This window comes from Parapedomonas caeni, from assembly GCF_041060555.1.
GTDB lineage: Bacteria > Pseudomonadota > Alphaproteobacteria > Sphingomonadales > Sphingomonadaceae > CAUJIW01.
The window spans coordinates 57,672-288,357 of record NZ_JBEUDS010000001.1 but is presented as its reverse complement, the minus strand read 5'-3'; the positions used below and the strand labels follow the sequence as shown (position 1 = coordinate 288,357).

Genomic DNA, 230,686 nt, shown 5'->3' with positions numbered 1-230,686 from the left:
TTGACGCTGCGCCGGAATTCGCTAACGCTGCGTTAAGCGCCCGGTCTATGGACGGCCTCGGCCGCGCCGACCGTCCTCATCCCCGGCGTGTGTCCGTGCGTATCGCCGAAGTGTGGAGGCAAGGTGAACAGAGCCGCAGTCCAGCATCAGCCCGTCGAGATCGACGACCTGGCATCGCCGCCCGCGGCGACGGAGAACGTCTTGGCCACCAGTGACGAGGCGATCCAGCTCCGCTCCCGGGCATCGCGGCGCGCGCGACGACTGGAGCGGGCGCCGATCCTCATGGCCGCCCTGCTGTCCCTGGTGTGGCTGGCCGCGGTTGCCGCGACCATCCACCTGCTGCTGCGGTTCCAGCCCCCCGGCCAGCTCGGGCTCGACGACTACGCCGCCTATGCCGCCGGCGCCACCGCGCCGCTCACCGTGATCTGGCTGATCGCTTTCGCCGTCACCCTGCGCAAGGCTGCCGGCGCGCCGCGCATGGCGCTGGACGAGGTGATCGCCGCCGAAATGCGGCTGCGGCTCGCCGCCGACCGGCTGAAGGACGAACTGGCGGTGGTGGAAGCGACGCTGGCCAGCGCCGAGGACCGCACCGGCAGTCTCAACCAGCGCCTCGACGGTCAGGTCAGCGCGCTGGTCCAGGCCGCCGGCACCCTGCACAGCTCGGCGGACGCGGCCGATCAGCGGATCGACGCCGTGCGCGCCCATGTCGACGCCGCCGCGACCTCGCTCGCCGACGCCAGCCAGCGGATCGAGGTGGCCGCCAGCCAGGCCGCCGACCGGGTGGCCGAACTGCCCGCGACCCTTGATCCCGTCACCGGACGCCTGGACGGCCTTGCCCAGCGGCTGGAGGACGCCGGCGCGCTCGGCCGGGAACAGACCGAACTGGTGTCCAAGGCGCTCAACCAGCTGGTGATCCGCCAGCGCGACCTCAACGCCGGCCTGGCCGCCGTCGATCAGGCGGCGCAGGACAGCGAACGCCGTCTGGCCGAAGCCGGCACCGCGCTCGCCGACCAGGCGCGCGCCATCGAGCAGCGCGCCCATACGCTGGCGGAAAGCGTCAGTGAACGCGCCGAGGCCGCCGTCGGCTCGCTGAACGCGCTGCTGGACCGGGTCGCCGATGGCGCCAGTGCGACGCACCAGACCATCATGACCCAGAACGAGGCAATGGCGAGCGCGCTGGACGCGCTGCGCACCCGCTTCCTCACCACCAGCGAAGAGCTGCTGTCGGCGTTCCGCGACCAGGCCGGCGCCGTCGGGCTGGACATCGACGCCATTGCCGCCCGCTTCCAGGAGCAGCGCCAGGCCGCCCTGCGGGATACCGACGCCGTGCGCGACACCTGGCTGCGCACCCAGCAGCAGATCGCCGCCGGGCTGATCGAGCAGACACGGACGCTGGGCGACATCCAGCAGCGGCTGGGCACGGTGCTGGACAACGCCGGCGCCCTGCCCGACCAGCTCGCCCGTGGCGCCACCGCCACCCAGCAGCTGGCGACGATGCTGGATGGCGTCAACCACGACAGCGAGCGGCTGGCCCAGTCGGCCGACACCGCGCGCGAGCGGGCGCTGGCGGCGCGCGACGCCATGTCGGCGGCGGCGGCGCAGGCGGCAGCCTCGGCGGCGACGGCCAACACGCTGGGCGGGGCCGTCGCCCGGCTCAGTGACGCCGCCACCGCCACTCATGGCACGCTGGAGCGCCAGCAAGCGGACATCGAGGCCGCCCGCGCCAACCTCGAAACCATGGTGACCGCGCTGACCACCGCGCTCGCCGATGCCCGCGCCGCCACCGAACAGACGGCGCTGCAAGGGTCGGCGCATCTGCTGGAAACGCTGTCGCGGATCAGGATGCTGGCGACCCAGACCAGTGACGCCCTGCGCGGCAGTGCCGACGAGATCGTCACGGCGGCCGAAGCCGCGCTGGCCAAGCTCGACATCGATACCCTGCACGGTCAGCTGGTGACGCCGCTGAAACTGTCGGTGGCCGAGGTCGAGGCGGTCAGCCAGCGCGGCGTCAACGCCACCAAGGCCGCCGTCGGGCGGCTGGGCGACGAGGTCAAGCGCATCGACGCGCTGGCGACGGCCATCGAGAAACGGGTGGCCCAGACCGACGAGTATCTCGACACGCTGGCCCAGCAGGACTTGTCGCGCGCCGCCTCGCTGCTGATCGAGAGCCTGAACTCCGGCGCCATCGACATCGCCAAGATGATCGGCACCGAAGTGCCGGACACCGACTGGGACGCCTATCTCAAGGGCGATCGCGGCATCTTCGTGCGCCGGGCGGTGAAGCTGGTGGATCGCGGCGCCCGCGCCCAGATCAACAAGCTGTTCGAGAGCGAGCCGGAGTTCCGCGACCAGGTCCGCCGCTATGTCCGCGATTTCGAGCGGCTGATCGCGCGCGCCATGGCCGAGCGCGACGGCCAGCCGCTCAGCGTCGCGCTGCTGTCGTCCGACATCGGCAAGCTTTACGTCATCCTCGCCCAGTCGATCAGCCGCATCGCCTGACCTCATGCCTTCATGGCCGGAACCGCCGCACGCGGCGGCTTCCGCCGCTGTTGCCCGCCAGCCCTTGTTCGAGAAAAAACCGATGATCCCGCCCGCCACCCGCATCGCCCCGTTCTACGCCATCGGCATCGGCCAGACCGCCTACGCCATGCAGGCGCGCGGGGAATCGGTGGTGCACATGGAATTCGGCCAGCCCTCCACCGGCGCGCCGAAGGCGGCGATCGCGCGGGCGCATCAGGTGCTCGATGCCGATGGCCTGGGCTACTGGGAGAGCCCGGACCTCAAGGCGCGCATCAGCCGCCATTACGCGACCCGCTACGGCGTCGACATCGCCACCGGCCGCATTCCGCTGATCAGTGGCGCGTCGGGCGCGCTGGTGCTGACGTTCACCGCGATGTTCAAGCCCGGCGACACCATCGCCATCGCGCGGCCCGGCTACCCGGCCTATCGCAATACCTTGAACGCGCTGCACCTCAACGTGCTGGAACTCGATTGCGGCCCGGCCACCGGCTACAAGCTGACCGCCGCCCAGGTGGCCGCCCTCGACCCCGCCCCGGCCGGCCTGCTGGTGGCGAGCCCGGCCAACCCGACCGGCACCATGCTGACCCGCGACGAGCTGGCCGAGCTGGTCGATGTCTGTGCCCGCCGCAATATCCTGCTGATCTCCGACGAGATCTACCATGGCCTGACCTACGGCGCGCCGGCCCATTCGGCGCTGGAGATCACCAACGACGTCATCGTCGTCAACAGCTTCTCGAAATACTTCTCGATGGCCGGCTGGCGGCTGGGCTGGCTGGTGGTGCCCGAGGCGCAGGCGGAGACCTTCGCCACCTTCAACGGCAATCTGTTCCTGACCCCGCCCAGTCTGGCCCAGCACGCCGCCCTCGTCGCCATGGACCAGACGGCGGAACTGGAAGGCCATATCGAGAATTATCGCCGCAACCGGGCCTTGATGCTGGAGCGTCTGCCGCGCATGGGCATCAGCCGCATCGCCCCGCCCGATGGCGCCTTCTACATCTACGCCGACATCGGCCACCTGACCAACGACACGCTGGCCTTTTGCGAAAAACTGGTGCGGGAAACCGGCGTCGCGGTGGCGCCGGGCATCGACTTCGATCCGCTGGAGGGCAACCGCTTCGTGCGCTTCAGCTTCGCGGTGTCGACGCCGGAGGTCGACGACGCGCTCGGCCGGCTGGAACGCTGGCTGAAGGCCTGAGCCGGCGGGAACGCCGGGAGCGGTCGCCGGACCCGCCTCCCGCCCCGCGCTGTGGCGTGACTCGCCCCCACCCCGCCGTCATGGCCGGGCGTGACCCGGCCATCCACGCGAACACCGCCGGTACCGCCGGTGGCACCACCGTCCGCCCTTCGACGGGCTCAGGACGAACGGAAAGAAACCGCCAGACAGGGGCGGGCGGGCTGAAACCGCCGGCGCGTTACGGTCGCCGCACATAGATTTTTAAGACTACGCAAAAGCATCGAGGTCCGAAATCGCTTTTAAACGCCCGTACGGCGTTATTTTCCTATTCCGCTATCCAGGTAGCCGGCGGCCGGCAATTCACGTCCAGCATGCCCCTGCGTGGCGCCACGGGCCATGCGGTACGTCGGCCGACCCGGCCATCCTCCGCGAACACCGCCAGTACCGGACAGGGCCGCCGGCCATCCCCTCACCCCGCCGTTCATCCCGAGTCCGTCGAGGGGCCGAGCCCGTCACGGGGCGCGGTCGCGCCGCCCGTGCCGCCGCCCGTGGATCCCCGGGTCAAGCCCGGGGATGACGATGAGAGGTGGCGACAAGGGTCCGGGAGGCGCGATCCGCCTCCCGCCCCGCGCTGTGGCGTGACTCGCCCCCACCCCGCCGTCATGGCCGGGCGTCACCCGGCCATCCACGCGAGCACCGCCGGTGCCGCCGGTGGCGCCGCCGCCCGCCCTTCGACAGGCTCAGCACGAACGGACTGAAACCGCCGCTGGCTCAAGACGAACGGACTGGGACCGCCGCGGCTTTGCCAACGGACCGACCGGTAGCGACGTGCCCGGTGGCTACTTTTTCAGTCGGCTGGCGCATTTGGCGCGGAACTTCGCCACCTTCGGCCCCACCACCGCCGCGCAATAGGGCTGGTTGGGGTTGTGGGCGAAATAGTCCTGATGATAGCCCTCCGCCACCCAGAACGGCGCCGCCGGCACCACTTCGGTGACGATGGGATGCGGCCAGCTGGCCTGGGCCGCCGCGATCGCGGCCACGGCCGCCGCCTGCTGCTCGGGCGAGTGATAGAAAATCGCCGAACGGTATTGCGGGCCGACGTCGTTGCCCTGGCGGTCCGGCGTCGTCGGGTCGTGGATGTGGAAGAACACCTCCAGCAGCTCGTCGTAGGTGATCACCGCCGGATCGAAGCGGATGCGCACCGCCTCGGCGTGACCGGTCAGCTTGCCGCACACCTGTTCATAGCTCGGGTTGTCGACGTGGCCGCCGGTGTAGCCCGATTCCACCGACTCCACGCCTTGCAGCGCGTCGAACACCGCCTCGATGCACCAGAAACAGCCCCCCGCGAGCGTCGCGGTTTCCAGCATCCCGGTCCCTGTCGTCATCGCGTGTCCCTCCTGACTGCCGTCACTGCGCCGCCTGCATCTGCGTCGGCGCCTTGTAGGTCAGCACCGGCTGACGCGCCGCGCGGGTCTCGTCGAGTCGCTGTACCGGCGCGAAGTGGGGCGCCCCGGTGAAGCGCTCCTTCTCGCCACGCCGGGCCGCCGCCGCCAGCGCCCGCATCGCCATGATGAACTCGTCGAGCGCGGCCTTGCTCTCGGTCTCGGTCGGCTCGATCAGCATCGCGCCATGCACCACCAGCGGGAAGTACATGGTCATCGGGTGATAGCCCTCGTCGATCATCGCCTTGGCGAAATCGAGGGTGGTGACGCCGGTGTCCTTGAGGAAACCGTCATCGAACAGCGCCTCGTGCATGCACGGTCCGGCAAAGGCCGGGCTCATCACGTCCTTCAGGCGGGCGAGGATGTAGTTGGCGTTGAGCACCGCGTCCTCCGCCGCCTGCATCAGCCCGTCGGCGCCGTGGCTCAGCATGTAGCTGGCCGCGCGCACGAACATGCCCATCTGGCCATGGAAGGCGACCATGCGGCCGAAGGTCTGGCTGGCGAAATGCTCGTCGCCCTCGCCGCGATGCTCCACCAGCTCGAAGCGGCCATGCGCCTTGTGCACGTAGGGCAGCGGCGCGAACGGCGCCAGTGCCTCGGAGAATACCACCGGCCCCGCGCCCGGACCGCCGCCGCCGTGCGGCGTCGAGAAGGTCTTGTGCAGATTGATGTGCATGGCATCGATGCCGAGGTCACCCGGGCGCACCTTGCCGACGATGGCGTTGAAGTTGGCGCCGTCGCAGTAGAAATACGCGCCCGCCGCGTGGGTGGCCTCGGCGATCTCGATGATGTCGCGCTCGAACAGGCCGCAGGTGTTGGGGTTGGTCAGCATGATCGCCGCCACGTCCGGCCCCAGCCGGCTTTTCAGCGCCGCCAGATCGACCCGGCCATCGGCGGTGGCGGGAATATCCTCCACCTTGTAGCCGCAGAAGGCCGCCGTCGCCGGGTTGGTGCCGTGGGCGGATTCCGGGCACAGCACCACCTTGCGCGCGTCGCCCCGCGCCTCATGCGCCGCGCGGATCGCCATCAGGCCGCACAGCTCGCCATGCGCGCCCGCCTTGGGGCTCATGGCGACCGCCGGCATGCCGGTGAGCGTCATCAGCCAGTGGGCGACGAGGTCGATCAGCTCCAGCGCGCCCTGCACCGTATCCTGCGGCTGCAACGGGTGGATGTCGGCGAAGCCCGGCAGGCGGGCCATTTTCTCGTTTAGCCGCGGGTTGTGCTTCATGGTGCAGGAGCCGAGCGGGAACAGCCCCATGTCGATGGCGTAGTTCTTGCGCGACAGCCGGGTGTAGTGGCGCACCGCCTCCGGCTCGCTGAGCCCCGGCAGCTCGATCGGCGCCAGCCGCTCAAGCCCGCCCAGGCGGGAGGTGACCCTGGGCGGCACCGGCACATCGACGCCCGAGCGGTCGGTGCGGCCGATCTCGAAAATCAGCGGCTCGTTAAGGTCGAGGCCCTTGTGGCCGGTGAAGGTTTCTGGTGTGGCGGTGTCCGCCGCGTCACCCGCGGCAGTGGGACGGCCCTGACGGTTCAGCATGACAGCAGCTCCTCAAACCCGCGCACCAGCGCGTCGATGTCGGCATCGGTGGCGGTTTCGGTCACCGCCAGCGTCACGCCGTTTTCCAGCCCGGCGACGCCGGGGTACAGCCGATCCAGCGCGACGCCGGCCAGCACGCCCTTGTTGCCAAGGTCGCGCACCACCGCGCGCGAGGGTCGGTCGAGCAGCAGCGTGAACTCGTTGAAGAAGGCGCCGTTGACCAGCCGCACGCCCTTCACCGCCGCCAGCCGCTCGGCGACCTGCACGGCGCGGGCGTGATTGTAGCTGGCAAGCTGACGCAGCCCGGCCTCGCCCAGCAGGCTCAGGTGAATGCTGAACGCCAGCGCACAAAGCCCTGAATTGGTACAGATATTCGAGGTCGCCTTCTCGCGGCGGATATGCTGCTCACGGGTCGAGAGCGTCAGCACGAAGCCGCGCCGGCCGCTGGCGTCCACCGTCTCGCCGCACAGACGCCCCGGCGCCTGGCGGACATGCTTTTCGCGGCAGGCGAACAGGCCGAGATAGGGCCCGCCGAAATTGAGCCCGACGCCGATTGACTGCCCCTCGCCGACCACGATGTCCGCGCCCATGTCGCCCGGCGCGCGGATGGCGCCCAGCGACACCACTTCCGTCACCACCACCACCAGCAGCGCCCCCTTGGCGTGGCAGGCGGCGGCGAGGTCCGACAGATCGGCGACATGACCGAACAGGTTGGGGTTCTGCACCACGACGCAGGAGGTGCGCTCGTCGAGCTCCGACAGAATCCAGTCGAGATCATCGCCGGGGCGACCGTCGGTGAGTTCGGGCGTCCCGATCAGCAGCGTCTCGTCGGAGAACTGGGTCAGCGCCCTGGCGACGTCGACATAATGGGGATGCACGCCGGCGGAAATGATGGCGCGGGTGCGCCTGGTGACACGCTGGGCCATGAAAATGGCCTCGGTCATCGCCGTCGAGCCGTCGTACATCGAGGCGTTGGCGACTTCCATGCCGGTCAGCCGCGCCACCTGGCTCTGGAACTCGAACAGATACTGCAGCGTACCCTGGGCGATTTCCGGCTGATACGGCGTGTAGGAGGTCAGGAACTCGCCGCGCTGGATGATGTGGTCGACACTGGCCGGCACATGATGCTTGTAAGCGCCGCAGCCGATGAAAAACGGCGTCGCGCCGGCGGCCCGGTTCTTCGCCGCCATGGCGCCCAGCAGCCGCTCCACTTCCAGCTCGGTCATGTGATGGGGCAGCCCCTCGACCGGCGACGTCCGCAGGGCCGTGGCCGGCACGTCGCGGTACAGCGCGTCGATGCTGTCGACGCCGATGGCGCCCAGCATCTCGCGGCGGTCGACATCCATGTGCGGCAGATAGCGCATTATCCGTGTCTTTCACTCACGTCCGGCGCGCCCGACGCGCCGGCGTCATTGATCCCGTGCAAGCCTCAGCCCAAGGTGGCGACGTAGGCCTGATAGGCCGCCGCATCCATCAGGCCTTCCAGTTCGGCCGGATTGGCAAGCGCCAGGGTCAGGAACCAGCCGTCGGTCTCGGCCGCGCTGTTGACCAGCGCCGGTTCGGCTTCCAGCGCGTCATTGACCGCCGTCACGGTGCCGGACACCGGGGCATAGACTTCCGAGGCGGCCTTCACCGACTCGACGACCGCCGCCTCGTCGCCCTGGGCGACAGACTTGCCCACCGCCGGCAGTTCGACGAACACCACATCGCCCAGCTGGCTCTGGGCATAGTCGGTGATGCCGACGGTGCCGTTGGCGCCCTCGACGCGCACCCACTCGTGATCCTTGGTGAAATAGACGGTCATGATTTACCCCTGAGCTTGGGAGGTGGAACGAACATAGCGGTGCGGCACGAACGGCATCGGCACCACCGTCGCCGGCAGCGGCTTGCCGCGCACGTCGATGGTCAGCGCGGTGCCGTCGGCGGCGAAATTGCTGTCGACGAAGGCCATGGCGATCGGCCCGCCCACCGAGGGCGCGAAGCCGCCGCTGGTGACGGTGCCGATGGTGACGCCATCATTGGTGAGCACCGCCGCGCCCTCGCGCGCCGGCTGACGGCCGTCGAGCTTCAGCCCGACCCGCTTGCGCTCGGCGCCGTTGAACAGCTGGTCGAGCACCACCTCGCTACCGATGAAGCCGCCTTCCGCCTTGCGGCGCTTGGAGATGGCGAACGCCAGATCGGCCTCGATGGGCGTGATGTCCGGCGCGAGATCATGGCCATAAAGCGGCAGGCCGGCCTCCAGTCGCAGCGAATCGCGGGCGCCCAGGCCGATCGGTTTCACGTCCGGCTGGTCGAGCAGCGCCCGGGCCAAGGCCTCGGCCGCGTCGGCGGGCACGGAGATCTCGAAACCGTCCTCGCCGGTGTAGCCTGAGCGGGAGATCCAGGCGCTGGCGCCGCCGAGATCGAAACGCCCGGCGGTCATGAAGGTGAGTGCGGCGACCCCTGGCGCCAGTCGCGCCAGTGCGTCGACCGCCTTGGGTCCCTGCAGCGCGAGCAGCGCCCAGTCGTCGCGATAGTCGACGGTCACGCCGCGCGGCTCCAGCTGCGCCTTGAGGTGGGCGATGTCGGCCGCCTTGCAGGCGCCATTGACCACCAGCAACAGGTCGTCGGCACGACGGGTGATCATCAGATCGTCCAGCACGCCGCCGCTGGCATTGAGCAGCAGCGAATAGCGCAGCCGGTCGAGCTTGAGGCCCTGCACGTCGGCCGGCACCACCGCTTCCAGCGCCTGATCGACATGCGCGCCGGTCAGCACCACCTGGCCCATGTGCGAGACGTCGAACAGCCCGGCGGACTCACGGGTCCACAGGTGCTCGGCCATGATGCCGGCGGGATACTGCACCGGCATCGCATAGCCGGCGAACGGCACCATGCGGGCGCCGAGCGCGACGTGGAGGTCGTACAGCGGGGTTTTCAACAGGTCGGCCGGGGTATCGCCCACGCGGGAATCTCCATGACAGGTCGTGATCGCCCGGATGGACGACCCTGCCCCCTCTGTCACGGAACCTGAGAGCTTTCACGGCACCGGCGAACCGGGCCGCTTACCCCTTCGGTGATCCGCACAGGCCGGGGCCCGGGCGGATGCTTTCCAGAGTGCTGCTACGCGTACGCGGTCCTTTGGCCTGAGAGATTCCGGGGCGGTTGCTCCTTCGGCGCCGGCCCTTGTCGGACCGGCCTCTCCCGCGCGTGCGTCGGATTGCTCCGCAGCGCCCCCACTACTAAGAGTCGTCGCCGATCTGTCAATCAGGAAGCGCGACGCGCCTGGCCTCAGCGGGTGATGTTGTAGAGCACGTCGCTGTCGGCGAGCTGGAAACCCACCAGCACCTCGAACGAGGCGGCCTTGGGGGCGGCGTCCATGAACACGTCCTCGGGATTTTCGTCGCGGCGCTTCTTGTCCGGCTTGGGCGGCAGCGCGGCGAGCGCCGCCGCGCGGTCGATGTTGGCGCGCACTGTCTCAACCGTTTCGGCCCGCAGCTGACCGGCCGGGAAGCGCACCGTCGCCTGATAGACCTGCTTGGAGATCAGCTGGTTGCCGCCCTTCACCACGGCGACGAAATAGGGCAGCGTCACCGTCTGCTCAGACCCGGCCGCCGGGCGCTGGGCGCCGATGGTGATGCGCAGGTTGCTGGCTACCGGGTCCGCGCCTTCGGTGCAGTTGTTGGTGAGGCCGGTGATGGCCGCGCTGGCGACCATGGCGTCGGCGTTCCGGCTCTCGGGCGGCGAGAACAGGGTCATGGTCCCGGCGCTCTTGGCCACCGCATGGGCCGGGCACAAGGTGCGCGTGATCTTGAGCGGATTCTTCTGACACCCGGCCAGCAATACAACCGGCAGGGCCGCCATCAGGGCCAGACGCACAACCTTCACCGACGATCTCCTCTTTCACGGCAACGCCGACAAGCTCTAGGCGGCTGTGGCGGCAAACACAAGAAGGCCGGCCGGCGCCTGGGCGCCGGCCGGCCTGTCTGGCCGTCCGTTGGACGAAAAATCCTAGCTGAGCTTCCAGGTGATCGGCACCACCAGGCTCATGCCGTTGCCGCTCGGCGGCGCCGGGAAGTTGCCGATCTTGGTCATGATCTTCTCGGCCTCGCGGTTGAGAATATCCGACGAGGTCGGCTGCACGACTTCAACAGCGGTCACCTTGCCGCTGGCGTCGAGCGTCACCTTCACCTTCGCGGTACCCTCTTCCTTGCGGACCTGGGCCGAACGGGGATAGCTCTGGTTGTCGGCGATCAACTGGGCAACCTTCTTCTGCCAGTCAGCGCCCTGAGCGAACGACGGCGCCGCGACACCGGCCACGGCAGCGAACACCACGGCTGCACCCACCAATTTGTTCACACAATTCCGGACCATTTTCAGACCTTCCTGATTCTTCAGTTGAATTCGTGAGCTTTTGCTCTGTTCCACACCTCACGCCGAAGCGCATGACACGGCCTATGTAGCAATCAGGGGTAAACGATCGGTTGACGAAACGGTTTGTTGTCGGATCGCTATTGAACAAAAACAGCGATAATTCGCGTCAAACGATAAATCGGTTCTAGCGGTCGAGGGGCAACGCCGTGCGATAGACGATCGGCCGCAGGGCAAAGCTGGTGGTCACCTGGGAAATGCCGGCGATTCGCGTCAGCTTCTGCCGCAGGAAATCCTCGAACTCCGCCAGCGACCCCACCAGAAGGCGCAGCTGGTAGTCGCTCTCGCCGGTCATCAGATAGCATTCCATCACTTCCGGGAAGCGCTGCACCTCGGCTTCGAAGCGCTGGAGATGATGATCATCCTGCTGGTCGAGTCGAACCCGCACGAATGCCGTCACCGACAAACCCGCCGTCGCCGGATCGACCAGCGCCACATAGCCGGAGATGACGCCCGCCGCTTCCAGTGCCTTGACCCGCCGCAGGCACGGGCTGGGCGACAGCCCCACCCGGTCGGCCAGCTCCTGGTTGGTCAGCCGGCCATCGGCCTGCAAGGCCTCGACAATGCGGCGATTGATAGGGTCTCGCAGGATTTCAGCCACAATACACCCACATACGTAAATTTATTGGCAGATCATGCCACAATACAGGCAATACTGAGCCATCTTTGGCAGGATTTTCCCACCCCTTCCAGCTTATTGTCAGGCCGCGTGCTGCGTTGCCGAAGCGGGAGATCTGTATGAGCGTTGACCTGATCGAGTCGGACATTGCCATCCTGGAAGCGCTCGACGCGCGCCTGCGCTGGCTGTCCGCCTGGACCATCCACAACGCCAATCACCTGCGCGACAGCCGCGACGGCCTGAAGGTCGGCGGCCACCAGGCCTCCTGCGCCTCGATGACCGCCATCATGACGGCGCTCTATTTCCATGCCCTGCGCCCCAACGACCGGGTGGCGGTGAAGCCGCACGCCGGCCCGGTGCTGCACGCCATCCACTATCTGCTGGGTCACCAGAGCCTCGACCAGCTGCAGCGGTTCCGCGGCCTGGGCGGGGCCCAGAGCTACCCCAGCCGCACCAAGGACGCGATCCCGGTCGATTTCTCCACCGGCTCGGTCGGCCTCGGCGTCGCCATCACCGCCTTCGCCAGCCTGGTGCAGGACTATCTCATCGCCCACGGCCAGCTGCCCGAGTCGGAGGCCGGCCGGATGATCGCGCTGATGGGCGACGCCGAGCTGGACGAAGGCAACATCTACGAGTGCCTGATCGAGGCCTACAAGCACGACATCCGCAACTGCTGGTGGATTGTCGACTATAACCGCCAGTCGCTCGACGCCACCACCGCCGACCGCATGTTCGGCCGCTTCGACGACATCTTCCGCACCTGCGGCTGGCGGGTGCTGACGCTGAAACACGGCCGGATGCAGCGCGAGGTGTTCAAGCGTCCCGGCGGCCAGGCGATCGCCGACTGGATCGACGCCTGCCCCAACGCCGAATATGCCGCGCTCACCTATCAGGGCGGTGCGGCGTGGCGGGCGCGCCTGCTGGCCGACCTCGGCACCAAGGGCCCGACCGCCAAGCTGATCGCCAGCTTCGACGACACCGAGCTGGCGCGCCTGATGACCAACCTCGGCGGCCACTGCCTGGAGACGCTGCTGGAGGCGTTCAAGGCCGCCGACGACGACAAGCCGACGCTGTTCATCGCCTACACCGTCAAAGGCTACGGCCTGCCGTTCGCCGGCCACAAGGACAATCACGCAGGCCTGATGACGCCATCGCAGATCGAGGGTCTGCGCGAGTCGATGGGCATCCGCCCCGGCGAGGAATGGGAACCCTGGGCCGGCATGGGCGACAACGCCGCCGCCCGCGCACGCGCCTTCATCGCCGGTTCAGCACTGGCCGTCCCGCCACCGCCGCCGGTGGCCGCCCCCGTCCCCCTGCCCGCCCGGCTGCCGGTGCCCGAGGGCGCGGAGCAGTCGACCCAGGCCGCGTTCGGGCGCATCCTGCTCGATCTCGCCAAGTCCGGCGAGCCGCTGGCGGACCGCATCGTCACCACCTCGCCCGACGTCACCGTCTCCACCAACCTCGGCGCCTGGGTCAACCAGCGCGGTCTGTTCCGCCGTCAGGAACTCGCCGACGTGTTCCAGGCCGCCCGCATCCCCTCGGTGCAGAAATGGCGCGGCGACGGCGCCGGCCAGCACGTCGAGCTGGGCATCGCCGAGCACAACCTGTTCCTGATGCTGGCCGCCATGGGGCTGGCGGCGCCGCTGTTCGGCACCCGCCTGATGCCGGTGGGCACGGTCTATGATCCGTTCATCGCCCGTGGCCTCGATGCGTTGAACTATGGCTGCTACCAGAACGCCCGATTCCTGCTGGTGGCGACGCCCTCGGGCCTCACACTGGGCCCGGAGGGCGGCGCCCACCAGTCCATCAACACGCCGCTGATCGGCATGAGCCAGCCGGGGCTGACCAGCTTCGAGCCGGCCTTCGCCGACGAGCTGGCGCTGGCCATGGGCTGGGCTTTCGAGCACATGCAGGCCGAGGATGGCGGCGCGGTCTATCTGCGGCTGTCGACCCGCGTCATCGACCAGCCCCGGCGCATCGACGACAGCTGGCAGGCTGATGCGTTGAACGGCGGCTACTGGCTGAAGCCGCCGGCGCCCGGCGCCAAGGCGGCGCTGGTCTATTGCGGCGTCATCGTGCCGGAAGTGCTGCGCGCCTGGGAGGCGCTGGCCGACGACGTCAAGGGGCTGGGCATCCTCGCCGTCACCTCGCCGGACCTGCTGCATCGCGGCTGGAGCGCCCGGCGCGCGGCCCGCTGGACCGGCAAGCCGGTGGCGCCGTCGCACATCGAGAAGCTGCTGGCGCCGCTGGCGCCGGATGCCGGCCTGGTCACCGTCATCGATGGCAGCCCGGCGGCGCTGTCCTGGATCGGGGGCGTCAAGGGCATGCGGGTGAGCCCGCTGGGGGTCGATCGCTTCGGCCAGACCGGCGACCTGCCGGACCTCTACCGCACCTACCGGCTCGACGCCGATGCCATCATCGACGCCACGGCCGAGCTGTTCCTGACCGCCTGACGGATCAGCCCGCACGCCAGTCCCCCCGCCCGGACGGCGTGCCGGGTGACTCGCAAGCCGGCGATGGATTTCCGCTGGCGATGCGTGTAACCAGCGGCTAGCGCGGCCCCGTAGCTCAACAGGATAGAGCACCTGCCTTCTAAGCAGGATGTTGCGTGTTCGAGTCACGCCGGGGTCGCCACTGGTGGCGCCGCGCCTGCGGCATTCCCGCCACAGCGCGGGGGCGTGATCGCCCACCCCCCGTCATCGCCGTACGGGACTGCTTGACCGCTCGCACCGCTTCGATGAAGTCTGGGACCGACAGCGTGATCGCCCTCCCCCGGCAACCACGTCGCGGACACGTTTCATTCGGAGCATCTCCCATTCGCGCCATGTTGATCGGTCGGTTCTTCCTCGCGCTGCGGCTGGCGGCCGGCCGGCCGCTACCCGAGGGCGGGGCAACGCAGGGCATCGGCGTCTGGCTGCCAGCGGTCGGGCTGGCGCTCGGCGTGCTGATCGCGGTGACGGTGCGAATCGCCATGAGTATCGATGTCTGGTTCGCCGCGCTCGCCGGCCTGGTCGCCTGGGTCGGGCTCAGCGGCGCCCGGCCGCTGGCGGGGCTGGCCACCATCTGCCGCGCCCCCGGCGACGACGGCGCCCCCGGCGCGCCGCCGGTCGGCAGCATCGTCGTCACCCTGGCGATGATCGCGATGCTGATCCTGCTGATGCTGCTCAGCCTGCACGGCGGCTGGTGGAGTCTGGCGCTGCTACTGGCCTGGGCGCGCTTCGCGCCGCTGATGTGGGTGACCTCGCTGCCGCCCGCCGCCACCGAGAACGCCGAACCCGCGCTTGCCGCGTGGGTAGTGGACCCCGCCCAGCCGACCCGCTGGGCGGTGGTGCTGTTCATCGCCAGCCTGGTGGTCAACTGGGCCTTGCTCGCCGCCCCCATCGCCATCGTCGGCTGGCGGCTGTGGATGAAGCGCCGGCCGGTGACTGGCGCACCCGGCGGCCTCACCGTCGAGCGGTTGTTCGCCGGCATCGTGCTGGTCGAACTGGCCAGTCTCGCCTGCGTCGTCGTCCGCCTGATGATGGCCGATTACGGCGCCTGACGCGCCGGCTCGGCAAGCGTTGCCTCGCACGCGCCCACCAGCAACGCTTCCGCGCCACCGTCGCCACCGGTGCTGCCATCGGCACGCAGCAGCGCGATGCGCCGGCGGTAGTTGAAGCCGGCCAGCGGCAGCCGCGCCACCGCCGGGTGGCGGTAGCTTTCCGGCATCACCGTGACGCCGAGCCCGGCACCGACCATCGCCAGCGCCCGCTCGTCGTTGACTGTGCGGAAGGAGAAGCGCGGCCGTACATTGCGGTCGGTGAAATAGCGGCTGGTCTCCGACAGCACCTCGCAGCGCTGGCGCACGATCATCGCCTCGGTCATCAGGTCGGTGGCGGTGAGCATCGGCCGGCCCGCCAGCGGGTGGGCGCGCGGCAGTGCCAGCGCATAGCCTTCCTCCGGCCCCAGCAGCAGCACCCCGCCGGGGTTCTCGCCGCGATCCAGCGTCAGCGCATAGTCCAGACTGCCGTCCTTCAGCCGGTTGGCGATCTCCTGCTCGGTGCCCTCGACCAGCTCCAGCGGCGGGGCGCCCGCCGCCACCAGCCGGGCCACCAGATCGGCCGCCAGCGCGCCGGGGATGGTCAGCAGCAGCCCCAGCCGCACCACCGGCGCCCGCTCGGTCTCGGCCGCCTCGCGGGCCGCCAGGTTGCACAGGTGCAGGATCTCGTGGGCACGCACCAGGAAGCGGCTGCCGGCATCGGTGAGGAACACCCGCCGCCCGGCGCGCTCGAACAACGCCACGCCGAGCACCGCTTCCAGCTTGGCGATGCCGGCCGACAGGGTCGGCTGGGTGATATGCAACGTCGCGGCGGCCTTGGTGAAACCGCCGGCCTCCACGACGGCCAGGAAATAGCGCACCAGATAGAGCTCAATCATAGATGTCATCTATCTCAAACGCCGGATAATATCAATTTTACCTATGCCACGCCCGGCGGTAAGACGGGTGCCCTGAGGGAGAGAGCCATGGCCACGTCCAACGTCATTCCGATTTCTGGCGCCGCGCCGGCCCGTCCCGGCGCCTGGCTGAAGGATCTGGTGGCCGAGCTCAAGGCCCGCACCGCCGAGATCGCCCTGGGCGGCTCGCCGGAGGCCCGCGCCAAGCATGTCGGCCGTGGCAAGCTGCTGCCGCGCCAGCGCGTCGAGCGGCTGCTCGACCCCGGCACGCCGTTCCTCGAACTCTCACAGCTCGCCGCGTACCAGGTTTATGACGACGACGTGCCGGCGGCCGGCATCATCACCGGCATCGGCCGCGTCCACGGCCGGCTGTGCATGATCGTCTGCAACGACGCGACGGTGAAGGGCGGCACCTACTATCCCCTGACGGTGAAGAAGCACCTGCGCGCCCAGGAAATCGCCCGCGAGAACCGCCTGCCCTGCCTCTATCTGGTGGACTCCGGCGGCGCCAACCTGCCCAACCAGGACGAGGTGTTCCCCGACAAGGAGCATTTCGGCCGCATCTTCTTCAACCAGGCCAACATGTCGGCGGCCGGCATCCCGCAGATCGCCGTCGTCATGGGTTCCTGCACCGCCGGCGGCGCCTATGTGCCGGCGATGTCCGACGAGACCGTCATCGTACAGAACCAGGGCACCATCTTCCTCGGCGGCCCGCCGCTGGTGAAGGCGGCGACGGGCGAGGTGGTGTCGGCGGAGGATCTCGGCGGCGGCGACGTCCATGCCCGCACCTCCGGCGTTGTCGATCATCTGGCCCGCGACGATGCCCAGGCGCTCGACATCGCCCGCAAGATCGTCAACACCCTGCCCGACCCGCGCCTGCCCGACGTGGCGCTGCGCGCGCCGCTGCCACCGAAGTTCGCGCCGGAGAGCCTGTACGAGGTCATCCCGCAGGATGCCCGCACCCCCTTCGACGTGCGCGATGTCATCGCCCGGCTCGTCGACGATTCCCGGCTCGACGAGTTCAAGCCGCTCTATGGCCAGACGCTGGTGACGGGCTTTGCCCACCTCTGGGGCATGCCGGTGGGCATTATCGCCAACAACGGCATCCTGTTCGCGGAATCGGCGCTGAAAGGCGCCCACTTCATCGAGCTGTGCTGCCAGCGCAAGATCCCGCTGCTGTTCCTGCAGAACATCACCGGCTTCATGGTCGGCCAGAAATACGAGAACGCCGGCATCGCCAAGGACGGCGCCAAGCTGGTGACGGCGGTGGCCACCGCCGCGGTGCCGAAGATCACCGTCATCATCGGCGGCTCGTTCGGCGCCGGCAACTACGGCATGTGCGGCCGCGCCTATGCGCCGCGCTTCCTGTACATGTGGCCCAACGCCCGCATCTCGGTGATGGGCGGCGAACAGGCGGCGAGCGTGCTGGCGACGGTGCGGCGCGACAACATCGAGGCCAAGGGCGGCCAGTGGCCGGCGGCGGAGGAAGAGGCGTTCAAGGCGCCGATCCGCGAACAGTACGAACACCAGGGCCACCCCTATTATGCCAGCGCCCGACTGTGGGACGATGGCATCATCGACCCGGCCGCCACCCGCGACGTGGTGGGCCTGAGCCTGGCGGCGGCGCTCAACGCGCCGGTGCCCGAGACGAAATTCGGCCTGTTCCGGATGTGAGGAGGATCAGATGAGCGCCCTTCTCTATCAGATCGACGAGCGTGGCGTCGCCCATGTGACGCTGGACCGCCCCGAGCTGCACAACGCCTTCAACGAGGAACTGATCGGCGCCCTCACCGACGCCTTCACCGACATCGCGTCCTCAAGCCGGGTGCGGGTTGCCGTGTTGCAGGGCAACGGCGCCTCCTTCTGCGCCGGCGCCGACCTCGACTGGATGCGCCGGGCGGCCCATTTCGACGAGGCGCATAATCTGAAAGACGCCCAGGCGCTTTCCGACATGCTGAACGCCATCGACGCCTGCCCGAAGCCGGTGATCGCCGCCGTCAACGGCGCCGCCTACGGCGGCGGCGTCGGGCTGGTCGCCTGTGCCGACATCGCCATCGGCACCGCCCGGGCGAAATTCATGCTGAGCGAGGTGAAACTCGGCCTGACACCGGCGACCATCTCGCCGTTCGTCATGCGCGCCATCGGCAGCCGCAACGCCCGGCGCTATTTCCTCACCGCCGAAATGTTCACCGCCGAGGCCGCCCGCGACATGGGCCTGCTGCACGAGGTGGTGGCGGACGATGCCGCGTTGCCGGCAGCGGTCGACGCGAAAATCACCACCCTGCTCGCCAACGCGCCGGGCGCCGTCGCCGAGGCCAAGGCGCTGGTGCGCGATTTCGGCCAGCTGCCGGTGACGGGCGAGGTCCGGGCCGAAACCGCGCGGCGCATCGCTGCCCGCCGCGCCTCGCCAGAAGGCAAGGAAGGCCTGTCGGCCTTCCTCGACAAGCGCAAACCGAGCTGGGTGCACTGATGCGTCGAATCCTGATTGCCAACCGCGGCGAAATCGCCCGCCGCATCATCCGCACCGCACGCCGCATGGGCATCGAGACGGTGGCCGTCTATTCCGACGCCGACGCCGGCGCGCCGCATGTGCGCGAGGCGACGCTGGCGGTGGGCATCGGCCCGGCACCGGCGGCCGAGAGCTATCTCAAGATCGACACCATCATCCAGGCCGCCGCCAAGACCGGCGCCGACGCCATCCACCCCGGCTACGGTTTTCTGTCGGAAAACGCCCAGTTCGCCCAGGCCTGCCACGACAACGGCCTGATCTTCATCGGCCCGCCGCCGTCGGCGATCCGCGCCATGGGGCTGAAGGACGGCGCCAAGAAAATCATGAAACAGGCCGGCGTGCCGGTGGTGCCGGGCTATCAGGGCGAAGACCAGAGCCTCGACCGGCTGGAACGCTCGGCCCGGGCGATCGGCTATCCCATTCTCATCAAGGCGGTGGCCGGCGGCGGCGGCAAGGGCATGCGCCGCATCGACGACGGATCGGAATTCGCCGACGCGCTGATCGCCGCCAAGCGCGAGGCCGGTCGCGCCTTCGGCAACGACTCCGTGCTGCTGGAGAAATACCTCACCAAGCCGCGCCACGTCGAAGTGCAGGTGTTCGCCGATGCTCACGGCAACGTCGTCCACCTGTTCGAGCGCGACTGCTCGCTGCAGCGGCGTCACCAGAAGGTGGTCGAGGAAGCACCGGCGCCTGGCCTGCCGGAGGCACTGCGCCAGGCCATGGGCGAGGCAGCGGTGAAAGCGGCGCAGGCGATCGGCTATGTCGGCGCCGGCACCGTCGAATTCATCGTCGACGTCTCCGAAGGCATCGACCGGGCGCCGTTCTATTTCATGGAAATGAACACCCGCCTGCAGGTCGAGCATCCGGTGACCGAGTTCATCACCGGCTATGATCTGGTGGAATGGCAAATTCGCGTCGCCCGCGGCGAGGCGCTGCCGGCGGCGCAGGCCGACATCGGCATCAACGGCCATGCCGTCGAGGTGCGCCTGTACGCCGAGGATGCCGAAGGCGGCTTCCTGCCCTCGACCGGCCGACTGGACAAGCTGGAGCTGCCGCAGCGCACCGGCGTGCGAGTCGATTCCGGCGTCGAGCAGGGCAGTGAGATTTCCATCCACTATGACCCGATGATCGCCAAGTTGATCGCCCACGGGTCGACCCGTCAGGTCGCCATCGACCGGCTGATCGCCGCGCTGGACGAAACCATCGCCGAAGGCCCCAAGACCAACCGTGCGTTCCTCGCCCGGCTGATCGGCCACCAGGCGTTCCGGCTCGGCGACATCGACACCGGCTTCATCGAGCGCCACCTCGCCGACCTCAAGCCGGTCAACGATCTGCCGGACCGGTTGCTGGCGCTGGCGGCACTCGCCGCCACGACGCCGCGTCAGGCACCCACCGGCACCTCGCCATGGGAGGCGCTGGGCAGCTGGCGGCTCAACCTGCCGCACCAGCAGAGCGTCGACTTCTACTTCGAGGGCGGCGCCAAACGCTCGCTGACGCTGACGCGCGGCGAGGACGGCGCGGTCACGGTCACCGGCATCGACGAGGAACTGGTGGCCTCGCCCGCCTGGCGGTCGGCACATCAGTTCGAGGCGGATTTCGGCGGCTCGCTGGCGCGGGCGACCGTCCTGCTCGATGGCCCGGCGATGGAATTGCGCACCGCGGGCCAGACCTTCCGGCTCAACCTGCGCGAGGCCAGCCTCGACAAGGGCGAAGCCGTGCCGCGCGATGGCCGCATCAAGGCGCCGATGCCGGGCAAGGTGTTGTCGGTGTTCGTCAAGCCGGGCCAGAGCGTCCAGGTGGGCGATCGCCTGCTGGTGCTGGAAGCGATGAAAATGGAGCATCGGCTGACCGCGCCGGCCGCCGGCACCATCCGCGCCGTGCATGTCGGCGATGGGGACCAGGTGGCGGATGGCGGCGTGCTGGTCGAGATCGAGATGGAGGCCGGCTGACGCCCGGCATTCAGGCCGTTTGTCCCGAGCCCGTCGAGGGATGAGCAGCCACAGCGACGTCTGAAGTCGTCCCTCGACCGAGCTCGGGACGAACGGGGTAGATAGGAACACGGATCATGATGAACTCTCTGCGCTTCGACCACGGCGAAACCATCGATATGCTGCGCGAAAGCGTCGCGGCGTTCGCGGCGGCCGAAATCGCGCCGCGCGCGGCCGAAATCGATGCCACCAACACCTTCCCGCGTGACCTGTGGCCGAAGCTTGGCGCACTGGGCCTGCATGGCATCACGGTGAGCGAGGCCGACGGCGGCTCGGGTCTGGGCTACCTCGCCCACTGCATCGCGGTGGAGGAAATCAGCCGCGCCTCCGCCTCCATCGGCCTGTCCTACGGCGCCCATTCCAATCTCTGCATCAACCAGATCAAGCGCTGGGGCACGCCGGCCCAGAAAGCGAAATACCTCCCCAAGCTGATTTCCGGCGACCATGTGGGCTCGCTCGCCATGTCCGAGCCCGGCGCCGGTTCCGACGTGGTGTCGATGAAGCTGCGGGCGGAAAAGCGCAACGACCGCTATGTGCTCAACGGCAACAAGATGTGGATCACCAACGGTCCGCACGCCGATACGCTGGTGGTCTATGCCAAGACCGACCCCGCCGCCGGCCCGCGCGGCATGACCGCTTTCCTGATCGAGCGCGGCTTCAAGGGCTTCTCCACCGCCCAGAAGCTCGACAAGCTCGGCATGCGCGGCTCCGACACCTGCGAACTGGTGTTCGAAGACTGCGAGGTGCCCTACGAAAATGTCCTCGGCGAGGAAGGCAAGGGCGTCAATGTGCTGATGTCCGGCCTCGACTATGAGCGCGTGGTGCTGGCCGGCGGGCCGCTGGGCATCATGGCGGCGGCGCTGGACGTGGTGCTGCCCTATGTCCACGAGCGCGAGCAGTTCGGCCAGCCGATCGGCACCTTCCAGCTGATGCAGGGCAAGCTCGCCGACATGTACACCACCTTCAACGCCTGCCGGGCCTACACCTACGCCGTGGCCCAGGCCTGCGACCGCGGCGAGACCACCCGCAAGGACGCCGCCGGCTGCATTCTCTATGCCGCGGAAAAAGCCACCCAGGTGGCGCTGGACGCCATCCAGTGCCTGGGCGGCAACGGCTACATCAACGAGTATCCGACGGGCCGCCTGCTGCGCGACGCCAAGCTCTACGAGATCGGCGCCGGCACCTCGGAAATCCGTCGGTTCCTCATCGGCCGCGAGCTGTTCGCCGAGACGGCCTGAGCGGCGGACGCGCGGGTGACGGCAGACGCGATCGCCACTCCGGCAGGGACCGGCGGCGTGCTGGGTGCGATCCTTGCCGGCGGGCAGTCGCGCCGTTTCGGCAGCGACAAGGCGGCGGCGCCCTATGGCGAGACGACACTGATCGACCATGTGGCGCGACTGCTGGCACCCCAGGTCAAGGCGCTGGTGGTCACGGGCGGCGCGGCGCGCCCGGGGCTGGAGGTCGTCGCCGACCGCCCGGCGCCGGACCTCGGCCCGCTGGGCGGCCTCAACGCCGCGCTGCACGCCGCCCTGGCACGCGGTCTGCCCTGGGTCGTCATGGTGCCGTGTGACGCCGCCACCTTCCCCGCCGATCTCGTGACCCGGCTGTCTGCCGGCCTCGGCGACGCGCCGGCGGCACTGGCCCGTACCGCCACGCGCGGCCATCCGACACTGTCACTGTGGTCATCCGCGCTGGCGCCACGACTGGACGCTTTCATCGCCGATGCCCGCACGCCCCGTGATCGCAGCGTGCGGCGCTGGGCCGACAGCATCGGCGGGGTGACGGTCGAGTTCGCCGACGGCGCAATCGCCAACGTCAACACACCGGCCGATCTCTCCGGCCTTGAACCACCGCGCTGAGGCGCCTCCCCCGGACACGCCTCAGGCGCCGTGCCCGGCCCACCAGCGCCGATAGCTCGCCGCCGCCGACAGCAGGTATGCCAGCTTGTCCTGCCCCAACCTCGTCATCCAGTAAGCGGCGATCTCCGCCCCGGCGCGCACGAACGGCGGCCGGTGAGGCGCCACCCGCCGCGCGACGGCATAGGCATTGAGGGCGTTTTCGCGCAACTGGCGGTGATAGGCGGCATCCAGCGGCTTCCACTGCATGTCACCCTCGGGCAACGGCTGGGTCGGCTGGACGTGCCCGGCATAGGCCTGCCACGCCACCGAGCGGATGACCGGCGGGAAGCGGTCCATCCACTGGTCATAGAGCTTGTGGCCCACGCAGTCATCAAGCGGAAAGCGCTGAAACGCCGCCACCAGCTCGGCATCGAACAGCGGCAGCAGATATTCAAACCGCCGCACATCGATATTCTCGTAATGCTCGGCGACCTGATGGCGTTCCTGCGTCGTCAGCAGGAACCAGTGCAACGCCCGCCCGGCATCGCGGCCGCGATAGCGTTGCAGCTCGGCCGTCAACGCCTGCTGGAAATGATCGGTGAAGCGTGTGCGCTCCGTCGCCGACAGCAGCGCGCCGCGCAGCACGACGAACTTGCGCTTCAGGTGAATCCGCGCCGCCTCCGCCGCGTTGCCTGCCCGCAGCGCCGCGAGAATCTCCGGGGTCGAGTTGACATAACCCAGGCACACGCTGCCGCCATCACCCGCCCACACCACGCCGGGGCGCGCGCCCGGCAGGTCGCGGAACGTGATCTCGCGGTCGAGATACTCCTTCACGTGATGGCCGATGTCGTAGGGAATCGGTCGCGGCACCGGCTCGGCGTGATGGTCCGCGCCGACGGCCGCCGCGTAGAGACCGGCAATGCGAGCATCCAGCGAACGATCATAGGTGAAGGTGAGCGTCCTGAGCTTGAGGCCGCGCCGCGCCAGATCGGTGACGATGGTGCGCGAATCCAGCCCGCCGCTCATCATCGCCCGTGCCGCCGTGTCCTGCTTGAGCCGCAGCGCAATGGCTTGCTGGAAAGTCTGGTACAGCGTGTCGACAGCCTCCGGCGTTACCGCCTGATCGTCGGCCAGCCTGTCCCATTCGAAATAGGGCTCGACGCGGACGCCGACGGCATCCGCCACCACCGCCTCGCCGCCACGCACCATGCGCACACAGGCATAAGGCGTGCGATCCCCCAGCGCGAACCCCATCGACACCTGTTCGTGCAACGCCGCGTGATCGACCGCCTTGGGAACCACGTCGAGTGCCTCGATGATGCGCAGCGCCGTGGCGAACACCACCAGGTCACCAACCGCCGCCCAGTAGAGCGAGCGCACGCCAACCCGGTCGGTGATCAGGCACAGCCGTTTGCCGGGCCGGTCATGGAAAGCGGCGGCAAACGTGCCGCGGGTCTGGCTGAACGCCGAGAGATCGCCCGCCAGCCAGCCCTGCCACAGGGCTACCAGATCCTGCTGGCGCGGCGTGCCTACCACCGGCGACAGCAAGGGTTCGCCCACCGCGACGGCGGTGCCGCGCGCATCGTCGGCCAGCGCCGGGCCGTCGAACAGGCCGATGTCGAGCTTGGCCAGCGCCAGCCCCGGCGCCTCGACAAGCTGCGGCCGGTCGCCAGGGTGGCGTGACAGCGCCGCGCCCAGCGCCTGGACATGCCGAGGTGCGATTGCCGCTCCCGAACGATCGAAGATGCCTGCGAATACCGTCATTTATCTGAAACCATCCACATAATGCTGCCGCGTCTGCCTTCTAGAGCCCGCAACGTGGCAGTCAATCAACTGGCATGACGATGCCGTTCCGGCAACGTGTTCATCCTCAGCGTTCCGAGAACGCGGTGTCGAGCGCGTTGGTCACCGGACGCACCAGATAGGCCAGCAGCGATTTCTCGCCGGTCTTGATGTCGGCGACCAGTGTCATGCCGGGACTCAGCACGTTGCCAGCCTCCCTGCTCCCCACATAGGCGCGCTCCAGCTTCACCCGCGCCTTGAAATAGGGCTTCCCCTGCTCGTCGAGAAAGGACGAGGCGGACACAAAGTCTACCGTGCCCCGCACGCCGCCGTAGCGGCCGAAGTCATAGGTCGCGACCTTGACCAGCGCCGGACTGCCCGCCTGCACATGACCGATGTCGGCCGGAGACACCCGCACCTCCGCCATCACCGCGTCCTCGTAGGGCACGATCTCGGCAACCATCGAACCAGGCGGGATCACCGCACCCGCCGACGTCACCTGCAACCCCTTCACGGTGCCATCAACCGGCGCCACCACCATCAGCCGGCGGACCTTGTCTTCCAGCCGCTTCAACTGCTCCGTCGCCTCGGCGAGCTGCACCGTCACCTGTCCCAGTTCCTGCAGCGCGTTCTCCTTCAGCCGGGCCGCCACCTCCTGGCGGCCGCCGGTAGCACCGCTGACGGACGCCCGGGCCCGCTTCTGCTGGCTGCGCACATCAGCCAGCTCCCCCTGCAACCGGGAAACGTCGCGCTCCGAGCGCAGGTAGGTAAGGCGCGATGTCAGGCCCTTGTCGAGCAGCTTGCGACGTGCGCCCAACTCCTCCTCGGCCAGTTCCAGTTCACGGGCCAGCGCCTTCTCCCGCGCCGCGAGGCTGCCCTCGTCATAGCGGCTCTCGCTCACCTTGCTGCCGGCGACCGCGAGCTGCACGCGCCTGTTCTCCATCTGCATCGACCACAGCGCATGCTGGTCCTGCTTCAGGTGATCAAACCCGGTGATGCGCGGGTCGAAGCGCGGCTCGCGGTCGAGCGCGAAGGCCCGCAGCCGCTCGGCCTGGAACGACAGCGCCGCGTGTCGGGCACGAATCTGGTCAAGATCGGCCGCGAACTGGGCGTCATCGAGCACGATCAACGGATCCCCCTGTTTCACCGTCTGCCCCTCGCGCACCCGCACCTCGGCGACAATACCGCCCTCCAGGTGCTGCACCGGACGCACGAACGACTGCGGCAGGATCTGGCCCGGCGCCGCCGCCAGCTCGTCAAGACTGATCACCGCCGACCAGCCGACAAAGCCCGCCGCCACGGCGGCGATGGCGCCGATGGTCCAGCGCATGACACGCGGCGGCGCCGCCTCCTCCAGCATGATCGAACGCGACAGCAGGCGCGACGGCGCCTTGCCGATACCCGAGGCTCTCGCCACCAGATCGGGCAACGCCGAAAACAGCCGGCGCGACGGGTTGGTGAACGTCGCGGATGCGGTGGACGCGGTCGTCATGCCGCCTGCTCCTTCATGGATTGCGAGAGTACATCGTCAGGGCGGCCGATCGCCGCCACCTGGCCGCGCGCCATCAGCACCGCGCGATCGGCCATGCGGATGTGACTGGGGCGGTGCGAGACCATCAGCACCGTCACTCGCCCCTTCAGGCGCTCCAGCAGCTTCATGAAGGCGCGATCGCCTTCCTCGTCGAGCCCCTGGGCCGGTTCGTCGAGCAACAGCAGACGCGAGCCCTTCACCAGTGCGCGCGCGATCGACAGCGCCTGGAGAAAGCCGCTGTTGAACTGGGCGACGGTGTGGTCACCCAGCCGCGTATCGAAACCGCGCGGCAGACTCTGGATACGTTCCAGGATGCCCGCCTCGGCACAGGCACGATGCAGATCCTCGTCGCTGGCGGTGGGATCAGCCAGCCGCAGGTTCTGGGCGATGGTGCCATGGAACAGGCGCACGGCCTGCGGCACATAGCCGATCATCTGGCGCAGCTCGATGGGGTTGAGCTGCCGCATGTCGACGCCATCGAGCAAGATCTGGCCGGCCTGACAGCGATCCATGCCGATCAGCATGTTGAGGAGGGTCGACTTGCCGGCGCCATTGCCGCCGATGATGGCCACCAGCTCACCGGGTTCCGCCTTCAGGCTGACACCCAGCAACGACGGATCGACGGCACCGCGATAGCGGAAGCTGACACGCTGGAACTCGACGCCGCCATAGAGATTTCGCTGCACGCGCCGGTTACGCCGCTGCGGTTTGGGCTCGGTTGGCATCCGCATCAGCTGGTTGACCTGACGCACCGCGATCTTGATTTGCTCGATACGGCTCAGCGTCAGGAACAGGCTCTGCAACGGCGACAGAATCCGCCAGATGATCGCCATCACCGCCACCAGCGCGCCGACGCTCATCTGCTGGTCAACCACCTGGACGACGCCAAGCGCCATGGTGATAATGCCGGCAGCCAGCATGATGAGGTGGCCCAGCGTCTGCAGCAGCGTCGACAACTGGTTGAGGCGGAACTGCGACCAGGCGCCCTCCGCCGACAGCACACGGAACCGCTCCAGCCACAAGGCTTCGGCCGACATCTGTTTGATCGCCCGCATGTTGCCCAGCAGATCGAGCATGAAACCGTGGCGCCGGGCGCGGATGCGCGAGGACGCCTGCACCGCCTTTTTCAGCACCGGCGCCAATGCCATGCCGACCAGCAGATAGGCCACCGCCAGCCCGACCGGCACCCAGGCCAGCGGGCCACCCAGCCACCACACGACGCCGATGAAGCCAAGCAGGAAGGGGGCATCGAACACCAGTGTCGCCAGCGGACCGGTGAAGATCTCCCGTAATGAATCGAACTCCCGCAGCCGCGAGGCCTGGGCGCCGATCGGCACCGATTCCGTCAGCGCCGGCGGCAATCCCAGAATCTGCCCGAAGGCCCCGGTGGTCACCGCATAATCGATGCGCGCGCCAATATAGGCCACCATCCGCGCCCGCACCCCGCGCAGCACCGCCTCGACGCCGATCAGCGCCAGCACGCCGGCCGCCAGATAGGCCAGCGTACCGAGATTCTGGGTCGGAATCACCTTGTCATAGAGCGTCATCACATACAGCGGCACTGCCAGCCCGATGGCGTTGAGCATGGCGGTGGCCAGAAACATCAGCGCGAAAAGGCGCCGGAAGCGCCATAGCAGACCGCCGATCCAGTTCTGCTGCTGTGCCACCGGCTCCTCGTCGCTGGCGCTGGCTGGCATCAACGCATGGACGATGCCGTTCAGCAGCGCCGGCGCATATTCGGCCTCCTGCCGGCTGTCACCGTCGAACACCCGCCAGGCCCCGTCCCCTGCCCGGTCGAGCACCACCAGCGGCGCGCCTTCGTCACGGACCAGCAGCGCCGGCAGCAGACGCGGATCGAGGCGTCCATGATGTACCGCCGCCGTGCGGGTCTCGATGCCCAGTTGCGCGAGAATGTTGAGGATGTCGGTGAGGTCGAGGTCGGACGTGAAATGCGGCAGTGCCTCGCCGAGATCGCGCGCCGCACCACGCCAGCCCGCAGCCGACAGCAGGGTCAGCAGGCAGGCGGCATAGGGTGACGTCGCCTCGAACGCGCCGACGTTGCCGCCGCGCAGCGCCCCGGCAAGCTGATCCTCGCCCGCCGAGAACAACGCCTGCCCCCCACCGAAGGCGTCCGCCAGCTCAGCCGCCAGTTTGCGCGCCCCGTGCGGGGACGCGTCGGTGAAAATGTCGCGCACGCCGCTCATGCCGTCACCGCCGGGGTCATGGCGGCAGGCGTCGCCGGCACTTCCACCAGCGTCCCGCCCTGAAGGGTATAACGACGGTCGGCCAGTGCCAGCAGTGAGGGACGGAAGCTCACCAGCACGATGCCGGTGGTTTCTCGATAACGCATCAGCACGGCCTTCAATCGCTCGTCGGCCCCGCGATCGAACGCGGCGTTGGCCTCATCAAACAGAATGAAACGCGGGCCGCCCACCAGCGCCCGCACCATGGCGATGGCCTGCACGCAACCGCCCGGCAACGCACCGCCCGCCCCCTCGCCCACCGGAGTCTCGAAGCCCCCCGGCAGTGCCGCGAACACCCGGTCGAGACCGAAGGCCGCCGCAAGTTCCAGCGCCTCATCCAGATGTCTGTCGCTGTCGAAGCGGGTCAGATTGTCGAGTACCGTGCCCTGGAACAGATATCCGCGCTGCGGCAGATAGGCGATCTGGTCACGCACGCTGTCGGCCGAGAGGTCGTGGATCGACCGACCGTCGACCAGCACCTCGCCCGCGCGCGGGCGCAGGCCACCCATCATCATCCACAGCAGCGACGACTTCCCGGCGCCATTATGGCCGGTGATGGCGACGATCTCGCCGCGCCGGACGCTCAGGTTGACGTCACGGAACAGGGGTTCGCCGTCCGCGTCGTAGCCGAAGGTCGCGCCGCGCATCTCCAGTGTCTCCAGCGGCGGCGCCTCGGCGGCATTCTCCGCGCGCTCCGCCGGCAGGCTGTTGAGTTTCTGGAAGCGCTGCTCCGCCAGCCGGATCGACTGGAAACGCGTCCATTGCGCCATCGCCCGCAGCACCGGCTGCATTGCACGGCCGGCCAGCAATGTACTGGCCACCAGCTGCCCCACGGTCAGCGTGCCGGCGATCACCATCATGCTGCCGATGGACGCAACGGCGATGGTGGTGATCTGCGAGAAACTGGCGCCGATGCCCACCGCGATCGCGCTGGCGATATTGACCCGCCAGCCAATGGTGGCGGCATTACCCATCAGGCGTTCGTAACGACGCGCCATCTGGTTCTCCATCGCCAGGCCCTTGACGGTATGCAGCCCCGCCAGCGTCTCGACGATGAAATTATAACGCCGGTCATCCAGTTCACCGCGCTCGACGATTGCCTTGTGCAGCGAAACGCCGGCCGCCCAGGCGAGAACGCCGAACACCAGCATCAGCGCCAGCGGAACCAGCGCCAGCGGGCCACCGATGACGGCCAGCAAGCCAATGAACATCAGGGCGAATGGCATATCCACCAGCGTCAGGCCGACCTGACTGGTGTAGAAATCGCGCAACGGCTCGATGCTGGCCAGCCGGTCCATGTGCACCCCAACCGGCGTCGCCTCCACCGTTGCGACATCGGCATGCAGCAGGCGCTTCACCGACCGCACCGAGGCGGCATGTTCAAAACGCGCGCCTTCCCAGCCGGCGATGTGCGCGCGCGCCTGACGCAGCGGACCGTCGAACAGCAGCGCCACCCACAGCCCCAGCACCAGCAACGCCAGCGTCGGGAAGGCCGCGTGGGGAATGATCCGATCATAGACGTGGAGCATGGCGACGGGCAGCGCCAGAGCGGTGAAATTGAGCAAGGCGGAAGCCACCAGCACATCCCGATGCAGCAGCGGGGCATGTTCCAGGCGCCGCCACAACTGGCGCAACCGGCTGGCAAGCGGTACGGCGACCACTGGCTCCTGGGTCGCAACATCCATTTCGACAGGTTTCGACATGCTCGGCGCGGCCCCTCTTTCCACGCGCCGCCACGGTAAGGATCGCCGCTTACTCATTGGTTAAGACGCGGAAAAGCATGTTCGCGCGCCGGATGCTTGACACCGTCTTAACCACACCCGTGAACCGCCGGCTAAACCCTGGCCGTTATCCTCCGATGCCACGCACGAGGGGTTTCATGCGTGACGGGCGGCTGAACGGGCAGCCCGGAGAGGGGCAGAATGACCGGTAAAACGCCGGGCGCCGGTGCGCCACCGACATCCGAGGCTGGAGACGACGGTCTCCAGCAGCTGTTCGCCTTTTCGTCTGCCGCGCCGGCGGAGCCCCGGCGCGACCCCGCCGCTATCACCACTCCCGACAATCGCGATGGCTCGACTCCGGGCATTGGACCCGCCGCGGTCGACGGCACTGGCGCACTGGGCGCGCATGCCGGCCTGTCCGCCACGCCGACGCCAGTCGAACCGGGCCTTGCCGCGCCTTCTCCCTCGCCTCACGCCCTTGCCGGCCAGAGCGATTCCACTGTTGCCGATGCGCGCACCGGGCACGAGCGGTCCGGCTTGGCGGCGACACTCGACAGCGAGGCCATGCCAGGCCACACCGGCACCGGCCAGTCACCGACGCTGGAGTCCCACGCACACGGCGCAGCAGGTCTGCCCGCCAGCGCCAGCGGTACCAACCTGTTCACGCCCACCGCGATCACCGCGCCGACCATCGCCGGATCGGACACGCCCGCGCCGGTCAGCGAGCCGGAGGCCCCGGTCGAGCCGGCACCGCCGGTTGATGCCGCACCGGATGAGGTTGCACCGGTCAGCGAACCGGAAGCGCCGGCCGAGCCGGAAGCCCCGGTTGAGGCCGCGCCGGATGAGGCGGAGCCGGTCACGGAACCGGAGGCGCCGGCGGAACCGGAACCCCCGGTCGAGGCCGTGCCGGACGACGCCGCACCGGTGAGCGAGCCGGAGGCCCCCACCGAGCCGGCACCGCCGGTTGATGCCGCACCGGATGAGGTTGCACCGGTCAGCGAGTCGGAAGCGCCGGCCGACGCCGCGCCGGATGAGGCGGAGCCAGTCACCGAACCTGACGCGCCGGCCGAGCCGGCACCGCCGGTTGACGTTGCGCCGGACGACACCGCACCGGTGAGCGAGCCGGAGGCCCCCACCGAGCCGGCACCGCCGGTTGATGCCGCACCGGATGAGGTTGCACCGGTCACCGAACCTGACGCGCCGGCGGAACCGGCACCGCCGGTTGACGTTGCGCCGGATGAGGCGGAGCCGGTCGCCGAGCCTGACGCGCCGGCGGAACCGGAACCCCCGGTTGACGCCGCGCCGGATGAGGCGGAGCCGGTCACGGAACCGGAGGCGCCGGCGGAACCGGAACCCCCGGTCGAGGCCGTGCCGGACGACGCTGCGCCAGTCAGTGAGCCGGAGGCCCCCGCCGAGCCGGCACCGCCGGTTGATGCCGCGCCTGACGACACCGCGCCGGATGAGGCGGAGCCAGTCACCGAACCTGACGCGCCGGCGGAACCGGAAGCCCCGGTTGACGCCGCGCCGGATGAGGCGGAGCCGGTCGCCGAGCCTGACGCGCCAGCCGAGCCGGCACCGCCGGTTGACGTTGCGCCGGACGACACCGCACCGGTGAGCGAGCCGGAGGCCCCCACCGAGCCGGAAGCCCCGGTTGACGCCGCGCCGGATGAGGCGGAGCCAGTCACCGAACCTGACGCGCCGGCCGAGCCGGCACCGCCGGTTGACGTTGCGCCGGACGACACCGCACCGGTGAGCGAGCCGGAAGCGCCGGTCGACCCGGCACCGCCGGTCGAGGCCGCACCGGATGAGGCCGCGCCGGTCACCGAACCTGACGCGCCGACGGAACCGGAAGCCCCGGTCGAGGCCGCGCCGGACGAGGCGGAGCCGGTCGCCGAGCCTGACGCGCCGGCGGAGCCGGAAGCCCCGGTCGACGCCGCGCCGGATGAGGCGGAGCCGGTCAGCGAACCGGAAGCGCCGACGGAACCGGAAGCGCCGGTTGATGCCGCGCCGGATGAGGCGGAGCCAGTCACCGAACCTGACGCGCCGGCCGAGCCGGCACCGCCGGTTGACGTTGCGCCGGACGACACCGCACCGGTGAGCGAGCCGGAAGCCCCGGTCGACCCGGCACCGCCGGTTGACGTTGCGCCGGACGACGCTGCGCCGGTGAGCGAGTCGGAAGCGCCGGTCGACCCGGCACCGCCGGTTGACGTTGCGCCGGATGAGGCGGAGCCGGTCGCCGAGCCTGACGCGCCGGCGGAACCGGAAGCCCCGGTCGACGCCGCACCGGATGAGGCGGAGCCAGTCACCGAACCTGACGCGCCGGCGGGACCGGAAGCCCCGGTCGAGGCCGCGCCGGATGAGGCGGAGCCGGTCACGGAACCGGAGGCGCCGGCGGAACCGGAACCCCCGGTCGACGCCGCACCGGACGACGCTGCGCCGGTGAGCGAGCCGGAGGCCCCCGTCGAGCCGGCACCGCCGGTCGAGGCCGCGCCGGACGAGGCCGGGCCGGTGAGCGAACCTGACGCGCCGGCCGAGCCGGCACCGCCGGTTGACGTTGCGCCGGACGACACCGCACCGGTGAGCGAGCCGGAAGCGCCGGTTGACGCCGCGCCGGATGAGGCGGAGCCGGTCACCGAACCTGACGCGCCGGCGGAACCGGAAGCGCCGGTCGAGGCCGCGCCGGATGAGGCCGCGCCGGTCACCGAACCTGACGCGCCGACGGAACCGGCAGCCCCGGTCGAGGCCGCGCCGGATGAGGCGGAGCCAGTCACCGAACCGGAGGCGCCGGCGGAGCCGGAAGCCCCGGCCGACGCCGCGCCGGATGAGGCGGAGCCAGTCACCGAACCTGACGCGCCGGCAGAACCGGAAGCCCCGGTCGAGGCCGCGCCGGATGAGGCGGAGCCAGTCACCGAACCTGACGCGCCAGCCGAGCCGGCACCGCCGGTTGACGTTGCGCCGGACGACACCGCACCGGTGAGCGAGCCGGAGGCCCCCACCGAGCCGGAAGCGCCGGTCGAGGCCGCGCCGGATGAGGCGGAGCCGGTCACGGAACCGGAGGCGCCAGCGGAGCCGGAAGCCCCGGTCGACGCCGCGCCGGATGAGGCGGAGCCAGTTACGGAACCGCAAGCGCCCGCCGAAAGCGAAATCATCGTGCGCGTCGCTGGCCACCACTATCAGGGCGCGCCGGTAATGACCGTGTTCGTCGACGGCCAGCAGGTGCACAGCGAGGCGATCAGCGCCGACCATCGCCAAGGCCAGTGGCAGGACGTCATCATCCGTGGCGACTTCGGCGCCGACGGCCCCGGCAAGGTCGAGATCCGCTTCGGCAACGACGCCTATGGCGGCACCAGCGACACCGACCGCAACCTGGTGGTCGACAAGATCACCATCAACGGCACCAGCTTCGAGGCCGAGGACGCCAGCTACGTCCGCAGCAGCGACACCATCGCCGGCCGCGAGGTGATGGCCTGGAACGGCACGCTGGTGTTCGATACCAGCGACGCCCCCGGCCCGCTCACCGCCAGCCCGGCCGGACCGGAGGCCCAGCCCGAACCGCCGGTCGCTGCCGCGCCCGACGAACCTGAGCCTGTCACTGAACCGGAAGCGCCGGCAGAGCCCGAGCCGCCGGTCGAGGCCGCGCCCGACGCGGCCGAACCGGTGACAGAGCCCGAAGCCGCGGCGGAACCAGCGGCGTCCGGGCAACTCCCCGCCGCGCCCAACGACCAGCATCATGCCCCAAAGCATGCCGACAATGACCGCGATCAACGGGGCGACCGCGATCAACGTGGTCGTGCCCACCGTGACGATGAGTCACCGGATCGCCATCCAGACGAGTCCTATCGCCGGCAGGATCGGCATGAAAATGAGCCTGAGCGATCCCGCCCGGACGACAGGCAGGATCGGGAAAAACCGGACAGGGATCATCCTTCCCGCCAGCAGCAGACTGACGGTCCCGGCTGGAGCAGTGGCGATCCGGTGTCACGGGGCAAGGACGCGAACGCGGAGACACGTGACCGTCACGACAAGGATCACGGCGACAATGGAAAAGCCGGTGATGACCGGGACAACGCGCCCCTCGGCGCGGATGACGCCCACGATCATCATAAGGCGCGGGCCGACAATGCCGCCGGCAAGACCCTGACAGGCGACTGGCGGGACGAGACAATCACCGGCGGCTCGGGCGACGATACCATCACGGGCGGAGGCGGCAACGACACCCTGAATGGTGGCGCCGGCGACGACCAGATCAAGGGCAGCTACGGCAGTGACAGCATCGATGGTGGTGCCGGCAACGACATCATCGTCGGCGGTGGCGGTCATGACGTGCTCGATGGCGGCGCCGGCAATGATCACATCACCGGAGGCTACGGCAACGACAAGATCACCGGTGGTGCGGGCAACGACATCATCGTCGGTGGTGGTGGCAACGACCAGCTCGATGGCGGCGCCGGCAATGATCACATCACCGGAGGCTACGGCAACGACAAGATCACCGGTGGCGCCGGCAACGACATCATCGTCGGTGGTGGTGGCAACGACCAGCTCGATGGCGGCGCCGGCAACGACCAGCTCACCGGCGACTACGGCAATGACACGCTGCTTGGCGGCAGTGGCAACGACGTGCTCGGCGGCGCGGGCGGCAATGACCAGCTTGATGGTGGCGCCGGCGACGACATCCTGATCGGCGGCAACGGCAATGACATGCTGACAGGCGGGGCCGGCGATGATCTGTTCATCTTCGGCGCCAACGAATACGGCCGGGATAGCGTCGATGGCGGCCAGGGCTGGCTCGATACCATCGAGATTCAGGGCGCCGGCGCGCCTTCAGCCGAAGGCAGCTGGCTTGTGCTGCTGGAGGACGGCACGCAGCTCACCGGCAAGGGCGACAGCGGTGAGCTTGACCTGGCGCGGGACAGCGCTGGCACCATCATCTTCGACAACGGGCACGAAATCGCCTTCGAGGGCATCGAACGCATACAGTGGGGCAGCTAGACTGAGGTCGCTGGACCGGGGTCGCCCCAGGCTGACACGACCGGACACAGGAAATGCACTCAACCTATTGAAATCAGCCCGCTTCATGGTCGGGATGACTAAACGGCCATGGCCAGCGCCATCGGCGCTGATGAACATCGACACCCCTGCGGGTGCGAGTGGCTCAGTTGACCTCGTAGAGGTCGATGAATTCCTTGAAATGGCTCATGCGGAACGGCTTGAGCACGAACCCACGGACCCTGAAGCCATTGCCTTGGGCGATCATGCAGGCCGACTTGGCGTAGAAGGGGTCCGAGCCGGTGACGAAGATCAGATCCGGGAAACTGCCCCTGCCCTTGAGTTCACTGATCAGCTCGATACCGTCCTGGTCGGGCATGAAAACATCGGAAATCACCAGATGGGGTTTGAAGTCACCCACCGTCGCGCAGGCGCGCGCCGCGGTATCGACACTGCGGACCTCGGCGCCGAACGAGGTCAGAATGTCCGTTATGGTAGCTCGCACCGTCTCGACGTCGTCGATCACCAGGGCACGCAGAGGTCCCTGGACCTGCGTCGTGGTCCGATCCAGCAGCTCGCTGCCACCGCCCGTCATCGCCACCACTTCCACGCCATAGCCGGCACTCCTTGTCACGCGCTGGCAGCGGAAACGACATGTCGCCAACTCACCCGCGCCGGTCAGGAAGCGGGAGTTTTACACCGCGACGACACGGGAGCAAGTCGCGCGTCTCAATTTAAAGCGGTTCCAGGCGCCACCGCCGCCACGCCGAACAGCGCGACGTGGAAATAGACCAGTACGACATAGAGGGCGACGCCCCCCATCACCGGCAGCCATCCTGGCCACAGGCTGGACAGCGGCAGGCGGCCGCGCAGCTGCGCCGCCAGTGGCCAGAACGCGGTCTGCTGCTCGAACCGCTGCCAGGCCGCGCCCAGTTGCTGGCGCTTCTTGAGGTCGACGCCCCGCGCGCCCGCGATCGCCAGGAACGCCATGCCGGCCGCCAGCACCACCGTCGGCGCGTCCCCGTTGACGAAGGCATGGACCAGCCCCCACAGGCCGATCCCCCACATCATCGGATGGCGGGTGAGCGCGAACACGCCCTGCGGCGTCGGCATGCGCTGCAGCGCCGCCCTGCCCATCTTCGGCAACGAGGGATTGGGGGTCACCAGCGACCCCACCAGCAGAATCGCCGCCACGATCATGCCAATATGGGTGAGCGTATAGGCGAACAGCGGCGGCACCCACCAGATGACCACCGGCGCTGCCCGATAGGCAAGGATCACCCAGCCCAGGGTCAGCGCCGCCACCAGCGAATAGACGACCAGAAAACCATTCTCGCCCAGCCGCGCCACCAGCGGCTTGCGCCAAGGGTGGGACAGCAGGAAGTGCGTGCCGATAAAGGCCACCAGCGCCAGCACCAACATCGACATACGCACCTCCCCCGGGTCAGTTATGGCCTTCTCGTCGGCTCAATGCCGATACTGTACCGGCAGGGCCTGTTCGTCGAGTGTACGGTAGCGGTCCCGCAGTCTGGTCTGACGGGAGGTCAGCGCGACTTCCCGCCCCTGGATCAGCACATGCGCGGGTGCCGCCATCAGGTCAAGCGGATCACCGTCCCATACCACCACGTCGGCGAGCTTGCCCGGCTCCAGCGTGCCCAGCGCCTTGTCGACACCGAAGATGCGCGCCGGATTGAGGGTCACGGTCTTGAGCGCTTCGGCCCAGCTCATCCCCTCACCACCCGGCAGCCGCGACTGACCCACCAGATTGCCGGCGTACTGCAGCACCACGCGGGCCTGCATCGCCTCATCACGCGACACCGTGCCCAGCGCCACCAGCACCCCCCTGGCGGCCATCCGGCCGGGGTTGTTCATGGTCGCCGCCAGCGTCTCGAAGCGGCTCGGCAGGTTCTCCAGCGTGTTGACGATCACCGGCACCCCCGCGGCGGCCAGCTGGTCGGCGACCATCCAGCCCTCCTCGGCACCGACGATGATCGGCCGCAGCGTCGGAAACTCGCGCTTGAGCGCGATCACCTGCAACAGATCGGCGGCGCGGCTGGCATGCACCATCACCGGCATCTCGCCTGTCACGACCGGTACCAGGGCGCGCGCGTCGGCATAGTTGGCGAACACGCCCTTCTCGCCGATCTGGCGATAACGGGTGGGACCTGCCTGATATTCGCGGGCCTCGGCCAGGGCCGTCTTGAAGGCGGCAAGGGCGGCCGCGCGCGAGCCGCCGGCCAGTTCACCGCCCTCTTCGCCCAGCTCAACGAACTGGAAGCCGCGCGCCTTGAACACGGGCGCGAAACCGTCCCCAAGCTGGATCAGCGCCCCCTGCCCGGCGAATACGCCGCGCGACGCCTTGGGCGCCACCGCCACCCGCGTCACGCCCTCGATCCGCGACACCGGAATCGCCGTCGCCAGCGGATTGATTGCCGTGCTGACATCGAATGCGGCGGCGATGGGGGCCCCCTTGGCGGCGGTGTCGTTACTCTCCCGCACCGCCTCGACGTCGACCAGACCAACACGGGTGAAGCCGTTGAACAGGCCCGGCGTCACCGCCCGGCCGGCCGCGTCGATCACCCGCGCGTCGGCAGGCACCGAGATATTCCGGCCGACGGCGACAATCCGGCCGTCGCGGATCAGTACCGTGCCGCCCTCGATCGGCTGGGGCGAGGCCACGGTGTGCACCGTGCCGCCGGTAATGGCGATGGTTTCTGCCCGGGCGGCGACACTGCTCACCAGGGCCAGCGCCAGCAGCGCTACCCGCTTCATTTCACATCTCCCTGGCCCGGCTGGCCGAGCTCGAAATCGGCCACCGGCCGCATTTTCGGATTGGCGGCGTCAAACATCAGCGCCCCGTCGACCCACACCTTCTCCGCGCGGGTATAGGCACTGAACGGATCGCCGTTCCACAGCACCACGTCGGCCATCTTGCCGGTCTCCAGGCTGCCCGTGCGGTCAGCGATGCCGATGGCCTTGGCGGGGTTCAGACTGAGCCACGTCCACGCCACCTCGCGCGAGATGTTGAGGCCGATGCGATTGCCGGCGGCCATCGCCTTGGCGGCCTCCTGGTTCAGCCGCTGCACCCCGTAGGGGTCATCGGAGTGGACGATGGCGCAGGCGCCACCCGCGTGCACCAGCGGAATATTCTCCTTGATGCCGTCATAGGCTTCCATCTTGAAGCCCCACCAGTCGGCCCACATCGCCGAGCAGATACCCTCCCGCGCCAGCAGGTCGCGGATCTTGTAGGCCTCCACGGCGTGGTGGAAGGTCGAGACCTTGTAGCCGAATTCCTTGGCCATATCGATGACGATGGCCATCTCGTCGGCGCGGTAGCAGTGGTTGTGCACCTCGATACGGCCGGCCAGCACTTCCGCCAGGGTGTCGAGCTGGATGTCGCGTTTGGGCGGATCGGCATCCTTGCCAGCGGCGATCTTCGCCTCATACTGCTCCCAGGACCGCTTGTACTCGGCGGCTCGGGCCCAGGTCTGGCGGTTGAGCGCCACATTGCCCATGCGACTGCCGGGCATCTGCCCCTTGGAGCCATAGACCCGCTTGGGGTTCTCGCCGCAGGCCATCTTCAGCCCGTAGGGTGCGTCCGGGAACTTCATGCCCTGCATGGTGCGTGCCGGCACCAGCTTCAGCGTCACGCTGCGACCGCCGAACAGGTCGGCCGAACCGGGCAGGATCTGCACCGTCGTCACGCCAGCGGCCACGGCGCGGGTGAACTGCGGGTCCTGCGGCCACACCGAGTGTTCCGCCCAGACCTCGGCACGCACCGGCCCGGTGATCTCGTTGCCGTCCTCGTGCGCGGCCACCTCGGGCGCCGGATAGTCGCCCATGTGGCTGTGGACGTCGATGACGCCCGGTGTCACCCACTTGCCGGTACCGTCGATGACAGTGCCACCCGCAGGCACCGCGAGGTCGCGGCCCACCGCGACGATCTTGCCATCCTGAAAGAGCACGTCACCGCCATCGAGACGGCCACCCTTGCCGTCGAGCACCGTGGCGCCGCGTACCAGCGTCGGCACGCCGGGGTAGGCCCTGTAGGTGGACGGATAGGGATCGCGGTTGATGCGCACCGGCGCCGCCTTGGCGGTTGCCGTGATCTTGGTGGTTGCCGCCACCGGTTTGTCGTTGGCGGCGGTGGCACAGGCGGAAAGACCCGCCAGCGCCACGCCGAGGAGAAGCTTATTGTACACCATGCATCCACTTCTTGATCAGCGGGGAAAGCAGCAGCAACACGACACCGATGCCCAGCGAAATCAGACCGATGGTCTGGAACACCTGGGCATAGGTATCGAGCGACACCTTGAGGTTGGTGACCCTGCCGCCCACCGTTTCGACGCTGGCGAACTGGGCTACCACGCCGGCGACATACTGCGCGCAGGCGATGGACAGGAACCACACACCCATCATCATGCCGACAATGCGGGCAATCGACAGCTTGGTGATCATCGACAGGCCGACCGGCGAGATACACAGTTCGGCGATCGAATGGATCAGGTAGGTTGCCGCCACCCACCACAAGGCCACCTTGTAGTCGTCGCCGGCGAAGCCCGTGCCCCAGACCAGAACGACAAAGCCCAGCCCCGCGCCCATCAGCGCGACCGCGAACTTGACCGGAATCGACGGTTCCAGCCCGCGCCGGGCAAGCCCGGTCCATAGCAGGCTCATGATCGGCGCGAACATGACAATGAAGATGGGGTTGAACACCTGCACCGACCCCGCAGGCATCAGGCCGAACACCGTCTGGCGGTCGGTATTGCGATCCGCGAAGAAGGTCAGGGACGAACCGGCCTGCTCGAACAGGGTCCAGAACACGACGTTGAACACCACCAGGATGATCGCCACCGACATCATCTGGAACTCCGCCCGGTTGCCCACCGACCACGCCCAGATCGGAATCCCGACCACCGAGACGAGGAAGGTGCCGAACAGCACCTTGCCGAGCAGCGGCAGCGAGGCGATGTAGCCGAGGAAGCCGCTGCCCCCCTGGGCGGCCGCGGCGGCCGCGGCCGCATTGGTCAGCATGTTGTCGAACAGGAACCAGGCCAGCGGAATCGCAAGGACCGCACCGACATAGATCAGCAGGGTGCGGTCGGTGCCGGTTTGTGCCGGCGGTTCGCCATAGCCGTCGAGACGGCCGCCGTCGAACTGGATCAGGAACCACGACAGCGCCATGCCGATGGCCGCCAGCAGGAAGCCGGCCCACCAGCCCACCGACTCGGCGAGAATGGGGCACAGCATCTGCGAGGCCACCGAGCCGAGGTTGATGCCCATGTAGAAGATGGTGAACCCGGCATCGCGGCGTCGGTCACCCTGTGCGTAGAGCGACCCGACGATGGTGGAGATATTGGGCTTGAAGAAACCGTTGCCGATCGTCACCGCCGAAAGTGCCAGCAGCATGACGGCGACATAGAAGGGCGAACGCTCGGCGCCCGATTGCAGCGCTCCCGGCGGCAGCTGCCGCGTTTCCTGGCCATCCGACGCCAGCAGCGACACCGACTTGTCCTCGTTGCCGCGGATCTCCAGCTTCTGTTCGCCGTCGACCAGATACTGGAGCTTCTCGCCATCGCGGGTGCCGTTGACGACTTCGTAGCGCTGTCCGTCGATCACCGCGTATGGCTTGGCGGCCTCGCCACCGAAACACAGCACGAAATAGCCGACCGACATCAGGATCGCGCCCAGTTTCACGGCCCGTTTGGAGCCGAGGTAACGGTCGGCCAGCAGACCGCCGATCAACGGCGTCAGGTAAACCAGGCTGGTGAAGGCACCATAGAGTCCATTGGTGGTGGCGTCGTCGAACAGAAAATGGTTGGCGAGATAGAGCGTCAGCACGGCACGCATGCCGTAGTAACCGAAGCGCTCCCACATCTCGGTGGTGAACAGTCGCGCCAGCTGTGGTGGGTGCCCGAACCAGGTTTTCTCGGGCTCGGCCGACAATCGGGCCGTATCCGTCATAGTGCCTCCCTGACAGTCTCTTCCGGCCCCGACGGGCCGCCATCGCGGCAGACTAGCGGCTTGATCGGCACAGGGAAACATTATTGCGGCGCATCCGTTACAGATCGCCCGGCGCCGCCCGCCGTGCGGCCCCTCCCCCTTTCACAGGCCGGAGGAACGACCCGCAACCCCTTCCGACGCACGATTATTGCGGCGGCGGGCAGGAAACGCCGGCATCAGCCGTCCGCCTGCACCGGCGTCACTAATATCCCGCCACCTCTCCGCCCCGAATCACGCACGACTGCCCCCTGCCCGCACGCGGCCATCGGCGGCGCCGTTTCGTCCTGGCCGCGCTCTCGGTTAGGATGACGCCGTCGTGGTATCCGGGGGGAGTGTCCAGATGACGATGAACCGGCGGCATGTACTCAAGAGCGTAAGCCTCGGCGGTGGCGGCCTGGTCCTGCTGGCGGCCGGTGGCCTGGCCTGGCGCGGATACCAGCGCGGCAGCTTCGCCGATCTCACCAGCGGTCCGGCTTTCGAGCCATGGCGGCAATGGCGCGACGCGCGCCCCGACGGTCTCGAAGCCGTGGCACTGGCGGGTACGCTGGCGTCCAACCCGCACGACAGCCAGCCCTGGCTGTTCCGCATCCATGACGGCAGCATCGATCTGGTGGCCGACCGCCGTCGCCAGATGCCGGTGGTGGACCCGTTCGGCCGGGAGCTGACCATCGGACTGGGGTGCGCCATCGAGAACATGGTGATCGCGGGCCATGGCCTTGGCCTGACAGCCACGGTCACGCTGCTGCCCGAGACGGCAGTGCCTGAAACGGCGATGCCCGACGCTATCGCCCGGCTGGCTTTCGCGCCGGCGACGCCGCCCGCCACGCCGGCGCCGCGCTTCGCGGCCATTGGCGCCCGTCACACCCATCGCGGCGCCTACGCCCGTCAGGAACTGCTGCCCATGGCCGCGCTCAAGGCTCTCAACAGTCTGGAGCCGGCGGAGGGCGTCGGCCTCATTCTTTACCCCGCCGGCAACGCGCTGGGTCGGCGTTTCATCGCCGGCACCATCGCGGCCACCGAGGCGTTCATCGCCACCCCCGCGTTATCCGCCGACAGTGCCCGCTGGTTCCGCCAGACCCGTGCCGCCATCGATGCCCACCGCGACGGTATCGCCATCACCAGCGGCGGCCGCCCGGACTGGCAGGTCCGCGCCGCCATGGCGCTGCCCGATTTCGACGCCGCGAGTATCGACAACGCCTGGCTGGCGGACACCCGCGAGGTCCACTGCGCCACCGCGCCGGTGTTCGGGGCCATCCGGGTGGTCCATCGCGACGATCCGCGCCTGCTGCTGGAGGCCGGCCGGCTATGGCAGCGGCTGCATCTGGAGGCGACCACGCTGGGGCTCGCCGCCCAGCCGCTCAACCAGATGATGGAAATGGCCGACTGGGAAACCCGTCAGGGCACGCCGGGGCAATTCACAGATGAATTGAATACTCTTCTGCATGGCGCTGAAGGCCATATCGTTTTCGGGTTTCGTATCGGCCGCCCACTGGCGCCGGCGGTGCCATCGCCGCGCCGGGCGCTGGCCGATGTCCTGGCCTAAGGCGGCTCAGACCGCGAGGCTGTGGCGGCCCTCGTCGGGATTGAGGTAGGCATCGAACGCCGCCGCCGCCAGCCTGACCAGCTGGCGGGCCGCCTCCGGCACCGTCACCCGCCAGCCGTCCACCGCCACCAGCCCGTCCGCCTCCAGCGGCCGCAGCCGGTCGAAGGCGTCCAGCAGCGTCGCCGGCGCCACACCCGCGGCGGCGGCGGTGGCCGCCACGTCCACCGTCAACGCGCACATCAGCTGCTCGATGATGGCACGACGGACGCGGTCGCCTGGACTCAGCGCTATACCCTTGAGTACAGGCAAGCGACCCTCGCCGGCCTGTCGCATGTAGGCCCGCACATCAGCGGTGTTCTGGACATAACCTTGCGGCAATGCCCCGATGGCCGAGGCGCCGAAGCCGATCAGCGCCGGCGCCACATCAGTTGTGTAGCCTTGAAAATTGCGCTTCAGCCGACCCTCGCGCAGCGCCACCGCCATCGGGTCGCTGGCCTTGGCGAAATGGTCGAGGCCGATGCGAACATAACCCGCCGCCCGCAGCCGGGCCTCCGCCGCATCCGCCTGCTCCAGCCGCGCCTCGGCGCCGGGCAGCGACTCGGTGGGGATCAGCCGCTGGTGGCGCTTCAGATGCGGCACATGCGCGTACCCGAACAACGCCAGCCGGTCCGGCTCCAGCGCCAGCGCCGCCTCGACGGTGTGCAGCACATCGGCCGTGCTCTGGTAAGGCAGGCCATAGACAAGGTCGAGGTTGACGCTGGTGACGCCCACCGCCCGCAACCGTGCAACGGCGCTGGCGGTTTCCTCTTCACTTTGAATGCGATTGATCGCTTCCTGAACACGGGGGTTGAAGTCCTGCAAGCCGATGCTGGCACGAGTGAGGCCGATGGCGCCCATCGCCGCCACCCGGCGGTCGTCCAGCCCGCGCGGGTCGACCTCGATCGCCAGTTCGGCACCGGCGCTGGGGCCGAAGCGATGGCGCAGCCAGCCGCCGACCCGCTCGATGTCGGCGGGTTCCAGCAGCGTCGGCGAGCCGCCGCCGAAGTGGATGTGCGTCACCGCCCGCTCGCGCCCCAGGCTCGTGCGCACGCCGTCCATCTCGCGGTCGAGCGCGTCTAGATAAGCCGCCACCGGACCGTAGCGGTTGGCGACCAGCGTGGTGCAGCCGCAGAACCAGCACAGCGTGTCACAGAATGGAATGTGGACGTAGAGCGATAGCGCCGTCTCGTCCGGCAGCTCGGCAAGCCAGCGACGATAGACATCCTCGCTGATGCCGGCATGAAAGTGCGGCGCGGTGGGATAGCTGGTGTAGCGCGGGACGCGCTGCTCCATCAGTCGGGTGGCGATGCTGCTCATGGCGGCGACTATCCGCCGTCGCGCGCCCGTTGTCCTTGACCTTGCGCAAAAACGCGTCGCTGGGTCAGGATGTCGCGCCGCCGTCGGTGGATTGCTGGTCCGTCTCCTGCGAATGGCGGGTAAGGATTGGCATCTGGGCCATGGCGAAGGCAAACGAGATGGGCATCACGCCCCATGCCTTGAAGGCGACCCAGGTGTCGGTGGAGAAGGATCGCCACACCACCTCGTTGACCGCCGCCATCACCAGGAAGAACCAGCCCCAGTTGCGGGTCAGCAGCCGCCAGCCATGATCGGTGAGCGCCGGATAGGCATGTTCCAGCACCGATTTGAGCACCGGCCGGCCCGACCACAGACCGTAGAACAGGATGACGGCGAACGCCGTGTACAACACCGTGGGCTTGATCTTGATGAACAGGTCGTTGTGCAGCCACAAGGTCAGGCCACCGAACACCAGCACAATGGCGCCATTGACCCACAGCATTCTGGGGATCTCGCGCAACCAGATTTTCGCCGCCGCGATGGCACCGACCATGGCGGCCATGAACACGCCCGTCGCCCAATAGATGCCAAGCCAGCCGTTGACGACGAAGAACAGGATCAGCGGCACGAAGTCGACCGCGAAGCGTATCCACGGTAACGCAGCGTGCCGGGGCGACACGTCCTTCACCGTCACCGTCGGGTCGTGATCACTGCTCATCTCACATCGTCTCCGGAAGGCCGACCAGGGCGCGGGCGAAGCCTTCCGGCTCGAACGGGCGCAGGTCGCCGATCTTCTCGCCGACGCCAATGGCATGGATCGGCAGCTTGAACTTCTCGGCGGCCGCCACCAGCACGCCGCCACGCGCCGTGCCGTCAAGCTTGGTCATCACCAACCCGGTCACGCCCGCGACGTCCTGGAATACCGCGATCTGGCTTAACGCATTCTGACCGGTGGTGGCGTCCAGCACCAGGATTGTGTCGTGCGGCGCCTCGGCGTCGAGCTTGCCCAGCACCCGGCGAATCTTGGACAGTTCCGCCATCAGGTCGGTCTTGTTCTGCAGCCGGCCGGCGGTATCGATGATCAGCACCTCGGTGCCGGCTGCGCGCGCCTGTTCCAGCGCCGAGAAGGCCAGACCGGCGGCGTCGCCACCGACCTTGGTGGTGACCACCGGCAGGCCGAGCCGGCCGCCCCACACCTGCAACTGCTCCACCGCGGCGGCCCGGAAGGTGTCGCCGGCGGCCAGCATCACCGAGCGGCCCTGCTCCTGGAACAAGGCAGCCAGCTTGGCGATGGTGGTGGTCTTGCCCGAGCCGTTGACCCCCACCACCAGGATGACGTGGGGCCTGCGCGCCGTGTCGATGGCCAGCGGCCGGGCGACCGGCGTCAGCACCGAAACCACGGTGTCGGCGAGCACCGCGCGGACTTCCTCGGCGGTGATGTCCTTGTCGAAGCGGTCACGCCGCAGCCGGTCGCAGACCTCGGTCGCCGTCTTGATGCCGAGGTCGGCGGCGATCAGCGCCTCCTCCAGCTCCTCCAGCGTCGTGGCGTCCAGCCGGGCCTTGGTGAACAGGCCGGTGATGCCGCTGCTCAGCTTCTCGGCGGAACGCGCCAGCCCCTGCCGCAGCCGGCCGAGCCAGCCCTGTTTGGTCGTCTCGTCACTCACGCCGTCACTCACGCAACCTGTCCGCTCACATGATCCTGGGCCGCATCGAGAATGCGCGCCGTAATGATGGCGCCCGGCGCCACGTCCGTCGCCCCGGCGATCCGCGCCGGGGCGTAGGTTTCGGTGTGGCCATGGGCGATGCCGTCGGCCACCCGTTCGACCAGCACCGCCGCGGACCTGCCCACCAGACTGGCAAGATAGGCCGCCAGGCGCGCCTCGCCCGCCGCGCGCAGCCGCGCCGCGCGCTGCTTGCGCACCGCCTTGTCGACCGGGGGCATCCGCGCCGCCGGCGTGCCGGCCCGCTCGGAATAGGGAAAGACGTGCAGATAGGTCAGCCCGCAGTCATCGATCAGCCGCAACGTGTTGTCGAACATGGCGTCGGTTTCGGTGGGGAAACCGGCGATCAGATCGGCGCCGAACACCACGTCGGGGCGCGCCGCCTTGATGTCGGCGCAGAAGCGGATGGCGTCGTCGCGGCCGTGACGGCGCTTCATGCGCTTGAGCACCAGATCGTCGCCGGCCTGCAGCGACAGGTGCAGGTGCGGCATCAGGCGGGGCTCGCCGGTGATCGCCTCGACGAGGGCGGCATCCGCCTCGATGGAGTCGATCGACGACAGCCGCAGGCGCTTCAGTTCGGGCACCAGCTTGAGGATGCGCTGCACCAGATTGCCGAGGCTGGGCTGGCCCGGCAGGTCGGCGCCGTAGGAAGTGATGTCGACGCCGGTCAGCACCACCTCGTTGAAGCCGGCATCGACCAGCCGGCGGATGCGCTCCACCGCCAGCCCCGCCGGCACCGAGCGCGACGGGCCCCGACCGTAGGGGATGATGCAGAAGGTGCAGCGGTGGTCACAGCCGTTCTGCACCTCGACAAAGGCCCGCGAGCGCTCGGCGAAGCCGTCCAGCAGGTGGCCGGCGGTCTCGCGCACGCTCATGATGTCATTGACGCGGATGTGGGTGTTGGCGCCGTCGTCGAGGCGGAAGTTGCGCGCCTCCAGCTTCTCGGCGTTGCCGAGCACGCGGGCGACCTCGGGCATCCGGCCAAAGGTCTCGGGCTCGATCTGGGCGGCACAGCCGGTGACCAGGATACGGGCCTCGGGGTTGTCGCGCTTGAGCTTGCGGATCTGCTGGCGGGCCTGGCGCACCGCCTCGGCGGTGACGGCGCAGGTGTTGACCACCATCAGGTTGGGGTCGCCGGCGGCCTCGATGTGGGCCCGCATGGTCTCCGACTCATAGGCGTTCAACCGGCAGCCGAAGGTGATCACCCGGCCGTGGGTGCTCGGCTCGGGCACGGGTGTGAACTCGTCGGGGGCAGGCGCCAGCGTCATGGCCGGGGCTATACGGCAAAACGACGGACAAGGGAATGCGCCGGTCGGTCGCCGCCAACGCGGACCGGCATCGCGCCGCCTCTCAGCCCTTCATCACCGCCACGAACTCGTCGTTGAAACGATCCAGCATGGCGATCACCTCGCCGGACGCGGCCTCCAGCTCGCGTCGCCACTCGGTGGCCTGCTGGTGGTCGCCACGCCCCTGCGCGTGCAGCGCCTCCCGCCCGGCGGTATGGACCCGCCGATGTGGCTCCGCCATCTCCCGATAGGCCTTCAGCTCCAGTGTCATCTTGTCGTCGATGGTGTCGTACCAGCGGCCCAGCCGGCAACTGTGGTGGGTGCTGAGGTCGGCCGCGCGCAGTTGTTTGCGCCCTTCCAGGCCGTCCACCACGTTCGCGACCCAGGCCCGATGATCGTTCTTGGCCAGGTCCACCAGGTGGCGGGTGCTGTCCACCGCCAGCTGATTGACGACAGCGCCCGCCATCGGCGTCCCGGTGAATTCCAGGTTCAGCCCCTGCGCGGTGGCGACCACCCGGCAGGGCTGGGTATGACCCTGGAACTTCAGCAGCCCCTGCGCGCCCCTGTCGACGCCCTCGACGTTGCCGTTGACGGCATCGTCGACAAAGGCGCCATTCTCCGAAAGGTCGCGCATCACCACGTTCAGGATGCGCTCACCAAATGCCACCTGAGCATCGATATACACCGGCCGACGGCGGTGAGCGCGCCGGTCGGCGATGTCCGAAACCGTGCGGATGGCGCGGCTGAGCAACTGCGGCAGGGTGCCCAGTGCGTCTTTCAGGCGCACAGCGCTCGACTCCACCGTCTCGGTCGCCCTGGCGGACTCGTTGATGGCGCCTTCGACCTCGCCCATGCGATCGCGCACCTCGCGTGCCTTGTGCGCGACCTGCGCCACATTGTCGGCGATGCCGCTGGTCGCCGATGTCTGTTCCTCCACCGCGGCCGCAACCGCCTGCGAGTTGCCCTCGACCTCGTGAATCGCCGCGACGACACGACCGATGGCCTCCACGGCGGCCCGCACCGACGTCTGGATCCGTGTCACACGATCCTTGATATCCCGGGCGGCGCGTTCCGACTGGCCGGCCAGCCCCTTCACCTCCGAGGCCACCACCGCGAAGCCCTTGCCGGCCTCGCCGGCACGGGCGGCCTCGATAGTGGCATTGAGCGCCAGCAGGTTGGTCTCGCGGGCAATGTTGGTGATCAGCGCCAGGATATCGCCGATCTCGGCCGCCGAGCGATCAAGGTCCGAGACCACTGCCTTGGCGGTATCCGCCTCCTCGACGCTGCGGGCGGCCTGCCGGGCCGATACACTCACCTGCATGGAGATCTCGGTGATCGACTGGCGCAGTTCATCAGCGGCGCCGGCGACCGACTCCGAGGCCTCCAGGATGTCGGAGGAGGCCTGCGCCGCCGCATGGGCGCTGCCGATCATTGCATTGCGGTTCTGGTTCAGCGTGCCGACGCTGTCGGTCAGGAATGTCGTGAAGTGCTCGACGCTTTCCACCGAATCACGGGACTCGCTCTCAATGCCGATGACCATCGCCTCGACCTCGGCCATGCGCTGCTCGGTCATGCCGTCGAAATAGGCGGAGATCACCAGTTCGGTGTCGAGCATCACCGCCATCACCACCGCCTCGCGCGCCAGGCGCGCTTCGGCCGCATCGTGCACGCCCTCCTCAACCACGCGCAACAACTGGCGCAGGATGAAGGCGTAGCCACCGACATACCAGCGCGGCGAGAGACCGATACGCTGGTGGGCGCGCGCCACGGCGTCCACGGCCTGCTGGTAGCCGGCGTCATAATTGCCCGAGAGCATGCGCTGCCAGTGGCCGACCTGCGCCCGCTTGAGCATCTCGACCTTGCCGTCGCCGCGCAGCATTGGCGCAATCTCGGCGAAACGCCGGTTGTGGTCATAGAAACGATCGAGGATGCCGGGGATCGCGGCCGTCAACAGCGGCGCGACCCGCCGCAGCGCGGCGCACGACATGTCATCAAGACCCAGATATTCCAGCCGCCCAAGGATGTCCGCATCGCTCTCGTTGCGGTAGCTACGCATGGCTCGATGGTCAGCGGACGTCATCCCGGCAAATCCCTTATCAGCACGCGTCCACGGCTGTCAGGATACCGACACGGGACGCCAAACCACTCTTGGCGGCCATGGTTGCACCAGCCGGTTAAAACATGGTTATCCAATTGGATCGCAACGATGATATCGTCCGCACGGCGGATACCGCGGGCCTTGCGCGGCCCGCCCACCCGGCGCTGTCGACCGCCGCGCCCCCTTCGCCCGCCTACCCCTTTGCCCCCGCCCCTTGCCGGGACATGGTGCGCGGGCGGCGGCCTCAGACGTAGGCGGCGAGATCGACCGTGCCGGTGAAGGCCGTCGCCACCGGGCCGCCCATCAGGATGCGGTTGGCCCCGGTGATCTCGATGTTGAGCACGCCGCCGGGCAGGTGCACCGTCACCCGCCGTTCGGTGAGCCTGCGGCGCACCGCCGCCGCCACGGTGGCGCAGGCGCCGGTGCCGCACGACAGGGTGAGGCCGGCGCCGCGTTCCCACACCCGCAGCTTCAGCTCGTTGCGATCGACGATCTGGGCGACATTGACGTTGACCCGCTCCGGGAACAGTGGGTCGCGCTCGATCAGCGGCCCCAGCCGGGCGAGATCGACCTTGGTCACGTCCTCGACGAAAAAGATCACATGCGGGTTGCCGACATTGGCCGCCGAGGGCGCGCCAAGCAGCTCCCAGCCCACCGGCATGGTCAGCGTATCCATCGGCATCGACAGCGGAATATCCTGCCAGTCGAAGCGCGGCACCCCCATGTCGACGGTCGCCGTTCCCGCCTCCAGCGAGGCGGTCAGCAGGTCAGCCTTGGTGCGGATGCGCACCGCCTCGCGGCCCACCAGGGAGGCGACACAGCGGGTGGCGTTGCCGCAGGCGGCAACCTCGCTGCCGTCGGCATTGTAGATGCGCATGAACACGTCCGCCTTCGACCCGTCGTCGGGCGCGGCCTCCATGACGATCAGCTGGTCGCAGCCGATGCCGGTCTGGCGATGGCTCAGGCGCCGCACCATGTCGGTGGTCAGCGCCAGCGGTTGCTCGCGCGCGTCGAAGATCACGAAATCGTTGCCGAGTCCGTGCATCTTGACGAACGAACGAAGGGTGCTGGACGGGGTGCTCATGCTGTCGATTTAGAAGCCGGCGTTACCGATGTCTAGGCGGCGTCGTGCACCACCTGCGCCGGCGCATGCCAGCGGGCCAGCAGCGCTGCCTTGCGTGCCTCGGCCTCGTCCATGCTGGCTTCCTTCACCGGGCCGAAGCCGCGGATCTGGTCCGGCAGGCCGGCGATCTCCACCGCCAGCGCCAGCCGGTCGGCGTCGAGACCGGCCAGCAGTTCGTCCACCAGCGCCTCGTAAGTCGCGATCCACGCCCGTTCACGCCGACGCTCCGCCGTGTAGCCGAACGGATCGAAGGCGGTGCCGCGCAGCCCCTTGAGCCGGGCCAGCAGCCGGAAGGAGCCGAGCGCCCAGCCGCCCACCGCGATCTTGCGCGGCCGGCCGGTGTTGGGATCGAGCCGCGTCAGCAGCGGCGGCGACAGATGCAGCTTGAGTCCCTTGTGGGCAGCGAACTGCGCCTGCAGTGTCTCGGCAAAGCGGCCATCGGTATAGAGCCGCGCCACCTCATACTCGTCCTTGTAGGCCATCAGCTTGAAGGCGTTGTGGGCCACCGTCAGCGCCAGCGCTTGCGACCCCGGCGCCACCGCCTGCTCGGCGGCGCGCACGCGCGCCACCAGGGCAGCGTAGCGCCCGGCATAGGCCGCGTTCTGGTAGGCCGTCAGTTCCTCGACCCGGCGGGCGACCACCTCGTCGAGCGTGGTGGCGACCGGCGCCGGCGCCCGGCCATGAGCCTGCTCGATCAGTCGGCTGACCGCCGCCGGATCGTGCGCCAGCAGGCGCCCAAGCGCGAAGGCACGCCGATTGGACGGAATTGCCACGCCGTTGAGCACGATTGCCTGGTCAAGGCTCTCGAAGCTCAGCGGCACGCGGCCGCGCTGCCAGGCATAGCCCAGCATCATCATGTTGGTGGCGATGGCGTCACCCATGACCGCTACGGCAACCTTCTCGGCGGCGACGAAATCCGACGCCGCCGGATTGGTCGCGCTGGCAATCGCCTTTTCCACCTGGGCCGCCTTGAAGTCGAAGTCGCGGTTGCGGACGAAATCCGCGACCGGCGCGATGGCGCTGTTGACCACTGCCGCGGTCCGTTGCGGGTCCAGCAGGTCCTGGGCGGCCGGTGACGTCGCCGTCACCGCGTCGCAAGCCAGCAGCAGATCGCAGCCGGCGGCGATGATGCGCGGGCTCAGCAGGTCATCGTTGCTGGCACCCAGCCGGACGTGGGAATAGACCGCCCCGCCCTTCTGGGCGAGACCGGCCATGTCGGCGGTGGTCGAGGCCTTGCCGTCGATGTGCGCCGCCATGCCGAGCAGCGCCGAGACGGTGAGCACACCGGTACCACCGATGCCGGTGACGAAGATGTTGTAGTCGCGCTCCAGCGGCGGCAGCGCCGGCAGCGGCACGCCGGCGGCGAAATCGGTGTCCCTGGGCAGCGCCGGCCTGGCGATCTGCGGCCCTTCCACGGTCACGAAGCTGGGGCAGAAGCCCTTGAGACAGGAGAAGTCCTTGTTGCAGCTCGACTGGTTGATGGTGCGCTTGCGACCGAACTCGGTTTCCAGCGGCTCCACCGACACGCAGTTGGACTGCACCGAACAGTCACCGCAGCCCTCGCACACCAGCGGATTGATCATCACCCGCTGGTCGGGATCGGGGAACTGGCCGCGTTTGCGCCGGCGGCGCTTCTCGGCGGCACAGGTCTGGTCGTAGATGATGACGGTGCAGCCCGGCAGCTCGCGGAACTCGCGCTGCAGCCGGTCCATCACCGCCCGCTCGTGCAGCTCGACGCCATCGGGCAGCTTGACGCCGGTGTAGCGCGACAGATCCTCTGTGACGACGGCGATCTTGCGCACGCTCTCGCCCACCAGCTGCTGGGCGATTTCCGGCACCGTCAGCTCGCCGTCGACATGCTGGCCGCCGGTCATCGCCACGGCATCGTTGTAGAGAATCTTGTAGGTGACATTGACCCCGGCGGCGACCGCCTGGCGGATGGCGAGAATGCCGGAATGGAAATAGGTGCCATCGCCCAGATTGCAGAACACGTGCTTGTCGGTGGTGAACGGCGCCTCGCCGACCCAGGTCACGCCCTCGCCGCCCATCTGCGTGAAGGTGTCGGTGTTGCGATCCATCCACAGCGCCATGATGTGGCAGCCGATGCCCGCGAAGGCGCGACTGCCCGCCGGCACCTTGGTCGAACTGTTGTGCGGGCAGCCGGAGCAGAAATAGGGCTTGCGCACCACCGGTGGCGCCACCGCCTTGCGGGCCTTGTCGCGGGCGTTGAAGAATGCCAGCCGCTCGACAATGCGTTCGGAGGAATGAATGCGCGCCAGCCGCCGGGCGATGACATGCGCGATCTCGCCCAGCGTCAGCTCGTTGTCCGGGTGCAGCAGCCAGTCGCCGGCCTCGTCCTGCTTGCCGACCACGCGCGGGCGTACCTTTTCGTCCCAATTGTAGAGCTGCCACTTCAGCTGGTGCTCGATGAACTCGCGCTTTTCCTCGATGACCAGCACTTCCTCCAGGCCTTCGCAGAACTGGCGCACGCCATCGGGTTCCAGCGGCCAGGGCATGCCGACCTTGTAGAGCTTCAAGCCGATGTCGGCGGCCACCTGCTCGTCGATGCCCAGCTCGGCCAGCGCCTGCAGCGTATCGGCGTAGGACTTGCCGGCGGAAATGATGCCGATGCGCGGCCTCGGGCTGTCCCAGATCACCCGGTCGATCTTGTTGGCCTTGGCAAAGGCCAGCGCCGCGAAGCCCTTGTAGAACTGCAGCCGGGAATCCTCCTCGCGCCAGCTGTCGGACAGGCGGATGTGCACGCCCCCCTGGGGCAGTTCGAAATTGGGCACCCTGATCTCGCGCTGCTCCACCGCCAGATCAACGGTGGCGGAGGACTCGACGGTATCGGACGTCACCTTGAGGCCGACCCAGCAGCCGGAATAGCGGGACATGGCGATGCCGAGCAGGCCGTATTCGACGAACTCGTGGACGCTGGCGGGGTAGAGGAACGGCACGAAGGCCGCCTTGAAATTATGGTCCGACTGGTGCGGCAGGGTCGAGGACTTGGCGCCATGGTCATCGCCGACGATGGCCAGCACGCCACCATGCGGCGCGGTGCCGGCGGCATTGGCATGCTTCAGCACGTCCATCGCGCGGTCGAGGCCCGGTCCCTTGCCGTACCAGATGCCGAACACGCCATCGACGGTGGCGCCAGGGCGCAGGCCGACCTGCTGGCTGCCCCAGACCGCGGTCATGCCCAGCTCTTCATTGACGCCCGGACGAAAGACGATGTTGCTGGCCTCCAGCAACTTGCCGGCGCGCCACAGTTCCTGGTCGTAGTTGCCCAGCGGCGAGCCCCGATAGCCGGAAATGAACGCGCCGGTCTTCAGCCCGGCGGCCTTGTCGCGGGCAATCTGGATCAGCGGCAGACGCACCAGCGCCTGCAAACCGCTCATGAACACCGTGCCCGATTCCCGGGTGTATTTGTCGTCGAGCGAGACCACCTTGCCGGTTGATGTCATGGCTTCCTCCCTGCCGATTTATGGCAGCAATACTGCTATAATTTTATTTCACAGTAAAGAGGGAATGTTGCGAGGAGCCTGGTTCCGCTGCGGCGCCATCACCCCCGGCACATGCGCCACGGCGGCCCGACTGATCACCAGACGACGAACCGGGTCCGATATCGGACCAGGAGAGTTTTTTGCACTCGCGGGACGCCCTTGCAACACACTATCAGTAAGCACTAGGGTTGAGCCGGCGCGCTTCGCGGCGGCTGTTTTCCCTTTATCATAATGTCCCTGTTCTGGCGGTGTCCATGCGTCGTGCTGCAACCCTTGCCCTCCTGATGGCGTCGCTCGCCACCCTTGCCGGTTGCAGCGAGGGTGACGCCGGCAAATCGCGCGGCGGCGGCAATGGCGGCGGCATGCCGCCAACGGCAGTGATCGCCACCACCATCGCCGATCATGATTTCGTGGATCGCATCGAGGCCATCGGCACCGCTTATGCCCGTGAGTCGGTGGTCATTTCCGCCAACGTTACCGAGCGGGTGAAGACGCTGCATTTCGACGACGGCGTGCTTGTGCGCAAGGGACAGGTGCTGGCGGAACTGGATCACGCCGAGGAGCAAGGCGCCCTTGTCGAGGCCCGCGCCCGGCTGCGCGAGGCGCAACTGCAACTGGAGCGCATCCAGCAGCTCCAGACGCGCGGCTTCGCCACCAGCGCCCGCCTCGACACGCAGATCGCCGAGCGCGATGCCGCGCGCGGCACCATCGATGCCATTCAGGCCCGTATCGCTGACCGGGTGATCCGTGCGCCGTTCACCGGTATTGCCGGGCTGCGCCGGGTCTCCCCCGGCCTGATTGTCACGGCCGGCACGCCGATCGTGCAGGTCAGCGACATCGCCCAGGTGAAACTCGATTTCACCATTCCGGAGAGTTACCTCAGCGTCGTTCGAGTCGGTCAGGAAGTACGGGCCCGGGCGGCAGCATTCAACAACCAGCCGTTCACGGGCCGGATCGAGGCGATCGACCCGCAGGTCGATGCCGTGACCCGTGCCATCAGCGTGCGCGCCATCATCCCCAACCCCGACTTCAAACTCAAACCGGGCATGCTGCTGACGGTGGACATCGTACGTCAGACCCGGCGGGCACTGGCGGTGCCGGAACTGGCGGTAATCGGCGAACAGGACCGCAAGTTCGTCTATGTCATCGACCCGCAGACCAAGAAGGTGGCCAAGACGCGCATCCTCACCGGCGAACGCGAGCCGGGTTTCGTCGAGGTCACCTCCGGTGTCGGCAGGGGCGCGCTGATCGTCGCCGAAGGCACGGTCAAGATGCGGGACGGATCGCCGGTGACCGTACTGAAAACGGTGAGCGCCGAACCGGGCGTGCCCGGCCGCGCGAGCTGAGGCCGCGTCATGCGTCTTTCCGACATCGCCGTTCGCCGCCCCGTCGCCGCCGCCGTTCTCAGCCTGCTGATTGTCGCCTTCGGCGCCTTGTCCTTCCTGCAGCTGCCGCTGCGCGAATATCCCAACATCGACGTGCCCATCGTCTCGGTGGACGTGACCTACACCGGCGCCGCGGCCGCCGTGATCGAAAGTCGCATCACCCAGGTGATCGAGGATCGCCTGTCCGGCATCGAGGGCGTGAAGGCGATCACGTCGTCGAGCCGCGACGGCCGCTCGGATATCAGCATTGAGTTCGACATCAACCGCGACATCGACGATGCCGCCAATGACGTGCGCGACCGGGTGTCGGGCGTGCTCGACAACCTGCCGGAGGAAGCCGACCCTCCCGAGGTCAGCAAGGTCGACGCCGACGCCCAGCCGATCATGTTTGTTGGCTTCTTCAGCTCGAAGCACAATCAGCTCGAACTGACCGACTATGCCGACCGGTATATCGTCGACCGCTTCAGCGCGCTGAGCGGCGTTGCCCAGGTGCGCATCTTCGGTCAGGCCCGCCCCTCAATGAGGGTTTGGCTTGACCGCCAGCGCCTCACCGCCTTCGGCATGACGACGGTGGATGTCGAAGCGGCGCTGCGGCGGCAGAATGTCGAGCTGCCGGCGGGGCGCATCGAGTCCCGCGATGTCAACCTGACGGTGCGTGTCGCCCGCCCCTACACCACGCCTGAGGAATTCGCCCAGCTGGTGATCGGCCGCGGCACCAACGGCTATCTGGTCCGTCTGGGCGATGTCGGCCGGGTCGAGGTCAGCGCCGAAAATCCCTACACCGGCTTCCGCGGCAACGGCCAGGCAATGGTCGGTCTTGGCATTGTTCGCCAGTCCAACGCCAACACGGTGGCGGTCGCCCACGCGGTGCGGGCGCTGATCCCCGAAGTCAACCGCACCCTGCCGGAAGGCATGGAAATCAGCGTCAATTTCGATTCCTCGGTGTTCATCGACGAGTCGATCAAGAAGGTCTACCACACGCTGGCCGAGGCCGCGGTACTCGTGGTTGTGGTCATCTTCCTGTTCCTGGGGTCGGTGCGCGCCACCTTGATGCCGGCGCTCGCGGTGCCGATCAGCCTCGTTGGCGCCTTCATCGTGCTGGCGGCCCTGGGCTATTCCATCAACCTGCTGACCCTGCTGGCGCTGGTGCTGGCCATCGGCCTTGTTGTCGACGACGCCATCGTCGTGCTGGAGAACGTCTACCACCGGATCGAGAATGGCGAGACGCCGCTGGTCGCCTCGTTCAGGGGCGCAGGCCAGGTCAGCTTCGCCGTGATCGCCTCGACTCTGGTGGTGATCGCCGTGTTCGTGCCGGTGATCTTCATCGGCGGCAACACCGGCCGCCTGTTCAGGGAACTGGCGGCGACCATGATCGGGGCCGTCGGCGTGTCGCTGATCGTCTCGCTGACGCTCACGCCCATGATGTGTTCCAAGATCCTGTCGAGCCAGCGCCGGCCGAGCCGCCTCAACCAGTGGGTCGATGGCGCCATGACCCGGCTGGGCGCCAGCTACCGCCGTCGCCTTGGCCTGCTGCTGGAGCGATTCTGGATTGTCGTCGCTGCCGCCGTGGGCATCCTGGTGCTCACGGTTGCCGGCCTGGCGCTGCTCAAGGGCGAACTGGTGCCAGAGGAAGATACCGGCCTGGTGTTCATCAATGCCACCGGCCCGGAAGGCCTTGGCTACGACAAGCTGCTGGCCGACATGCTTGAGGTAGAGCGCCGGCTGATGCCCATGACCGGTACTGACGGCCCCGTCCACCGGCTGGTCATCCGCACGCCCGGCAACTTCGGCAACACCGCCGATTTCAGCACCGGTGGCGGCACCCTGGCCCTGAAACACTGGAACGAGCGCGATCAGACCACCAAGGAGGTCATCGAGGAGATCAAGCAGCGGCTGAACGACATGCCAGGCATGCGCACCAACGCCAACCAGCGTTCCTCGCTGGGCGGCCGCGGCCGGCCGGTGCAGTTCGTCATCGGCGGCTCGTCCTTCAGCGATCTGGCGCAGGCACGTGATGCCATCATGCTGGCGGCGGAATCCTACCCCGGCCTGGTCGGGCTGGATGCCGACTACCGCGAGACCAAGCCGCAACTGCTGATCGACATCGACACCACCCGTGCCGCCGATCTCGGTGTTTCCGTCACCGCCATCGGCGAGACCCTGCAGACCATGATGGGTTCGCGCAAGGTCAGCACCTACACCGACCGCGGCGAGGAGTATGACGTGCTGGTGCAGGCGCAGCGTGGCGACCGTCTCTCGGTGCGCGATCTTTCCAACACCTACGTACGATCGCTGACCACCAACGAGTTGATCCCGCTCTCCAATCTGGTGCGGATGCGCGAGACGGCGGACGCTGGCACGCTGGGCCGCTACAACAAGCTGCGCGCCATCACCCTGGAGGCCAACGTCGCCCCCGGCTACTCGCTGGGCGAGGTACTGGACTTTCTTGAAGCGGAGGCCCTCAAACAGCCTGCTGTCGCCGCGGTCGGCTACAAGGGCGAGTCCCGCGATTACCGCGAGTCCGGCTCATCGCTCACCTTCGCGCTGATTCTGGCGATCGTCGTCATCTATCTGGTGCTGGCGGCCCAGTTCGAGAGCTTCATCCATCCGGTGACGATCATCCTCACCGTGCCGCTGGCCATTGGCGGCGCCGTCCTCGGACTGCATCTGATGGGGGCGACCCTCAACATCTACAGTCAGATCGGCATCATCATGCTGGTCGGTCTGGCGACCAAGAACGGTATCCTGATCGTCGAGTTCGCCAACCAGCTGCGCGACGCGGGACGGACCGTCACCGAGGCGATCCAGGAGGCCGCCGAGCGGCGACTTCGCCCGATCCTGATGACCTCCATCGCCACCGTCGCTGGCGCGCTGCCGCTGATGCTCGCCGGCGGCGCCGGTGCGGCCTCCCGCCAGGCCATCGGCATCGTCATCGTCTGGGGCGTGTCCATCGCCACCGTGCTGACACTGTTCCTGGTGCCGGTCTTCTATCGCCGCCTGGCACCGTTCACGCGGTCGCCGGACGCCGTGTCGCGCGATCTCGACGGTCAGCTCGGGCACCAGGAGGCTGCCCCGGCAGAGTGATACCAGGTGCCGGCGGCCGCGCCGTAACGATTGCACCGGTCTGCGCTGCCCGGCATCATGGCGTCGGTGGATGAGGCATGAGGGGACTACGGGCATGACCACATCGTCATGGTGGCGCGTACTCGGCGCGCGTCTGCGGCGCGCCGGCGTGGCGGCGTCCGGCGACACTCCGGCGCCGGAATCCCCCGCTCCCGACATCGCCGCAGCCGCTCCGGGTGCGGACTGCGACGTCGCGACCCGTGTCGACATGCTGATGCGCGCCGCCGACATGCACCTGCGCCGCGCTGTCGCGCTCGCCGAGACCGAATGGAAGGTGACCATCCTGTTCTGGGGCGGCATGGTCACCACCGGCATCTCCTTCATCGCCTATTCCAGCGGCTCCTCGCCACCGATGGCCAACTACATCGCCTACAGCGACTGGGTATTCTTCCTTGCCTACATGCTGGCCGCCGGCGTGTTCCTTTTCGGCTTCAGCATCAACCAGGCGACCTCGATCATCGAGGAGCGGCGACAGTATCAGGCCTGCCAGAACGAGGCTGCGGCGCTGGCCGGCGTCACCGCCCGCGCCCGCACCGGCGGCCAGCTCGCCGATCCTCAGGCACCGCTGCACTGGACCCTGTTCCTGCGCAGCAAGGTGTGGACCACCAAGGCGATGGCCACCTACTTGTTTATCACCGGGGTCTGGATTTCCTCCCAGTGGCTGGCGCATGGCCGGGTGGCACTGGCCGGTGGCGCCGGACCGGAAGCCGAACACTTTCCCAATCCGGCGTGCGCCTTCGCCGACTGCCACATGGACAACAGCTTCGACTGGAATGATTCGCTGGAGCCCGGCACCTGGCTGTGGCTGCTGGGCTTTCTGCTGGTGACGTTCCTGTTCGTGCGAAGCTTCCGTGCAGGTGATCGCTGACAGCGGCGGGCGGCGGCGCTAGTTTGGCGGCCATGACCGAGTCGCCGTTCGTCCACCTGCGCGTCCATTCCGCCTATTCGATGCTGGAAGGCTCGCTGCATGCCGGCGACATCGCCAAGCTATGCGCCAAACACCGGATGCCGGCAGCGGCACTGGTGGACCGCAACGTGCTGTTCGGCGCCATGGAGTTTTCCGACTATCTGATGGACAAGGGCGTGCAGCCGATCATCGGCGTGCTGCTGGGTCTGCTGCGGCCGGGCAGCGACAGCCACCCCATCCACGCCAAGCCGACCTTCGACAGCCTGGTGCTGCTGGCCCAGAACCCGACGGGCTATGCCAACCTGATCCGGCTGGTGTCGCGCGCCCACCTCGACGTGCAGCCGCACGAACCGCCGCATGTGCGGCTGGAAACGCTGGAGGGCTGCACCGACGGGCTGATCTGCCTCACCGCCGGCTATGAGGGCGCGGTCGCCCGCCTGCTCGCCGACGGCCAGGACGATGCCGCGCGCGACTATCTGGCCCGGCTGAAGCTGCTGTTCCCGGGCCGGCTGTATATCGAGCTGACCCGGCTGGGGGACGCGGCCGAAGCCGTCGCCGAGCCCAAGCTGCTGGATTTCGCCGATGCCTTCGACCTGCCGCTGGTCGCCACCAACCCGGTGCTCTACCCCGCCCCCGAGTTCCACGCCGCGCACGACGCCATGCTGTGCATCGCCGACTCGGCCTATGTCGACGCGCAGGAGCGCCGCCGCTCCAACCCGGAGACCTGGTTCAAGTCGCCCGCCGACATGGCGACGCTGTTCGCCGACGTGCCGGAGGCGCTCGTCAACACCGCGGTCATCGCCCGACGCTGCGCCGTCGCCGCCCCCAGCCGCAAGCCGATCCTGCCCAACTACGCGCCCGGCACCTCGGAGGCCGAGGTGCTCGCGGAGATGGCGCGCAAGGGCCTGATGGCGCGGCTGGAGAAACATGTCTATGCGCCCGACGACGATGCGGCCGCCCGCGAGGCCAAGGGCCGCCCCTACTGGGAACGGCTGGACTACGAGGTCGGCATCATCACCCAGATGGGCTTTCCCGGCTACTTCCTGATCGTCGCCGACTTCATCCAGTGGGCCAAGGACAACGGCATCCCGGTGGGGCCGGGCCGCGGTTCGGGCGCCGGCTCGCTGGTCGCCTGGGCGCTGACCATCACCGACCTCGACCCGTTGCGGCTGGGCCTGCTGTTCGAACGCTTCCTCAACCCGGAACGCGTGTCGATGCCCGACTTCGACATCGATTTCTGCGAAACCCGGCGTGGCGAGGTGATCCGCTACGTCCAGCGCAAATACGGCCACGACCAGGTGGCGCAGATCATCACCTTCGGCAAGCTCAAGGCCCGCGCCGTGGTGAAGGACGTCGGTCGCGTGCTGCAGATGTCCTACGGCCAGGTCGACGCGATCTCGAAGCTGATCCCCAACAACCCGGCCAACCCGATGACACTGCAGGAGGCGCTCGACGCGGTGCCAGAGCTGCGCCACAAACGGCATCAGGAACGCGGTGCCGACAAGCTGTTCGACGTCGCGCTGAAGCTCGAAGGCCTGTATCGCCACGCCTCGACCCACGCCGCCGGCGTGGTGATCGGCGACCGGCCGCTCGACCAGCTGGTGCCGCTGTACCGCGATCCGCGATCCGACATGCCGGTCACCCAGTTCGACATGAAGTGGGTGGAAAAGGCCGGTCTGGTGAAGTTCGACTTCCTCGGCCTGAAAACGCTCTCCGTGCTGCAGCGCGCCGTCGACCTGCTGAAGAAGCGCGGCATCGCGCTCGATCTGTCGAAAATCCCCTGGGACGACCAGGGCGCCTTCGATCTGCTGGCCCGGGGCGACACCGTCGGCGTGTTCCAGCTCGAAAGTGAAGGCATGCGCCGCACGCTGGCGCTGGTGAAGCCGGACAAGTTCGAGGACATCATCGCGCTGGTCGCGCTCTATCGCCCCGGCCCGATGGACAACATCCCGACCTACGCCAACCGCAAGCACGGCGCGGAAGCACCGGATTATCTCCACCCGTGGCTGGAGGAGGTGCTGGCGGAAACCTACGGCGTCATCATCTACCAGGAACAGGTGATGCAGATCGCCCAGATCCTCGCCGGCTACAGTCTCGGCGAAGCCGATCTGCTGCGCCGCGCCATGGGCAAGAAGAAGAAGGAGGAGATGGACGCCCAGAAGGCCCGCTTCCTCGAAGGCGCGCGCGCCAAGCAGGTGGACGAGGCGCAGGCCGACTATATCTTCGAACTGGTGGCGAAATTCGCCGGTTACGGCTTCAACAAGAGCCATGCCGCCGCCTACGCGCTGGTCGCCTACCAGACCGCCTACATGAAGGCCAATTACCCGGTGGAGTTCTTCGCCGCCTCGATGGCCTACGACATCACCTCCACCGACAAGCTGGCGCTGTTCATCGACGACATGAAGCGGCTGGGCATCAAGGCGCTGGCCCCCGACATCAACGAGTCGGAGGCCGACTTCACGGTGCAGCCGATCCCCGCCGCCGATGGTGGTGAGCCAGACTATGCCGTGCGTTACGCGCTGGCGGCGCTCAAGGGCGTCGGCGAAAAGGCGATGGAAGGACTGGTGGCCGAACGCGAGGCCAACGGCCGGTTCAAGGACCTCGCCGACTTCGCCGCCCGCATCGACCCCCGCCAGGTCAACAAGAAGCAGCTGGAAAGCCTCGCCGCCGGCGGCGCTTTCGACAGCCTGGAACCCAACCGTGCCGTCGCCTGCGCGGCGGTGGAACAGATTCTCGCCCAGGCAGCGGTGGCGGCGGAGGAACGCGCCAGCGCCCAGGTCAGCCTGTTCGGCGACGCGACAGGCGGCCCCGGCGTGACGCTGGTGCTGCCGCGCGTCGAGGCCTGGCCGCTGGCGACGCTGATGGACAAGGAGCGCGACGCCTTCGGCTTCTTCTTCTCCGCCCACCCGCTGGACGCCTATCTGCATGTGCTGAAGGCGCAGAACGTCGTCACCTACGCCCAGGCGATCGCCCAGGAGCCCCCGATGAGCGGCAACCGGGCGCCGGTGACGCTGGCCGGCATGGTGCAAGGCGCCCGCTGGCGCACGCCGCCGCCGCGCGATGGCAAGCAGGGCAACCGCTACCTGCTGTGCGACATCTCCGACCAGTCCGGCCAGTACATGGCCAGCTGCTTCTCGGAAGAAGCCCAGCCGGAGGTCGAGCGGCTGGCCCAGTCCGGCGAGCTGGCGCTGATCAGCGGCGAGCTGCTGTGGCGCGACGGCGAGGACACGCCGCGCATCACCCTGCGCGGCGTGACGCCGCTCGACGCGCTGGCCGAACGCACCCGCGCTGAACTGACGGTGTTCCTGCGCGAGCCCGGCGCGCTGCACGATCTCTCCCGCGTGCTGGAGCGCGCCCGGGGCGGCGCGGGGCGGATCAAGCTGCACCTGCTGCTGGACGGCCTCGACAAGACCGCCGAGATCACCCTGCCCGAGCGCTTCCGCGTCGACCCCAACCTCGGCCGCGCGCTGAAATCGCTCAACGGCGTCGTCGACGCCCAGATGACGCAGTAAGCGCCTCACCCTGTCATGCCGCCGTTGGCGCCGGCGCTCAGATACCAGTGCCGGACGCGCCGGCGCTCAGATGCCGATGGGCGTGCCCACAGGCCCGGGATCGGCGGCCGACGGCGCATCCGGGGCGGCCGGAGCCGACCGGCGCAGCGGCCGGCAGCGGTCCGCCCACTGTTCGGCGCGGGCCAGCGCCTTTTCCAGCGCCGCCATGGTCGTCCCCATGTCCTCGCTGTCGTCGTCGAGCCAGGTGCGGACGACCTTGAGGTACAGCCCGCCCAGTGCGGCGACGCGGGCCATGCCGGCGACGCCCATGGTGCCGACACCCGCCGTCTCCGCCAGCAGCGCCAGTGAACGCGGCAGGCGAGTGGCGAAGAACGCCGCCAATGCCGGGTCGCGCCGGGCCGCCCGCATCAGCGCGCGGATCGCCGGCCGATGCCGTGCCAGCGCGTCAAACCGCGCCATCAGCAGCTCGAACAGCCGGTCGCGCACGCCCATGCTGCCGCCCGCGTCGTCGGCGGCCTTGAGCGCGGCGGCATCAGCCCGGCGGCCGACCGCCGCCAGCATCTCGAAGCGGTCTCCGGCGGTCTCCAGCACCACGGCCGGCGAGACCCCCAGACGCGCTGCCACCGCCGCCACGCTCGCCGCCGGCCAGCCCGTCTCGGCGATCAGGGCGAGAAACGCGTCAAGGCACTCGTGACGAGTGGGGTGGGTCTTGCTGCTCATGGCCAGCGTCCTTCCGTTATCCAGTGAAGGTCTCGCTTCAGGCTGACTCCGCCGGCACCCGGAATCAAGGCCGTTGCCGGTCGAGACGGGCAGGACGCGCGGCCGATGCCCGGGTTGGCGGCTAGCCGGCGAGCTTGCCGAGTTCGCGGCCGCGTTGGGTGGCGGCCTCCAGCGTGGCGCGGATCAGCGGCGCCAGGCCGTTGTCGGCCATCAGCACGCCGAGCCCCGCCGCCGTGGTGCCGCCGGGGCTGGTCACCTGCACCCGCAGCTGTGCCGGGTCCTCGCCGGACTGGCGCGCCAGCGCGCCCGCGCCGGCCACGGTATCGCGGGCCAGACTGGCGGCAAGCGCCGGCGGCAGGCCGAGCGCGGCGCCAGCCGCCCCCAGCGTCTCGATCAGGTGGAACACATAGGCCGGCCCCGAGCCGGACAGCGCCGTGACCACGTCCATCAGCGCCTCGTCGTCGACCCAGTAGCAGCTGCCGGCCGCCGCCATCAGCTGATCCGCCAATTGCCGGTCGGCCGGCGCGACCCCGCTGTCGGCCACCATCACCGTGGCGCCCTGGCCGATGGCCGCCGGGGTGTTGGGCATCGCCCGCACCACCCGGCGATGGCCGTCCGCTAGTGCTCCCAGCCGGGCCAGCGTCGTGCCGGCGGCGATCGACAGCAGCAGCGTGTCGGTGCTGATCAGCGGCGCCAGCGGCGGCAAAGCGTCGGCCATCAGCTGCGGCTTGACCGCCATCAGCACCACGCGCGGCGTAAGGCCGGCGGGTGCCGCCGTCCACAACTGGCCGGGCAGTACGCCGGCGGCCAGCACCCGGGACGGATCGCCGGGCTCGATGACGTGGATATGGTCGGGCGGGGTGCCGGCGGCGAGCCAGCCCTTCAGCAGGGCGAGCCCCATGTTGCCGCAGCCCACCAGCAGCAGCGGGCGTTCAGCCGAAAGGCCGTCGCTCATGCCTCGCCCATCGGGTCCAGCAGCGCCGCTTCCATGGCCTCGGCCGGGCGCTTGCCCGCCCACAGGACGAACTGAAACACCGGATAATAGCGCTCGCACTCGTCGATGACCGCATCGAGCAGCGTCTGCGCCTGGGAGAGCGACAGACCGCCACCATCGTCATCGACCACCGTGGCGTGGCGGAACATGATACTGCCGTCCTGCGCCCACATTTCGAAATGGCCAAGCCACAGCCGCTCGTTGATCAGCCCCAGCGTCTCGTAGATGGCGGCGCGCTTGCCTTCGGGCGCCCGGATATCGAGCATGCAGGCCAGCTGCACCACCTGGTCCTCGCGATGCCAGAACGCGCGCATCTGGTAGGCGTTCCAGCTGCCCGGCGCCGCGATGATCATCTCGTCACCGCCCTCGCGCTCGAACGCCCAGTCGCGTTCGCCGCAACAGACCTCGATGACGGACAGGGGATCAGCGAAGGAGGGGCCGACGTCGTCGACTTCAAGGGCGGGCATGGCGGCTCCCGGTACCTCACGCAGAGGGGTCCAATACGCGCTGGCAGCTTGGTGACACCCGCCCAGCCTGATTTTCAAGCCTAGCCTGACTTTCAAGCGTCGCGGAACATCACTGCACCAACACTAGGGATAGTCTCACGGCTCCCGCGCCAGCGCAAGACTTGGGGGTGCCAGCTCGCCAAAATGTTGTGGACAAGTATAGCCGGACAGTCGGCGGGACGACTCTAGAGGTCGTCCTGAACCGGCGGCGCCTCGACGCCCAGCTTCGCTTCAAGCACTGCCAGCCGCGCCGCCAGCGCCGCGTTCTCGGCCCGGGCGGCCTCCGCCATCGCCTTCACCGCCTCGAACTCCTCGCGCGAGACCATGTCGAGGCCACCGATGACGCGCTCCATCCGCTGCCGGATCAGCGCCTCCATCTCCTTGCCCATGCCGGTCATGGCGCCGGCGGCACTGGTGGCCAGGCGGGACAAGTCATCGAAGAATCGGTTGTCGGTCTGCATCGCTCAGATCCTCATCATTGCAGCGGCACGTCCACCGGGGCCGCCATGACGGCGACGGCCGCCCCTTCCGGATTCAGCCGCCAGAAGCCATGATTGAGGTAGAGTGCGAAGCACAGCCATGCAAGATAGGGCAGCAACAACAGTCCGGCCCACGACCGCACCCGGGAAAACAGCACCGCGGTCCACGCCACAGCCGCCAGCAGCAGCACGATCAGTCCCAGCGACGCGGCAATCTGGTGAAAACCGAAGAACAGCGGCGACCAGGCCATGTTCAACAGCAGTTGCACGGCGAACAGGATGACCGCCAGCCGCCGCCACGGATTGCCCCTGGCATGCCAGACCATCGCCAGCGCCAGACCCATCAGCACATAGAGGACCGGCCAGACGATGCCGAAGGTGATGGGCGGCGGCGTCAGCGCCGGCTTGGCCAGCGCCGCGTACCATGCCGCGTCGAACTGATTGGAAAGACCGCCAAGCGCCAGCACCAGCGGTACCGTCACGATGGCCAGACGAACAAAAGCCCACCGGAGTTGCCCGGGAGATGCGATCTCGGTCATGCGGAACCCCTCATCCACCGCGCCGATATGCGCGATTCAGCGGCCCGCCTCAACAGCTTGTTTGGCGATTTCGCGACGAACCGGGAACAACCAACGGCGCGTCATTGCCGCCGGCGTCGCGGTCGCGTTGCTCAGACGTGTTTGTCGGGGGCCGGCTTGCCGGCAATCTTGGCAATGAAATAGTCCAGATTTTCCTGGTCGATGCCATCCTCGAAGCGGGTCAGCACCCGCTCGATCATCACCTCGCGCAACGCCAGCCGGTCGTCACTGCCCGACAGGTCCAGCTCCTCGGCGACCTCCAGCGCCGCGCGGGCAACCGCCAGCGCCTGCGGCGTCATGCCGACGCGGTTGAACAGCCGCTCCAGCCCCTTGCCACCGCGATCGTGGATCAGCTGGTAGGCGTTGGCGACCGGAATGCCGGCCTTCTTGGCCAGCGCCGCCTCGAAGAAGGTGAGGTCGCCCATACACAGGGCGCGCAGGATGATGGTGGCGCTCAGCCGGCCGTTGGCATGCAGCTGGTCGACCAGGTCATAGACATCCGGCGTGTCGGTGGAGCCATCGAGCAGGTGCAGCGTCGCCCGCTCGCGGCTATCCAGCAGCAGGTCCATCGCCAGGTCCGGCGACAGGTCGTGATGGGTGACAAGATGATCGCGGATGCGCTCGGAGACCAGCGACACCAGCCGCTCGGCCACCTTCATCGGCAGCACGGTGCGCTCGGCCATCGGATTTGAGATGCGCTGTACATGACCGAACTCGTCGAGCACGCGGTCCATCGTCTCTTCCGACAGCATGGCGCCGTCATTGGATACCAGGCGGGCGACCACATCCTCGTTGCGGGTCTCGACCAGGGCGTCGGACACCCGCTCGGACACGACAGGACGGGCGGCCACCGCCACCTGATATTCCGCCGGCTTGGAGGCGATGATCGCCATCAGGTCATCGTCGGAGAGCACGCTGCTGGCCTCGATCACCGGCAGCGCCACCTCGGCGACGTCGTTGGCCAACGACACCGCCACGTCGTGCGGCAGATCGGCACTCAGCCGGATGCTCTGCGACAGAGCGGCGCGCACCTTGGTCTCGACATCACGGACCATCAGGCGGAAGATTTCCTCGGCCAGCACCCGCTCCTTGTCGCCCATGCCGCCGCCGGAAAAAGCGTCGCCCACCTTGGCGACGGTGGCGGCCCGGTTATCAACCGACGGATCCGCCATCAGCCTGGCGACGTCCTGGACGGAAAGCATTGTCTCTCGGGTCAAGTCACCACCTCATCACGGGCAAGCACATTGGCATCCGCCGCCCTGCTGGCATTCGGGCAGGATAGGCCTCCCGCGACTATCGCCCCGGCCAGGTTAAGCCGTGGTTAAGGCGCGACTCTGTCCAATGCCCGCCACAATGGGACGCTGAGATGTACCACAACTTGGCCTCCGGCCCCAAACTCACTACCTAGGTCACTGTCCGGGCCCTTGGTGCCCGGACAGTGACGGATAACAGGAAAGGCCCGCTGATGCGTTCAACAACTTCCCTCGTGCTGGCGGCGATGCTCGCCGCGCCGGCCGTGACGGCGCCGCTCATGGCGACCCCGGCGCTGGCCCAGCAGGCGGCCACCGTCGACCCGAAGGCCGCCAGCGGCTTCATCCAGTCGCTCTCCGACAAGGCGTTTGCCGTGCTGCGCGACGCCAGCCTGAGCCAGGCACAGCGCGACCAGAAATTCCGAACCCTCCTTCAGGAAGGCTTCGCGCTCGACGTGATCGGCAACAGCGTGCTGGGCACGGCGCGGCGCACCGCGACGCCGGAACAGCTGCGCGCCTTCCACGCCGCCTTCCCCGATTATGTGATCCGCATCTACGCCACCCGGCTCACCGAATATGGCAACTCGCAACTGAAGGTCACCGGCACCACACCGGCACCGCGCGGCGACATCTACGTGCGTACACTGGTCACCGGTCCCAAGGTGCAGCAGCCGGTCCGCGCCGACTGGCGGCTGCGGCAGACCCCCGACCGGGGGTTGAAGATCATCGACCTGTCGCTGGAAGGTGTCAGCATGGCGGTCACCCAGCGCGACGAGTTCACGGTGAAGATCCAGAGCAAGGGACTGGACGCGCTGATCGCCGAGATCAGGACCGGCGGCACCGCCAGCGCCGCCGCGCGGCCGGCCAGCCCGGGCAAGAGCAAATGACCAGCACGCTCGATCTCGCCGCCGCCGCGTTCGTCCATCCCAGCGCCCAGCTCTATGGGCGGGTGACACTGGGCGAGGGCGCGTCGATCTGGCCCAACGTGGTGATGCGCTCCGAGGCCGCCGAGATCATCATCGGCCGCCATACCAACGTGCAGGACTTCACCATGGTCCACACCAGCCCCGGCCTGCCGGTGGTGATTGGCGACCATTGCTCGATCACCCACCATGCCACCATTCATGGCTGCCGGATTGGCAACAACTGCCTGATCGGCATCAACGCCACGCTCTATGACGGGGTCGTGGTCGGCGACAACTGCATCATCGGCCAGCACGCCTATCTCAAGGACGGCATGCAGGTGCCGGACAACTCCATCGTTGTCGGTGCGCCAGCAAAAATCATCCGCACCCAGAACAACTGGATCGCCAACCGGATGAACGCCGCCATGTACCACCGCAACGCGCTGGCCTATGCGCGCGGCGACCACCGCGCCTGGGACGGGCCGGATTTCGAGCGCTTCGTGCAGGAAACGCTGGCCCGGCTCACCGCCGAGTTCGAGGCCATGGGCGCCAATGCCTGAAACGAAGTTGCCCGAGGTCCGGCTTGCCGTCGGCATTGACCGCTTCCCGATCCGGGGCCACTTCACCATCGCCCGTGGCAGCAAGACCGTCGCCGAGGTCGTGACGGTGGCGCTGGAAACCGAGGCCGCGCGCGGCTGGGCGGAAGCCGTGCCCTATGCCCGCTATGGTGAGTCGCTGGACAGCGTGCTGGCACAGATCGAGGCGGTGCGCCCGGCGCTGGAGGCGGGCGGCGGGCGCGCCGCCATCGCCAGCCTGCTGCCCGCCGGTGCCGCGCGCAACGCCATCGACTGCGCGCTGTGGGACCTGGAGGCCAAGACCACCGGCAAGCCGGCCTGGCAACTGGCCGGCGTGGACGCGCCGGTGCCGGTCGAGACCGCCTATACACTGAGCCTGGACACACCGGATGCGATGGCCGATGCGGCTCGCGCGGCCATCGCGCGCGGCCACGCGCTGCTCAAGCTGAAACTCGGCGGCGAGGCCGACCTCGACCGGCTGCGGGCGGTCCGTGCCGCCGCACCGGATACCCGGCTGATCGTCGATGCCAACGAAGGCTGGACAGCCGACGTGCTGACCCGGCTGGCGCCGCGCTGTGCCGAGCTGGGCGTGGTGCTGATCGAGCAGCCACTGCCGGCGGGCGCCGATGCCGTGCTGGTGCGGGGCGCCAGCCCGGTGCCGCTGTGCGCCGACGAGTCCTGCCATGTGGCGGCGGACGTGGCGGCGCTCGCCGGTCGCTACGACGCGGTGAACATCAAGCTGGACAAGGCCGGCGGGCTGACCGAGGCGCTCAGGCTCGCCGATGCGGCGCGTAGCGCCGACATGCGGATCATGGTCGGCTGCATGGTCGGCTCATCGCTCGCCATGGCGCCGGCGCTGCTGCTGGCGAGAACTGCACAATTCGTCGACCTTGACGGCCCCCTGCTTTTGGCGGAAGAGCGCGTGACGGGACTGACCTACCAAAAAGGTAAGGTTTTCCCTTCCCCCCCTGCCCTCTGGGGCTGATGCGAACGGACGAACAATGGCAAGCAACCTGATGCATCTGGTGTTCGGCGGCCGGGTGAAAGACCCGCGCGGCCTCGAATTCGAAGACCTGAACAACCTCGAAGTGGTCGGCTTCTTTCCGGACTATGCCTCGGCCGAGAAGGCCTGGCGCAGCGCGGCCCAGCGCACCGTCGACGACGCCCAGATGAAGTTCGTCGTCGTCCACATGCACAAGCTGCTCGAACCAGGTCTGCACGACGATCACCAGCACTGAGAGCGCCCGGCGCCGGCAGACCGCCAGGCGACGTCGGCGACTCACGATCACCCTACCCGGCCAGCCTGGGCTCAGCGGCTCCAGCTCAGCCCGACCCACAGCGTCCGCGGTGCGCCACGGGTGATGACGCCATTGGCGGCAATCGCCGAGTCCACCTGCGCGTCGGTGATATTCTGCCCGCGCAGCCGTATGGTCAGCGACGGCGTCAGATTCACCCACGCCTGCGCGTCCAGTGTCAGTGCCTCGTCGAGCCGGCGGGTGTTGAGGTCGTCCTCCCAGACGGCCGCGCTGTAAGTGCCCTGCCCCATGAGACCGAACGTCGCCTGCTCATAGGCCAGCGACAGGCTGGCGGCGTGGCGCGGCGCCTGCGGCAGCGCCAGCCCTTCAAGGCCCGGCGCGGCGTCGGCCGTGCGGACCTCGGCATCGGCATAGGCGTAAGCGCCCTCCAGCCGCCAGCCGCCATAGGCCAGATGGCCGCGCGCCTCGATGCCCCGGCTGCGCACCTCATCAAGGTTGTCGCGCACCCGATAGACGCCACCGGCCGGCAGGAAGCCCACCGACGGGAAGACGCCCGGCCCGACGCCCCGGCTGACGTTGCCGATGGCGTCCTCGATGCGGTTGTCGAACAGCGTGAGATCGATGCTCGCAGCCTCGATCGGCTGGTAGCGCAGGCCGACCTCGGCGCCCTTCAGCCGCTCCGGCTTCAGGGCGGCATTGGCCTCGGTGACATCATTACCAACCCGGAATGGCCGATAGAGTTCGTTCAGCGTCGGCGTGCGGAGGCTGGTGTAGGCCGCCGCGCGCAGGTTTATAGCCGTCGTCGGCGCCCAGGCAATGGCAGCCCGGCCGCTGGCACGGGTGCCCGAACGGCTGGAGAAATCCTGGTCCAGCGTCAGCGCGCCAGTGGCGATGTCGCGCTCCTGTCGGCGTCCCCCGGAGAACCGCCAGTGATCAAGCCGGACGCCCCCGGTCAGCGTGACGCCGCCACCCGGCGTCCAGCTGTCCTCCAGGAAGGCGCCCAGCGTCAGCGCGTCGCCACCGGCCAGCCGCTGGCGCGTGAACCCTGACCCCAGGTTGCGGAATCGCTCATGCGTCTCGCCGGTGGCGGCGCGAACGTCCATGCCCAGTTGCAGCACATGATGCTCGCCCACCGGCGGCCGCAGCTCCAGCTTGCCGCCAACCCCGGTGGCCGGCACGTTATACTGGTCGAGCGAGGCGGACGCGGTGGACCGGTCGCTGGCGACGGCGCCGAAGCCGCTCTCGAACACCCGGTGCTTGACGTAGGCCAGCGCTTCCCACCGCCAGTGGCCTTCGCCCGCCAGCCGGGCACTGGCATCGACGCCAAGGCTGCGGTTGGGCGCGACCTCAAGGCCGGCCAGCCGGTTCTCCTCGAACGCCACCGCACGCAGCGACAGCGAGGTCGTGTCGCCCAGCGGCGCGACGCCACGGGCCTCGACGCTCCAGCTGTCCGACTTGGCCGGCACGTCGACACTGCCGCGCTGGTCGGCGGGGATCAGGATGAAGCCGTCGGAACGCTCCATGCGCGCCGACAGGCCGACCGCCCCGCGCCCCAGCGGCGCATCGAGCATCGCCGAGGCCAGCCAGCTGTCGTAGGAGCCATATTCCGCCCTGGCGGCGAGGCCGCCGGCGCGGTCGAGCGGCCGGCCGTTCAGCTCGATCGTCCCGGCCAGTGCACCATTGCCGAAGGCGCCGGCACCACCACCGCGGGTGATGCGCGCCCAGCCCAGCCGGTCGGGCGTCAGCACGTCCCAGGAAATCCAGCCGCCGAACGGATCGTCCTGCGGCACGCCATCCAGCAGCACCAGCGCCCGGGCGGCGGCATTGCCGCCCAGCGCCCGCAGCGTCGGCCCCTGCGCGGTCGGGTTGGCGGTACGGCTGCCGGCCCGCCGGAACAGCTGGAAACCGGCAGCCTGCTTCAGCACCTCGTCGAGCCGGTCGGCCGGCTGGTTGGCCAGCTGCCCGGCCGCCAGCGTCTGCACGCTGTAGGCGGCCTGTCCCGGTGGCGCCGGCAACGGGCTGGCCAGCACCGTCACGTCCTGCGCCGCAGCGCCCCTTCCCCCCGACGCGATGAGCGACACCGCGCCTGCGACCAATATCCATGGTTTTTTTGTCATGCCCCGCGTGTTAGCTCGCCTTGGACTCAGGCCCAAAAACTTTTTGCGGGAGCCCCCCAATGACCGTCTCTGCCCCCACTGCGTTCAACGACCGCAGCTCGACGCTGCGCCTGCTGCTCAGCCGCCGTTCCGGCAAGGCGCGCGACCTGGTGGCACCGGGGCCCGACGACGCCGAACTGCGGCAGATTCTCACCTGTGCGTCACGGGTGCCGGACCATGGCAAGCTGGCGCCGTGGCGCTTCGTGGTGGTGCCCAAGGCGACTCGCGCCGCCTTCGGCGAGGCGCTTGTCGCGGTGCTGAAGGCGGAGAACCCGCAGGCAACACCGGTACTGATCGACAACACCCGGGCGTTTGCCCACCAGGCGCCGGTGCTGGTGGCAGTGCTGAGCCGGGTGAAGCGTGACCACCCGATTCCGGCGTGGGAACAGGAACTCTCGGCCGGAGCGGCCTGCCAGAACCTGCTGCTGGCGGCCCATGCGCTGGGCTATCGCGGCAACTGGCTGACCGAATGGCCCGCCTTCTCCGAAGGCGTGGTGCGCCTGCTGGGCGGCGAACCCGGTGACCGCATCGCCGGATTCATCTTCCTCGGTTCCTCCGACAAGCCACTGGAGGAACGGCCACGCCCCGACTACGACGCCGTGGTCAGCACCTGGGCACCGGCATGTGACCTCTAGCCTGTTCGCCGGGGATGGCGGCCGTCATGGCGCCATCCCCGTCGCGACACTGGCGATGCCCAGCAAGCCGCAGCACGCGTCCAGCGTGAGCCTGTTCACCCGAATGTCAGCGGACTGACCCCCGGCCCCTTCACCGCCTTCACCTCGGCGCGGACCAGACCGTCGAGCTGGGTCGAGCGCTCCTTGATGGTCTTGAGCAACACGAATTCCGCGGTCGCCGACTCCGGCGTGAACCGGACCGTGCAATAACCGCGATGGTGGGTGTCGACCCACTTCAGTTCGGGATTGGCCGCCACCAGCAGCGCCGCCAGCCCGCTGGTATTCTCGAAAGCACTTTCCATGCCCGGCGAGGTGACGCTGTGAGTGCCGAACTCCACCGCCGCCGGCCGGCCGTCGGGACCGCCCAGCAGCTCGAACGCCCAGGCGTTATGTGTATCGCCGGCCAGAATGACCGCGTTGTCGGCATATTTGAGAATGTCGTCGACCAGCCGGCGACGCGCCGCCGGGTAGCCGGCCCAGGCGTCGAGATTGGCCGGCAGGCCTAGCCCGCCGGCAATGGCGCCGGCCGACACATATTCGCGTACATAGGACGGCGTCTGCGGGCCGAGGATCGACGGCAGTTCCGGCGGCATGCGCGACCAGCCGGCCAGCACCTGCTGGCCGAGAACCTGCCAGGGCACGCCGCGCGCCCTGGAGTCCGCCATCTGTCGCGCCAGCCAGCGTTCCTGGGCGTGGCCGAGGATCGACCGCCTGGGATCATCAAGCACGGTCTGGCCGAACTGGCGCAGCGCCTGGGTGACGGCCGCCGGATCGTTCTTGTCGACGCTCCCGAGCAACTCCTTGTAGTCGAACTGCTCGTCGCGACCGATGAAACGGGTATCAAGCATGATCAGCGAGGCCAGCCGGCCCCAGTCGAAGCGGCGATAGATCAGGCCCGGCGCCTGCTCACGGATCGGCAGCCACTCGCAATAGGCCTGGTAGGCGGCCCGCCAGCGGCGGTCCCATGGCCCTTCGCTGTCCGGCTGGTGGTTCTGCGCGCCCCCCTTCCATGTGTTGTTGGCCAGCTCATGGTCATCCCACACGCACAGGAACGGCAGCCGCTGGTGCACCGCCTGCAGGTCGGGATCGCGGCGATACTGGGCATAGCGCTGGCGATAATCGGCCAGCGCGACGATCTCGTTGGTCGGCTCGACATGACGGCCATCAACCACGGCCTGCTCGGGCGGATAAGTGCCGCGCTGATACTCGTAGATGTAATCCCCGACGTGCAGCGCGAGGTCGATGTCATCGCGCGCCGCCGCATGGGCATAGGCGTTGAAATAGCCGAACGGCAAGTTGGAGCAGGAGAACAGCGCGATGTTCAGCGCCTCGACAGCACCAGTGGGCAGCGTGCGGGTCTGGCCGACCGTCGAAATCTGACCGCCGCTGTCGCGGAAACGATAGAAATAGCGGCCGCCCGGCGCCAGCGGACGGGCATCCACCTTCACCGTGAAGTCGCGCTCGGGCGTGGCATGCCCCTTGCCGCTGGCGACGATGCTGGCGAAACCGGCATCGGTCGCCACCTCCCACGCCACCTCGGCGGCCGCGCCATCGGCGGGGACATAGCGGGTCCACAGGATGACGCGGTCGGCCAGCGGGTCACCACTCGCCACACCATGGGTAAAGCTGCCCGCCGCCTGCGCACGTGCACCGGCCAGCGGCAGGCCCGCGGTCAGACCGCCGGCCACGCCCGTTTTCAGAAATCCACGCCGATTGAGCATGTCTGCAACTCCTCTTCTGGCCAGCGCCGGTTACATCGAGAATTTCACGCGCATCCCGTACATGCGCGGCTCGCCCGCGATGAAGGTGGGATACCCGAATGAATCGCCGGTATTGCCGGCATCGATCAGATAGTTCCTGTCGAACAGGTTGTTGGCGAAGACCTCCACCTGCCAGCGGTCGTCGATCGCCCCCAGACCGGCACGAACGTTGACCAGATGATAGCCATCTTGTGACAACAGGTCGCTGTTGGGTACGTCGAAATAGAGCTGCGACTGCCAGGTCCAGGTTGGCGTCACGAACAGGCGCAGGGACTCGCCGACAGGCTGATCCCAGGTTAGGCCCAGCGACGTCTGCCATTTCGGTTGCAACCGGAACCGGCTGTTGGCGAACTCGCCATTGGCCGCCTTGTCGGCGATCTTGGCGTCGACATAGCCCAGCGTCGCAAACAGGTGGAGACCAGAGACCGGCCGCCCCCGTAGGCTCAGTTCAGCGCCCCAGTTGGTGGCTTCGCCGGCATTGCGCGTGACGACACGGCTGTCCTCGACAACGCTGACCTGGAAATTCTCGTAGGTCTGATAATAAACCGACGCCTCCAGCTGCATCCGGTTGTCGAACAGCGCCGATTTCACGCCGCCTTCGTAGTTCCAGATCTTCTCCGCCGGAACCTCGGTCAGGGTCGGCACATAAACACCACTGCCGTTCGCCACGCTGTCCCACTGCAACACCGGAGAACGACGGCCATAGCCGATGGTGGCGTACAGGTTGGTGGCGTCGTTCAGGCGATACAGCAGGTTGAAGCGTGGCATCACCGCGTTGTTGGAGGCGCTGGCGCTGACCGTGTCGCCACCGGTATTGGCGAACGGCAGAGGCGCCAGACCAAGATTGGTGGTGCCCAGATAGGCATTGGGCACGTTCGAGGCATAGCGCGCGGTCCGGTCCTCCCAAACCGCGCGGACGCCAATGGTCACGTCAAGCCGCGGCGCCGGCGTGTAGGTCACGTCGCCGAACACCGAGAAGGATTCGTTGGTGGCGGAGTTGCGGGTCCACGAGGTGTAGAGCTGCTGGCTCAGCAGCCCGCCGGTCAGCGCGGCGGTGATGCCGGCGGCCGGCACGCTGCCGTTGGCGGCCACGCACGGTGTCGCCAGCAGCGCCTGAACAACCGGACTGCTCGGCGAATAGCCGGCACCCAGCGCGATCAGCACGCTCATCGGCGTGCCGGCAGGCAGGCCGTAGGCGGCGGCCAGCGACGACGGCAGCGCCGTGCACTGGGCGTAGGTGCCTACCTCGGTCAGGAACGGCACCCGCTGGCTGCCGGTCTCGCGGAAATAGGTGGCGCCGACGAAGCCCTTCACCTTGTCGTAGGCGAAGCTCGCCCGCAACTCCTGATTGAACTGGCGACCTTCGGCGTCCTCGGCGAATTCCAGATAGAAAGCCTGGCTGCCATCGGCGTCGAACACCTCCAGGCTGTCGAATTTACGCCACCCGGTCACGGCGGTGATCGTCCAGTGATCACCGACGTCGTAGCTGTTGGTGAGGTTGATATCCCACACCGTGCGTTTGAGGCCCGGCTGGTCGCCGCCGAGATACTGGGCGCTCAGCGCGCTTGGCGCGCCTGCGATCTCGGCGAAGCCATAGGGTGAGGTGGTGCCCCCGGTGGGCACGAAGTTCCCCGACTTGAACGCCGTGCCCGGCGGCGTCTGGCGGTCGAAGCTGACGATCAGATCGCTGGCCCAGCGCTCGCCCGGCGTGTAGCGCAGGCTGCCACGCACCGCCGCCACGTCCTGCCCGTTGAGATCGGCGACCCTGGGGCCACCGGGCCGCTGGGAATCCGCTGATCCGGCGATATTCTCGACATAGCCGTCTCGTTGCTTGACGCTCCAGGCGAGGCGGGCGCCGAACACCGCGCCGCCGTGGTTGAGGTGACCCTCCACACCCCGGCGATCATAGTTGCCCAGCGTGCCGGCGATGCTGGCCGAGGTACCGTCCTGCGGCCGGGTCGAGCGCACGCTGATGCCGCCGATGGCGGCGGCGGTGCCGAACAGCGTCGCCTGCGGCCCCTTGGCGACCTCGATCGCCTCGATGTCGAACAGGTCGAAATAGGAACCGCGCGAGCGGCTGACATCGACGCCGTTGTAGTAGATCGAAACGCGCGGCGCCGACTGGGAGGCGCCATCGTCGGAGGTGATGCCACGGATGACGAAGCCGGGATTGTTGGGGCTCTGTTCCTGAATGTTGAGGCCCGGCACATAGCGCGACAGATCATCGAACTCGCCAACCCCGACCTCGCGCAGAAAGTCGCCGCCATAGGCGGTGATGGTGAACGGCACGTCGCGCACCCGTTCCTCGCGCTTTTGTGCCGTGACAATGATTTCTGGCAAAGCGCCGTCGTCAGCCGCCCGGACCGTCGCCGGCATCCCGGCGACCAGGGTCGCAAGCGCTGAAACAGTCGTCAGAAACCTCGTCGCGTCCATTGGTGTCCCTCCTTTGCGATCCGCTGCTGCAGATGCGAAGGTTAGTGGGACCGGACGATGACATGCGTATGACGACTCCGCACCCGTCGTGACAACCAATGGCTGTTGTCGCCGGAACCGCCTCAGCCGTGGCGCAATTTCAACACCAGGGTGATGGCGGCCAGCGGCAATGTCACGGCGTTGCAGACGATCAGCGGCAGACTGCCGATCATGCTGCCATAGCCCAGCCAAAGCAGGATGCCGGCAATGAACAGCAGGTAGCTCCACAGCGAGATGTCACGGGTCTGCTTGTGGCGGATCGCCTTGATGGCCTGCGGCGCGAAGGCGGTGGTGGAGCAGAAGGCGGCACACAGGCCGAGAATCTCGATGGGCGGCATGGATGTTCCGTCGTTCACGCCAGCCTGGAGCGGCGGGCGACCTTGATTAGCCGCTCCGTCCCGCCGCCGCCAGCATCTCCTCGATACGCACGAACTTTTCCCTGGGCGCGCCGATGCGCGCGCGGGCCACCTCGGCGGCGTCGATCGTTTTCCAGTCGTCGAAGCCCACTACCCACAGGTCGCGCTCCTCGATCAGGCGCCCAAGTCCGGCCCGGCCGGCACGCTCGCCGGTCAGCCCGGCGGCGGCGATCTTCTCGGCGATGGCGAAGCCATCCGGACGGTTGGTGCCGATGGTGCCCGACGGCCCCCGGCGCGACCAGCCGACGCAATAGAGGCCGGGCTCGATCAATCCCTCGTCGTTGACAAAGCGACCGCGCGCGTTGTCGAACGGCACCCCGGCGATGGAGCGGGTGCGATAGCCGATGCAGGGGATGACCAGACCGCAGTCGATGGTGAAGGTCTCGCCGGTGCCCACCGCCTGACCATCCCGCACGCAGGTGCGCTCCAGCTCCAGCCCGGTGGCGCGATCCTCACCCAGAACCCGCAATGGCCTGGCGCAGAACACGAAATGGATGCGCCGGGGCTTTTCGTCCGCACGCCGCAGGGCGAAGCTGCGCAGATGCCCGATCACCTTGCGCTGGCCGGGATCAAGCGCGGCCTCGGCGCCGTCGGGGGGGCAGCTGGCCGGGGTCGACCAGCGGCACAGCGTCCGTCAGTTCCGCCAGCTCCCCCACTTCCTTCGGCGTGAAGCTGACATCAAGCAGACTGCGGCGACCAAAGACGTAGACATCGCGGATCGCGCTGGCATGGATCAGTTCGGCGGCGTGACGGGCAAGGTCGGAGCCCGCCATTTCGTCGGGCGACTTCACCAGCACCCGCGCCACGTCGATGGCGACGTTGCCGTTGCCGATCACGGCGACGGCGGACGTATCCAGCGGCGGCGCCAGGTCGACGAAATCCGGGTGGCCATTGTACCAACCGACGAAGGCGGCGGCGCCGATGACGCCCGGCAGACCATCACCGGGGACACCCAGCGGCCGGTCGTGCGGCGCGCCGGTCGCCAGCACCACGGCATGATAGAGCTCCCGCAGCTCGGCGATCGAGATGGCGTCACCGATCTGCAGGTTACCGAAGAAACGGATGTCGCCCGCCGCCTGGGTCTCCTCATAGCGACGGGTGACGCCCTTGATGGACTGGTGATCGGGCGCGACCCCGGCGCGAATCAGCCCGAACGGCGTCGGCAGCCGGTCGATGATGTCGATCTGCACCTGGTCGCCGTACTGCTTCACCAGTCCCTCGGCGGTGTAGTACCCAGCCGGACCGGAACCGATGATCGCCACCTTCAGCCGCATTCAACCCTCCCCCGATGTCGAGTGCCCGCCGGACTATGCAGGGGCGACTATACGGCAAACACGGCCGGCGACCAGAGGGGGATCGCATCCCCCAACCCCGGCGCGCATCATCCATCTGTCGAAGTTTTTTACACTCCAAGCGAACAAGGAGAAATTGGATCAGTTAATATATTGATTTTACGTGATATTATTTTGTGGCACGCCCTTTGCTTAAGATATCGTCAAGGGTCGAAAACCAGGACGCAAAGTCGTCCGTCGCGCTGACACGGTGCTCCCGCACTGGCTCGCGCCCACCTGCATCCCTGATGCACCATTCATCATTGGCGTCGCCACCTTTCATCGGATGGCACGCGAGGGGCTTTGCCAGACCGGGTCCGCGGACGAACCGCGCGCGACGCGGAAACTGGCCGACACTGGAAGGGGAACTATCATGTTGAAGAATGGAAGGGGAACTATCATGTTGAAGAAGATGTTGATGGGAGCCAGCGCCATGGTTGCGCTCGGTCTCGCGGCCCAGCCGGCAAGCGCCGGCCTGATGCTGTTCCAGGGCTACCAGAATGCCGCGCTGAGCATTGACGGCGCCACCAGCAGCACATCGAACGTCATCCGCGCTGATGTGCCGGCCGGCTCGACGGTCGTCGCCGCCTATCTGTACACCGCGGACATCTGGGGCAGCGGCGGCAACTACGGCGCCGTGCTGGAGGGCGTTACCCTCGATCAGGCCGACGGTGCGCTGCTCAACAACGCCAACCCGGCGAGCGTGCGCCGCTTCGACGTGACCAGCATCATCAAGCCGATCATCGATGGCGGCGCCGGCGGCGTCTATGACTTCAGCTATGCCGAGACGCAGAGCACCGACGGCAGCGTGCTTGTGGTCGTCTATCGCAACGGCTCGACCACCGGCACCGCGATCCTGCTCGATGGCGAGCTGGCGCTGGGCGGCGACACCACGACGCTGACCTTCGACTCGCCCTATGTCAGCGGCGACATCATCATGTCGCTGGCCTCGAGCTTCTCGTACAACGGCAACAGCACCAGCAACTCCACCGGCCAGGTGACCGTGGTTGACGTGCAGACCAGCTCCAACCCGGTGTCGCGCCGCCTGACCAGCTGCGCCGGCGGCAATGACGACGGCAACTTCCTCGCCGCCAACGGTGACCTGCTGACGGTCGGCGGCATCGGCGACAACACGTCCAACCCGGACCCCAACTGCGCCGGCGGCGCCGGTGACGACGAGCTGTACAACCTGGCGGAAGGCAACATCATCGACGCCGCGCCGTTCGTGACGGCGGGCGACACCTATGTCTCCTTCCTCACCGAGAACCCGTCGTTCGACGACAACGTGTTCTTCATGGGCATCACCTCGTCGTTCGCCATCTCGCGCGTCAACGACGACCCCATCGATACGGATGATCCGGTCGAGACGCCGGAACCGGCGACCCTTGCCCTGCTCGGGCTGGGTCTGGCGGGTGCGGGCGCCCTGCGGCGCCGGCGCAAGGCCTGACTGATCCGGGCCTGACCTGATCCGGGCCTGATCTGATCCGGGCCTGATCTGATCCGGGCCCGGCACAGGCCCGAACCCGGATCACGCGCGGTATAACCCCCCGCGCCTGTCCAACTTGGAGGCGTTCGGCCCAGCCGGACGCCTCTTTGTTGTCCGGGCATGTCCCCGTCGGGTCACTTCAGGTACGCCATTTCAGGGAGGCCCTTTCAGACCGCCCGGCCTCGGGTGGCGACCACCCCGGCTGCGCGCCCGGACAACCGCTGCATCCCGGCCCGCGTGGCGCTTTCCTTGGGCTTGCCGTGGTGCTATGCCCGCCGCCATGACGACCGATATCAATCTGATCCGCAATTTCTCCATCATCGCCCACATCGACCACGGCAAGTCGACGCTGGCCGACCGGCTCATCCAGCGCTGCGGCGGCCTGTCCGACCGCGAGATGGTGGAGCAGGTGCTCGACAACATGGAGATCGAGCGCGAACGCGGCATCACCATCAAGGCCCAGACCGTCCGGCTGGAATACAAGGCCAAGGACGGCAAGACCTACGTGCTGAACCTGATGGACACCCCCGGCCACGTCGACTTCGCCTACGAGGTCTCGCGTAGCCTGGCGGCCTGCGAGGGCTCGCTGCTGGTGGTGGACGCCAGCCAGGGCGTGGAGGCCCAGACGCTGGCCAACGTCTATCAGGCGATCGAGCACGACCATGTCATCGTGCCGGTGATCAACAAGATCGACCTGCCCGCCGCCGACCCCGACCGGGTCAAGTTGCAGATCGAGGACGTCATCGGCCTCGACACCAGCCAGGCGGTGCTGGCCTCGGCCAAGTCCGGCATCGGCATCGACGACGTGCTGGAGGCTCTGGTCACCCAGCTGCCGGCGCCCAAGGGCGACGCCAGCAAGCCGCTGAAAGCGATGCTGGTGGACAGCTGGTACGACCCCTATCTCGGCGTCATCCTGCTGGTGCGTGTCGTCGAGGGCGTGCTGAAGAAGGGCATGTCGCTGCGCATGCTCGCCGCCGGCAACGACCAGACGGTCGAGCGCGTCGGCGTGTTCCGCCCGAAGATCGACTATATCGGCGAACTCGGCCCCGGCGAGGTCGGCTTCATCACCGCCCAGATCAAGGAAGTCGCCCAGACCCGCGTCGGCGATACGCTGGTGGAAACCAAGAACGCCAAGGACGCGGTGCCGCTGCCCGGCTTCAAGGAAGTGCAGTCGGTGGTGTTCTGTGGCCTGTTCCCGGTCGACGCCGCCGATTTCGAGAAGCTGCGCGAGAGCATGGCCAAGCTGCGCCTCAACGACGCCAGCTTCACCTACGAGATGGAAACCAGCGCCGCGCTGGGCTTCGGCTTCCGCTGCGGCTTCCTCGGCCTGCTGCATCTGGAGATCATCCAGGAGCGACTGAGCCGCGAATACGACCTCGACCTCATCACCACCGCACCCTCGGTGGTCTATCACATCCACCTCACCGACGGCACCTCGATGGAGCTGCACAACCCGGCCGACATGCCCGAGGTGGTGCGCATCGACCATATCGAGGAGCCGTGGATCGAGGCGACGATCTTCGTGCCCGACGAATATCTCGGCGCCGTGCTCAAGCTGTGCCAGGACCGGCGCGGCATCCAGAAGAACCTCAGCTACGCCGGCACCCGCGCCATGGTGGTCTATGAACTGCCGCTCAACGAAGTGGTGTTCGACTTCTACGACCGGCTGAAGTCGATCAGCCGCGGCTACGCCAGCTTCGACTATCACCAGATCGGCCACCGCGAGGGCGATCTGGTGAAGATGAACCTGCTGGTCAACGAGGAGCCGGTCGACGCGCTGTCGATGATCGTCCACCGCGGCCAGGCGGAAGCGCGCGGCCGACACATGTGCGAGCGGATGAAGGACCTCATCCCGCGCCACCTGTTCAAGATCCCGATCCAGGCGGCCATCGGCGGCAAGGTGATCGCCCGCGAGACCATCTCGGCGATGCGCAAGGACGTCACCGCCAAGTGCTATGGCGGCGACATCACCCGCAAGCGCAAGCTGCTGGAGAAGCAGAAGGAAGGCAAGAAGCGAATGCGCACCTTCGGCAAGGTGGAAATCCCGCAGGAAGCCTTCATCGCCGCGCTCAAGATGGGCGACGAGAAGTAGGCGCTGTCACCTGGCTCTGACGGATAAGGTCCTGCGGCCGGCCGGGCGCTAACGCGTCGCGGCCAACGTGTCGCGCAGCCACGAAATCGCCTTCGACAATTTGCCGGGCGGCGGGCTGTTCCGAACCCGGCCGGCGGCATGATAGCCCTTGGCGGTCAGCCCGAGCACCAGCAGCCGGGAGCCGCCGCCGGCTTCCAGCCGGGCCCGCAGTTCGCCACGGCGCATCAGATAGCGGATGTGACGCTCGACATTGCGCGGATCGCGGTCATCGAGTTTGATCGCTTCCGGCGGATATGCGTCGCCACGTGACACCACGACCTCGCGGATGTCCTGCAACAGCAGTGGTTCGATCCACATGCGTCAACTCCTTGCTGTACGAGGGGCGCGATCAGGCGCCGCGAAGGGCGACTCCGAAAGGCCGTGAGCCGATCAGTGTGTCCGCCAGCCGGGCCTCGATGATGTCCCCCTCGCGCCAGCGGACGGCGACAAACAGTCCGCGCGGGGACAGCGCCTCCGGCATTGGCGCGCGAAACAGGAAATCGCCCCGCTGGGTCATCACGCCGATGTCGACGGTGCAATCCGCCAGCTTGGTCACCACCATACGGATGCCGTTCCCCACCAGCGGCGCGAAATTGTAACGGCACGTATCGAAAGCCCAGCCCTCGCGCGCAGGACGCAGCCAGGCTTCCAGTGATCCTCGTAGCAGGCGGCGGCTCATGCGTGGTTCGCCAGGCCGCCACGCGGGCGGGAGTGCGCCCGCACGCGCGACAGCAGCACCGTCGGCGAAGGTGATGGCACGGCATCGTCGCCAGCGGCGACAAAGGCTTCACGCAAGGTCAGGTGCACCGCCATGTAGGCGGCGTTGATGTCGCCGGTACAGGCGAGCGCTTCTTCCCGCAGGGCATCGCCCAGGTGAACCCACTGCATGATCTCTCCATTTTCCTGGCGCATATTGACCTCCCGTGTGGCAAGCGGTGACATCGGAAACGCGACCGGTCGAGAGACCGGGCGACAGACAGCACACGACAACAGTCGACACCAAGGGAGCAGCCCCGGCTCATCTCACGAGCGGAGCGCCACGGTAGCCGGTCCATGCGGCCAGCCATCCCATCGAGTCAGGGCGCCCATATCAACGGCTCAGCCCCGCGACCGCCGAAGCGGCGCGGGGCCTGCGATACCAACGGTCAGCTGGTATCCTATCAGACATCGCGTTGCCAGTACATCCGTGGTCAACGGCCGATGCCGATAATGCGCCTTCTCCTGCCGCGATGACGGCCGCGAAAACCTCGCGGCGCAGTCCGCGGCGGGCGCAAGGCCTCAGGCGGCGACCGCCTTCAGGTTGCCGGCGGACGACTTGCCGCTGCGGTCGACCAGCAGATCGAAGCTGATCTTCTGCCCTTCCTGCAACGACGAAAGGCCGGCCTGCTCGACAGCGCTGATATGAACGAATGCGTCCTTACCGCCACCATCCGGCGCAATAAAACCAAAGCCCTTGAGGCTGTTGAACCATTTCACGGTTCCCGTCATCATAATAAAACCCTTTCAGGGCATAGAGTATTCCCAGGAAAACACCCGGAAGACGATGCCATAATGCCGTATTGATTGTCGTCTGGGAGAAACGCGAAAACGCGGAAACCGAGATTATTTATCAGTTAGTCATTCATCGACATGACTGATATAGGCCGATCCTGCTGAATTACAAGGTGTTGTTTGAAATCTTTTGAAGGCGCCCCGCCGGCCGCCGGCGTCTTATGTTAAAAGTGACTGGCAAGCGGACGACGATCACCCCGCTGTCAGGTTCGTGTCAGAATATTCTGATATTCGCATACAGTCATTGGACGATCGGGAGGATCCCATGAAGATGACCAGTATGAAAACCACCACTTCGAAAATCCGCGGCTTGGCGGTGTCCACCCTGTCGCTGGGCCTGCTACTGGCCACCGCGCCAGCCATCGCGGGCCCCGGCGGTTCCGGCGGCGGTGGTGGCGGCGGCACGGGCGGCGGGGCCGGCATGAGCGGCAGCATGAGCCCGGGCTATGGCAGCCAGGACCGCGACCGCCTACGCGACGGCACCGGCGACGGCATCCCCGATCGCGACCGTGACCGGTTGCGCGACTGGGACCGGCAGGGCAAGCGCGCCGCCGACCGGCTGCGCCAGCGCGATCAGGATCAGGATGGCGTGCTGAGCGGTGCCGAGCATCAGGCCTGGGCCGGCGACATGTTCGCGGCGATGGACAGCGACGGCAATGGCCGGCTCACCCGCGAGGAATATATGGCGATGCGCATGGGCCCCGGCCCGAAAAGCGCCATGAACGCCCAGCGGCAGCTGCAGATGCAGGAGCGCGCCACCGAGCGCAAGACGCTGCGCTTCCAGGTGATGGACGCCGACGGTGACGGCCTGGTGACGCGCGAGCAGTTCATGCGTCAGAGCCAGCTCAACTTCGCCGACGCCGACGCCGACGCCGACGGCAAGGTGACAGTGAAGGAATTCGGCAACTGGGCGCGCGGCCAGTAAGCGTCGCCTGGCGCCGTCGTTCAGAAGGCCACCGGCGTATCGAGATGGTCGCGCACCACGCGGTCGCGGTGGTCGAGCAGACGCGACGGCACCGGCGGTGACAGGTGGCCGCAGGTGATGGCGCCGAGCGCGCGGTAGAAGTCCGGCATGGCGCACAGGTCCGGCGCCATGGCGACAAACAGGTTGGAGAAACCGGCCCAGTAGAGGTCGGCGGCCGACAGCCGGTCGCCGACCAGATAATCCCGCCCCCGCGCCGTCTGGGCCGCCAGCTGGCGGTCGAGCAGGCCGAGAATGTCGGCGACCCGCCGGCGGGCGTGCTCGACCGGGCTGGGCGAGGAATATTTGCGGTACATTGACTCGAAGGCATCGTTGCCGGCGGCGCGGTTGGCGGCGAAGATCAACGTCCGGGCGTTCCAGCCCAGCCCGTCATCGCCGCACAGTTCATGGCACAGGCCGAACATCAGCGCCCGCTCCTCCGGCACCGCCGGGACCAGCGGCGGTTCCGGCGCCAGCTGCTCCGCCAGCACGACGATCTCCGACCACAGGGCGCGCGGCCGTTCGTCGTCGAGCATGGCGACCGGGGCCGAGGTCTGGCCGGTCCACGCCTTCAGCGCGTCGTTGGCCCCGCCGGCCTCCTGCGCCACCGCCAAATAGGGGATGCGCTTGATATCAAGGATGGCGCGGGCGCCGAAGCCCCAAGGATTGGGCACCCCCTGGGTGAAGGCGACCCGCAGCCCGGTGGCCGCGCGCGCCGCCTCGATCGGCAGATAGTCAATGCCGCTCATCGCCCGCCTCCGCCGCCTGCGGCCGCTGACCGCCGAACAACACCGCGCGCTGGGCGTCGGTGAAGGTCATCGGCGGGATCGGCTGATAGTCCGCCAGCGCCCGCCGCACCGCCGGGCGCGCCTCGACGGCGGCGTACCAGCGTTCGACGTTGGGAAAGTCGGCCAGCGCGACGCCATGATGATCGCGGAACAGGATCCACGGCCAGCAGGCCATGTCGGCGATGGAATAGTCGCCGGCGATGAACTCGCGCCCGGCCAGCCGGGTGTCGAGCACGCCATAGAGCCGGCGCACCTCGTTGCTGTAGCGGTCGATGGCGTAGGGGATTTTCTCCGGCGCGTAGTTGCGGAAGTGGCCGGCCTGGCCGCACATCGGCCCCTGCCCGCCCATCTGCCACATCAGCCACTCGACCACCGCCGCCCGGCCGCGCGCGTCGGCGGGGATGAAGGCGCGGTGCTTGTCGGCAAGGTAGAGCAGAATGGCGCCGGACTCGAACACCGGCAGCGGCCCGCCGCCATCGAGGGGATCATGGTCGACGATGGCCGGCACCCGGTTGTTGGGGCTGATCGCCAGGAAGGCCGGCGCGAACTGTTCGCCCTTGAGGATGTCGACCGGGATGCGGCTGTAGGCCTCGCCCATCTCCTCCAGCGCGATCAGCGGCTTGAAAACGTTGGGCGTCTGCCCGCCATAGATGTCGATCATCGCCTGCAACCTCCCCCGGGTCTGCGTCTTCCCGGTCTGCCGGCCGGTGTGTCCAGCCTGGCGCACCCAACCCTAGCGCCCCGCCGGAGGCACGCAAGGCGGCGCGCCCGCACGGAAATGATAGGGTCGCCTCCGTGGGCACTGGAATGAGCGGCGTATCCACCCGCTTGAATCTCGTGAGCGGTTCATCCGCGCGCTTGAATCTGCGACGCCGCCGCGCCATGTGTGCCGCACTGCAACACCCCTGCCGACCCGCCGGTCAGCCCCCCATCAGACCCGCCTTTCAGCCCCCTTGCCAGGCGCGAACAAATCTGGAACATGAGCGCATGTTGACTCACATCTCCATCCGTGGCGCGCGCGAACATAACCTGAAGTCGATCAACGTCGACATCCCGCGCGACCAGCTCGTCGTCATCACCGGCCTGTCCGGTTCCGGCAAGTCCAGCCTCGCCTTCGACACCATCTACGCCGAGGGCCAGCGCCGCTACGTCGAGAGCCTGTCGGCCTATGCCCGCCAGTTCCTCGAACTGATGCAGAAGCCCGATGTCGACCACATCGAGGGGCTGAGCCCGGCGATCTCGATCGAGCAGAAGACGACCTCGAAGAACCCGCGCTCGACGGTGGGCACCGTCACCGAGATCTACGACTATATGCGCCTGCTGTGGGCGCGCGTCGGCGTGCCCTATTCGCCGGCCACCGGCCTGCCGATCGAGGCCCAGACGGTCAGCCAGATGGTCGACCGGGTGATGGCGCTGCCCGAGGGCCGCCGCTTCCACCTGCTCGCCCCGATCGTGCGCGGCCGCAAGGGCGAATATCGCAAGGAGCTGGCCGAGCTGCGCAAGCAGGGCTTCCAGCGGGTGAAGATCGACGGCGCCTTCCACGACATCGCCGAGGCGCCGGCGCTGGACAAGAAGTTCAAGCACGACATCGACGTCGTGGTCGACCGCATCGTCGTCAAGCCGGGGCTGGAGACACGGCTGGCCGACAGCTTCGAGACCGCGCTCAAGCTCGCCGAGGGGCTGGCGGTGGCCGAGTTCGCCGACGCCAAGGACGCGGCGGGCAACCCCGAGCGGTTACTGTTCTCCGAAAAATTCGCCTGTCCGGTGAGCGGCTTCACCATCCCCGAGATCGAGCCGCGGCTGTTCTCGTTCAACAATCCGCACGGCGCCTGCCCGACCTGCGACGGCCTGGGCGAGAAACTGTACTTCGACCCCGAGCTGGTGGTGCCGGACGACCAGCTGTCCATCGCCGATGGCGCGGTGGCGGCGTGGTCGAAATCCTCGCCGCCGTCGCCCTATTATCTGCAGGTGCTGGAAAGCCTGGCGCGCGCCTACAAGTTCTCGCTGCGCAGCCCCTGGGCCGAGCTGCCGGAGAAAGCCCGCCAGGCGGTGCTCTACGGCACCAATGGCGAGGCGATCCCGCTGGTGTTCGACGACGGACGCAAGCGCTACGAGGTGACCAAGCCGTTCGAGGGCGTCATCCACAACCTCGACCGCCGCTGGCGCGAGACCGAGTCCGCCTGGATGCGCGAGGAACTGTCGCGCTACCAGTCGTCGGCGCCGTGCGAGGCCTGCCACGGCCAGCGGCTGAAGCCCGAGGCGCTGGCGGTGAAGGTGGACAAGCGCACCATCTCGCAGGTCACCGAGCTGTCGGTGGCCGATGCGCTGGCCTGGTTCGCCGGCCTGGGCAAGCACCTGACCAAGAAGCAGGCCGCCATCGCCGAGAAGGTGCTGAAGGAAATCGTCGAGCGACTGGGCTTCCTCAACAACGTCGGGCTGGACTACCTCAACCTGTCGCGCGCCTCCGGCACCCTGTCGGGCGGCGAGAGCCAGCGCATCCGGCTGGCCAGCCAGATCGGTTCCGGCCTGACCGGCGTGCTCTACGTGCTCGACGAGCCGTCGATCGGCCTGCACCAGCGCGACAACGACCGGCTGCTGGAAACGCTGAAGCGCCTGCGCGACCTCGGCAACACCGTGCTGGTGGTCGAGCATGACGAGGACGCCATCCGCGCCGCCGACCATGTCATCGACATGGGGCCGGGCGCCGGTGTCCATGGCGGGCGGATCATCGCCGAGGGCACGCCGGCCGCGATCATGGCCACCCCCGACAGCCTGACCGGCGCCTATCTGTCGGGCACCCGCCAGGTGCCGCTGCCGGCGGCCCGCCGCCCCGGTTCGGGGCGTCACCTGACCATCACCGGCGCGCGGGCCAACAACCTGAAGAACGTCTCGGCCAGCATTCCGCTGGGCACGCTGACCTGCGTCACCGGTGTCTCCGGCTCCGGCAAGTCGACGCTGACGCTCGACACCCTGTTCAACGCCGCCACCAAGCGGCTCAACGGCACCCGGGTGGTGCCCGGCGCGCACGACGCGCTGGAGGGGCTGGAGCATCTCGACAAGGTCATCGACATCGACCAGTCGCCGATCGGCCGCACGCCGCGTTCCAACCCGGCGACCTATACCGGCGCCTTCACGCCGATCCGCGAATGGTTCGCCGGCCTGCCGGAGGCGCAGGCGCGCGGCTACAAGCCGGGCCGCTTCAGCTTCAACGTCAAGGGCGGCCGCTGCGAGGCCTGCCAGGGCGACGGCGTGCTGAAGATCGAGATGCACTTCCTGCCCGACGTCTATGTCACCTGCGACGCCTGCAAGGGCCAGCGCTACAACCGCGAGACGCTGGAGGTGACCTTCAAGGGCAAGTCCATCGCCGAGGTGCTGGAGATGACGGTGGAGGACGGCGTCGGCTTCTTCGCCGCCGTGCCGGCGATCCGCGAGAAGCTGGAGATGCTGCACGAGGTCGGGCTGGGCTACGTCAAGATCGGCCAGCAGGCGACGACGCTCTCGGGCGGCGAGGCCCAGCGCGTCAAACTCGCCAAGGAGCTCAGCCGCCGCGCCACCGGCAACACCCTGTACATCCTCGACGAGCCGACCACCGGCCTGCACTTCGAGGACGTGCGCAAGCTGATGGAGGTGATCCAGGCGCTGGTCGACCAGGGCAACACCGTGGTCATCATCGAGCACAATCTGGAGGTCATCAAGACCGCCGACTGGATCATCGATCTCGGCCCCGAGGGGGGCGCGCGCGGCGGCGAGATCATCGCCACCGGCACCCCCGAGGCGGTCGCCGCCAACCCGAAGAGCTACACCGGCGGCTATCTCAAGCCGCTGCTGGGCGACGGCGTGCCGGTCGCCCGCAGCCAGCCGGCGCCGTCGAACAAGAGCCTGCGCGCCGGCGCCGGGCGCTTCGGCACCAGCAAGCCCGGCAGGCCGGCCCCGGCGGCCCCGGCCGCCGACACCGGCGATGACGACACCCTGGACAGCTTCGCCCCGACCGCGGCGAAGAAACGCGCCGCCAAAGCCGCGAAGGCGGCAGATAAGGCGACCGCGAAGGCGGCCACAGGGAAAGCCGCGAAGGCGGCCAAGGGGGCAGCCAAGGGAGAAACCGCGAAGGCGGCAGACAAGGCGACCGCGAAGGCGGTCAGGACGCCGGCCGCGGCCTCCCCTGCCCCCAGGAAACGCGGCCGCCCGAAGAAGGGGTAAGGGGGAGACAAGGGGACGGATTAATGAGCCTCATATGGTACCGGCGGCGCTAGCACTAAGCCAAGGCGCGTTATTACTCCACGGGTAGCATTCCATGCGTTTAAGGTAATTAAATTGAAAAGAGAGCTGATCTGTCTCAACAACCCAAGGAGGCCGAACGCCCCACACCTTCACGAGTTCATCATACGTCGTTGGTATATACTCCCCTTTAACATATCCACCTTCCGAAAAATCATGACCAAGAACATTTTCCCATAACACAGTAACAAACAAATCCTGCTCTTCGAATATTTTTTGAATACTAGATATTTTTGATTCAAAATATTCATATATTCTATTTACATCATTATTTAATGAATCATTTTTAAACCTCTCCTCCAAATGAGTTTCAAAATAATGCAATAAAATTAGGGAATTATCCCCTTCACGCACGATTAACCTAGCCGCGTACTAAGTTTATTCTTTCTGCCATGGGTGAGATTACTCTTGATGGCGTCCGGGAGTACGGCGAGGGGCTGCCCGTGAAGATCGCGTTCTACGAGGACGTCGGTCGGTTCGTTCTCAAGGCCGAAAACCAAGGCGGCTACGATTGCGTCGAGATCAACCTCCTCGACCTCGTCGCGTGGCTCAAGGATGGCGGTATGGAACGGAACCACATTCCGCAGTAGCATCCAGCGCGTGGAACACATTTTCGATCAGATCCGCGGCACGCTGGACGCCGGCTTTCCTTACGCAGCGATCATGCTGGCATTGGCCGTTCCAGACATCTGCGCCAATCTCAGCATCGGGCCTGAGGCGAGCACGAGCAATCAAGGCAAGCGCTACAAACAGTGGTACCGCGATCACGTCGTCCCCGTTTACTCTCTGTTGACGGACGACGATGCATGGAGCTTGCGGTGCGGGGTCGTCCACCAAGGCGCGTTCGGCAACCGTCAGAAGCAGTTTGACCGGGCGATATTCTGTTCCGGATCGTCGGTGCTGAACATCGTGCTCAACGACTCTGAGATCGCTGGCATCAAATACGACCGGGTCCTGATCGCCGACGCCGGCACGTTTTGCGAGGCCATGATCAAGGCCGCGAGCGACTGGTTCAGCAGAGCGCGGGAAACGCCGGTGGTGGCGGCGAACCTCCCAAGGCTCGTCGGCACCTATAAGGATGGCATCGCTCCTCTGGTCGTAGGAATGACATGCGTAGGCTGACGTTATCCGAGGCATTGGATTTCCGGGGACAGTATACTTATTTCAGCTCGATATGCCGTCATCGTCGCCCCGCCGCCATCCGCTCTCGCGCCGGCCCCTGTGGCGACGGACACCGAGGTTGCCGCAGCGTGCCGGTCGCGCCAAGGATGGACGCAACCATGCCGCGAACGCAATGTCAATTCAGGGTACGGCTGGCGCACTGCATGTCGCCGCATGGCATACAGCCACATGCGGCATGCGCGCAGCCATGCGGGATCAGACACCGCCTTGCGGCAATGGTGGGCGGTGACGGGCTCGAACCGCCGACCCTCTCGGTGTAAACGAGATGCTCTACCAACTGAGCTAACCGCCCCGGGCGCGACGGACGTGCGCGCAGGTGGGATGTCCATAGGTGCGGACGGCCGGTGCGGTCAAGCCCCCTGCCCATTTGCCGCCTGCCGCTCCCCCTGCCTGCCCCCTCCTCGACCGGCCAGCGCCCTCTTGTCGGCCGGCGGGCAGGCTGGCCTCAATAAGCCGCCGGCGGCACCCAGCCGTGGGCGGCGAACGGCCGCAGCTCCTCCGGCAGCACCGGATCATAGGGGGCATCGAAGCTGAACGGCGCCTGGGCGTCGGTCCAGACGTTGACGTGGCGGCCGCCGACGAAGCGGATCAGCGACACCGAGCCCCAGCGGGCGCCGAACGGCCCGTGCGGAATGCCGGCCGGGCGCCAGAAATAGCCGCCGGGGTACATGGTGCCGTGGGGGCCGGTGATGTCGCCGGCCAGCATGTAGCACTCCTCGACCACCGGGTGGACCTCCTGCGGCCCCTGCCCGCCCGGCGGCACCGCCTGCGGCAGGATCAGCGACAGGAAGCTGCGCTCGCCGGTTTGGGCGTCGGTGCGCAGGTTCTTCCGGCCGATGCCGAGGTGGCGCAGGTTGGGGTCGTTCAGCGTCATGTCCCACGGCATCGCCCGCAGATCGAGGTGCGGGATCGCCCGCGGCGACTGTTCGGCGGTGCCGTCACCGGCGTGCGGCACCAGCACCGGCTCGCGGTCATAGAAGGCGATCAGCACGCAGCCGCGCGGCGAGCGCATGGCGTGGCGGGTCCAGCCCGCCGGCAGGAAGGCATAGCTGTCGGCCGGGTAGACATGGCCGTCCATCTCCAGCGAGCCTTCGAGAATGTAGAATTCCTCGTCCGCCAGAATGTGCTCCGGTCCGAAGCGCGACCAGCCGACCGGATAGCGCACCAGGATCGAACAGGCGCCATCGGCGGGGTCGCGGCTGAGCATCTTGTATTCGGCGTCCGGGCGGGCGAGGCCATGGCCGATGCGCCGCCACGGCAGCAGCTGGGACTGGATGAATTCGATGTGGCCGCGTTCAAGCATGGGGACGCCTTTTTCCGGTGGATCAGGCGGCCATTGTGCGCCGGCGTCAGGCCACTGCCGTGGCGCGCGCGCCGGCTGTCCGCTGTGCGGACCAATGGTCAGCGTCGACCATGCCACTGAACAGCACGACCGTCCGCCCGTCCGGCACGCTGACATCGGTGTCCGTCACCAGCTGCCGCAGCCAGCCGATCGCATCATCCCCGCTCAGGCCAGCAGGCATGGTCGCCAGCTTGGCGACCGCCTGGTCATAGGTCAGTGCCATGGTCAGCCCCTCATCCGTTGATCTTGATTTCAAGTATGTATTCTCTCAGTCCGAGCGGGCTGTTCACGCCCCGCCATTGGGCCATCACCGCGTCGCGGACAATCTGGTGCGTCTCCGCCAGCGTGTAGCCGGGCATCGGCCGACCGACATTGAAGATCATCGTCAGGTGGGTTTCGGCGCCCGGATGTGCGCGCTGCTCGGCGGCGGTCGCCGGGCGCCGGATCCTGCCGCTGCCGAAGCTGCAGAGTTCCTTGGCATGGTCGTCGGTGGGAACGATGATATAGCCGGTATAGCCCGGGCCGCCACCTCGCCTTAACAGCTGAAGACCAGCCTCGGGATCGTAGGTCTTGCTATATTGCCCTGGCTCTTGAATCCAAATCCACGCCATTATCTTGCCTTTCCACGTTTACGAGCAGCCCTCGGATCGCAGCCCTTGACGGCTCTACACCGGTCCAGCCTTCGCCACACGCCTTTGGTCCATGGCCGCGGCGGCGGCAACGAGGGGGGCATCGTCAGTCGCGGGATGGCGCGGCGTCGAGCGCGGCCCGGATCGCCGCCCCCAGCTCGACCTTGCGGAACGGCTTCTGGATCAGGCGCACATTGTGCGCGGGGCCTCGGCCCTGGAGAACCGCGTTTTCGGTATAGCCGGACATGAACACGATCCGCAGGCCGGGACGCAGCACCCGCGCGCGCTCGGCGAGGGTCGCGCCGTTGAGACCGCCGGTCAGCACCACATCGGTCAGCAGCAGATCGATGTCGGCGCGCTCCGCCAGCACCGCCAGGGCCGCCTCGCCGCTGGGGGCCTCCAGCACGGCATAGCCGAAAGCGCGCAGCAGATCGGCGGCCAGCGCCAGCAGGTCGGGATCGTCCTCGACGACCAGCAGCCGTTCATGCCCTCCCATGTCGCCGTCATGGCTGCCGTGATGACGCGCGTCCTCCGTGCCGGCGGCGGAGCGCGGCAGGTACAGGCGCACCTGGGTGCCGACACCGGGCTCGCTGGAGATGCGGGCATGGCCGCCGGACTGCCGGGCAAAGCCGAACACCATGGAGAGCCCGAGTCCGGTGCCCTTGCCCAGCCCCTTGGTGGTGAAGAAGGGATCGAACGCCCGACGCGCGACCTCCGGCGGCATGCCGACACCGGTGTCGGAGACCGCCAGCATCACATAAGGCCCCGGCGCCATGTCCTCGGTGTCGCCGATGAGATCATCATCAAGGGTGACGTTCGCCGTCTCGATGGTCAGGGCGCCGCCATCGGGCATGGCGTCGCGGGCATTGATGATCAGGTTCAGCAGGGCATTCTGCAGCTGCCCCGGGTCGACGTCGCTCAGCCACAGGCCGTCGGCGGGCAGGAAGCCGAGCGCGATATTCTCCGGCAAGGTGCGGCGCACCAGCTCGTACATCTCGTCGACCAGATGGTTGACGTCGAGCGTGCTGGGCAACAGGGTCTGCTGGCGGGCGAACGCCAGCAGGCTGCGGGTCAGGGTCGCGCCGCGATCGGTCGCGCGCAGTGCCCGCTCGGCCCGGTTGACCAGCTCTCCCGGGGCGTCGATGTGGCGCAGCTGATCGGCCAGAAGCTCGACGTTGCCCGCCACCACCGCCAGCAGGTTATTGAAGTCGTGGGCGATGCCCCCGGTGAGCTGACCGACCGCCTCCATTTTCTGGGCCTGACGCAACCGGGCCTCGGCCTGCTTGCGGTAGGAGATGTCGCGGATGTTGGTCAGGATGCCCCGCACCGCCGGGTCGATGAGGAAATTGCGGCCGGCGACTTCGACGTCGACCCACCGCCCGTCCTTGTGGCGCAGTCGCAGTTCCAGCTGCTCGCCATGTCCCGCCGTGGCCACCATCCGGCCCAGCGCCGCGGTTGCCTGCGGGATATCGTCGGGATGCACCACGTCCACCACGCCCATGCCGATCATCTCCGCCACGTCGTAGCCGAGCATGGTCCGGACCGCCGGGCTGGCGAAGGCGATACGCCCGGCCTCGTCCAGCAGCGCGATGATATCGGGGCTGTTTTCAATGATCGCCCGCCCGCGTGCCTCGCTGCGCTCCAGCGCGCGCTGGGTTTCACGGATCTCCGAGACATCGGTGAAGATGCCGCGATACCAGCGCGGCTGGCCCTGGGAATCCCGCACCGGCATTCCCTTGGCGACAAGGTCGATCAGCGTGCCGTCGGTACGATAGACGCGGTACTCGATGTCATAGGGGGTGAGGTTGGCGCGGCCCTCGGCGACGGCTGTGGCCATGCGCGCCCGGTCTTCCGGGTGCACGGCGGCGATCCACTGGTCGATCGACCCCATCCGCTCCTTCGAACCGGGTCCGAAAACCGTCCACGCGCCATCGGAGAAGTCGACCGCGTGGGTGATCAGGTCATACTGCCAGGCCCCGGACCGGGCCATGATTTCCGCGTTGCCGAGAAGGGCGTCCCGCTGTTCCTGTTCGCTCAGGTCGGTCAGGGTAAGCACCGTCTCACCGGTGCCAACCCGCGCGGTCGTCAGGGCAATCGCCCATTCTCCCCTGGCCTTGATGACGTGGTGATCCCCGCGGCCGGCCGAGGCGGCGGCGATCCGGGCATCGACGCAGGTGGCCCGCGCTTCCGGTGTCATGCCGGTGGTCGCGAGCAGGGCTTCAAGCAGGCTCGCGTAGCCATCGCCCGGCGCGGCGGCCACACCGCGCGCCGCCAGAATGCGACCAAACAGCCCGTTGCACCACAGCAACCTCAGTCCAGTGTCCAACCCAGCAACACCTAGCGGCAATGCTTCCGCCAGCTCCGGCGCCATACGCCTCTCCGGTCCCCGTTGAATGCGCGACGAGCCGATCTCGTACGCAAGGTCATCCATGCCGCGCGCATCGGCGCTCACAGTATCCGGATCGAGGGACATTCGCCAGCCGGCCCGATCAACTGCGCGCCGGCGAGGCGGGAACGCGCCTGATCGCCACGACCTTGACTCCGCCGGCCGAATAAGAACAAAATAAGAACATTCAGCCAGAGTCGGGAGAAGTCATGAACGCGGCGTACGCCAGCACGACACAGACGCTATCGGCACTCAAGGCGCGGATTGCCGCCCTGGAGGGGCGACCGCTGACGCTGGAAGCCGACCGCGCGCCACCCTGGAGCTGGGGCGAGCCGACGCTCGACCATGCCCTCGGTGGCGGTCTGGCCACCGATGCGCTGCACGACTGGACGGCCACCGGCCCGCACGCCGCCAGCGCCGTGGCGCTGCTGCTGGCCCTGCTCGCCCGGCGCCCGGCCGGCGATGTGCTGTGGGTGACGACCACCGCCATGGCGATGGACTATGGCCGGCCCTACGGGCCCGGCATGGCGGCCCTGGGCCTCGACCCCACCCGCTTCCTGTTCGCCGTCGGCCGGCGGGAGCTGGATGTCGCCTGGGCGCTGGAGGAAGGGCTGGCGGCCGCCGCCACCGCCGCCGGCGGACTGGCCGCGGTCGTCGGCATCGGCGGCGCGCTCGATTTCACGGCCAGCCGGCGGCTCAGCCTCGCGGCGGCCCGCCATGGCTGCCCCTGCCTGTGGCTGTCGCTGGGCGGCACCGCGGCCGGCGGCCGGGCCGCCGGCAGTGCCGCGCACACCCGCTGGCGGGTGGAAAGCCGGCCGAGCCGGCCCGAGCCCCATGCGCCGCGCACGCCCGGTCCGCCGGTGTGGCGGATGAGCCTGACCCGGGCGCGCAGCCTGCCCCCCCTTGCCTTCGATGTGACCTGGAACGATGAAAGCCGACGTTTCCTCCTGGCTGGCCCTGTGGCTGCCCCGGCTGGCGATCGACCGCTGGCGGCGTCTCGCCCGCCAGTGTCAGCCGCCGCGCCCCGAGCCGCCTGAGTTCGCGCTGGTGGACAGCGGCCCGCACGGGCAGCTGGTGAGCGCCGTCAACGCCGGGGCCCGCCGCGCCGGCGTGCAGCCGGGCCAGCCGCTGGCCCGGGCGCGCGCGCTGTGCCCGACGCTGGCGACGCAGAGCCGCGACTCCGAGGCCGACCAGGCCGCACTGGTCGCCCTGGCCCGCTGGTGCGATCGCTATACCCCGCTGGTCGCCCTCGACGGGGCGGATGGGCTGCTGCTCGACCTCACCGGCTGTCTTGGCCTGTGGCCGGGTCCTGACGCCCTGCTCGACGACATCGAGGTCCGCCTGCGCGCCATGGGCTGGCGCCCCCGCCTGGGTCTGGCGGCGACCGTCGGCGGCGCCTGGGCGCTGGCCCGCTTCGCCCCGCCCGACCAGCGCCGGGTCACGTCGGCCGGCCTTGCCGGTTTCGCGGCCCTGCCCGTCGCCGCGCTGCGTTTGTCGGCGGACAGCATCGGCGTGCTGGAGCGCTTCGGCCTGCGCACCATCGGCGCCCTCGCCGGCCTGCCGCGCAGCACCCTGGCCCGACGCTTCCCGGCCCGCACGGCGGCGGACGCCGTGCTGCTGCGCCTCGACCAGCTGCTGGGCGTGCGCGCCGAACCCGCCGCGCCCTATCGCTCGCCACCGCGGCATGCCGTGCGGCAGGCTTTCGCCGAACCGCTGCTCAACCGCGCGCAGGTGGCGGCCTGGCTGCCCCGGCTGGTCGAGGCGCTGGTGCAGGAGATGGCGGCCGCCGGTGTCGGTGCCCGCCGGCTGGCGCTGCAGGCGATGCAGGTCGACGGCCAGGTGTCGGCGCTGCGCATCGGCCTGGCCCAGCCCTCGCGCGAGGTGCCGCACATCCTGCGGCTGTTCGCGCCGCGACTGGAGAGGCTGACCACCGCCTTCGGCATCGACGCGCTGGTGCTTGCCGCCATCGAGGTGGCGCCGCTCGCCGCCCGGCAGGTCGGTCTGACCGGCCCGGACGGCAGCACCGAGCTTGCCCGCCTGCAGGACTGCCTCGCCAACCGGCTGGGAGCACAGGCCGTCTATCGTCTGGCCGGCGTCGCCAGCCATGTACCGGAGCGCGCCGAGCGACGGGCCCGCACCGCCGGGCCGCCAACGCACGTCGATGCGCCACGCCCGATCCTGCTGCTGCCGCGCCCGGAGCCGGTGGAGGTGCTGGCGGAAGTGCCGGATGGCCCGCCGGCGCGCATCGTCTGGCGGCGCGGCACGCACCGCATCGTCCGCAGCACCGGGCCGGAACGCATCGCCCCGGAATGGTGGCGCGACGCCGCCGCCACCGCGCGCAGCCGCGACTATTACAGCGCCGAGGACAGCGAGGGCCGGCGCCTGTGGCTGTTCCGCGAAGGCCTGTACGAAGGTGCCGCCGGCGAGCCCGACGGCGCGCCGCGCTGGTACCTGCATGGCCTGATGGCCTGATGGCGGACGGACCGAGCCCATGAGCGCGCCCGCCTATGCCGAACTGCAGGTGACCAGCCATTTCACCTTTCTCGAAGGGGCCAGCAGCCCGGACGAGCTGATGACGACCGCCGTGCGCCAGGGCCTGGCGGCACTCGCCATCACCGACCGCAACAGCCTGGCCGGCGTGGTGCGGGCCCATGTGGCGGCGCGCAAGCACGGCTTGCCCCTGGTGATCGGCTGCCGGCTCGATCTGGAGGACGCGCCATCGCTGCTCGCCTACCCCACCGACCGCGCCGCCTATGGCCGGCTGTCGCAGCTGCTTTCGCGCGGCAAGCGCCGGGCCGCCAAGGGCGCCTGCCATCTCCGGCTCGCCGATGTCACCGAGGCCGCCCCCGGGCAGATCTTCGTGCTGCTGCCCCCCGTGCGCCACGACCGGGCCAGCCGGCAGGCCTTTCGCGACAGCATCGCCGGCGTGCGCGCGGCACTGGGCGGGCAGCCGCTGTATCTCGCGCTGCACCGGCTGTTTCGCGGCGACGACCTCGCCTGGCTCGGCTGGCTGGCCGACTGCGCCGCCCGCCACGGCCTGCCGCTGGTGGCGACCAACGACGTGCTCTACCACCTGCCGGAGCGGCGACCGCTGGCCGACGTGATGACCTGCATCCGCGACAGGACCACCATCCACGACGCCGGCCTGGCGCTCGGCCTCAATGCCGAACGTCATCTCAAGACACCGGCGGAAATGGCCCGCCTGTTCGCCGATTATCCGCACGCCCTGGCGGCGACGCTGGACATCGTGGCCGCCTGCCGGTTCGATCTGGCGCAACTGGCCTACGAATATCCCGATGAGCCGGTGCCGCCCGGCAAGACGGCGCAGCAGCATCTGGAGGAACTCGCCTGGGCGGGGGCCGCGGTGAAATTCCCCGCCGGTGTGCCCGAGAGCGTCCGTCAGACCATCGACAAGGAACTCAGGCTGATCGCGGCGCGCGACTACGCGCCGTTCTTTCTCACCGTCCACGACATCGTGGCCTTTGCCCGCAGCCGCGACATCCTCTGCCAGGGGCGCGGCTCCTCGGCCAATTCGGTGGTCTGCTTCTGTCTGGGCATCACGGCGGTCAACCCCACCGAAGTGGCGCTGCTGTTCGAGCGTTTCGTCAACGAGGAACGGCGCGAACCGCCCGACATCGACGTCGACTTCGAGCATGAACGGCGCGAGGAAGTGATCCAGTACATCTACGAGCGCTATGGCCGCGCCCGCGCCGGCCTGGCAGCGACGGTGATCCATTACCGCCCGCGCTCGGCCATCCGCGACGTCGGCAAGGCGATGGGCTTAAGCGAGGACGTCGTCACCGCCCTGGCCGGCACCATCTGGGGCTCGTGGGCCGGCGACGGCATCGCCGACCAGCGCATCCGCGCGCTGGGCCTCGACCCCCGGGAGCCTCTGCTCGCCCGCACGGTCGCGCTGGCGAACGAATTGCTCGGCTGTCCGCGCCATCTCTCCCAGCATGTCGGCGGCTTCGTGCTGACGCGCGGCCCGCTGGAGGCGACCGTACCGATCGGCAATGCCGCGATGGCCGGGCGCACCTTCATCGAGTGGGACAAGGACGACATCGAGGCGCTGGGCATCCTCAAGGTGGACGTGCTGGCGCTGGGCATGCTCACCTGCCTGCGCAAGGGCCTGCAGCTGCTGGCGCAGCACCACGGGCGGGACGTGCGGCTGGCCACCATCCCGCGCGAGGACCCGGCGACCTACGACATGCTGTGCCGGGGCGATTCCATCGGCGTGTTCCAGGTGGAAAGCCGGGCCCAGATGAACATGCTGCCGCGCCTGAAACCGCGCTGCTACTACGATCTGGTGATCCAGGTGGCGATCGTGCGTCCCGGCCCGATCCAGGGCGACATGGTGCACCCCTATCTGCGCCGCCGCGACGGCCTGGAGGAAATCGATCTGCCAGGCCCGGCACCGGCGCATGGCCCCGCCAGCGAACTGCGCGACGTGCTGGGCCGCACGCTGGGCGTGCCGCTGTTTCAGGAGCAGGCGATGAAGGTGGCGATGGTCGCCGCCGAATTTTCCGCCGCCGAGGCCAATGGCCTGCGCTACGCCATGGCCACCTTCCGCCACAAGGGGACCATCGGCGACTTCGAGCGCCGGTTCATCGATCGCATGATCGCGCGCGGCTACGCGCCGGACTTCGCCCGCCGCTGCTTCGACCAGATCAAGGGCTTCGGCGACTATGGCTTTCCCGAAAGCCACGCGGCGAGCTTCGCCATCCTGGTCTATGCCTCCGCCTGGCTGAAATGCCATTACCCGGACGTGTTCTGCGCCGCCCTGCTCAACGCCCAGCCGATGGGCTTCTACGCCCCGGCACAGATTGTCCGCGACGCCCGCGACCACGGCGTGCCGGTGCTGCCGCCGGACATCAACCACGCCGACTGGGACTGCACGCTGGTCGCCCGGCCCGGCCACCGCCACCACGCCGTGCGGCTGGGCCTGCGGCTGATCACCGGACTCGGCCGCGAGGCCGCCGAGCGACTGATGGCCGCGCGGGCCAGCCGCCCCTTTGCCAGTCTCGACGACCTGCAGCGGCGCGCCCGGTTGCCGGTCGGCCTCGTCGAGACGCTGGCCACCGCCGATGCCTGCGGCTCACTGGGACTGGACCGGCGTCAGGCGCTGTGGGCGGCGCGCGCGCTCGCCCGCGCCAGACCGCTGCCGTTGTTCGAACAGGCTGGCGAGGCGATCGCCGAGCCCTCGGTCGTCCTGCCCGCGCTGTCGGCGGGCGAACAGGTGGTGGAGGATTACCGCAGCCTGCGCCTGTCGCTCAAAGGCCACCCGCTGGCCTTCCTGCGCGAGGCCTATCGCCACGACGGGGTTTCCAGCTGCGCCCGGGCCCAGCAGGCCCGCGACGGCAGCCGGCTGAACGTCGCCGGTCTGGTGCTGGTGCGCCAGCGGCCGGGCACTGCCAGCGGTGTCGTGTTCATGACCATCGAGGACGAGACCGGCATCTGCAATGTCGTGGTCTGGCCGAAGGTGATGGAGAAATACCGCGCCATCGTCATGGGCAGCCGGCTGGTACGGGTGCGCGGGCGTATCCAGCGGCTGGACGCCACCCCCGGCGGGGCGCAACCGGCCGTGCCGGTCGTGCATCTGGTCGCCGCGTCTCTCACCGCGCATGACGTCGACCTGCTGCGTCTTGGCGAAAGCCCACTGGCCGCATCACCCACACAGACCGCGCCCCTCAACCGGAGCCACCCGCGCGACGTGCGCATCATCCCGCGTTCGCGCGACTTCCATTAACGTCACGGACGGCCGCTGCCGTCCACCCGCCGGAAACGCCGGAAACCAGGCGACAGCAACGACACACACGCCGGGTTCACGGCGCGGCGGCAGGCGGGATCGCCGCCTGTAGCATCTAAAATTATCGTGGAATATCAATCGGTCAGAATGGTGGGCGCGGCAAGGATTGAACTTGCGACCCCTGCGGTGTGAACACAGTGCTCTACCACTGAGCTACGCGCCCCAACCACCTGACGGAGGGCGGATGTAGCGGCTTGACGACCGCTTGTCCAGCCCGTTCGACACAATCGGCACAAAAGACAAATGCCGGTGCCGGAATGGAAAACGCCGGGCCTCGGGGGCTGCCCGGACCCGGCGTCAATCCCGTGGACTCGTCTTAGTTGACGGCGTCCTTCAGCGCCTTGCCGGCGCGGAATTTCGGCGTGCTGCTCGCCTTGATCTTGATTTCCTCGCCGGTGCGCGGGTTGCGACCGGTGGAGGCCTTCCGCTTGGCGACAGCAAAAGTCCCGAAGCCAACCAGACGGACTTCGTCGCCCTTCTTCAGCGCCTCGGTGACGGCATCGAACACCGCGTCAACCGCGCTGCCCGCTTGCGTCTTGGTCAGACCGGCCGCGTCGGCAACTGCGCTGATCAATTCCTGCTTGTTCATGGATTGGGACCCCCAGGATAGAGATGATAAGTCGGCCTCGTCGAGGCCGGCGGACATCTAAGAGGCAGTTTCCTGTCGTGTCAAAAGGAAAACCGCCCGAAAGGGCGGTTTTCTGCGCTTTATCGACTGGTGGATGAGCCGTTTTCACTCAGTGAGCGACCGACCCCTCGATCTCGACCTTGTTGTCCGGTCTTGGCGTGGCCGCCAGCGCGTCCGCCTCGGTCCATTCGATCGGCTTGAGTGGCTGGGCCAGCGCCAGATCGAGCATCTGATCAACCACCTTCACCGGAATGATCTTGAGACCCCGCTTCACATTGTCGGGAATTTCCGCCAGATCCTTCTCGTTGTCGGCGGGAATGAGCACCGTCTTGATGCCACCACGCAGCGCCGCCAGCAGCTTCTCCTTCAGGCCGCCGATCGGCAGCACGCGACCGCGCAGCGTCACCTCGCCGGTCATCGCCACGTCCTTGCGCACCGGCACCCCGGTCAGCACCGAAACGATCGAGGTGACCATGGCGATACCCGCCGACGGACCGTCCTTAGGCGTGGCGCCTTCCGGCACGTGGACATGGATGTCCGTCTTCTCGAACAGCGGCGGCTTGATGCCAAACACCGTCGAGCGCGACTTGACGTAGGAATAGGCCGCCTGGATCGACTCCTGCATCACGTCACCGAGCTTGCCGGTGGTCTTGATGGCGCCCTTGCCCGGGAGGGTGATCGCCTCGATGGTCAGCAGTTCGCCGCCCACCTCGGTCCACGCCAGCCCCGTGGTGGCGCCGATCTGGTCCTCCAGCTCTGACTCGCCGAAGCGGTACTTCCGCACACCGGCGAAATCGGCGAGATTGCGCGAGGTGATGGCGACCGACTTCTTCTTGCCCTCAAGGATCAGCTTCAGCGACTTGCGGGCCAGCTTCGCCAGCTCGCGCTCCAGGCTGCGCACGCCGGCCTCGCGGGTGTAGTAGCGCACGAGATCACGCAGCGCGCCGTCGGACACCGACCATTCGCCAGGCTTCAGGCCGTGATTCTCGACCTGCTTCGACAGCAGATGCTGCTTGGCGATCTCGACCTTCTCGTCCTCGGTGTAGCCGGAAAGCTGGATGATCTCCATGCGGTCCAGCAGCGGCTGCGGCATCCGCAGGGAGTTGGCGGTAGTCACGAACATCACGTCGGACAGGTCGTAGTCGACCTCCAGATAATGGTCGTTGAACTTGGCGTTCTGTTCCGGGTCCAGCACTTCCAGCAGCGCCGAGGCCGGGTCGCCCCGGAAGTCCTGGCCCATCTTGTCGATTTCATCGAGCAGGAACAGCGGGTTGGACGAGCCGCATTTCTTCAGCGACTGCACGATCTTGCCCGGCATCGAGCCGATGTAGGTGCGCCGGTGGCCCCGAATCTCGGCCTCGTCACGCACGCCGCCCAGGCTGAAGCGCAGGAACTCGCGCCCGGTCGCCTTGGCGATCGAGCGGCCGAGCGAGGTCTTGCCGACACCCGGCGGGCCGACCAGACACAGGATCGGACCCTTCATCTTGTTGGTGCGCGACTGCACCGCCAGATACTCGACGATCCGTTCCTTGATCTTCTCCAGACCGTAGTGATCGGTATCGAGAATCTTCTCGGCCTGACGGATGTCCTTCTTGACCTTGGATTTCTTGCCCCACGGCAGACCCAGCAGCCAGTCGAGGTAGTTGCGCACGACCGTCGCTTCCGCCGACATCGGGCTCATCGACTTCAGCTTCTTCAACTCGGCCATCGCCTTGTCGCGGGCCTCCTTGGAGAGCTTGGTCTTCTTGATCCGTTCCTCAAGCTCAGACGCCTCGTCCTTGCCCTCGTCGGCCTCGCCCAGCTCGCGCTGGATCGCCTTGAGCTGCTCGTTGAGATAATACTCGCGCTGCGTCTTCTCCATCTGCCGCTTGACGCGGGAACGGATCTTCTTCTCCACCTGAAGGACGCCGATCTCGCCTTCCATGAAACCGAACACCATCTCCAGCCGCTTGGCGACATCGGTGGTGGCGAGCAGCTGCTGCTTGTCGGCGATCTTGAGGCCGAGGTGCGAGGCCACGGTATCGGCGAGCTTGGAGGCCTCGGTGATCTGGTTGAGACCAACCAGCACTTCCGGCGCGATCTTCTTGTTCAGCCGGACATACTGCTCGAACTGGCTGACCACCGTGCGCATCAGGCCGCGCGCTTCCTCGCTCTCGGCATTCTGTTCATCCAGCTGCCTGACGGTCGCCTCAAGATAGTCCGCCTTGTCGGTGAACTGATCGATCTCGGCGCGCTCCTTGCCTTCGACCAGCACCTTGACAGTGCCGTCGGGCAGTTTCAGCAGCTGCAGCACGTTGGCCAGCGTGCCGACCTCGTAGAGGTCGTCACGCGCGGGATCATCATCGGCCGGATTCTTCTGTGACAACAGGAAGATGCGCTTATCACCACGCATCACTTCCTCAAGCGCCTTCACCGATTTTTCGCGCCCGACGAACAGGGGCACGATCATCTGCGGAAACACCACGATGTCGCGGAGGGGGAGAACCGGGAACAACTGTTGCATGGTAAGCCTCATACGCTGGGCAGTGCGACTGCGCGCGGACGCGGAACCGGCACTGGCTTTAACCACGATATGGGGGCTCTGGCGCCGCCATCAAGGAGCGGCCGCTGGAGCCACGCCACGCCGACCGACACATCCGACATCCGGGGCGCCCGTCTCAGGACGGAAACGCGCGCCGCCGGCAGCGATCAGGCCATGGACCCCACATCCTCGCGGGTCTGCGAGAAGATGCGGATGGGATCCTTGCGACCTTCCACCACGTCCTTGTTGATGACCACCTCGTCCACCCCGTCCATGCCGGGAAGATCGAACATGGTGTCGAGCAGGATGCCTTCCATGATCGAGCGCAGGCCACGGGCGCCGGTCTTGCGCTCGATCGCCTTGCGGGTGATCGCCTGCAGGGCATCGTGGCTGAAGGTCAGCTTGACGCCTTCCATGTCGAACAGCCGCTGATACTGCTTGGCGAGCGCGTTCTTGGGCTCGGTGAGGATCTTGATCAGTGCCGCCTCGTCCAGATCCTCCAGCGTCGCGATCACCGGCAGACGGCCGATGAACTCGGGGATCAGACCGAACTTCAGCAGGTCCTCCGGCTCGCAGTTCTTGAGGATGGCACCAGGCCGGCGTTCGTCCGGCGCCGCCACATGGGCGCCGAAACCGATCGACTTGCCCTGCAGACGGTCGGCGATGATCCGGTCCAGGCCGGCGAACGCGCCACCGCAGATGAACAGGATGTTACTGGTGTCGACCTGAAGGAACTCCTGCTGCGGATGCTTGCGGCCGCCCTGGGGCGGCACCGAGGCCGTCGTGCCTTCCATGATCTTCAGCAGTGCCTGCTGCACGCCCTCGCCCGACACGTCGCGGGTAATCGACGGATTATCGGACTTGCGACTGATCTTGTCGATCTCGTCGATGTAGACGATGCCGCGCTGTGCACGCTCGACGTTGTAGTCGGCGGCCTGAAGCAGCTTCAGGATGATGTTCTCGACGTCCTCGCCGACATAGCCGGCCTCGGTCAGCGTCGTCGCGTCGGCCATGGTGAACGGCACGTCGAGGATGCGCGCCAGTGTCTGGGCGAGCAGCGTCTTGCCGCAGCCGGTCGGGCCGACCAGCAGGATGTTCGACTTGGCCAGCTCGACGTCGGCATTCTTCTGGCCATGGTTCAGGCGCTTGTAATGGTTGTGCACCGCCACCGAAAGGACGCGCTTGGCATGGTCCTGGCCGATGACATAGTCGTCCAGCACCTTGCAGATCTCGCGCGGGGTCGGCACGCCGTCCCGGCTCTTCACCAGGGTCGACTTGGTCTCCTCGCGGATGATGTCGTTACACAGCTCGACGCATTCATCACAAATGAAGACGGTCGGGCCAGCGATCAGCTTGCGGACCTCGTGTTGGCTCTTACCGCAGAAGGAGCAGTAGAGCGTGTTCTTCGAGTCGCTCCCGCTGAGCTTGGTCATGCTCGTCCTTTCATCGTTCGGCCAGGAAGCCGATACGCCATCCTAAACCGACCCCTCAGGGCTTCACAATCCCGAAATGGTACGGCAGCCGTGCCATTCGGACGCACTGATCTTAAGCGCAGGAGCCTCAAGAGAGGCTTAACAACGCCGGAAGAGCGCGCGAATGCGGGCGATTGAGCCCGCATGCCCTTACTTCTTGTCGTCATCCTCGGCGGTTTCCGGCCGCTTTTCATAGACTTGGTCGAGCAGACCCCAGGCGCGGGCCTCCTCGGCGGTCATGAAATTGTCGCGCTCGACCGCCCGCTCGACCTCCTCGATGGTCCGGCCGGTGTTCTTGGCCATGATCTCATTGAGTCGGGCTCGGATGCGCAGGATTTCCTTGGCCTGAATCTCGATATCGGTAGCCTGGCCCTGGGCGCCGCCGGAGGGCTGGTGCACCATGATCCGCGCGTTGGTGGTGGCGTAGCGCATGCCGGGCTCACCGGCCGAGAGCAGGAAAGCGCCCATCGAGGCGGCCTGACCGATGCAGACCGTGGCCACCTTGGGCCGGATGTACTGCATGGTGTCATAGATCGCGAGGCCCGCCGTCACCACGCCGCCCGGCGAGTTGATGTACATGAAGATGTCCTTCTTGGGGTTTTCCGCCTCCAGGAAGAGCAACTGGGCAACGATAAGGCTCGCCATATGGTCCTCGACACCACCGGTGACGAAGACGATCCGCTCCCGAAGCAGCCGTGAGTAGATATCGAACGCGCGCTCGCCGCGGTTCGACTGCTCGATAACCACAGGCACGAGGTTGTTGGTGAAATGGGCGATCGGATCGAACATGCGCATGCCTCTAGCAGCTTAACAGGATTGAGGCGGACCGAAGCCCGCCTCACTAACATCGTTATCACTCGGCCTTTTTGCTAGCCCCTTTCGGCGCTGCTTTCTTTTTGGGCTTGGCCTCGGCGGCCGGCGCCTCGTCTCCGGCTTCCGGAGCGGCGTCCGCCGGCGCGGCCTCCGCCTCACCCTCGGCAGCCGCCTTCTTCTTGGGCGCGGCCTTCTTCTTCGGTGCCGCCTTCGGCGCCGCATCGGCGGCCGCAGAGTCCTCGTCGGCCTCCAGCGCCTTGGTCAGTTCCTCGCGGCTGACTTCCTTCTCGGTGACCGCGGCCTTGCCGAGGATGAAGTCGACGACCTTCTCTTCATAGAGCGGCGCGCGCAGCTGCGCGGCGGCGGCCGGGTTCTCCTGGAAGTACTTGACCACCTGCTGCTGCTGGCCCGGATAGCGGTTGGCTTCCTGGGTCACCAGCCGGGTCATCTCCGCCTGGGTGATCTGGATGTTGTTGGCCTGGCCGATCTCGGAGAGCAGCAGGCCCAGGCGGACGCGGCGCACCGCGATCGCCTGATAGTCGGCCTTTTCCGCTTCCAGCTTTGCCTTCTCGGCCTCGTCCTCGCCGACCTCGCGCTCAAGCTGGCTCCAGATCTGCTGGAACTCCGCCTCGACCATCGTTTCCGGCACCCCGAAGTCGTGGGCGGCGGCCAGCGCGTCGAGCAGCTTGCGCTTCAGCAGCGTGCGGCTCAACTGGGCATTCTCGCGCTCGACCTGACCCTTGAGCAGTTCCTTGAGCTGATCCAGGCCCTCAAGGCCGAAATTCTGGGCCATCTCGTCGTTGATCTCGACCGGCTTGGCGGTCTTCACTTCCTTCACGGTCACATCAAAGACGGCCGGCTTCCCCTTGAGATAGCTGACCTGATAGGTCTCGGGGAAGGTCACGTTGACGGTCCGGTCTTCACCCGCCTTGGCACCAACCAGCTGCTCCTCGAAGCCCGGGATGAACATGCCCGAGCCCAGTTCGAGCTGGATGCCCTCGCCCTTGCCACCCTCGAACGCCTCGCCGTCGACCTTGCCGACGAAATCGATGATGACCGCGTCGCCATTGGCGGCAACATGGCCCTCGGGGGCCGCCTCAAAGCTCTTCTGCTGCCCGGCCAGCCGGTTGACGGCTTCCATCACTTCCTCGTCGGAGACCGGGATCACCCACTTCTCCAGCGACAAGCCCTCGAAATCGGCGGCCGGCACCTGCGGCAGCACTTCCAGGCTCATGGTGAACTCAAGATCAGCGTCCGGCTCGTACTTGGTGACCTCGATCTTCGGCTGCATCGCCGGGCGCAGCTGATTGTCCGCCAGCACTTTCTGCGAGCTCTCCTGGATCGCCTCTTCCAGCACCTGGCCGGTCAGCGCCGGGCCATGCATCTTGCGCACCAGCGTCGGTGGCACCTTGCCCGGCCGGAAGCCCGGCATACGGATGTTCTTGGAGACGGCCTCGATCTGGCTGTCGAGCTTCTTGGACAGGTCGGCGGCGGACACAACCACGGTGTAGGCGCGCTTCAGACCGTCGTTCAGCGTTTCGTTGATTTGCATGGCGTTCTCTCAATCGTCCTTGGCATCGGTGACAACCGACAGCCGTGGTCTGGTGCGGGCGGAGGGACTCGAACCCCCACGTCTTGCGACACTGGAACCTAAATCCAGCGCGTCTACCAGTTCCGCCACGCCCGCCGGGCTACGAAATCGAAGCGGCGTCTATAGCACAGGGGAAGGACGACGCAACCGCCTGTGACAGGGCTGTAATCCCCGCTCCAACGGAAAAGGGCGGCCCCATCGAGCCGCCCTCTCTCCATCCGGTCAGCGCCTGACGACTCAGGCGGCGCGGCGGCGGCGCATCAGGCCGAGACCGGCCAGACCGGCGCCGAGCAGACCGATGGTCGCAGGCTCCGGCACGTCCGTGGCGGGATCCGTGTTGTAGGTCACCGAAAGGCGCATCTGGGCCCGGTCGGCATCATAGCCATAGCCGTCGTAGGTGTAGGTCCAGGCGCAGCAGGTGGCGCCCTCAAGATGCAGGTTGAGCCAGTCCTCGCCAGCCGCGACTGCGTTGGCGACGATCGCCGTCAGATCATAGCTGTTGCTGCCCATCGCGGCGGTATCGATGACGGTGCCGTAGTCGGCGGTCGGCGCGGTGAACTGATAACCCAGGGCGCCGTCGCCGGCGTAGCTGGTGATGGTCAGCGCGGTCGAATCATTGCCATCGAGCAGGACAAACGACAGGGTCGCCGAGTTGATGGTGGCGCCGGCCAGGTCGGTGATGTCAATCTGAGCGATGGTCTTGGCCGAGCTGCCCTCGATGGTCAGCAGGTGCCCGAAAGCGCCGTCGTACATGCCGACAAAGCCAGTGCCGGAGAAGGTGTCACCAGTGCCCGAGGAGGTATAGTCGCTGAAAGTGCCGATGTCCTCCAGCGTATAGTTCATCACCGCGGCGGAGGCCGGAGCGATCATCGTGGCACCGAGGGCCAGAGCGCAAAGCAACGTCTTCATCACATACTCCACTGCAAAACTGCTACTGTCACGAAACATGCAGCAGCAACATCCATGCCAACGGCTGGAATCCGAGGCATTCGGCGCCTCGGGCAATCTCTCCAGTCCCGCGGTGTAAATTATCCCGACAGTCATTGCGCCCCGGAAACACCCCGTTGCCCCACGCCGGCCCTCTCCCCCCGCGGCGCGTCAGGCAGAGCCGCCAGTACCGCCGGCAGCGCCTCCGGCAGATCCTCGGCGATCAGCCCCGGGCCACAGCGCAAACCAGCCTCGCCATGCAACCAGACCGCCGCGCCGACCAGATCGAGCAGATCAGCAGCGCGTGCACCGGGTTCAGCCAGCAGGCCGACGATCAGGCCAGCCAGCACGTCACCGGATCCCGCCGTGGCCAGTTCGGGGGTGGCGTGAACATTGACCAGCGCGCGTCCATCCGGAGCGGCGATCACCGTATCGGGCCCTTTAAGCAGCACCACGGCGCCGGAACGGGCCGCGGCCGCCCGCGCGCGCGCGATCTTGTCGGGCTCGCCGGAGAGGTCCGGGAACAGTCGGTGGAACTCGCCCTCGTGCGGCGTCAGCACCACCGGCCCCCGGATGGCGGCGAACAGATCATCCGGGGTGTCGGCGAACGATGTCAGGGCATCGGCGTCGAGCACCAGCGGCTTGGCCTGCGCCAGCAGCGCCAGCACCGCCTCGCGCGTGCGCGCGCCGACCCCGAAACCGGGGCCGATCAGCAGGGCGGTGGCGCGTGGCTCGGCCAGATAAGCGGCGAGATCGGCCGGCGTGTCCGCCACCCGCACCATCACCGCCGTCAGCTGGGCGGCGTTGACGATCAGCGCGTCGGCCGGGCTCAGCACCGTCACCAGTCCGGCGCCCACCCGTAGCGCCGCCCGCGCCGCCAGTCGCGCCGCGCCGGTGGCCGCCGGGCCACCCGAGGCGATCAGCGCATGGCCACGACTGAACTTGTGCGCCCCGGCGCCGGGTCGGGAGATGCGTGGCGGCGGCACCAGCTCCAGCCGGATATCGAGCGCCGTCAGATCGTCCGCCGTCGCCTCCAGGCCGATGCCGGCGCGCACGATCTCGCCGCAACGCGCCCGCCCGGGGTGCAGCACATGGCAGCACTTGAGTTCACCGAACGTCACCGTCAGATCGGCCGTCAGCAGATCGGAGACCACGCGCCCGCTGTCGGCGTCGACACCACTGGGCAGGTCGATGGCGACAATGGCCGCCGCCCTGCCCGGCGCGCAGCCGGCGGCGATGGCCGCCACCCGGTCATGGTCAAGGGGGCGGGTGAAACCGATACCGAACAGGGCATCGACCACCACGGTGGCGGAATCGATGGCCGCCAGCGCCGCGTCCAGCGGCAGCACCGGATCATGCCAGCGCGCCCGCATCGTCGCCGCGTCCCCCGCTCCCGCCGGTTGCGGGTTCCAGGCACCGACGATCACCGACCAGCCCGCGGCGTGCAGGTGCCGGGCACACACAAAGCCGTCACCGCCATTGTTGCCGGGGCCGCACAGCACCACCGCCCGCCCCGCGCCCGGCCAGCGACGGACGATTTCGACCGCGACAGCGCCGCCAGCGGCTTCCATCGCTTCCAGGCTCGACATGCCGGCGGCGAACCGGTGCTGTTCCAGCGCCCGCATCTGCGCGCTCGTCAAAATCGGTTGCAATGCCCTGCTCCCTGTCTCGTCCGCCGGACAGACCAGCTTACCCGGCCCTCCCCCGTCGGAACAAGACTGGTGCATCAGGTGATCAGCGACTAGCCTGCGCCCGACGACGACACTGCGAATGAGGTGGCAGCATGGCTTTGGCGACGGCTTGCGCGCGCAAGGTAGCAAGAACGGGCTTGGTGCTGGCTGGCGCCGTCGCTCTTCTTGCCGGCTGTGCGCCCTCCCCATTCTTCGCCTCACCATCGACAGCCACCGCGCCGGGGGCGGTACCACGTGACGCCAATGGCGAGCCGATCCTGAAGGGCGAAGCCAAATCCGACAGGCAATAGCCGCCGGGGCTGCCACCACACGCCCTCAGAAATGCGCCGCGATCACGCTGAAGTGAACCCGCACATCCCGCATGTCCGACGCCGAGCGGTTGGACAGCGGCGCCGCCAGCACCAGACGGCCGGAGAACGTCTCGTTGAGCGCGAAGGCTATGCCGGCGCCGACACCGGTCAGCCGATCGGTGGCATCCTGCGCCCGCACACCGGGCCAGGCCACGCCATGATCGACAAAAACGAAACCCTGCAACGGCCGACGACCTTCCGGCGTCGGCGGCATCAGGTCGGCGCGCAGTTCCGCCGACGTCAGGTAGCCGCGCTCGCCGGCGCGCATCCCCTCGGCAAAGCCGCGCACCGAGAAGGTGCCGCCCACCTGGTATTGCTCGAACGATGGCAGCACGTTCTTGTCGGTCCACTGACCCTCGGCGCGCAGCACCAGCGACAGCCCCCTAGCCAGCGGCGCCTGCGCCGACACCTCGCCATTGATCTTGCTGAAGGTGTCGTTGTCGACGTTGATGGTGTCGAACACCCCATGCGTCACCATCACCCGGCTCAGCAGCGTGCCCCAGGGCAGATAACTGCGGGTCTGCACGCCGCCAGCGAAAGACCAGCCGCGATTGCGGGCAACGGTGACGCCGCCGAAATCGGTATCACTGCGCCGCCGGGCGACCGAGGCCAGCGCGACGATCTTGTGCTCGACCGAGCGATAGAGTGGCTGCTCCAGGCTCGCGGTCACATTGAGCGATGACCCGCCAACGTCGAGGGTGGCGAACTGCCCCTTCTCGATGTCGATGCTGCCGCCATCGACCGCCAGAATCAGCCGCGTGTCATGGGCATGGAGCGGCACGCTGTAGCTGCCGGCGCCCGACAGGCTGCCACCGCTGGCGATCACCGACAGCACCAGCGGGTCCGACGCGCCGAACAGCGCGCGACTGCCGAGCGTGGCCGCGACCCGCTCACGGCCGGTTTCGTAGCGGCCGGCATTGTCACCGGCGATCGACCAGAAGATCCGACGCGGCTCCTTGATGGCGACCAGCACATCCACCTCGCCGGTCGCGGCGCCGGGGCGCAAGGTGGCGCTGGCCTGGGCATCGTTGGCGTCATTGAAACGCACCAGTTGCTGCTGCAACAGATTGTAATCGAACAGGCTGCCGGCCGGCAGTCCGAGCCGGGAGGTCAGGTAACCCTGCCGGATGTAGCGCGCGCCCTCGACCTTGAACGCGCCGACCCTGCCCTCGACCAGCTTGATCGTCACCACCCCGCCCTGCACGTCCTGCGGCGGCAAGATGGCGCGACAGGTAATGCAGCCTTTCGCCGCATAGAGATCATTAATCGCCTTCAGCGCCTCGAACAGGCCGGAGATGGTGGTGCGCTTGCCCTCGAACGGCGCCACGGCGGCACGAACGGCGGCATTGTCCAGCACCTCGCTGGGGTTGACCTCGAAGCGGCTGACCTCGATCGCCACGTCCCCGGCGGCCGATGCCGCCGGCCGGGGCTGCTCGTCCCGGATGACCGGTTCACGATCACGCGGCTGCTGGGCCTCGCGTTCCTTGAGCGCCTTTTCCAGCGTTTCCTGCTGCTGGCGCTGGATCAGGCCGGCGTCCGGCACCTGCTGGGCCAAAGCCTGAGCCGGCAGGCCAAGCGCGGCCACGCTGGCCAGGAGAACAAGTCGACAGGATGCGATCATGCGTTGGTCCAACAAGATAGGAAATGAAGACATCAGTTCAGCACGCGGATCTGGCTCGGATCGGTGATGCCATCGCCCAGATTGACCGGCGCGTCGTCCTGCGGCTGGCTGTCGTCACGCTCCAGAACAATGCTGGGCAGTGGCGGCGCCAGCGGCGGCACGTTCGGCATCGCCAGCGGGCCCGCCTCCGGTGATGTGCCGTCGGCGGGGGTCTGCACCGCTTGCAGCAGACGCGGCACCAGCAGGGTCATGCTGTTGTCGCTGCTGAACTCGTTGACCACCGTGCCCGGCCGGTAGTTGAGCACGAAGGCATCCGTCAGCACGGTGCCGCTGGCCGGCAGGTCGAGGAACAGCGGATCGCGCCCGCTGCGCAACTGCACCTCGAAGTCGGTTTCGATCTCCGGCGGACCGTTGTCGACCAGCAGACTGCGACTACCGTTGAACAACTCCAGCCGGTCGCCGATCTCCGCCGAGGCCAGCGTGACCCGCGGCGTGGTCAGGCGCACCCGTGCATCGATCACGCGCAGGCTGGTGAAGGTGATATCACCATCGTTGCGCGCCTGCATGTCCAGCGAGTCAGCGAGACCGCCGTTGCCGCCGGCGATGTCGAAATCGAGCGGGCCGCCACCGCCCTGGACGTCGTCCAGCCGGATGGTGGCGCCGCGCAGCACCGCCGAGCGCGCGAGATCAAGCCGCGCCACATCAAGTACACCGTCGGCATCGGTGGTGACCACCAGATCGCGCGCTACGACGTGCGTGATGACGACATCGCCCGCCGCCTCGACGGCGACATCGACGCCCGCCATGGTGTCGGCGGTGAGGCCGCCCGAGACCACCTCGACGTCGAGCGTGCCATTGCCGGCCAGCAGATCACCCGCCACCAGCGCGCCGCCCAGTTGTTTCAGCCAGATGCCGTTGGGCGCGCTGGCATTGAGCGTACCGGTCGCGGTAATCACGATCGGCGTGCCGTCGGCTCCGATGGCATCGGCCGCCGCCAGCGTCATCGCGCCGGCCCGCAGCGAGGCACTGTCCAGCGGACCGTTGCCGCTGATGCGCCCGGTGGTGGCAGTCAGGCTGAGCGCGTCGGTGCCGCTGTCCAGCACCACCGCGGTGCCGAGGCGAACGTTGGCGGCGGTGACCGTGATCCCCGAGGCCTGCGCCCGCGTGCCGGCGCCGAAGTCGGCATCACCCCCGGCGATCAGCGTCGTCGCGCCCTGGGCGGTGGCGGCCATATTGGCGCCGAGCGCGATGTCGCCCGGCGTCTCGACCGCCAGATCGCCCAGCGTCGCCACTATCACGCTGTCGGTCCCGATGCTCACCGCGCCACCGGTCAAGGTCACGCTCGGACCGCTGAGATTGGCCCGTGCGCCGACGGTCAGGGCATTGATACCGCTGTCGAGCGACAGGGCGCCCGTGCCGGCGCCAAGCGTCGCGTCATCCCCCAGGGTGATCCCTGTCGCCGCCAGCGCGAGATCGCGGTTGGCCGTCAGGGTGGCGGTGTCGCCCAGCGCCAGCGCCCCGGTGACGGTCAGCGCCTGGTCGCGCCCGGCGGTGAACGTCGCCCGGTCACCGGCGGTCAGGCTGCCGACGGTCAGGCCGAGATCGCCACTGCTCGCGGTGAGCGTCGCGTCATCACCCAGCGTCACCACGTCGGCGCCCAGCGCCAGCGTCGCGCCCGCCAGTGTCACGCCATTGCCAGCGGTCAGCGCGTTGGCCACCGACAGGGTCAGACCGTCGCTTGCGTTCAGGGTCGCGTCATCCCCCAGGGTGATCCCCGTCGCCAACAGCGCGAGGTCGCGATCAGCCGTCAGGGCGGCGTTGTTCCCCAGCGCCAGCGCCCCGGTGACGGTCAACGCCTGGTCGCGCCCGGCGGTGACCGTCGCCCGGTCACCGGCGGTCAGGCTGACGGCGGTCAGGCCGAGATCACCGCTGCCAGCGGTGAGCGTCGCGTCATCACCCAGCGTCACCGCGCCGGCGCCCAGCGCCAGTGTCGTGCCGGACAGTGCCACGCCGTGCCCGAAGGTCATCGTGTCGGTCGTCGACAGGGTCAGCCCGTCGCTGGCACCGAACGTGGTGCCGTCAGCCAGCGCCAGCGTGGCGCTCTCCAGCAGCAGATCGTCGCCCGCGTCAGCCGTCGCGTTCTCGCCGAACGACGCATCCAGCGCGATCGCCAGGCGCAGGTCACCGTCAGTGAACAGGCCCGAGCCAGCACCGGCCGAGAAGCGCGCCGCCGTCACGCTGAGGTCGCCGTCGGCCGTCACCGTCCAGCCGTCGCCGACCACCACCAGACCGGTGGGGGAATCGAACACCAGCGCACCGCCGGCAGTGACGGTGCCCAGCACCGACAGGCCGGAACGGCCGGCGGTGAACACGATGTCCCCGGCGGCCGACGTGTCGCCGACCAGCAACGGCTGAGTCAGGCTGCCGGCGTACAGGCTGCCGGTCAGGCTGGTGGCGCTGAACAGACCATCGGTGTCCACCCCCACCTGCAGCGGATCGCTGGCCGAACCGATATCACCCAGCACCAGCAGGTTGATGCTGCTGGCACGGATCGTCGTCTCGCCCGCCGGTGTCAGACGAATGAGGTCGCCAGTGGGAATCGCCAGCGTCACGTCGGCGCGCGAGAACAATGTATCGACAGCCAGGTCGCCCAGCGCGGTGATGAAGACGGAATCCTGAGCCCGCGCGGTCAGCCCGCCGGCACCGAGTGACACGCGGACCGGCGTCGCCGCCGTGCCCAGCCCGCCGGTCGCCGCTTCCAGGATGGCGCTGGCCGCCGCGATGTTGGCGGCACTGCCACCGGTGACGGTAATGGTGCCGCCGCCCTTCACCCGCACCTCGCCGGGCGCTGTGATGCTGTCGACCACCAGATCGCCCTCGCCGCCCACATAGGCGTTGCCAGCCGTCGTGCTGATGGTGAGCGTGCCCGACGCCTGACTCGCCACATTGACCTGCTTGCGCGGCGTGATGACCAGCTCGCCGGTCGCCTCGTCAATTCGCAGATCGCCGCGCTCGGCCGCCGCCAGCGCCGCCTTGACCTCATCCGGCAGGCTGAGCGGGTCGGCGTCGGCGGCGATGCGGATCTCTCCAGCATCCGCGCCGATGCCGGTGCCGGCACGCAGCGTGATGTTGCGGCCGCTGACGTTGGGATCCTTCAGCACCGGGTTCGTATCGGTGAGTTCCTTCATCGCACCGGCCGGCGCGCCAAAGGCCAGCTCGGTGTCGCTCCAGGCGACATTCTCGGTCAGCGCCAGATACTCGGCGCCATTGCGATCCAGCGTCACCTGATAGCTGGCGTCATAGCTGTTGCCGAGGCTGCCATAGTCTTCATGCAGCGCATGATAGCTGGCCGTCAGTTCGGGCTGGGCGATACCGCCCACCTCGACAACGAAGTCCGGATCATAGACCGATGGATCGGCCTGCAAGGCACGATAACGCCAGTAGGACTTGTAGTCCTGGGTGAGCTGGGCCTCGATGCGCGCCACCTGTTCGTCCGCCTTCGCCGCCGCGTCCGCGCCTTTCAGGCGCAGCGCATTCCACAGGTCGACCAGTTCCTGCTGCACCGAGGCATCGATGCGCTCGACCGGATTGTTGTCGAGAATGGAACCCGCCGCGGTCAGCACCACGTCACCGCCGGTCGAGACCACCTGATCCACCAGCAGGTCGCCCGATTGCTGCGCCAGTTTGATGTCGCCAGCTGCCCGCGCGGCAAGGCCGATCTCGGTCGCGGCCCCGCTGTCGGCGGCCTGGATGGCCAGCGTGCCATCGCTGCGCTGGCCGTAGATGTCGCCACCGCGCGACTCCAGGGTGATGCGCGCGCCACTGATCTGTGAGGCCGCCGTCACCCCGGCGATGTCGCCCTGGGCGGCAAGCGTCACCGACCCCGTCGTCGAGGTGACGTTGATGACATTGAAGCCGCCGGCGGCGTTGTTGATGTTGATGTCGCCGCTGGCCGTCGCGCTCAGGCTGCCGCCGGCCGCCTGGGCGACGCGAATGGCATCCACCGCCGTGCCATTGTCGATCAGGCCGATCGAACCGGTCGTCGCCGACAGGCTGATGTCCTTGCCGCCGATGGTCGCAACACCGGTCACGGCATTGATCGAACCGCTGGTCGCGGTCACCGTGGTCGTGCCCTCGTTGCGGATGGCACCCAGCAGGTTGATGGTGGCGTTCGATGTGATGCTGACCGCGCCGGTATCGTAACCGATGTAGTTCACCGCGATCGGGTAGTCGGCCGCCAGCGAGCGGTTCTCGATCATCTTCGTGCCGGTGGTGCGGGTGAACTCCTGATAGAAGCGCGAGGTGATGCAGAACCACGGGTCGCACTCGCTCCAGGAACGGCCTTCGGTGTAAACCTGGCTCAACGTGCGATTGGTGGTGATGTCGTCATAATTACCGACACCCGCCGACCCCTCGCCGTCAAAACCAAGCCAGGAGCCGGTCGACAACGAGTCGTTCCTGGCATACTGGCCGATGCGGTATTCATCGAGATTGATACCACCGATGGTCCAGGCCTTCTGGCCGAACCAGCCACGCCGCCAGTAGCGGAAACTCTCCACCGTCGTCGTGTCGGTGCCGTAACTCCAGACATAGCGCAGGCCGCTTTGCGGATTGAACACCTGGCCGGTACGCCCCCCGGTCGGCTGGCCGCCGACGTCGGTGGTGACGCCATTGACCGTCTTGGTGACACCGCCGCGACGATACTCCCAGGTTTCGACGATCGGCACGGTGATCGTCTGGTCCTTCACCACGCTGTTGCCCAGCCCGTCGTCGATGGTCACCTGGCGGGTCTCGGTGGTCTGGCCGACAATGTTGTTGATCCGCACCAGCCCTTCGGTCCCGCTGCCGGCGTCGAGCGAGACGATGTCCAGCGCCAGGCCGGACTGGTTGTTGACGGTGATCCGCCCGTAGCCATCCAGCACTTCAAGCTTGGCGCGCGCGTTGCCGTCGGCGTCCGTCGGGGTGGTGTTGAAGATCTGGCCGTAGAGTTCGATGTAGCCGCCGGCCACCGACGTCGAGCGCACCTCGATGGTGCCGGTCTGGGCGTTGTAGAATACCGGGATGATTTCCTGTCCCGTGGGGTTCCCGGCGGCGTCCAGCCCGGTCGAGGATTCCACCACGCTGCTCGCCGTGGTGCCGACCAGTTCGTAATAGGGGTTGGCGCCCGGTGTCGCGCTGCGCGCTGCCCAGTCCGCATTGGCGGCCGCCAGCGAGGTGGTCACGCCATTGACCACCACCTGCGGGTTGGCGGCGATGCTGATCGACCAGTCCGGCATACCGGAACGGATGGTGCCGTTGACGTTGAGATAACGCGCGGCGATGAACACGCTGCCATTGGCGAAAATGCCGCTGGTGTCGGGGTCGAAGGCATTGGCGCCCGTGACCGTGCTGTCGGCCTTGATCCGCTCATAGGCATCGGCGGCATCCAGCAGCACCGAACGCGAGTCATTGGGCGATCCCATTTCCTGCGGTTCGGTCCGGCACTGCGCGGCGTCGAGATAGCACAGCGCCGGATCGCCGGCGACATGGGTGAAGCCGTCGCGATAGGACTGGATATAATCACCGGCACGCGCCGTGATGTCGACGGTGAGCGCCTGGATGTTGGAGCCGGCATCAATGACGATGTTGCCGGATTCGCTGGTGATCGACACGTTGCCGCGTGCGTTGGAGATCAGACCCGGCACCGCGACCGTGTCGCCGTTGGTATCGGTGTAGTAATAGCCCAGACGAATATCCGGCGACGGACGACCGGACGTCCGCTGATCGACCTCAAGGGTCAGATCCTGGCGTACCGCATCCGGCAGGTTGGTCGGATCCCGTGGATCGTAGGTGCTGGTGATGTTGATCGAGGGCGGATTCACCCCCTCGCTGCCGCGACTGACCACCGTGCCGGTGAACGCTACGCCGCCGGCCAGCGCCCCCACCTGCGCGGCACTGGATACATCGGCACCGTTGATGATGACACGCCCGCCGTCGCTGTCGTCGATGCGCACGCGGGTCAGCGTCAGGAACGCCGGCGTCTCGTTGAGAACGCTGATCGCCGTGTCGCCCGGCGCCATCAGTTGGCCGGTGCCCAGAATGCTCCTGGCCGTGACGCTGACATTACCCGACTGGGCGTCAATCGCCTTCAGGCGCACAAACGGTGCCACCCAGGCCGTATTGCCGGCAATCGTGGAGTAGATGTCATCGCCACCGGCCAGCAGGCGCGGCAACTGGTCTTCCAGATTCTCGTCACCACCCGTGAAGGCCAGTTCTCGCGCGATCAGCGCCGCGTCCACGTTGAGTGTACCGTTGTCCGAGGTCAGCAGATTGCGTTCCATGCGCGCGGCAAAGGCATCATAGCGCGTCACCTCGTCGGCCGCCGCGTCACGGGCGCTGATGTCGGCGGTGCGGGTCGCCGCCAGGGAATCCAGCGTCGCGTCACGACCGGCCAGACCGATCAGCTTGGCCGAGACATCGGCCTCGTCGGGCGTCGCGGCCCCGGCGGCGGTGATGAGCGCCGTCAGACTGGCGTTGAAGGCGGCGTCATAGCCTTCGTCATCGGCGTCTGGCTGGGCCGCGAGCACGGTCTCGGCACGGGCCTTGATCAGTGCATAGCTGTCGGTGACGGCGCCGTCCTTGGTCGTCTCGATCGTCTGCTGGTCTGTCCGCAGCGTTTCGTAGGCCGTCAACTGCTGCTCGGAGAGCTGATAGAGGCTTTCGCTGCTGGAACCGGCGAAGGTCGGGTTGGCCGCGCCCAGATCACGCAGCTTCTGCTGCAGGAACGCGATTTCCGCGTCGTAGGCGGCAATCGCCGCCGCGTCGCCCGAATTACCGGTGTTGAAGTCGGCCTTCAGCCGTTCCAGCCGCGCGATGCGTTGACGCAGATCATCGGCGATCGACACGTTGGGGTCGTTCTGGTCGATGAGACCATTGGCGGCTTCATACTGACCGGTGGCCTGGTTTTTCTCCTCCACCGAAACCACCAGCGAGCCCGCGACTTCCTGGCTGGTGATACGGATGTCACGCACGCTGTCGATGCCGGCGCGCAGCGTGCCATCGAGCAACGCGCTTTCCATGCCGGTAGCCCGCTGGGTGCCGTCGCGGATGTCGAACGACACGTCGCCACCCCCGACGAGATTCGAGAAGAAGCTCGCCACCTCACCGGCGACTTCACGGTAGAAGTCCTTGCCGATGCCGACGCCGCTGACCAGCTCGATGCCGCGATCAGCGACCACGTTGACATTGCGCCGGGCCTTGAGATCGGTACCGGCGCTGTTGACCGAATATTGCACCACGCCGTCGACCGTCGCCTGCGGCACCAGGGCCACCGGCCCCTCGACGATGACCCGGTTGTTGTTGACGATCAGCGCGTCGGCGTCCGGCGAACCGTTCACCGGGAAGGCCGACTTGTTCCAGAAGAAGCTGCGGGCGGTCACCGTCACCGTCTGGGTGGCGGGATCACCAGCGAGCAGCGACAGATCGCGCCCGGCCAGCATCTCGACCCCGCTCTTCACCTGCACCAGATTGTCGGCGCGATAGGTCGCCGCCACGTCGGTATCCGGCGCGCCGGCCGCGCCCCAGACATCGGCGGTCGCCCTGGCCGAGACACCGCCACCCGACGTCGCCGACAGGATGATGTCCTGCGCGGCCGCCAGGTCGGCGTCCTCACCGATGACAACATGCGCCTCGTTGACCCGGGCCTCGACGAACGAGCGGGAATCGGCAACGGCGATGGCGCCACCGGAGACCAGCGACGTATAATCAGCCAGCGCGACACTGTTGATCGCCTGCAGTGTCAGCGAGCCGAGCGGCACACCCGCCAGTTCCTGCACGGTGATGGTGGCATTGTCGCCGACCTCGACCAGCGCCCGCTGATCGACGACGGTGTTGCTCTCCGCCGCCGGCGCGTCGATCACACCGCCGGAACCGGATTCGATGTTACCCTCGGCCGCCGCCGTTTTCACCGTGCTGTTCCGGGCCACGACCTCGGCGTCGGTCGCCAGGAGGGTGGCGTAGTCGCCAAGGGCGACCGTCGTGCGCGCACTGGCGAAATTGTCGGCGTAAGCGCCGCTGCCACCGGCGATCGACGCGTTGATGCTGTCGAGCTGGGCGTTGAAGTTGTTGACCTGGCGCGCCTGGATGAAGGCGTCGCCCACGGTCAGGGTGGTGCGCGGCCCGGCGAGGGTCGAGTCCTCCAGCGTCACGGCGGTGCGGGTCAGCGTCTTGGTCCGGCCGGTGGCGCTGACACCGGAGATGACGCCACCCTGCCCCGACGTGGTGTCGGTGAGATTGGTCTGCTGGCCGGACGCATCCAGCGTCGCCAGCTTGCCGGCGGTGCGGGCAGCGGAGGTCTGCGCCAGCGAGGTGCCGGTGCCGATCACCACTTCCGTCACCGCCTCGCGATCGCTGTAGCCGGTAACGGTGCCGATGGCGTCGCGCACCAGCACGCCGTTCCCGGCGTATGCCGTATTGGCGCCAACCGCCAGCGCGCCGCCGTTATAGGCGTCCACCTTGGCCTTCTGCTGGGTGTCGGATACCGCGCCAAGCATGATGTCGCCGCTGGCGAGGATGTCGGTCTCCTCGGTGGTCTCCGTGGTGACATCGACCGCCGCCACGGAGCGGGCGATGGTGGCGTTGACGCCCGCCAGCAGACCGCCACCGGCAGCGAAGGAGTCGGTCCGGACCGAACTGCTGCCGGCCGCGAGCCCCGTGCGGTCGGCACGCGCGATCGCGGTCACGTCGCCGGCGCGAATGAGACCGGCCAGACGCGCGGTCACGGTGGACAGCGCCTCGGCGTTGGCCAGCGAGACACCCACCGACAGGCCGCCGATGTTGACCGCGTCGGTGGTCGCCGAAACGTGCGGCACCGTGGTCGCCCGTACCAGCAGGGCACCGGTACCGAGACGGATTTCGCCCTCGCCGGTGGCCGCCGTCACCGTCGCCCGGTCGCTTGCCCGCACGTCCATGCCGGCGCCGGAATAGGTACCGACAGCGCCACCCTTGGCATCCGCCGAGACATCGCCGGCGACGTTGGCGGTAACACTGAGCGCATCGTTGCTGGTGGTGATCGTGCCGCCGCTGTTGCCGGCCTCGGCCGTCACCGTACTGCTACGGTTGGCGTCGGACACCACCGCGCCGACCGCGACACCCAGACTGGCGCCGGCGCCAAAGGCGCTGGTCTCCAGACTCTGGGTATCCGCCGCCGACACCGTGACGGTATTGCCGGTGCTGATGCTGACGCCGGTCGCCTTGGCCTGCACGTTGTTGTCGATCAGGCCGTAAGCAAAGGCGGCACCGACACCGACAGCGCCACCGACACCGGCGGCGTAGGCGTTGACATCGATGTTGCCGCCGTCGCTGTCGGCAAGCGCGGTCACGCCCAGCGTGCCACCGGTGGTGATGTGACTGGTGCCGCCGATCACGGCGCTGACATTGCGTTCCACCCGGGTGTAATTGACGCCGCCGCCGATGCCGACACCACCCACGCCGAAACCGCCGGCGTAGGACGCGATCGCCGTCGAATCCTCGGCGTCCAGGTTGAGCGCGCCGGTGGTATCGATGGTCGAACTGGTGACCGCCGCCTCGGTGCGATAGGTATTGGCGAGCGTCCCGGCGCCAATCGCCGCCACATCGTCGCGCTGGGCGCGACTCTCGATCGCCGCGCGCTCGCTGCTGCTCAGCACGCTGTTGCCATTGAGGCCCGCCAGCTTGGTGCTGGTGGCAAGATCACCCACCGCGCTCAGACTGCCGTCGCCATTCTTGTTGGCTTCCTGCGCGCCCTCGTCCTCCAGCGCGGAGGAGCCGGCCAGCACAACGGTCGCCGAACCACCGATGCCCACGGCGCCGCCGCCAGCCATGTAGGCGTGATGCTCGGTATCGATGGTGCTGTCGGCGGTGATGTCGACCGTACCGCTGGCATAAATCGACGCGCTCACGGCGCGCGCCGTCACCGTGTTGCGCAGCGCGTTGATGTTGCCACCGGCGCCGACACCCACGGCGCCGCCAATGCCGAGCCCGCCGGCAATGGTCTGGCCGCTCATGTTGTCGCTGGCGCTGATGTCGACCGCGCCCACCCGATCGTTCGACGCCCCGATGCGCGCACCGACCACCGCCGCGTCGACATTATTGGTGATGCCGGTAAAGGTCACCGCCCCGGCGATACCCACGGCCAGGCCACCCGCGCCACCGATGGCGTAGGTATCAAAGTCGGTCGAATTTTCCGCCGAGACGTTGACCGCGCCACTGACGTCGACGTCGGTCGCCGAGCCGCCGTTGGTGCGGCTGATGCGCGCCGCCGTGTCGCTCTCCAGCAGGATCAGCGAGAAGGTACCACCCACCGCGTTGTCGGCGAAGCTGATGGACAGCGCGCCGCCGGTGAGCGCCAGGCCGCTCGCATTGTCCGCCGCCAGGGTGTAGCTCGCGGCATCCACCAGTGAATTGGTCTGCAGCGCGTAGGTCTGCGACGAGAAGATCGAGATCGCGCCGGTGCCGGCGAAGGTCAGGCCGCCACCGCCACCCACCGCGCCACCGACCGCGAACTGCGAGGTCGCCTGGGTGGCGTTGGCCAGCACCCGCAGCGCCGCGTCGGCGCTGACGACAGCGCCATTGTCGATCTCGGCGGTGGTGGTGCGGTCGAGCACCAGGGTATCGACAGCGCCCGTGCCGGCGACGATGCCGGCCGTGATCGCGCCGACGAAGCTGTTACCGCGACTGTGATCGCTGGCGCGCACATCGACGTCGGCGTGACTGTCCACCGTCGCACCGTCGATGCTGGCGGTGGTCGAACCGCCGATCAGGCCGACATTGGCGTTGACCGCCAGCGCCACGCCGGCGCTGCCGGCGGCGTTGACGGAAATCGATTCCACCATGTTGGTCGATGCGGCGTTGACCGCGACACCATGCACCGAGGTCGTCGCCCGCCGGCTGGCCAGTGACGGGCCATTGTAGCTCTTGAGATCAAAACTGGCGTTGACGCCCGTCGCGGCATCGCCGCCGGTCAGGCTGCCCTCGGCAACCGTCACGCCGCTGCCGGCGCCATCGGCGCTGACAGTGGTTTCATCGGCATCGTTGGGGGTCACATCGATAATGCCGGCGGTCGTCGTGCCGTCGATCTCGTTGACCACGGCCGCGGCACCAATACCGGCGTAAGACCCGCCACCGGCCGAACCGCCGGCGCTGGTGATGCGGTTGTCGGTGATGGCGCGCACTGCCACGTTGTTGGTGGCATGAACGTCCGCGCCGCCCTCGATGGTGGCGCTGGTGGCGTTGCCGATCAGGTTGACCGACACCGAACCCGCCGCGCCGACATCGCCGCCGACACCCAGGCCGACCGCGAGGTTGCGGATGCGCGCATCCGTCGTTGCATCGACGGTGACGTTGGCCATGTCGAGATCAGTGGTGCCGCCAGTGATGGTGGCCCCGGTGGTTCCGCCGATGCGGTTAACCGCCACGGCCGCACCGACGCCGCCGCTCTGGCCGACGCCGATGGCGCCCGCCAGCGAATCGATCCGGCTGGTGGTGTTGGCGGCCACCGCCAGCGTCTGGCTGGCGGCAAGCACGGTACCGGCCACTTCGGCCCGGGTATCGCTGTCGAGCTGGTTGACCGCGATCGAGACGCCGATGCCGGAGCCCTGCGAGGCACCACCGGCGCCGGCGATAACGCCGATCGAGCTGTCGTCGGTGGCGGTGACACTGACCGCGCCACCGATCGACAGGCCGGCCGCGCCATTGGCGCGATTGTCGCCGGACAGCGACGCGGTGACGTCGTTGTCGATCATATTGGCCGACGCCGCGCCGGAGATCTGGAAGGTGCCGGTGTTGCCGCCCAGCGAGGCGGCGATCGAGCGGATGTCGTTACCGTTGCGGGCGGTGACAGTGAGGCCGCCACTGAGTGTCAGGCCGGCATCGTCCACCGCGGCGGTGGTCGTGTTACCGAGGTCGTTGACGGTGACGCCGGCGCCGAAGCCACCCTTGCCGCCCAGCGTGGCCGCACCACCGATGGTCCAGATGTCGGAGTCGTCCTGCGCCTCGACATTGAGGGCGCTGGCGGTGACCGCACGCCGGCTGACGGTCGCGGCCGTCTCGTTGTCGATCTCGGCGTAGGCCGCCGAACCGGCGATCTGCAGCCCTTCCGCCTGGGCCGAGCCGGAGGCGCTGGCCGCCAGCGACTGAATGCCGCCCTCCAGCCGCTGGTCGTCGCCCGACCCGCTGACATTGCCGCCGCCGCGCGCCGCCTCGACGGTGACGGCGCCGTCAGCCACCAGCATGCCGGTGCCGATCAGTTCGGCCTCGGTGGTGCCGCGCACCCGATTGTAGGTGAAGGCGCCCGCCAGACCTGAGGCGCCGCTCGATGACACGTTGATGGTGGCCGCACCGGCCAGCGACCAGATCACCGACTGGTTGATGGCGCTCAGCGACACCGCGCCGTCACCACTGCCAGCCAGCAGGCCGGTGTTGACGGTACCCGAGCCGCCGATCGTGGCGCGCGCGTCGTCGTCGACCAGATTGACCGACACGGCGGCGGAAATGCCGATACCGGAGGAACCCTTGTCGCTGCTCTTGTTGAGTCCGCCGGTCGAGCCGGAACTCGAACCGGCCTGACCGGGCGATCCGGCGCCGGTCTGCGGTTCGTTGTTGCGGATGGCGCCGGCCAGCGAGGCGGCGTAGGTAGCACCCTTGTTGGTGGCGCTGAGGTCCAGCCTCGTGGCAACGTTGACCGTACCGGCGCCGGCCACCGCCGCTTCACCGTCGACGTCACCGATCACGGCCTGGGTGTTGCGGTTGAGCTGGTTGATGCCCACCGCCGCGCCAACGCCGGATGCCTCGCCCTTGATGACCCCGCCGGCAATGGCGATGGTCAGCACGTCGTCCGTCGCCTGCACCTTCAGCGTGCCGGCATCGTCGCTGCCGCCGGCGCCCACCGTGGTCACGCGAGCATTGTCGTCGATGCGGGCCACCGTGGTGTCGTTGAGTTCGGTGTAGGTCAGCGAGCCGTTGACCCCGAAGCTCTTCGCCGAGCCGCCGGCAATCGCCGCGGTCACATTGTGCGTGGTGGTCTCGGCGGTGACCGCAACGCTCTCGCCGGTCACGGCGGTGCGGCCGGCGGCGGCCGCGTTGGCGCCATCGGCGACCGCATCGGTGATTTCGGCGCGCGTTTCGGTGTTGAACACCACCGCCGTGCCGGAGACGCCGATGCCGTTGGCCGGTGGCGTGGTGCCATCGGCGCCGGCGCCGCTCTTGGTACGGCCAAGCTTCTTGAGCTGGTCGGGATCGGCGAACTTGAAGAAGAAGTCGATGACACCGGCGAGATTCCAGGTGTCGGCCTCAGTGGTGGCGCTCAGCGTGACGATCTGGTCGGCGGTACGGAACGCCGCGTCCTGGTTGACCTGGGCACCGTCGGTGACGCGGGCATAGGATTTGTTGGTGACGAACATCACGTTGGCCGAGCCGGCAATGCTGGTGGTCTCGCCTTCCGCTTCCGCCTGCGCCCAGTTGGTGAAGAAGATGTCGCGGATGCCCAGCGTGTCGTCCATCCGCTCGTTCAGGCTGTCCCAGCCGCTGGCGAGATCGGAGAAGTCGCCCCAGTTGATCTCGTAGGGAATCGTAACCGCCGACAGGATGTTGAGCGCGCCGGCGGCGTCGACCTTGGCGCCGCTGCCGGTGATCAGGGTTTCCGCCTTGTTGCGATAATCGCTGACAAGAACAGCGGCGGCGACGGCGGTCTTCTTCTGGTTGGTGCTGCCGTCGTCCTCGCCTTCCGCGCCGAAGCGCGAACTGGCGGTGTTGGACATGGCATCCTCGATCTTCGAGGAAATGGTGGCATCACCGCCGGATTCCACGGTGCCGCGGATGGTGGTGGTGGCGTTGTTGTCCGACAGCGCCACCGCAGATGTCGCGGCAATACCGATCGACTTGGCGAAGCCGCCGGCCTGCTTGGTCTCGTCCGCCGTCGAGCCGCTTTCGGTGGTGGCGTTGTCGGAGGTCGTCTTGACGTCGTCGCTGACGGCGTTCTTGGTGGTGTCGTCGGTCTTGGTCCGCGCTTCCCAGCTGTCGAGCGCCGCCTTGATCTTGTCGTCGCGCACGGTCGAGATGATCTCGTCGAGCGATTTCACCCGCTGATCGCCGATCTCGACATTGGCGCTGGTCTCATTGCTGTTGGTGGTGTGTTCGGCACTCACCGTCACATCGCCGGCGCCGCGTACCGTGCCGCCCGCCGCGACGGTCGCACTGGTGGCGACATCCGAGCGCGATACCGCGACCGCCGCACCCAGCACGTCCTCCATGCCGCCGCCGGCGGCCGAGACCTTCATATCCTTCTCGCTGAGCGCGCTGACCGTGACGGCCTTGTCGGCCGCCAGGCCTTCGACCAGGCCGCCGCTGGCCACGGTCACGCTGCTGGTGCTGTCGGAGAACCCGAGCGCGAGCACCAGATCGGTGGGAATCCGTTCAATCCGCGAGCTGTTGTTGTCATCCTGGACCGAAATCTCGGTGGTGATGTCGGAGGTGACATTGGTCACCGTCTTGGATGTGATCGACACGTCGCCCGCCGTCGACCGCACGGTGGCCCCGGTGCTGCCATCCCCGATGGCGATGGTCGCAGTGCCATCGGCTTCGGCATAGCCGAAGCCGAACTTCGGCCCGGAGGCCTCTACTGTGGCAATGGCGTTGGCGGTGGCATCCAGCGTGACGTCGCCAGCGCCTTCCACCAGGCTGCCGCCCTTGAGCGTGATGGTCGAGGTCGCCTTGGCACGGGTGAACCCCACTGCCAGGCGCAGATTCTGCGCCAGATCCAGCGTGGTGCTCTTGCGGCCGGCGGCCTGCCCGGCGAAGCTGGCCAGGCTTTCCTTGAACTTGTCGATGAACAGGTTGAACACGCCGTTGGAGCCGAGGAAATCCTCCGGCAGCGCGACATCGGTGCTGCTGCTGGCGGTCAGGCTGACCGCGCCGCCCTTGATGATCGCATTGTCGAGCGTGATGCCGGCGGTCCGGGTCTCGAACGAGAATTCCTCGAACGGATCGTAGCGGGTGCCCGCCTCGTCCTTGGCCGCCAGCGTGACGGTCCCGGCGGTGAAGCCGCCGGTCGCCTGGGCCAGCAGCCGGCTGCCGGATTCCAGGTTGATTTCCCGCGCGTTAAGCGTCAGGGCGCCGGAGTTGCCGACCGATGCCGCCACGCCATGGTCGAGTCGCGCCGCGGCACTGTCGCCGACAGCGCGCGTCGAAACGGTGACGCCTGCCGCCACTGTCAACACGTCGTCGGCTTCCAGCGTCAGGTCGGCGCCATCGCTGTAGGTATTGGCACTGACGGTGAGGTCTTCCGGATCGATCAGGAAGGCGCCTGCCTTGCCCTGCGTGGCCGCGCCGAGGAAGCGGCCACCGTCCAGCGTCACCGACTGCGCGCCGCTCACCTCCGCGAAGCCGCCGTCGCCGGACACCTCGCCGCCGCGCACGTCGATGGTCGCTCCACCGGACATCCGCACATCGCCCGTCGCCAGGACCGCCACCTGGCCGCCATCCGACCCGGCGCCATGGCCGCGCGCCGACACCCGCGCCGACTCGCCCAGGGTGATGCTCTCGGCGCCAACCGCGACGCTGCCGGCATCAACACCGTTGCCACCGTCGGCCACCAGTTCGCCGTCGATGGTCGCCGCCCCCGACGCCAGGATGCGGATGCTGCCGCCCTCGACCACGATCCGGTCGGCATTGACCAGGCCGCTGGTGTTGACGACGTCGGCAAAGCCCAGCGCCGGGGTGGCGCCGAAGCGGGCGCCGGTCTGGATGCTGCCGGTGACGACGATCTCGCCGCCGGCCAGCACCACCGCGCGCTCGGCATTGATTCGCCCCGCCACCCGGATCAGTCCGGTGCCGTCGATCGGCATGGTGACATCGAGCGCCTGACCGACCGCCTCGGGGCGAGGCAAGCTATCGGCGCCGAAGAAATCGTCGACCCAGGCGCGCGTGGGCGTCGCCAGCGTCAGGGCACCGACGTTGATGGTGCCGCCCGCCCCCACCAGCACGCCGGACGGGTTGAAGAAGAACACGTTGCCGCCGACGCGCGCGCCATCCAGCACCGCGTTCAGCGTGCCGTCGATCCGGCTGACCTCACCGCCGCTGACCAGGTTGACCAGGTTCAGCGTACCGGTCGGCAGGTGCAGGTTGACAGTGTTGCCGCCGTCGACGCCGAAGCGCTGGAAGCTGTTGAAAGCGTTGGCCCCCGACACCGTGCCGGTACGGACGTCGGTGATTGCGCCCTGCGTCGTTACCGATGTCGCGGTCCGACCGTCCGCCACCACCGACTGGGCCATCGCCGGCGCGAGGCCAAGCACCGGGCCCGCCGCGAACGCCATGGCGTTGAGCAGCGCGCAGCGACGCAGCACCAGCCAGTATTGATGGCGAAGCTTGCCAAGCGCGGCCCTGGTCATGACGGTTTGCCCCCTCTTGCATTGCAGCCGCCGGGAACGGGCACTGTCATGCTGCGAAGGGTGCCGGCGGCGAACTTGCCCCACGCCGACGGTCAGGCGGCTGCCGCCAGAACCTTAACGGCCCCGCCGGTCTCGCCACTTCATTGTCTTGCCCCTCAGCAATGACCAACCGGCGGTTTAGGCCGCTTGTTCACCCTTTTCCCGCCACGCTGACTTAACTTCGTGAACTCTATACGATTCTCGCGCCATGCGCCTACAGTTACTTTTGCTTAATCACGATCCGTCCGGACAGAAGTGACCATCCGCCGCAGGTGCCACACCGGCGGCCAGGCGCTCCCGCAAGGCCGCCCCACATCCCGGCCACGCCGGGCGACGAACGGTGACAACAAGGGCGGACGGCCATGAACGAGAAACGCCGGCAAGGGCGGCGAGGTGGCAGGTCGTACGGATGCCGGCGAATGGCTGGGGCGCCAGGATTCGAACCTGGGAATGGCGGTACCAAAAACCGCTGCCTTACCGCTTGGCTACGCCCCAGCAGGATGGGCGCGCACTATAGCGGCAAGTTTCGTCGAGAAAAGTCCTTTCCCGCGCTCCTCAAAAACAGTGCGGCAAACGTGTCACGCAGACGCCGCCAGCCCCCCTGCCCAACCCACCGGCCCGGATTCCAGGCCCGCCCGCCAATGGCCTGCCTGCCAACGGCTGGCAAACACCTAGGCCCGGGCCGTCACCTGTCGGCGATACACCACGGCGATGAACGTGGCATAGCCCAGCACCTCGATGAGCAGAATGCCCAGGCTGTTGCCGGGAAACAGGAACGTCGCCAGGCAGGGCAGCCCCACCATCAGCCAGTATGCCAGCAAACCGCGTGGCCAGCCCAGCAGCTTGCCAAGCAGATGATGCAAATGCTCCCGGTCACCACTGAAGGGCGAGCGCCCCTTGCTGGCGCGCATCAGCATCAACCGCACGCAATCCAGCACCGGTATGGCAAACCAGACGGCGATGCGGCCCGCGGACAGGCCCGCGGTCGGGTCGTTGTAGACGTAGATCGCCAGCAAGCCCAGCAACGCCGACAAGCCATAGCTGCCACCATCTCCCAGGAAAAAGCGACCATACATGTTGAAGACCAGGGCCACTGCAAGCGCGGCACCCAGAGCCGCCAGCACATACTGGACATCGGGCCCGGCATAGGCGCCGATGCATGCCGTCCAGATCAGCGCGAGGCCGATCACCAGGCCATTCTTGCCATCGGCCATGTTGACGGCGTTGAGCAGCCCGACCAGGCACAGCAGCGTGAACAGGGGACCGAAGTCGCCCAGCGCGACAGGAAACGGGAATGCGCTGAAGCGCAGATGGCCGATCGCGAATTCCGACCGCACCATCATGATGAGCGCAAAGACGCTGACGGTCACCAGCAGGCGCGGCATCGCGGACAGATTAAAACGATCATCGGTGACGCCCAGCAGGTAGACACTCCCGGCCGCCAGGCCCAGCCAACCGATATCGGTTGCGGCGCCGCCCGGCACCCCGGCCATCGACCAGGCCAGCCAGGCGATGGTCACCAGGGCGGGAACCATCACCGCCGAGCCGCCAACCAGCGGCGTGATCCTGTCATGACGTTTGCGCCCGCCATGGGGGTCCGGATAGTCCAGCAGACCCAGCAGCCTGCCGATCGGCTGGGCAAGGACTCCAACCAGCAGCGAAAACAAGACGGCGCCAGCCACGATTATCAGCAGCTGCACTTGCATCCCTCCCGCGCTCTCCCGCGCCATCCCTGGCGATGGCCGCCCGTCCGGCGGATCGCCAGCATGCCGTCGTTGCGTCCGGCGTCACGCTCGATTAACAGATCGGCACGTACAATGTGCTCAAACCAATACCGACCACTCCACTAACCCTCTCTCAGATGTCAGGCAAGAATATGACGATCCTCGTTACGGGTGCGGCAGGATTTATCGGCTACCATGTGTCGCTTCGGCTTCTTGCCCGTGGTGAGCAAGTACTGGGCATCGATAATCTCAACGATTATTACAGTGTCGAACTGAAGAAATCTCGGCTTGATCAGCTGCTATCGCGCCACAACGGGTTCCAGTTCTGCAAGGTTGACTTCGCTGACACCGCCGCTCTTTCAAACGCCCTGCAGCATCACAATATTGACCGTGTCATCCACCTCGGTGCTCAGGCCGGTGTGCGTTATTCGCTGACCAACCCGCATGCGTATGTTTCATCCAATCTGATCGGCCATCTGAACATTCTCGAATTCTGCCGGCACAACGACAAGCTCAAGCATCTCGTCTACGCATCTTCCTCATCGGTATACGGCAGCAATACCAAGCTGCCCTTCGCTGTCGAGGACCGGGTCGATCATCCGGTTTCGCTGTACGCCGCAACGAAGAAATCCGACGAACTAATGAGCGAGGTTTACAGTCATTTGTACCGGGTGCCGCAGACCGGCCTGCGCTTTTTCACCGTCTATGGACCGTGGGGCCGGCCCGACATGGCGCTCTGGCTGTTCACCGATGCCATCCTGAAGGGCGAGCCGATCAAGGTATTCAACCACGGCGACATGTTCCGCGACTTCACTTTTGTCGACGACATCGTCAGCGGCATCGTCGCGTGCCTTGACAATCCGCCGCCCGACGATGGCCAGCCCAAGGCTGGCGGCTCCATCACCCCGCACCGCCTCTACAACATCGGCAATCACCGTTCGGAGCCGCTGCTGCGCATGATCGAGGTGCTGGAAGGCGCGCTGGGCCGCAAGGCAATTCGTGAAATGCACCCGATGCAGCCTGGCGATGTGAAGGAAACCTACGCCGATATCTCCGCCATCCAGGGGGATCTCGGCTACATGCCCACCACGCCCATCGATGTCGGCGTCCCCAAGTTCGTCGACTGGTTCCTGGACTATCATGGCATAAGCCGCTGACGACCGCTCTCCGGCGAGAGCATCGGCAGGCGTAGTGAGGGAGGGCGCTCCCCATGACTCTCAACTATCTGCTGTGGGCGTTTCTGACACCGGGAGCGATCGCCATCTGGCTGGCGCTCCTTGGCACCGCCTTGCTGCTGACCCGCAAGGCGGGCTGGGCAAAGCGCATCCTCCTCGTCGACGCCCTGCTCTGGCTGGCAATCGCCGTCGCGCCGACCGGCGACTGGTTCATGCGGCCGCTGGAGACACGCTTCACGGCACCGGACAATGTGTCGGACGCAACGGCAATCGTCGTCCTTTCAGGCGCCGAACAACTGGCGATGCCGGCCGGACTGGCAGGCGAATACCGCGATGGAGCCGAACGCATGCTCACCGGCATTGCACTGGCGCGCCGACTGCCGGGCGCGCGCCTCTATCTCGTAGGCGGCCTCCAAAACCAGGATGGCGTGCGGGACATCGACATCATGCGCCACACCGCTCTCGCCATGGGCGTCCCCGACCATCAGCTGGTTCTGGTCAGCGACAGCCGGAACACGTTTGAAAACGCTCTGATGGTCAGTCGTCGCCTGCGTGCCGACGGCAGGACACGGCCGTTGCTGGTGACATCGGCTTACCATCTGCCACGGGCGGTGCTGTGTTTCGAGGCGATCGGCACGCCCGTCATTCCCCTGCCCGTCGACTATCGCACCCGACCGGACACGGACGGCAAGCGCATGCTTTCATTCAATCCCGGCCGCAACCTGGCGCTGGTCGACAGCGCCGCGCACGAATGGCTGGGCCTCGTCGTCTACCGCCTGACGGGCAAGACGCTGCGCCTGTGGCCGTCAGCCGGCTGACGGCCCAACCGACAGCAATATCCCCTACAGCTGCCAGCGGCGATAGCCGTCGCCCAGATCGAGATCGCGCCACATGCCCTTGATGTCGGCAACCAGGCCACCCGGTCGTACCAGAGCCGCCACCTGGCTCGCGGTCATGTCGGCATAGACCTTGTGCGGCACGGCGGCGACAACGGCGTCGAAGGGCTCCTTCTCGGCTGCACGCGCCAGATCATCCAGGCGGATATCGGCCTTGCGGCGCAGCAGGTTCAGGCCGTATTCCTCTTCCGCCTCGTGCTGGTCCGCCAGCGGGTCATGCACGCGCACGACATGGCCGTTTTCCTCCAGCCGGCGGATCACATCGACCACCTTGGAGTTGCGCAGATCAGGCACGTTCTCCTTGAAGGTCAGGCCCAGCACCAGGATGCGCGAGCCTTTCGCCAGGCCCTCGCTGACGCTGTCGGCGACGTAGCGCCCCATGCCATCATTGATGCGCCGACCGGCCAGGATGACCTCGGGGTCATGGCCCAGCTGCTGGGCGCGGAACGAGAGGTAATAGGGATCGACGCCGATGCAGTGACCACCAACCAGGCCCGGCGAGAACTTGAGGAAGTTCCACTTGGTGCCCGCGGCTTCCAGCACGTCGTAGGCTGACAGGCCCATGCGCTGGAAAATCATCGCCACTTCGTTGATGAAGGCGATGTTGATATCCCGCTGGGCGTTCTCGATCACCTTGGCCGCTTCCGCCGCCTTGATGTTCTTGGCCCGGAACACGCCGCCGGTGGTGACGCGACCATAAAGCTCGGCCAGCTGCTCCAGCACGTCGGGGTTCTCGCCCGAAATGACCTTGGTGATGCGGTCGACGGTGTGCTCCCGGTCGCCGGGATTGATCCGCTCGGGGCTGTAGCCCAGGAAGAAATCCACGCCGCGCTTGAGGCCGGAGACCCGCTCCAGCTCGGGGCCGCAGATATCCTCGGTGACGCCCGGATAGACCGTGCTCTCGAACACGACGACAGCACGGCTACCGGCCTCAAGGACCGAACCGACGCTGCGGCAGGCGGAAATCACCGGCTTGAGGTCAGGCATGTTGTCGGCGTCGACGGGCGTCGGCACGGTGACAATGAAGTACTCGGCGCCCCGGCAGTCCTCGACGGCGCTGGTCAGCTTGAGCGCGCTGGCCTTCATGACATCTTCGGGTACCTCGTCGGTGCGATCGAAGCCGCGACGCAGTTCCTCGATGCGACCCTGATTGATGTCGAGGCCGATGGTATCGAAGTGGCGCGCCAGGGCCACCGCCAGCGGCAGCCCGACATATCCGAGACCAATGACGGCAACGCGCGTCTTAGCGCCAAGCTGGGCGGTCATAACTTCTTTCCCCTCTTCCGAACCACGGCACACGAAATGCCATCGATTCTCGTCCTGTTACGCGTCAATTGTTGCTGGCAATGACAGCAATCGCCGCGATCGAGGTGGCAAATTGCCCCACAATTGTCGCTACATCCTTAACGACATCAAGGGTGTAGAGCGGATCGACGTCCTTCGGCACGACAATGGTGCTGCCCGGGGGCACCACGATATTGCCACGCCGCAACCAGCCCGAGACCTTGATCGGCTTGGCCACGCCGTTGGGATAGACAAGAAATACCCGGTCTTCGTCAGCCGTACGCTGGATACCGCCGGCCTCGCGCAGATAGTCGTCGACCCCCTTGCCCGCCTCGAACTGCAGCGCACCGGGATTGAGGACATCGCCCAGCGACAGCACGAAGTTCGGCCGCTTGGGCATGAAGATGGCATCGCCGGCATCCAGCACGGTATCGACGTCGGGCTTCAACGCCAGCACCCTGGGGTCGGCTTCCACCACCATCCGGCCCGGTGCGTCCACCGAGGCGAAGCTTTGCGCCAGTTGCGTGGCCGCGGCCAGCGAATCGCCCGTCACGTTCTTGCGCGCCGACATCGACAGCAGCGCCGCGTTAAGTTCACGGGCCGTGCGCCGGAAGCCCTCCTGCTGGGCCAGCTTGACACTTCGCCGGGTGAAAACCGCCCCGTAGGGATAGGCATGTTCGCTCAGGCCACCGGCCCGAGCCATCAGTTCCGACAGCTTCTCGCCCTTGCGGATGGTATAGAGCCCCGGCCGGGCGAACTCACCCGAGAGCAGCACCGCACCGGCCTCGAACTGCGGCTGCACGCTGTTGAAGCGCACATCGTCGCCGGATGCCACCTGGACCGCCATGAGGGTGTCGAGCGTCCCCTCGATCGATGTCTGGCGCGTCGAGCGACCATAGGGGTCGGCATTGGTGAGATCGATCGAGATCCGGTCGGCACGCCCGGTCAGACCTTCGGCCACCCGCGCCAACGTCGCCGCCGGGATCACCCCCCACAGGGGATAGACACCCGGGCGCCGCACGTTGCCGCCGGCCACCACCAGATTTTCCAGCAGGAAAGGCAGGACACCGGTTTCCTTCTCGAACAGCTCGGGGCACACGTCCTCGACATCCAGCGGCGTCGCGATCGTCGCTGCAACGCCCTCGATGGTGCCGCTCCTGGCGGCCATCTGGTTCGGGTCCGCACCAATGATCGCCTGCCCGCGCTGAGTGACGGCGGCGCCGCTCACCTGCACTGAATCGCCACTGTCCATGAGGAAGGAACCGCGCACCGCCGCGCTGAAACGGTCGGACTGACTGTCCTGCACCAACGCCTCCAGCGCCAGCAGCGACCGGCACTGAGGTTTGGGGTTAGGCTGGCCGAGGACGATCTTGCGTACATCCACGCTTTGCAGGAAGGCGATATGCGGCGCGCCCAGAACGATCAGCCGGTCCTCGCTGCGCAATGGCACATCCTGGTCATTGTGAAAAATGTCGAACAGGTTGAGGCCGGTGTAAACCTGCGCGTTTGTCACCTCGTCGCGACGGATCAACACCGCCATCGGCAGATAGCTGCCGAACTTCATGTTCTGCGGCGACCCCAGCAGAACCTTGACCGAAGGCGCCGCCGCCAATGCTCGCGGCCCGGGGCTGTCGACGAACCCGTCAAGGAACATCCGGCCGCTCACACCGCGTTCGCGGGGAGCCACGATCAGGATGTCGCCGGCCTGCAGCGCGCTGGACATGCCCTTCAGCTGCAGGGCGTGTTCCCGGCCGTCACCATCGATCCGCTGCACGGTAAAATCATTGCCGCTGGGGCGCAGCGTGCCGCCTGCCATCGCCAGCGCCTGGGCAAGGGTTGGCGCCGCGCTGCCCGCGGGCAACTCGAAGATTGCCGGCCGCGCGACGGCGCCCACAATCGCCATGGTACGCCCGACCGCAGGCACGATGATCCGGTCACCGTCCTGCAAGCGAACGGTCGGCACGCCGCCAATGCCCAGCAACCCGTAGAGATCGACGGTCAGCATGGCGCCGCCGCGGCTGACCCTCACCTGCCGCAGCGACCCGCTGGGCTTCACCCCTCCCGCGCGCCCCAGCGCCGTCATCACATCCGCCAGCGACGTCAGGGTGTACTGACCCGGCTTTTCCACCTCCCCGCCGACCACCACGGAGATCGCCCGCACGGAGCCAACCGACAGATAGACGTCGGTGCCAAGCAGGGTCCGCCGGGTCGCGTCCTCAAGGCTGCGACGGACCTCGCCCAGACGCCGGCCGGCGGCAGGGATTGGCGGCAACTGATCGACGATCAGGCGTCCTTCACGATCAACGCGTACGGTCAGACTGCGCGACGTGCTGCCCTGGAAACTCACTACCAGCTCGTCACCGACGCCGACCACATAGTCGTCACCGACCCGCCCCACCAACGCGCCATCCGTGGCTGTCACCGTCGAAAACAGATCATAGCCGAACTGACGCAGGCTCACTTCGGCGGCACGGGACTGAAAATATTTCTCCACCGCCGAGGGCTCGTAGGCCTCGACGATCTTCTTCTGCGCTTCCATGTCCCGCAGCGTGCGCTCGGCCGGGGTCGGGCCGCCATCATCGGCGAGGACCGCCGTGGTATTGGCGCCCACGTCCCGCTGCCGGGCCTGATCGAGGGGTGACATCTGGGGTTGCAGCGGCTGCGTGCTGGCACCCAGCTGCCCCTGCAACCGCTGCAGAACCGCCGGGTCGATCTGCTGTGCACCTGCGGGCGTCGCCAACGCGATCGTCGCCAGCGCCATGGCGCCAAGGTACTCCCGCATATGCCGGAGAACAACCACGCCAGCCTTCACCAGCGACCCACGCTGACTGTACTTCCCGACGGCCACCTGGTGTCCCCCTGCGATGCTACTGCCGACCATGGCTGATAGAGAGCGGAAAAATCAGCGTCAAGCGAGCCCGGCGCCGCCAGCGCTCATTCCTCGACGCCGGTCGAGGCACAACCCTTGATCTCGCTGGGCTGCAACCACCACCCGGGGTGGGTGGCACCCAGGGCATCGCATGCCCGCGCCATGTCATCGCCGCTCTCAAACACGGCGAACCAGCTGGGGCCGGAACCCGCCATCCGTGCCAGCCTGACGCCCGGCTGGTGCGCCAGCGCGCGGCCCAGCGCCATCACCTCCGGCGCGCACAGGCTCGCCGCCGCTTCCAGATCATTACGCCACCCGGCCAGCGCCGCGACGGTCACCGCCGCCTCCGCCCCGGCCAATGGCGCGGAGAAGGGCAGCGCCGCCTCCCGGAAGGCCTTGAAGACGCTGGGCGTGGCCAGCGGCCATCGCGGATTGGCCAGCAGCACCGGCAGTGATGACCAGGCCAGCCGTGCCGGACGCAGGATGTCACCGACGCCCGTGCCCCACATCGGCCGGCTGTGCACACATGCCGGAACGTCCGCGCCCAATGCCGCCGCCAGCGCCGCGAGGCGTTCCGGCGACCAGCCAAGCCCCCACAGCCGGTTCAATCCACGCAGGGTCGCCGCCGCGTCGGCGGATCCGCCGCCCAGTCCAGCCGCCACCGGAATGCGCTTCTCCAGCCGGATCGCCGCGCCCGCCGCGGGAAGTCCCGCCGCCTCCGCCAGACGACGCGCCGCCCGCACGACAAGGTTATCGTCAGCCGACGTCGCCAGTGTTGGCGCGAACGGCCCCTGGATGGTGAGCGACAGGCTGTCGGCGGCCTCAATGGTCAGGACATCCCCGAACCGCGTGAACGCGAACAGCGATTCAAGCAGATGATAGCCATCGGCCCGCCGACCCACCACATGCAGCATGAGATTGAGCTTGGCGCGGGCGGTTTCCACGATGGGCGCGGGCGCGGCGACGGTCATGGCGGCCCGGCGTCAGCGGCCGTTGCGCGCCGTCGACAGGGCCAGGTCCAGCCCCCACTCGATCCGGTCCTTCAGGCGACGCGCCTGGTCGGGATCGGGTTCGCAGTCAAGCGCGGCACGCCAGCGGAACCGGGCCTCGATCTGACGGCCGACCCGCCAGTAGGCGTCCCCCAGATGCTCGTTGATGGTGGGGTCGCCCGGCTGATCGGCGACGGCGGCTTCCAGCTGCTCAACCGCTTCCTGATAGCGTCCGGCGGTGTAGTGGACCCACCCCAGCGAATCGATAATGAAACCGTCGCCCGGGCGTTTTTCCACCGCCCGTTCGATCAGCGCCTGTGCCTCGGCGAGATCACGCCCCTGCTCCAGAAGAGAGTAACCCAGATAATTCAATACATTAGGATCATCCGGCCGCAACTGCAACGCCCGCCGCAGATCGGCCTCGGCAAGCGCCCACTGGCGGGCACGCTCATGACAGACACCGCGCATGTAGTATAGCGCCCAGTCCGTGGCGGCAGGGCTGGTGATCCGGTCGATGACCAGGCCATAGCCCTCGGCCGCCTCGACATAACGCTCCTGCCGTCGCAGGATATCGGCATACGCCAAGCGTGGCGCCACCAGCGCGGGACTGGTCTCGATAAGTTCCCTGAGCAGAGTCAGGGCAGCCTCGACCTGCCCCATGGACTCCAGCACGCCGGCACGTTCAATGCCCGCCTGCAATGCCAGCGCATCCCCCGCGCCCACCTTCTTCAGCGCATCAAGAGCCGCGGGAAACTCGTTGGTTTGCCTGAGAATTTCCGCTGTCAGCAGATGCGCTTCGGCAAAGTCCGGCCGACTGACGGCGGCGACCCGGGCAAACACCAGCGACAACGGCGTCGGCTCTTCCCGTGAAAGATCGAGGGCCGCCCGGAAGAACAGTTCGGCCGCGCCATCCGCAGGCGTCCGCACGGGCGACGCGATCTTCCCGGCACGTTCCAGCTGACGCCTTGGGTAGGCCAGTTGCGGCAGCGGGTCACGCGCTCCGGTCTCGCTGTCCATCAACAGACGGCGCGCCTGAGCATCGTCGCCGCTGGCCTGCGCGGCGGCGGCGGCGGCCCAGCGCAAGCGCCCTCCCCCCTGACCGGTCGCCAGCAGCTCGGCGAACGCGGCGCTGGCGCCAGCGGCATCGCCAGTCATCAGGCGCAGATAAGCCTGATGTTCGAGGCGGTAACCGCGAATGAAGCCATCGGTGCCTTCCAGGTTGATGGCCTGCAACGCCGCCGCCCCCTGACCACGACCATAGGCGATCCAGGCGCGCAGAATCGGTGCCATCACCGCCTCGATGCCGCCGGCGGCAAGTCCGTCCAGCCGTCGCTCGGCCGCGGCATGATTGCCCTGGCGGAAATCATCGGCGATGAGCACAAGCACGGCGGTCGAGTTTTGCGGATCGACCTTCAGCACCTCGCGCGCGGTCTCCAGCGTCAGCGGGACATTCCCCGCCGCCAGCGCAAGCTCGAAGGTCCGTCGCAGCAGGATCGGATCATCCCGCTCGATCGACCGCACCCGGGCAAAGTAGCGCGCGGCATCCTGGATGCGATCGGTCGACCAGGCGTGACGGCCCAGCACATAATCGCGATATCCATCGTCGGCTTTCGGCGCCGCGAGCGCCGCGCGCGCCGGTGTCACGGCCAGCATCAGCCCGGCAGCGACGGCAAAAATTCCGATGGTGTATGTCGACCTGGCCGCGGACACGGAACCTCACATGTTGGGATAGTTCGGACCCCCGCCACCTTCAGGTGCCACCCAGTTGATGTTCTGGGTCGGATCCTTGATGTCACAGGTCTTGCAGTGAACGCAATTCTGCGCGTTGATCTGCAACCGCGGCTCCTCGCCCTCGGCCCGGACGATCTCATAGACGCCCGCCGGACAATAACGCTGCTCCGGTGCGTCGTAGAGTGCCAGATTCGTGCTGATCGGCACATGCGGGTCCTTCAGCGTCAGGTGGATCGGCTGATCTTCCTCATGGTTGGTGTTGGAGAGGAACACTGACGTCAGGCGATCGAAGCTGATCTTGCCGTCCGGCTTGGGATAGACGATCGGCTGCACCTGATCCTTGCGCTTGAGCGCCTTGTGGTCCGGGTGGTGGCCGAACGTCCAGGGAATCAGGAAACCCAGACCCAGATCATGCAACCACAGGTCGAGACCGGTGTACAGCGTACCCAGCGGGATGCCGAACTTCGACAGCGCCGGGCGGGCGTTGCGCACCTTGTGCAGATCCTTCCACACCCAGGAGGCCTTGAACGCGTCGGGGTATGCGGTGAGCTCGTCCGCGCCGCTCGCGCCCGCCTTGATACGGGCGAACGCCGCTTCCGCCGCCAGCATGCCGGACTTCATGGCATTGTGACTGCCCTTGATGCGCGGCACGTTGACGAAACCGGCCGAGCAGCCGATCAGCACGCCCCCCGGGAAGGTCAGCTTCGGAATCGCCTGGAAGCCGCCCTCGTTGATGGCCCGCGCGCCATACGCGACACGCCGGCCGCCTTCCAGCATTTCACGTACCGCCGGATGGGTCTTGAAACGCTGCATCTCCTCGAACGGCGACATGAAGGGGTTGGCGTAATCGAGCGCGACCACGAAGCCGATCGCCACCTGGTTGTTTTCCTGGTGGTAGATGAAGCCGCCACCCACGGTATCGGTCAGCGGCCAGCCCTGGGAGTGAATCACCATGCCCTGCTTGTGCTTGGCGGGATCGATGTCCCACAGCTCCTTGATGCCGATGCCGTAGGTCTGCGGCTGCACGCCGCCGCGCAGGTTGAAGCGCTCGATCACCTGCTTCGACAGGTGGCCACGCACGCCCTCGGCGAAGAAGGTGTATTTGGCGTGGATCTCCAGGCCCGGCTGGTAGCTCGCCTTGTGGCTGCCGTCGCGGGCGATGCCCATGTCGCCGGTGGCGACGCCCTTCACCGAGCCGTCCTCGTTGTAGAGCACCTCGGCGCCGGCGAAGCCGGGGAAGATCTCGACGCCCAGCGCCTCGGCCTGCTGGGCCAGCCAGCGGCACAGGTTGCCAAGGCTCAGCGTGTAGCAACCGTCGTTCGACATCAGCGGCGGCAGCAGCCAGTGCGGGAAGTCGATCTTGCCGGTCTCGGTCAGGATCCAGTGATGGTTGTCCGTCACCGGCACGTTGAGCGGCGCGCCCTTGTCCTTCCAGTCGGGAATCAGCTCGTTGAGCGCGATCGGATCGACCACCGCGCCCGACAGGATGTGGGCGCCGATCTCCGACCCCTTCTCCAGCACGCAGACGGACACCTCGTGCCCCTGTTCCTGCGCCAGCTGTTTGAGACGAATGGCCGCCGAGAGGCCCGCCGGCCCACCGCCAACAATCACCACGTCATAGGGCATGGCTTCGCGCTGCGTCATAATCCTCTCACTCCCGAATGCGCGGGAACTTCCGCTCCTCACCTTTAGATGAACGCACACATACGTGCGACGAAAGCGGTTGACCAGAGGCCGATTGCCCAGCCAGATGCGGATATGACCCAAGTTCACGTGGACGACGCGCATGCCGCGGCGGCAATGTTGCGTTGGCTGGTTGACGCTGGCTGCACCAGTCTGGTGCGGGAAGAGCCTGTTTCCTGGCTGACACCCGCGGCATCACGCGCGCCCGCACCCCGGAACGCCGTAACCTCGCAGGTCGCGCCGGAGTTCACTCCGGAGCGTGTATCACCCGTCGCCTCCGTGCCAGCCGCGACAAGGCCCGCCGTTTCCGCGGTGGCGCCGGTCGTGGCATCGGCGGCTGAAACGCTCGCGCGCCAGGCGCAGACGCTCGACGAGCTGCGTCAGGCCATCGAGGCGTTCGAGGGCTGCCCCATCAAGGAGCACGCCAAAAGGACCGTGATCGCCGACGGCAACCCCGAATCGCGGGTGATGCTGATCGGCGAGGCGCCCGGAGCGGAGGAAGACCGCACCGGCCGGCCGTTCGTCGGCCAGGCCGGCAAGTTGCTCGACCGTATGCTCGCCAGCATCGACCGCGACCGGACGAACACCTACATCACCAACGTCTTTTTCTGGCGCCCGCCCGGCAACCGAACTCCCACGACCCAGGAGATCGCCCTGGTGCAGCCGTTCGTGCGCCGCCACATCGAGCTGGTGCGCCCCAGGGCAATTCTCAGCCTCGGCGGCGTCTCGGCCAAGGCACTGCTGGAGACCGAAACCGGCATCACCCGGTTGCGTGGCCAGTGGCACAGCCTGCACGCTGGCAACCTCGATATTCCGGTCATTGCGACCTTTCACCCGGCCAATCTCCTGCGCCAGCCGGCGAACAAGGCCTACGTCTGGCGAGATCTGCTGGCCTTCGCCCGACGGATCGAGGCCGACGCGTGACGATCCGACGCTGGCCCCGCCTGATCGGCCTGCTGGCCGCCGCGACTGTCGCCTGGGTACATCCGTCCCCGGCGGACGCCGCCAAGCCGAGTGCCGCCAAGTCGGCCAAGAAGAGCACGAAGAAGGCGGCCGGCAAGAAATCCCAGGCCCGCAAGGCCCCGGCCAGGCAGAGCGGCAAAACCGGCGCCCGGGCACCGGAACCGGCGACTATTCCCGCCAGCATCCCGCAGATTCTGGCGCCCGAGGATCAGAAGCTCTACGTCGAGGCGTTCGAGCAGGGTGCTGCCGGAAGATGGCCCGAGGCGCTGGCGACCGCCGCCCGGACCGCCAATCCGCTGCTGCTCGGCCATATCCGCGGCGAGGCGTTGCTGGCCGGCCATGACCGCAGTTTCGAGAGTCTGCGGGCCTGGCTGGCGAACCATGCCGACCTGCCCCAGGCGCCCGCGCTGCATGCGATGGCGCGCGGGATCATGCCGACATCAGCCGCGCTGCCGCCGCTTCCTGACCGCCAGGTCCCCCCCGTGGTCACACCGTCGCCCCGCCCGGTCTCCGCCAGCCGCGAGCTGACGGCCGCCAATCGCCGGCTTGCCCAGCGGCTGGCCGACCGGGTGCGCCCGCTGCTGACCGCGGAGAAGCTCGACGAGGCAGAGGAGGCCTGGCGCAAGCTTGAGGGTGATGGCGACATGCCGGTTGCCGCCCGGGCGGAGTGGGCGGCGCGCATCGCCTGGCGCTACTATCTCGCCGGAGACGACATCGCCGCCATCCGCATGGGCACGCTGGGCGGCGCTTCCGCGACTTCAGAGGCCGCCGACGCCCAGTGGGTGGCGGGGCTCGCTGCCTGGCGACTGGGGGAGTGCGAGCGGGCCAGCCGGCACTTCGATGCCATGAACGCCAAGCCCGACGTACGCAGCGACATCCGCACCACGGGCCTGGTATGGGCGGCCCGTGCCCATTTTGCCTGTGGCCGACCGGACAAGGTGTCGCCGCTGCTGCGCCGGGCCGCCCAGCAAGGCAACGAAACCTTCTACGGCCTGGTGGCGCTGCGGCTGCTGGGTTTCACCCCCAGCTTCAACTGGGGACCGCCCAGCTTCATCAACGCCGACTGGAACCAGCTCGCCGCCATTCCCGCCGTCCAGCGGGCCGTCGCCCTGGTGCGGATCGGCCAGCTCGGCCTCGCCGACCGCGAGCTGAAGAACCTGTGGGGCCAGACCGACAACGCCAACTTCGACGCGCTGGTCCGCCTGGCGGCCGCGCTCGGGCTGCCGGCGACCCAGAACTGGCTGTCCGCGCGACCGCCCGCCGGCCACAGTCCGCCGATTTCGGTGCGCTACCCCTCGCCGGACTGGGTGCCCTATGGCGGCTGGCGGGTTGATCGCTCGCTCGTATATGCCTTCGCCTTGCAGGAATCGCGCTTCCAGACCAACGCCGTCTCCCGCGCCGGCGCCCGTGGCGTCATGCAGCTGATGCCCGGTACGGCGCAGGTTGTCATGAAGGCCGATCACCTCAAGGGCGTGACTGGTTCTCTCACCGATCCCGTATTCAATCTCGAACTAGGGCAAACCTATCTGGAGAAATTGCGTGATTACCCGGCCACTGCCGGCGCGCTGCCCAAAGTCATCGCCAGTTACAATGCCGGCCCCGGCGCCGTGCAGCGCTGGACAGTCGACTACAAGGATGATCCCCTGCTGTTCATCGAATCCATCCCGTTTGCCGAAACCCGGGACTATGTGGAGAAAGTGATGCGCAATTACTGGATGTACCAGATGCGCAACCGTGAACCGACGCTGAGTCTGGACGCCATCGCCGCCGGCGCCTGGCCGATGTTCCCCGGTACGAGCGGCCCCGCTGCCATCCATGGCCCCCTGCCCGCCACCAACGATCCGGACGTGATGCCGGCCGTCGGCGCCGATCCCATCGGCATCGGCCTGCCGCCCGAGCCGCTGCCGGTACGCGGCGGGCCGCTTGATCCCGCGCCTGACGGCGCTCGCTGAGGAACCCGCCATGCCCATCGACGAGAGCCTGCCGTTCCAGCCCGTACAGATCGCCGTGCTGACCGTGTCCGACTCCCGCACGCTGGCCGACGACAGATCCGGCCAGACGCTGGTGGAACGCATCGAGGCCGCCGGCCACCGCGTCGCCGACCGCCGCATCGTGAGCGATGACACAGGCCTGATCGTCGAGGCCTTGCGCGGCTGGATCGCCGACCCACGGGTGGACGTGGTCATCACCACCGGCGGCACCGGCGTTACCGGCCGCGACGTCACGCCGGAGGCGTTCGCCCAGGTGTGCGAAAAGGACATACCGGGTTTCGGCGAGCTGTTCCGCTGGCTGAGCTACGCCTCCATCGGCACCTCGACCATCCAGTCCCGCGCCACCGCCGGCGTTGCCCGCGGCACCTATCTGTTCGCGCTGCCCGGTTCGACGGGCGCCGTGAAGGACGGCTGGGACAAGATCCTGCGTGACCAGCTCGACAGCCGGCACAAGCCCTGCAATTTCGTCGAACTGATGCCCCGCCTGACCGAACGCTGACCTGATTGCATGTCCATGTCCGCATCAACGACATCCTCAAGGAGACCATCATGCGCACGCTGCTGCTGGGCGTTCTCGCCGCGATGACTGTGGGGGGCTTGACGCCATCCGCCCCGGCGGCGGAGATTCAGGCCGACGACCCCTTCCAGTGGCTGGAGGACGTCGAGGGCAAGGCCGCGCTTGACTGGGTACGCGCCCGCAATGCCACCTCGCTCGCCACGCTGGAAGCCCAGCCAGGTTTCGCCGGTTATCGCGCGCGGGCCGAGGCCATCCTCTCCGATAAACAGCGCATCCCGTTCGCGGCCATCCAGGGCCAGTCGGTCGTCGGGTTCTGGCAGGATGACCAGCATGTGCGCGGCATCTGGCGCACCAGTCCGCTGAAGGACTACCTCGCCGGCAAGCCGGCATGGCGGACGCTGATCGACGTCGACGCGCTGGCAAAAGCGGAGGGCGAGAACTGGGTGTGGAAGGGCGCGCAGTGCCTGATGCCGGCCTACGACCGCTGCCTTGTCTCGCTGTCACGCGGAGGCAAGGACGCCGTCGAGATCCGCGAGTTCGACATGAAGTCCGGCCAGTTCGTGGCCGACGGCTTCCGGCTGCCGGAAGCCAAGGCGCGGGTCGACTGGTTCGACCGCGACAGCCTGCTGGTCGGCACCGATTATGGTCCCGGCAGCCTCACCGAATCCGGTTATCCGCGCATCATCAAGCTGTGGAAACGCGGCACACCGCTGGCGGACGCCCGTACCCTGTTCGAAGGCAAGACGGACGATGTATGGGCGGCGCCCGACACTCGCATCGGCGTCGACGGCGCCTTCCGTACCATCGTTCGCGGCCTGACCTTCTGGACCGCCGAAATCTACCATGTCGCTGACGACGGCGCTCTCGCCCGCTCGCCGCTGCCGCTCGACGCTGATTTCAAGGGCGTGTTCTCCGGCCTCGCCGTCGCCCTGCTGCGCGGCGACTGGACCCACGACGGCGTAACCTACAGGCGCGGCGCGCTGGTCGCCTACCCGGTCCGGCCACTGGTCAACGCCGGCGCCACCAAGGTGGAACTGGTCTATGCCCCGCCGGCGGGTGTCGCCGTCTATGAAGTGGCCGGCGCCCGCGACGTGCTCTACGTCACGGTGCTCGACAAGGTGCGCGGTCGGCTGCTGGCGCTCAACCGGGGCGAACCGGCCTGGAAGGTCCGCGACATGGCGGTGCCGCCCAACGGCGCGCTGCACCTGATCTCGACCAGCGACGACTCCAACCTGGTGCTGCTGACCCACGAAGGCTTCACCACGCCCCAGACGCTGCTCGCCGTCGACGAAGGCCGCCAGCAGTCGCCCTACCGGTTGCCGCAACGCTTCGACCCGGCGCGTTTCATCGTGGAGCAGGCCTTCGCCACCTCGAAGGACGGCACGAACATCCCCTACTGGGTGGTGCGGCCCAAGAATGCGACAGGCCCGCTGCCAACCCTGCTCTATTCTTATGGTGGCTTTGAAATTCCCTTGTTACCCAACTACGTGACGCCGGAAGTTCAGTTCTGGCTGGAGGATGGCGGCGCCTATGTCGTCGCCAACATCCGCGGCGGCGGCGAATTCGGACCGGACTGGCACCAGTCGGCGCTGCTGGAACATCGCCAGCGCGCCTATGACGATTTCGCGGCGGTCGCCGCCGATCTGCACCAGCGCAAGCTCACCACGCCGGCCCAGCTCGGCATCTACGGCCGCTCCAACGGCGGCCTGCTGGTGTCGGTGGCCTTCACCCAGCACCCGGAGCTCTACGGCGCGGTGATCTGCGGCGTGCCGCTGGCGGACATGAAGCGCTACCACAAGCTGCTCGCCGGCGCCTCGTGGGTCGGCGAATACGGCAACCCGGACGATCCGGCGCAGTGGGCCTATATCAGCGGCTACTCGCCCTATCAGCGCCTGACGGCCGATGCCCGGTACCCCCGGGTGTTCTTCTACACATCGACCAAGGACGATCGGGTCCATCCCGGCCACGCCCGCAAGATGGCCGCCCGCATGGAGGCCCAGGGCCATCCGTTCTTCTATTACGAAAACATCGACGGCGGCCATGCCGGCGTCGCCAACCTCAAGGAAACCGCATACCGGGCGGCGCTGATGAAGGTCTATCTCGACAGTCAGCTCAAGCCGGCCGGCACGGCGGCCGCGCGCTGATCGCTGGCGACACTCGCCCGGGCGGCGTCCCCGCTCGGGCCTCGCGGCCGGCAAACCCCATCCGCACAAAAAAAGACGGCGGGATCTCTCCCGCCGTGCTCTCTCTTTTTTTCAGGCGATCCCCAAATCTTATTTGATTTTTGCTTCTTTGAAATCGACGTGCTTGCGCGCGATCGGGTCGTACTTGCGGAACGACAGCTTTTCCGTCTGCGTGCGCGGATTCTTCTTGGTGACATAGAAATAGCCGGTGTCGGCAGTGCTCACCAGTTTGATCTTTACGGTGGTTGGCTTCGCCATGACTGAAGTCCTCGGTCTTGATAGTGGGCCAACGTCGCGCGCTGCCCGAAAACAGGTGGCCGCCTATGCCCCATGGACCCGGCCAAGTCAAGACATGCGGCGTTAATGGAGCGGCAATCGTCACGCTTTTATAGTCGGAAAGCTTGGGAGGGCCGTTCAATGATGTCCGACGACGACTGGCAGGACGCGAAACAGGCACTGGGAGACCGGATCGACGACCTGCGGGCTGACTACCGTCGCCTGCCCGTCGACGAGCTGGCCCGCCAGATTCATTCGCTCAAGGGCCTGTCGGCGGCCTACGGCCAGCGCGCCATCGCCGGCCTCATCCACGCCCTGGAAGACGACCTCCGGACCCAGGGGCGCGCGACCCCCATCGCCAGCTATCTCGACATGATGGATGACATGCTGGACGCCCGGCGCGGCGCCGACATCGCCTATCTCGACCTGATGCTGGCGACACTGCACAGCCGTTTCACGGCTGCCTGAGCCCATCGGGACGGTCCAGCAGGCAATCCACCGACAGCAACGCCTGCCGGTTCTGCTCGGCAACGATGCAGGCCGGACGCGCCAGCACCCAGCCACCGCACGTCGATGCCGTACAGGCCGGCAGATGCCCCGTCTGGGCCAGAATGCCGTACCACCAGGCCTGCCGCGCCGCCTGCGCGTTGAATGCTCCACGATCCACCAGCAGGTGGGTCACGCTGTAGCGCTCGCGCACCGTCGCCACCGGCGCCGCTGACAAGGCATAGGTCGCGGCAATGCTGTCGGCCAGTCGCTGGCGCATGACCTCCCGATAGTCGCGATGATAGGCGACATGGAACTCCCGCGCCGCCAGCACCGACCGGCCGGCCAGCGCCGGCACCATGTCGAGGTCCGCACTGTTGCCGGCAATCAGACTTTCCGTCGGCAGCCGGCGCAGCGCCACGATGATCTCGGGCGCCAGCGGCCGGGAGACCAGCCCCAGCGCCGACGGGGGCGCCGCCAGCCCTGCCAGTGGCAGCAGCACCAACGTCCCCACCAGCAGCCGGCGCGGCCAGACAGACAACCGGCCGAGCATCCACCACAGCCCCCAGCCCGCCAGCAACGCCACCGCCAGTCGCAGCCCGGTCAGAGCAAACCGTGCCGGCAGATAGAGATCGAACAGCACCGCATGCGCCAGTGCCCACAGCATCCAGCCCGCCGCCAGCGCGGCGATCGCCAGCCGCCGCAGGTCAACCGGCAGGCGCCCGGCCAGCGCCAGCGCGATCAGTGTCGCCAGCAGCGCCAAGCCATGGCGCAGTCCCGGCACCGGCAGCGCACCACTGCGCGCCCCGAACAGCCAGTAGGTTACCGGACTGGCGGCAAAGAACGGCGTCCGGCCGTCAGCGGCGAACTCCGCCAGACCGCGCGCCTCGACACCAGTGACCAGCGGACCGCCACTGCCACCGGTGAGCGTCACCGCCAGCGTACCCGCCATGAGCGTACCGAGCATCACGAGACCCGGCGACCAGTCAGGGCGCTCGCGCCGCAGAAGTTGCCAGACTCCCACCAACCCCAGCGTGACGCCGGTCAGGACCGCAACCGGCGGATAGGTCAGGCCCAGCAGCAACCCCGACGCGCCGGCCAGCATCAGCCAGCGCCGGCGCCAGCCCAGCAGCATGACCATGAGCCACAGCCAGGCAAAGGCGCGGGCGGACGCGCAGGCAAGATCATCCGTCACCCACAGCGCCTGGATCAGCAGCAGGCTGCCCAGACCGGCGGCCGGCGGCGCGAGATCGAACCCGCGCAGCACGTGAAAGCCGGTCCACGCCAGCAGCAGGGTCAGCAACGCCGGGTAGAGCTTGGCCAGCAGCAGCGGCGACACGCCCAGGTGCGCCGGCAGGGTGTAGAGCAGCTTGAAGGCCTGGGTGTTGCTGGCCTCGAAGTAACGGGCGATCGGATCATCGACGAACAGGCGGGGATCGCGGATCGCCTCCAGCCAGGCAATGTGCTGGCGCACGTCGTCCTGCACGCTCAGCGGGTCGGCCAGCGCCATCACCAGCCAGACCAGCGCCAGACACAGCGCGCCGGCCATGCACGCCGCCAGCCAACGGCTGGTCATGTCATCCTCAGGCAACGACACGGCGGAAGACGATGTGTCGATAGAGGGCATATTTGACGAAGAACGACGCGCCAAGGATCAGGACTGCCAGCAGCATATAGGGAATGCCCACGCGGTCGACCAGCAACGCGAACAGCCCCCATTCCACCAGCCGGGCGCCACCGGACACCATGACGAAGCGCAGCATCTGCCGCCCCCAGTGATGGTGGGTGGCGCCGAAAATGACATGCCGGCTGGCCCAGAAATTGAACAGCAGCGCCGCCACCAGCGCGATCCCGTTCGAGACCTCGGGCTCCAGCCCCGCGCCTTCCGTCGCGCTGAAGGTGATGCCGAGGATCAGCAGTGCCGATACCCCGCCCACCACGCCATAGAGCAGCAGGGAACGCCAGCGGCTCCCCAGCAGGCGGGTGGCCAGGGCTGCGATCACGAACGGGTCCGGCGGTCGATCAGATCGGCGAGCAGGCCGAGCATGGTGGTGTTGAGCGCCAGCAGCAGGCTGGTGGTGGTCTTGTCGGTGAGGTCGGACAGCACGAACATGTCGTAGCCGAGGCTGACCAGGGCAGCCGCCCAGAACGTGAGGATGAACGGCTTGAGGACACGCAGCGGCGCGAAATACATGCCGGTGCGGGCGATGGTGGAAACGAAGCGCAAGGTATCTCGGATCGGCTTGATCTTCGAGCGACCGATGCGTGGCGCATAGGAGATCGGCTCATAGATCACCTCAAGGTTCTCCATGAACATGGCGATGGTGATGGTGGTGGTGAAGCTGAAACCGTCCGGCAACAGCATGATGTAGCGCCGGGCGATGTCGGCGCGGAAGGCACGGAAGCCCGAGTTGATATCCGGTATATGGCTCTGGGTGATCCACTGGGCATAGAAGCGCAGGAAGATCTTGGGGATGCGCCGCAGCCGGGAATAAACCACGTCGTCGCCAATGCGCGCGCCCACCACCATGTCGGCGTCCGGCTGGGCGAACAGCTCGCCCAGTCGCTCATTGGGATAGGTGCCGTCGGCGTCGGTGATGGCGATCCAGCCGCCACGGGCTTCCATCAGGCCGGTCTTGAGCGCCGCGCCGTAGCCGCGGTTGCGCCGGTGCCGGATCAGGCGGATACGATGGTCGTCGGCCGCCAGCGCCGCGACGACATCGCCCGACTGGTCGACCGACCCGTCATCAATGACGATAACCTCGAAGCTGCCGGCGGGCAGGTCGCGCGTGCAGGCCGACCGCACGGCCTCGATGGTGGCGGCGATGGCATTGCGCTCGTTGTAGCAGGGAATGAGGATGGAATAGGCGATGCCCGCCGCGCCCTGCGTCGGCGATACGGCGCGCGCCTGTGCTCCAGCCTCGTCCATCAAACTCTCCCGCTGGCGTCGTCACGCCGGGCAGCGACCGCCCGGTCATGCAGTCCACAATAACCTGTCGTCACGACTCTTCCCATCACCTCAGCGGCGGTCGCGGCGCCCGCGACGAGCCGGTTTCGTGCCACGACGAGTCGGGCGCGCCGCCGGCGTCACCCCGTCCGACAGCGGCTCCGCCAGCTCGAAACGCAGGCCGCCGGTGACCGGGTTGGCCTCCACCAGCCGCACCGGCATGCGCTGGCCAATGGTCGCCCGCGCGCCGCTCCAGCTGCCCTCCAGGCTCATGCTCGCCTCGTCGAAGGTGAACCGTTCCTCGCCCAGTGTGCTGATGGGGATGAGGCCATCGCCGCCCAGTCCCTCGATGGTGACGAACAGGCCGAAGCGAGCGACGCCAGTGACGCGACCGGGGAAGGTCTCGCCGACCCGTTCCGACAGATAGGCCGCCACATAGCGGTCCACCGTGTCGCGCTCGGCCTCCATCGCACGACGCTCGGTCATCGAGATATGTTCGGCGGTACGCGCCAGATGGCTTGCCTGCTCGTCCGACAGGCCACCCTCGCCCAGCCCCAGCACGCGCACCAGCGAGCGATGCACCAGCAGGTCGGCGTAGCGGCGGATCGGCGAGGTGAAATGGGCGTAGGATTGCAGCGCCAGACCGAAATGGCCGATGCTCTCCGGGCTGTAATAGGCCTGCATCTGGGTGCGCAGCACCTGCTCGGCCACCTGCTCGGCGAACGGCTGTCCGGCCACCGCCTTGAGCACCGCGTTGAACAGCGCCGGCTTGACCACCTGGCCCAGCGCCAGCTTGACGTCGAGCGTTTCCAGATAGTCCTTCAGCGTCACCAGCTTCTCGCGCGTCGGCGGTTCATGAGCGCGGAACACGCCGGGCGCCACATGGCCCTCCAGCGCCTTGGCGGCCGCGACGTTGGCGGCGATCATGAAATCCTCGACCACCCGGTGGGCATCGAAGCGGGCGCGGATGGCGATGTCGACCACCCGCCCCTTGTCGTCGAGCACAACCCGCTTCTCCGGCAGGTCGAGGTCGAGCGGCTGACGGGCATCGCGCGCCGCCAGCAGCGAGCGCCAGGCGCCCCACAGCTCGTGCAGTCCCTTGATGTGCTGCCGGGTCTTGTCGTCGCTGCTGCCGTCGATGGCCGCCTGCGCCTGTTCGTAGGCAAGGTTGGCGGCGCAGCGGATCACCGCGCGGGTGAAGCGCCATGACTTCAGCGCGCCCTTGGGACCGATCTGCATCAGGCAGACCAGGGCGGCCTTGTCGGTGCCCTCGGTCAGCGAGCAGGCGTCGCTTGACAACGCGTGCGGCAGCATCGGCACCACGCGGTCGGGGAAATAGACCGAGTTGCCGCGCTCCCAGGCGTCGCGGTCGAGCGCGGTACCGGGGCGGACGAAGTAGCTGACGTCGGCGATGGCGACCGCTACCTGCCAGCCATTGGCGTTGGCGGGGTCATCGTCGGCGGTGGCCCAGATGGCGTCGTCATGGTCACGCGCGTCGACCGGATCGATGACCAGGAACGGGATATGGCGCAGATCCTCGCGCTCCCCCAGCGGCTGGTGCGCGCTGGCCTCGGCCTCGCGCAGCGCCTCGTCGGTGAAGCGGTGCGGGATCAGCTTGGCGTGAATAGCGATCAGCGAGAACGCCTTGGGCGCGAACGGATCGCCCAGCCGCTCGACCACCTTGACCGGCTGCAGGCCCAGCGTGCGCCCCCGCCCCATCGGTTCGGCCAGCACCAGTTCGCCAGCGCCGGCATCGTTGAGCTGGTCCGGCGGAATGACGAACTCCGCCCGCAGCCGCTTGTCGACCGATTCCAGCCGCCATTCGCGCCCCGAGCGGCGGATCACCCCCAGCACGTGCTCCAGCCGCTTTTCCAGCTTCTTCAGCACATGGCCGCGATAGAGGCCGGCCGAGGTCACGTCCATGCGCGCCAGGCAGCGGTCGCCGACCCCCAGGGCGGCGCGGCGGCCGCGTTCCATGATCCGCACCGACGGCGGCTTGCCCGGATGTTCCCACACCTCCGGCACACCGAACACCTCGCCGTCGTGGGTGACGCGGGTCACCTTCAGCACCGCGACTTTCGGCAATTGGCCGCCGACATGGTAGGCCCGCCCGGCGCCGCGATCGAGCACTCCCTCGCCCTCCAGCTCCTTCAGCAGGGCTTTCAGGCCGATCTTGTCCTGCGCGGTGAGGCCGAAGGCCCGCGCGATCTCCCGCTTGCCGACGGCGGTCGGATTGTCCCTGATGAAGGCGAGAATCTCGTCGCGCGTCGGCAGTGCGCTGGCGGGCTTGCGCATCACTCCGTCGCGGCCTTGGGCTTAACGGCGGCGGGCTTGGCGCCCCCCCGTTTGGCCGGCTTCTTCGCAGCCTTGGGCTTGGCCTTCGAGGCCGTCGTCTTGCCGGCCTTGGCAGGCTTGGCCTCGCCATCACCCTTGGCCGGCTTGGCCTTGGGAGCAGCCTTGGCCTTCGGCGCCGCCTTGCCCTTTTTCTTCGCCGGCCCCTTGGCGGCCCGCTCCGCCAGCAGCACCACCGCCTGCTCCAGCGTATAGGCTTGCGGATCGGTGCCGCGCGGCAGGGTGGCGTTCAGGCTGCCATCGGTGACGTAGGGGCCGAAGCGGCCATCCATGATCTTGAGCACCGCGCCGCTCTCCGGGTGCGCGCCCAGTTCCTTCAGCGCCGTCGCCGCCTTGCGCTCCGGGCGGCCGCCACGGGCGGCGGCGTCCGCCAGCGTCGAGACCGCCTGGTTCATGCCCATGGTCAGCACCTCGTCGGTGCTCTTCAGGCGGGCGTATTTGCCGTCATGCGCCAGATAAGGGCCGAAGCGGCCGATGGAGGCGACGATCGGCTTGCCGGATTCCGGGTGGGTACCGATGGTGCGCGGCAGTGCCAGCAGCGCCAGCGCCAGATCGAGCGACAGCGTGTCCGCCGCCACGTCCTTGGGGATGGACGCGCGCGGCGGCTTCTCGCCGCCTTCGCCGAGCTGGACATAGAGGCCGAAGCGGCCCGAGCGCAGCGTCACCGGCTGACCGGTGGCCGGATCCTCGCCCAGCACCTTCGGCCCGTCGTCGGCGACGCCGCCATTCTTGTCCTCGGCGCCGAACTGGCGGGTATAGCGGCACTCGGGGTAGTTCGAGCAGGCGACGAAGGCGCCGAACTTGCCCGACTTCAGCGACAGCCGGCCGCCCTGACAGGCCGGACAGACACGCGGATCGGAGCCGTCGGCGCGCACCGGAAACAGGTAGGGCTCCAAGAACAGGTCGAGCGCCTTGACCACGTCGGAGGGTTTCAGCTCCAGGATTTCCTTGGTCTTGGGCTGGAAGTCGGCCCAGAAGGCCCGCAGCACGTCCTTCCAGTCCAGCTCGCCGGCGGAAATCTGGTCGAGCTGGCCTTCCAGGTCGGCGGTGAAATCATATTCGACGTAGCGCTCGAAGAACTTCTCCAGGAAGGCGGTGACCAGCCGGCCCTTCTCTTCCGGGTGAAAGCGGTTCTTCTCCATCCGCACATAGGCGCGGTCGCGCAGCGTCTGCAGGATCGAGGCGTAGGTGGACGGCCGGCCGATGCCCAGCTCCTCCAGCCGCTTGACGAGCGAGGCTTCGGAATAGCGCGGCGGCGGGGTGGTGAAGTGCTGTTCGGCGCGCACCTCGCCCAGCGCCGGGGTCTCGCCCACCGTCAGCTTGGGCAGCCGGCGGGACTCCTCGTCCTCGGCGTCGTCGCGGCCTTCGTCGTAGACGGCGAGGAAGCCGGCGAAGGCGACCACCTGGCCGGTCGCCCGCAGCACCACCTGCTGGTCGGCGGAGACGATCTCGGCGGTGGTGCGCTCCATGCGCGCACTCGACATCTGGCTGGCCAGCGTGCGCTTCCAGATCAGCTCGTACAGCCGGGCCTGCTCGGTCGAGAGATAGTGGGCGACATCACCGGGGGTGCGCCGCAGATCGGTCGGACGGATCGCCTCGTGGGCTTCCTGGGCGTTTTTCGCCTTGGTGGTGTAGGTGCGCGGCTTTTCCGGCAGATAGGCATTGCCGAACTGGGCGGCGATGACATGGCGGGCGCTGGCGATCGCTTCCTGCGACAGCGTCACGCCGTCGGTCCGCATGTAGGTGATGAGACCCGTGGTCTCGCCACCCATCGACACGCCCTCATAGAGCTGCTGGGCGACCCGCATGGTCTGGGTGGCGGTGAAGCCGAGCTTGCGGGCGGCCTCCTGCTGCAGCGTCGAGGTGATGAACGGCGGCCAGGGATTGCGCATCACCGGCTTCTGTTCGACCGACTGGATGGTGTAGCGCCCGGCCTCCACCGCCGCCTTGGCGGCCATCGCCTGGGCCTCGTCGGCGAGGTCGAACTTGTCGAGCTTGCGGCCCTGCCAGCTCACCAGCCGGGCCGTGAACGGCTCCCGCGCGGCGTTGGTGAACAGCCCGTCGATCGACCAGTATTCGCGGGCGACGAAGCGCTCGACCTCAAGTTCGCGGTCGCAGATCAGCCGCAGCGCCACCGACTGCACCCGCCCGGCCGACTTGGCGCCGGGCAGCTTGCGCCACAGCACCGGCGACAGGGTGAAGCCGACCAGATAGTCCAGCGCGCGGCGGGCGAGATAGGCGTCGATCATCTCGCGGTCGAGCTCGCGCGGGTTGGCCATCGCCTCGCTGACCGCCGACTTGGTGATCTCGTTGAAGGTGACGCGCTCGACGCCGCCCTTGGGCAGCGCCTTGCGGGCCTTGAGCACTTCCAGCAGATGCCAGGAGATCGCCTCGCCCTCGCGATCGGGGTCGGTGGCGAGAATCAGACGGTCGGCCTGCTTGACCTCGTCGGCGATGGCCTTGAGCTGCTTGGCCTTGTCGCCATAGACCTCCCAGTGCATGCGGAAGTCTTCATCCGGCTCCACCGAGCCGTCCTTGGGCGGCAGGTCGCGGACATGGCCGTAGGACGCCAGAACCTTGTAGTTCGAGCCGAGATACTTGTTGATCGTTTTCGCCTTGGCCGGCGATTCGACGATCACGACATCCACGGGCATGTCCCCTCGACCAGAATGGGCGCGTCAGTGCGCACTGGGGCGGGACGCATACAGCAGGTAGGCCACCTACCGCAAGTCGCGCAACTGTCCGTGCCTACATCAGATCGCCCGACAGGGCCACCTTGTGCCCGGCCTGACGGGTCAACCGGCCCGCCAGTTCCAGCTCCAGCAGCACCGTCAGTACGATGGCCGGCGGCAGGCCGGACAGGCGGATGAGGTCGTCGACAGGCGTCGGCACCGGCGACAGCAGACCGGTGATCGCCGCCCGTTCGCCGTCGCTGGCATCGGCCGCCACCGGCGGCGGCATGAAATCACGGCCCGGTTCGGCCGGACCGCGCCGCACCAGCGGGGCGACCACCTCCAGGATGTCGTCGACCGACTGCACCAGCGTCGCACCCTCGCGGATCAGGCCGTTGGCGCCCTGGGCACGCGCGTCCAGCGGCGAGCCCGGCACCGCCATCACCTCCCGCCCCTGCTCCGTCGCCAGCCGTGCGGTAATCAAGGAGCCGGACTTCGGCGCCGCCTCGACCACCACCACCCCCAGCGACAGGCCGGAGATGATGCGGTTGCGGCGCGGAAAATGCCGCGCCAGCGGTTCGGTGCCCGGTGGCTGCTCCGCCACCACCAGACCGCGCCGGGCGATCTCTTCCTGTAATGGCCGGTGCTCGGGCGGATAGAACACGTCAAGCCCGCCGGCGACCACCGCCACCGTACCGCCGTCCAGCGCGCCCTGATGCGCCGCGCCGTCGATACCGCGCGCAAGCCCCGAGACCACCACGATACCCGCCTCCGCCAGCCCGTGCGCGAGCTGACGGGCCAGCCGGAGCCCGACAGCCGAGGCATTGCGGGCGCCCACCAGCGCCACCGCCGGCCGGTCGAACAGAGTGACATGGCCGATCGCCGTCAGCACCGGCGGCGCATCCTCGATGTGCCCGAGCCATGACGGATAGGGCGGCGCGCCAAGGAACAGATGCCCGCCACCCAGGGCCTCGACCGCCGCCATTTCCCGCTCGGCGAGAGCAACCGGCGGAATCCGCACGGCGCGGGCGCCACCGCGCCGGGCCAGCTCCGGCAACGCCGCCAGCGCCGCCTCGGCGGTGCCGAAACGGGCCAGCAACTGACGACAGGTCACCGGCCCCACATGGTCGGTCCGGATCAGGCGCAGCCGCGCCACCTGTTCGCTCAGCGCCAGAGTGGAAAATCGCCCCATGGTTGCAACTTCGGCCAACACCTCGCCGAGGTCAAGCAACCATGTCGCGGCATGACCGCCGCATGACCCGATCAGGCCGCCGCGCGCCGCCCCCGTCACCCGGCGGTCGCGTCGCCCTTCTGACCGATCTTTGGCTCCTGGCCCTTCAGCAGCCGGCTGATATTGGCCTCATGCTTGAGGATGACCAGGCAGGCCATCGCCAGCGCCAGCGCCGCCACGTCGAGCCGGCCGATCAGGAAGGCGACGACCGGCGTCACCACCACGGCGACCAGGGCCGCCAACGACGAATACCGCAGCGTGAAGGCGATGGCGAGCCAGGTGACCCCGAAAGCGACCGCGGCCCAGAAAGAGGCGGCGATCATCACGCCGATGTACGTAGCGACCCCCTTGCCGCCCTTGAACTTCAGCCAGACGGGAAACAGGTGACCGAGGAAGGCGGCGCCACCAGCCAGTGCGGCGGCGTCGGGGGCGAAATGGCGGGCCAGCAGCAGCGCCACCGCGCCCTTGCCGCCATCGAGCAGCAGCGTCGCCGCCGCCAGCGCCTTGTTGCCGGTGCGCAGCACGTTGGTGGCGCCGATGTTACCCGACCCGATGGCGCGGATGTCCCCCAGCCCGGCCAGGCGGGTCAGCAGCAGGCCGAAGGGAATCGCGCCCAGCAGGTAGCCGATCGCCACCCACACCCAAGGATTTTGCAGCATCGCTTGCCCGCCCCGTTGTTCGTCAGGGCCGCGACCCTAATTCGCCCGCCCCTTCTGTGCAACGCCGCCTGTGGTCGATGGCGCCTGCTCACCCCACGCCTCGCTTGCCGCCAGCCACCGGCGCACTTAAGAAGACGGCCATGACCCAGACGGCTTCATCCGACACGCCCCCGGCGGACACGCTGCGCATCGCGCTGGCCCAGCTCAATCAGGCGATGGGCGACCTCGCCGGCAATGCCCGGGCGATGCTGGCGGCCCGCGAGCGCGCCGGCGCCTGCGATCTGGTGGTTTTCCCCGAGCTGTCGCTGATCGGCTACCCGCCGGAGGACCTGGTGCTGAAGCCCGCCCTGCAGGCCGCCGCACAGGCCGAGCTGGACCGGCTGGCCGCCGCCACCGCCGACGGCGGACCGGCGATGCTGGTGGGCACCTGCTGGGCCGAGGACGGCAAGCTCTATAACGCCATGGCCCTGCTCGACGGCGGCCGCATCGCGGCGGTCACCCGCAAGCACGACCTGCCCAACTACGGCGTGTTCGATGAAAAACGCGTGTTCACCGCCGCCGGTCTGCCCGGGCCGATCGCGTTTCGCGGCGTGCGGCTGGGAGTGCCGATCTGCGAGGACATCTGGACGCCTGACGTCTGCGAGTGTCTGGCCGAAACCGGGGCGGAAATCCTCATCGCCCCCAATGGCTCGCCGTTCGAGATCGGCAAGGACGACAGCCGGCTCAACCTCGCCGTCGCCCGCGTCACCGAGACCGGGCTGCCGCTGGTCTACCTCAACCGCATCGGCGGCCAGGACGAACTGGTGTTCGATGGCGCCAGCTTCGTGCTCAACGCCGACCGCAGCCTCGTCGTGCAGATGCCCGACTGGGAGGAGGATGTCGTCGTCACCACCTGGCAGCGCACCCACGAGGGCTGGCGCTGCGCGCCGGGTCCGGTGGCGCCGCTGGATGACGACCTGGAAGGCATCTACCACGCGATGACCCTGGGCCTGCGGGACTATGTCACCCGCAACCACTTCCCCGGCATCGTCATCGGCATGTCCGGCGGCATCGACAGCGCGCTGTCCGCCGCGGTGGCCGTCGACGCGCTGGGCTCCGACAAGGTGTGGTGCGTGATGATGCCCTCGCGCTTCACCAGCCCCGAAAGCCTGGAAGACGCCGCCGCCTGCGCCACGGCGCTGGGCGTCCGGCTGGACAGCATCGGCATCGAGCCGGCGGTGGGTGCGTTCGACACCATGCTGGGCCCGACCTTCGAGGGCCGCAACCGCGACATCACCGAGGAGAATATCCAGGCGCGGGTGCGCGGCATCACGCTGATGGCGATCTCCAACAAGTTCGGGCCGATGGTGCTGACCACCGGCAACAAGTCGGAGATGTCGACCGGCTACGCCACCCTCTATGGCGACATGTGCGGCGGCTATTCGGTGCTGAAGGACGTCTACAAGACCACGGTGTTCGAGCTGTCCCGCTGGCGCAACAGCCAGGTGCCGAGCGGCGCGCTGGGGCCCGGCGGCGAGGTGATCCCCGAGCGGATCATCACCAAGCCGCCCACCGCCGAGCTGCGCGAGAACCAGAAGGACGAGGACAGCCTGCCGCCCTACCCCGTTCTCGACGCCATCCTGCGCGGGCTGGTGGAAGAGGAATGCTCGGTGGAAACGCTGGTGGCGCGCGGCCACGACGCGGCCACCGTCGCCCGCATCGAGCGGCTGCTCTATGTCGCGGAGTACAAGCGCCGCCAGGCGCCGCCAGGGGTGAAGATCACGCCGCGCAACTTCGGCCGCGATCGCCGTTATCCCATCACCAACGCCTTCCGCACGGGCGCGCGCTGATGGCGCCGGTCGTCCGCTTCGCGCCCTCGCCCACCGGTCAGCTGCACGTCGGCAACCTGCGCACGGCGATCGTCAACGCGCTGTTCGCCGAACACAGCGGCGGCCGGCTGATCCTGCGGCTCGACGACACCGACACCGCCCGCTCGCGCGAGGACTATGTCGAGGGCATCCGCGCCGACCTCGCCTGGCTGGGCATCCGCTGGGACGCCGAGGAACGCCAGTCGGCCCGCACCGCGGCCTATGAGGCGGCCTTCGCGCGGCTCAAGGCCAGCGGCCGGGTCTACCCCTGCTACGAGACGCCGGAAGAACTGGACATCCGCCGCAAGATCCAGCTCTCGCGCGGCCTGCCGCCGGTCTATGACCGGGCGGCACTCAAACTGACCGAGGCGGATCGCGCCCGGCTGGAGGCCGCCGGGCAGACGCCGCACTGGCGCTTCCGCCTCGACACCGGGGCGCGCATCGCCTTCGACGACCTCATTCAGGGGCATGTGTCGATGGACCCGGCCTCGCTGTCCGACCCGGTGGTGCGGCGCGCCGACGGCTCGTGGCTGTATCTGCTGCCCTCGGTGATCGACGACATCGACATGGGCATCACCCATGTGGTGCGCGGTCAGGACCACCTGACCAATTCGACCATCCAGCTGCAGATGTTCCAGGCGCTGGGCGCCACACCGCCGGCGCTGGCCCATCTGGCGCTGCTGTCGACCCGCGACGGCGAGCTGTCGAAGCGGCTGGGCTCCGCCGGCGTCGCGCATTACCGCGAGCAGGGCATCGAGCCGCTGGCGCTGATCGCCTATCTCGCCCGCCTGGGCACGTCGCTGCCCATCGAGCCGGTGACCGAGCGGGCGGTGCTGGTGGCGAGCTTCGCCTGGGAACATTTCAACAAGGCCAACGCCCTGTTCGACGAGGCGGACCTCATCGGCCTGAACACCAAGATCCTGCATCACCTGCCCTGGGAGGCGGTCGCCGCCCGGCTGCCCGCCGGCATGACGGCCGACGACTGGCTGATGCTGCGCGGCGAGATCACCCGGCTTGATGACATCGCCCGCCCCTGGCGGCTGATCACCGGCCCGGTGACGCCGGTGATCGAGGATGCCGCCTACATCGCCGCCGCCCGCGACGCCCTGGCGGCGCTGCCGTGGGGCGATGACATCTGGGTCCGCTGGACGGCGGCGCTGAAGGCCGCCACCGGCCGCAAGGGCCGCGAGCTGTTCCTGCCGCTGCGCCAGGCGCTGACCGGCGACAGCCACGGCCCTGAAATGGCGCCGCTGCTGGCGCGCATCGGCCGCGAGGCGGCGCTGGCGCGACTGGGAGACGCCGCATGAGCGAGGCCGCCGATACCCTCCATCCGGCCATCGTGCTGATCGAGCCGCAGCTGGGCGAGAACATCGGCATGGTGGCGCGCGCCATGTGGAACTTCGGCCTCACCGATCTGCGTCTGGTCAATCCGCGCGACGGCTGGCCCAACCCGGCGGCGGGTCCGGCGGCCTCGGGCGCCGACATCGTGCTCGACCGCGCCCGGGTGTACGACAGCTTCGCGGCGGCGGTCGCCGACTGCAACCGGGTCTATGTCACCGCCATGGTGCTGCGCCGGATGATCAAGAACGTGGCGACACCGGCCGGCGCGGTGACCGAGATGCTGGCGCTGGCCGCCCAGGGCGCCCGGTCGGCGCTGGTGTTCGGGCCGGAACGTACCGGGCTGTCCACCGACGACGTGGCGCGCGGCGAGGTGCTCATCACCATCCCGACCAACCCCGCGTTCGGCTCGCTGAACCTCGCCCAGGCGGTTATCGTCATCCTGTACGAATGGTCCAGCCAGCGCGACACCACGCCGCCGATGCGGCTTGATGGCGACTATGACGGCCCGGCGCCGCGCGCCTCGCTCGACGGGCTGATCGACTATGTGATCGGGGAACTGGACAAGCGGGGCTATTTCTACCCCGACCACCGGTCCGCCTCGATGCAGCGGACGCTGCGCAACATCTTCGAGCGCCCCGGCTTCACCGACCAGGAAGTGCGCACCCTGCGCGGCGCGCTGCGCAATCTGGTGATCCCGCGCCCGCGCGTCGCCGGCCAGATCAGTGACGAGCCTGTCAGCGATGGGCCCGTCAGCGGCGACGCTGATCCCGATCCGGCGCCCCGCACAGGCTGGCCAGCTCCGCCGCCACGAGCGAACCGTCGCGGTTGACATCCAGCAGCGCGAATTTGCGCCCGGTGTAGGCCTCGTATTCCTGCCGGCTGACGGCGAAATCGAAGTTTGCATCGGCCGCCATCACCGGGTCGGGCTCGGCGCTGGCGCCAAAGCCGCGTCCACCGCCCGGCGGGGTGTCCCCACCCGGACCGCGACCGGGGCCACCCCGGCCGCCGCCGGGTCCGGCATTCAGCAGGCCGGACCCGGCCCCCGAGTCATCCCCGAAACCACCCCTGGCCCCGCGACCGTCGCGAGGCCCATCGCCACGATCACGATCCTCGCCACTTCCTCGACCGGGACCGCCTCCACCCAGCGAGGCGCGTACCTTGCGCAACTCCTGCGGCGTTACCTGACCATCCGTGTCGAGGTCCATCGTCGAGAACCAGCGGGCGCCATCGGCACGGAACTCGGCAAGATCGAGCCGACCATCCCGGCTGGTGTCAGCCCGTGCCAGCCACTGCGCCTGCCGGTCGGCACAGTTCGCGCCGCCGCCCATCAATGGCTCGCCGTTAGCGCTCACCGCGCCGGCCCCGCGCACCGGACCGCCGGGTGGGCCATCGGGACGGTCACGAGATGGCGCTCCCGCGCAGGCAGCGAGGCCGGCGGCAGCGACAAGGGCGGGAAGCAGTCGAACAACGGTCTTCATGCGACTCCGATCCGGAAAACGGGGACATGACGTGCATACGCGCGCCTGTCGCCCTGACCTTCGCATCCAAGGCCATGACACGACCAATGTCGAGCCGGATCGGCCCAATCGTGCGGCGCTCGCGTCACGACGTCCGCATGGCGACAGCACATGTCTCATTTCCGGACAATAGCCGGCATCACACAGCGCCAGATGATGCCTTTTCCTTACACCCTTGGCGGCGTCCGGCGGCGCTAACCATCTAACCCGCGTATTTTCCTCGACTGGCACACAATGTGCGTTTGATCCGGTCAAGAACCGATTCAAACAGGAAGCCAGGACCATGATCGCCACCCTCGCCACCATCTCCAGGATCGCCCTCACCAGCCTCGCGGGTCTTGCCCTGTGCATCGGCACCGCGGCGGCCCGTCCGCACCAGGGTGGCCAGGGCGGCGACCAGAACGCCGCCCTGGCCTGCGCCGATGTCGCCGTGTCGCCGACCTTCAATGCCTGCGTCGCGATACAGAACACCAACGATCAGAACTACGGCGGCACCCTGTTCGGCACCGCCATCGATCACGCGCCGCTCAACGCCGATCCGGACGACTGGCAGCTGCTGGTGAAGTTCGAGAACCAGGGTCAGTCCGGCGAGCTGGCCGGCCTGTTCGACGTCGAGTTCGGCGCTGATGGCGACTGGAGCTTTCTCGGCGAGGACTCGTTGTCCGAACTCACCGGCGACCTGATGCTGATCCTGAAGGCCGGCAACGACTTCGTCGCCTTCCTGTTCAACGACGTGCCCAACGCCATTGACTGGTTCTACAGCCCCGATCGCGGCCAGGGCCTGTCGCACGTCTCGGTCTATGGCCGGGGGCTCGGCATCCCGACCACCACCCAGGACGAGCCAACGCCCGCCGAAGTGCCGGAACCGGCTACCCTCGGCCTGCTGGGGGCGGGCCTGGCCGGCCTTGGCCTGCTGCGCCGCCGCCGCCGGGCCTGACACCCACCACGACGACGGCTTTTCATTGACTTGAGCCGGGCGGCCCCGTATAGGGCCGCCTTCGCTTATCAACGGACCCGCACCCCCAGTGAAGCGGCGTCCGCGCGGATCATACGCGGATCCGTGGCGTGTGCTGGGGATGAAAACAACGGTTGAAAGGACTGTCATGACCAAGCGTCTGACTTCGAAGTACAAGATTGACCGCCGTCTCGGCGAGAACATCTGGGGTCGCCCCAAGAGCCCGGTGAACAAGCGTTCCTACGGCCCGGGCCAGCACGGCCAGCGCCGCAAGGGCAAGACCTCGGACTTCGGCCTGCAGCTGCGCGCCAAGCAGAAGCTGAAGGGCTACTACGGCAACGTCACCGAAAAGCAGTTCCGCAAGGTCTATGACGAGGCCGTCCGCACCAAGGGCGACACCTCGCAGAACCTGATCGGCCTGCTGGAGCGCCGCCTGGACGCCATCGTCTATCGCGCCAAGTTCGCGCCCACCGTGTTCGCCGCCCGCCAGCTGGTCAGCCATGGCCACGTGATGGTCAACGGCCGCCGCTGCACCATCGGTTCGGCCCGCATCCGTCCGGGTGATGTGGTCGAGCTGCGCCAGCGCGCCAAGGACATGGCCCTGGTGCTGGAAGCGGTCGCCTCCTCCGAGCGCGAAGTGCCGGAATACCTGCAGAACGACGGCCCGACCAAGGTGGTCTTCGTGCGCGTGCCGACGCTCGACGAAGTGCCCTACCCGGTCCGCATGGAACCGAATCTGGTGGTCGAGTTCTACAGCCGCTAATCCGGCCGAACACGACACCGAGACAAACGCCCGCGAGGTCATCCTCGCGGGCGTTTTGCTGTCCGATGCCAACTAGAGCGCAGACTCCCGCTCATCCACCAGCAGGAACACCATCCGGTCGCGGTCAAACAGCTTTTCCTCGTCGGCGACGATCTCGGCCTGGGCCTCCGGCTGCAGCAGCACCGCCATCGTCGCCTCGAATGCCGCCCGGTCGGCGTACCAGACCTCGGTCGCCACATCGTGGTCCGGCTCGACCGTAACGCCGGTACGCGGGTCGGGTACGGTTTCCAGATAGCGCCTGACATAGCGCGTCGCCCGGCCGCGCAGATATTTCTCGCCAATGCGGGCATGATGGGTCTCGTAATAGTCGATGAACGCTTCCCGGCTGAGCCCGGCGCGCCGCTTGAGCAGCGTGATGGTCTTGAACATGGCCTGATCCTCCCCCTGTCCTGAGATCGACACGATGGCTCGCACCGGGCCGGGCGGCAACTGCACGCATTTGCCAGTGCCGCCGCCGGAGCCTGGCGGCCGCGCACCGCTGTTTGTGTTCACCCGCTGTTTACAATACCGGCGGCACATTATATTCACCTCCGTAGAGGACAGCATGACCAAGGCCATGACCATTGCCGCGCAGACCCGCACCGCCCCGGCGGCGTGCGCTCTGCTGTCTGGCCTGCTTCTTCGACTTACGCGCCCTTAGGCGCAGGGTTCTGCCGGCCATCAGGCTGTCGCGGACTGCGTCTAGGGGAGAACCGGACGCCAAGTTTCTTGAAATTCCGCCGGCCTGCCCGCATCAGGGGGCCGAGCCAAGTCGAAGGAAGATGCCATGACCGGCAATCATGTGAAGATTTTTGACACCACCTTGCGCGACGGCGAGCAGTCGCCAGGCTGTTCGATGAACCTGGAAGAGAAGTTGCGCGTCGCCGCCCAGCTGGAAGCCATGGGGGTCGACGTCATCGAGGCCGGGTTCGCCATCGCCTCGGAAGGTGACTTCGAGGCGGTGCGCGAGGTCGCCCGCCAGTGCGAGAAGGCAACCATCGCCAGCCTGTCGCGCGCGGCGCCGGGCGACATTGATCGCGCCTGGGAGGCCGTCAAGGTCGCCAGGTTCCCGCGCATTCATACCTTCATCGCCACCTCGCCGCTGCACATGCGGGTGAAGCTGCGCATGGAGCCGACCGAGGTGCTGGAAGCAATCGCCCGCACCGTCGGCCACGCCCGCAACCTGTGCCCGGACATCGAGTGGTCGGCCGAAGACGCCACCCGCTCGGAACCGGACTTCCTGGTGCGCGCGGTGGAAGCCGCCATCAAGGCCGGCGCCACCACCATCAACCTGCCGGACACGGTGGGCTATGCCACGCCGGAAACCTATGGCGCGATGTTCCGCGACGTCATCAACCGGGTGCCCAACGCCGACAAGGCGATCTTCTCCACCCACTGCCACAATGACCTGGGGCTGGCGGTCGCCAACTCGCTGGCCGGCGTGATGGGCGGCGCCCGTCAGGTGGAATGCACCATCAACGGCATCGGCGAGCGCGCCGGCAACGCCGCGCTGGAGGAAATCGTCATGGCGCTGCGCACCCGCCACGACGTGATGCCCTACGACACCGGCATCGTCACCACCGAGATCACCCGCGCCTCGCGGCTGATTTCCGCCATCACCGGCTTCCAGGTGCAGCCCAACAAGGCCGTGGTCGGCGCCAACGCCTTCGCCCACGAGTCCGGCATCCACCAGGACGGCGTGCTGAAGGACAAGCAGACCTACGAGATCATGACCCCGGAATCGGTGGGCCTGACCGCCAACAACCTGGTGATGGGCAAGCACTCCGGGCGCGCCGCCTTCCGCGAGAAGCTGGAGCAGCTGGGCTACAAGCTGTCCGACAACCAGTTCCAGGACGCCTTCAAGCGCTTCAAGGATCTGGCTGATGCCAAGAAGCACGTCTACGATGAGGACATCATCGCCCTGGTCGACGACGAGACGCTGCGGGCGCACGACCGCATCCAGGTCGAGGAAATCGAGGTCTATGCCGGCTCCAAGGGCCAGCGCGCCATCGTGTCGCTGATCATCGACGGCGCGGAAAAGACCGCGACGTCGAAGGGCAACGGCCCGGTCGACGCGCTGTTCGCCACCATCCGCCAGCTGGTGCCGCACGACGACGCGACATTGCAGCTGTATCAGGTGCACGCCGTCACCCAGGGCACCGATGCCCAGGCGGAAGTCACCGTGCGGCTGGAGGAGAATGGCCGGACGGTGCAGGGCACCGGCGCCGATGCCGACACCCTGGTCGCCAGCGCGCGGGCCTATGTCAACGCGCTGAACAAGCTGCTGACCAAACGCACCAAGCAGGCCGTCGACCCCGCCGAGGGCGTGCGCGCCAGCGCCTGAACCATACGGATATCAAGCGTCAAGAAGCGCCGCGGCGGCAACGTCGCGGCGCTTCGATGTTCTGGCCCGCGATCCCGGCGTCGCCTCGGCCCCGACTAGCCTATTCGTCTGATGCTGCGACCAAGGTCTGATCCTTGCCAAGCCAGCCGACAGATTTATTTAACCAGGCGTATCGGATAGCCACCTCCCCACGAACGACGAGCCCCGTGCGTTCAGCGCGCCAGCCGGGGACCACGAAAAGGACGCCTCGTTCTGCACTTCCGCGGAACCGGCCAGAGAAAGACGACGAAGTCATGTTCGATATTGAACGCCGTGTGCATTTCACCCGCCTCGACGACACGGATCTCGCGCAGCTGCACGCGTTCGCGCCGGTCGTGCGCGAGCATATCGATGTCATCATCAGTGATTTTTACGATCACATCCTCAAGGTGCCGGCGCTGCAGGCACTGTTCAGCAACCCCGAGCGCGTCGCCTTCGCCAAGCAGCGGCAGAAGACGCACTGGCTGGAAAGCATCTTTTCCGGCCGCATCGACCAGACCTACGTCCAGAGCGCGGTGGCGATCGGCCGTACCCACGCCCGCATCGGACTGGACCCGCGCTGGTATATTGGCGGCTACGCCTTCATTCTCACCCGCCTGGTCAACATCGCCGTGAGCTGCGGCCGGTTCACGCCCGAGGAGCTGCCCGCGGTGATCAATGCGGTCAACAAGATCATCTTCCTCGACATGGACCTCGCCATCTCGGTCTACATCAAGGAAGCACAGGAGCAGGCTCGCACCACGCTGCGCCGCCATGCCGATGTGTTCGAGCAGAACGTGAAGGAGATCGTCGACGCGGTCTCCAGTTCGGCGGCCGGCCTCCAGGGCACCGCCGAAACCATGGCGGCGGCCGCTGAGGAGACCAGCGTGCAGGCCCGGGTGGTCGCCGAGGCGGCCATGCGCTCCCGCGACTCCACGGAGGGCATGCAAGGCCAGGTCGCCAGCGCCAATGCCCTTGTCGCCGATGCCGTGACCGTGTCGGCACGCACCCGCGAGTCCGTCGAGGCCCTGGAACAGGCCGCGCTGACCATCAGCGACTTCGCCAGCACCATCCGCAAGATCGCCAGCCAGACCAACCTGCTGGCGCTCAACGCCACGATCGAGGCCGCACGTGCCGGCGAGGCCGGCAAGGGCTTCGCGGTCGTGGCCAATGAAGTGAAGTCGCTGGCCAGCGAGGTCGCCAACGCCACCAACGAGATTGCCCAGCGCATTGATGCCATCAAGGCGGTCACCCGCGACACCGGCACGCAGATCGACGCCGTGAGCGCAACCATCGGCCGGATCAGCGACGTGTTTCAGGTGATCGCGACATCGATGGAACAGCAAAGCGGCGCCGTCCATGAGGTCAGCACCAACATCAGCGGTGTCCGGGAGGCGGCCCATGAGACCGGGCGCGCCTCGACGGAAACGCTTGGCGCCGCCAGCACGCTGGCGCAACAGGCCGCCCAGCTGACCGAACGCGTCGACGATTTCCTGCGCGACATCCAGAATTAGCCCGCCGGACCTAGGCCGGCGGGACACCCCCGGCTTCGGCAGGGATTGGCCGTCGACGCAGGAACACGTGCGGCAAGCCCGCATGCACGATGTCCTTCTCGTAGACGAAACCCTGCTTTTCCATCACCCGTCGCGAGGCGGCATTCACCGGCAGGGTGAAGCTGACCAGGCTGTCCGCGCCCAGCTTGTCGAGACCGAGGCGAACCACCGCCGCCGCCATTTCACCGGCATAGCCCTGCCCCCAGTGGGAGGCCCGCACGGCATAGAGCAGCTCGATGCAGGCCTCGTCCTCGATGGTCGTCCGCTTCAGGCCGCAATAGCCGATGAAGGTGTCGGAGAATTCCAGCCGGAACGTCCACACACCGAAGCCATGCTGCAACCAATGGTCGCGGCATCGCTCGATGAAGCCGCGGGTCTCGTCCTCGCCGAGCGGCTCGCCGGTCGCCGACAGGGTCCGCATGACGACCGGATCCCGGTGCAGCAGCCGCAGTCCCTCGAAATCGTCGTCGGACATCGGTCCGGCCACCAGCCGGGCGGTGGAAAAACGCTCGGGCACGCGCGCGATCACGATGCGACCCCCAAAGTCAGAACGGGTGCCGGCTGATCCCGGCATCCTTTTTCTTTGCAACGCGGGAGCGGCACCGCCGCAGCGTCGCCCCGATCGACCGGGCCGGTCGACCGCGATGCCTATACCATGGATTGCAGGAAGCGCAGCACCAGCCGGTCGTGCCAGGGCACCGGGTCGTCCGCCGCATGGAAGCCGCAGTGGCCGCCGCCGGGGGTGATGACCGGCAGCAGCGCCGGATTGGCGCCCCAGTCGACCGCGCGATAGCCGGCCACCGGCACCCAGGGATCGTCGGCGGCATGGACCACCAGGGTCGGCAGGCGGATGTGCCGCAGATGCGGCGCCGAGGCCGTATGGGCATAGAGATCGTCGGCACTGGCGAAGCCATGCATCGCCGCCGCCACCTTGCCATCATAGTCGCGGATCGAGCGGATGGCGCGCGCCGACGCCTCCAGCGCCGGGTCGAGCGCGCAGGCCAGCGCCGCGCGTTTGAGGCCGGCCACCAGGTGGCGCTGGTAGAGCCGGTTGCGCGGCCTCTCAAGCGCGCGCGCCGCCGCCGCCGGCAGGATCGGCGCGCAGATGCTGATACCGCCGCGCAGCAGCGGGCTCGGCCGGGGTTGCCGCAGGGTGTTGAGCGTCAGGTTGCCCCCCAGCGAATAGCCGAACAGCACCACCCCCTGCCCGGTGATCGTGCCCGGCAACTGGGCCAGCACCGCCTCGATGTCCGCCGCCAGATTGGAATGGTAGAGCGTGGCGCTGGCGGGCGCGCAGTCGCCGGCGCCGCGCAGATTCAGCCGCAGCACCGGATAGCCGGCGGCGAGCAGATAGGCGGCACTGGCACACTGCATCTGGCCATCAGCGTCGCCGGTCAGCCCGTGAATGACGATCACCAGCGGCGGGCCGGCGCCGGCCGGCGGCGCTGGCCGATGCAGCCAGCCTGACAAGGCGTCGCGCTCGTTGGCGGCAACAAAGCGCAGATGCTGGCCCGGCCAGGGGGACAGATCGACCGGACGCGGCGCCAGGGTGTTGCGCAGCGTCTGCAGGTCCGCGCCCCACCACGGCGGGCGCGGCCGGAACGGCGGCATGTCGAACGGCAGGACGGCGGATGGCGAGGTCATCAGGCGTCGTTGTCCACCAATGGCGCGCCGGCCGCAAGGCCGTCAGAGGTAGCGCACCGGGTCGGTACCGTCCCACCCCGCCGCGCTGTCGCGCACCATGGCGTAGAAATTCACCAGCATGTCGGCCGGCGGATACAGCTCGATCATGTGGCCGAGCGCCGCACGGGTATCGACCATGGCGAACTCGACGCCCGCCGTGGTCAGCGCCCGCATCGCGGTCGGAAAGCCGCGCGCGGCATAGTCGGCCAGTGTCGCGTCCATGTCGGGGGCAAAGCGGGCCATGTGGTGCAGCCCCTCCTCGTGGGCGGCGTACATGTCGCGACAGGCCGACGGATCGTCGCCATGCTGCTGCATCAGCTCCACCATCACGTTGCCGGCCTGGCCATAGGCGGAACTGTGGTCGAACCGGCCCTGCTCGCCGCGATACTGGCACCAGGTGAGCGGGATATGCTTGAGGACAAAGAACGGCCCCAAGCCGAACTCCCGCGCGAACCGCGCGGCCGCCTCGTCGACATCCGCCACATGATAGGCGATCTGGATCACCCCGCTCGACATGATCTCCCCTCCCCGTCGGTTGTTTTGTCCAGCCTAGCGCAACGCCAAGGCGACCGTACCTGCCATTTAGGCGAAGCGTGGCCGGCGCATTTGTTCTTTCTTTGTTCTATTTGACGCGCTAGGATCGGCGCCATGGCCCAGCCCCTGCCCGATCGCCTGCATCATGGTCGCGGCGCCGTCAGCAATCCGACGAGCGCCCGGATGCGCACGCTGGCGCGCGAGGCCGAGCCCGATCGGTGGGACGAGGAGGAGCCGCCGCCGCTGGCCACCAGCGTCACCGTCGAGCAGCCGCGCACCATTATCAGCCGCAACAGCTCGCCCGACATTCCGTTCGACCGCTCGATCAACGCCTATCGCGGCTGCGAACATGGCTGCATCTACTGCTTCGCCCGGCCGACCCACGCCTATCACGACCTGTCGCCAGGGCTGGATTTCGAAACCCGGCTGTTCGCCAAGCCCGACGCCGCACGCCTGCTGGCGGCGGAACTGGGCCGGCGCGGCTACACGCCCGCGCCCATTGCCATGGGCACCAATACCGACCCCTACCAGCCGATCGAGCGGCAATGGCGGATCACCCGCCAGCTGCTGGAGGTGCTGGCGGCCTGGGGACACCCGGCCACCATCACCACCAAAAGCCATCTGGTGACCCGCGATATCGACATCCTGGCGCCAATGGCGGCACGCCGGCTGGTCAGCGTCAACATCTCGATCACCACGCTCGACCCGCGCCTGGCCCGTGCCATGGAGCCCCGCGCGGCGACGCCGCGCCGCCGGCTCGACGCCATCCGGGCCCTGAGTGATGCCGGCATTCCGACCAGCGTCTTCGTCTCACCAATCATCCCGGCGCTCAACGACCATGAGATCGAACGCATCCTGTCGGCCGCCGCCGAGGCCGGTGCGCGCGGCGCCGCGTCGATCCCGCTGCGGCTGCCGCATGAGGTGCGCGGCCTGTTCGAGGACTGGCTGGCCAAGACCTACCCCGACCGGGCCCGCCATGTGATGACCCTGCAGCACGACATCCGTGGCGGCCGGGCCAACGATCCGCGCTTTGGCGAGCGGATGCGCGGCAGCGGCCCCTATGCCGAGGCGATCCGCGCCCGGTTCAGTGCCGCCTGCCGCCGACTGGGGCTGGACCGTGCGCCGGCGCCGCTGGCGCTCGACCAGTTCCATTGCCCCGACTGCCCGCAGCTCGAATTGTTCTAGCGTCGCAACTGCACTGCTGGTCGCATGCGTGCAGAGGATTTTAACAGGCATCCCGTATGTTCAGATGTCAGCCAGCCTGTCGCCATGCCGGCAGGCCTGCGTGTTTCCGGGCGTTCTTGCCCCCCGAGGTTGAGCCGCTCCCGACTATGCTCTCTGTCGGTTGCCTGCTCGACGAATGACCGAAGTTCCTCTCGGTCATTGCCCCTTGCCTTGAGCGGGAGAGCGCCCCTCTCCCGCTCCTTTTCCCGAGACCGCTCGTCCCCGCCGCGCCGCTGACGAGTCGCGACCCATGCGACCCCATACAGCACACCGGCAACACACCTCCAGCGCCTCCAGGGGGCTCCATTCGTCAATTTTATCTCGTTATTTTTCAATGAATTACAAAAAATGTGCAATGCTGAATTACTGAACTACATTTTTAGTGTTGTACTTCACTAATACACCTGCTATCAGAATGGCACACACCGCGTTGAGTGCCCCACACACAGCAGATTGCAGGAGACACACCATGTTGAAGACCATCACCACCGCCGCCGCCGCCCTTCTCACCGCCGGCGTTTTCCTCGGCGCCGCTACCGGCCCCGCCTTCGCGGGCGACGCCGCGTCCCACAGCGTTCATGGCTGGAGCAAGAAGGTCGAGGCCCGCCTCAACGACGCGCTGACCTACCCGGCCGCCGGCTATCGCCATGAGGAGCAGGGCACGGCGGAAGTGAAGCTGACCATCGCGCCGTCCGGCCGGATCATCAGCGCCGAGCTGGCAAGCTCAAGCGGCTCGGCCCTGCTTGACAAGCAAGCGCTGCGGACCGTCGCCGCGCTGAACCCGCTGCCGGCGATGCCGACGTCGGAGAATGCGCCGCGCACCGTGCTGATGCGGATGAACTTCGGCGTTGCCCACACCCCCGAGCAGGCCCAGCGGCTGCAACAGGCCTTCGATGACGCCACCCCGAAGGCTGCCCAGTACGCCCAGTCGGAAACGCCGAACCTGAATTGACTTCCTCGCTCTTGCTTACCGGCTGCCGGTTGACCCCCCGGCTCATTGCCCAAGCAAGACTCACTGGCGGGAGAGAGGTTCCTCCTCTCCCGCCATTTTTTTGCGTTGCAGCCCCCCGCCGGCACTGCCAAGAGCAGCCCATGGCCGCCGCACTCCCCACCCTTGAGCCGGAAACCGCCCTCGCCCGCGAGGTCGCCGGCCCGGTCGCCGGGGTTGACGAGGCCGGCCGCGGCCCGTGGGCCGGCCCGGTGGTCGCCGCGGCGGTCATCCTCGACCCCGCCCGCCTGCCTGCCGGCATCACCGACTCCAAGCAGCTGTCGAAAGCACGGCGGGAAAGCCTGTACCCGGCGATTCTCGCCGCCGCCGAGGTCGGCATCGGCTGGGCCAGTGCCGCCGAGATCGACGCGCTCAACATCCTGCAGGCGACCTATCTTGCCATGCAGCGCGCCATCGCCGCCCTGCCGCGCGCGCCGGGCGCCGCCCTGGTGGATGGCAACCGCGCGCCGCCGCTGCCCTGCCCGTGCCGCACCCTGATCAAGGGCGACGCGCTCAGCCTGTCGATCGCGGCGGCGAGCATCGTCGCCAAGGTCAGCCGCGACCGCGAGATGACCCGGCTGGCCGCCGAACATCCCGCCTATGGCTGGGAACGTAACGCCGGTTACGGCACCGCCGAACATCAGGCCGCCCTCGCCCGGTTCGGCCCGACGGCCCATCATCGCCGCTCGTTCGCGCCGATCCGCGCCCTGCTGGCGCAAGAAGCCGCCGACTGAGTCTTTTCGGCCACACCGCATCATCTTGAGTCGCCGAGTCGACGCGGACTCAACAGCTTGTGTCCGCGAGTCGAAACCCGAGTCGCTTGTTAACGACTCAGTGAATCTTGCTGATTCTGCACGCGAATCACCCCATTGACCTGCGCGACTCGGGGACTCACCTTGGCCGGATTGTGATTGATTTTCAGGTGAACGACCCATGGAAACACTGCCGCTCAACCGCGTGATCGAGGGCGACTGCATCGACATCATGAACAGTCTGCCGGCAGGCTCGGTGGACGTGATCTTCGCCGATCCGCCGTACAACCTGCAGCTCGGCGGCGAGCTGCTGCGGCCGGACAATTCCAAGGTCGATGCCGTCACCGACGCCTGGGACAAGTTTTCCAGCCTCGCCGATTATGACCATTTCACCCGCGCGTGGCTGGCCGCCGCCCGCCGGCTGCTGAAGGACAACGGCACGCTGTGGGTGATCGGCAGCTACCACAACATCTTCAAGGTCGGTTCCGCGCTGCAGGATCTGGGTTTCTGGGTGCTCAACGACATCATCTGGCGCAAGGCCAACCCGATGCCCAACTTCAAGGGCACCCGTTTCACCAACGCCCACGAAACGCTGATCTGGTGCTCGAAGTCGCCGGACGCGAAATACACCTTCAACTACGACGCCATGAAGGCGCTCAACGAAGAGCTGCAAATGCGTTCGGACTGGGTGATCCCCATCTGCTCCGGCGCGGAGCGGGTGCGCGTCGACGGCGAGAAGGCGCACTCGACCCAGAAGCCGGAAGCGCTGCTGCACCGGGTGCTGCTGTCCTCCACCAAGGCCGGCGACGTGGTGCTCGACCCCTTCTTCGGCTCCGGCACCACCGGGGCGGTGGCCAAGCGGCTGGGCCGGTCCTTCGTCGGCATCGAGCGCGAGCGGCGCTACATCAACGTCGCCATCGAGCGCATCGCCAGGGTCGCGCCGCTGGCGCCTGACGCCGCCGCCATCACCACCTCGAAGCGCGCCGAACCGCGGGTGCCGTTTGGCGCCCTGATCGAGAACGGCCTGCTGAAGCCGGGCGTGGTGCTCACCGACCCCAGCCGCCGCCATACCGCCAGGGTGCGCGCCGACGGCTCGCTGGCCGCTCGCGACGCCACCGGCTCGATTCACCAGATCGGCGCCTTCGTGCAGGGCGCGCCGGCTTGCAACGGCTGGACCTTCTGGCACGTGGAGCAGCGCGGCAAGCTGGTGCCGATCGACGTCTACCGCCAGCAACTGCGGGCGGAGATGGCCGCGCACTGAGGCGCGCCTGCCCTGAAAACGCGAACGGCCGCGCCCTTCAACAGGCGCGGCCGTTTGTCGTTACCGGATGTGCCGGCTGGTTACTTCTTGGCGTCGTCGAGCACCTGCTCGCCCTTGCGACCAACGGACTCAATGTCCTTGCCCACGCCCTGGACCGTATTGCAGGCGGCGGCCGACAGCGCGACGGCGGTCAGCATCAGGGTGACGATGGTCTTCTTCATCATTGCACTGGCTCCAGTGTAAAACAGCGGCACCGATCAGCCTTAGCCAATCCCACATGAGCCTTCAATGAATGGCTGCGGGTGACGACACCACCTGTCGCCACCGTTGGCCTTCCCGTCCTACCGGTTACCCAGCAGCACCCTGCCTTCCGCTGTCGGCAGCGTCAGTCCACCCAGAGCAGCAATCGTCGGCGCGATGTCGCGCATGTCGATGTCGCCGAGCGACCTTGCCTTCGGCACGCCAGCGCCAGCAATGATGAACGTCGCCCGCATCTCCGGCATATCCGGCGCATAGCCGTGCGTGCCCTTGCTCTTCGACGGCGACAGCATTGGCTTTGTCGGGTCGTAGCCCATCGCGAACCCCGCCTTGAAGGCGACGTAGAACGAGGCCTGCGGGTTGGCGCCCACCGCCGCCATGGCGGCACGGTCGTAGATTTTCGCGATGCCGTTGGCAGGGTCCGCCGCCAGCCTGGCCAGCAACGCACCAACCTTTTCCTCCAGCGCCTTGTCGTCCGGGCGGGCCAGCACCACCGCGCCGGAGCCGCCGCTCGGCCACGGCATCGCCTCCCACGCCGTCACCGCGCCCTTGTCATCAAGGGTGATCAGGCCGGCCTCGACGAAGGCGCGCGGCACGTTGAGTTCGGTGTGCAGCGGCGCGAAACCATGGTCGGAGACAATGGCGACAATCGCACCCGGATCAACCTTGCGGGCGGCCGCCACCGCCTGGCCGACCAGCGCGTCGATGCGCTTGAGCACCGCATGGGCCTGCGGCGTCCCCGGGCCATACTGGTGCTGCTCATGGTCGAGTGCGGTCCAGTACAGCGTGATGAAATCCGGCTGCTCGGTCTCGATCAGGCGGATGCCGAATTTCGCGCGGTTCTCGTCGCCCTCGATGCTCTCGTCGATGCCCTGGGCATAATGTCCGCAATGCGATTCCAGCGCCGGAAGCAGGCCGGGCGTCGCCAGCGCCGCCATCAGCTTGCGATCGTCCTCGTGCCCGGTGCGCCAGATCTGCGGCAGGTTGAGATCGGCATTGGCCGACACGCTGACCGGCCAGTGGACGTTGGCGGTCTTGCGACCGGCCTTTTCCGCCGCGTCCCACAGGGTCTCGACCTTGATGTCGGTGGCATACCAGTACCAGCCGGCCTGGTTGATGCGGGCCGGATCGAAGGTCAGGTTGTTGACCACGCCATGGGCCGCCGGCGCGGTGCCGGTGAGCAGCGTCGTGTGGCTGGGGTAGGTGACGGTGGGCAGCACGCCGCGCACGCCGGTCGCGGAGGCGCCGTCGCGCACCAGCGCCTTGAGGTTGGGCACCTCGATTCCGCGCTTGTCCGCCTCCAGCACGTCGGCGGGGCGCAGGCCATCGATGGAAATCATCACGATTTTCGGCGCCGCGTCGGCACCGGTTGCGGCCAGCACCAGCAGGCTGGCGGTCAGGAAAGATGCAATGCGCATGGTCGGTCTCCAGGAAAAAAGACGGCCGCCCGCTCGGATGAACAGGCGACCGCAAGGGGGTACGGAGAGAAAGAGTCGCATCGCCTGCCGCCGGCTTGCGGCGCACGGCAGGCGATGCGGATCACGTCAATCGCCTCAGAACTGCTTCTTGAGGGTGATGAAGGCGGCGCGCGGCGAGCCCGGCAGCAGGGTCATGCTGTCGCCCGACACCGTGAAGCCGCCCGAACCGACCGTCGACACGTAGTTCTTGTCGAACAGGTTGGTCACCTGGCCCTGCACCACCAGACCTTCCAGCATCGGCGAGCCGGAGAAGCGGTAGCCCAGCGTCAGGTCCACCAGCACGCGACCCTTCACCGAGGCATCGTTGGTGTAGCTGTAGTAGCGCTTGGAGGTGTAGTTGGCGCTCAGCGTGCCGAAGAAGTTGTCGTCGTCATAGCTGAGTTCCGCCTTGGCGAGGTGCTTGGGCGCATCCACCACGGTCTTGCCAGAGACCTCGACGGTGACGGTCGTGCCGCCACTGAACACCTGGTAATCGTCCTCGTAGGTGGCGTCGGTATAGGCGTAGGAGGCGAAGGCCGACCAGTTGTCGGCGAACTTCCAGTCGATCGCTGCTTCAATGCCCTTCGAGGTCACACTGCCGACATTGGCCAACGTCGAGGCCGCGCCGACGATCTGCGCCACGTTGGGATCGGCGATCGACAGTTGGCGGTTCTTGAAGTCGACGTAGAAGGCGGTCAGCGAGCCCTGCAGGCCCGACGAGCGGAAGCGCCAGCCGGCTTCCCAGGTGGTCGAGGTTTCCGGCTTCAGCGTGTCCTTCATCGCCTCGAACGCGACCGAGGTGGTGCCGAAGGTGCCCTGGGTATAGGCACGCATGTTCTTGGTGAACGAGGCGAAGACCTGGTGGTCGTCGTTCAGTTCATAGACCATGCCGAGCTGCGGCAGGAAGTTGTCCTTGGCGGTGATTTCACCGGCCGTCGGATTGGAGCCGGTGGCCACCAGCGCGGTCGATTTGATCTTGGCGCGGATCGACTTGAAGCCACCGTTGATGGTGAGCTGGTCAGCCACCTTCCAGGTGTCGGCCAGATAGAGCACCGCGGTGTCGGTGTCATACTGGAAGTACCACTGGGTATAGAACGGGTTCTTCATGTAGTTGGTGGACTTGCGGCTCGGAGTGTCGGCGTCGTCAAGACCGTAGAAGCGCCGGGCCTGCTTGAACTGGTTGTCCTCGTACCAGAAGCCGGCGGTCAGCGTGTGGCTGCCCAGCTCCAGGTCGAGCGAGCCGGTCACGCCCTTGCGCACCATGTCATATTCGGTGGTGCGCACCGAGATCGGCGCGCCACCCGGGGTCGCGACATAGGGCGTGTACCAGATACCCTGGCCCTCGTTGTCGTGCCAGTAGCCCTGCAGGCGCAGCGTGATCTTGTCACCGATCGGGGTGTCGTAGGCGAGGCTGCCCAGCCAGTCCTTGCGCAGGCCGGCGGCGTCGAAATAGGCATCGTCGACGCTGGTGAACGGCGCCGGATAAACGCTACCCCCGGACTGGTAGACATTGGCGACGGCAACGGCGAGCGCCCAATCGTCGGAAATATTATCCCAGTCATGACCCAGCCGCCCGATCATCTCGGCCGACATGTCCTGATAGTCGTTTTCCTTGCGGTCGGACCAGTTGAGGAAGCCGGTCAGCTTGCCCTCACCCACCGGCTGGACCACCTTGAAGTTGGCCTGCTGGTAGCGCTGGATGCCCTCGCCCTTCCACTTGTCGGCGTCATGATAGACGTAGCTGAGATAGGCGCGGGTGCCGGTCGCGGCGATCTCACCGGTTTCCAGCCGGACCACGCCGCGCCAGGTGTTCTCGCTGCCGTAGGTGCCCGACACGAAAGCGCCCATGTCGGCGTCCGGGTCCTTCGAGAAGAACTGCAGCGTACCGCCGAGGTTGCTGGTCGAGGCGGTGCCCAGCGCACCGGCGCCCTGGGCGACTTCGATGCGGCCGATATTCTCGTTGGAGATGGCGCGGCTGATGTGCAGACCGTTGTGGTTGCCGTAGCTCATGTCGCCGAGCGGCACGCCGTCCAGCGTGAAGCCGAGTTGGCTCTGACCGAAGCCGCGCATGGTGATGCGGGTCGACCACTCATAGGCGCCGAAGGCGTCGGCGTAGTTGAAGTTGACGCCCGGCAGCTTGTCGACCGCCTTGAGCGGGCTGGCGCCCGGCGTTTCCAGCGCCAGCTGGGCAGCCTGGACTTCCTGAACCTGGCGCGCCTCGCCGCGACCGAAGACGATGATATCCTCAAGACCCTCGGCTGCGGCGGCATCGTCCGCCAGCGCCGGTGCTGCCGCCAGCGCCATCAGCGCCGAGCAGGTGGACAGCAACAGGTACTTGGTCATTCGCATGGGAAACCCCCTGAACATGATTGTGCAGCGCCGCAACGGCGACGCGGGGGCTTCTTGGCGACCGTCAGTGACAGTGCGATGACGATGATATTTCAGATTTTATGCATGAAATATTTCTAATGCATATGCTCTAGAGTGTTGCAGAAATGCCAGCCGCCCCGGCCGGTGCGGAACCTCCCCGCACCAACCAGGTTTCTATTTTTCCTCAATTTTTCCAGTTCGTTACCCGGCGGAGACAGCCTTATTGGGCGGCCAGTCGCGCCGGCGTCGCCTGCGGCCCACGAATGACCGCGCCCGGTCGCGCACCGGTCGCCACGCCATCGCGGAACGTGACAACGCCGGCCTTCAGGGTGGCGGTGTACCCGTCGGCGCGCTGCAGCAAACGCCGCCCGCCGGCCGGCAGATCGAAGGCCATATAGGGCTTGTGCAGCCGCAGCCGGTCGAGGTCGATGACGTTGACGTCGCCGAGATACCCCGGCGCCAGCACGCCGCGATCGTGCAGGCCGTAGAGCGCGGCGGTGTCGTGCGCCTGGCGCTTGATCGCCAGTTCCAGCGGAATGCGCGCCCCACGCGAGCGCCCCTTCACCCAGTGGGTGAGCAGGAAGGTCGGCGCCGCCGCGTCGCAGATGACACCGCAGTGGGCGCCGCCATCCGACAGGCTGACCACGGTGTTGGGGTGGTTGAGCAGCGTGTGGACGAAATCCAGATTGCCGTCGGCGTAATTGAGCAGCGGCAGATAAATGAAGCCCCGGCCCTCGTCCGCCATCATCAGGTCGTAGGCGACCTCCTGCGGCGACCGGCCCTCGCGCTCGGCGATGGCGGCCAGGCTCTTTTCCGGCCCCGGCTCGTAGTCCGGCTCGTCGCCCAGCGAGAACTGCATCGGCCAGCCGCCCATGACGATATCGGCGATCGGCCCCAGGTCGATGCGCGGCCGGCTGTTGGGTTCGGCCAGCAAGCGGGCGCGGAACGCCGGGTCGCGCAACTGCGCCAGCTGCGCCGGCCACGGCTGGTCGGCGATGGCCAGCCACGACGGCCGGGTGATGAACGGGTGCGCGCTGGAACGCCAGTTCATCAGCACCCCGGTGCCGCGAATGGAAATCTGCGCCGTCACGCGGGAGCCCGCCGCCACCGCCTGTTCGGTCATCCGCAGCTGCTCGTCCCAGGGAATCGCCTTGATCGGCGATTGCAGCAGCGCGAACGTCACCGGCAGACCGGTCCGGCGCGAGACCTCGCTCATCCAGGCGAATTCCTCCACCGCCGGGTTCATGTCGCCGGCCATCTCGAACACGCCATGGCCGACGCGGCGGAACGCCTCGCCGATGCCCAGCAGTTCGGCGTGGCTGGCGTAGGTGCCCGGCACCACCTCGCCGTCGATGGCGCGGTGGATCATCGTGCGCGAGGTGGAAAAGCCCAGCGCGCCGGCCCGCAGGCCATCCTCGACGATGGCCGCCATGCGGGCGATGTCCTCGTCCGTCGCCGGCTCGTTGCGCGCGCCGCGCTCGCCCATCACGTAAGCCCGCACCGCGCCATGCGGCACCTGGGTGCCAACGTCCACCGTGCGCGCCATGCGGTCGAGCGCGTCGATATATTCCGGGAAACTCTCCCACGCCCAGTCGATGCCCTCGGCGAGCGCGGTGCCGGGAATATCCTCCACGCCCTCCATCAGGCCGATCAGCCACTGGTGGCGGTCCGGCCGCGCCGGCGCGAAGCCGACACCGCAGTTACCCATGATGACACTGGTGACGCCGTGCCAGCTTGATGGCGCCATATCCGGATCCCACGTCGCCTGGCCATCATAGTGGGTGTGGATGTCGACAAAGCCGGGGCACACCAGCTGGCCGCGCGCGTCAATCTCCTCGCGCCCGCGCGCACTGATCGAACCGACGGCGGCAATGCGTCCGTTATCAATGGCGACATCGGCCTCCCGGCCGGGCGCGCCCGTGCCGTCAACGACAAAACCGCCGCGAATAACCACGTCGTGCATGGCGTTCTCTCCCCCAGTCATCGGCCTGTTCACGGCCCGCGGACGCGCCTGATGGCGCTTGTTGCCGGGGAGGCTAACATGGGGGTCGGACGCGGTAAATATGCGGAGTTGAACTCCGTAGTCTTAGATCAACCGGCCGGGCGCGGCCGTGCAACCGGCTTACAGCAGGCGCCGGCGCGCGGCCTGCACATGGTCGACCACCTTGGCCAGCGCGGTCGGCAGCCCCACCGTCTCCACCGCCGCCAGCGGGTGCCAGAAACCCTCGGCGAGGTTGATCCGCCGGTCGAGCCGCGCCGTGGCCACCGCCAGTTCCAGCCGGAAATGAGTGAACACATGCACCACCCGGCCGGGTAGCACCTGCCAGTCGGCCGCCACTGGCGCCGAGGCCACGGCGGCGGCGATGTCGAGCCCGTCCTGCCAGTCGCTGGAGGGAATTTCCGGCAAGCCGCCCAGCAGGCCGCGCGGCGGCCGGCGGCGCAGCCACAGCTGATCCTCCGCCTCCAGCCAGTAGGCGACGCCCAGCCGGGTCGGCCGCGCCACCTTTGCCGCCTTCACCGGCCAGCGCTCCGGCGTGCCACTGGCACGGGCCGCACAGTCCGTCGCCAGGGGGCACACGTCGCAACGCGGCGCGCGCGGCGTACAGACGGTGGCGCCGAGATCCATCATCGCCTGGGCGAAATCGCCGGGCCGCCGGTCGGGCGTCAGGGCGTCCGCAAGATCACGCAGGCGTGGCCGCGCCGCCGGCAAGGCCGCATCGACAGCGCGTAGCCGGGCCACCACCCGCTCGACATTGCCATCGACCACCACCGCGCGGCGGCCAAAGGCGATGGCGGCGATGGCGGCGGCGGTATAGGCGCCGATGCCCGGCAGCGCCCGCAGCCCCTCTTCGGTGTCGGGGAAGCGGCCGCCATGATCGCGCGCCACGGCCACCGCACAGGCGTGCAGGTTGCGTGCCCGCGCGTAATAGCCCAGCCCCGCCCAGGCCTGCAGCACCGCCTCGATGGGGGCGGCCGCCAGCGCCGCGACATCCGGCCAGCGTTCGAGGAAGCGGGCGAAATAGCCGCTGACGGTGGCGACGGTGGTCTGCTGCAGCATCACTTCCGACAGCCAGACGCGATAGGCGTCGGTCGGCGGCGCCCCCGGCGGCGCGCGCCACGGCAGCACGCGCGCGTGATCGTCGTACCAGGCAAGCAGTTTGTCGGCGGGGGACTGGACGGACATCCCCTCCCCTATGGCATAAGGGCCGCCATGAAGAAACCGGACAGCACGGCTAGGAAACGGCCATCGGGCGAGCGCCGCGGGGGCGTGCGCGCGCTGGCCGAGGTGGCGCCGAAGATCGCCGGCCCCGCCTTTCGCCGCTTCGGCTTCGCCCAGGCCGCCATCGTGTCGCGCTGGGCGGAGATCGTCGGCCCGGAGTTTGCCCGCTTCTCGCTGCCACTCAAGCTCGGCTTCCCGCCCAGCAAACGGGTCGGCGGTACGCTTACCATCCAGGTCGATGGCCCTTTCGCGCTGCAGATGACCTATGTGCAGCCGCAGATCATCGAGCGGGTCAACCGCTTCTTCGGCTATGCCGCCGTCGAACGCATCGCCCTCAGGCAAGGCCCGCTGCCCGCTGACCATGCCGGCGTCCGCGCCGCGCCACCCCCGCTGTCGCCCGCCGATGAAGCCGCCTTGCAGCAGGCGACCGGCGGCATCCGCGACACCGGCCTCGGCGAGGCCATCCGACGCCTCGGCCGGCTGGTACCGCCCACCCCATCCACACGGAGACCGTCCGGATCATGACCCACACAGCCTCCCGGCTGGCGCTCGGCCTGCTGTTCGCCTTCCTGCTCGCCGCACCGGTGGCGGCGCCCCGCGCGGCACCGGCGACGGGTGCGCCCGCCGCCCAGCCCGCCCTGGCCATACAGTCGACCGTCGAGGGCGGCTTCGCCATCGGCGACCCCAAGGCGCCGGTGACGCTGATCGAATATGCCTCGCTCACCTGCCCGCACTGCCGCCATTTCCACGAGGAAGCGATGCCGACCCTGCGCAAGCTCGCGGCCCAGGGCAAGCTGCGCTACGAGTTTCGCAACTTCATCCTCAACGGCCCCGATTTCGCCGCCACCTTGATAGCGCGCTGCCAGGGCCCGGCCGGCTTTTTCAGGTGGACGGACACCTTCTTCACCCAGCAGGACAAATGGCTGGAGCCCTTCGGCCGGATCACCGAACAGCAAGGCGAATCGATCCAGAAGGCCCAGCCGGCACAACAGCCGCGCATGATCGCCGAGCTGGGCGGCCTCGTCGGCTGGGTGACCGCGCGCGGCCTGAAAGCGGACTCGGTCAAGGCCTGCCTCTCCGACGTGCAAGGTCAGGAAGCCGTGCTCAAGCTGCGCCAGCTCGGCGCCGAATACCACGGCGTACACCTGACACCGAGCTTCGTACTCAATGGCCTGCCACTGAGCGATACCGGGGACTGGGCAACGCTCCAGCCGCAACTGAACGCCATGCTGTCACGCTGATCGACCGCCGGCCAGATGTTGTGGATAACCACCAAAGCCTGTGGATAACCGCCGCCGTGGGGCTTGGCAGAAGGCCGTCCGGCGGACCATACTGTCGCCCCACCAGTAATAGACAAACCTGCCCGCGAGACCACGACATGTTGAGATCACTGTCCCCTGTCCGGAAGACCCTGCCGGCGCTTGCCATCCTGGCGGTCCTGGCCGGCTGCGGTGAGGAGGCGAAGGCGCCGGAACCCGCCGCGCAAACCACCGAACCCCTCGCCCAGACCACGCCGGGCGACTGGACCAAGACCCTCGCGGCCACCCCCGAGGGCGGCTTCGTCATGGGCAACCCCGACGCACCTGTAACGCTGATCGAGTACGCCTCGCTCACCTGCCCGCACTGTCGCGACTTCCACATGGAGTCGAAGGAACCGCTCAAGCGCGATTACATCGCCACCGGCAAGGTTAAGTACGAGTTCCGCAATTTTATCCTCAACGGCCCGGATTACGCGGCCTCGCTGCTGGCCCGCTGCGAGGGCGCCATCCGGTTCTTCCCGCTGGCCGACAACTTCTTCGACAAGCAGGCGCAGTGGATCGAACCCTTCGGCAAGATCAGCGAGGAACAGCAGAAGGCTCTCAATGCCCTGCCGCAGGACCAGCAGCTCAAGGCGCTGGCCGAGGCCGGCCGGCTGGACGCCTGGGCACGCAAGCTCGGCATCCCCAAGGCCAAGTTCGACCAGTGCCTGAGCAACCAGACGGAAGTGGCGGCGCTTGCCCGTGTCCGTTCGGAGGGCGTGCAGAAATTCCAGATCAGCGGCACGCCCAGCTTCATCGTCAACGGCGAGAAGCTGGAGAACGCGCATAACTGGGCGCAGGTCAAGCAGCGCCTCGACGCCGAGCTGCAATAGTCAGGGCCCGCCACCCATGCACTTCCAGCGGCTGCGCCTGTCGGGCTTCAAGTCCTTCGTCGATCCCACCGAGATGCGGATCGAGGACGGGCTGACCGGCATCGTCGGCCCCAATGGCTGCGGCAAATCCAACCTGCTGGAAGCCCTGCGCTGGGTGATGGGCGAGTCCTCGGCCAAATCCATGCGCGGCGGCGACATGGAAGACGTGATCTTCGCCGGCACCACCCAGCGACCGTCGCGTAACTTCGCCGACGTGGCCCTGCTGCTCGACAACCGCGACCGGCGGGCGCCAGCCCAGTTCAATGAACACGAGGAAATCGAGGTCAGCCGGCGCATCGAGCGCGAATCCGGTTCCGCCTATCGCGTCAATGGCCGCGACGTCCGCCAGAAGGACGTGCAGCTGCTGTTCGCCGATGCCGCCACTGGCGCCCACTCGCCGGCCCTGGTCAGCCAGGGCCGTATCGGTGCCATCGTCACCTCGAAACCGACGGATCGCCGCGCCATCCTGGAGGAGGCCGCCGGCATTTCCGGCCTGCACGCCCGGCGCAAGGAAGCCGAGCAGCGACTGCGGGCGGCGGAAGGCAACATCACCCGCCTCGACGATGTGATGGGCCAGATGGAAGGCCAGCTGGCGGCGCTCAAGCGCCAGTCGCGCCAGGCCGAGCGCTATCGCGCGCTGTCGGAGGACATCCGCCGGGCGGAAGCCATCCTGCTCTACCAGCGCTGGACGGAAGCGGCCCAGAAGCTGGCGGAGTCGGAAGCCCAGCTGAAGGCGATCGACGCGGAAGTGGCGACGCTGACCCGCGCCAGCGCGCAGCTGGCCACCGAACAGGCGACGCTGGCCGCCGATCTGCCGGCGCTGCGCCAGAGCGAGGCCGAGGCGGCCGCCGCCTGCCAGCGCCTGACCATCGCCCGCGACGAACTGGCGGCGGAAGAGAAGCGCATCACCGAGCGCCACCAGCAGCTTACCCGCCAGCTTGAGGACATCGCCCGCGACCGTGGCCGCGAGGACGCGCTGGCCGCCGACGGCGCCGCGGCACTCGCCCGGCTGGCCACCGAACGGGCCGAGATCGCCACCCGGCTGGAGGCCGAGACCGTCCGCGAGTCCGCCGCCCGCGAAGCGGTCGCGGAAGCCGAGGCCGCCGCCTCCACCGCCGAGCGGCTGTTCGACGAGCTGACCCAGCGCAACGCCGAGACCGTGGCCCGCAAGCGGGCGCTCGACGCCCAGGCCGACGCCGCCCGCCAGCGCATTGCCCGGCTGAACGAGGACCTTGGCCGCATCGCCCAGGAGAAGGCGCGGCTGGAGGCGGAAGCGATGAACGACGGCGGCCTGGGCGAGACCCAGGCGACCGTCGCCGCCGCCGAGGCCGCCTTGAAGGACATCGCCGAGCGCATCGGCCGGGCCGAGCAGGAACGCGGCGAGGCCGACGCCGCCCGCCAGCGCATCCGCGCCGAATCGGAAACCGCCCGTGACGCCGCCCGCGCCCGCGCCGAGGCGGAACGCGAGGCCGTGCGCGCCAGGACCGAGACCGAACGCCGCGCCGCCGCCGAGGCACTGGAGGCTGCCCGCGAGGCCGCCACCCGCGCCCGCCGCGAGGCGGAAGCCAGCGTGACCTCGCTCAAGAGCGAGCTGGCCACCCTCGATCGTCTGCTCGCCGCCCGCCAGAACAGCGGCGGCGGCACGCCGGTCATTGACCTGCTGACCGTCGAGCCCGGTTACGAGGCCGCGCTCGGTGCCGCGCTGGCCGAAGACCTCAACGCCCCGGTCGGCGGCGAGGCCAAGCGGCGCTGGTCGGAGGCTGCCGTTGACGCCAGCACGGACGCGCCGCTGCCCGCCGGCACGCGGGCGCTCGCCGCGCTGGTGCAGGCGCCGGCCGCGCTGACACGGCGCTTGCGTCAGATCGCCGTCGTCGACGACGCGGCGGCCGCCCTCGCCCTGGTGGCCCAGCTGAAGGTCGGCCAACGCCTGGTCACCCGCGACGGCAAGCTCTGGCGCTGGGACGGCTTCCACGCCGCCGCACCCGCCAGCGCCTCGGAGCAGGAACGCCTGGCCCAGCGTAACCGCCGCGCCGTCGTCGCCACCGACCTCGACGCGGCGCAAGCCCGCCTGAGCCAAGTCACCGAGGAAGGCACCACCGCGCTCGCCGAGGCGCAGACCCGCCAGCAGGCCACCCAGGCCGCTGGCAGCGCCGCCATCGCCGAGGCCGACGCGCGAGCGAAGGAGATCATTGCCGAAGCGCAGGCCAGGCTGGAAACCGCCGTGGCGCACGCCCAGGCCCGCCTGGACGCGGCGGTGGCGACCGAAAAGGCGGCACGTTCCGAACGTGTGACACAGGAAGCCGCGCTCGACCAGGCTCGCCGGCGGCTGGCCCAGTTGCAGCAGGAAGCCACCAGGCGCGACACCCGCCTGCAGGGGCTGAACGACACCCAGCGCCGGCTCAACGAGGAGATGACCGCCCGCGAGACCGATCGTGCAGCCGCCCAGGCCGCCGTCGCCGCGCTGCCGGACGTCGAGGCGCTGGGCGCCGAGGTGGGCGAACAGCGCCGGGTCGTCGAACGCCACCGTGCCGATCTGGCGACAGCACGGGCGGCCCTCGACACCCTGCTGCGCCAGTTGCAGGCCGATGCCCGCCGCATCGAGGCGATCGACGTCGAGACGGCGGCATGGGACAGCCGGCTCGCCAGTGGCCAGCAGCAGGCCGACATCCTGCGCGAGCGCGAAACGCAGGCCCGCGAGGAACTGACCGCCATCGAGGCCCGGCCGGCGCAGATCGCCGACCAGCGCAACCGTCTGATCGACCAGCTGGCGGAGGCCGAAAGCCGCCGGCAGAACGCCGCCGATGCACTGGCGCACGCGGAAGGCGCGTTGAAGAGCAAGGACGCCGAGGTTCGCCAGACCAGCGAGGCGCTGGCGCAGGCGCGCGAGATTCGCGGCCGCCTGGAAGCCGGTGTCGAGAACTACAGCGCCCGCCGCCAGGAGCTGGCGTTGACCGTCGGCGAGCAGTTCCAGTGCCCGCCGCCGTTCCTGCTCCACCAGCTCGGCATCCCCGCCGACGAGGCGCTGCCACCGATCCGCGATCTCGAAACCCAGCTCGACCGCCAGCGCGGCGAGCGCGAACGGCTTGGCGCTGTCAACCTGCGCGCCGACATCGAGTTGCAGGAACTCGACGCCCAGCGCGAAACCATGGCCACCGAGCGCGCCGAACTGGAAACCGCCATCGCCAAGCTGCGTGCCTCCATCGGCACCTTGAACCGCGAGGGCCGCACCCGGCTGCTGGAAGCCTTCACGGCGGTCAACGCCCACTTCTCCGAACTGTTCACCACCCTGTTCGGTGGCGGCCAGGCGCATCTGGAACTGATCGAATCGGACGATCCGCTGGAAGCCGGCCTCGAAATCATGGCATCCCCACCGGGCAAGCGGCTGCAGTCGCTGTCGCTGCTGTCGGGCGGCGAGCAGGCGCTGACGGCCTGCGCGCTGATCTTCGCCGTGTTCCTCACCAACCCGTCGCCGATCTGCGTGCTCGACGAGGTGGACGCCCCGCTGGACGACGCCAACGTCGAGCGCTTCTGCGACCTGCTGGTCGAAATGACCCGCAAGACCGAGACCCGCTTCCTCGTCGTCACCCACAATGCCGTCACCATGAGTCGGATGGACCGCCTCTACGGCGTCACCATGGCCGAGCGCGGTGTCAGCCAACTGGTTTCGGTCGACCTGCGACACGCCGAACTGCTGCTGGCGGCCGAGTAGCACGCCCCCGGCGGCGGGTCCGGCCGGCCCAAAGCCGCCCTGCGACACCTTGTACGACATATTGATGGCGGCGCAGGGCCGCAAAATAAGCACAACTCGTTGATTTAGTTCAAAATATACTCCTTTCCCAAAGATGAATGTCGCCTTGACAGGGCAAAGCCCCCCCACTAAGGGTAGCCGCGCTTTGGCGGACGCCGGTCTCGGCGCCCCCCGGTGTTGTTTAACCTGCGAGTCCCCCGGTTGGCGGCCACGCAGGATCGCGGCGCCGGGCGCGGTGACGGGGGTATCGTGTGGAACAGAATCCGGACAAGGCGCGGCTTGAGGCCCTGCAGCGGCAGCTCGAAGAGCTGAAGCAGGCGCATGAAAAGCAGCGTTTCGACCGGCCTGGGACAGACGGCGGTTACGGCCAGGGCATGCGGTTCGTCACCGAGCTGCTTGCTGGTGTCGTTGGCGGCGTCCTGATCGGATGGCTGCTCGACCGGTGGCTGGGGACTGAACCGTGGCTCCTGCTGGTGATGCTGTTCCTTGGAATAGCGGCATCGTTCAGGAATATTTTCAGGCAGGCCAGTGGGTCCACGACGACCCGAGGCCCGGACAAGATGGGGTAGAGCGTGGCGAGCCCGTTGGCGCAGTTCGAGATTCACAAGATCGCCGACATCACTGTCGGTGGCTATGACCTCTCCTTCACCAACTCGACGTTGTTCATGCTGGTGACCCTGGCGGCGATCTGGGTGTTCATGGTCGGCGGCATGCGCAACCCGACCCTGGTGCCGGGCCGCTGGCAGGTCGCGGTGGAAAGCGTTTACACCTTCGTCGCCGGCATGCTCAGCCAGACCGTCGGCGCCGAAGGCAAGCGCTTCATCCCGCTCATCTTCTCGCTGTTCATGTTCATCATCACCGCCAACATGCTGGGCCTGCTGCCGGTCGGCTTCATCCCCGGCGCGCACGCCTTCACCGTCACCAGCCACCTGTCGGTGACGGCGGTGCTCGCCATCATCTCGTTCGGCACCGTGCTGGCGGTGGGCTTCGCCCGCCACGGCCTGCACTTCCTGGCGCTGTTCGTGCCGCACGGCGTGCCCTGGTGGATGATGCCGCTGATCGTGCCGGTCGAGTTCGTCTCGTTCATGATCCGCCCCTTCTCGCTGGCGCTGCGACTGTTCGTGGCGATGACCGCGGGTCACATCCTGCTCAAGGTGCTGGCCGGCTTCATCGTGTCGATGGGCAATGCCGGCGGCGTGCTGGCGCTGGGTGGCGTGCTGCCGCTGGCGCTGCTGGTGGGCATCTCGGCGCTGGAAATGCTGGTGTGCGCCATCCAGGCCTATGTTTTCGCGATCCTGACCTCCGTCTATCTCAACGACGCGGTCAATCTGCACTGAGTTTCGACCAACCACCGAACCTGTTTCGACAAAAGGAGATCATCATGGAAGCTGAAGCAGCAAAGCTGTTGGGTGCCGGTTTCGCCGCCATCGGTGCGGGCCTCGCCGCGCTCGGCGTGGGCAACGTGTTCGCCGCGTTCCTGAGCGGCGCCCTGCGCAATCCGTCGGCCGCCGACAGCCAGTTCCCGCGTCTGATGATCGGCTTCGCGGCCGCCGAACTTCTCGGCCTGCTGGCCTTCGTCATCGCGATCCTGCTGGTCGTCGGCTGATCGGCGGACTGAATGCCTGCCACCGCTCGCCGGCCTGGCCGTCGGGCGGTGGCGGTTCATTATGGGGTGCATGCGCCCCGCGTCGTGATGTGAGGAAACGACAATGCCCCAACTAGAGCAGTTGGCATCGACCTATGCCTCGCAGCTGTTCTGGCTGCTGATCACTTTCGGCATCCTGTATTTCGGCATTGCCCGGGCGATGCTGCCGAAGGTGGGCAAGGTCGTCGAGGGCCGTCAGGCCAAGATCGCCGCCGACATCGCCAGTGCCGAGGCGGCCACCAGGGTGGCGCGCGAGGCGGAGGACGTGTCGGGCGAAGGCCTGCGCAAGGCTCGCGCGGAAGCGTTCGGCCTCACCGCCGCCGCCAAGGCGACGGCCGCCGCCGATGTCGCCGCCCAGCTCAAGGTGGTGGATGACCAGCTTGCCGCCCAGGCCGCCGAGGCCGAAGCCCGACTGGCCGCGGCCAAGGCCGCGAGCCTGACGGAGCTTGATGGCATCGCCGCCGAAACCGCCGCCGCCATCGTCGAGAAGCTGACCGGCCTTGCCACCTCGCCGGCTGAATCGGCCGCCGCGGTGGCCGCGGTCAAGGCCTGAGGAGTCCGCGCGTGAGCAACACTGCATCAGACATCATGGCATCCGGCTCTCCCATGGACACCGACACGCCCGCCCTGCACGACATGGCGAACATGCCGGCCGTCGGCGAGGCACCGGTGACCACCAGCCCCGACCTCGACGCCCCCGCCATTCCTGGCGAAAGCCATGGCGACGCGGCGGCCGAGGCACACACCGAAGCCGCTGACGCGCATGGCGAGGCCGCCCACCACGACACCTTCTTGGCGCTCGACGCCACCGGCTGGGTCGCGGTCGGGATGCTGCTGTTCATCGGCGTCCTGTTGTGGAAGAAGGTGCCGGCCGCCATCGGCAAGGCCCTCGATGGCCAGATCGCCGGCATTCGCAGCCAGCTCGACCAGGCCGAGCGCCTGCGGGCCGAAGCGGAAGCGCTGAAGGCCGAGCAGGAGCGCAAGAAGGCGGAAGCCGATGCGCTGGCGGTGGAGATCGTCGCCAACGCGCGCAACGAGGCCAGCGGCATCATCGCCGACGCCAGGGCGAAAGCCGAGGCGCTGGCGGCGCGTCGCCGGGAAGTCGCCGAATCAAAGATCGCGGCCGCCGAGCGCGCCGCGATTGACGAGATTCGCGAAACCGCCGCCAGCATCGGCGCGGAAGCCGCCCGCAAGCTGATCGCCGAGAAGCTGTCCGACGCAGGACGCGCCCAGCTCGTCGACACCGCCATTGCCGATGTCGGGCAGCGGCTGCACTGAGGCGCCATGGCCCCCCGGCGCGCACCGCGTTATCCTTTGAGCAAGGCCGCCATTCTGGCGGCCTTCTCTTTGTCCATGCTGACCCTGGCCGGTTGCCAGAAGGCCGGCGACAACAAGCCGGTGGCGGTGCCGCCGGCAGCGCCTGCCGAGCCTGCCGCCACCGTGATCCCGGCGCCGCAGCCGCAGCCGCCGGCAACCGGCATGGTCAAACCGGTACCGGTGCAGATCGAATCTCCCTCGTTGTGGTCGGACTGGCTGATCTACGATGGCTGGAAAATCCAGCAGCATTTCTACTCCGGCCAGTTCCGGCTGGTGGACGGCAAACAGCGGCTGCGCGCGCGCGGCAGCGAGCCGGTCTGCCGGCAGGCCCTCGCCTATCTGCGCTGGAAGGAGAACGTCCGCCCGCGCAGCCGCAAGCTCGCGCTGCTGGTGCATGGCCTGGCGTCGGCGGAAAATATCTGGGGACCGATGCAGCGCGGCCTGGAAGCCGACGGCTACAGCGTCACCTCCGTCACCTACCCTTCCACCGAGCAGAGCCTGATCCTGCATGGCAACATCCTGGAACGGGTACTGCTCAACCTTGATCCGCGCGACTACGACAGCGTGACCATCATCGCCCACAGTCTTGGCGGCCTGGTCACCCGCTCGGCACTGGCCCGGCCGTCGTTCGAGCGCCTGCCCGTCCCCGTTACCGGCGTGGTGATGCTGGGCACCCCCAACCAGGGCGCGACACTGGCCTCGATGCTGCGGCCGCTGGCACGCGCCGCGGTCACCGCGTCGGCCAACGACCTGCTGCCGGAGCGTGCGAAGTTCATTGGCACCATGCCGAAATCAGTGCGGTTTGGCGTCATTGCCGGCGGCCGCGGCAACACGCTTGGCTTCAACCCGGTGCTCGCCGGCGATGACGACGGCATCGTCAAGGTCGAGGAGACCCGAACCGACAACATGGATGATTTTCTGGTGCTGCCCGTCATGCACATGGGCATGGCGCAGAATCCGACGGTTGTTCAGGCGACCCGTCGCTTCCTGCGCAGCGGCTCCTTCGCGGTCCGTCCCACCACCCGCTGACACACCTCGCGGGCCGTTCAGCGCGCCTTGCGCGCCTGCTTGCGGCGATACATGGCCGCATCGGCCTTGGCGAGCACATCGAGCGGTGTTTCGCCGGGACCGAAGGAATACACGCCAACCGAGGCACTGACCGGAATCATCTTGTCACCGAACATCGCCGGGCGCTCGGCGATGGCCTTCGACAGACTGTCGGCCTTCACCTGCGCCTGCTCCTCGGTCGCATGGGTGAGAATGACGGCATATTCGTCACCGCCCAGGCGGCCCACCACGTCCGACACCCGGACGTTGGAGACCAGCGTGTCGGCCACGTGCATCAGCGCGGCGTCACCACCGGGATGGCCATAGGTGTCATTGATGATCTTGAGATCGTTGACATCGAAGAACAGCAGCGAGGTCGGCACCGCGTAACGCTCGGCATAGCTCATCACCCGCGCCAGTTCCCGCACGAAAGCGCGGCGGTTGGCGATGGGTGACAGCGTGTCGGTATCCGCCAGCTTCTCCAGTTCGAGAATGCGCTGCTGACTGCGGTCGAGTTCGCGACGCAGCGATTCGACCTCGGACATCAGCGTCACCAGCGCCTCGCGCACCCGCTCGGTAAGCTCATGAGCGGGAATGCCGAGCAGGGTCTGCTTCACCTGGTCCACCGGATTCGCCGGTGCCGTTGGCGCCGCCGCCCCCGCCGGCGCCGCCGGCGTCACGCCGCCAGCACGGGACACGCCGCCAACCACGGGGCTCGCGGCGGGTCGACGAGGTTCAGAAATCTTCATGCGCTGCCCCTGGCACTCTCAGGCCACTCGACGATGGGACAACTCTAATACCGCTTTCTTGCCAGGTCATTAACTATCGACAACATAATATTTTAGAGCATCATCGCGCATTGCCCTGGCCGGCCACCGCCTCTAGGCTACGGCTTCACTTCAGACCCTTTTATCGAAAGACCCTTGCCATGCGTTTTGCCGGAACATCCAATTACGTCGCCACCGAAGATCTCAAGGTCGCCGTCAATGCCGCCGCCACGCTGCGCCGCCCGCTGCTGGTGAAAGGCGAGCCGGGCACCGGCAAGACCGTGCTGGCGATCGAAGTCGCCCGCGCCTTCGATGTGCCGCTGATCGAGTGGCACGTGAAGTCGACCACCAAGGCGCAGCAGGGCCTCTATGAATATGACGCCGTCAGCCGCCTGCGGGATTCGCAGCTCGGCGATCCGCGCGTGCAGGACATCGCCAACTACATCCGCAAGGGCAAGCTGTGGGAGGCGTTCACCGCCAACGAGACGCCGGTGCTGCTGATCGACGAGATCGACAAGGCCGACATCGAGTTCCCCAACGACCTGTTGCAGGAACTCGATCGCATGGAGTTCTTTGTCTACGAAACGGGTGAGACCGTGAAGGCGAAGAACCGCCCCGTCGTCATCATCACCTCGAACAACGAGAAGGAACTGCCGGACGCCTTCCTGCGCCGCTGCTTCTTCCACTACATCAAGTTCCCCGACCGCGACACCATGCAGGCGATCATCGATGTCCACTTCCCCGACATCCAGAAGCAACTGGTGCGCGAGGCGCTCAACATCTTCTACGACATCCGCGAGGTGCCGGGGCTGAAGAAGAAGCCCTCCACCTCCGAGCTGCTGGACTGGCTGAAGCTGCTGATGCACGAGGACCTGCCGGTGGACGTGCTGCAGTCGCGCGATCCCAAGAAGCTGATCCCGCCGCTGCATGGCGCGCTGCTGAAGAACGAGCAGGACATCATGCTGTTCGAGAAGCTGGCATTCATGGCCCGGCGCGGCGGCGACAAGTAAGCCCGTCCGACCACAGGCACCCGCAACATGAGCGCCCCTGCCCCCTTCTTCGTCGCCATCACCGGCGGGTCGGGGTCGGGCAAATCCTGCGTGTCGCGGGCGCTGGTGGACAAGCTGGCGGACCGTGGCGCGGTGCTGATCAGCGAGGACGACTATTACCACGACCACGGTGCGCGGCCCGGGTTCGACCCGCTGGCGGTGAATTTCGACCATCTGGAGGCGCGCGACCACGCCCTGCTGGCCGACCACCTGACCGCCTGGCGGCGCGGCGAGACGGTGCGGCAGCCGCGCTACGACTTCACCAGCCACCGACGCACCACCGACACGCTGCGGGTCGGCCCGGCACCGGTGATGGTGCTGGAGGGGCTGCACCTGCTGGCCTCCCCCGGTCTGCGCCGGCAGTTCGATCTCACCGTCTATATCGACGTGCCCGACGATGTGCGGCTGTCGCGGCGGATGCTGCGCGACGTGGCGCAACGGGGCCGCACCATCGACTCGGTGGTGCAGCAGTATCTGGCCACCGTGCGGCCGATGCACCGGCTGTTCACCGAGCCCGGCCGCGCGGTCGCCGACCTGGTGCTGCACGAGCCCGAGCAGCCGCGTCCCCTTGAGGCCAGCGTCGCCGATTTCGCCGCGCGCATCGCCGCCCGTATCGACCATCACCTGACAATCCGCGTGCCATGACCGGCGCGCCCGACCTTGGCGAGGCCGGCCAGAGCGCGGTGGTGGCGTTTCTCGCCGACCCCGCCACGCATGGCGGACAGACGCCCGAGCGGGTGACCACCCACGGCCATCACCTGTTCCTGCTGCCCGACCGCGTGTTCAAGCTCAAGCGCGCCCGCCGCTTTCCCTTCCTCGACTATTCAACGCTGGCGTTGCGCCACACGGCCTGCGCACGCGAGGTCGCCATCAACAGCCGCTTCGCGCCGGGGCTCGACTACCGCCTGCTGCCCGTCACCCGCACGCCCGACGGCGGCCTGGCGCGCGGCGGTGATGGCCAGGAAGTCGACGGGCCGGCGGTCGACTGGCTGGTATCGATGGCGCGTTTCCCCGACGCCAGCCAGTTCGACCGGCTGCTGGCCGCCGGCACGCTGACGCCGGCACTGGTCGACGCCATGGCGGACCGGATCGTCGCCCTGCATGCTGCCGCCGCGCCGGCGCCACGCCACTTCACCCGCCGCATCTTCACCCGTACCGTCACCGACCTCTGTGCCGGCCTGCGCGCCGCCGGGCCGGACACGCTGGAGCCGGCCTGTCGCGACCGCCTGGTCGCCGCCCTGGGCGCGGGGCTGGCCACCCATCTGCCGCAAATCCAGCGCCGCCGCCGGGCGGGGCTGGTGCGCCACCTCCACGGCGACCTGCACCTGCGCAACTGGTGCCTGTGGCAAGGCCAGCCGACGCCGTTCGACGCCATCGAGTTCGACGACAACATCGCCTGCACCGACCTGCTGTATGATCTCGCCTTTCCGGTGATGGATCTCGCCGACCGCGGCCGCGCCGACTATGCCAGCCGGCTGCTCAACCGCTATCTGGAAGCCACCGGCGATTATGCCGGCCTGTCGCTGCTACCCTTCTACCTGGCGGTGCGGGCGGCCGTGCGGGCCATGGTGGCGACGCTGGAAGGCCGGTCCGGTGACGACTATGCGCGCGCCGCGCTGGCCTTTCTGGAAGCCCGCCAGCCCCGGCTGATCGCCGTCGGCGGCCTGTCCGGCAGTGGCAAGTCGACGCTGGCCGGCGCGCTGGCGCCCACCCTGCCGCCGGTGCCCGGCGCCATCTGGCTGCGTTCCGACGGCATCCGCAAGCGCCTGCACGGCATGACGCCGGAAACGCCGCTGCCGGCCGGCGCCTACACCGCCGGGGTCAGTCGCCGCGTCTATGCGGTGATGACCCGGCAGGCCGGCACGGCGCTGCGACGCGGCTGGAGCGTCATCGCCGATGCCACCTTCCTGCATCCCGCCTCGCGTCGGCGCGTCGAGGCGCTGGCCACACGGCACGCCGTGCCGTTCACCGGGCTGTGGCTGGAGGCGCCGGCCGCCCTGCTGGAAGCACGGGCGGACGCGCGCAGCGGGGACGCCTCCGACGCCACGGCCAGCGTGATCCGCCGCCAGCAGCAGGAGCGCCTCGGCCGGCTCGACTGGCACCGCCTCGCCACCGACCGGCCATCCGCCGCCGTGCTGACGGAAGCCCGCGACCTGCTCGACGCTTGACGGCGCGCGCGCCTGCCCGCCACTGTCTTGCCCGGCACCAACCGGGGGAACACCGCACCATGAGCACTGCCGTCACCATTGATGACTTCCGCGCGCTTGCCCGCCGTCGCCTGCCCAGGGTGCTGTTCGACTACATCGACGGCGGCGCCTATGCCGAGGAGACGCTGGCCCGCAACGTGCGCGACTTCCAGACCCTGGCGCTGCGCCAGCGGGTGCTGGCGGATGTCTCGGCGCTGTCGCTCAGCACCGAACTGTTCGGCCAGACGCTGGGCATGCCTGTGGCGCTGGGGCCGGTCGGTTTCGCCGGCATGTACGCCCGGCGCGGCGAGGTGCAGGCGGCGCGCGCCGCCGAGCGCCAGGGCGTGCCGTTCTGCCTGTCCACCGTCGGCATCTGTGCCATCGAGGAACTGCGTCGCAACGTCGAGACACCGCCCTGGTACCAGCTCTACATGATCCGCGATCGCGGCTACATGCGCGAGCTGCTGGCGCGCGTCCAGGCCGCCGGCGCGCCGGTGCTGGTGTTTACCGTCGATCTGCCGGTGCCCGGCGCCCGCTACCGCGAGGCGCGCAACGCCGCCGCCGGCCGGCTGGCGCAGGCGTGGGACGGCCTCGGCCACCCGCGCTGGTTCTGGGACGTCTATCTCAACGGCCGGCCGCACAATTTCGGCAACATCGCCTCGGCCGTCACCGACGGCCAGAGCATGGCGCATTACTGGAACTGGATTCGCGCCAATTTCGACCCCAGCGTCACCTGGCGCGACCTCGAATGGGTGCGCCAGAGCTGGCAGGGCCCGATCGTCATCAAGGGCATTCTTGACCCCGAGGACGCCCGCCAGGCCCGGGCGCTGGGGGCCGAAGGCGTCATCGTCTCCAACCACGGCGGTCGTCAGCTCGACGGCGTACTGTCCAGCATCGCCGCCCTGCCGCGCATCGTCGATGCCGTCGGCGACGATCTGGCGGTGCTGATGGACGGCGGCGTACGCTCGGGCCTCGACGTACTGAAAGCGCTGGCGCTGGGCGCCCGCGCCTGCCTGCTCGGCCGCGCCTGGGCCTTCGCGCTGGCCGCCGGCGGCGAGGCCGGCGTCGCGTCGATGCTGGAACACCTGCGCCAGGAACTGGAAGTGGCGATGGCGCTGACCGGCTGCACCGACCTGCGTCAGGCCGGCCGCCACCTGCTCGACGCGGCCTGATGCGTGACACCGCCCTGTCACGGCACCGCCCTGTCACGGTTTGGCGGCCGGGTAAAATCGGATTACTGTTGATCCCGCTCCGCCGCGTCCCCATGGTGGGGCCTTCACAAGCCGCTGTTTTCTGGACCGACCATGTTTCTCAATTTCCTTTCCGAACTGCGCGAGGCCAAGATCAACGCCTCGCTGAAGGAGCACCTGATCCTGCTGGAGGCGCTGAAATCCGGCGTCATCGGCCTGTCGATCGAGGACTTCTACTATCTGTCGCGGGCGACCTACGTGAAGGACGAAAGCCTGCTCGACCGCTTCGACCAGGTGTTCGGCAAGGTGTTCAAGGGGCTGGAGACCAGCTTCGGCACCGAGGCGGTGGAAATCCCCGAGGAATGGCTGCGCAAGCTGGCCGAACTCTACCTCACCGAGGAGGAGATGGCGCAGATCCAGTCGCTGGGCTCGTGGGACGAGATCATGGAGACGCTGAAAAAGCGTCTGGAGGAACAGCAGGGCCGCCACCAGGGCGGTAACAAATGGATCGGCACCGCCGGCAAGTCGCCGTTCGGCGCCTATGGCTACAACCCCGAGGGCGTGCGCATCGGCCAGGAATCGAGCCGGCACAACCGGGCGATCAAGGTCTGGGACAAGCGCGAGTTCCGCAACCTCGACAACGACGTCGAACTGGGCACCCGCAACATCAAGGTGGCGCTGCGCCGGCTGCGCAAGTTTGCCCGCACCGGCGCCGCCGAGGAACTCGACCTCGACGGCACCATCCGCGAGACCGCCCGCAAGGCCTGGCTCGACATCCAGATGCGGCCCGAGCGCCACAACGCGGTCAAGGTGCTGCTGTTCCTCGACATTGGCGGCTCGATGGACCCGCACATCAAGCTGTGCGAGGAGCTGTTCTCGGCCGCGACCTCCGAGTTCAAGCACCTGGAGTTCTTCTACTTCCACAACTGCCCGTACGAGAGCCTGTGGAAGGACAACCGCCGGCGCTGGTCGGAACGCACGCCGACGTGGGACGTGCTGCACAAATACCCGCACGATTACAAGGTGGTGTTCGTCGGCGACGCGGCGATGAGCCCCTATGAGATCACCTACCCCGGCGGCTCGGTGGAGCATTGGAACGAGGAGTCCGGCCAGGTCTGGCTGGAACGATTCTCGCACATCTATCCCCACATGGTGTGGCTGAACCCGGTACCCGAGAAGCACTGGCGCTACAGCCAGTCCACCGAGATCGTCCGTACGCTGATGGAAGGCCGCATGTTCCCGCTGACGCTGGACGGGCTGGACCGGGCGATGCGGGAACTGATCCGCTGATCGTCCCGTCCCGCGCCATCTCGCGGCCACCAGTCTCGCGGCCACCAGTCTCGCGGTTGTGTTAGGCCACAGCCGGGCGCCGCTCGTGCCATAACAGGCGCCAACGAATGCCTGGGTGCTGGGAAAAGGGAGTCTGTTCGATGGCCGATAGCGATGCGAAGGGCGTGAACCTCGACGCGCTGGCGAATGCCCGCTGCGAGGGACCGCTGTGGAGCGACCTGCTGGAGGATGACAGCCGCGGCCTGAAGCTGCCGGATTTCATCGCCGCCGAGAGCACCCGCTATCTCGGCTCCGAGGCGATTGCCGCCGACCGCTATTTCGCGCCCGAGTTCTTCGCCCGGGAGAAAGCCAAGCTGTGGCCGAAGGTCTGGCAGTTCGCCGCCCGCGAGGAGGAGATGCCGGAGGTCGGGGATACCGTCGTCTACGAGAATGTCGGCAAGTCGTATCTGCTGGTGCGCCAGCAGGACGGCTCGGTGCGTGCCTTCGCCAACGTCTGCCTGCATCGCGGCCGCAAGCTGCGGCTGGACAGCGGCCCGGCCAAGGATTTCCGCTGCCCGTTCCACGCCTTCACCTGGAACATCGACGGCAGCATCAAGGAAATCCCCTGCCGCTGGGACTTCGCCCACCTCACCGACGACAAGATGCAGCTGCCGGAAGTGCGGGTGGCCCGCTGGATGGGGTTCATCTTCATCAATGAAGACCCGGACGCGCCGGACCTGCTCGACTTCCTCGACCCGCTGCCGAAGCACTTCGAGCGCTGGCGGCTGGACGAGTGCTACACTGGCCTGTGGGTGGCCAAGGTGGTGCCGGCCAACTGGAAGGCGGTGATGGAAGCGTTCATGGAGGCCTGGCACTCGCTGGAGACGCACCCGCAGATCCTGCCCTTCCTCGGTGACGCCAACAGCCGCTACGACATCTACGGCGACAACGTGAACCGGGCGGTGCAGCCGTTCGGCGTGATCTCGCCGCACCTCTATGGCACCGGGGTCAGCGAGCAGGACATCATCGACAGCTACAAGCAGTTCGCCGGCCGCTCCGATCCGACGCTCGACGCGCTCAAGGTCGAGCCCGGCCAGAAGGCCCGCCACCTCCTGGCGGCGGCTCACCGCAAGATCTACCTGGAAGATCTCGGCTACGACGCGTCGGAAGCCACCGACGCCGACGTGCTGGAGAACTGGACCTACAATGTCTTCCCCAACTTCTCGCCGTGGGGCGGCTTCATGGCCAACATCGTCTATCGCTGGCGGCCGTGGCCGGACCAGGACCATACCCTGATGGAAGTGCGGATGCTGTTCCGCAAACCCAAGGACGCGCCGATGCCGCGCGCGGTGCCGATGCACCTGCTGGGCCCGGACGAGCCATGGTCCGCCTACAAGGACTGGGGGTCGTTCGGCCCCATCCTCGACCAGGACATGGACAACCTGCCCTATGTCCAGGACGGCCTGAAGGCTTCCGCCAACAACAAGGTCGAGTTCGGCAACTATCAGGAAATGCGTATCCGCCAGTTCCAGCAGACGCTGGACAAGTATCTGGCGCGCTGAAATCCTTCAGCCACCCCGGGGCCGATCGCGCCCCGGGACCGAGCTGCAACAGACAGAATTTTCGGGGAGTTCTATTTCATGCTGGTCATTCTCGGACAGATCGACGTCGACGCCGCCGACATGGAAGCCATGGTGGCGCTGACGCAGCCGCTGGTGGCGGAAACGCTCAAGGAACCGGGTTGCCTGCACTATTCCTTCGCCCGCGACGTCAGCAATCCGACCCGGTTGCAGATCGCGGAATGGTGGCAGGACGAGGCGGCGCTGCTCAACCATTTCAAGACCCCGCACATCGCCGCCTTCCTGGCCGCGTCGTCGAAGCTGAAGATGCAGCTGACCAACGCCAAGCGCTACGAAGTGGCGAGCGTCGGCGACGTCGCCGTTCCCGAATAGGACAACAGGGCCGCCTGACATGAACACGGCGCGCGAGGCCTGCCTCGCGCGCCGTTTCACTTTCTGGCCGATGGCCTGACCGCCACGACCGGCGGGTCGGCTTACTCCGGCAGCACGACGCGGATCGACAGCTCGCGCAGCTGTTTCAGCGTCACCTCCGACGGCGCGCCCATCATCAGGTCCTCCGCCTTCTGGTTCATCGGGAAGACGATGACCTCGCGGATGTTCGGCTCATCCGCCAGCAGCATGACGATCCGGTCGACGCCCGGCGCCGAGCCGCCGTGCGGCGGCGCGCCGAGCTTGAAGGCGTTGATCATGCCGGCGAACTTGGCGTCGACGTCGGCCTGGGTGTAGCCGGCGATCTCGAACGCCTTGTACATGATCTCCGGCTTGTGGTTCCGGATGGCGCCCGACGACAGCTCGATGCCGTTGCAGACGATGTCGTACTGGTAGGCCAGGATATCGAGCGGGTTCCTGGTTTCCAGCGCCTCCATCTCGCCCTGGGGCATCGAGAACGGGTTGTGCGAGAAGATGATCTTCTTCTCCACCTCATCGTACTCGAACATCGGGAAGTCGACGATCCAGCAGAACTTGAAGGCATTCTGCTCGATCAGGCCGAGGTCCTCGCCGACGCGGGTCCGCGCGAAGCCGGCCAGCTTGGCGGCCTGGGCCTCCTTGCCGGCGGAGAAGAACACGCCGTCATTGGGGCCGAGGCCCATGGCGGCAACCAGCCTGGCCACGCCCTCGTCGCCGAGGTTCTTGGCGATCGGGCCGCCGGCCTCGCCGTTCTTGAAGGTCATGTAGCCCAGGCCCGCGAAGCCTTCGCCACGCGCCCAGTCGTTCATCTTGTCGAAGAAGCTGCGCGGCTGGTCGGCGGTGTTGGGCGCCGGAATGGCGCGGACCACGCCGCCGCCGTCGATGATCTTGGCGAACAGGCCGAAGCCGCCGCCGCGGAACACCTCGGTGACGTCGGTGATGATGAGCGGGTTGCGCAGGTCCGGCTTGTCGTTGCCGTACTTCAGCATCGATTCCTTGTAGGGAATGCGCGGGAACGGCGGCGGGGTGACGGCGCGACCCTTCGAGAATTCCTCGAACACGCCCGCGAGCACCGGCTCGATGGCGGCGAACACGTCGTCCTGGGTGACAAAGCTCATCTCGAAGTCGAGCTGGTAGAACTCGCCCGGCGAGCGGTCGGCGCGGGCGTCCTCGTCGCGGAAGCACGGCGCGATCTGGAAGTAGCGGTCGAAGCCCGCCACCATCAGCAGCTGCTTGAACATCTGCGGCGCCTGCGGCAGCGCGTAGAACTTGCCCGGGTGGATGCGGCTGGGCACCAGGAAGTCGCGCGCGCCTTCCGGCGACGAGGCGGTCAGGATCGGGGTCTGGAACTCCATGAAGCCCTGGTCGATCATCCGCCGGCGCAGCGACGAGATAACCTGCGAGCGCAGCACGATGTTCTCGTGCAGCCGTTCGCGACGCAGATCGAGGAAGCGGTAACGCAGGCGGATGTCCTCGGGGTACTCGCTGTCACCGAACACCGGCATCGGCAGATCGGCGGCGGCCGAGAGCACTTCCACCACCTCGGCCTTCACCTCGATGCGGCCGGTGGGCAGGTTGTCGTTGATGGTGTCGCCGGTACGGGCGACCACCTTGCCGTCAACGCGGATCACCGACTCCGAGCGCAGGCCCTCCGCCACCTTGAAGGCCGACGAATCGACATCGACGACGACCTGGGTCAGGCCATAATGGTCGCGCAGGTCGATGAACAGCAGGTTGCCGTGGTCGCGCTTGCGGTGAACCCAGCCGGACAACCGGACGGTTTCACCGACATGGGTGTCGCGCAGAGCGCCGCAGGTGTGAGAACGATAAGCGTGCATGGGAACCCCGATGGGCAATGAGTGATCGAGCCGGACACACACAGTCTCGTGCCCCATTTGTCAAGGTTCACGAACCTGCTAAAGGCTCTGCCATGAGTGACTATAGCCTGATTACCACCACCGACGCCCTCGCAGAACTGTGCGAACGTCTCGCCGGCGCCGATTTCGTCGCCTTCGACACCGAGTTCATGCGCGAGAGCACCTATTACCCCGACCTGTGCCTGATCCAGGTGGGCACGGTGGACGAGGCCGCCATCATCGACCCCAAGGCCCCCGGCCTGTCGCTGGAGCCGCTGTACAAGCTGCTCAACGACGAGCCGGTGCTGAAGGTGGTTCATGCCGGCGGCCAGGATCTGGAAATCATCTACTGGGCGACGGGCCGCCTGCCCCAGCCCCTGTTCGACACCCAGGTCGCCGGCATGGCACTGGGGCTGGGCGAACAGGTGGGCTACCAGCAGCTGGTCGAACAGCTGCTGGGCGTGACCATCAACAAGGGCGCCCGCTTCACCGACTGGTCGCGCCGGCCGCTGGAACAGCGCCAGCTCGACTATGCCGTGGGCGACGTGACCCATCTGGTGCGGCTGTTTCCGAAGATGCTCGATACCCTGCGCGGCAAGGGGCGCGGCGGCTGGCTGGACGAGGAAATGGGCCGCCTCACCGACCCGGCGACCTATCGCGTGGACCCCGAACAGATGTGGCGGCGAATGAAGCTGCCCAGCCGCAACGCCGAGGTCCTCGGCCGGCTGAAGGCGCTGGCGGCCTGGCGCGAACGGGAGGCCCAGAACAAGGACCTGCCGCGCTCCCGCCTGATCAAGGATGAAACGCTCACCGATCTGGCACAGAACCCGCCACGCGATCAGGCGCAACTGGCGCGCGTGCGCGGGATGCCGTCAAGCTGGGGCAACAACGACATCGGTGCCCGGCTGATGGGCGTGCTCGCCACCGCCGAACCGCTGCCGCACGATGAGATTCCGGCGCGCGATCGCGGCAACGCCATGAGCAAGCGGGCGGCGCTGATCGCCGATCTGCTCAAGCTGCTGCTGAAGATCCGCTGCGACGAATCCGATGTGGCGCCCAAGCTGGTCTGCCGGATGGATGAGCTGGAGCTGCTGGCCGCCGGCAAGCGCGATGGCCTGTCGGTGCTCACCGACTGGCGGTTCGACCTGTTCGGCCGGGACGCGCTCGATCTGGTGGAGGGGCGGATGGCGGTGAGTATCCGCAATGGCCGCCTGCATCTGGAGGCCCTCAACGCGCTTGCCATCGCCGAGGACTGAACGGAATACCGACGGCCGGGCCGCCAGCGCGGCTGACGGTTGCCGGACATAAGGAAGCCCCCCGGAACCTTGGTTCCGGGGGGCTTGCAGTCTGGGGATAGCAGGTCTTGCCTCAGGCCGCGCGGACGCGCTCCAGGAAGCGGTCAACCTCGCCGCGCAGTGCCTCGGACTGCTGGGCCAGCTCGCCGGCCGCATCCAGCACCGCGTGCGCGCTCTCACCCGTGGTCTCGGTACCAGCGCTGATGCTGGAAATATTGTTCGAGACTTCCTGGGTGCCGTGCGCCACCTGCTGCACGTTGCGGGCGATTTCCTGGGTCGAGGCGCTCTGCTGCTCGACCGCCGCCGCGATCATCGCCGCGATCTCGCTGATCTCGGTGATGGTGCCGCCGATGGAGCGGATGGCGCCCACGGATTCCTCGGTCGCCGCCTGCATCGAGGCGATCTGCGAGGCGATCTCGTTGGTCGCCTGGGTGGTCTGGTTGGCGAGGCTCTTGACCTCGGAGGCGACCACCGCGAAGCCGCGACCGGCCTCGCCGGCACGCGCCGCCTCGATGGTGGCGTTGAGCGCCAGCAGGTTGGTCTGTTCGGCGATCTGGTTGATCAGGTCGACGACCTGGCCGATGGCCTGGGCGGCCTCCACCAGACCCTGGACCTTGGCGTCGGTGGACTGCGCCTCGACCACCGCCTTGTCGGCGACGTTCTTCGACTGCAGCACCTGACGCTTGATCTCGTCGACCGAGCTGGCCAGTTCCTCGCCGGCGGCAGCGACCATCTGGACGTTACCCGCCGCCTGCTCGGAGGCCGCGGCCACGGCGCCGGCCTGCTCGCTGTTGGCGCGGGCGATCTGCGCCATCGATTCGGAGCTGGCCCGCACTTCCACCGCGGCGCTCGCCAGGGTCTGGATGATGGCCGAGGTCGAAGCCTCGAACTCGTGAATCGCGCTTTCCAGCTCGCGGGTCTTGGCTTCCTTGATCGCGGCCTCTTCGGCTTCGCGCTGACGCTCGGCGGCAATCCGCTGCTCGTCCTCGCGACGACGCTGTTCCTCCAGCTCGCGCTGACGCTTCTCGGCTTCCGCGTTGTCGATCCGCAGCTTCTCGGCGGCGGCCGAATTGTCACGCAGCACCAGCAGGGCGCGGGCCACGTCGCCCAGCTCGTCACCACGCTTCACGCCCGGCACCTCGGTGTCGAGGCGGCCTTCGGCAAGGCTCTTGGTGGCGTTGGTCAGGGTCGCCAGCGGCGAAGTGATACCGCTGCGGGAAATCACGAAGCCGATGCCCAGCGACATCACGACGGCGACAGCCATCACCGCCAGAACCATTGTCTTGTCGTTGGCGGCAGCGGCGATCAGGCTATCCGACTTGCCGGCGTTGGCCTTCATCAGCTTATCGTTATAGACCGCCATAGCCTTCGACAGGCTGGCCATCTCCGGCTGGAACTCTTCGTACATGATGGCCAGCGCCGACTCGCGGTCGCCGTCCTTGGCGGACTGGCCGATCGCCTCCAGGATGTCATAGGCGGTGACGTAGCGCTTCTCGAACTCCTTGAGTTCCTTGACGTTAGCCGGGTCGGTGGTGAGCTTCTGCGCCTGCTGGATACGCTTGACGAAGTTGACTTTTTCCTGAGCCAGCTTGTCGGTGATCGCGTTCATGCCAGCCTGGTCGGTCTCGGCGATCAGATTGAAGGCAAGGCTGCTGGTTTCGCCCCGCGAGGTGCTGGCCCGCGAGGTCCAGACCGCCGCCACGGCGTCCTTCTCCAGCATCGCGGAGAAATTGCCAGTGATGTCCTGCATCTTGCTCACGGCGAAGAACGCCATGACCACCGCCACGACGCCCATCAGCGCCAGCGGTGCGATGGATTTTTGCCAGATTTTCAAACGGCTAAGTAGTTTGTCCATGAAAGCCACCCCATCAGTGTCGACTGCTTACCGACGGGAGAGTGCCGCGAATTGGTATGCACCGGGTTAACGACGCTGGAAAAACCGTGCCATGAACGTAACTTTTTCGCGCTCTAGTTGCCCACGACTTCGAAACGATGCTGCAGGCCCATGCGCTCGGCGAGGTTTCGCAGGCGGCGATCCACCACCTCGCCGTAGAGATCGGCATGTTCGCGCGTCAGTGCCAGCACCAGTTGAGTGCCATTGGTGAACAGCCGACTGTCCGCCAGCGGCCGGGCCGTACCCGCCGTGAGCCGCTGGCCCAACCGCAAGGCGAGCCCCCACCGCTCGGCCAGCGCCAGGTCATCCTTGGTGACGATGGAGCGGACATGGCGCAGCAGACGCTCGTCGATGGACGCGCCATAGCAGACATAAAGCGCGGTACCGATCATGGCCCGTCCACGCCCGTCAATGCCGACCCAGTTGCCGAACAACGAGCTGTCCAGCGCCCTCTCCGCGCGGAAATCGGGATGTCCGCGCCAGGCGACATCGGCCAGCAGGCAGGCGGCGTGGCGCAACCGCCGGTCGCCCTCGGTCTCGCCATCGCCGAACACCGGCTCCATCCAGGTCATCAGCGCGTCGGCATGCTCGGGGAACCGCCCTTCCAGCGCCGCTTCCATGCGGCAGGCCGCCAGCAGCGGATCCTGCCGCCGGATGCGGGCCGGCAGCGACTGGTAGAGAATCCCCTCGCGCAACCCGAACGCCGAGTTGATCACGGCCGTCGACTGCAACCGCTGCACCAGCTGCCCCAGTACCAGCGTCGCCACCGGCAGACTGGGCAGCCGCCGCTCGGTCATGCTGGGAATGGCCTTGAGCTGCTTCTTGTCCATGGTGCGCAGCGCGTGGCTGATGCGCTCCAGCGCCGCCGGCACCATGGCGTAATGATGAATCACCCGCAGCGGATGGTTGACCAGATGCATGTCGAGATGTGCCAGCGCCCGCCAGGAACCGCCCACGGTATAAAACGGCAGCCCGGTCGCGTCGCCCAGCCACGCCACCTTGTCGAGCGCGGCCTGCACCACCTGGGCCATCTTGCGCGGCGAGCCCTCGCCCTGGCTCATCAGGGTCAGCACGCCGATGGGCAGGGACACGCGTTCCAGCACGGCGCCGCCACCAACTCGCGCCAGTTCGAGACTGCCGCCGCCCAGATCGCCGACCACGCCATCGGCTTCGGGGATTGCCGACAACACCCCCAGCGCCGCCAGCTCCCCTTCCTGCTCGCCCGTGACCACCCGCACCTCAAGGCCGGCGGATCGCCGGGCGGCGGCGACGAACTCGGCGCCATTGCTGGCGGCGCGGACCGCCGCGGTCGCCACCACGTCGAGTTGCTCCACCCCCATGTCATGGCACAGCAGGGCGAAGCGGCGCAGGGTATCCATCGCCTGCTGCATGGGGTCGTCGGCCATCCGTCCGGTCTCGGCAAGGCCCCGCGCCAGCCCGCACATCACCTTCTCGTTAAAGATGACCGGCGGCACCCGCACCGCGCCGCGATAGACCACCAGGCGCACCGAGTTGGAGCCGATGTCGATGATGCCGATCAGCCGCCCTTCCGCCGGGCGGGTAACCGCTCGCGGGCGGGAAAGTAGCGATGGCGCGGAGACGCGGTTCATGAAGGCGGCATGCCCGAAACGGAGGGAAAGGGAATCGCCGGCACTTTAACGAGCGGTCCCGACGGTTCAACCCGGCGAGGCGTCTAATTCTCCAGGTGCGGCGTTCCGCCATCGGAATCCAGCACCAGGCGCGGCACGGCGCCGGTATCCTTCAACGCCCCGCCCCGCCCCGACAATGAGGGATTGGTCATGAAATAGCGGTGCAGATTGAACGGCCGCCCCCTGGCGGCAAGACGGACATAGGTGCCGTCGGGCTTCAGCCAGGCCGACTGTTCGGTGTCCTTCAGGTTGGCGACCATCACCTGATCCAGCACCTGCGCATGCACCGTCGGATTCCTGACCGGCACCAGCACCTCGACCCGGCGGTCGAAGTTGCGCGGCATCCAGTCGGCCGAGGAGATATAGACGATCGCCTTGCGCGAGGGCAGCTGCTCGCCATTGGCGAAAGCGACGATCCGGCTGTGTTCCAGGAAACGGCCGATCACCGACTTGACCCGGATGTTCTCCGACAAACCCGGCACCCCCGGCTTCAGGCAGCAGATGCCCCGAATCACCATGTCGACCTGCACGCCGGCCTGGCTGGCCTCATAGAGCTTGTCGATGATGAGCGGGTCCACCAGGGAGTTGAGCTTGACCCACACCTGGGCCGGCTTGCCGGCGCGCGCATGGGCGATCTCGTCGTCGATGTGCCGCATCAGCGTCTGGCGGATACCGAACGGCGACATGGCGATCGCCTCCAGCCGCTCCGGCGGCACATAGCCGGTGATGTAGTTGAACACCTGGGCGGCATCGCGCGCCAGCACCGGGTCGGCGGTGAAGTAGCTGAGATCGGTATAGATGCGCGCCGTCACCGGATGATAGTTGCCAGTACCGAAATGGCAGTAGGTCCGCAGGTCCGTGCCCTCGCGGCGCACCACCATCGACAGCTTGGCATGCGTCTTGAGATCGATGAAGCCATAGACCACCTGGGCGCCGGCGCGCTCCAGCTCGGCGGCCCAGCGGATGTTCTGCTCCTCGTCGAAGCGGGCCTTCAGCTCGACCACCGCCGTCACCGACTTGCCGGCTTCCGCCGCCTCGATCAGCGCCCGCACGATCGGCGAGTTCTTGCCGGCCCGGTAGAGCGTCTGCTTGATCGCCACCACATCCGGGTCGGCTGCAGCCTGCCGCAGGAAGCTGTGAACGACGTCGAAGCTTTCATAGGGGTGATGGACCACCAGATCCTTGCTGCGGATGGCGGCGAAGCAGTCGCCGCCATGCTCGCGGATGCGCTCGGGGAAACGCGCCGTATAGGGTTCGAACTTGAGGTCGGCGCGTTCGTCGACAATCAGCTGCGACACGTCGGAAATACCCAGAATGCCGGATACTTCCGAAACATCGCGGTCGGCCACCCGCAGTTCGCGGATCACCATGCGCTTGAGATCGGGCGGCATCGCCTCCTCGATCTTGAGCCGGATCACCTGGCCGCGCCGGCGACGCTTCAGCGCCGACTCGAAATAGCGCACCAGGTCCTCGGCCTCTTCCTCGATCTCGATGTCGCTGTCGCGCGTCAGCCGGAACGCGCCATCCCCCAGCAGCTCATAGCCGGGAAACAACTGGGCCAGGAACAGGCGGATGGTGTTCTCCAGGCTGATGAACCGCAAACCCGCGCCCGGCAGGCGGATGAACCGGGCCAGCATCGACGGCAGCGGCAGCAGCGCGTTGAGAATGCTCTTGTCGGATTGCCGGCGCAGTTCCAGCACCAGCGAAAAGCCGTTGTTGGGAATGAACGGGAACGGATGCGCCGGATCGATGGCCAGCGGCGTCAATACCGGGAATATCTGACCGAGGAAGTGGTTCTCCAACCAGTCCTTCTCGGTCTCGGTCAACTGGCTGCGGCTGAGGACATGGATGCCGGCCTCGGCCAGCAGCGTGCGCAACTCGATCCAGACAGTCTGCTGGGCACGCATCAGCTCCTCGGCCTTGGCGGTCACCGCGTCGAGCTGCTGGGCCGGCGTCAAGCCGTCCGGGCTCAGCATCTCGACGCCCGCCTCCATCTGGCCGCGCAGACCCGCGACCCGGACCATGAAGAACTCGTCCAGATTGTTGCCGGAGATCGACAGGAAGCGCAGGCGCTCCAGCAACGGATAGTTGGGATTGCGCGCCTCTTCCAGCACCCGCAGATTGAAGGCCAGCCACGACAGCTCGCGATTGAAATAGCGATCGGGATCAACCGGATATGCCGGTTCGGGCGGAAGGACAGCGTTGGTCGCGGGTATGGGCATGATCAACCGATATGCTGCGCCGGTGAATTAATTATGACAAGATAATTACGACACCTCGTTGAGCACCTGCCGCACGAACGGAATCGTCAGTGCCCGCCGCTGCTCCAGCCCCGCCGCGTCCAGCCGGGCCACGGTCGCCGCGATCTGCGCGAAATCGCGCGGCAGGCGGACCATGAGATAGTCCACCACCTCGGGCGGCACATCGACCCCCCGGTCACGAAACTGCTTCACCAGCAGCGCCCCCACCAGCGCGTCATCCGGCTGGCCGATCTCGACACGCGGCGCCGCCCGCAGCCGCGACGCCAGATCGGGCAGCGCCGGCACCCCTGGTCCCGTCCCGCTCTCGCACAGCAGCAGCAGACCGATGCCCTGCTCGCGGGTCCAGTTGATGAGATGAAACAGCCCTTCCTCGTCAAGTGCGGGATCACCGAACGGCGGCAGGGCGTCCACCACCAGCGTCGGCGCCTTCAGGCGACTGTGCATCTGCCCCGGCCGCAGCACCCGGCCGCCGGTACGGGCGGCGAAGATGGCGCCAAGATGGCTCTTGCCACTGCCTGGCGGTCCGGCCAGCAGCAGCATGTGGCTGGGCCAGCCTGGCCAGCGGTCAAGGTAGCTCACGGCCATCTCGTTGGCCGGCGTCATGGCGAAGTTCTCGAATCCGGTCGCCGAGCGATAGGCGAGCGGCAGGGCCGGCTGCTTCATGGCGTATCGACGGGCGGTGGCGATGGTGATGATGGCGGCGACAGCGGCGGCTCCGGCGGAGGCACCGACGTGCCGTACAGCGGACTGTCGAGATAGCGGTCAACCGCCCATCGCGCCACCACGGCAACCACCGCCGCCACCGGCACCGCAAGGAAGATGCCCACCACGCCCATCATCTCGCCGCCGGCGAACACCGCGAACAGCACCCACGCCGGATGCAGGCCGACGCGCTCGCCAATCAGGTTGGGGGTCAGCACCGAACCCTCGATCACCTGCACCACGATGAACACGCCATAGACCAGCCCGATCTGCATGTAGTCGCCGCCGAACTGACCGATGGCCACCAGCACCGCCAGTCCGGCGCCGAAAAAGGGGCCAGCGAAGGGGACGAAAGCCAGCATTCCAGCGATGAGCCCCAGGATCAGGCTGTAGTTCAGGCCGAGCAGGCTCCAGCCGATGGCATAGAGAGCAGCCAGGCACAGGCAGACCAGGAACTGACCGCGCACGAAGCCGGACAACGCGCCATCGGCCTGCCCCAGCAGCATCCTGATGGTCGGTTCATAGTGTCGCGGCAGCCACGAATCGACACGGGCGATCAGCTTGTCCCAGTCACGCAGCAGGTAGAACGCCACCACCGGCGAGATCAGCACCAGGGTCAGCAGGTTGAACAGCGCCAGCCCGCTGGCCAGCAGCACCCCCACCTGCTGTGCGCCCCACTGGGCGATCTGGCTGCCCGAGCGTTCCACCAGTTCCTGTGCCCTCGCCTGCCCGCCGGCCTGGTCGATCAGCTGCATGACGAACGGGCGCAGTTGATCGACATAGCCGGGCAGCGCCCGGGCGAAGCCGTTGATCTGGTCGCGCAGGATCGGCGTCATCGCGAAAAGAAGCGCTGCCGCCAGACCGAAGAACAGCACCAGCACCAGCGTTGTCGCCAGCCAGCGCGGCACGCGCCAGCGCTCCAGATAATCGGCGACCGGGTCGAGCAGATAGGCAATCGCGAGGCCGACGACGAACGGCAGCAGGATGCCGCGCACGGCGAAAATGAACCAGCACAGCAGGAAAAGCCCGGCGATCCACCACATCCATCGCGGCAGGTTCGACGTCATGGCATCAGGGCTCCTGCGGGACGGGTGCCGCCGTCGGCGACGTCGCGCCGCCCGGCGACGGCGCAGGCGTGCCCGCGGGGCGATCGGTGGCGATTTCCTCGGTGGCCTGCGGGCGCGGTTCCGGTGCGTCCCCCGGTCGCTTGGGCCGGATCAGCCAGCCGCCGTCGGCGAGACTGACCAGACGCAAGCCGACCTGATCGAGATCGAAGCGCAACCAGTCCAGTGAACGGCCATGAGCGACCTGCACCTGGCTCGTCCCCCCCAGGGACAGGCCGGTGAGCGTGACGCCGGTCACCGACGCGGCCTGGCGAAGCTTGCGCTCCAGCGTGCTCCAGGCACCAGCATCGGGGGTTTCCACCATCACCTGCAACCCGCCGAAACTCTGCACGCCGATGGTCGGCGCCACGTCCTGCGACGTGACGACCTCGACGAGCGCCATGTCCTTGCTCGGTTTCAGCTGACCGGCCCGCAGGGCCAGGTTGAGCGCCTGGTCAAGGCGGACCACCGCGTCGCGCAGCATGGTCGCCACGCCGCTGGCGTCGGCGACCCGCAGGCTGAAACGGGTCAGCGGCTTGTCGTCGAGGCCATGAAAGATGCTGAAGGTGCCGACCACCGGACCACCGGGATAACGCCGGTCGATACGGGCGTCGGCGACGAGAACATCCTCCGCGCCATAGCGGATCAGCGCCAGTCGCAGCAGATCGACGTTCTGCCGGGTGCCGCGCTGGGCGTTCAGGAACATGGCGTCGCCGCGCGTGCCGGTTGGCTGGACATAGTCGATCGCCGACTGCTGACCGCCGAAATTGCCCCATGCCCGCGCCCACGGGCTCGACGCCTCGTAGGTGTAGGCCGCGCCACCGTCGCGCATGACCGGAAGCAGCAGCAGCGCCTGCGAGCGATTGCGGCTCGACACCCCGTCGAACTTGCCCATGTAGCGGCGAACCGCGATCGGATCGAACACCACCGACAGGCGGGCGATGTAGCGCCGGCTGGTGAACCGCTCCGATTCAACGTCGATGCCGGCCACCAGTGTCGAGAGCGTGCTGTCGCCGACCGACGGCACCGCGCCCGCCTTGTCGGACAGCCGGCCCCAGAGCAGCTTCCAGGCCTTGCGCTGCGCCTCGATGAAGCCGACCTCGCGCGCGCGTGTCGCCGTCGGCGCCGCGACGTCGACACTGACCGCCGCCACGGTGAAGCTGTCCGACTCGATGGCCTCGGCGGCGCTGGCCGGCGGCGCGGGCGGGCTCGCCGTGTCAGTGGCGGCCGCCGCGACTCCGGGGGTCAGCAGGCCAAGGGTGATCAGCAAGAACAGGAGGCGGGCCATCGGGTGCTCGAAACCTCGTTGGAAAGCTGCTTCTTTTACAACTGGGGTCTCGCTTCTCAAGGCCAATCTGGTAACAGGACCTCCAATCCACGCGACCGCAAGACAATGTAAGGCACGCCATGGCCGAAAAGACCCCCTACACCTACGCCCAGGCGGGCGTTTCCATCGATGCCGGCAACGCGCTGGTGCGGGCGATCGCGCCGCTGGCGCGGGCGACCCGGCGCAGCGGCGCCGACGCCGACCTTGGCGGCTTCGGCGCCTTCTTCGACCCGCGCGCCGCCGGCTACACCGACCCGTTGCTGGTGGCGGCGACAGATGGTGTCGGCACCAAGATCAAGCTCGCCATCGAGGCCGGCGGCCATGACACCGTGGGCATCGATCTGGTCGCCATGTGCGTCAACGATCTGGTGGTCCAGGGCGCCGAACCGCTGTTCTTCCTCGACTATTTCGCCACCGGCAAGCTCGACACCGGCATTGCCGCCCGTGTCGTCGCCGGCATCGCCGAGGGTTGCCGCCAGGCCGGCGCGGCACTGATCGGTGGCGAGACCGCCGAGATGCCGGGCCTCTATGGCGACGGCGACTACGATCTGGCCGGCTTCACCGTCGGCGCGGTGGAGCGCGGCCAGCAGCTTACCGGCGACCAGGTGGCCGCCGGCGACGTCATCCTCGGCATCGCCTCCTCCGGCGTCCACTCCAACGGCTATTCGCTGGTGCGCCGACTGGTCGCCGATTTCGGGTTCGACCTCGCCGCCCCCGCCCCGTTCGATGCCAGCCGGCCGCTGGGCGAGGCGCTGCTGACGCCGACGCGCATCTATGTGAAGGCGCTGCTGCCGGAGGTCCGTTCGGGGCGCATCCATGCGCTGGCGCACATCACCGGCGGCGGCCTGACCGAGAATGTGCCGCGCGTGCTGCCCAAGGGCACCGTCGCCGTGTTCGATACCGCCGCCTGGCCGCTGCCACCGATCTTCGGCTGGCTGAAGGAGCTCGGCGCCATCGAGGGCGCGGAACTGGTGCGGACCTTCAACTGCGGCCTCGGCATGGTGGCGATCGTAAGCGCCGACCAGGCGGACACGGTGATCGCCAGCCTCACCGCCGCCGGCGAGCAGGTGGCGGTGGTCGGTCGCGTCGAGGCCGGCCCCGCCGACACCCGTGGCTGCCTGGTGCGCTCAAGCGCCGGCGCCTGGGGTTATGCCGACGGCTGGGAGGCCCGGCATGACGCGTAAACTGCGGCTGGCCGTGCTGATTTCAGGGCGCGGCAGCAACATGCAGGCACTGCTGGCGGCAACGCAGGCGCCCGGCTACCCGGCCGAGATCGTCGTTGTTGCCTCCAACAAGGCCAGTGCCGCCGGCCTGGAGACCGCGCGGGCGGCCGGCATCGCCACGGCGGTGGTGCCGCACACCGGCTTCCCCAGCCGCGAGGCCTTCGACATCGCCATGGACGCCGAGCTGCGCCGCCATGACGTCGATCTGGTGGTGCTGGCAGGCTTCATGCGGGTGCTGACGCCGGAGTTCATCAACCGCTGGCCGGACCGCATCGTCAACATCCACCCGTCGCTGCTGCCCGCCTTCCGGGGGCTGCACACCCACGAGCGGACCATCGAGGCCGGCTGCAAGATCGCCGGCTGCACGGTGCATATCGTCCGCCCCGAGCTGGACGACGGGCCAATCCTCGCCCAGGCCGCGGTGCCGGTGCTGGAGGGCGACACCGCCGACACGCTGGCGGCGCGCATCCTGGAGCAGGAGCACCGCCTTTACCCGTCCGTCATCCGCGCCATCGCCGAGGGCCGGGTCAGCATCGACGGGATGCTCGCCCGAATCAACGAGGCCGCGCCAACGGCGCAGCCCCTGCTCAACCCTGCCCCCTGAAGCCGGCGCCCTGCTGCCTGAGACCTGCTGCCTGAGGCGGGCATACCGACGTCCGCCCTCCTTCCCGCCGTCATGGCCGGGCGTGTCCCGGCCATCCCCGCGAACACGCCATAGCCGGTAAAGACGACAACGGCGCCACCGCAAGGGTGACGCCGTATCGGTAACGCGGCCGTGGATGGCCGGGACACGCCCGGCCATGACGCGCTGTTGCTTGAGCCGATGATCGCGGCTTGTCGGCTTAGCCGATGATCGCGGCTTGTCGGCTTAGCCGATGATCGCGGCTTGTCGGCTTAGCCGATGATCGCGGCTTGTCGGCTTAGCCGACGATCGCGGCCTGTCGGCTTAGCCGACGATCGCGGCCTGTCGGCTTAGCCGACGATCGCGGCCTGTCGGCTTAGCCGACGATCTCGGTCTGCGCGAAGAAATAGGCGATCTCGATCGCCGCGTTCTCCAGGCTGTCGGAACCGTGCACCGAATTGGCCTCGATGCTCTCGGCGAAGGTCTTGCGGATGGTGCCCTCGGCGGCCTGGGCCGGGTTGGTGGCGCCCATCACTTCGCGGTTCTTCAGCACCGCGTTCTCGCCTTCCAGCACCTGCAGCACCACCGGACCCGAGATCATGAACGACACCAGGTCGTTGAAGAACGGGCGCTCCTTGTGGACGGCGTAGAAGCCTTCCGCCTGGGCCTTGGTCAGCTGGGCGCGCTTCTGGGCGACGATGCGCAGGCCGGCGTCCTCCAGCATGGCGTTGATCTTGCCGGTCAGATTGCGACGGGTGGCGTCCGGCTTGATGATGGAGAAGGTGCGCTCGATGGCCATGGAAAACTCCAGTTGCTCTCTCGTGTGGGAAGTTGCGCGCGCTCTTATCGGTGCGGCGCACAAAAGGCAATGGGCGTCGGCAAACCCGCCCGCGAAAGACACCGCCCTGTCGGCGTCACGCTGAACTGGCCGGCGCCGGCCTCAGGCTGCCTGGCTCCAGCCGCCGCCATCCTGCTGCTGCCAGTATTTCAGGATATGGCCTTGCGCCTTGAGGTCGCGCCAGTGCGCGCGGGCCATCGCCACCTGATCGTCGTCCCTGCCGTCGAACAGGTAGAGCACGCGGTCGAAGCCTTCCAGCGCCGTGGGCGTCACATTGTCCAGCAGGACCAGCAGGGTCGCGCCGTTGGGGGCGGCGGCCTCTCCTTCGGCGATATAGATCGGCTGCAGTTCCGGATACTCGTTGCGCGCCGTGCCGTGGGGCAGGAAGGACTCCGGATCGTGCGTCCACAGATAGTCGTCGACCTCCTTCACCCGCGCGGCGGCGGCCACGCGCACCAGCGCGCGCAGCCCCTGCCCGTGCGCTTTCTCCATCAGGCGCGCCAGTGCCGCCAGCGGCGACTGGTGCGTCACATGATAGAAGCCGACATCGGCCATCTGCCCGGCTCCCGCGCGCCGACCGCTTACTTCTCGAAGTTGCTGGCGATGAACTGGTCGAGCAGGCGCACGCCATAGCCGGTGGCGCCCTTCTCGCCCAGCGGCGTGTCCTTGTCGGACCAGGCGGTGCCGGCGATGTCGAGATGCGCCCAGGCCACGCCCTCGCGCACGAAGCGCTTGAGGAACTGGGCGGCCGTGATCGAACCGCCCTCGCGCGGGCCGACGTTCTTCATGTCGGCGATCTGCGAGTTGATCAGCTTGTCGTAGGCGTCCCCCAGCGGGAAACGCCACAGCTTGTCGCCCGAGGCCTCGCCCGCCGCCAGCAGCTGGCCGGCCAGCGTCTCGTCGTTGGCGAACATGCCGGCATATTCGTGCCCCAGCGAGATCACCATGGCGCCGGTCAGCGTGGCGAGATCCACCATCACCTTCGGCTTGTAGCGCTCCTGGGCATACCACATGACGTCGCACAGCACGAGGCGACCCTCGGCGTCGGTGTTGATGACCTCGATGGTCTGGCCGGAATAGCTCTTCACCACGTCACCGGGCCGCTGGGCCGTCGCGGAGGGCATGTTCTCGACCATGCCGCACAGGCCGACCACCCGGCACTTGGCCTTGCGCCGGGCCAGCGCCTTCATGGTGCCGATGACGGCGCCAGCGCCGCCCATGTCCCACTTCATGCCTTCCATGCCGGCCGCCGGCTTGAGCGAGATGCCGCCGGTATCGAAGGTGACGCCCTTGCCGATCAGCACCACCGGCGCCGTCTTCGCCTTGCCGCCGGTGCCGTCGTAGTCGAGGATCACCAGCTGCGGTTCGTGCGCCGAGCCCTGCGACACGCCCAGCAGCGCGCCGAAGCCCAGCTTCTTCATCTCCTTCTCGCCCAGCACCTGCACGGTGATGCCGTGCTCGGCCAGCTCGCGCGCCTTGTCGGCGAACGACTTGGGGTAGACCACGTTGCCGGGCTCCGACACCAGATCGCGGGTCAGGAACACGCCCTCGGCAATCGCCTCGTAGCGGTTGAAGGCGCTGTCCGCCGCCCGCGCCTCGCCGGTCTGGATCACCAATTTGGTGAGGCTAGGCTTCTTGGCCGGCTGCTCCTTGGTACGATAGCGATCGAAGCGATAGGCCCGCAGCCGGGCGCCCAGCCCCATGCGCGCCGCCGCTTCCGCCTCCGACACCGTGGAATCGCCGAGGTCCGCCGCCAGCACGGTCAGCGTCGTCTCGCCCGAGGCGCCGACACGGGCCTGCAGCGCGCCGCCGATGCGCTCGAACTCGCCCGGCCCCGCCTTGGCCAGCGTGCCGGTGCCCACCACCAGCACCCGCGAGGCGTCCAGACCGGCCGGGGCCAGCACCTCGACGATCTCACCGACGCCGCCGTCGAAGCGGCTGGCCTTGAGCGCGCGCTGCACCTGCCCGTCGGTGGTCGCGTCAATCGCCGCCGCGGCGGCGGTGAGCACGCCCCCCTGACCTGCGAACACGGCGAGAGCGCCGCCCTTGACGGCGGATGGCTTGGCAAAACTGATCTTCATGGTGTGACTCTTTCCCTGACGTCGTCAGCCGCGCGTGGCGGCCCCATGGATCGTACATAGCGAGCCGGAGCCGCTCTGGCAAAGGCGCGACGGCGACGGCACGACCGCAGCGGCGGGACGGCAAACGCCCGCGCGCCAGTTGCACCGGGCGCGCCGCCATGCTTTACACGCAGCCGGTCCCTCGCCCCGACGATAAGGCTGTCATTCGTGCCCTCCCGCCTGCCGCTCATCGCCCTGCTCGCCTCAGCCTCGACGATGGCCGCGACGACAGTGGCCCGTGGCCAGGACGTGGCCGCCGACGCGGTCGCGGACGCCGCCGCGCCCGCAGCGGAGTCGCAGGTGCTGTTCGAGGCCGACCGGCTGACCTACGACGACGAGACCGGGATCGTCACCGCCGACGGCCTCGTCACCATGTCCCGCGATGGCTATGACCTGCGCGCCGACCAGGTGATCTACAACCGCCGTACCGGCTTTGTGGAGGCGCGCGGCAACGTCGAGATCACCGACCCGCAGGGCAACCGCGTCTATGGCGAGAAGATCGAGCTGACCGACACCCTGAAGGACGGCCTGGTCGACAATGTGCTGCTGATACTCAAGGACGGCTCGCGGCTGGGCGCACGCAACGGCAACCGTCAGGCCGAGAAAACCCGGCTCGACCGTGCCATCTACAGCCCCTGCGAACTGTGCCCGCCCGGCTCCACCGAGGAGCGGCCGTTGTGGCGGATCAAGGCGGTGCGGGTCACCTACGACCAGCAGGAAAAGCGGATCCGCTACAACGACGCGACGTTTGAATTCCTCAACGTGCCGATTCTCTACCTGCCCTATATCTCGCACGCCGCCCCGGACGTCGCCCGATCCTCCGGGCTACTGCTGCCCGACCTGTCACAGAGTCGCTCGCTTGGCATGTCCATCGGCACGCCGTTCTTCTGGAACATCGCGCCTGACCGTGATCTTACGGTCACGCCCACTTTCTACACCTCGGAACGCCCGACGCTGGCGCTCGATTACCGCCAGCATCTGCGCACGGGTCCGATCACGGTGGGCGGCATCGCCACCTACGCCGCCAAGCGCGACAACGAGAATGTCGAGACCGGCGGCAACGAAGTCCGCGGTTACCTGTCTGCCTCGGGAACGTTGCAGCACACCAGTCGCTGGCGCTCCACCTTCTCGGGACGAATCACCACCGACGACACCTTCCTGCGCCGCTATGACATCTCGGACGATGACGTGCTGCGCTCGAACTATCGTCTGGAGCACTTCGGCGACCGTGACTATTTCGCCATTCAGACCTGGGGCTTCCAGGGCCTTCAGCGCGACGACCGGCAGGGACTGACCCCGATCGTGCTCCCCTCGGTCGACTACGCCTGGCAGTCCAGACCCTCCCTGTTCGGTGGCCAGTGGTCGATCCGCGCCAACGGCCTGTCGCTGACCCGTACCGATGGCATGGACAGCTATCGCCTGTCGTCCACCGGCGGCTGGGAGGGGCGCTGGCTGACACCCGCCGGCCAGACGCTGCGCCTGGTCACCCAGACACGCGCCGACCTCTATTATGTCAGCGACACCGAATCCCCGGACGATATCGTCTATGCCGGCAACAGGGGCTGGCAGGGCCGCGTGCTGCCGCTGGCGGCGATCGAGACCGCATGGCCGCTGGCCGGCCCGGCGCTGGGCGGACAGCAGACTCTGGAGCCGGTGGTCCAGCTGATTGCCAGCCCCAATGGCGGCAACAACGGCATCCCCAATGAAGATAGCCGCGCCTTCGACCTGGAGGACAGCAACCTCTTCGACCTCAACCGCTTCTCCGGCTTCGACCGATGGGAAGGCGGCGTCCGGCTGGTCTATGGCGGCCGCTGGTCATGGTCACGCGGCAAGTGGGCGCTGTCGGCCGAGGGGGGCCAGAGCCTGCGCTTCAACAGCAACCGGGAGATATTCCCCAACGGTAGCGGCCTGTCCGGCAACTTCTCCGATTTCGTCGGCCGCACCACGGTGAGCTGGGGGGAATTGATTGATGTCACCCACCGCTTCCGCATCGACAAGACCAGCTTCGCGGCACGGCGCAACGAGATCGATGCCGTACTGGGCACCCGCCGCAACTATGTCACGGTGGGATACACCTACCTTAACCGCAACATCGACATCGAGGACCTGGAGGATCGCGAGGAACTGCGGGTCGGCGGGCGGGTCCAGCTCGGCCGCTACTGGGCGCTGATCGGCTCGACCATTCTCGACCTCACCAGCAAGGGCGAGAACCCGCTGACCACCAGCGACGGCTTTGAGCCGATCCGGCACCGTGTCGGCCTCGTCTATGAAGACGAATGTTTCAGCTTTTCAGTCACCTGGAAGAAGAACTTCACGGAAGATCGTGACTTTCGCAAAGGCTCCAGCGTGTTCCTGCGTTTCTCGCTGCGCAACCTCGGTGGCGGCAACTGACATGCCGGCCGCCAGAAACGCTCCATTGGCCGGCGGGACGGTTGCACCCGGCGCGCGGCTGACGTAAACCCCGACCATGGTAAAGCGCAGTGTAATGACATTGGGACTTGGGCTGGGTCTGGCAATTGCCCCCGCCCTGGCGCAATCCGTTGGCAACGCCCTCGACAGCGAGGGCATGCCCCAGAACATCACCGTGTTCGGCGCGCCCGCCGATCCCAACGTCCGCAAGGCGTCGGCCATCGTCAACGGCAGCGTCATCACCGACCTGGACGTGGATCACCGGCTGGCGCTGGTCATCACCGCGTCCGGCGGTCGCATCCCGGCGGATGAAGTGGCGCGCCTGCGTCTGCAGGTTCTGCGCAACCTCATCGACGAGCGGCTGCAGATCCTGGAAGCGAAGGAAAACGACATCGAGGTCGGCGAGGCCGATGTCGAGGCGGCATTTGCGCGCGTCGCCCAGAATTTCGGCCAACCCACCGAACAGTTCCTCCGCTTCCTGAAGACCAATGGCACCTCGGGGGAAACCCTGAAGGACCAGATTCGTGCCGAGTTCGCCTGGAACAGCCTGCTGCGGCGGCGGGTGGAGCCCTTCGTCTCGATCGGCGACGATGAAATCCAGGCGGTCATCGACCGGCTGGAGGCCGCCAAGGGCCAGGAAGAATATCGACTGAGCGAGATTTTCCTCGCCGCGACACCGGAAACCGAGGCGGAAACGCGCGCCAACGCCGAGCGTATCGTCACTCAGGTCCGCGCGGGGGCTTCCTTTGTCGCCTATGCGCGCCAGTTCTCGGAAGCCTCCACCGCCGCCGTCGGCGGCGACATGGGCTACATGATGCTGGGCCAGCTGCGGCGCGGCCTTGAGGATGTGGTGCCGGCCATGCGGATCGGCCAGGTCAGTGATCCGATCCGTGTCGCCGGCGGCTTCGTCATCATTTCCGTCACGGACAAGCGCAAGGTGCTGGGGCCTGACCCGCTCAATGCCGTGCTCACCGTCAAGCAGGTCGCCGTGCCTCTGGCGCCCGGCACCAGCCGCGAACAATTGATGGCGACGGTGCAGAAACTCACGACGGCTGTCGCCGCCGGCGGTGGTTGCGGCCGCGCCGACGCCATTGCCGCTTCCGTGGGCGGCCGTGTCGACGCGCCGGACCCGCAGCCGCTGCGGAGCTTCCCGCCCGGCCTGCACGAGCAGCTGGAACGGCTGCAGGTCGGCGAGGCAACCCAGCCGTTCGGCACCCAGACCGACGCCCGCATCATCATCCTGTGCGGCCGCGACGAAGGTCAGGAGAGCGCATTGCCGAGCTATGACGACGTCTACGCCCAGCTCAACGAGCAGCGGATCTCCATGATGGCGCGCCGCTATCTGCGCGACCTGCGCCGGGATGCCATTGTCGACTACCGCTGAACCGCCGCGGGCTGATCCGCCACTCATCGTCTCGATCGGCGACCCGGCCGGCGTCGGCCCCGAGACCATCGTGCAGGCCTGGGAACAGCGTCATGCCATCGGCCTGCCGCCGTTCGCCGTCGCCGGCGATGCCGCCGCCCTGCGCGCGGTGTGGGCGGGGCCGGTCGCCACCATCAGCGACCTCGACGATGCCGCGCGCCACTACCGTCACGCACTGCCCGTGCTCGACGTCGGCTCGATGGGCGACAGCCGCCCCGGCCGGCCCACCGCCGACGGCGCCCGGCTGGCCTTCGCCGCCCTCGAAGCCGGGGTCGACCTGACCGTCGGTGGCGGTGCCAGCGCCCTGGTGACCGGGCCGGTCAACAAGGCGGCGCTGGCGGCCATCGGCTATCGCTGGCCGGGGCAGACCGAGTTCGTCGCCGAACGCGCGGGCGTCAGCCCCGAGGACGCCGTGATGATGCTGGCGGGCCCCAGCGTGCGCACCGTGCCGGTGACCATACACGTGCCGCTGCGCGAGGTGCCGGCACGGCTCACCACCGCGCTCATCGTCCAGCGCGGCCGGGTCACGGCCGAAGCGCTGCGCCGCGATCTCGGCCTGCGCGACCCCCGGCTTGCCGTCACCGGCCTCAACCCGCATGCCGGCGAGCGTGGCCGGCTCGGGGATGAGGAGGAGACCGTCGTCCGCCCGGCGGTCGAACAGCTGCGCGCCATGGGCATCGACGCCACCGGCCCCCTGCCCGCCGACAGCCTGTTCGCGCCGCACATCCGCGGCCGCTACGACGCCATGGTGTGCATGTACCATGACCAGGCGCTGATCCCGATCAAGGCGCTGGACTTCGACAGCGGCGTCAACATGACGCTTGGCCTGCCGATCGTCCGCACCTCGCCGGATCATGGCACCGCCTTCGACATCGCCGGCCGGGGCGAGGCACGACCGGACGCCATGATCGCCGCCATCCGCATGGCCGCGCTCTGTGCCGCCCACCGCCGGCGCCCCTCATGACGGACGCATCGCTGCCGCCGCTGCGCGAGGTCATCGCCGCCCATGGCCTGTGGGCGAAGAAGGCGCTCGGCCAGAACTTCCTGCTCGATGCCAACCTGCTCGGACGCATCGCCCGCGTGCCCGGCCCGCTAGATGGCGCCACCGTCTATGAAGTCGGCCCCGGCCCCGGCGGGCTCACCCGCGCCATCCTGCAGGCCGGCGCCCGGCGAGTCATCGCCGTGGAAATGGACAGCCGCTGCTGGCCGGCGCTGGAGGAGCTTGGCGCCTGGTCGGGCAACCGGCTGGAGCTGATCCGGGGCGACGCGCTGAAAGTGGACGAGCCGACCCTGCTGGGCACGGGGCCCGTCCACATCATCGCCAACCTGCCCTACAATGTCGGCACCGCGCTGCTGGTGCGCTGGCTGACCACGCGCGACTGGCCGCCCTTCTGGGCGAGCCTGACCCTGATGTTCCAGCGCGAGGTGGCGCAGCGCATCATCGCCGCCCCCGGTTCCGAGGCCTATGGCCGGCTGTCGGTTCTCGCCCAGTGGCGGGCGTGCCCGCGCATCGCCTTCGACGTGCCGGCCAAGGCCTTCACGCCGCCGCCCAAGGTGACCTCCTCCGTCGTCCACATCACGCCGGCCGAACCGTTGGCCGACGTTCCCGTCGGCGCGCTGGAGGCGGTCACGGCGGCCGCCTTCGGCCAGCGGCGCAAGATGCTGCGGGCTTCCCTGAAAAGCCTTGGCGGTGATCCAGCCGCATTGCTGGACGACACCGGCATTGACGGCGAGCGTCGGGCTGAAACGCTGAGCATCGCCGAGTTCTGCACGCTGGCGCGCGCCTGGACGGCGTTGAGAAAAGCTGACGCGGGAAAAGGCTGAAGCGGCGATCAGCCGCCGCGACGGTTCGAGGACACCGGCACCATCGGCACGGTCGGCTTGCGCGCGGCGGTCCGCGACGCCGGCCTGGCGTTGTTGCGGGCAGAGGCGTTCTTGGCCTGGGCGGCCGCCACGGCAGCCTCCAGCCGGTCCTTCTGCACGCATCCCGACCGGCAGATGCGCCGCAGCCGGTCGAGCGACGCCTGCGCCTTGGCCAGCTGACCCTTGGCGATCATCGCCAGACCCTGCGCCTCCAGAGCGCCGAGATCGTTGGGATTGATGACCAGCGCCTTGCGATAGAAGCTCAGCGCCTTGCCGGTCAGACCCTGCTTTTCATAAGCCTTGCCGAGACCGACGAAGGCGGCGACGTTCTTGGGATCGGCCACCAGCGCCGTCTCGTAGAAGTCGACGGCGTTCGCCGGCTGCCCCTGCGACACCAGCATGTCGCCCTGGGCGGCCAGCCGGGAAGAGGTCGCGCTCACGTTCGTGCGCGCCACGGCCACGGGACTGGCGACCGTGATCGCCAGCAGGGCGGCCACGAAAGGGGCGGACAGAACGGGCATCACAGGGATCATCATAACGTCTTCATGAAGATGCCAGCAGGAAGGTCAAGGAAGCGTTAGCAGAGGCGTTCAAATTCCGCGACGAAAAACCCGTCGCAGCCCTGACGCGCCGGCGAAAGCGCCAGGCATTGCGACATCGGCGACACAGTGTCGATGCCGGCCGCCGAACCGCTCAGGCGCCCGCGCGCGTCAGCAAGGCGGAAGCCGGCGGCCCGGTCGCCAAAGGCCCGCACCTGCGCCTCCCCTTCCGCCGGCAGCAGCGAGCAGACGGCATAAACCAGCCGGCCGCCGGGGCGCACCAGCCGGGCGGCCCGGTCGAGGATCTCCGCCTGGAGGGCGGTGATGCCGGCCAGCGCCGACCCGGTCAGCCGCAGCCGGGCTTCGGGATTGCGCCGCCAGGTGCCGGTGCCGCTGCAGGGCGCGTCCACCACCACCAGATCCGCCACATCCGCGAGGTCCGCCAGCGGGTCGTCACGCAGGCAGCGAGTCTCGATAATGCCCGCCCCCGCCCGTGCCGCCCGTGGCGCCAGCCGCGCCAGCCGGGCGGCGTCGATGTCGCAGGCCACCAGCCGCCCCCGGTCGGCCATGCTGGCGGCGAGCCCCAGCGTCTTGCCGCCGGCGCCGGCGCAATAGTCGATCACCGTCTCGCCGGGCAGCGCGTCGGCCACCTGCAGCAGCAACTGGCTCGCCAGATCCTGGATTTCCACCAGTCCCGCCGCGAAGGCACGCGACTTCTCCACCGCCGCCCCGCCCGCCGCACGCAAGCCCCAGGGCGACAGCGCCAGCGGCTCGGTGGCGATGCCCTCGGCCGCCAGCGCCGCCTGCGCCGCCGCGCGCGAGCCCTTGAGCGTGTTGACCCTGAGGTCGAGCGGCGCGCGATCGCGCAACGCCGCCTGTTCAACCGGCCAGCCGTCGCCGAAACGCTCGATGAATGCCGCCTCCAGCCACTCGGGCAACCATGGCCCGGTGGTCATGCCCTCGTCATCGGCCAGCGCCGGCGGGGCGTAGCGGTCGGCGCCGAACAGCGCCAGCCGGTCAGGATCGTGGGCGCGCAGATGCGCCACCAGCGCCGCGCGGGCATCCGCCGCGTCCCACGCGCAATCGCGCAGCACGGCGTAAACCGTGTCGCGGATGGCGGCGCGGTCCTTCGAGCCGGCATAGCGGCGATCGCGGAAATAGCGGGCCAGCAGCGTGTCTGCCGCCGGCCCCTGCACCCGCACGGCATCGAGCACCGCCGTCAGCACCTCGATGGCGGCGGCGAGCCGCGCGGCCGGTGTCATGGCTCAGCGCGTCGGATAGTTGGGCGCCTCGCGGGTGATCAGCACGTCATGCACGTGGCTCTCGCGCAGGCCGGCGTTGGTGATGCGCACAAAGCGGGCCCGCTTCTGGAACTCCGCCACCGTCTTTGACCCGGTGTAGCCCATCGCCGCCTTCAGGCCGCCGACCAGCTGATGGATGACCTCGCGCGCCGGACCCTTGTAGGGCACCTGGCCCTCGATGCCTTCCGGCACCAGCTTCAGCGTGTCCTTGATGTCCTGCTGGAAATAGCGGTCGGCCGAGCCGCGCGCCATGGCGCCCACCGAGCCCATGCCGCGATAGGCCTTGTAGGAGCGGCCCTGGTAGAGGAACACCTCGCCGGGCGCTTCCTCGGTGCCCGCCAGCAGCGAGCCCACCATCACGGCGGCGGCGCCGGCGGCGATGGCCTTGGCGATGTCGCCGGAGGTGCGGATGCCGCCATCGGCGATCACCGGCACGCCCAGTTTGGCGGCGGCTTCCGCCGTTTCCATGACGGCGGTGAGCTGCGGCACGCCGACACCGGCGACGATGCGGGTGGTGCAGATTGAGCCCGGACCGATGCCGACCTTGATGCCGTCGGCACCGGCGTCGATCAGCGCCCGGGCAGCGTCGGCCGTCGCCACGTTGCCGGCCAGCACCTGGACGTTGTTGGACAGCTTCTTGATGCGGGCGACCGCCTCCGACACCCGCAGCGAGTGGCCGTGGGCGGTGTCGACGACGATCAGGTCGCACTCGGCGTCGATCAGCGCCTCGGTGCGCTCGAAGCCGAGATCGCCGACCGTCGAGGCGGCGGCGACGCGCAGGCGTCCCGAGGCGTCCTTGGTCGCCGAGGGATAGTTCACCGCCTTCTCGATGTCCTTGACGGTGATCAGCCCGACGCAACGGTAGCCGTCATCGACCACCAGCAGCTTCTCGATGCGGCGCTGGTGCAGCAGGCGGCGCGCCTCGTCCTGGCTGACACCGGCCTTGACGGTCGCGAGGTTCTCGCGGGTCATCAGTTCGGAGACCGGCTGGTCCGGGTTCTCGGCGAAGCGGACATCGCGGTTGGTGAGAATGCCGATCAGCTTGCCGGGCTGGCCCAGCGGCGACGGCTCGACCACCGGAATGCCGGAAATCCTGTGCCGCTTCATCAGGTCGAGCGCCTCGCGCAGGGTCTGGTCGGCCAGCATGGTCACCGGGTTCACCACCATGCCCGCCTCGAACCGCTTGACCTGGCGCACCGCCTGGGCCTGTTCCTCGATGGTGAGATTGCGATGCAACACGCCGATGCCGCCGGCCTGCGCCATCATCACCGCCATGTCGGCTTCGGTCACCGTGTCCATCGCCGAGGACAGGATGGGAATGTTGAGGCCGATCTCGCGGGTGATGCGGGTCGAGGTCTCCGCCTGGCTCGGTAGCACGTCGGACTCGCCCGGAATGAGCAGAACGTCGTCGAAAGTCAGGCCGAGCGGCAGGTCCATGGAAGTCTCTCGCATCCGAGTCGGGGGGAAAGTGGCGGGCTATATGCCATCCCCGTCCGGAAATATCCATGCCCGAGGCGGGAAATATCTACGCGTCGGCCTGAACGTCCGCTGGCGGCGCGGCGCGAAAGCCCTGGGCAATGACATACCACTCCGAGGAATCCTTGCGGCTGGCCGGCGGCTTGGCATGCTTGACCTGGCGGAAACGCTGCTTCAGCCGCGTCAGCAGCGTGCCGTCGGCGCCGCCGGCAAGCACCTTGGCGACGAAGGCGCCGCCCTCGGCCAGCACTTCCTCCGCCAGTTCCAGTCCGGCCTCGATCAGCCCCATGGTGCGCAGCGCGTCGGTCTGCTTGTGGCCAATGGTGTTGGCCGCCATGTCCGAAAGCACCAGATCGGCCTGGCCGCCCAGCGCCTCGCGGATGCGGTCCGCCGTCGTCTGGTCGCGGATGTCGCCCTGAAAGAAGATAACACCGGCGATCGGCTCCATCTCCAGGATGTCCACCGCGACCACTCGCGCCTTGGGCCGGCGCTCCAGCACCACCTGGCACCAGCCGCCGGGCGCCGCGCCGAGGTCGGCGACCCGCTCGACGCCCTTGAGCAGGCCGAAGCGCTCATCCAGCTCCTTGAGCTTGAACGCCGCGCGCGACCGGTAGCCGGCGGCCTTGGCGGCCTTGACGTAAGGGTCGTTGAGCTGGCGCTCCAGCCAGCGCACCGACGAGGTGGAGCGGCCGCGCGCGGTCTTGACCCGCGAGCGACCGCCATGGGAACGGCCACCGGGAGAGCCGGGCGTACTCACAGCCGCAGTCCGTCGCGGCGCATCAGCACCCGCAGGATGCCCTCGCGGATGCCGCGATCGGCGACCCGCAGCTGATCAATGGGCCAGAAGTCGAGGATGGTCTCCAGAATGGCGCAGCCGGCCATCATCAGGTCGGCGCGTTCCTTGCCGATGCACGGCAGCTCGGCGCGCTGGTCCATGCTCATGGCCGCCAGATCGCTGGCGAGCGTGCGCATGGAACCCGAGGGCACCCAGCAGCCGTCCACCTGCCGCCGGTCATAGGTAGTCAATCCCAGGTGCAGGCTGGCCAGCGTCGTCACCGTGCCCGATGTGCCCAGCACGCTCAGCCGGCCGCTGTTCACCTTCTCCGACACCCGCGCCTGCATCTCGAAAGTGCTCAGGTAGGCGCCGACGCGCTCCTTCATCAGCGCGTACACACCGGGAGACGCCTGATCGGTATCAAAGGCTTCCGCGAGCGACACCACGCCCCAGGGCATCGAGGTCCAGGCGGCGATATCGATACTACCGTTGGCTTCCTGCCGCACCAGCACCAGCTCGGTGGAGCCGCCGCCGATATCGAACACCAGGCCATAGTCGGCATCCGCCGGCAGCAGCGTCTGGCAGCCAAGCACCGCCAGCCGGGCTTCTTCCTTGGTCGAGATGACATCCAGCGCCAGGCCGGTCTCCTCGTAGACCCGGGAGACGAACTGGCCGGCGTTGCTGGCGCGCCGACAGGCTTCCGTCGCCACATGCCGCATCAGGATGACATTACGACGCCGCAGCTTGTCGGCACAGACCTTCAATGCCGAGATGGCGCGGTTCTGGGCGGCGTCCGACAGCAGGCCCGTGGCGGCCAGGCCTTCACCCAGGCGGACGATTCGGGAAAAGGCGTCGACGACATGGAAGCCGCCACGAGCGGGCTTGGCCACCAGCAGCCGGCAGTTGTTGGTGCCCAGGTCGAGCGCGGCATACAGCCGCTCGGCCGCCTGGCCACGCGGGCCGACGCCATTGCGTCCTCCCGTGCCCGGCCCGGTCCTTCCGCGCTGATCCGACTCGACGGGACCAGCAGCGGAACGCTCCGCCACATCGTTCGGCATGATCGTCGCCTTGTTTTTATCGTTACGCTTGCCGTCTCCATCCGGGACGACGGCCACTTGCCACCAAGGTAACAACCCTGCCCCGCCCCGACAAGCGGTCGCCGATGCAGTTTTCCATGCGCGATACCATTGACAGACGGCGTTTGGTTGACCTATTGACCGCCGCCTGACGCGACGTTGCCCCGTCGTCTAACGGCAAGACAGCGGACTCTGACTCCGTTAATCGTGGTTCGAATCCATGCGGGGCAACCATCGCGGCCAGTCGCCCGCCGCACACGGCGGCGCGGCCTCGGCCCGCTCCCTACAGACCCGGTTCGAATGTCTTGGCGATGATCCGCCAGACGCCGTCGCGCTTGAGCAGATGGAAATAGTCGGTGAACGACAGTCCGGCGAGGTTGGTCTCCACCAGCGTCGCCGCCGCCGCGCGCCCCGCCACCGCCAGATGGGTGATCTCCCAGCCGTAGGCGGCGCGCTGGGCCTCCGTCGGTCGATAGTCGGCCATGAAGGCGTAGAACGGCTCCGGCCCGCCGACCATGGCGGCATCCCCCATATGGCCGCTCATCAGCGCCTCGGGCGCGAACACGCGCTTGAGCGCGGCGATGTCGCCGGCGCGGGTGGCCTCGGCGTAGGTGGCGACCACCGCGCGCACGGCGGCAAGGTCGGCGAGCAGGGCGGTGTCGGCAGTGGCGGGCACATCGGTCACGGAGAGCTCCTCAGGGGGGGGGATCACAATCAGGGAAGCGGCCGCACCGGCAGCGGCACGTTGCAGACGTCGATGGCGCCGGCCGGGCGCTTGTAGAAATCATCCCGCCGGTTGCGCCGGCTTTCCACCAGACGGGTGAAGATCGCGGTATCGGTGCGCAGCACCTCAAGCCGGGGCCGCTCGGCGGGCGGCAGGTCCGCCATCAGCCGGACGCGGGTGATCGGCACCAGCTGGCTGTCCTGCTCATAAAAGCCCAGCGGACCGGTGCCGCGCGGCAGGCTGGCGAGCCTGTCCATGCCCGCGACCACCCGGCCAACCACGGTGATGTTGCGATCAAGCTGGCGCGGCGCGTGGCCGATGACGGCATACAGCTCGCCGCCGCCGCCGGAGTCGGCGTCGAGGTCGCGCCCCACCCCGACGCTGCCGTAGCAATGCACCGCCCAGGCGACACCGGTGGCCGGATCGCGCGCCGCCGGCAGCGCATCGACGAAACCCGTCTGCGGCGCATAGGTGTCGCGGTCGGGCAGCGGCGTGAACGCGAGGCCCGCCGCCGGGCGCTCGAACTCGGCGGGCAGCGTCGCCCGGGCGGTGCGGATCGGCCGTGGCCGCGGCGGCGACTTCAGCGCGCCGGGGTCGCCCCACTGGACGACGAAACCATCCTGCACCCGGGTCACCGCCAGACCGTCGAAATAGCCCTCGCGCACCAGCGCCTTGATATTGGCGACATGGTTGGGGGCGAACGCCGGCGCCAGCTCGATCACCACCAGGCCGGCCGGCAGGGTCATCACCAGCGTGCGGTCCGGGTCGAGCGGCCGCCAGTCGGCCGCCGCGCTGGCCGCCAGCACCTCGGCCATGGTCTCGGCCCGCGCCGGACCCGGCATGGCCGACACCGCCAGCAGCATCAACAGCAACCCCGCCCGTCGCGTCCTCCCGTTCATGATCCCTCCTGCCCTGCCGCTGTCAGCGCCGCCTTGCCTGTTGCACCGCGCGCTCCAGCGCCTGCAGGAAGGCCGAGCGGTCCTGCTTGCTGAAACTCGGATTGTGACCGCTCACCGTGCCCATGGCGCGCAGATCGGCCATCAGGTCGCGCATCGACAGCGCCATGCCGATATTGGCCTTGGTGAACGGCTTGCCGGTCGGCCCCAGCACCGCCGCCCCCATGTCGAGACAGCGCGAGGCCAGGTGGATGTCGGCGGTGATGACGATGTCGCCATCGCCGGCTTCGGCGGCGATCCAGTCGTCGGCGGCGTCGAAGCTGCCGGAGACCACCACCGAATTGACCAGCGGATGCAGCGCCTGGCGCACCCCGCTGTTGGAGACCATGTGCACCCGCAGCTGGTGGCGCTCGGCCACCCGCAGCACCTCCGCCTTCACCGGGCAGGCATCGGCATCGACATAGAGAGCCGGACCGCTCATGACGGGCGCCCGCCGCCGTGGCCATCGCCTTGAGCATCGCTGGGCAGCAGCGCCACCCGCGCGCCGGCGAGGCGGCGATAGAGATTGCGTCGGCGCACCAGCGGCCACCAGTCGTAGAGGAAAATCTCCAGCGGTCGCCAGTTGGCGACCCAGCCGAGAATCAGCAGGCTCTCGACGACAATCTCGCGCAGCGCCGATGCCGCCATCGTCTGCGCCGCCAGATGCGCCAGCCCGACACAGGCGACCAGCGCGACGACACCGATGAGCAGGGCCGCGCGCCCCACCCGCAGCAGCTCGCGCAGCTCCTGCCCCACCACCTCGGCGCGATAGGTGAAGAAATGGGCAAACGCCGGCGTGATTGACGCCGCCAGCGGCCGCTCGATCTCGGCCGGCGGCACGTGGATGACAATGGCAAGCGGCGTGTCGCGCGGCAACTCCCGCGCCCAGCCGACGATAAAGTCCTCGGCGCGGTGGTCGAGATCCTTCTCGCGAAACGGCAGCGGGTCGAGCGTGTCGAACAACTGCTCCAGCGTGGCGACGCTGATCTCGATATTGGCGGCGGTCATGACCGACCATCGCCCAGCCCGCCACATGCCGTCAAGCAACCCGCCAACAGGCAACCCGCCATCGGGCGCCGGCCTGATGGTGGCCGCACCGGTTGATCACAGCGCGGCCACCCGGCGGAATCAGCTCTTGGCTCACGCCTTGGCGAAACAGAAGGCGCAGATCTTGTTGCCGTCGAGATCGCGGAAATAGGCACCGTGGAAGCC

The 230,686-nt window shown here is 67.9% G+C and carries 173 protein-coding genes, 6 tRNA genes and 1 riboswitch (1 of these 180 running past the window's edge); of the genes, 73 read left to right on the top strand and 106 right to left on the bottom strand.

Annotated elements, in window-relative coordinates; translation table 11 throughout:
- The first annotated feature begins 123 nt into the window (after positions 1 to 123).
- Together ABU113_RS01120 and ABU113_RS01115 are read left to right on the top strand one after the other, a co-directional pair.
- Complete coding sequence (locus ABU113_RS01120; protein ID WP_454557621.1) at positions 124 to 2,499, top strand: hypothetical protein; 2,376 nt, start codon at positions 124 to 126, stop codon at positions 2,497 to 2,499.
- A gap of 82 nt (positions 2,500 to 2,581) precedes the next feature.
- Positions 2,582 to 3,715 carry a pyridoxal phosphate-dependent aminotransferase gene (locus ABU113_RS01115; RefSeq protein WP_454557724.1) on the top strand — a complete coding sequence of 378 codons (1,134 nt, stop codon included), beginning with the start codon at positions 2,582 to 2,584 and terminating at the stop codon, positions 3,713 to 3,715.
- A gap of 818 nt (positions 3,716 to 4,533) precedes the next feature.
- Here ABU113_RS01115 and msrA read toward each other — a convergent pair.
- From msrA to ABU113_RS01075, 8 genes are all read right to left on the bottom strand, one after another.
- On the bottom strand, positions 4,534 to 5,079 hold the full coding sequence (msrA, locus tag ABU113_RS01110; RefSeq protein ID WP_454557620.1) for a peptide-methionine (S)-S-oxide reductase MsrA: 546 nt from the start codon (positions 5,077 to 5,079) through the stop codon (positions 4,534 to 4,536).
- 22 nt (positions 5,080 to 5,101) lie between these two features.
- The gene (gene gcvPB, locus ABU113_RS01105; RefSeq protein ID WP_454557619.1) at positions 5,102 to 6,673 is read right to left on the bottom strand and encodes an aminomethyl-transferring glycine dehydrogenase subunit GcvPB; all 1,572 of its coding nucleotides are present in this window, start codon (positions 6,671 to 6,673) and stop codon (positions 5,102 to 5,104) included.
- Positions 6,667 to 8,037 (bottom strand): aminomethyl-transferring glycine dehydrogenase subunit GcvPA, encoded by a 1,371-nt coding sequence (gene gcvPA / locus ABU113_RS01100; RefSeq protein WP_454557618.1) that lies wholly within the window; start codon positions 8,035 to 8,037, stop codon positions 6,667 to 6,669. The genes gcvPB and gcvPA overlap by 7 nt, the downstream gene beginning before the upstream one ends.
- A gap of 65 nt (positions 8,038 to 8,102) precedes the next feature.
- Positions 8,103 to 8,477, bottom strand: coding sequence for a glycine cleavage system protein GcvH (gene gcvH, locus ABU113_RS01095; RefSeq protein ID WP_454557617.1), 375 nt, complete (start codon positions 8,475 to 8,477; stop codon positions 8,103 to 8,105).
- A 3-nt stretch (positions 8,478 to 8,480) separates the two neighbouring features.
- Positions 8,481 to 9,614 carry a glycine cleavage system aminomethyltransferase GcvT gene (gene gcvT / locus ABU113_RS01090; RefSeq protein ID WP_454557616.1) on the bottom strand — a complete coding sequence of 378 codons (1,134 nt, stop codon included), beginning with the start codon at positions 9,612 to 9,614 and terminating at the stop codon, positions 8,481 to 8,483.
- 159 nt (positions 9,615 to 9,773) lie between these two features.
- Positions 9,774 to 9,866: riboswitch (glycine riboswitch) on the bottom strand.
- A 74-nt stretch (positions 9,867 to 9,940) separates the two neighbouring features.
- A complete protein-coding gene (locus ABU113_RS01085) occupies positions 9,941 to 10,537 on the bottom strand; it encodes a hypothetical protein (protein ID WP_454557615.1) in 597 nt (198 codons plus the stop codon).
- Between the two features lie 123 nt (positions 10,538 to 10,660).
- Complete coding sequence (locus tag ABU113_RS01080; protein WP_454557614.1) at positions 10,661 to 11,008, bottom strand: energy transducer TonB family protein; 348 nt, start codon at positions 11,006 to 11,008, stop codon at positions 10,661 to 10,663.
- A gap of 199 nt (positions 11,009 to 11,207) precedes the next feature.
- Positions 11,208 to 11,681 carry an Lrp/AsnC family transcriptional regulator gene (locus ABU113_RS01075; RefSeq protein ID WP_454557613.1) on the bottom strand — a complete coding sequence of 158 codons (474 nt, stop codon included), beginning with the start codon at positions 11,679 to 11,681 and terminating at the stop codon, positions 11,208 to 11,210.
- Between the two features lie 137 nt (positions 11,682 to 11,818).
- Between ABU113_RS01075 and ABU113_RS01070 the strand changes: the two genes are divergently transcribed.
- The 3 genes from ABU113_RS01070 (at position 11,819) to ABU113_RS01060 (ending at position 15,240) form a co-directional block, all read left to right on the top strand.
- Positions 11,819 to 14,152, top strand: a complete 2,334-nt coding sequence (locus tag ABU113_RS01070; RefSeq protein ID WP_454557612.1) for a transketolase — start codon at positions 11,819 to 11,821, stop codon at positions 14,150 to 14,152.
- Between the two features lie 104 nt (positions 14,153 to 14,256).
- Positions 14,257 to 14,333: transfer RNA gene (locus ABU113_RS01065), tRNA-Arg, on the top strand.
- A 190-nt stretch (positions 14,334 to 14,523) separates the two neighbouring features.
- Positions 14,524 to 15,240, top strand: coding sequence for a hypothetical protein (locus ABU113_RS01060; protein WP_454557611.1), 717 nt, complete (start codon positions 14,524 to 14,526; stop codon positions 15,238 to 15,240).
- On the opposite strand, the gene ABU113_RS01055 is transcribed toward ABU113_RS01060, so the two are convergent.
- Entirely contained in the window at positions 15,228 to 16,115 is an 888-nt protein-coding gene (locus tag ABU113_RS01055; protein WP_454557610.1) for a LysR family transcriptional regulator, read from the bottom strand. The genes ABU113_RS01060 and ABU113_RS01055 overlap by 13 nt on opposite strands.
- A gap of 87 nt (positions 16,116 to 16,202) precedes the next feature.
- Between ABU113_RS01055 and ABU113_RS01050 the strand changes: the two genes are divergently transcribed.
- The 5 genes from ABU113_RS01050 (at position 16,203) to mobA (ending at position 22,489) form a co-directional block, all read left to right on the top strand.
- Positions 16,203 to 17,807: a carboxyl transferase domain-containing protein gene (locus tag ABU113_RS01050; RefSeq protein ID WP_454557609.1), complete on the top strand. Its 1,605-nt coding sequence runs from the start codon at positions 16,203 to 16,205 to the stop codon at positions 17,805 to 17,807.
- 10 nt (positions 17,808 to 17,817) lie between these two features.
- Positions 17,818 to 18,603 (top strand): enoyl-CoA hydratase-related protein, encoded by a 786-nt coding sequence (locus tag ABU113_RS01045; protein WP_454557608.1) that lies wholly within the window; start codon positions 17,818 to 17,820, stop codon positions 18,601 to 18,603.
- A complete protein-coding gene (locus ABU113_RS01040; protein WP_454557607.1) occupies positions 18,603 to 20,591 on the top strand; it encodes an acetyl/propionyl/methylcrotonyl-CoA carboxylase subunit alpha in 1,989 nt (662 codons plus the stop codon). Before ABU113_RS01045 ends, ABU113_RS01040 begins: the two co-directional genes overlap by 1 nt.
- Positions 20,592 to 20,710: 119 nt before the next feature.
- Positions 20,711 to 21,868 (top strand): isovaleryl-CoA dehydrogenase, encoded by a 1,158-nt coding sequence (locus ABU113_RS01035; RefSeq protein WP_454557723.1) that lies wholly within the window; start codon positions 20,711 to 20,713, stop codon positions 21,866 to 21,868.
- Between the two features lie 15 nt (positions 21,869 to 21,883).
- Positions 21,884 to 22,489: a molybdenum cofactor guanylyltransferase gene (mobA, locus tag ABU113_RS01030; RefSeq protein WP_454557606.1), complete on the top strand. Its 606-nt coding sequence runs from the start codon at positions 21,884 to 21,886 to the stop codon at positions 22,487 to 22,489.
- 21 nt (positions 22,490 to 22,510) lie between these two features.
- Here mobA and ABU113_RS01025 read toward each other — a convergent pair whose 3' ends face one another.
- The 4 genes from ABU113_RS01025 to ABU113_RS01010 form a co-directional block, all read right to left on the bottom strand.
- Complete coding sequence (locus ABU113_RS01025) at positions 22,511 to 24,232, bottom strand: asparagine synthase-related protein (protein ID WP_454557605.1); 1,722 nt, start codon at positions 24,230 to 24,232, stop codon at positions 22,511 to 22,513.
- 106 nt (positions 24,233 to 24,338) lie between these two features.
- Positions 24,339 to 25,742: an HlyD family type I secretion periplasmic adaptor subunit gene (locus ABU113_RS01020; RefSeq protein WP_454557604.1), complete on the bottom strand. Its 1,404-nt coding sequence runs from the start codon at positions 25,740 to 25,742 to the stop codon at positions 24,339 to 24,341.
- Positions 25,739 to 27,985: a peptidase domain-containing ABC transporter gene (locus tag ABU113_RS01015; RefSeq protein ID WP_454557603.1), complete on the bottom strand. Its 2,247-nt coding sequence runs from the start codon at positions 27,983 to 27,985 to the stop codon at positions 25,739 to 25,741. The genes ABU113_RS01020 and ABU113_RS01015 overlap by 4 nt, the downstream gene beginning before the upstream one ends.
- A complete protein-coding gene (locus ABU113_RS01010; RefSeq protein WP_454557602.1) occupies positions 27,982 to 29,709 on the bottom strand; it encodes a peptidase domain-containing ABC transporter in 1,728 nt (575 codons plus the stop codon). Before ABU113_RS01010 ends, ABU113_RS01015 begins: the two co-directional genes overlap by 4 nt.
- Before the next feature lie 237 nt (positions 29,710 to 29,946).
- On the opposite strand from ABU113_RS01010, the gene ABU113_RS01005 reads away from it, so the two are divergent.
- Complete coding sequence (locus ABU113_RS01005) at positions 29,947 to 34,737, top strand: carbohydrate-binding domain-containing protein (RefSeq protein ID WP_454557601.1); 4,791 nt, start codon at positions 29,947 to 29,949, stop codon at positions 34,735 to 34,737.
- A gap of 163 nt (positions 34,738 to 34,900) precedes the next feature.
- Here the strand turns inward: ABU113_RS01005 and ABU113_RS01000 are convergent, their stop codons facing one another.
- The 5 genes from ABU113_RS01000 to ABU113_RS00980 form a co-directional block, all read right to left on the bottom strand.
- Complete coding sequence (locus ABU113_RS01000) at positions 34,901 to 35,368, bottom strand: response regulator (RefSeq protein WP_454557600.1); 468 nt, start codon at positions 35,366 to 35,368, stop codon at positions 34,901 to 34,903.
- A gap of 95 nt (positions 35,369 to 35,463) precedes the next feature.
- Positions 35,464 to 36,162 carry an NnrU family protein gene (locus ABU113_RS00995; RefSeq protein ID WP_454557599.1) on the bottom strand — a complete coding sequence of 233 codons (699 nt, stop codon included), beginning with the start codon at positions 36,160 to 36,162 and terminating at the stop codon, positions 35,464 to 35,466.
- Positions 36,163 to 36,201: 39 nt separating this feature from the next.
- Positions 36,202 to 37,506 (bottom strand): amidohydrolase family protein, encoded by a 1,305-nt coding sequence (locus tag ABU113_RS00990; protein ID WP_454557598.1) that lies wholly within the window; start codon positions 37,504 to 37,506, stop codon positions 36,202 to 36,204.
- Complete coding sequence (locus ABU113_RS00985; protein ID WP_454557597.1) at positions 37,503 to 38,939, bottom strand: amidohydrolase; 1,437 nt, start codon at positions 38,937 to 38,939, stop codon at positions 37,503 to 37,505. The genes ABU113_RS00990 and ABU113_RS00985 overlap by 4 nt, the downstream gene beginning before the upstream one ends.
- Positions 38,926 to 40,698, bottom strand: a complete 1,773-nt coding sequence (locus ABU113_RS00980) for a peptide MFS transporter (RefSeq protein WP_454557596.1) — start codon at positions 40,696 to 40,698, stop codon at positions 38,926 to 38,928. The genes ABU113_RS00985 and ABU113_RS00980 overlap by 14 nt, the downstream gene beginning before the upstream one ends.
- A gap of 379 nt (positions 40,699 to 41,077) precedes the next feature.
- Here ABU113_RS00980 and ABU113_RS00975 point away from each other — a divergent pair, with 379 nt between their 5' ends.
- A complete protein-coding gene (locus ABU113_RS00975) occupies positions 41,078 to 42,280 on the top strand; it encodes an Acg family FMN-binding oxidoreductase (protein WP_454557595.1) in 1,203 nt (400 codons plus the stop codon).
- A gap of 6 nt (positions 42,281 to 42,286) precedes the next feature.
- Here ABU113_RS00975 and hemN read toward each other — a convergent pair whose 3' ends face one another.
- The 7 genes from hemN to ABU113_RS00940 form a co-directional block, all read right to left on the bottom strand.
- On the bottom strand, positions 42,287 to 43,636 hold the full coding sequence (gene hemN, locus ABU113_RS00970; protein ID WP_454557594.1) for an oxygen-independent coproporphyrinogen III oxidase: 1,350 nt from the start codon (positions 43,634 to 43,636) through the stop codon (positions 42,287 to 42,289).
- 64 nt (positions 43,637 to 43,700) lie between these two features.
- Positions 43,701 to 44,333, bottom strand: coding sequence for a septation protein A (locus ABU113_RS00965; protein ID WP_454557593.1), 633 nt, complete (start codon positions 44,331 to 44,333; stop codon positions 43,701 to 43,703).
- 1 nt (position 44,334) lies between these two features.
- Positions 44,335 to 45,279, bottom strand: coding sequence for a signal recognition particle-docking protein FtsY (ftsY, locus tag ABU113_RS00960; protein WP_454557592.1), 945 nt, complete (start codon positions 45,277 to 45,279; stop codon positions 44,335 to 44,337).
- Between the two features lie 8 nt (positions 45,280 to 45,287).
- Positions 45,288 to 46,604, bottom strand: a complete 1,317-nt coding sequence (gene mtaB, locus ABU113_RS00955) for a tRNA (N(6)-L-threonylcarbamoyladenosine(37)-C(2))-methylthiotransferase MtaB (RefSeq protein WP_454557591.1) — start codon at positions 46,602 to 46,604, stop codon at positions 45,288 to 45,290.
- Positions 46,605 to 46,686: 82 nt separating this feature from the next.
- On the bottom strand, positions 46,687 to 48,678 hold the full coding sequence (locus ABU113_RS00950; protein ID WP_454557590.1) for a protoglobin domain-containing protein: 1,992 nt from the start codon (positions 48,676 to 48,678) through the stop codon (positions 46,687 to 46,689).
- 286 nt (positions 48,679 to 48,964) lie between these two features.
- A complete protein-coding gene (gene dapF, locus ABU113_RS00945) occupies positions 48,965 to 49,804 on the bottom strand; it encodes a diaminopimelate epimerase (protein WP_454557589.1) in 840 nt (279 codons plus the stop codon).
- A 32-nt stretch (positions 49,805 to 49,836) separates the two neighbouring features.
- Positions 49,837 to 53,307, bottom strand: coding sequence for an indolepyruvate ferredoxin oxidoreductase family protein (locus tag ABU113_RS00940; RefSeq protein WP_454557588.1), 3,471 nt, complete (start codon positions 53,305 to 53,307; stop codon positions 49,837 to 49,839).
- Positions 53,308 to 53,600: 293 nt separating this feature from the next.
- On the opposite strand from ABU113_RS00940, the gene ABU113_RS00935 reads away from it, so the two are divergent.
- From ABU113_RS00935 to dnaE, 4 genes are all read left to right on the top strand, one after another.
- Entirely contained in the window at positions 53,601 to 54,692 is a 1,092-nt protein-coding gene (locus tag ABU113_RS00935; RefSeq protein WP_454557587.1) for an efflux RND transporter periplasmic adaptor subunit, read from the top strand.
- A gap of 9 nt (positions 54,693 to 54,701) precedes the next feature.
- Positions 54,702 to 57,815 (top strand): efflux RND transporter permease subunit, encoded by a 3,114-nt coding sequence (locus ABU113_RS00930; protein WP_454557586.1) that lies wholly within the window; start codon positions 54,702 to 54,704, stop codon positions 57,813 to 57,815.
- Positions 57,816 to 57,909: 94 nt separating this feature from the next.
- Entirely contained in the window at positions 57,910 to 58,722 is an 813-nt protein-coding gene (locus ABU113_RS00925; RefSeq protein ID WP_454557585.1) for a hypothetical protein, read from the top strand.
- A 32-nt stretch (positions 58,723 to 58,754) separates the two neighbouring features.
- Entirely contained in the window at positions 58,755 to 62,273 is a 3,519-nt protein-coding gene (gene dnaE / locus ABU113_RS00920; protein ID WP_454557584.1) for a DNA polymerase III subunit alpha, read from the top strand.
- 66 nt (positions 62,274 to 62,339) lie between these two features.
- Here dnaE and ABU113_RS00915 read toward each other — a convergent pair whose 3' ends face one another.
- The 6 genes from ABU113_RS00915 to ABU113_RS00890 form a co-directional block, all read right to left on the bottom strand.
- A complete protein-coding gene (locus ABU113_RS00915) occupies positions 62,340 to 62,993 on the bottom strand; it encodes a hypothetical protein (protein WP_454557583.1) in 654 nt (217 codons plus the stop codon).
- A 121-nt stretch (positions 62,994 to 63,114) separates the two neighbouring features.
- Positions 63,115 to 63,948 carry a pyrroline-5-carboxylate reductase gene (proC, locus tag ABU113_RS00910; RefSeq protein ID WP_454557582.1) on the bottom strand — a complete coding sequence of 278 codons (834 nt, stop codon included), beginning with the start codon at positions 63,946 to 63,948 and terminating at the stop codon, positions 63,115 to 63,117.
- Positions 63,945 to 64,454: a YbjN domain-containing protein gene (locus tag ABU113_RS00905; protein WP_454557581.1), complete on the bottom strand. Its 510-nt coding sequence runs from the start codon at positions 64,452 to 64,454 to the stop codon at positions 63,945 to 63,947. Before ABU113_RS00905 ends, proC begins: the two co-directional genes overlap by 4 nt.
- Positions 64,455 to 64,678: 224 nt before the next feature.
- Positions 64,679 to 64,954: an accessory factor UbiK family protein gene (locus tag ABU113_RS00900; protein WP_454557580.1), complete on the bottom strand. Its 276-nt coding sequence runs from the start codon at positions 64,952 to 64,954 to the stop codon at positions 64,679 to 64,681.
- A 14-nt stretch (positions 64,955 to 64,968) separates the two neighbouring features.
- A complete protein-coding gene (locus ABU113_RS00895; protein ID WP_454557579.1) occupies positions 64,969 to 65,511 on the bottom strand; it encodes a TspO/MBR family protein in 543 nt (180 codons plus the stop codon).
- Between the two features lie 131 nt (positions 65,512 to 65,642).
- On the bottom strand, positions 65,643 to 66,767 hold the full coding sequence (locus ABU113_RS00890) for a DUF2336 domain-containing protein (protein ID WP_454557578.1): 1,125 nt from the start codon (positions 66,765 to 66,767) through the stop codon (positions 65,643 to 65,645).
- 248 nt (positions 66,768 to 67,015) lie between these two features.
- Here ABU113_RS00890 and ABU113_RS00885 point away from each other — a divergent pair, with 248 nt between their 5' ends.
- From ABU113_RS00885 to ABU113_RS00870, 4 genes are read left to right on the top strand one after another with little or no spacing between them, the layout of a single operon-like run.
- Positions 67,016 to 67,687: an MlaC/ttg2D family ABC transporter substrate-binding protein gene (locus ABU113_RS00885; protein ID WP_454557577.1), complete on the top strand. Its 672-nt coding sequence runs from the start codon at positions 67,016 to 67,018 to the stop codon at positions 67,685 to 67,687.
- Positions 67,684 to 68,265: a gamma carbonic anhydrase family protein gene (locus ABU113_RS00880; protein ID WP_454557576.1), complete on the top strand. Its 582-nt coding sequence runs from the start codon at positions 67,684 to 67,686 to the stop codon at positions 68,263 to 68,265. Before ABU113_RS00885 ends, ABU113_RS00880 begins: the two co-directional genes overlap by 4 nt.
- The gene (gene dgcA / locus ABU113_RS00875; RefSeq protein WP_454557575.1) at positions 68,258 to 69,265 is read left to right on the top strand and encodes an N-acetyl-D-Glu racemase DgcA; all 1,008 of its coding nucleotides are present in this window, start codon (positions 68,258 to 68,260) and stop codon (positions 69,263 to 69,265) included. Before ABU113_RS00880 ends, dgcA begins: the two co-directional genes overlap by 8 nt.
- A 16-nt stretch (positions 69,266 to 69,281) precedes the next feature.
- The gene (locus ABU113_RS00870) at positions 69,282 to 69,518 is read left to right on the top strand and encodes a DUF4170 domain-containing protein (RefSeq protein WP_454557574.1); all 237 of its coding nucleotides are present in this window, start codon (positions 69,282 to 69,284) and stop codon (positions 69,516 to 69,518) included.
- 71 nt (positions 69,519 to 69,589) lie between these two features.
- Here the strand turns inward: ABU113_RS00870 and ABU113_RS00865 are convergent, their stop codons facing one another.
- Positions 69,590 to 71,617 (bottom strand): TonB-dependent receptor, encoded by a 2,028-nt coding sequence (locus ABU113_RS00865; RefSeq protein WP_454557573.1) that lies wholly within the window; start codon positions 71,615 to 71,617, stop codon positions 69,590 to 69,592.
- A 95-nt stretch (positions 71,618 to 71,712) separates the two neighbouring features.
- On the opposite strand from ABU113_RS00865, the gene ABU113_RS00860 reads away from it, so the two are divergent.
- Entirely contained in the window at positions 71,713 to 72,327 is a 615-nt protein-coding gene (locus tag ABU113_RS00860; protein WP_454557572.1) for a nitroreductase family protein, read from the top strand.
- A gap of 95 nt (positions 72,328 to 72,422) precedes the next feature.
- Here ABU113_RS00860 and ABU113_RS00855 read toward each other — a convergent pair whose 3' ends face one another.
- From ABU113_RS00855 to ABU113_RS00835, 5 genes are all read right to left on the bottom strand, one after another.
- Positions 72,423 to 74,087 (bottom strand): alkaline phosphatase D family protein, encoded by a 1,665-nt coding sequence (locus ABU113_RS00855; protein ID WP_454557571.1) that lies wholly within the window; start codon positions 74,085 to 74,087, stop codon positions 72,423 to 72,425.
- 30 nt (positions 74,088 to 74,117) lie between these two features.
- A complete protein-coding gene (locus tag ABU113_RS00850; protein WP_454557570.1) occupies positions 74,118 to 76,502 on the bottom strand; it encodes a TonB-dependent receptor in 2,385 nt (794 codons plus the stop codon).
- 179 nt (positions 76,503 to 76,681) lie between these two features.
- A complete protein-coding gene (locus tag ABU113_RS00845; protein WP_454557569.1) occupies positions 76,682 to 76,936 on the bottom strand; it encodes a SemiSWEET transporter in 255 nt (84 codons plus the stop codon).
- Positions 76,937 to 76,982: 46 nt separating this feature from the next.
- Positions 76,983 to 77,567, bottom strand: a complete 585-nt coding sequence (locus tag ABU113_RS00840) for a hypothetical protein (RefSeq protein ID WP_454557568.1) — start codon at positions 77,565 to 77,567, stop codon at positions 76,983 to 76,985.
- Positions 77,568 to 77,583: 16 nt separating this feature from the next.
- Positions 77,584 to 78,288, bottom strand: a complete 705-nt coding sequence (locus ABU113_RS00835; protein WP_454557567.1) for an FAD-dependent oxidoreductase — start codon at positions 78,286 to 78,288, stop codon at positions 77,584 to 77,586.
- Positions 78,289 to 78,745: 457 nt separating this feature from the next.
- Between ABU113_RS00835 and ABU113_RS00830 the strand changes: the two genes are divergently transcribed.
- Complete coding sequence (locus tag ABU113_RS00830) at positions 78,746 to 79,792, top strand: PEP-CTERM sorting domain-containing protein (protein WP_454557566.1); 1,047 nt, start codon at positions 78,746 to 78,748, stop codon at positions 79,790 to 79,792.
- Between the two features lie 319 nt (positions 79,793 to 80,111).
- A complete protein-coding gene (gene lepA, locus ABU113_RS00825; RefSeq protein ID WP_454557565.1) occupies positions 80,112 to 81,923 on the top strand; it encodes a translation elongation factor 4 in 1,812 nt (603 codons plus the stop codon).
- Positions 81,924 to 81,971: 48 nt separating this feature from the next.
- Here lepA and ABU113_RS00820 read toward each other — a convergent pair whose 3' ends face one another.
- The 4 genes from ABU113_RS00820 to ABU113_RS00805 form a co-directional block, all read right to left on the bottom strand.
- Positions 81,972 to 82,280: a hypothetical protein gene (locus tag ABU113_RS00820; protein WP_454557564.1), complete on the bottom strand. Its 309-nt coding sequence runs from the start codon at positions 82,278 to 82,280 to the stop codon at positions 81,972 to 81,974.
- Positions 82,281 to 82,311: 31 nt separating this feature from the next.
- Positions 82,312 to 82,641, bottom strand: coding sequence for a hypothetical protein (locus tag ABU113_RS00815; protein WP_454557563.1), 330 nt, complete (start codon positions 82,639 to 82,641; stop codon positions 82,312 to 82,314).
- Positions 82,638 to 82,850, bottom strand: a complete 213-nt coding sequence (locus ABU113_RS00810) for a hypothetical protein (protein ID WP_454557562.1) — start codon at positions 82,848 to 82,850, stop codon at positions 82,638 to 82,640. The genes ABU113_RS00815 and ABU113_RS00810 overlap by 4 nt, the downstream gene beginning before the upstream one ends.
- Before the next feature lie 390 nt (positions 82,851 to 83,240).
- Positions 83,241 to 83,438 (bottom strand): cold-shock protein, encoded by a 198-nt coding sequence (locus tag ABU113_RS00805; RefSeq protein WP_454557561.1) that lies wholly within the window; start codon positions 83,436 to 83,438, stop codon positions 83,241 to 83,243.
- 340 nt (positions 83,439 to 83,778) lie between these two features.
- On the opposite strand from ABU113_RS00805, the gene ABU113_RS00800 reads away from it, so the two are divergent.
- A complete protein-coding gene (locus ABU113_RS00800) occupies positions 83,779 to 84,438 on the top strand; it encodes an EF-hand domain-containing protein (RefSeq protein ID WP_454557560.1) in 660 nt (219 codons plus the stop codon).
- Positions 84,439 to 84,458: 20 nt separating this feature from the next.
- On the opposite strand, the gene ABU113_RS00795 is transcribed toward ABU113_RS00800, so the two are convergent.
- Both ABU113_RS00795 and ABU113_RS00790 read right to left on the bottom strand, forming a co-directional pair.
- Positions 84,459 to 85,223 (bottom strand): glutathione S-transferase family protein, encoded by a 765-nt coding sequence (locus ABU113_RS00795; RefSeq protein ID WP_454557559.1) that lies wholly within the window; start codon positions 85,221 to 85,223, stop codon positions 84,459 to 84,461.
- The gene (locus ABU113_RS00790; protein WP_454557558.1) at positions 85,210 to 85,923 is read right to left on the bottom strand and encodes a glutathione binding-like protein; all 714 of its coding nucleotides are present in this window, start codon (positions 85,921 to 85,923) and stop codon (positions 85,210 to 85,212) included. The genes ABU113_RS00795 and ABU113_RS00790 overlap by 14 nt, the downstream gene beginning before the upstream one ends.
- A gap of 326 nt (positions 85,924 to 86,249) precedes the next feature.
- Here ABU113_RS00790 and uvrA point away from each other — a divergent pair, with 326 nt between their 5' ends.
- Positions 86,250 to 89,459, top strand: coding sequence for an excinuclease ABC subunit UvrA (gene uvrA / locus ABU113_RS00785; protein WP_454557557.1), 3,210 nt, complete (start codon positions 86,250 to 86,252; stop codon positions 89,457 to 89,459).
- 30 nt (positions 89,460 to 89,489) lie between these two features.
- Here the strand turns inward: uvrA and ABU113_RS00780 are convergent, their stop codons facing one another.
- The gene (locus ABU113_RS00780; RefSeq protein ID WP_454557556.1) at positions 89,490 to 89,891 is read right to left on the bottom strand and encodes a hypothetical protein; all 402 of its coding nucleotides are present in this window, start codon (positions 89,889 to 89,891) and stop codon (positions 89,490 to 89,492) included.
- Positions 89,892 to 89,929: 38 nt separating this feature from the next.
- Here ABU113_RS00780 and ABU113_RS00775 point away from each other — a divergent pair, with 38 nt between their 5' ends.
- On the top strand, positions 89,930 to 90,127 hold the full coding sequence (locus ABU113_RS00775; RefSeq protein ID WP_454557555.1) for a hypothetical protein: 198 nt from the start codon (positions 89,930 to 89,932) through the stop codon (positions 90,125 to 90,127).
- Positions 90,128 to 90,137: 10 nt separating this feature from the next.
- Positions 90,138 to 90,659: a hypothetical protein gene (locus ABU113_RS00770; protein WP_454557554.1), complete on the top strand. Its 522-nt coding sequence runs from the start codon at positions 90,138 to 90,140 to the stop codon at positions 90,657 to 90,659.
- Between the two features lie 276 nt (positions 90,660 to 90,935).
- Here the strand turns inward: ABU113_RS00770 and ABU113_RS00765 are convergent.
- The 5 genes from ABU113_RS00765 to ABU113_RS00745 form a co-directional block, all read right to left on the bottom strand.
- A tRNA-Val gene (locus tag ABU113_RS00765) sits at positions 90,936 to 91,011 on the bottom strand.
- Positions 91,012 to 91,164: 153 nt separating this feature from the next.
- Positions 91,165 to 92,022, bottom strand: coding sequence for a cupin domain-containing protein (locus ABU113_RS00760; RefSeq protein ID WP_454557553.1), 858 nt, complete (start codon positions 92,020 to 92,022; stop codon positions 91,165 to 91,167).
- 46 nt (positions 92,023 to 92,068) lie between these two features.
- Positions 92,069 to 92,284 (bottom strand): hypothetical protein, encoded by a 216-nt coding sequence (locus ABU113_RS00755; protein WP_454557552.1) that lies wholly within the window; start codon positions 92,282 to 92,284, stop codon positions 92,069 to 92,071.
- Positions 92,285 to 92,294: 10 nt separating this feature from the next.
- The gene (locus ABU113_RS00750; protein WP_454557551.1) at positions 92,295 to 92,672 is read right to left on the bottom strand and encodes a hypothetical protein; all 378 of its coding nucleotides are present in this window, start codon (positions 92,670 to 92,672) and stop codon (positions 92,295 to 92,297) included.
- Positions 92,673 to 92,796: 124 nt separating this feature from the next.
- The gene (locus ABU113_RS00745) at positions 92,797 to 95,121 is read right to left on the bottom strand and encodes a PAS domain S-box protein (RefSeq protein WP_454557550.1); all 2,325 of its coding nucleotides are present in this window, start codon (positions 95,119 to 95,121) and stop codon (positions 92,797 to 92,799) included.
- 164 nt (positions 95,122 to 95,285) lie between these two features.
- On the opposite strand from ABU113_RS00745, the gene ABU113_RS00740 reads away from it, so the two are divergent.
- Genes ABU113_RS00740 through ABU113_RS00730 form a run of 3 tightly spaced genes read left to right on the top strand, consistent with a single transcriptional unit; the run spans position 95,286 to position 100,822 of the window.
- Positions 95,286 to 96,113, top strand: a complete 828-nt coding sequence (locus tag ABU113_RS00740; RefSeq protein ID WP_454557549.1) for an ImuA family protein — start codon at positions 95,286 to 95,288, stop codon at positions 96,111 to 96,113.
- The gene (locus tag ABU113_RS00735) at positions 96,004 to 97,548 is read left to right on the top strand and encodes a Y-family DNA polymerase (RefSeq protein ID WP_454557548.1); all 1,545 of its coding nucleotides are present in this window, start codon (positions 96,004 to 96,006) and stop codon (positions 97,546 to 97,548) included. The genes ABU113_RS00740 and ABU113_RS00735 overlap by 110 nt, the downstream gene beginning before the upstream one ends.
- A gap of 19 nt (positions 97,549 to 97,567) precedes the next feature.
- Positions 97,568 to 100,822, top strand: a complete 3,255-nt coding sequence (locus ABU113_RS00730) for an error-prone DNA polymerase (protein WP_454557547.1) — start codon at positions 97,568 to 97,570, stop codon at positions 100,820 to 100,822.
- Positions 100,823 to 100,970: 148 nt separating this feature from the next.
- Here ABU113_RS00730 and ABU113_RS00725 read toward each other — a convergent pair.
- From ABU113_RS00725 to ABU113_RS00665, 13 genes are all read right to left on the bottom strand, one after another.
- Positions 100,971 to 101,045, bottom strand: a tRNA-Val gene (locus ABU113_RS00725).
- A 153-nt stretch (positions 101,046 to 101,198) separates the two neighbouring features.
- Positions 101,199 to 101,471, bottom strand: a complete 273-nt coding sequence (locus ABU113_RS00720; RefSeq protein ID WP_454557722.1) for an HU family DNA-binding protein — start codon at positions 101,469 to 101,471, stop codon at positions 101,199 to 101,201.
- 148 nt (positions 101,472 to 101,619) lie between these two features.
- The gene (gene lon, locus ABU113_RS00715; protein WP_454557546.1) at positions 101,620 to 104,013 is read right to left on the bottom strand and encodes an endopeptidase La; all 2,394 of its coding nucleotides are present in this window, start codon (positions 104,011 to 104,013) and stop codon (positions 101,620 to 101,622) included.
- Between the two features lie 185 nt (positions 104,014 to 104,198).
- Entirely contained in the window at positions 104,199 to 105,464 is a 1,266-nt protein-coding gene (gene clpX / locus ABU113_RS00710) for an ATP-dependent Clp protease ATP-binding subunit ClpX (protein WP_454557545.1), read from the bottom strand.
- 189 nt (positions 105,465 to 105,653) lie between these two features.
- Positions 105,654 to 106,292: an ATP-dependent Clp endopeptidase proteolytic subunit ClpP gene (gene clpP, locus ABU113_RS00705; RefSeq protein ID WP_454557721.1), complete on the bottom strand. Its 639-nt coding sequence runs from the start codon at positions 106,290 to 106,292 to the stop codon at positions 105,654 to 105,656.
- Positions 106,293 to 106,356: 64 nt separating this feature from the next.
- Positions 106,357 to 107,868 (bottom strand): trigger factor, encoded by a 1,512-nt coding sequence (gene tig, locus ABU113_RS00700; protein WP_454557544.1) that lies wholly within the window; start codon positions 107,866 to 107,868, stop codon positions 106,357 to 106,359.
- Positions 107,869 to 107,918: 50 nt separating this feature from the next.
- A tRNA-Leu gene (locus ABU113_RS00695) sits at positions 107,919 to 108,003 on the bottom strand.
- Between the two features lie 141 nt (positions 108,004 to 108,144).
- Positions 108,145 to 108,816, bottom strand: coding sequence for a PEP-CTERM sorting domain-containing protein (locus ABU113_RS00690; protein ID WP_454557543.1), 672 nt, complete (start codon positions 108,814 to 108,816; stop codon positions 108,145 to 108,147).
- Positions 108,817 to 108,947: 131 nt separating this feature from the next.
- Entirely contained in the window at positions 108,948 to 110,561 is a 1,614-nt protein-coding gene (locus ABU113_RS00685) for an NAD(P)H-hydrate dehydratase (protein ID WP_454557542.1), read from the bottom strand.
- 279 nt (positions 110,562 to 110,840) lie between these two features.
- The gene (locus ABU113_RS00680) at positions 110,841 to 112,496 is read right to left on the bottom strand and encodes a ShlB/FhaC/HecB family hemolysin secretion/activation protein (RefSeq protein WP_454557541.1); all 1,656 of its coding nucleotides are present in this window, start codon (positions 112,494 to 112,496) and stop codon (positions 110,841 to 110,843) included.
- A gap of 32 nt (positions 112,497 to 112,528) precedes the next feature.
- On the bottom strand, positions 112,529 to 128,896 hold the full coding sequence (locus tag ABU113_RS00675) for a leukotoxin LktA family filamentous adhesin (RefSeq protein ID WP_454557540.1): 16,368 nt from the start codon (positions 128,894 to 128,896) through the stop codon (positions 112,529 to 112,531).
- Positions 128,897 to 129,355: 459 nt separating this feature from the next.
- Positions 129,356 to 129,430, bottom strand: a tRNA-Gln gene (locus ABU113_RS00670).
- A gap of 176 nt (positions 129,431 to 129,606) precedes the next feature.
- Positions 129,607 to 130,665, bottom strand: a complete 1,059-nt coding sequence (locus ABU113_RS00665; protein WP_454557539.1) for a hypothetical protein — start codon at positions 130,663 to 130,665, stop codon at positions 129,607 to 129,609.
- Between the two features lie 146 nt (positions 130,666 to 130,811).
- Here ABU113_RS00665 and ABU113_RS00660 point away from each other — a divergent pair, with 146 nt between their 5' ends.
- Together ABU113_RS00660 and ABU113_RS00655 are read left to right on the top strand one after the other, a co-directional pair.
- Positions 130,812 to 131,816, top strand: coding sequence for a GDP-mannose 4,6-dehydratase (locus tag ABU113_RS00660; protein ID WP_454557538.1), 1,005 nt, complete (start codon positions 130,812 to 130,814; stop codon positions 131,814 to 131,816).
- Positions 131,817 to 131,947: 131 nt separating this feature from the next.
- The gene (locus ABU113_RS00655; RefSeq protein WP_454557537.1) at positions 131,948 to 132,652 is read left to right on the top strand and encodes a YdcF family protein; all 705 of its coding nucleotides are present in this window, start codon (positions 131,948 to 131,950) and stop codon (positions 132,650 to 132,652) included.
- Positions 132,653 to 132,676: 24 nt separating this feature from the next.
- On the opposite strand, the gene ABU113_RS00650 is transcribed toward ABU113_RS00655, so the two are convergent.
- The 5 genes from ABU113_RS00650 to ABU113_RS00630 all read right to left on the bottom strand — a co-directional run bounded on the left by ABU113_RS00650 (position 132,677) and on the right by ABU113_RS00630 (position 141,247).
- Complete coding sequence (locus tag ABU113_RS00650) at positions 132,677 to 133,996, bottom strand: nucleotide sugar dehydrogenase (RefSeq protein WP_454557536.1); 1,320 nt, start codon at positions 133,994 to 133,996, stop codon at positions 132,677 to 132,679.
- Positions 133,997 to 134,060: 64 nt separating this feature from the next.
- Entirely contained in the window at positions 134,061 to 136,796 is a 2,736-nt protein-coding gene (locus tag ABU113_RS00645) for an SLBB domain-containing protein (RefSeq protein ID WP_454557535.1), read from the bottom strand.
- A gap of 152 nt (positions 136,797 to 136,948) precedes the next feature.
- Positions 136,949 to 137,854 carry a 4-(cytidine 5'-diphospho)-2-C-methyl-D-erythritol kinase gene (locus ABU113_RS00640; RefSeq protein WP_454557534.1) on the bottom strand — a complete coding sequence of 302 codons (906 nt, stop codon included), beginning with the start codon at positions 137,852 to 137,854 and terminating at the stop codon, positions 136,949 to 136,951.
- 12 nt (positions 137,855 to 137,866) lie between these two features.
- Positions 137,867 to 139,525, bottom strand: a complete 1,659-nt coding sequence (locus ABU113_RS00635; RefSeq protein ID WP_454557533.1) for a tetratricopeptide repeat protein — start codon at positions 139,523 to 139,525, stop codon at positions 137,867 to 137,869.
- Between the two features lie 63 nt (positions 139,526 to 139,588).
- Positions 139,589 to 141,247 carry an electron transfer flavoprotein-ubiquinone oxidoreductase gene (locus tag ABU113_RS00630; RefSeq protein WP_454557532.1) on the bottom strand — a complete coding sequence of 553 codons (1,659 nt, stop codon included), beginning with the start codon at positions 141,245 to 141,247 and terminating at the stop codon, positions 139,589 to 139,591.
- A gap of 114 nt (positions 141,248 to 141,361) precedes the next feature.
- Between ABU113_RS00630 and ABU113_RS00625 the strand changes: the two genes are divergently transcribed.
- Genes ABU113_RS00625 through ABU113_RS00610 form a run of 4 tightly spaced genes read left to right on the top strand, consistent with a single transcriptional unit; the run spans position 141,362 to position 146,901 of the window.
- Positions 141,362 to 142,210, top strand: a complete 849-nt coding sequence (locus tag ABU113_RS00625; RefSeq protein WP_454557531.1) for a uracil-DNA glycosylase — start codon at positions 141,362 to 141,364, stop codon at positions 142,208 to 142,210.
- Positions 142,207 to 144,201, top strand: coding sequence for a lytic transglycosylase domain-containing protein (locus tag ABU113_RS00620; RefSeq protein WP_454557530.1), 1,995 nt, complete (start codon positions 142,207 to 142,209; stop codon positions 144,199 to 144,201). The genes ABU113_RS00625 and ABU113_RS00620 overlap by 4 nt, the downstream gene beginning before the upstream one ends.
- 10 nt (positions 144,202 to 144,211) lie before the next feature.
- Positions 144,212 to 144,739, top strand: coding sequence for a molybdenum cofactor biosynthesis protein B (gene moaB / locus ABU113_RS00615; protein ID WP_454557529.1), 528 nt, complete (start codon positions 144,212 to 144,214; stop codon positions 144,737 to 144,739).
- 5 nt (positions 144,740 to 144,744) lie between these two features.
- Positions 144,745 to 146,901, top strand: a complete 2,157-nt coding sequence (locus ABU113_RS00610; protein ID WP_454557528.1) for a prolyl oligopeptidase family serine peptidase — start codon at positions 144,745 to 144,747, stop codon at positions 146,899 to 146,901.
- A 129-nt stretch (positions 146,902 to 147,030) separates the two neighbouring features.
- Here the strand turns inward: ABU113_RS00610 and rpmG are convergent, their stop codons facing one another.
- Positions 147,031 to 147,198: a 50S ribosomal protein L33 gene (rpmG, locus tag ABU113_RS00605; protein WP_454557527.1), complete on the bottom strand. Its 168-nt coding sequence runs from the start codon at positions 147,196 to 147,198 to the stop codon at positions 147,031 to 147,033.
- 159 nt (positions 147,199 to 147,357) lie between these two features.
- Here rpmG and ABU113_RS00600 point away from each other — a divergent pair, with 159 nt between their 5' ends.
- Positions 147,358 to 147,684 carry an Hpt domain-containing protein gene (locus tag ABU113_RS00600; protein WP_454557526.1) on the top strand — a complete coding sequence of 109 codons (327 nt, stop codon included), beginning with the start codon at positions 147,358 to 147,360 and terminating at the stop codon, positions 147,682 to 147,684.
- Here ABU113_RS00600 and ABU113_RS00595 read toward each other — a convergent pair.
- The 7 genes from ABU113_RS00595 to plsY all read right to left on the bottom strand — a co-directional run bounded on the left by ABU113_RS00595 (position 147,671) and on the right by plsY (position 157,563).
- Positions 147,671 to 149,278 (bottom strand): hypothetical protein, encoded by a 1,608-nt coding sequence (locus ABU113_RS00595; protein WP_454557525.1) that lies wholly within the window; start codon positions 149,276 to 149,278, stop codon positions 147,671 to 147,673. The genes ABU113_RS00600 and ABU113_RS00595 overlap by 14 nt on opposite strands.
- A 7-nt stretch (positions 149,279 to 149,285) precedes the next feature.
- On the bottom strand, positions 149,286 to 149,705 hold the full coding sequence (locus ABU113_RS00590; protein WP_454557524.1) for a GtrA family protein: 420 nt from the start codon (positions 149,703 to 149,705) through the stop codon (positions 149,286 to 149,288).
- Positions 149,702 to 150,631, bottom strand: coding sequence for a glycosyltransferase family 2 protein (locus ABU113_RS00585; protein ID WP_454557523.1), 930 nt, complete (start codon positions 150,629 to 150,631; stop codon positions 149,702 to 149,704). Before ABU113_RS00585 ends, ABU113_RS00590 begins: the two co-directional genes overlap by 4 nt.
- Positions 150,632 to 150,721: 90 nt before the next feature.
- Entirely contained in the window at positions 150,722 to 152,944 is a 2,223-nt protein-coding gene (gene rnr / locus ABU113_RS00580) for a ribonuclease R (protein ID WP_454557522.1), read from the bottom strand.
- Positions 152,944 to 155,649 carry a type I DNA topoisomerase gene (gene topA / locus ABU113_RS00575; RefSeq protein ID WP_454557720.1) on the bottom strand — a complete coding sequence of 902 codons (2,706 nt, stop codon included), beginning with the start codon at positions 155,647 to 155,649 and terminating at the stop codon, positions 152,944 to 152,946. Before topA ends, rnr begins: the two co-directional genes overlap by 1 nt.
- A 100-nt stretch (positions 155,650 to 155,749) precedes the next feature.
- Complete coding sequence (gene dprA, locus ABU113_RS00570; protein WP_454557521.1) at positions 155,750 to 156,865, bottom strand: DNA-processing protein DprA; 1,116 nt, start codon at positions 156,863 to 156,865, stop codon at positions 155,750 to 155,752.
- Positions 156,866 to 156,960: 95 nt separating this feature from the next.
- A complete protein-coding gene (plsY, locus tag ABU113_RS00565; RefSeq protein ID WP_454557520.1) occupies positions 156,961 to 157,563 on the bottom strand; it encodes a glycerol-3-phosphate 1-O-acyltransferase PlsY in 603 nt (200 codons plus the stop codon).
- A gap of 140 nt (positions 157,564 to 157,703) precedes the next feature.
- Between plsY and ABU113_RS00560 the strand changes: the two genes are divergently transcribed.
- The 3 genes from ABU113_RS00560 to ABU113_RS00550 are packed head-to-tail and all read left to right on the top strand — an operon-like array spanning position 157,704 to position 161,580.
- Positions 157,704 to 159,392 carry an NAD+ synthase gene (locus ABU113_RS00560; protein ID WP_454557519.1) on the top strand — a complete coding sequence of 563 codons (1,689 nt, stop codon included), beginning with the start codon at positions 157,704 to 157,706 and terminating at the stop codon, positions 159,390 to 159,392.
- Complete coding sequence (gltX, locus tag ABU113_RS00555; RefSeq protein ID WP_454557518.1) at positions 159,392 to 160,717, top strand: glutamate--tRNA ligase; 1,326 nt, start codon at positions 159,392 to 159,394, stop codon at positions 160,715 to 160,717. The genes ABU113_RS00560 and gltX overlap by 1 nt, the downstream gene beginning before the upstream one ends.
- Complete coding sequence (locus ABU113_RS00550) at positions 160,714 to 161,580, top strand: RNA methyltransferase (protein WP_454557517.1); 867 nt, start codon at positions 160,714 to 160,716, stop codon at positions 161,578 to 161,580. Before gltX ends, ABU113_RS00550 begins: the two co-directional genes overlap by 4 nt.
- On the opposite strand, the gene ABU113_RS00545 is transcribed toward ABU113_RS00550, so the two are convergent.
- Positions 161,501 to 162,103 carry a hypothetical protein gene (locus tag ABU113_RS00545; RefSeq protein ID WP_454557516.1) on the bottom strand — a complete coding sequence of 201 codons (603 nt, stop codon included), beginning with the start codon at positions 162,101 to 162,103 and terminating at the stop codon, positions 161,501 to 161,503. The genes ABU113_RS00550 and ABU113_RS00545 overlap by 80 nt on opposite strands.
- A 448-nt stretch (positions 162,104 to 162,551) precedes the next feature.
- Here ABU113_RS00545 and ABU113_RS00540 point away from each other — a divergent pair, with 448 nt between their 5' ends.
- On the top strand, positions 162,552 to 163,205 hold the full coding sequence (locus ABU113_RS00540) for a PEP-CTERM sorting domain-containing protein (protein ID WP_454557515.1): 654 nt from the start codon (positions 162,552 to 162,554) through the stop codon (positions 163,203 to 163,205).
- 166 nt (positions 163,206 to 163,371) lie between these two features.
- Positions 163,372 to 163,986: a 30S ribosomal protein S4 gene (gene rpsD / locus ABU113_RS00535; RefSeq protein WP_454557514.1), complete on the top strand. Its 615-nt coding sequence runs from the start codon at positions 163,372 to 163,374 to the stop codon at positions 163,984 to 163,986.
- 72 nt (positions 163,987 to 164,058) lie between these two features.
- Here rpsD and ABU113_RS00530 read toward each other — a convergent pair whose 3' ends face one another.
- Positions 164,059 to 164,415 carry an EthD domain-containing protein gene (locus ABU113_RS00530; protein ID WP_454557513.1) on the bottom strand — a complete coding sequence of 119 codons (357 nt, stop codon included), beginning with the start codon at positions 164,413 to 164,415 and terminating at the stop codon, positions 164,059 to 164,061.
- A gap of 397 nt (positions 164,416 to 164,812) precedes the next feature.
- On the opposite strand from ABU113_RS00530, the gene ABU113_RS00525 reads away from it, so the two are divergent.
- Together ABU113_RS00525 and ABU113_RS00520 are read left to right on the top strand one after the other, a co-directional pair.
- Positions 164,813 to 166,369 carry a 2-isopropylmalate synthase gene (locus tag ABU113_RS00525; RefSeq protein WP_454557512.1) on the top strand — a complete coding sequence of 519 codons (1,557 nt, stop codon included), beginning with the start codon at positions 164,813 to 164,815 and terminating at the stop codon, positions 166,367 to 166,369.
- 293 nt (positions 166,370 to 166,662) lie between these two features.
- On the top strand, positions 166,663 to 167,901 hold the full coding sequence (locus ABU113_RS00520) for a protoglobin domain-containing protein (protein WP_454557511.1): 1,239 nt from the start codon (positions 166,663 to 166,665) through the stop codon (positions 167,899 to 167,901).
- Positions 167,902 to 167,911: 10 nt separating this feature from the next.
- On the opposite strand, the gene ABU113_RS00515 is transcribed toward ABU113_RS00520, so the two are convergent.
- From ABU113_RS00515 to ABU113_RS00505, 3 genes are all read right to left on the bottom strand, one after another.
- On the bottom strand, positions 167,912 to 168,469 hold the full coding sequence (locus ABU113_RS00515; RefSeq protein ID WP_454557510.1) for a GNAT family N-acetyltransferase: 558 nt from the start codon (positions 168,467 to 168,469) through the stop codon (positions 167,912 to 167,914).
- A gap of 119 nt (positions 168,470 to 168,588) precedes the next feature.
- Entirely contained in the window at positions 168,589 to 169,584 is a 996-nt protein-coding gene (locus tag ABU113_RS00510) for a YheT family hydrolase (RefSeq protein ID WP_454557509.1), read from the bottom strand.
- 42 nt (positions 169,585 to 169,626) lie between these two features.
- Positions 169,627 to 170,139 carry a VOC family protein gene (locus ABU113_RS00505; RefSeq protein ID WP_454557508.1) on the bottom strand — a complete coding sequence of 171 codons (513 nt, stop codon included), beginning with the start codon at positions 170,137 to 170,139 and terminating at the stop codon, positions 169,627 to 169,629.
- Positions 170,140 to 170,271: 132 nt separating this feature from the next.
- Between ABU113_RS00505 and ABU113_RS00500 the strand changes: the two genes are divergently transcribed.
- The 4 genes from ABU113_RS00500 to ABU113_RS00485 all read left to right on the top strand — a co-directional run bounded on the left by ABU113_RS00500 (position 170,272) and on the right by ABU113_RS00485 (position 174,382).
- Positions 170,272 to 171,342, top strand: a complete 1,071-nt coding sequence (locus ABU113_RS00500) for a PA0069 family radical SAM protein (protein ID WP_454557507.1) — start codon at positions 170,272 to 170,274, stop codon at positions 171,340 to 171,342.
- Positions 171,343 to 171,850: 508 nt separating this feature from the next.
- Positions 171,851 to 172,333 (top strand): energy transducer TonB, encoded by a 483-nt coding sequence (locus ABU113_RS00495; RefSeq protein WP_454557506.1) that lies wholly within the window; start codon positions 171,851 to 171,853, stop codon positions 172,331 to 172,333.
- A 140-nt stretch (positions 172,334 to 172,473) separates the two neighbouring features.
- Positions 172,474 to 173,103 (top strand): ribonuclease HII, encoded by a 630-nt coding sequence (locus tag ABU113_RS00490; protein ID WP_454557505.1) that lies wholly within the window; start codon positions 172,474 to 172,476, stop codon positions 173,101 to 173,103.
- Positions 173,104 to 173,302: 199 nt separating this feature from the next.
- On the top strand, positions 173,303 to 174,382 hold the full coding sequence (locus ABU113_RS00485) for a DNA methyltransferase (protein WP_454557504.1): 1,080 nt from the start codon (positions 173,303 to 173,305) through the stop codon (positions 174,380 to 174,382).
- A gap of 80 nt (positions 174,383 to 174,462) precedes the next feature.
- On the opposite strand, the gene ABU113_RS00480 is transcribed toward ABU113_RS00485, so the two are convergent.
- From ABU113_RS00480 to mutY, 5 genes are all read right to left on the bottom strand, one after another.
- On the bottom strand, positions 174,463 to 174,606 hold the full coding sequence (locus tag ABU113_RS00480) for an entericidin A/B family lipoprotein (RefSeq protein ID WP_454557503.1): 144 nt from the start codon (positions 174,604 to 174,606) through the stop codon (positions 174,463 to 174,465).
- A 117-nt stretch (positions 174,607 to 174,723) separates the two neighbouring features.
- The gene (locus ABU113_RS00475) at positions 174,724 to 176,058 is read right to left on the bottom strand and encodes an alkaline phosphatase family protein (RefSeq protein WP_454557502.1); all 1,335 of its coding nucleotides are present in this window, start codon (positions 176,056 to 176,058) and stop codon (positions 174,724 to 174,726) included.
- A 135-nt stretch (positions 176,059 to 176,193) separates the two neighbouring features.
- Positions 176,194 to 178,446: a TonB-dependent receptor gene (locus tag ABU113_RS00470; protein WP_454557501.1), complete on the bottom strand. Its 2,253-nt coding sequence runs from the start codon at positions 178,444 to 178,446 to the stop codon at positions 176,194 to 176,196.
- Between the two features lie 241 nt (positions 178,447 to 178,687).
- Complete coding sequence (locus tag ABU113_RS00465) at positions 178,688 to 180,430, bottom strand: N-acyl-D-amino-acid deacylase family protein (RefSeq protein WP_454557500.1); 1,743 nt, start codon at positions 180,428 to 180,430, stop codon at positions 178,688 to 178,690.
- A gap of 159 nt (positions 180,431 to 180,589) precedes the next feature.
- The gene (gene mutY / locus ABU113_RS00460; RefSeq protein ID WP_454557499.1) at positions 180,590 to 181,651 is read right to left on the bottom strand and encodes an A/G-specific adenine glycosylase; all 1,062 of its coding nucleotides are present in this window, start codon (positions 181,649 to 181,651) and stop codon (positions 180,590 to 180,592) included.
- A gap of 27 nt (positions 181,652 to 181,678) precedes the next feature.
- On the opposite strand from mutY, the gene ABU113_RS00455 reads away from it, so the two are divergent.
- The 10 genes from ABU113_RS00455 (at position 181,679) to ABU113_RS00410 (ending at position 191,596) form a co-directional block, all read left to right on the top strand.
- A complete protein-coding gene (locus tag ABU113_RS00455) occupies positions 181,679 to 182,212 on the top strand; it encodes a DUF721 domain-containing protein (RefSeq protein WP_454557498.1) in 534 nt (177 codons plus the stop codon).
- The gene (locus tag ABU113_RS00450; RefSeq protein WP_454557497.1) at positions 182,209 to 182,928 is read left to right on the top strand and encodes a thioredoxin domain-containing protein; all 720 of its coding nucleotides are present in this window, start codon (positions 182,209 to 182,211) and stop codon (positions 182,926 to 182,928) included. The genes ABU113_RS00455 and ABU113_RS00450 overlap by 4 nt, the downstream gene beginning before the upstream one ends.
- A 137-nt stretch (positions 182,929 to 183,065) precedes the next feature.
- Positions 183,066 to 183,818 carry a thioredoxin domain-containing protein gene (locus ABU113_RS00445; RefSeq protein WP_454557496.1) on the top strand — a complete coding sequence of 251 codons (753 nt, stop codon included), beginning with the start codon at positions 183,066 to 183,068 and terminating at the stop codon, positions 183,816 to 183,818.
- A gap of 16 nt (positions 183,819 to 183,834) precedes the next feature.
- Complete coding sequence (locus ABU113_RS00440) at positions 183,835 to 187,566, top strand: AAA family ATPase (protein WP_454557495.1); 3,732 nt, start codon at positions 183,835 to 183,837, stop codon at positions 187,564 to 187,566.
- Positions 187,567 to 187,856: 290 nt separating this feature from the next.
- Positions 187,857 to 188,174, top strand: coding sequence for an AtpZ/AtpI family protein (locus ABU113_RS00435; protein ID WP_454557494.1), 318 nt, complete (start codon positions 187,857 to 187,859; stop codon positions 188,172 to 188,174).
- A 3-nt stretch (positions 188,175 to 188,177) separates the two neighbouring features.
- Positions 188,178 to 188,942, top strand: a complete 765-nt coding sequence (locus ABU113_RS00430; RefSeq protein WP_454557493.1) for a F0F1 ATP synthase subunit A — start codon at positions 188,178 to 188,180, stop codon at positions 188,940 to 188,942.
- Positions 188,943 to 188,986: 44 nt separating this feature from the next.
- Positions 188,987 to 189,211 (top strand): F0F1 ATP synthase subunit C, encoded by a 225-nt coding sequence (locus ABU113_RS00425; RefSeq protein ID WP_454557492.1) that lies wholly within the window; start codon positions 188,987 to 188,989, stop codon positions 189,209 to 189,211.
- A gap of 103 nt (positions 189,212 to 189,314) precedes the next feature.
- Positions 189,315 to 189,803, top strand: a complete 489-nt coding sequence (locus ABU113_RS00420; protein WP_454557491.1) for a F0F1 ATP synthase subunit B family protein — start codon at positions 189,315 to 189,317, stop codon at positions 189,801 to 189,803.
- A gap of 11 nt (positions 189,804 to 189,814) precedes the next feature.
- Positions 189,815 to 190,528, top strand: coding sequence for a F0F1 ATP synthase subunit B family protein (locus ABU113_RS00415; protein ID WP_454557490.1), 714 nt, complete (start codon positions 189,815 to 189,817; stop codon positions 190,526 to 190,528).
- Between the two features lie 75 nt (positions 190,529 to 190,603).
- Positions 190,604 to 191,596, top strand: coding sequence for an esterase/lipase family protein (locus tag ABU113_RS00410; protein ID WP_454557489.1), 993 nt, complete (start codon positions 190,604 to 190,606; stop codon positions 191,594 to 191,596).
- Between the two features lie 17 nt (positions 191,597 to 191,613).
- On the opposite strand, the gene ABU113_RS00405 is transcribed toward ABU113_RS00410, so the two are convergent.
- The gene (locus tag ABU113_RS00405) at positions 191,614 to 192,312 is read right to left on the bottom strand and encodes a GGDEF domain-containing protein (protein ID WP_454557488.1); all 699 of its coding nucleotides are present in this window, start codon (positions 192,310 to 192,312) and stop codon (positions 191,614 to 191,616) included.
- 230 nt (positions 192,313 to 192,542) lie between these two features.
- Between ABU113_RS00405 and ABU113_RS00400 the strand changes: the two genes are divergently transcribed.
- The 7 genes from ABU113_RS00400 (at position 192,543) to ABU113_RS00370 (ending at position 200,027) form a co-directional block, all read left to right on the top strand.
- Positions 192,543 to 193,391, top strand: a complete 849-nt coding sequence (locus tag ABU113_RS00400) for an AAA family ATPase (protein ID WP_454557487.1) — start codon at positions 192,543 to 192,545, stop codon at positions 193,389 to 193,391.
- Between the two features lie 27 nt (positions 193,392 to 193,418).
- On the top strand, positions 193,419 to 194,075 hold the full coding sequence (udk, locus tag ABU113_RS00395) for a uridine kinase (protein WP_454557486.1): 657 nt from the start codon (positions 193,419 to 193,421) through the stop codon (positions 194,073 to 194,075).
- A complete protein-coding gene (locus ABU113_RS00390; protein WP_454557485.1) occupies positions 194,072 to 195,598 on the top strand; it encodes a bifunctional aminoglycoside phosphotransferase/ATP-binding protein in 1,527 nt (508 codons plus the stop codon). The genes udk and ABU113_RS00390 overlap by 4 nt, the downstream gene beginning before the upstream one ends.
- Before the next feature lie 59 nt (positions 195,599 to 195,657).
- Positions 195,658 to 196,788, top strand: coding sequence for an L-lactate dehydrogenase (locus ABU113_RS00385; protein ID WP_454557484.1), 1,131 nt, complete (start codon positions 195,658 to 195,660; stop codon positions 196,786 to 196,788).
- A gap of 132 nt (positions 196,789 to 196,920) precedes the next feature.
- On the top strand, positions 196,921 to 198,096 hold the full coding sequence (locus tag ABU113_RS00380; protein WP_454557483.1) for a vWA domain-containing protein: 1,176 nt from the start codon (positions 196,921 to 196,923) through the stop codon (positions 198,094 to 198,096).
- A gap of 140 nt (positions 198,097 to 198,236) precedes the next feature.
- Positions 198,237 to 199,637, top strand: coding sequence for an aromatic ring-hydroxylating oxygenase subunit alpha (locus tag ABU113_RS00375; RefSeq protein WP_454557482.1), 1,401 nt, complete (start codon positions 198,237 to 198,239; stop codon positions 199,635 to 199,637).
- 78 nt (positions 199,638 to 199,715) lie between these two features.
- On the top strand, positions 199,716 to 200,027 hold the full coding sequence (locus ABU113_RS00370; RefSeq protein ID WP_454557481.1) for a putative quinol monooxygenase: 312 nt from the start codon (positions 199,716 to 199,718) through the stop codon (positions 200,025 to 200,027).
- A gap of 101 nt (positions 200,028 to 200,128) precedes the next feature.
- Here ABU113_RS00370 and aspS read toward each other — a convergent pair whose 3' ends face one another.
- Positions 200,129 to 201,901, bottom strand: a complete 1,773-nt coding sequence (aspS, locus tag ABU113_RS00365) for an aspartate--tRNA ligase (RefSeq protein ID WP_454557480.1) — start codon at positions 201,899 to 201,901, stop codon at positions 200,129 to 200,131.
- 92 nt (positions 201,902 to 201,993) lie between these two features.
- Here aspS and rnd point away from each other — a divergent pair, with 92 nt between their 5' ends.
- On the top strand, positions 201,994 to 203,175 hold the full coding sequence (rnd, locus tag ABU113_RS00360; RefSeq protein ID WP_454557479.1) for a ribonuclease D: 1,182 nt from the start codon (positions 201,994 to 201,996) through the stop codon (positions 203,173 to 203,175).
- A gap of 112 nt (positions 203,176 to 203,287) precedes the next feature.
- Here the strand turns inward: rnd and ABU113_RS00355 are convergent, their stop codons facing one another.
- The 6 genes from ABU113_RS00355 to ABU113_RS00330 all read right to left on the bottom strand — a co-directional run bounded on the left by ABU113_RS00355 (position 203,288) and on the right by ABU113_RS00330 (position 212,111).
- Entirely contained in the window at positions 203,288 to 205,069 is a 1,782-nt protein-coding gene (locus tag ABU113_RS00355; protein WP_454557478.1) for a methyl-accepting chemotaxis protein, read from the bottom strand.
- A gap of 113 nt (positions 205,070 to 205,182) precedes the next feature.
- Positions 205,183 to 206,718: a Ppx/GppA phosphatase family protein gene (locus ABU113_RS00350; protein WP_454557477.1), complete on the bottom strand. Its 1,536-nt coding sequence runs from the start codon at positions 206,716 to 206,718 to the stop codon at positions 205,183 to 205,185.
- Between the two features lie 83 nt (positions 206,719 to 206,801).
- Positions 206,802 to 208,979, bottom strand: a complete 2,178-nt coding sequence (locus ABU113_RS00345) for an RNA degradosome polyphosphate kinase (protein ID WP_454557476.1) — start codon at positions 208,977 to 208,979, stop codon at positions 206,802 to 206,804.
- Between the two features lie 45 nt (positions 208,980 to 209,024).
- Complete coding sequence (locus ABU113_RS00340) at positions 209,025 to 209,681, bottom strand: HdaA/DnaA family protein (RefSeq protein ID WP_454557475.1); 657 nt, start codon at positions 209,679 to 209,681, stop codon at positions 209,025 to 209,027.
- The gene (locus ABU113_RS00335) at positions 209,678 to 210,787 is read right to left on the bottom strand and encodes an AI-2E family transporter (RefSeq protein ID WP_454557474.1); all 1,110 of its coding nucleotides are present in this window, start codon (positions 210,785 to 210,787) and stop codon (positions 209,678 to 209,680) included. Before ABU113_RS00335 ends, ABU113_RS00340 begins: the two co-directional genes overlap by 4 nt.
- A gap of 4 nt (positions 210,788 to 210,791) precedes the next feature.
- On the bottom strand, positions 210,792 to 212,111 hold the full coding sequence (locus ABU113_RS00330) for a DUF2066 domain-containing protein (protein ID WP_454557473.1): 1,320 nt from the start codon (positions 212,109 to 212,111) through the stop codon (positions 210,792 to 210,794).
- Positions 212,112 to 212,230: 119 nt separating this feature from the next.
- On the opposite strand from ABU113_RS00330, the gene purM reads away from it, so the two are divergent.
- Positions 212,231 to 213,334 carry a phosphoribosylformylglycinamidine cyclo-ligase gene (gene purM, locus ABU113_RS00325; protein WP_454557472.1) on the top strand — a complete coding sequence of 368 codons (1,104 nt, stop codon included), beginning with the start codon at positions 212,231 to 212,233 and terminating at the stop codon, positions 213,332 to 213,334.
- On the top strand, positions 213,324 to 213,977 hold the full coding sequence (gene purN / locus ABU113_RS00320) for a phosphoribosylglycinamide formyltransferase (RefSeq protein WP_454557471.1): 654 nt from the start codon (positions 213,324 to 213,326) through the stop codon (positions 213,975 to 213,977). The genes purM and purN overlap by 11 nt, the downstream gene beginning before the upstream one ends.
- A gap of 394 nt (positions 213,978 to 214,371) precedes the next feature.
- Here the strand turns inward: purN and ndk are convergent, their stop codons facing one another.
- The 3 genes from ndk to ABU113_RS00305 form a co-directional block, all read right to left on the bottom strand.
- Positions 214,372 to 214,794 carry a nucleoside-diphosphate kinase gene (gene ndk, locus ABU113_RS00315; protein ID WP_454557470.1) on the bottom strand — a complete coding sequence of 141 codons (423 nt, stop codon included), beginning with the start codon at positions 214,792 to 214,794 and terminating at the stop codon, positions 214,372 to 214,374.
- 141 nt (positions 214,795 to 214,935) lie between these two features.
- The gene (locus ABU113_RS00310; RefSeq protein WP_454557469.1) at positions 214,936 to 215,388 is read right to left on the bottom strand and encodes a DNA polymerase III subunit chi; all 453 of its coding nucleotides are present in this window, start codon (positions 215,386 to 215,388) and stop codon (positions 214,936 to 214,938) included.
- Positions 215,389 to 215,414: 26 nt separating this feature from the next.
- Entirely contained in the window at positions 215,415 to 216,914 is a 1,500-nt protein-coding gene (locus tag ABU113_RS00305; protein ID WP_454557468.1) for a leucyl aminopeptidase, read from the bottom strand.
- A 207-nt stretch (positions 216,915 to 217,121) separates the two neighbouring features.
- On the opposite strand from ABU113_RS00305, the gene ABU113_RS00300 reads away from it, so the two are divergent.
- The 4 genes from ABU113_RS00300 to rsmA all read left to right on the top strand — a co-directional run bounded on the left by ABU113_RS00300 (position 217,122) and on the right by rsmA (position 222,609).
- A complete protein-coding gene (locus tag ABU113_RS00300) occupies positions 217,122 to 219,344 on the top strand; it encodes an LPS-assembly protein LptD (RefSeq protein WP_454557467.1) in 2,223 nt (740 codons plus the stop codon).
- Between the two features lie 94 nt (positions 219,345 to 219,438).
- A complete protein-coding gene (locus ABU113_RS00295; protein ID WP_454557466.1) occupies positions 219,439 to 220,746 on the top strand; it encodes a foldase protein PrsA in 1,308 nt (435 codons plus the stop codon).
- Positions 220,724 to 221,749 carry a 4-hydroxythreonine-4-phosphate dehydrogenase PdxA gene (gene pdxA, locus ABU113_RS00290; RefSeq protein WP_454557465.1) on the top strand — a complete coding sequence of 342 codons (1,026 nt, stop codon included), beginning with the start codon at positions 220,724 to 220,726 and terminating at the stop codon, positions 221,747 to 221,749. The genes ABU113_RS00295 and pdxA overlap by 23 nt, the downstream gene beginning before the upstream one ends.
- The gene (rsmA, locus tag ABU113_RS00285; protein WP_454557464.1) at positions 221,746 to 222,609 is read left to right on the top strand and encodes a 16S rRNA (adenine(1518)-N(6)/adenine(1519)-N(6))-dimethyltransferase RsmA; all 864 of its coding nucleotides are present in this window, start codon (positions 221,746 to 221,748) and stop codon (positions 222,607 to 222,609) included. The genes pdxA and rsmA overlap by 4 nt, the downstream gene beginning before the upstream one ends.
- Positions 222,610 to 222,617: 8 nt before the next feature.
- Here rsmA and ABU113_RS00280 read toward each other — a convergent pair whose 3' ends face one another.
- From ABU113_RS00280 to ABU113_RS00260, 5 genes are all read right to left on the bottom strand, one after another.
- Positions 222,618 to 223,169 (bottom strand): tetratricopeptide repeat protein, encoded by a 552-nt coding sequence (locus tag ABU113_RS00280; RefSeq protein ID WP_454557463.1) that lies wholly within the window; start codon positions 223,167 to 223,169, stop codon positions 222,618 to 222,620.
- Positions 223,170 to 223,225: 56 nt separating this feature from the next.
- The gene (locus tag ABU113_RS00275) at positions 223,226 to 224,449 is read right to left on the bottom strand and encodes an RsmB/NOP family class I SAM-dependent RNA methyltransferase (RefSeq protein WP_454557462.1); all 1,224 of its coding nucleotides are present in this window, start codon (positions 224,447 to 224,449) and stop codon (positions 223,226 to 223,228) included.
- Positions 224,450 to 224,452: 3 nt separating this feature from the next.
- On the bottom strand, positions 224,453 to 225,925 hold the full coding sequence (gene guaB / locus ABU113_RS00270; RefSeq protein WP_454557461.1) for an IMP dehydrogenase: 1,473 nt from the start codon (positions 225,923 to 225,925) through the stop codon (positions 224,453 to 224,455).
- Between the two features lie 88 nt (positions 225,926 to 226,013).
- The gene (locus tag ABU113_RS00265) at positions 226,014 to 226,721 is read right to left on the bottom strand and encodes an RlmE family RNA methyltransferase (RefSeq protein WP_454557460.1); all 708 of its coding nucleotides are present in this window, start codon (positions 226,719 to 226,721) and stop codon (positions 226,014 to 226,016) included.
- Positions 226,718 to 227,797 carry a Ppx/GppA phosphatase family protein gene (locus tag ABU113_RS00260; RefSeq protein WP_454557459.1) on the bottom strand — a complete coding sequence of 360 codons (1,080 nt, stop codon included), beginning with the start codon at positions 227,795 to 227,797 and terminating at the stop codon, positions 226,718 to 226,720. The genes ABU113_RS00265 and ABU113_RS00260 overlap by 4 nt, the downstream gene beginning before the upstream one ends.
- Before the next feature lie 178 nt (positions 227,798 to 227,975).
- Between ABU113_RS00260 and ABU113_RS00255 the strand changes: the two genes are divergently transcribed.
- Positions 227,976 to 228,049: transfer RNA gene (locus tag ABU113_RS00255), tRNA-Gln, on the top strand.
- Between the two features lie 49 nt (positions 228,050 to 228,098).
- Here ABU113_RS00255 and ABU113_RS00250 read toward each other — a convergent pair.
- The 5 genes from ABU113_RS00250 to ABU113_RS00230 all read right to left on the bottom strand — a co-directional run.
- Complete coding sequence (locus tag ABU113_RS00250; protein ID WP_454557458.1) at positions 228,099 to 228,500, bottom strand: nuclear transport factor 2 family protein; 402 nt, start codon at positions 228,498 to 228,500, stop codon at positions 228,099 to 228,101.
- Positions 228,501 to 228,529: 29 nt separating this feature from the next.
- Entirely contained in the window at positions 228,530 to 229,438 is a 909-nt protein-coding gene (locus ABU113_RS00245; RefSeq protein WP_454557457.1) for a peptidylprolyl isomerase, read from the bottom strand.
- 22 nt (positions 229,439 to 229,460) lie between these two features.
- Positions 229,461 to 229,916: a YaiI/YqxD family protein gene (locus tag ABU113_RS00240; protein ID WP_454557456.1), complete on the bottom strand. Its 456-nt coding sequence runs from the start codon at positions 229,914 to 229,916 to the stop codon at positions 229,461 to 229,463.
- The gene (locus ABU113_RS00235; protein ID WP_454557455.1) at positions 229,913 to 230,482 is read right to left on the bottom strand and encodes a hypothetical protein; all 570 of its coding nucleotides are present in this window, start codon (positions 230,480 to 230,482) and stop codon (positions 229,913 to 229,915) included. The genes ABU113_RS00240 and ABU113_RS00235 overlap by 4 nt, the downstream gene beginning before the upstream one ends.
- Positions 230,483 to 230,614: 132 nt before the next feature.
- Positions 230,615 to 230,686, bottom strand: the 3' portion of a protein-coding gene (locus ABU113_RS00230; RefSeq protein WP_454557454.1) for a VOC family protein. The gene runs 306 nt beyond the window's last position; only the last 72 of its 378 coding nucleotides appear in the window; the start codon falls outside the window, past its right edge — the gene reads right to left on this strand; the stop codon is at positions 230,615 to 230,617.

Coding starts and splice junctions, on each gene's coding strand:
- ABU113_RS01115 (WP_454557724.1), top strand. CDS start 2,582: ATGATCCCGCCCGCCACCCGCATCGCCCCGTTCTACGCCATCGGCATC.
- msrA (WP_454557620.1), bottom strand. CDS start 5,079: ATGACGACAGGGACCGGGATGCTGGAAACCGCGACGCTCGCGGGGGGC.
- gcvPB (WP_454557619.1), bottom strand. CDS start 6,673: ATGCTGAACCGTCAGGGCCGTCCCACTGCCGCGGGTGACGCGGCGGAC.
- gcvPA (WP_454557618.1), bottom strand. CDS start 8,037: ATGCGCTATCTGCCGCACATGGATGTCGACCGCCGCGAGATGCTGGGC.
- gcvH (WP_454557617.1), bottom strand. CDS start 8,477: ATGACCGTCTATTTCACCAAGGATCACGAGTGGGTGCGCGTCGAGGGC.
- ABU113_RS01070 (WP_454557612.1), top strand. CDS start 11,819: ATGAGCGTTGACCTGATCGAGTCGGACATTGCCATCCTGGAAGCGCTC.
- ABU113_RS01060 (WP_454557611.1), top strand. CDS start 14,524: ATGTTGATCGGTCGGTTCTTCCTCGCGCTGCGGCTGGCGGCCGGCCGG.
- ABU113_RS01055 (WP_454557610.1), bottom strand. CDS start 16,115: ATGATTGAGCTCTATCTGGTGCGCTATTTCCTGGCCGTCGTGGAGGCC.
- ABU113_RS01050 (WP_454557609.1), top strand. CDS start 16,203: ATGGCCACGTCCAACGTCATTCCGATTTCTGGCGCCGCGCCGGCCCGT.
- ABU113_RS01045 (WP_454557608.1), top strand. CDS start 17,818: ATGAGCGCCCTTCTCTATCAGATCGACGAGCGTGGCGTCGCCCATGTG.
- ABU113_RS01040 (WP_454557607.1), top strand. CDS start 18,603: ATGCGTCGAATCCTGATTGCCAACCGCGGCGAAATCGCCCGCCGCATC.
- ABU113_RS01035 (WP_454557723.1), top strand. CDS start 20,711: ATGAACTCTCTGCGCTTCGACCACGGCGAAACCATCGATATGCTGCGC.
- ABU113_RS01025 (WP_454557605.1), bottom strand. CDS start 24,232: ATGACGGTATTCGCAGGCATCTTCGATCGTTCGGGAGCGGCAATCGCA.
- ABU113_RS01020 (WP_454557604.1), bottom strand. CDS start 25,742: ATGACGACCGCGTCCACCGCATCCGCGACGTTCACCAACCCGTCGCGC.
- ABU113_RS01015 (WP_454557603.1), bottom strand. CDS start 27,985: ATGAGCGGCGTGCGCGACATTTTCACCGACGCGTCCCCGCACGGGGCG.
- ABU113_RS01010 (WP_454557602.1), bottom strand. CDS start 29,709: ATGGATGTTGCGACCCAGGAGCCAGTGGTCGCCGTACCGCTTGCCAGC.
- ABU113_RS01005 (WP_454557601.1), top strand. CDS start 29,947: ATGACCGGTAAAACGCCGGGCGCCGGTGCGCCACCGACATCCGAGGCT.
- ABU113_RS00995 (WP_454557599.1), bottom strand. CDS start 36,162: ATGTCGATGTTGGTGCTGGCGCTGGTGGCCTTTATCGGCACGCACTTC.
- ABU113_RS00990 (WP_454557598.1), bottom strand. CDS start 37,506: ATGAAGCGGGTAGCGCTGCTGGCGCTGGCCCTGGTGAGCAGTGTCGCC.
- ABU113_RS00985 (WP_454557597.1), bottom strand. CDS start 38,939: ATGGTGTACAATAAGCTTCTCCTCGGCGTGGCGCTGGCGGGTCTTTCC.
- ABU113_RS00980 (WP_454557596.1), bottom strand. CDS start 40,698: ATGACGGATACGGCCCGATTGTCGGCCGAGCCCGAGAAAACCTGGTTC.
- ABU113_RS00975 (WP_454557595.1), top strand. CDS start 41,078: ATGACGATGAACCGGCGGCATGTACTCAAGAGCGTAAGCCTCGGCGGT.
- hemN (WP_454557594.1), bottom strand. CDS start 43,636: ATGAGCAGCATCGCCACCCGACTGATGGAGCAGCGCGTCCCGCGCTAC.
- ABU113_RS00965 (WP_454557593.1), bottom strand. CDS start 44,333: ATGAGCAGTGATCACGACCCGACGGTGACGGTGAAGGACGTGTCGCCC.
- mtaB (WP_454557591.1), bottom strand. CDS start 46,604: ATGACGCTGGCGCCTGCCCCCGACGAGTTCACACCCGTGCCCGAGCCG.
- ABU113_RS00950 (WP_454557590.1), bottom strand. CDS start 48,678: ATGCGTAGCTACCGCAACGAGAGCGATGCGGACATCCTTGGGCGGCTG.
- dapF (WP_454557589.1), bottom strand. CDS start 49,804: ATGAGCACCCCGTCCAGCACCCTTCGTTCGTTCGTCAAGATGCACGGA.
- ABU113_RS00940 (WP_454557588.1), bottom strand. CDS start 53,307: ATGACATCAACCGGCAAGGTGGTCTCGCTCGACGACAAATACACCCGG.
- ABU113_RS00935 (WP_454557587.1), top strand. CDS start 53,601: ATGCGTCGTGCTGCAACCCTTGCCCTCCTGATGGCGTCGCTCGCCACC.
- ABU113_RS00930 (WP_454557586.1), top strand. CDS start 54,702: ATGCGTCTTTCCGACATCGCCGTTCGCCGCCCCGTCGCCGCCGCCGTT.
- ABU113_RS00925 (WP_454557585.1), top strand. CDS start 57,910: ATGACCACATCGTCATGGTGGCGCGTACTCGGCGCGCGTCTGCGGCGC.
- dnaE (WP_454557584.1), top strand. CDS start 58,755: ATGACCGAGTCGCCGTTCGTCCACCTGCGCGTCCATTCCGCCTATTCG.
- ABU113_RS00915 (WP_454557583.1), bottom strand. CDS start 62,993: ATGAGCAGCAAGACCCACCCCACTCGTCACGAGTGCCTTGACGCGTTT.
- proC (WP_454557582.1), bottom strand. CDS start 63,948: ATGAGCGACGGCCTTTCGGCTGAACGCCCGCTGCTGCTGGTGGGCTGC.
- ABU113_RS00905 (WP_454557581.1), bottom strand. CDS start 64,454: ATGCCCGCCCTTGAAGTCGACGACGTCGGCCCCTCCTTCGCTGATCCC.
- ABU113_RS00900 (WP_454557580.1), bottom strand. CDS start 64,954: ATGCAGACCGACAACCGATTCTTCGATGACTTGTCCCGCCTGGCCACC.
- ABU113_RS00895 (WP_454557579.1), bottom strand. CDS start 65,511: ATGACCGAGATCGCATCTCCCGGGCAACTCCGGTGGGCTTTTGTTCGT.
- ABU113_RS00885 (WP_454557577.1), top strand. CDS start 67,016: ATGCGTTCAACAACTTCCCTCGTGCTGGCGGCGATGCTCGCCGCGCCG.
- ABU113_RS00880 (WP_454557576.1), top strand. CDS start 67,684: ATGACCAGCACGCTCGATCTCGCCGCCGCCGCGTTCGTCCATCCCAGC.
- dgcA (WP_454557575.1), top strand. CDS start 68,258: ATGCCTGAAACGAAGTTGCCCGAGGTCCGGCTTGCCGTCGGCATTGAC.
- ABU113_RS00870 (WP_454557574.1), top strand. CDS start 69,282: ATGGCAAGCAACCTGATGCATCTGGTGTTCGGCGGCCGGGTGAAAGAC.
- ABU113_RS00860 (WP_454557572.1), top strand. CDS start 71,713: ATGACCGTCTCTGCCCCCACTGCGTTCAACGACCGCAGCTCGACGCTG.
- ABU113_RS00855 (WP_454557571.1), bottom strand. CDS start 74,087: ATGCTCAATCGGCGTGGATTTCTGAAAACGGGCGTGGCCGGCGGTCTG.
- ABU113_RS00850 (WP_454557570.1), bottom strand. CDS start 76,502: ATGCCGGCGACGGTCCGGGCGGCTGACGACGGCGCTTTGCCAGAAATC.
- ABU113_RS00845 (WP_454557569.1), bottom strand. CDS start 76,936: ATGCCGCCCATCGAGATTCTCGGCCTGTGTGCCGCCTTCTGCTCCACC.
- ABU113_RS00835 (WP_454557567.1), bottom strand. CDS start 78,288: ATGCGGCTGAAGGTGGCGATCATCGGTTCCGGTCCGGCTGGGTACTAC.
- ABU113_RS00830 (WP_454557566.1), top strand. CDS start 78,746: ATGTTGAAGAAGATGTTGATGGGAGCCAGCGCCATGGTTGCGCTCGGT.
- lepA (WP_454557565.1), top strand. CDS start 80,112: ATGACGACCGATATCAATCTGATCCGCAATTTCTCCATCATCGCCCAC.
- ABU113_RS00820 (WP_454557564.1), bottom strand. CDS start 82,280: ATGTGGATCGAACCACTGCTGTTGCAGGACATCCGCGAGGTCGTGGTG.
- ABU113_RS00815 (WP_454557563.1), bottom strand. CDS start 82,641: ATGAGCCGCCGCCTGCTACGAGGATCACTGGAAGCCTGGCTGCGTCCT.
- ABU113_RS00810 (WP_454557562.1), bottom strand. CDS start 82,850: ATGCAGTGGGTTCACCTGGGCGATGCCCTGCGGGAAGAAGCGCTCGCC.
- ABU113_RS00800 (WP_454557560.1), top strand. CDS start 83,779: ATGAAGATGACCAGTATGAAAACCACCACTTCGAAAATCCGCGGCTTG.
- ABU113_RS00795 (WP_454557559.1), bottom strand. CDS start 85,223: ATGAGCGGCATTGACTATCTGCCGATCGAGGCGGCGCGCGCGGCCACC.
- ABU113_RS00790 (WP_454557558.1), bottom strand. CDS start 85,923: ATGATCGACATCTATGGCGGGCAGACGCCCAACGTTTTCAAGCCGCTG.
- uvrA (WP_454557557.1), top strand. CDS start 86,250: ATGTTGACTCACATCTCCATCCGTGGCGCGCGCGAACATAACCTGAAG.
- ABU113_RS00775 (WP_454557555.1), top strand. CDS start 89,930: ATGGGTGAGATTACTCTTGATGGCGTCCGGGAGTACGGCGAGGGGCTG.
- ABU113_RS00760 (WP_454557553.1), bottom strand. CDS start 92,022: ATGCTTGAACGCGGCCACATCGAATTCATCCAGTCCCAGCTGCTGCCG.
- ABU113_RS00755 (WP_454557552.1), bottom strand. CDS start 92,284: ATGGCACTGACCTATGACCAGGCGGTCGCCAAGCTGGCGACCATGCCT.
- ABU113_RS00750 (WP_454557551.1), bottom strand. CDS start 92,672: ATGGCGTGGATTTGGATTCAAGAGCCAGGGCAATATAGCAAGACCTAC.
- ABU113_RS00745 (WP_454557550.1), bottom strand. CDS start 95,121: ATGGATGACCTTGCGTACGAGATCGGCTCGTCGCGCATTCAACGGGGA.
- ABU113_RS00740 (WP_454557549.1), top strand. CDS start 95,286: ATGAACGCGGCGTACGCCAGCACGACACAGACGCTATCGGCACTCAAG.
- ABU113_RS00735 (WP_454557548.1), top strand. CDS start 96,004: ATGAAAGCCGACGTTTCCTCCTGGCTGGCCCTGTGGCTGCCCCGGCTG.
- ABU113_RS00730 (WP_454557547.1), top strand. CDS start 97,568: ATGAGCGCGCCCGCCTATGCCGAACTGCAGGTGACCAGCCATTTCACC.
- ABU113_RS00720 (WP_454557722.1), bottom strand. CDS start 101,471: ATGAACAAGCAGGAATTGATCAGCGCAGTTGCCGACGCGGCCGGTCTG.
- lon (WP_454557546.1), bottom strand. CDS start 104,013: ATGCAACAGTTGTTCCCGGTTCTCCCCCTCCGCGACATCGTGGTGTTT.
- clpX (WP_454557545.1), bottom strand. CDS start 105,464: ATGACCAAGCTCAGCGGGAGCGACTCGAAGAACACGCTCTACTGCTCC.
- clpP (WP_454557721.1), bottom strand. CDS start 106,292: ATGTTCGATCCGATCGCCCATTTCACCAACAACCTCGTGCCTGTGGTT.
- tig (WP_454557544.1), bottom strand. CDS start 107,868: ATGCAAATCAACGAAACGCTGAACGACGGTCTGAAGCGCGCCTACACC.
- ABU113_RS00690 (WP_454557543.1), bottom strand. CDS start 108,816: ATGAAGACGTTGCTTTGCGCTCTGGCCCTCGGTGCCACGATGATCGCT.
- ABU113_RS00685 (WP_454557542.1), bottom strand. CDS start 110,561: ATGCACCAGTCTTGTTCCGACGGGGGAGGGCCGGGTAAGCTGGTCTGT.
- ABU113_RS00680 (WP_454557541.1), bottom strand. CDS start 112,496: ATGATCGCATCCTGTCGACTTGTTCTCCTGGCCAGCGTGGCCGCGCTT.
- ABU113_RS00675 (WP_454557540.1), bottom strand. CDS start 128,896: ATGACCAGGGCCGCGCTTGGCAAGCTTCGCCATCAATACTGGCTGGTG.
- ABU113_RS00665 (WP_454557539.1), bottom strand. CDS start 130,665: ATGGCGCGGGAGAGCGCGGGAGGGATGCAAGTGCAGCTGCTGATAATC.
- ABU113_RS00660 (WP_454557538.1), top strand. CDS start 130,812: ATGACGATCCTCGTTACGGGTGCGGCAGGATTTATCGGCTACCATGTG.
- ABU113_RS00650 (WP_454557536.1), bottom strand. CDS start 133,996: ATGACCGCCCAGCTTGGCGCTAAGACGCGCGTTGCCGTCATTGGTCTC.
- ABU113_RS00645 (WP_454557535.1), bottom strand. CDS start 136,796: ATGCGGGAGTACCTTGGCGCCATGGCGCTGGCGACGATCGCGTTGGCG.
- ABU113_RS00640 (WP_454557534.1), bottom strand. CDS start 137,854: ATGACCGTCGCCGCGCCCGCGCCCATCGTGGAAACCGCCCGCGCCAAG.
- ABU113_RS00635 (WP_454557533.1), bottom strand. CDS start 139,525: ATGCTGGCCGTGACACCGGCGCGCGCGGCGCTCGCGGCGCCGAAAGCC.
- ABU113_RS00630 (WP_454557532.1), bottom strand. CDS start 141,247: ATGACGCAGCGCGAAGCCATGCCCTATGACGTGGTGATTGTTGGCGGT.
- ABU113_RS00625 (WP_454557531.1), top strand. CDS start 141,362: ATGACCCAAGTTCACGTGGACGACGCGCATGCCGCGGCGGCAATGTTG.
- moaB (WP_454557529.1), top strand. CDS start 144,212: ATGCCCATCGACGAGAGCCTGCCGTTCCAGCCCGTACAGATCGCCGTG.
- rpmG (WP_454557527.1), bottom strand. CDS start 147,198: ATGGCGAAGCCAACCACCGTAAAGATCAAACTGGTGAGCACTGCCGAC.
- ABU113_RS00600 (WP_454557526.1), top strand. CDS start 147,358: ATGATGTCCGACGACGACTGGCAGGACGCGAAACAGGCACTGGGAGAC.
- ABU113_RS00595 (WP_454557525.1), bottom strand. CDS start 149,278: ATGACCAGCCGTTGGCTGGCGGCGTGCATGGCCGGCGCGCTGTGTCTG.
- ABU113_RS00585 (WP_454557523.1), bottom strand. CDS start 150,631: ATGGACGAGGCTGGAGCACAGGCGCGCGCCGTATCGCCGACGCAGGGC.
- rnr (WP_454557522.1), bottom strand. CDS start 152,944: ATGCGCAAGCCCGCCAGCGCACTGCCGACGCGCGACGAGATTCTCGCC.
- dprA (WP_454557521.1), bottom strand. CDS start 156,865: ATGGGGCGATTTTCCACTCTGGCGCTGAGCGAACAGGTGGCGCGGCTG.
- plsY (WP_454557520.1), bottom strand. CDS start 157,563: ATGCTGCAAAATCCTTGGGTGTGGGTGGCGATCGGCTACCTGCTGGGC.
- ABU113_RS00560 (WP_454557519.1), top strand. CDS start 157,704: ATGACCCAGACGGCTTCATCCGACACGCCCCCGGCGGACACGCTGCGC.
- gltX (WP_454557518.1), top strand. CDS start 159,392: ATGGCGCCGGTCGTCCGCTTCGCGCCCTCGCCCACCGGTCAGCTGCAC.
- ABU113_RS00550 (WP_454557517.1), top strand. CDS start 160,714: ATGAGCGAGGCCGCCGATACCCTCCATCCGGCCATCGTGCTGATCGAG.
- ABU113_RS00540 (WP_454557515.1), top strand. CDS start 162,552: ATGATCGCCACCCTCGCCACCATCTCCAGGATCGCCCTCACCAGCCTC.
- rpsD (WP_454557514.1), top strand. CDS start 163,372: ATGACCAAGCGTCTGACTTCGAAGTACAAGATTGACCGCCGTCTCGGC.
- ABU113_RS00530 (WP_454557513.1), bottom strand. CDS start 164,415: ATGTTCAAGACCATCACGCTGCTCAAGCGGCGCGCCGGGCTCAGCCGG.
- ABU113_RS00525 (WP_454557512.1), top strand. CDS start 164,813: ATGACCGGCAATCATGTGAAGATTTTTGACACCACCTTGCGCGACGGC.
- ABU113_RS00520 (WP_454557511.1), top strand. CDS start 166,663: ATGTTCGATATTGAACGCCGTGTGCATTTCACCCGCCTCGACGACACG.
- ABU113_RS00510 (WP_454557509.1), bottom strand. CDS start 169,584: ATGACCTCGCCATCCGCCGTCCTGCCGTTCGACATGCCGCCGTTCCGG.
- ABU113_RS00505 (WP_454557508.1), bottom strand. CDS start 170,139: ATGTCGAGCGGGGTGATCCAGATCGCCTATCATGTGGCGGATGTCGAC.
- ABU113_RS00500 (WP_454557507.1), top strand. CDS start 170,272: ATGGCCCAGCCCCTGCCCGATCGCCTGCATCATGGTCGCGGCGCCGTC.
- ABU113_RS00495 (WP_454557506.1), top strand. CDS start 171,851: ATGTTGAAGACCATCACCACCGCCGCCGCCGCCCTTCTCACCGCCGGC.
- ABU113_RS00490 (WP_454557505.1), top strand. CDS start 172,474: ATGGCCGCCGCACTCCCCACCCTTGAGCCGGAAACCGCCCTCGCCCGC.
- ABU113_RS00485 (WP_454557504.1), top strand. CDS start 173,303: ATGGAAACACTGCCGCTCAACCGCGTGATCGAGGGCGACTGCATCGAC.
- ABU113_RS00480 (WP_454557503.1), bottom strand. CDS start 174,606: ATGATGAAGAAGACCATCGTCACCCTGATGCTGACCGCCGTCGCGCTG.
- ABU113_RS00475 (WP_454557502.1), bottom strand. CDS start 176,058: ATGCGCATTGCATCTTTCCTGACCGCCAGCCTGCTGGTGCTGGCCGCA.
- ABU113_RS00470 (WP_454557501.1), bottom strand. CDS start 178,446: ATGCGAATGACCAAGTACCTGTTGCTGTCCACCTGCTCGGCGCTGATG.
- ABU113_RS00465 (WP_454557500.1), bottom strand. CDS start 180,430: ATGCACGACGTGGTTATTCGCGGCGGTTTTGTCGTTGACGGCACGGGC.
- mutY (WP_454557499.1), bottom strand. CDS start 181,651: ATGTCCGTCCAGTCCCCCGCCGACAAACTGCTTGCCTGGTACGACGAT.
- ABU113_RS00455 (WP_454557498.1), top strand. CDS start 181,679: ATGAAGAAACCGGACAGCACGGCTAGGAAACGGCCATCGGGCGAGCGC.
- ABU113_RS00450 (WP_454557497.1), top strand. CDS start 182,209: ATGACCCACACAGCCTCCCGGCTGGCGCTCGGCCTGCTGTTCGCCTTC.
- ABU113_RS00445 (WP_454557496.1), top strand. CDS start 183,066: ATGTTGAGATCACTGTCCCCTGTCCGGAAGACCCTGCCGGCGCTTGCC.
- ABU113_RS00440 (WP_454557495.1), top strand. CDS start 183,835: ATGCACTTCCAGCGGCTGCGCCTGTCGGGCTTCAAGTCCTTCGTCGAT.
- ABU113_RS00425 (WP_454557492.1), top strand. CDS start 188,987: ATGGAAGCTGAAGCAGCAAAGCTGTTGGGTGCCGGTTTCGCCGCCATC.
- ABU113_RS00420 (WP_454557491.1), top strand. CDS start 189,315: ATGCCCCAACTAGAGCAGTTGGCATCGACCTATGCCTCGCAGCTGTTC.
- ABU113_RS00410 (WP_454557489.1), top strand. CDS start 190,604: ATGCTGACCCTGGCCGGTTGCCAGAAGGCCGGCGACAACAAGCCGGTG.
- ABU113_RS00400 (WP_454557487.1), top strand. CDS start 192,543: ATGCGTTTTGCCGGAACATCCAATTACGTCGCCACCGAAGATCTCAAG.
- udk (WP_454557486.1), top strand. CDS start 193,419: ATGAGCGCCCCTGCCCCCTTCTTCGTCGCCATCACCGGCGGGTCGGGG.
- ABU113_RS00390 (WP_454557485.1), top strand. CDS start 194,072: ATGACCGGCGCGCCCGACCTTGGCGAGGCCGGCCAGAGCGCGGTGGTG.
- ABU113_RS00385 (WP_454557484.1), top strand. CDS start 195,658: ATGAGCACTGCCGTCACCATTGATGACTTCCGCGCGCTTGCCCGCCGT.
- ABU113_RS00380 (WP_454557483.1), top strand. CDS start 196,921: ATGTTTCTCAATTTCCTTTCCGAACTGCGCGAGGCCAAGATCAACGCC.
- ABU113_RS00375 (WP_454557482.1), top strand. CDS start 198,237: ATGGCCGATAGCGATGCGAAGGGCGTGAACCTCGACGCGCTGGCGAAT.
- ABU113_RS00370 (WP_454557481.1), top strand. CDS start 199,716: ATGCTGGTCATTCTCGGACAGATCGACGTCGACGCCGCCGACATGGAA.
- aspS (WP_454557480.1), bottom strand. CDS start 201,901: ATGCACGCTTATCGTTCTCACACCTGCGGCGCTCTGCGCGACACCCAT.
- rnd (WP_454557479.1), top strand. CDS start 201,994: ATGAGTGACTATAGCCTGATTACCACCACCGACGCCCTCGCAGAACTG.
- ABU113_RS00355 (WP_454557478.1), bottom strand. CDS start 205,069: ATGGACAAACTACTTAGCCGTTTGAAAATCTGGCAAAAATCCATCGCA.
- ABU113_RS00350 (WP_454557477.1), bottom strand. CDS start 206,718: ATGAACCGCGTCTCCGCGCCATCGCTACTTTCCCGCCCGCGAGCGGTT.
- ABU113_RS00345 (WP_454557476.1), bottom strand. CDS start 208,979: ATGCCCATACCCGCGACCAACGCTGTCCTTCCGCCCGAACCGGCATAT.
- ABU113_RS00340 (WP_454557475.1), bottom strand. CDS start 209,681: ATGAAGCAGCCGGCCCTGCCGCTCGCCTATCGCTCGGCGACCGGATTC.
- ABU113_RS00335 (WP_454557474.1), bottom strand. CDS start 210,787: ATGACGTCGAACCTGCCGCGATGGATGTGGTGGATCGCCGGGCTTTTC.
- ABU113_RS00330 (WP_454557473.1), bottom strand. CDS start 212,111: ATGGCCCGCCTCCTGTTCTTGCTGATCACCCTTGGCCTGCTGACCCCC.
- purM (WP_454557472.1), top strand. CDS start 212,231: ATGGCCGAAAAGACCCCCTACACCTACGCCCAGGCGGGCGTTTCCATC.
- purN (WP_454557471.1), top strand. CDS start 213,324: ATGACGCGTAAACTGCGGCTGGCCGTGCTGATTTCAGGGCGCGGCAGC.
- ndk (WP_454557470.1), bottom strand. CDS start 214,794: ATGGCCATCGAGCGCACCTTCTCCATCATCAAGCCGGACGCCACCCGT.
- ABU113_RS00310 (WP_454557469.1), bottom strand. CDS start 215,388: ATGGCCGATGTCGGCTTCTATCATGTGACGCACCAGTCGCCGCTGGCG.
- ABU113_RS00305 (WP_454557468.1), bottom strand. CDS start 216,914: ATGAAGATCAGTTTTGCCAAGCCATCCGCCGTCAAGGGCGGCGCTCTC.
- ABU113_RS00295 (WP_454557466.1), top strand. CDS start 219,439: ATGACATTGGGACTTGGGCTGGGTCTGGCAATTGCCCCCGCCCTGGCG.
- pdxA (WP_454557465.1), top strand. CDS start 220,724: ATGCCATTGTCGACTACCGCTGAACCGCCGCGGGCTGATCCGCCACTC.
- rsmA (WP_454557464.1), top strand. CDS start 221,746: ATGACGGACGCATCGCTGCCGCCGCTGCGCGAGGTCATCGCCGCCCAT.
- ABU113_RS00280 (WP_454557463.1), bottom strand. CDS start 223,169: ATGCCCGTTCTGTCCGCCCCTTTCGTGGCCGCCCTGCTGGCGATCACG.
- ABU113_RS00275 (WP_454557462.1), bottom strand. CDS start 224,449: ATGACACCGGCCGCGCGGCTCGCCGCCGCCATCGAGGTGCTGACGGCG.
- guaB (WP_454557461.1), bottom strand. CDS start 225,925: ATGGACCTGCCGCTCGGCCTGACTTTCGACGACGTTCTGCTCATTCCG.
- ABU113_RS00260 (WP_454557459.1), bottom strand. CDS start 227,797: ATGCCGAACGATGTGGCGGAGCGTTCCGCTGCTGGTCCCGTCGAGTCG.
- ABU113_RS00245 (WP_454557457.1), bottom strand. CDS start 229,438: ATGAACGGGAGGACGCGACGGGCGGGGTTGCTGTTGATGCTGCTGGCG.
- ABU113_RS00240 (WP_454557456.1), bottom strand. CDS start 229,916: ATGAGCGGTCCGGCTCTCTATGTCGATGCCGATGCCTGCCCGGTGAAG.
- ABU113_RS00235 (WP_454557455.1), bottom strand. CDS start 230,482: ATGACCGCCGCCAATATCGAGATCAGCGTCGCCACGCTGGAGCAGTTG.